Annotated in this window: 192 protein-coding genes, 4 tRNA genes and 34 pseudogenes (2 of these 230 running past the window's edge); 95 read left to right on the top strand and 135 right to left on the bottom strand. The window is 65.6% G+C overall.

The window, feature by feature from the left end:
• Window positions 1-182, bottom strand: partial view of a response regulator gene (locus tag QP181_RS01455; protein WP_333927333.1) — the 5' portion only. Its footprint begins 667 nt before the window's first position; only the first 182 of its 849 coding nucleotides appear in the window; the start codon lies at window positions 180-182; the stop codon falls past the left edge of the window.
• Window positions 183-407: 225 nt separating this feature from the next.
• Between QP181_RS01455 and QP181_RS01450 the strand changes: the two genes are divergently transcribed.
• Genes QP181_RS01450 through QP181_RS19850 form a run of 3 tightly spaced genes read left to right on the top strand, consistent with a single transcriptional unit; the run spans window position 408 to window position 3324 of the window.
• Window positions 408-1154: a response regulator gene (locus QP181_RS01450; RefSeq protein WP_207901247.1), complete on the top strand. Its 747-nt coding sequence runs from the start codon at window positions 408-410 to the stop codon at window positions 1152-1154.
• Window positions 1155-1209: 55 nt separating this feature from the next.
• Complete coding sequence (locus QP181_RS01445) at window positions 1210-2559, top strand: sensor histidine kinase (RefSeq protein WP_333927332.1); 1350 nt, start codon at window positions 1210-1212, stop codon at window positions 2557-2559.
• 18 nt (window positions 2560-2577) lie between these two features.
• Complete coding sequence (locus QP181_RS19850) at window positions 2578-3324, top strand: EF-hand domain-containing protein (RefSeq protein ID WP_443027505.1); 747 nt, start codon at window positions 2578-2580, stop codon at window positions 3322-3324.
• Window positions 3325-3363: 39 nt separating this feature from the next.
• Here the strand turns inward: QP181_RS19850 and QP181_RS01435 are convergent, their stop codons facing one another.
• The 3 genes from QP181_RS01435 to QP181_RS01425 form a co-directional block, all read right to left on the bottom strand.
• Window positions 3364-3936, bottom strand: coding sequence for a Spy/CpxP family protein refolding chaperone (locus QP181_RS01435; RefSeq protein WP_333927330.1), 573 nt, complete (start codon window positions 3934-3936; stop codon window positions 3364-3366).
• Between the two features lie 54 nt (window positions 3937-3990).
• Entirely contained in the window at window positions 3991-4167 is a 177-nt protein-coding gene (locus QP181_RS01430; RefSeq protein ID WP_333927329.1) for a hypothetical protein, read from the bottom strand.
• Window positions 4168-4419: 252 nt separating this feature from the next.
• Window positions 4420-4932 (bottom strand): hypothetical protein, encoded by a 513-nt coding sequence (locus QP181_RS01425; RefSeq protein ID WP_333927328.1) that lies wholly within the window; start codon window positions 4930-4932, stop codon window positions 4420-4422.
• An 84-nt stretch (window positions 4933-5016) separates the two neighbouring features.
• On the opposite strand from QP181_RS01425, the gene pncB reads away from it, so the two are divergent.
• Window positions 5017-6321 carry a nicotinate phosphoribosyltransferase gene (gene pncB, locus QP181_RS01420; RefSeq protein WP_333927327.1) on the top strand — a complete coding sequence of 435 codons (1305 nt, stop codon included), beginning with the start codon at window positions 5017-5019 and terminating at the stop codon, window positions 6319-6321.
• A gap of 310 nt (window positions 6322-6631) precedes the next feature.
• Here the strand turns inward: pncB and QP181_RS01415 are convergent, their stop codons facing one another.
• Window positions 6632-6811: a hypothetical protein gene (locus QP181_RS01415; protein WP_333929686.1), complete on the bottom strand. Its 180-nt coding sequence runs from the start codon at window positions 6809-6811 to the stop codon at window positions 6632-6634.
• On the opposite strand from QP181_RS01415, the pseudogene QP181_RS01410 reads away from it, so the two are divergent.
• Window positions 6729-7007 (top strand): annotated as a pseudogene (locus QP181_RS01410) (TonB-dependent receptor plug domain-containing protein); the annotation flags it as partial. The gene QP181_RS01415 and the pseudogene QP181_RS01410 overlap by 83 nt on opposite strands.
• A gap of 1264 nt (window positions 7008-8271) precedes the next feature.
• Window positions 8272-9399: a TonB-dependent receptor domain-containing protein gene (locus QP181_RS01405; RefSeq protein ID WP_333927326.1), complete on the top strand. Its 1128-nt coding sequence runs from the start codon at window positions 8272-8274 to the stop codon at window positions 9397-9399.
• A 144-nt stretch (window positions 9400-9543) separates the two neighbouring features.
• Here the strand turns inward: QP181_RS01405 and QP181_RS01400 are convergent, their stop codons facing one another.
• Window positions 9544-9882, bottom strand: a complete 339-nt coding sequence (locus QP181_RS01400; protein WP_132738950.1) for a DUF2794 domain-containing protein — start codon at window positions 9880-9882, stop codon at window positions 9544-9546.
• Between the two features lie 13 nt (window positions 9883-9895).
• A pseudogene (gene epsC, locus QP181_RS01395) lies at window positions 9896-10587 on the bottom strand (serine O-acetyltransferase EpsC).
• Window positions 10588-10762: 175 nt separating this feature from the next.
• Here epsC and QP181_RS01390 point away from each other — a divergent pair.
• Entirely contained in the window at window positions 10763-11530 is a 768-nt protein-coding gene (locus QP181_RS01390; RefSeq protein WP_443027504.1) for a sulfite exporter TauE/SafE family protein, read from the top strand.
• A gap of 116 nt (window positions 11531-11646) precedes the next feature.
• Here the strand turns inward: QP181_RS01390 and ahpD are convergent, their stop codons facing one another.
• Together ahpD and QP181_RS01380 are read right to left on the bottom strand one after the other, a co-directional pair.
• Window positions 11647-12165: an alkylhydroperoxidase, AhpD family gene (gene ahpD, locus QP181_RS01385; RefSeq protein WP_333921886.1), complete on the bottom strand. Its 519-nt coding sequence runs from the start codon at window positions 12163-12165 to the stop codon at window positions 11647-11649.
• 126 nt (window positions 12166-12291) lie between these two features.
• A complete protein-coding gene (locus QP181_RS01380; protein WP_130324348.1) occupies window positions 12292-12837 on the bottom strand; it encodes a peroxiredoxin in 546 nt (181 codons plus the stop codon).
• Between the two features lie 145 nt (window positions 12838-12982).
• Between QP181_RS01380 and QP181_RS01375 the strand changes: the two genes are divergently transcribed.
• From QP181_RS01375 to QP181_RS01365, 3 genes are all read left to right on the top strand, one after another.
• Window positions 12983-13885, top strand: a complete 903-nt coding sequence (locus QP181_RS01375; protein ID WP_333927324.1) for a hydrogen peroxide-inducible genes activator — start codon at window positions 12983-12985, stop codon at window positions 13883-13885.
• A 90-nt stretch (window positions 13886-13975) separates the two neighbouring features.
• Window positions 13976-14599 carry a fasciclin domain-containing protein gene (locus QP181_RS01370; protein ID WP_333927323.1) on the top strand — a complete coding sequence of 208 codons (624 nt, stop codon included), beginning with the start codon at window positions 13976-13978 and terminating at the stop codon, window positions 14597-14599.
• Window positions 14600-14736: 137 nt separating this feature from the next.
• A complete protein-coding gene (locus QP181_RS01365; protein ID WP_333927322.1) occupies window positions 14737-15375 on the top strand; it encodes a fasciclin domain-containing protein in 639 nt (212 codons plus the stop codon).
• 110 nt (window positions 15376-15485) lie between these two features.
• On the opposite strand, the gene QP181_RS01360 is transcribed toward QP181_RS01365, so the two are convergent.
• From QP181_RS01360 to pgsA, 3 genes are read right to left on the bottom strand one after another with little or no spacing between them, the layout of a single operon-like run.
• Window positions 15486-15935, bottom strand: coding sequence for a molybdenum cofactor biosynthesis protein MoaE (locus QP181_RS01360; protein WP_333927321.1), 450 nt, complete (start codon window positions 15933-15935; stop codon window positions 15486-15488).
• Window positions 15932-16189 carry a molybdopterin converting factor subunit 1 gene (moaD, locus tag QP181_RS01355; protein WP_132738967.1) on the bottom strand — a complete coding sequence of 86 codons (258 nt, stop codon included), beginning with the start codon at window positions 16187-16189 and terminating at the stop codon, window positions 15932-15934. The genes QP181_RS01360 and moaD overlap by 4 nt, the downstream gene beginning before the upstream one ends.
• A 2-nt stretch (window positions 16190-16191) precedes the next feature.
• Window positions 16192-16743 carry a CDP-diacylglycerol--glycerol-3-phosphate 3-phosphatidyltransferase gene (gene pgsA, locus QP181_RS01350; protein WP_132738970.1) on the bottom strand — a complete coding sequence of 184 codons (552 nt, stop codon included), beginning with the start codon at window positions 16741-16743 and terminating at the stop codon, window positions 16192-16194.
• A gap of 114 nt (window positions 16744-16857) precedes the next feature.
• Between pgsA and QP181_RS01345 the strand changes: the two are divergent.
• Window positions 16858-18182 (top strand): annotated as a pseudogene (locus tag QP181_RS01345) (MFS transporter).
• Between the two features lie 101 nt (window positions 18183-18283).
• Here the strand turns inward: QP181_RS01345 and QP181_RS01340 are convergent.
• Window positions 18284-18448, bottom strand: a complete 165-nt coding sequence (locus QP181_RS01340; RefSeq protein ID WP_333927320.1) for a hypothetical protein — start codon at window positions 18446-18448, stop codon at window positions 18284-18286.
• 195 nt (window positions 18449-18643) lie between these two features.
• Here QP181_RS01340 and QP181_RS01335 point away from each other — a divergent pair, with 195 nt between their 5' ends.
• From QP181_RS01335 to QP181_RS01320, 4 genes are all read left to right on the top strand, one after another.
• On the top strand, window positions 18644-19762 hold the full coding sequence (locus QP181_RS01335) for a DUF47 family protein (protein ID WP_333929524.1): 1119 nt from the start codon (window positions 18644-18646) through the stop codon (window positions 19760-19762).
• A 165-nt stretch (window positions 19763-19927) separates the two neighbouring features.
• On the top strand, window positions 19928-20926 hold the full coding sequence (locus QP181_RS01330) for an inorganic phosphate transporter (RefSeq protein ID WP_333927319.1): 999 nt from the start codon (window positions 19928-19930) through the stop codon (window positions 20924-20926).
• Window positions 20927-21033: 107 nt separating this feature from the next.
• Complete coding sequence (locus QP181_RS01325; protein ID WP_333927318.1) at window positions 21034-21828, top strand: hypothetical protein; 795 nt, start codon at window positions 21034-21036, stop codon at window positions 21826-21828.
• A gap of 290 nt (window positions 21829-22118) precedes the next feature.
• The gene (locus tag QP181_RS01320) at window positions 22119-22823 is read left to right on the top strand and encodes an autotransporter domain-containing protein (protein ID WP_333927317.1); all 705 of its coding nucleotides are present in this window, start codon (window positions 22119-22121) and stop codon (window positions 22821-22823) included.
• Between the two features lie 146 nt (window positions 22824-22969).
• Here QP181_RS01320 and QP181_RS01315 read toward each other — a convergent pair.
• Window positions 22970-23045 (bottom strand) — tRNA-Ala (locus QP181_RS01315).
• An 82-nt stretch (window positions 23046-23127) separates the two neighbouring features.
• Window positions 23128-23454 (bottom strand): TIGR02300 family protein, encoded by a 327-nt coding sequence (locus QP181_RS01310; RefSeq protein ID WP_031395784.1) that lies wholly within the window; start codon window positions 23452-23454, stop codon window positions 23128-23130.
• 122 nt (window positions 23455-23576) lie between these two features.
• On the opposite strand from QP181_RS01310, the pseudogene aroA reads away from it, so the two are divergent.
• Together aroA and cmk are read left to right on the top strand one after the other, a co-directional pair.
• Window positions 23577-24872 (top strand): annotated as a pseudogene (gene aroA / locus QP181_RS01305) (3-phosphoshikimate 1-carboxyvinyltransferase); the annotation flags it as partial.
• Between the two features lie 15 nt (window positions 24873-24887).
• Entirely contained in the window at window positions 24888-25526 is a 639-nt protein-coding gene (gene cmk, locus QP181_RS01300) for a (d)CMP kinase (protein ID WP_056051420.1), read from the top strand.
• Between the two features lie 305 nt (window positions 25527-25831).
• Here the strand turns inward: cmk and QP181_RS01295 are convergent, their stop codons facing one another.
• Window positions 25832-26089, bottom strand: a complete 258-nt coding sequence (locus QP181_RS01295) for a SemiSWEET family transporter (protein WP_333927316.1) — start codon at window positions 26087-26089, stop codon at window positions 25832-25834.
• A gap of 276 nt (window positions 26090-26365) precedes the next feature.
• On the opposite strand from QP181_RS01295, the gene rpsA reads away from it, so the two are divergent.
• From rpsA to QP181_RS01265, 6 genes are all read left to right on the top strand, one after another.
• Window positions 26366-28084, top strand: a complete 1719-nt coding sequence (gene rpsA, locus QP181_RS01290) for a 30S ribosomal protein S1 (RefSeq protein ID WP_056060414.1) — start codon at window positions 26366-26368, stop codon at window positions 28082-28084.
• A 159-nt stretch (window positions 28085-28243) separates the two neighbouring features.
• Window positions 28244-28522: an integration host factor subunit beta gene (gene ihfB / locus QP181_RS01285; RefSeq protein WP_132738987.1), complete on the top strand. Its 279-nt coding sequence runs from the start codon at window positions 28244-28246 to the stop codon at window positions 28520-28522.
• A gap of 94 nt (window positions 28523-28616) precedes the next feature.
• A tRNA-Leu gene (locus QP181_RS01280) sits at window positions 28617-28700 on the top strand.
• Window positions 28701-28794: 94 nt separating this feature from the next.
• A complete protein-coding gene (locus QP181_RS01275; protein WP_333927315.1) occupies window positions 28795-30405 on the top strand; it encodes a site-specific integrase in 1611 nt (536 codons plus the stop codon).
• Window positions 30406-30556: 151 nt separating this feature from the next.
• Entirely contained in the window at window positions 30557-31180 is a 624-nt protein-coding gene (locus tag QP181_RS01270) for a hypothetical protein (protein WP_333927314.1), read from the top strand.
• A 6-nt stretch (window positions 31181-31186) separates the two neighbouring features.
• Window positions 31187-31951 (top strand): hypothetical protein, encoded by a 765-nt coding sequence (locus QP181_RS01265; protein ID WP_333927313.1) that lies wholly within the window; start codon window positions 31187-31189, stop codon window positions 31949-31951.
• Window positions 31952-32497: 546 nt separating this feature from the next.
• Here QP181_RS01265 and QP181_RS01260 read toward each other — a convergent pair.
• The 3 genes from QP181_RS01260 to QP181_RS01250 all read right to left on the bottom strand — a co-directional run bounded on the left by QP181_RS01260 (window position 32498) and on the right by QP181_RS01250 (window position 36482).
• Window positions 32498-33253, bottom strand: coding sequence for a hypothetical protein (locus QP181_RS01260; protein WP_333927312.1), 756 nt, complete (start codon window positions 33251-33253; stop codon window positions 32498-32500).
• Complete coding sequence (locus tag QP181_RS01255) at window positions 33250-33813, bottom strand: recombinase family protein (RefSeq protein WP_333927311.1); 564 nt, start codon at window positions 33811-33813, stop codon at window positions 33250-33252. Before QP181_RS01255 ends, QP181_RS01260 begins: the two co-directional genes overlap by 4 nt.
• A gap of 1736 nt (window positions 33814-35549) precedes the next feature.
• Entirely contained in the window at window positions 35550-36482 is a 933-nt protein-coding gene (locus QP181_RS01250; RefSeq protein WP_333927310.1) for an abortive infection family protein, read from the bottom strand.
• Window positions 36483-36955: 473 nt separating this feature from the next.
• Between QP181_RS01250 and QP181_RS01245 the strand changes: the two genes are divergently transcribed.
• Window positions 36956-37255, top strand: a complete 300-nt coding sequence (locus QP181_RS01245) for a hypothetical protein (RefSeq protein ID WP_333927309.1) — start codon at window positions 36956-36958, stop codon at window positions 37253-37255.
• Between the two features lie 49 nt (window positions 37256-37304).
• Here QP181_RS01245 and QP181_RS01240 read toward each other — a convergent pair whose 3' ends face one another.
• Entirely contained in the window at window positions 37305-37517 is a 213-nt protein-coding gene (locus tag QP181_RS01240) for a hypothetical protein (RefSeq protein ID WP_333927308.1), read from the bottom strand.
• 149 nt (window positions 37518-37666) lie between these two features.
• On the opposite strand from QP181_RS01240, the gene QP181_RS01235 reads away from it, so the two are divergent.
• The 5 genes from QP181_RS01235 to QP181_RS01215 all read left to right on the top strand — a co-directional run bounded on the left by QP181_RS01235 (window position 37667) and on the right by QP181_RS01215 (window position 41232).
• Window positions 37667-37933, top strand: a complete 267-nt coding sequence (locus QP181_RS01235) for a hypothetical protein (protein ID WP_333927307.1) — start codon at window positions 37667-37669, stop codon at window positions 37931-37933.
• Window positions 37934-38101: 168 nt separating this feature from the next.
• Window positions 38102-38500 (top strand): VOC family protein, encoded by a 399-nt coding sequence (locus QP181_RS01230; protein ID WP_248524374.1) that lies wholly within the window; start codon window positions 38102-38104, stop codon window positions 38498-38500.
• A 512-nt stretch (window positions 38501-39012) separates the two neighbouring features.
• The gene (locus tag QP181_RS01225) at window positions 39013-40494 is read left to right on the top strand and encodes an ABC transporter substrate-binding protein (RefSeq protein ID WP_333927306.1); all 1482 of its coding nucleotides are present in this window, start codon (window positions 39013-39015) and stop codon (window positions 40492-40494) included.
• Entirely contained in the window at window positions 40439-40801 is a 363-nt protein-coding gene (locus QP181_RS01220) for a hypothetical protein (protein ID WP_333927305.1), read from the top strand. Before QP181_RS01225 ends, QP181_RS01220 begins: the two co-directional genes overlap by 56 nt.
• A 5-nt stretch (window positions 40802-40806) precedes the next feature.
• Window positions 40807-41232 carry a DUF4112 domain-containing protein gene (locus QP181_RS01215; RefSeq protein ID WP_132897725.1) on the top strand — a complete coding sequence of 142 codons (426 nt, stop codon included), beginning with the start codon at window positions 40807-40809 and terminating at the stop codon, window positions 41230-41232.
• Between the two features lie 28 nt (window positions 41233-41260).
• Here the strand turns inward: QP181_RS01215 and QP181_RS01210 are convergent, their stop codons facing one another.
• Together QP181_RS01210 and nadC are read right to left on the bottom strand one after the other, a co-directional pair.
• Window positions 41261-41998, bottom strand: a complete 738-nt coding sequence (locus QP181_RS01210; protein ID WP_333929523.1) for a ribonuclease T2 family protein — start codon at window positions 41996-41998, stop codon at window positions 41261-41263.
• Window positions 41999-42206: 208 nt separating this feature from the next.
• Window positions 42207-42922, bottom strand: a pseudogene (nadC, locus tag QP181_RS01205) (carboxylating nicotinate-nucleotide diphosphorylase).
• Between the two features lie 313 nt (window positions 42923-43235).
• Between nadC and QP181_RS01200 the strand changes: the two are divergent.
• Complete coding sequence (locus QP181_RS01200; protein WP_279388898.1) at window positions 43236-43370, top strand: hypothetical protein; 135 nt, start codon at window positions 43236-43238, stop codon at window positions 43368-43370.
• 62 nt (window positions 43371-43432) lie between these two features.
• On the opposite strand, the gene nadA is transcribed toward QP181_RS01200, so the two are convergent.
• The 16 genes and pseudogenes from nadA to QP181_RS01120 all read right to left on the bottom strand — a co-directional run bounded on the left by nadA (window position 43433) and on the right by QP181_RS01120 (window position 56117).
• Window positions 43433-44416 (bottom strand): quinolinate synthase NadA, encoded by a 984-nt coding sequence (nadA, locus tag QP181_RS01195; protein WP_056420006.1) that lies wholly within the window; start codon window positions 44414-44416, stop codon window positions 43433-43435.
• A gap of 29 nt (window positions 44417-44445) precedes the next feature.
• Entirely contained in the window at window positions 44446-45171 is a 726-nt protein-coding gene (locus QP181_RS01190) for a DUF4230 domain-containing protein (RefSeq protein WP_132738999.1), read from the bottom strand.
• Window positions 45153-46010 (bottom strand): MBL fold metallo-hydrolase, encoded by an 858-nt coding sequence (locus QP181_RS01185; RefSeq protein WP_333927304.1) that lies wholly within the window; start codon window positions 46008-46010, stop codon window positions 45153-45155. Before QP181_RS01185 ends, QP181_RS01190 begins: the two co-directional genes overlap by 19 nt.
• Window positions 46011-46437: 427 nt before the next feature.
• Complete coding sequence (grxD, locus tag QP181_RS01180) at window positions 46438-46761, bottom strand: Grx4 family monothiol glutaredoxin (protein WP_132739603.1); 324 nt, start codon at window positions 46759-46761, stop codon at window positions 46438-46440.
• A gap of 22 nt (window positions 46762-46783) precedes the next feature.
• Window positions 46784-47014, bottom strand: a complete 231-nt coding sequence (locus QP181_RS01175) for a BolA family protein (RefSeq protein ID WP_056420018.1) — start codon at window positions 47012-47014, stop codon at window positions 46784-46786.
• Between the two features lies 1 nt (window position 47015).
• Window positions 47016-47339: a DUF1476 domain-containing protein gene (locus QP181_RS01170; protein ID WP_132739004.1), complete on the bottom strand. Its 324-nt coding sequence runs from the start codon at window positions 47337-47339 to the stop codon at window positions 47016-47018.
• A 92-nt stretch (window positions 47340-47431) separates the two neighbouring features.
• Window positions 47432-48430 (bottom strand): NADPH:quinone oxidoreductase family protein, encoded by a 999-nt coding sequence (locus tag QP181_RS01165; RefSeq protein WP_333927303.1) that lies wholly within the window; start codon window positions 48428-48430, stop codon window positions 47432-47434.
• On the bottom strand, window positions 48393-49022 hold the full coding sequence (gene leuD / locus QP181_RS01160; protein ID WP_333927302.1) for a 3-isopropylmalate dehydratase small subunit: 630 nt from the start codon (window positions 49020-49022) through the stop codon (window positions 48393-48395). Before leuD ends, QP181_RS01165 begins: the two co-directional genes overlap by 38 nt.
• A gap of 97 nt (window positions 49023-49119) precedes the next feature.
• Window positions 49120-50556, bottom strand: coding sequence for a 3-isopropylmalate dehydratase large subunit (leuC, locus tag QP181_RS01155; RefSeq protein ID WP_443027503.1), 1437 nt, complete (start codon window positions 50554-50556; stop codon window positions 49120-49122).
• 269 nt (window positions 50557-50825) lie between these two features.
• A complete protein-coding gene (locus QP181_RS01150) occupies window positions 50826-51707 on the bottom strand; it encodes an alpha/beta hydrolase (RefSeq protein ID WP_333927301.1) in 882 nt (293 codons plus the stop codon).
• Window positions 51707-52388 (bottom strand): annotated as a pseudogene (locus QP181_RS01145) (glutathione S-transferase family protein). Before QP181_RS01145 ends, QP181_RS01150 begins: the two are co-directional and overlap by 1 nt.
• Window positions 52388-53023, bottom strand: a complete 636-nt coding sequence (locus tag QP181_RS01140) for a 3-oxoacid CoA-transferase subunit B (RefSeq protein ID WP_333927300.1) — start codon at window positions 53021-53023, stop codon at window positions 52388-52390. The pseudogene QP181_RS01145 and the gene QP181_RS01140 overlap by 1 nt, the downstream one beginning before the upstream one ends.
• Window positions 53023-53343, bottom strand: coding sequence for a DUF5076 domain-containing protein (locus tag QP181_RS01135; RefSeq protein WP_333927299.1), 321 nt, complete (start codon window positions 53341-53343; stop codon window positions 53023-53025). The genes QP181_RS01140 and QP181_RS01135 overlap by 1 nt, the downstream gene beginning before the upstream one ends.
• Window positions 53343-54088 (bottom strand): annotated as a pseudogene (locus QP181_RS01130) (HAD family acid phosphatase). Before QP181_RS01130 ends, QP181_RS01135 begins: the two are co-directional and overlap by 1 nt.
• A 209-nt stretch (window positions 54089-54297) precedes the next feature.
• Window positions 54298-55007, bottom strand: a pseudogene (locus QP181_RS01125) (CoA transferase subunit A).
• A gap of 211 nt (window positions 55008-55218) precedes the next feature.
• Window positions 55219-56117: pseudogene (locus QP181_RS01120) on the bottom strand (SMP-30/gluconolactonase/LRE family protein).
• Between the two features lie 113 nt (window positions 56118-56230).
• On the opposite strand from QP181_RS01120, the gene QP181_RS01115 reads away from it, so the two are divergent.
• Window positions 56231-57874 (top strand): thiamine pyrophosphate-binding protein, encoded by a 1644-nt coding sequence (locus QP181_RS01115; protein WP_333927298.1) that lies wholly within the window; start codon window positions 56231-56233, stop codon window positions 57872-57874.
• 289 nt (window positions 57875-58163) lie between these two features.
• Here QP181_RS01115 and alaS read toward each other — a convergent pair whose 3' ends face one another.
• The 3 genes from alaS to QP181_RS01100 all read right to left on the bottom strand — a co-directional run bounded on the left by alaS (window position 58164) and on the right by QP181_RS01100 (window position 62833).
• Window positions 58164-60815, bottom strand: coding sequence for an alanine--tRNA ligase (gene alaS, locus QP181_RS01110; RefSeq protein ID WP_333927297.1), 2652 nt, complete (start codon window positions 60813-60815; stop codon window positions 58164-58166).
• Window positions 60816-61147: 332 nt separating this feature from the next.
• Window positions 61148-61417, bottom strand: coding sequence for a hypothetical protein (locus QP181_RS01105; RefSeq protein ID WP_333927296.1), 270 nt, complete (start codon window positions 61415-61417; stop codon window positions 61148-61150).
• A gap of 138 nt (window positions 61418-61555) precedes the next feature.
• On the bottom strand, window positions 61556-62833 hold the full coding sequence (locus tag QP181_RS01100; protein WP_333927295.1) for a M24 family metallopeptidase: 1278 nt from the start codon (window positions 62831-62833) through the stop codon (window positions 61556-61558).
• A 70-nt stretch (window positions 62834-62903) separates the two neighbouring features.
• Here QP181_RS01100 and QP181_RS01095 point away from each other — a divergent pair, with 70 nt between their 5' ends.
• Window positions 62904-64241 carry a dicarboxylate/amino acid:cation symporter gene (locus tag QP181_RS01095; protein WP_332755266.1) on the top strand — a complete coding sequence of 446 codons (1338 nt, stop codon included), beginning with the start codon at window positions 62904-62906 and terminating at the stop codon, window positions 64239-64241.
• 230 nt (window positions 64242-64471) lie between these two features.
• Here the strand turns inward: QP181_RS01095 and QP181_RS01090 are convergent.
• From QP181_RS01090 to QP181_RS01065, 6 genes and pseudogenes are all read right to left on the bottom strand, one after another.
• Window positions 64472-65094, bottom strand: a pseudogene (locus tag QP181_RS01090) (glutathione S-transferase family protein).
• Between the two features lie 17 nt (window positions 65095-65111).
• The gene (locus tag QP181_RS01085; RefSeq protein WP_333927294.1) at window positions 65112-65948 is read right to left on the bottom strand and encodes a class I SAM-dependent methyltransferase; all 837 of its coding nucleotides are present in this window, start codon (window positions 65946-65948) and stop codon (window positions 65112-65114) included.
• 491 nt (window positions 65949-66439) lie between these two features.
• A pseudogene (gene recA, locus QP181_RS01080) lies at window positions 66440-67511 on the bottom strand (recombinase RecA).
• A 358-nt stretch (window positions 67512-67869) separates the two neighbouring features.
• A complete protein-coding gene (locus QP181_RS01075; protein WP_333927293.1) occupies window positions 67870-68538 on the bottom strand; it encodes a 4-(cytidine 5'-diphospho)-2-C-methyl-D-erythritol kinase in 669 nt (222 codons plus the stop codon).
• A gap of 461 nt (window positions 68539-68999) precedes the next feature.
• The gene (locus tag QP181_RS01070) at window positions 69000-70274 is read right to left on the bottom strand and encodes a tetratricopeptide repeat protein (RefSeq protein ID WP_333927292.1); all 1275 of its coding nucleotides are present in this window, start codon (window positions 70272-70274) and stop codon (window positions 69000-69002) included.
• Window positions 70275-70410: 136 nt separating this feature from the next.
• A complete protein-coding gene (locus QP181_RS01065) occupies window positions 70411-72072 on the bottom strand; it encodes an electron transfer flavoprotein-ubiquinone oxidoreductase (protein ID WP_333927291.1) in 1662 nt (553 codons plus the stop codon).
• 140 nt (window positions 72073-72212) lie between these two features.
• On the opposite strand from QP181_RS01065, the gene QP181_RS01060 reads away from it, so the two are divergent.
• From QP181_RS01060 to QP181_RS01040, 5 genes and pseudogenes are all read left to right on the top strand, one after another.
• The gene (locus tag QP181_RS01060; protein WP_333927290.1) at window positions 72213-72953 is read left to right on the top strand and encodes a uracil-DNA glycosylase; all 741 of its coding nucleotides are present in this window, start codon (window positions 72213-72215) and stop codon (window positions 72951-72953) included.
• On the top strand, window positions 72950-73384 hold the full coding sequence (locus QP181_RS01055; protein WP_333927289.1) for a hypothetical protein: 435 nt from the start codon (window positions 72950-72952) through the stop codon (window positions 73382-73384). The genes QP181_RS01060 and QP181_RS01055 overlap by 4 nt, the downstream gene beginning before the upstream one ends.
• Before the next feature lie 53 nt (window positions 73385-73437).
• A pseudogene (locus QP181_RS01050) lies at window positions 73438-74457 on the top strand (transglycosylase SLT domain-containing protein); the annotation flags it as partial.
• 366 nt (window positions 74458-74823) lie between these two features.
• Entirely contained in the window at window positions 74824-75351 is a 528-nt protein-coding gene (gene moaB, locus QP181_RS01045; protein WP_333929521.1) for a molybdenum cofactor biosynthesis protein B, read from the top strand.
• Between the two features lie 209 nt (window positions 75352-75560).
• Entirely contained in the window at window positions 75561-75830 is a 270-nt protein-coding gene (locus QP181_RS01040; protein WP_333927288.1) for a hypothetical protein, read from the top strand.
• An 85-nt stretch (window positions 75831-75915) separates the two neighbouring features.
• Here the strand turns inward: QP181_RS01040 and galU are convergent.
• Window positions 75916-76786 (bottom strand): annotated as a pseudogene (gene galU, locus QP181_RS01035) (UTP--glucose-1-phosphate uridylyltransferase GalU).
• 145 nt (window positions 76787-76931) lie between these two features.
• On the opposite strand from galU, the gene wecB reads away from it, so the two are divergent.
• Both wecB and wecC read left to right on the top strand, forming a co-directional pair.
• Window positions 76932-78119 (top strand): non-hydrolyzing UDP-N-acetylglucosamine 2-epimerase, encoded by a 1188-nt coding sequence (wecB, locus tag QP181_RS01030; protein ID WP_207901244.1) that lies wholly within the window; start codon window positions 76932-76934, stop codon window positions 78117-78119.
• Window positions 78103-79413 (top strand): UDP-N-acetyl-D-mannosamine dehydrogenase, encoded by a 1311-nt coding sequence (gene wecC, locus QP181_RS01025; protein ID WP_132897699.1) that lies wholly within the window; start codon window positions 78103-78105, stop codon window positions 79411-79413. The genes wecB and wecC overlap by 17 nt, the downstream gene beginning before the upstream one ends.
• On the opposite strand, the gene QP181_RS01020 is transcribed toward wecC, so the two are convergent.
• Window positions 79370-80392, bottom strand: coding sequence for a M48 family metallopeptidase (locus QP181_RS01020; protein ID WP_333927287.1), 1023 nt, complete (start codon window positions 80390-80392; stop codon window positions 79370-79372). The two genes, wecC and QP181_RS01020, sit on opposite strands and share 44 nt — an antisense overlap.
• 129 nt (window positions 80393-80521) lie before the next feature.
• Between QP181_RS01020 and QP181_RS01015 the strand changes: the two genes are divergently transcribed.
• From QP181_RS01015 to QP181_RS01005, 3 genes are all read left to right on the top strand, one after another.
• Window positions 80522-81310, top strand: coding sequence for a metallophosphoesterase family protein (locus QP181_RS01015; RefSeq protein WP_333927286.1), 789 nt, complete (start codon window positions 80522-80524; stop codon window positions 81308-81310).
• Window positions 81311-81529: 219 nt separating this feature from the next.
• On the top strand, window positions 81530-81763 hold the full coding sequence (locus QP181_RS01010; RefSeq protein ID WP_207901243.1) for a hypothetical protein: 234 nt from the start codon (window positions 81530-81532) through the stop codon (window positions 81761-81763).
• A gap of 150 nt (window positions 81764-81913) precedes the next feature.
• Window positions 81914-82339, top strand: a complete 426-nt coding sequence (locus tag QP181_RS01005) for an HIRAN domain-containing protein (protein ID WP_333927285.1) — start codon at window positions 81914-81916, stop codon at window positions 82337-82339.
• A gap of 131 nt (window positions 82340-82470) precedes the next feature.
• Here the strand turns inward: QP181_RS01005 and QP181_RS01000 are convergent.
• Window positions 82471-83227: pseudogene (locus QP181_RS01000) on the bottom strand (competence/damage-inducible protein A).
• 51 nt (window positions 83228-83278) lie between these two features.
• Here QP181_RS01000 and map point away from each other — a divergent pair.
• Complete coding sequence (gene map / locus QP181_RS00995; protein WP_132897695.1) at window positions 83279-84106, top strand: type I methionyl aminopeptidase; 828 nt, start codon at window positions 83279-83281, stop codon at window positions 84104-84106.
• On the opposite strand, the gene QP181_RS00990 is transcribed toward map, so the two are convergent.
• Complete coding sequence (locus QP181_RS00990) at window positions 84097-84507, bottom strand: DUF1842 domain-containing protein (protein ID WP_333927284.1); 411 nt, start codon at window positions 84505-84507, stop codon at window positions 84097-84099. The two genes, map and QP181_RS00990, sit on opposite strands and share 10 nt — an antisense overlap.
• Before the next feature lie 209 nt (window positions 84508-84716).
• Here QP181_RS00990 and purL point away from each other — a divergent pair, with 209 nt between their 5' ends.
• The 4 genes from purL (at window position 84717) to bfr (ending at window position 90050) form a co-directional block, all read left to right on the top strand.
• Entirely contained in the window at window positions 84717-86945 is a 2229-nt protein-coding gene (purL, locus tag QP181_RS00985; RefSeq protein ID WP_333927283.1) for a phosphoribosylformylglycinamidine synthase subunit PurL, read from the top strand.
• A gap of 985 nt (window positions 86946-87930) precedes the next feature.
• Window positions 87931-89181 carry a DUF418 domain-containing protein gene (locus QP181_RS00980; RefSeq protein WP_333927282.1) on the top strand — a complete coding sequence of 417 codons (1251 nt, stop codon included), beginning with the start codon at window positions 87931-87933 and terminating at the stop codon, window positions 89179-89181.
• Window positions 89182-89261: 80 nt separating this feature from the next.
• Complete coding sequence (locus QP181_RS00975; RefSeq protein WP_082441433.1) at window positions 89262-89432, top strand: (2Fe-2S)-binding protein; 171 nt, start codon at window positions 89262-89264, stop codon at window positions 89430-89432.
• 102 nt (window positions 89433-89534) lie between these two features.
• Window positions 89535-90050, top strand: a complete 516-nt coding sequence (gene bfr / locus QP181_RS00970; protein WP_055879504.1) for a bacterioferritin — start codon at window positions 89535-89537, stop codon at window positions 90048-90050.
• A gap of 173 nt (window positions 90051-90223) precedes the next feature.
• Here the strand turns inward: bfr and QP181_RS00965 are convergent, their stop codons facing one another.
• From QP181_RS00965 to secG, 10 genes and pseudogenes are all read right to left on the bottom strand, one after another.
• Window positions 90224-90643, bottom strand: a complete 420-nt coding sequence (locus QP181_RS00965; RefSeq protein WP_243643343.1) for an Hpt domain-containing protein — start codon at window positions 90641-90643, stop codon at window positions 90224-90226.
• A 103-nt stretch (window positions 90644-90746) separates the two neighbouring features.
• Complete coding sequence (locus QP181_RS00960; RefSeq protein WP_333927280.1) at window positions 90747-90965, bottom strand: sulfurtransferase TusA family protein; 219 nt, start codon at window positions 90963-90965, stop codon at window positions 90747-90749.
• An 8-nt stretch (window positions 90966-90973) separates the two neighbouring features.
• Window positions 90974-92366: pseudogene (gene der / locus QP181_RS00955) on the bottom strand (ribosome biogenesis GTPase Der).
• A 72-nt stretch (window positions 92367-92438) separates the two neighbouring features.
• The gene (locus QP181_RS00950; RefSeq protein ID WP_132739109.1) at window positions 92439-93761 is read right to left on the bottom strand and encodes a BamB-related PQQ repeat family beta-propellar protein; all 1323 of its coding nucleotides are present in this window, start codon (window positions 93759-93761) and stop codon (window positions 92439-92441) included.
• The gene (locus tag QP181_RS00945; RefSeq protein WP_132897688.1) at window positions 93758-94495 is read right to left on the bottom strand and encodes a tetratricopeptide repeat protein; all 738 of its coding nucleotides are present in this window, start codon (window positions 94493-94495) and stop codon (window positions 93758-93760) included. Before QP181_RS00945 ends, QP181_RS00950 begins: the two co-directional genes overlap by 4 nt.
• A gap of 71 nt (window positions 94496-94566) precedes the next feature.
• Window positions 94567-95427 (bottom strand): 3-methyl-2-oxobutanoate hydroxymethyltransferase, encoded by an 861-nt coding sequence (panB, locus tag QP181_RS00940; protein WP_333927279.1) that lies wholly within the window; start codon window positions 95425-95427, stop codon window positions 94567-94569.
• Window positions 95428-95483: 56 nt separating this feature from the next.
• Window positions 95484-95918: a hypothetical protein gene (locus tag QP181_RS00935; protein ID WP_333927278.1), complete on the bottom strand. Its 435-nt coding sequence runs from the start codon at window positions 95916-95918 to the stop codon at window positions 95484-95486.
• Between the two features lie 335 nt (window positions 95919-96253).
• Complete coding sequence (locus QP181_RS00930) at window positions 96254-98683, bottom strand: TonB-dependent receptor (protein ID WP_333927277.1); 2430 nt, start codon at window positions 98681-98683, stop codon at window positions 96254-96256.
• A gap of 286 nt (window positions 98684-98969) precedes the next feature.
• The gene (gene pyrG / locus QP181_RS00925) at window positions 98970-100604 is read right to left on the bottom strand and encodes a CTP synthase (RefSeq protein ID WP_333927276.1); all 1635 of its coding nucleotides are present in this window, start codon (window positions 100602-100604) and stop codon (window positions 98970-98972) included.
• An 85-nt stretch (window positions 100605-100689) separates the two neighbouring features.
• Window positions 100690-101085: a preprotein translocase subunit SecG gene (gene secG, locus QP181_RS00920; protein WP_333927275.1), complete on the bottom strand. Its 396-nt coding sequence runs from the start codon at window positions 101083-101085 to the stop codon at window positions 100690-100692.
• Window positions 101086-101318: 233 nt separating this feature from the next.
• Here secG and QP181_RS00915 point away from each other — a divergent pair, with 233 nt between their 5' ends.
• From QP181_RS00915 to eda, 8 genes and pseudogenes are all read left to right on the top strand, one after another.
• Window positions 101319-101648 carry a MarR family transcriptional regulator gene (locus tag QP181_RS00915; protein ID WP_132897785.1) on the top strand — a complete coding sequence of 110 codons (330 nt, stop codon included), beginning with the start codon at window positions 101319-101321 and terminating at the stop codon, window positions 101646-101648.
• Window positions 101575-101994, top strand: a complete 420-nt coding sequence (locus tag QP181_RS00910) for an SH3 domain-containing protein (RefSeq protein WP_333927274.1) — start codon at window positions 101575-101577, stop codon at window positions 101992-101994. The genes QP181_RS00915 and QP181_RS00910 overlap by 74 nt, the downstream gene beginning before the upstream one ends.
• Window positions 101991-102914, top strand: coding sequence for an N-acetyl-gamma-glutamyl-phosphate reductase (gene argC / locus QP181_RS00905; protein WP_333927273.1), 924 nt, complete (start codon window positions 101991-101993; stop codon window positions 102912-102914). The genes QP181_RS00910 and argC overlap by 4 nt, the downstream gene beginning before the upstream one ends.
• Before the next feature lie 27 nt (window positions 102915-102941).
• Entirely contained in the window at window positions 102942-104405 is a 1464-nt protein-coding gene (gene zwf, locus QP181_RS00900; protein WP_333927271.1) for a glucose-6-phosphate dehydrogenase, read from the top strand.
• A gap of 171 nt (window positions 104406-104576) precedes the next feature.
• Window positions 104577-105279 (top strand): annotated as a pseudogene (gene pgl / locus QP181_RS00895) (6-phosphogluconolactonase).
• Between the two features lie 2 nt (window positions 105280-105281).
• A complete protein-coding gene (gene edd, locus QP181_RS00890; protein ID WP_333927270.1) occupies window positions 105282-107096 on the top strand; it encodes a phosphogluconate dehydratase in 1815 nt (604 codons plus the stop codon).
• Between the two features lie 157 nt (window positions 107097-107253).
• Window positions 107254-108221 (top strand): annotated as a pseudogene (glk, locus tag QP181_RS00885) (glucokinase).
• Window positions 108218-108826 carry a bifunctional 4-hydroxy-2-oxoglutarate aldolase/2-dehydro-3-deoxy-phosphogluconate aldolase gene (gene eda / locus QP181_RS00880; RefSeq protein ID WP_333927269.1) on the top strand — a complete coding sequence of 203 codons (609 nt, stop codon included), beginning with the start codon at window positions 108218-108220 and terminating at the stop codon, window positions 108824-108826. The pseudogene glk and the gene eda overlap by 4 nt, the downstream one beginning before the upstream one ends.
• A 191-nt stretch (window positions 108827-109017) precedes the next feature.
• Here eda and mltG read toward each other — a convergent pair.
• The 6 genes and pseudogenes from mltG to fabD form a co-directional block, all read right to left on the bottom strand.
• Window positions 109018-109985: pseudogene (gene mltG / locus QP181_RS00875) on the bottom strand (endolytic transglycosylase MltG).
• A 72-nt stretch (window positions 109986-110057) separates the two neighbouring features.
• Window positions 110058-111320: a beta-ketoacyl-ACP synthase II gene (gene fabF, locus QP181_RS00870; RefSeq protein ID WP_060526942.1), complete on the bottom strand. Its 1263-nt coding sequence runs from the start codon at window positions 111318-111320 to the stop codon at window positions 110058-110060.
• A gap of 121 nt (window positions 111321-111441) precedes the next feature.
• The gene (locus QP181_RS00865) at window positions 111442-111678 is read right to left on the bottom strand and encodes an acyl carrier protein (RefSeq protein WP_031393971.1); all 237 of its coding nucleotides are present in this window, start codon (window positions 111676-111678) and stop codon (window positions 111442-111444) included.
• 77 nt (window positions 111679-111755) lie between these two features.
• A complete protein-coding gene (gene fabG, locus QP181_RS00860; protein ID WP_136189701.1) occupies window positions 111756-112496 on the bottom strand; it encodes a 3-oxoacyl-[acyl-carrier-protein] reductase in 741 nt (246 codons plus the stop codon).
• Window positions 112497-112507: 11 nt separating this feature from the next.
• Window positions 112508-112927: a GxxExxY protein gene (locus QP181_RS00855; protein ID WP_333927268.1), complete on the bottom strand. Its 420-nt coding sequence runs from the start codon at window positions 112925-112927 to the stop codon at window positions 112508-112510.
• 27 nt (window positions 112928-112954) lie between these two features.
• The gene (gene fabD / locus QP181_RS00850; RefSeq protein ID WP_333927267.1) at window positions 112955-113914 is read right to left on the bottom strand and encodes an ACP S-malonyltransferase; all 960 of its coding nucleotides are present in this window, start codon (window positions 113912-113914) and stop codon (window positions 112955-112957) included.
• Window positions 113915-114113: 199 nt separating this feature from the next.
• Here fabD and QP181_RS00845 point away from each other — a divergent pair, with 199 nt between their 5' ends.
• From QP181_RS00845 to rplI, 4 genes and pseudogenes are all read left to right on the top strand, one after another.
• Window positions 114114-114470 (top strand): RcnB family protein, encoded by a 357-nt coding sequence (locus QP181_RS00845; RefSeq protein ID WP_333927266.1) that lies wholly within the window; start codon window positions 114114-114116, stop codon window positions 114468-114470.
• A 174-nt stretch (window positions 114471-114644) separates the two neighbouring features.
• Window positions 114645-115070: pseudogene (rpsF, locus tag QP181_RS00840) on the top strand (30S ribosomal protein S6); the annotation flags it as partial.
• A gap of 10 nt (window positions 115071-115080) precedes the next feature.
• A complete protein-coding gene (rpsR, locus tag QP181_RS00835; RefSeq protein ID WP_031393978.1) occupies window positions 115081-115305 on the top strand; it encodes a 30S ribosomal protein S18 in 225 nt (74 codons plus the stop codon).
• Window positions 115306-115317: 12 nt separating this feature from the next.
• Entirely contained in the window at window positions 115318-115914 is a 597-nt protein-coding gene (gene rplI, locus QP181_RS00830) for a 50S ribosomal protein L9 (protein ID WP_056050886.1), read from the top strand.
• Between the two features lie 400 nt (window positions 115915-116314).
• Here the strand turns inward: rplI and QP181_RS00825 are convergent, their stop codons facing one another.
• The 3 genes and pseudogenes from QP181_RS00825 to recR all read right to left on the bottom strand — a co-directional run bounded on the left by QP181_RS00825 (window position 116315) and on the right by recR (window position 119390).
• The gene (locus QP181_RS00825; RefSeq protein WP_333927265.1) at window positions 116315-117766 is read right to left on the bottom strand and encodes a DNA recombination protein RmuC; all 1452 of its coding nucleotides are present in this window, start codon (window positions 117764-117766) and stop codon (window positions 116315-116317) included.
• Between the two features lie 455 nt (window positions 117767-118221).
• Window positions 118222-118747: pseudogene (def, locus tag QP181_RS00820) on the bottom strand (peptide deformylase).
• 46 nt (window positions 118748-118793) lie between these two features.
• On the bottom strand, window positions 118794-119390 hold the full coding sequence (gene recR, locus QP181_RS00815; RefSeq protein ID WP_056052820.1) for a recombination mediator RecR: 597 nt from the start codon (window positions 119388-119390) through the stop codon (window positions 118794-118796).
• 52 nt (window positions 119391-119442) lie between these two features.
• Here recR and fmt point away from each other — a divergent pair.
• Window positions 119443-120367, top strand: a pseudogene (fmt, locus tag QP181_RS00810) (methionyl-tRNA formyltransferase).
• Window positions 120364-121104, top strand: coding sequence for a tRNA pseudouridine(38-40) synthase TruA (gene truA, locus QP181_RS00805; RefSeq protein WP_333927264.1), 741 nt, complete (start codon window positions 120364-120366; stop codon window positions 121102-121104). The pseudogene fmt and the gene truA overlap by 4 nt, the downstream one beginning before the upstream one ends.
• 72 nt (window positions 121105-121176) lie before the next feature.
• On the opposite strand, the pseudogene QP181_RS00800 reads toward truA, so the two are convergent.
• The 11 genes and pseudogenes from QP181_RS00800 to dapA form a co-directional block, all read right to left on the bottom strand.
• Window positions 121177-122382 (bottom strand): annotated as a pseudogene (locus tag QP181_RS00800) (class I SAM-dependent RNA methyltransferase).
• Window positions 122379-123863: an NAD(P)H-hydrate dehydratase gene (locus QP181_RS00795; protein WP_333927263.1), complete on the bottom strand. Its 1485-nt coding sequence runs from the start codon at window positions 123861-123863 to the stop codon at window positions 122379-122381. Before QP181_RS00795 ends, QP181_RS00800 begins: the two are co-directional and overlap by 4 nt.
• Window positions 123860-124213, bottom strand: a complete 354-nt coding sequence (locus tag QP181_RS00790; protein ID WP_333927262.1) for a hypothetical protein — start codon at window positions 124211-124213, stop codon at window positions 123860-123862. The genes QP181_RS00795 and QP181_RS00790 overlap by 4 nt, the downstream gene beginning before the upstream one ends.
• A gap of 201 nt (window positions 124214-124414) precedes the next feature.
• Complete coding sequence (gene ilvD, locus QP181_RS00785; protein WP_333927261.1) at window positions 124415-126136, bottom strand: dihydroxy-acid dehydratase; 1722 nt, start codon at window positions 126134-126136, stop codon at window positions 124415-124417.
• A 218-nt stretch (window positions 126137-126354) separates the two neighbouring features.
• The gene (locus QP181_RS00780) at window positions 126355-126705 is read right to left on the bottom strand and encodes a response regulator (protein ID WP_093399563.1); all 351 of its coding nucleotides are present in this window, start codon (window positions 126703-126705) and stop codon (window positions 126355-126357) included.
• Between the two features lie 49 nt (window positions 126706-126754).
• The gene (locus QP181_RS00775) at window positions 126755-129130 is read right to left on the bottom strand and encodes a hybrid sensor histidine kinase/response regulator (protein WP_333927260.1); all 2376 of its coding nucleotides are present in this window, start codon (window positions 129128-129130) and stop codon (window positions 126755-126757) included.
• A gap of 357 nt (window positions 129131-129487) precedes the next feature.
• Complete coding sequence (locus QP181_RS00770) at window positions 129488-131533, bottom strand: M13 family metallopeptidase (RefSeq protein ID WP_333927259.1); 2046 nt, start codon at window positions 131531-131533, stop codon at window positions 129488-129490.
• Between the two features lie 174 nt (window positions 131534-131707).
• Window positions 131708-133786, bottom strand: coding sequence for a M13 family metallopeptidase (locus QP181_RS00765; protein WP_333927258.1), 2079 nt, complete (start codon window positions 133784-133786; stop codon window positions 131708-131710).
• A gap of 93 nt (window positions 133787-133879) precedes the next feature.
• Entirely contained in the window at window positions 133880-134365 is a 486-nt protein-coding gene (locus QP181_RS00760; protein ID WP_107963017.1) for a DUF2062 domain-containing protein, read from the bottom strand.
• 78 nt (window positions 134366-134443) lie between these two features.
• Window positions 134444-134926: an SsrA-binding protein SmpB gene (gene smpB / locus QP181_RS00755; protein WP_055879372.1), complete on the bottom strand. Its 483-nt coding sequence runs from the start codon at window positions 134924-134926 to the stop codon at window positions 134444-134446.
• A 171-nt stretch (window positions 134927-135097) separates the two neighbouring features.
• Window positions 135098-135982, bottom strand: a complete 885-nt coding sequence (gene dapA / locus QP181_RS00750) for a 4-hydroxy-tetrahydrodipicolinate synthase (RefSeq protein WP_132739209.1) — start codon at window positions 135980-135982, stop codon at window positions 135098-135100.
• Between the two features lie 111 nt (window positions 135983-136093).
• Here dapA and QP181_RS00745 point away from each other — a divergent pair.
• The 5 genes and pseudogenes from QP181_RS00745 to QP181_RS00730 all read left to right on the top strand — a co-directional run bounded on the left by QP181_RS00745 (window position 136094) and on the right by QP181_RS00730 (window position 140182).
• Window positions 136094-138089: pseudogene (locus tag QP181_RS00745) on the top strand (lytic transglycosylase domain-containing protein).
• A 232-nt stretch (window positions 138090-138321) separates the two neighbouring features.
• The gene (gene greB / locus QP181_RS00740) at window positions 138322-138798 is read left to right on the top strand and encodes a transcription elongation factor GreB (protein ID WP_333927256.1); all 477 of its coding nucleotides are present in this window, start codon (window positions 138322-138324) and stop codon (window positions 138796-138798) included.
• 231 nt (window positions 138799-139029) lie between these two features.
• Entirely contained in the window at window positions 139030-139152 is a 123-nt protein-coding gene (locus QP181_RS19845) for a DoxX family protein (RefSeq protein ID WP_443027502.1), read from the top strand.
• Entirely contained in the window at window positions 139149-139421 is a 273-nt protein-coding gene (locus QP181_RS00735) for a DoxX family protein (RefSeq protein WP_443027501.1), read from the top strand. Before QP181_RS19845 ends, QP181_RS00735 begins: the two co-directional genes overlap by 4 nt.
• On the top strand, window positions 139418-140182 hold the full coding sequence (locus tag QP181_RS00730; protein WP_132739221.1) for an NYN domain-containing protein: 765 nt from the start codon (window positions 139418-139420) through the stop codon (window positions 140180-140182). The genes QP181_RS00735 and QP181_RS00730 overlap by 4 nt, the downstream gene beginning before the upstream one ends.
• A 97-nt stretch (window positions 140183-140279) precedes the next feature.
• Here the strand turns inward: QP181_RS00730 and QP181_RS00725 are convergent, their stop codons facing one another.
• The 7 genes and pseudogenes from QP181_RS00725 to QP181_RS00695 all read right to left on the bottom strand — a co-directional run bounded on the left by QP181_RS00725 (window position 140280) and on the right by QP181_RS00695 (window position 149904).
• The gene (locus tag QP181_RS00725) at window positions 140280-141677 is read right to left on the bottom strand and encodes an MATE family efflux transporter (protein WP_443027570.1); all 1398 of its coding nucleotides are present in this window, start codon (window positions 141675-141677) and stop codon (window positions 140280-140282) included.
• A 565-nt stretch (window positions 141678-142242) separates the two neighbouring features.
• A pseudogene (locus tag QP181_RS00720) lies at window positions 142243-145176 on the bottom strand (valine--tRNA ligase).
• 53 nt (window positions 145177-145229) lie between these two features.
• Window positions 145230-146834, bottom strand: coding sequence for a histidine kinase famiy protein (locus QP181_RS00715; RefSeq protein ID WP_132897653.1), 1605 nt, complete (start codon window positions 146832-146834; stop codon window positions 145230-145232).
• A 222-nt stretch (window positions 146835-147056) separates the two neighbouring features.
• Entirely contained in the window at window positions 147057-147263 is a 207-nt protein-coding gene (locus QP181_RS00710; protein WP_333927255.1) for a DUF2497 domain-containing protein, read from the bottom strand.
• A gap of 102 nt (window positions 147264-147365) precedes the next feature.
• Window positions 147366-147659, bottom strand: coding sequence for a hypothetical protein (locus tag QP181_RS00705; protein WP_333927254.1), 294 nt, complete (start codon window positions 147657-147659; stop codon window positions 147366-147368).
• A gap of 26 nt (window positions 147660-147685) precedes the next feature.
• Complete coding sequence (locus QP181_RS00700; RefSeq protein ID WP_333927253.1) at window positions 147686-149215, bottom strand: TolC family outer membrane protein; 1530 nt, start codon at window positions 149213-149215, stop codon at window positions 147686-147688.
• 8 nt (window positions 149216-149223) lie between these two features.
• Entirely contained in the window at window positions 149224-149904 is a 681-nt protein-coding gene (locus QP181_RS00695) for a protein-L-isoaspartate O-methyltransferase family protein (RefSeq protein WP_333927252.1), read from the bottom strand.
• Window positions 149905-150339: 435 nt separating this feature from the next.
• Here QP181_RS00695 and QP181_RS00690 point away from each other — a divergent pair.
• Window positions 150340-150413: transfer RNA gene (locus tag QP181_RS00690), tRNA-Cys, on the top strand.
• 288 nt (window positions 150414-150701) lie between these two features.
• Here QP181_RS00690 and QP181_RS00685 read toward each other — a convergent pair.
• Window positions 150702-151129 (bottom strand): annotated as a pseudogene (locus QP181_RS00685) ((deoxy)nucleoside triphosphate pyrophosphohydrolase).
• A 49-nt stretch (window positions 151130-151178) separates the two neighbouring features.
• Here QP181_RS00685 and QP181_RS00680 point away from each other — a divergent pair.
• Window positions 151179-151364, top strand: a complete 186-nt coding sequence (locus QP181_RS00680) for a Flp family type IVb pilin (RefSeq protein ID WP_132897782.1) — start codon at window positions 151179-151181, stop codon at window positions 151362-151364.
• Between the two features lie 147 nt (window positions 151365-151511).
• Entirely contained in the window at window positions 151512-151676 is a 165-nt protein-coding gene (locus tag QP181_RS00675) for a Flp family type IVb pilin (RefSeq protein WP_333927251.1), read from the top strand.
• 97 nt (window positions 151677-151773) lie between these two features.
• On the opposite strand, the gene QP181_RS00670 is transcribed toward QP181_RS00675, so the two are convergent.
• The 4 genes and pseudogenes from QP181_RS00670 to QP181_RS00655 form a co-directional block, all read right to left on the bottom strand.
• Window positions 151774-152721 carry an acetyl-CoA carboxylase carboxyltransferase subunit alpha gene (locus tag QP181_RS00670; RefSeq protein ID WP_333927250.1) on the bottom strand — a complete coding sequence of 316 codons (948 nt, stop codon included), beginning with the start codon at window positions 152719-152721 and terminating at the stop codon, window positions 151774-151776.
• A 31-nt stretch (window positions 152722-152752) separates the two neighbouring features.
• Window positions 152753-153606 (bottom strand): annotated as a pseudogene (locus tag QP181_RS00665) (tyrosine-type recombinase/integrase).
• Between the two features lie 64 nt (window positions 153607-153670).
• Window positions 153671-155512, bottom strand: coding sequence for a hypothetical protein (locus QP181_RS00660; RefSeq protein ID WP_333927248.1), 1842 nt, complete (start codon window positions 155510-155512; stop codon window positions 153671-153673).
• Window positions 155496-155630, bottom strand: coding sequence for a hypothetical protein (locus tag QP181_RS00655; protein WP_267904487.1), 135 nt, complete (start codon window positions 155628-155630; stop codon window positions 155496-155498). Before QP181_RS00655 ends, QP181_RS00660 begins: the two co-directional genes overlap by 17 nt.
• Window positions 155631-155711: 81 nt before the next feature.
• Here QP181_RS00655 and QP181_RS00650 point away from each other — a divergent pair, with 81 nt between their 5' ends.
• The 3 genes and pseudogenes from QP181_RS00650 to QP181_RS00640 all read left to right on the top strand — a co-directional run bounded on the left by QP181_RS00650 (window position 155712) and on the right by QP181_RS00640 (window position 157511).
• Window positions 155712-156275: a shikimate kinase gene (locus QP181_RS00650; RefSeq protein WP_132897648.1), complete on the top strand. Its 564-nt coding sequence runs from the start codon at window positions 155712-155714 to the stop codon at window positions 156273-156275.
• Window positions 156272-157371: pseudogene (aroB, locus tag QP181_RS00645) on the top strand (3-dehydroquinate synthase). The gene QP181_RS00650 and the pseudogene aroB overlap by 4 nt, the downstream one beginning before the upstream one ends.
• Window positions 157371-157511, top strand: a complete 141-nt coding sequence (locus QP181_RS00640) for a DUF2256 domain-containing protein (protein ID WP_248523077.1) — start codon at window positions 157371-157373, stop codon at window positions 157509-157511. Before aroB ends, QP181_RS00640 begins: the two are co-directional and overlap by 1 nt.
• Before the next feature lie 10 nt (window positions 157512-157521).
• On the opposite strand, the gene QP181_RS00635 is transcribed toward QP181_RS00640, so the two are convergent.
• Genes QP181_RS00635 through QP181_RS00620 form a run of 4 tightly spaced genes read right to left on the bottom strand, consistent with a single transcriptional unit; the run spans window position 157522 to window position 161556 of the window.
• Window positions 157522-158940 carry an amino acid permease gene (locus QP181_RS00635; RefSeq protein ID WP_443027500.1) on the bottom strand — a complete coding sequence of 473 codons (1419 nt, stop codon included), beginning with the start codon at window positions 158938-158940 and terminating at the stop codon, window positions 157522-157524.
• A 12-nt stretch (window positions 158941-158952) separates the two neighbouring features.
• Window positions 158953-159606 carry a GntR family transcriptional regulator gene (locus tag QP181_RS00630; protein ID WP_132897645.1) on the bottom strand — a complete coding sequence of 218 codons (654 nt, stop codon included), beginning with the start codon at window positions 159604-159606 and terminating at the stop codon, window positions 158953-158955.
• Between the two features lie 49 nt (window positions 159607-159655).
• Complete coding sequence (locus QP181_RS00625; RefSeq protein WP_333927246.1) at window positions 159656-160654, bottom strand: 4-hydroxyproline epimerase; 999 nt, start codon at window positions 160652-160654, stop codon at window positions 159656-159658.
• Entirely contained in the window at window positions 160654-161556 is a 903-nt protein-coding gene (locus QP181_RS00620; protein ID WP_333927245.1) for a dihydrodipicolinate synthase family protein, read from the bottom strand. The genes QP181_RS00625 and QP181_RS00620 overlap by 1 nt, the downstream gene beginning before the upstream one ends.
• A gap of 77 nt (window positions 161557-161633) precedes the next feature.
• Here QP181_RS00620 and QP181_RS00615 point away from each other — a divergent pair, with 77 nt between their 5' ends.
• The 3 genes and pseudogenes from QP181_RS00615 to QP181_RS00610 all read left to right on the top strand — a co-directional run bounded on the left by QP181_RS00615 (window position 161634) and on the right by QP181_RS00610 (window position 164038).
• Window positions 161634-162515: an NAD(P)/FAD-dependent oxidoreductase gene (locus QP181_RS00615; RefSeq protein ID WP_522731688.1), complete on the top strand. Its 882-nt coding sequence runs from the start codon at window positions 161634-161636 to the stop codon at window positions 162513-162515.
• Window positions 162496-162729 (top strand): annotated as a pseudogene (locus QP181_RS20210) (FAD-dependent oxidoreductase); the annotation flags it as partial. The gene QP181_RS00615 and the pseudogene QP181_RS20210, both read left to right, overlap by 20 nt.
• A 133-nt stretch (window positions 162730-162862) precedes the next feature.
• The gene (locus QP181_RS00610; protein ID WP_333927244.1) at window positions 162863-164038 is read left to right on the top strand and encodes a M24 family metallopeptidase; all 1176 of its coding nucleotides are present in this window, start codon (window positions 162863-162865) and stop codon (window positions 164036-164038) included.
• A 138-nt stretch (window positions 164039-164176) separates the two neighbouring features.
• Here the strand turns inward: QP181_RS00610 and QP181_RS00605 are convergent, their stop codons facing one another.
• The 4 genes and pseudogenes from QP181_RS00605 to QP181_RS00590 form a co-directional block, all read right to left on the bottom strand.
• Window positions 164177-165946 (bottom strand): DUF885 domain-containing protein, encoded by a 1770-nt coding sequence (locus QP181_RS00605; RefSeq protein WP_443027499.1) that lies wholly within the window; start codon window positions 165944-165946, stop codon window positions 164177-164179.
• A pseudogene (locus QP181_RS00600) lies at window positions 165943-166961 on the bottom strand (Ldh family oxidoreductase). Before QP181_RS00600 ends, QP181_RS00605 begins: the two are co-directional and overlap by 4 nt.
• Window positions 166958-167158, bottom strand: a complete 201-nt coding sequence (locus tag QP181_RS00595; RefSeq protein WP_333927242.1) for a hypothetical protein — start codon at window positions 167156-167158, stop codon at window positions 166958-166960. The pseudogene QP181_RS00600 and the gene QP181_RS00595 overlap by 4 nt, the downstream one beginning before the upstream one ends.
• Window positions 167151-169331 (bottom strand): beta-L-arabinofuranosidase domain-containing protein, encoded by a 2181-nt coding sequence (locus tag QP181_RS00590; protein ID WP_333927241.1) that lies wholly within the window; start codon window positions 169329-169331, stop codon window positions 167151-167153. Before QP181_RS00590 ends, QP181_RS00595 begins: the two co-directional genes overlap by 8 nt.
• Window positions 169332-169423: 92 nt before the next feature.
• On the opposite strand from QP181_RS00590, the gene QP181_RS00585 reads away from it, so the two are divergent.
• The gene (locus QP181_RS00585; RefSeq protein WP_333927240.1) at window positions 169424-172003 is read left to right on the top strand and encodes a DUF5695 domain-containing protein; all 2580 of its coding nucleotides are present in this window, start codon (window positions 169424-169426) and stop codon (window positions 172001-172003) included.
• Window positions 172004-172303: 300 nt separating this feature from the next.
• On the opposite strand, the gene QP181_RS00580 is transcribed toward QP181_RS00585, so the two are convergent.
• The 8 genes from QP181_RS00580 to QP181_RS00545 form a co-directional block, all read right to left on the bottom strand.
• Window positions 172304-174595: a DPP IV N-terminal domain-containing protein gene (locus tag QP181_RS00580; RefSeq protein WP_333927239.1), complete on the bottom strand. Its 2292-nt coding sequence runs from the start codon at window positions 174593-174595 to the stop codon at window positions 172304-172306.
• Window positions 174595-177057, bottom strand: a complete 2463-nt coding sequence (gene galA / locus QP181_RS00575) for a beta-galactosidase GalA (protein WP_333927238.1) — start codon at window positions 177055-177057, stop codon at window positions 174595-174597. Before galA ends, QP181_RS00580 begins: the two co-directional genes overlap by 1 nt.
• A 15-nt stretch (window positions 177058-177072) precedes the next feature.
• Entirely contained in the window at window positions 177073-180012 is a 2940-nt protein-coding gene (locus QP181_RS00570; protein WP_333927237.1) for a TonB-dependent receptor, read from the bottom strand.
• Window positions 180013-180255: 243 nt separating this feature from the next.
• On the bottom strand, window positions 180256-180429 hold the full coding sequence (locus tag QP181_RS00565; protein WP_333927236.1) for a hypothetical protein: 174 nt from the start codon (window positions 180427-180429) through the stop codon (window positions 180256-180258).
• Between the two features lie 5 nt (window positions 180430-180434).
• A complete protein-coding gene (locus QP181_RS00560) occupies window positions 180435-181337 on the bottom strand; it encodes an RcnB family protein (protein ID WP_333927235.1) in 903 nt (300 codons plus the stop codon).
• Between the two features lie 111 nt (window positions 181338-181448).
• Window positions 181449-181934, bottom strand: a complete 486-nt coding sequence (gene msrC / locus QP181_RS00555; RefSeq protein ID WP_333927234.1) for a free L-methionine (R)-S-oxide reductase MsrC — start codon at window positions 181932-181934, stop codon at window positions 181449-181451.
• A gap of 196 nt (window positions 181935-182130) precedes the next feature.
• The gene (gene arfB / locus QP181_RS00550) at window positions 182131-182556 is read right to left on the bottom strand and encodes an alternative ribosome rescue aminoacyl-tRNA hydrolase ArfB (RefSeq protein WP_093399511.1); all 426 of its coding nucleotides are present in this window, start codon (window positions 182554-182556) and stop codon (window positions 182131-182133) included.
• Window positions 182557-182571: 15 nt separating this feature from the next.
• The gene (locus QP181_RS00545; protein ID WP_333927233.1) at window positions 182572-183291 is read right to left on the bottom strand and encodes an RluA family pseudouridine synthase; all 720 of its coding nucleotides are present in this window, start codon (window positions 183289-183291) and stop codon (window positions 182572-182574) included.
• Between QP181_RS00545 and QP181_RS00540 the strand changes: the two genes are divergently transcribed.
• Complete coding sequence (locus QP181_RS00540; RefSeq protein ID WP_333927232.1) at window positions 183286-184086, top strand: M15 family metallopeptidase; 801 nt, start codon at window positions 183286-183288, stop codon at window positions 184084-184086. The two genes, QP181_RS00545 and QP181_RS00540, sit on opposite strands and share 6 nt — an antisense overlap.
• A 192-nt stretch (window positions 184087-184278) precedes the next feature.
• Here QP181_RS00540 and QP181_RS00535 read toward each other — a convergent pair whose 3' ends face one another.
• Window positions 184279-184776, bottom strand: a complete 498-nt coding sequence (locus tag QP181_RS00535) for a hypothetical protein (RefSeq protein WP_333927231.1) — start codon at window positions 184774-184776, stop codon at window positions 184279-184281.
• Between the two features lie 390 nt (window positions 184777-185166).
• Here QP181_RS00535 and rpoB point away from each other — a divergent pair.
• Window positions 185167-189324, top strand: a pseudogene (gene rpoB, locus QP181_RS00530) (DNA-directed RNA polymerase subunit beta).
• Window positions 189325-189489: 165 nt separating this feature from the next.
• Window positions 189490-193776 carry a DNA-directed RNA polymerase subunit beta' gene (rpoC, locus tag QP181_RS00525; protein WP_056060318.1) on the top strand — a complete coding sequence of 1429 codons (4287 nt, stop codon included), beginning with the start codon at window positions 189490-189492 and terminating at the stop codon, window positions 193774-193776.
• Window positions 193777-194311: 535 nt separating this feature from the next.
• Here rpoC and QP181_RS00520 read toward each other — a convergent pair.
• Window positions 194312-194629, bottom strand: coding sequence for a hypothetical protein (locus QP181_RS00520; RefSeq protein ID WP_333927230.1), 318 nt, complete (start codon window positions 194627-194629; stop codon window positions 194312-194314).
• Here QP181_RS00520 and QP181_RS00515 point away from each other — a divergent pair.
• From QP181_RS00515 to QP181_RS00505, 3 genes are all read left to right on the top strand, one after another.
• Window positions 194607-195626, top strand: a complete 1020-nt coding sequence (locus tag QP181_RS00515) for a glycosyltransferase (protein ID WP_333927229.1) — start codon at window positions 194607-194609, stop codon at window positions 195624-195626. The two genes, QP181_RS00520 and QP181_RS00515, sit on opposite strands and share 23 nt — an antisense overlap.
• A gap of 92 nt (window positions 195627-195718) precedes the next feature.
• Window positions 195719-196270 (top strand): hypothetical protein, encoded by a 552-nt coding sequence (locus QP181_RS00510; protein WP_333927228.1) that lies wholly within the window; start codon window positions 195719-195721, stop codon window positions 196268-196270.
• A 44-nt stretch (window positions 196271-196314) separates the two neighbouring features.
• Window positions 196315-196506, top strand: coding sequence for a hypothetical protein (locus QP181_RS00505; protein WP_333927227.1), 192 nt, complete (start codon window positions 196315-196317; stop codon window positions 196504-196506).
• Between the two features lie 114 nt (window positions 196507-196620).
• Here the strand turns inward: QP181_RS00505 and QP181_RS00500 are convergent.
• From QP181_RS00500 to QP181_RS00490, 3 genes and pseudogenes are all read right to left on the bottom strand, one after another.
• Window positions 196621-197380, bottom strand: a pseudogene (locus QP181_RS00500) (metallophosphoesterase family protein).
• 24 nt (window positions 197381-197404) lie between these two features.
• Window positions 197405-198349, bottom strand: coding sequence for a catalase family protein (locus QP181_RS00495; protein ID WP_333927226.1), 945 nt, complete (start codon window positions 198347-198349; stop codon window positions 197405-197407).
• The gene (locus tag QP181_RS00490) at window positions 198252-198497 is read right to left on the bottom strand and encodes a hypothetical protein (RefSeq protein WP_333927225.1); all 246 of its coding nucleotides are present in this window, start codon (window positions 198495-198497) and stop codon (window positions 198252-198254) included. The genes QP181_RS00495 and QP181_RS00490 overlap by 98 nt, the downstream gene beginning before the upstream one ends.
• A gap of 126 nt (window positions 198498-198623) precedes the next feature.
• Here QP181_RS00490 and QP181_RS00485 point away from each other — a divergent pair, with 126 nt between their 5' ends.
• The 6 genes from QP181_RS00485 to QP181_RS00460 all read left to right on the top strand — a co-directional run bounded on the left by QP181_RS00485 (window position 198624) and on the right by QP181_RS00460 (window position 203512).
• Window positions 198624-199298, top strand: a complete 675-nt coding sequence (locus tag QP181_RS00485; protein ID WP_333927224.1) for a fumarylacetoacetate hydrolase family protein — start codon at window positions 198624-198626, stop codon at window positions 199296-199298.
• Between the two features lie 42 nt (window positions 199299-199340).
• Window positions 199341-200975 (top strand): OFA family MFS transporter, encoded by a 1635-nt coding sequence (locus QP181_RS00480; protein ID WP_333927223.1) that lies wholly within the window; start codon window positions 199341-199343, stop codon window positions 200973-200975.
• A gap of 153 nt (window positions 200976-201128) precedes the next feature.
• A complete protein-coding gene (locus QP181_RS00475; protein ID WP_443027498.1) occupies window positions 201129-201926 on the top strand; it encodes an SDR family oxidoreductase in 798 nt (265 codons plus the stop codon).
• A 232-nt stretch (window positions 201927-202158) separates the two neighbouring features.
• Entirely contained in the window at window positions 202159-202533 is a 375-nt protein-coding gene (locus QP181_RS19840) for a PepSY domain-containing protein (RefSeq protein ID WP_443027497.1), read from the top strand.
• Entirely contained in the window at window positions 202470-203291 is an 822-nt protein-coding gene (locus QP181_RS00465) for a PepSY-associated TM helix domain-containing protein (RefSeq protein WP_333927221.1), read from the top strand. The genes QP181_RS19840 and QP181_RS00465 overlap by 64 nt, the downstream gene beginning before the upstream one ends.
• Window positions 203288-203512, top strand: a complete 225-nt coding sequence (locus QP181_RS00460; protein WP_333927220.1) for a hypothetical protein — start codon at window positions 203288-203290, stop codon at window positions 203510-203512. The genes QP181_RS00465 and QP181_RS00460 overlap by 4 nt, the downstream gene beginning before the upstream one ends.
• 61 nt (window positions 203513-203573) lie before the next feature.
• Here the strand turns inward: QP181_RS00460 and QP181_RS00455 are convergent, their stop codons facing one another.
• Window positions 203574-204257, bottom strand: a complete 684-nt coding sequence (locus QP181_RS00455) for a hypothetical protein (RefSeq protein ID WP_333927219.1) — start codon at window positions 204255-204257, stop codon at window positions 203574-203576.
• Between the two features lie 111 nt (window positions 204258-204368).
• Between QP181_RS00455 and QP181_RS00450 the strand changes: the two genes are divergently transcribed.
• The 4 genes and pseudogenes from QP181_RS00450 (at window position 204369) to QP181_RS00435 (ending at window position 207538) form a co-directional block, all read left to right on the top strand.
• On the top strand, window positions 204369-205034 hold the full coding sequence (locus tag QP181_RS00450) for a response regulator transcription factor (protein ID WP_333927218.1): 666 nt from the start codon (window positions 204369-204371) through the stop codon (window positions 205032-205034).
• A gap of 157 nt (window positions 205035-205191) precedes the next feature.
• A pseudogene (locus tag QP181_RS20205) lies at window positions 205192-205935 on the top strand (ATP-binding protein); the annotation flags it as partial.
• 292 nt (window positions 205936-206227) lie between these two features.
• Complete coding sequence (locus QP181_RS00440) at window positions 206228-206623, top strand: ATP-binding protein (protein ID WP_333927216.1); 396 nt, start codon at window positions 206228-206230, stop codon at window positions 206621-206623.
• 24 nt (window positions 206624-206647) lie between these two features.
• Complete coding sequence (locus tag QP181_RS00435) at window positions 206648-207538, top strand: NAD(P)-dependent oxidoreductase (protein WP_333927215.1); 891 nt, start codon at window positions 206648-206650, stop codon at window positions 207536-207538.
• A gap of 3 nt (window positions 207539-207541) precedes the next feature.
• Here the strand turns inward: QP181_RS00435 and QP181_RS00430 are convergent, their stop codons facing one another.
• From QP181_RS00430 to QP181_RS00420, 3 genes are all read right to left on the bottom strand, one after another.
• Window positions 207542-207919, bottom strand: coding sequence for a DUF427 domain-containing protein (locus QP181_RS00430; protein WP_522731693.1), 378 nt, complete (start codon window positions 207917-207919; stop codon window positions 207542-207544).
• Window positions 207920-208031: 112 nt separating this feature from the next.
• Window positions 208032-208397, bottom strand: coding sequence for a thiol-disulfide oxidoreductase DCC family protein (locus QP181_RS00425; protein ID WP_132897621.1), 366 nt, complete (start codon window positions 208395-208397; stop codon window positions 208032-208034).
• Window positions 208394-208969: a TspO/MBR family protein gene (locus QP181_RS00420; protein ID WP_132897620.1), complete on the bottom strand. Its 576-nt coding sequence runs from the start codon at window positions 208967-208969 to the stop codon at window positions 208394-208396. The genes QP181_RS00425 and QP181_RS00420 overlap by 4 nt, the downstream gene beginning before the upstream one ends.
• A 137-nt stretch (window positions 208970-209106) precedes the next feature.
• Between QP181_RS00420 and QP181_RS00415 the strand changes: the two genes are divergently transcribed.
• Window positions 209107-209180 (top strand) — tRNA-Gly (locus tag QP181_RS00415).
• Between the two features lie 188 nt (window positions 209181-209368).
• On the opposite strand, the gene QP181_RS00410 is transcribed toward QP181_RS00415, so the two are convergent.
• The 5 genes from QP181_RS00410 to QP181_RS00390 are packed head-to-tail and all read right to left on the bottom strand — an operon-like array spanning window position 209369 to window position 213501.
• The gene (locus QP181_RS00410; RefSeq protein ID WP_333927213.1) at window positions 209369-209917 is read right to left on the bottom strand and encodes a phytase; all 549 of its coding nucleotides are present in this window, start codon (window positions 209915-209917) and stop codon (window positions 209369-209371) included.
• Window positions 209799-210389: a phytase gene (locus QP181_RS00405; protein ID WP_333927212.1), complete on the bottom strand. Its 591-nt coding sequence runs from the start codon at window positions 210387-210389 to the stop codon at window positions 209799-209801. Before QP181_RS00405 ends, QP181_RS00410 begins: the two co-directional genes overlap by 119 nt.
• On the bottom strand, window positions 210389-210544 hold the full coding sequence (locus QP181_RS00400) for a hypothetical protein (protein ID WP_333927211.1): 156 nt from the start codon (window positions 210542-210544) through the stop codon (window positions 210389-210391). The genes QP181_RS00405 and QP181_RS00400 overlap by 1 nt, the downstream gene beginning before the upstream one ends.
• Window positions 210545-210557: 13 nt before the next feature.
• Window positions 210558-213299 carry a TonB-dependent receptor gene (locus tag QP181_RS00395; protein ID WP_333927210.1) on the bottom strand — a complete coding sequence of 914 codons (2742 nt, stop codon included), beginning with the start codon at window positions 213297-213299 and terminating at the stop codon, window positions 210558-210560.
• Window positions 213283-213501 carry a hypothetical protein gene (locus QP181_RS00390; protein WP_333927209.1) on the bottom strand — a complete coding sequence of 73 codons (219 nt, stop codon included), beginning with the start codon at window positions 213499-213501 and terminating at the stop codon, window positions 213283-213285. The genes QP181_RS00395 and QP181_RS00390 overlap by 17 nt, the downstream gene beginning before the upstream one ends.
• A 250-nt stretch (window positions 213502-213751) precedes the next feature.
• Here QP181_RS00390 and QP181_RS00385 point away from each other — a divergent pair, with 250 nt between their 5' ends.
• A complete protein-coding gene (locus QP181_RS00385) occupies window positions 213752-216277 on the top strand; it encodes a TonB-dependent receptor (RefSeq protein ID WP_333927208.1) in 2526 nt (841 codons plus the stop codon).
• A gap of 140 nt (window positions 216278-216417) precedes the next feature.
• Here the strand turns inward: QP181_RS00385 and QP181_RS19835 are convergent, their stop codons facing one another.
• The 5 genes from QP181_RS19835 to QP181_RS00350 form a co-directional block, all read right to left on the bottom strand.
• On the bottom strand, window positions 216418-217755 hold the full coding sequence (locus QP181_RS19835; protein WP_443027496.1) for a HAMP domain-containing sensor histidine kinase: 1338 nt from the start codon (window positions 217753-217755) through the stop codon (window positions 216418-216420).
• A complete protein-coding gene (locus QP181_RS00365) occupies window positions 217755-218435 on the bottom strand; it encodes a response regulator transcription factor (protein ID WP_207894165.1) in 681 nt (226 codons plus the stop codon). Before QP181_RS00365 ends, QP181_RS19835 begins: the two co-directional genes overlap by 1 nt.
• A gap of 73 nt (window positions 218436-218508) precedes the next feature.
• A complete protein-coding gene (locus QP181_RS00360) occupies window positions 218509-219948 on the bottom strand; it encodes a methyl-accepting chemotaxis protein (protein ID WP_333927204.1) in 1440 nt (479 codons plus the stop codon).
• Between the two features lie 84 nt (window positions 219949-220032).
• Window positions 220033-220353 carry a hypothetical protein gene (locus QP181_RS00355; protein WP_333927203.1) on the bottom strand — a complete coding sequence of 107 codons (321 nt, stop codon included), beginning with the start codon at window positions 220351-220353 and terminating at the stop codon, window positions 220033-220035.
• A gap of 89 nt (window positions 220354-220442) precedes the next feature.
• Window positions 220443-221417: a quinone oxidoreductase family protein gene (locus tag QP181_RS00350; protein ID WP_333927202.1), complete on the bottom strand. Its 975-nt coding sequence runs from the start codon at window positions 221415-221417 to the stop codon at window positions 220443-220445.
• A gap of 106 nt (window positions 221418-221523) precedes the next feature.
• Between QP181_RS00350 and QP181_RS00345 the strand changes: the two are divergent.
• Window positions 221524-222983, top strand: a pseudogene (locus tag QP181_RS00345) (aldehyde dehydrogenase family protein).
• A gap of 145 nt (window positions 222984-223128) precedes the next feature.
• Here the strand turns inward: QP181_RS00345 and QP181_RS00340 are convergent.
• The 7 genes and pseudogenes from QP181_RS00340 to QP181_RS00310 all read right to left on the bottom strand — a co-directional run.
• Window positions 223129-224904 carry an SLC13 family permease gene (locus tag QP181_RS00340; protein WP_333927201.1) on the bottom strand — a complete coding sequence of 592 codons (1776 nt, stop codon included), beginning with the start codon at window positions 224902-224904 and terminating at the stop codon, window positions 223129-223131.
• A gap of 69 nt (window positions 224905-224973) precedes the next feature.
• The gene (locus QP181_RS00335; protein ID WP_333927199.1) at window positions 224974-225969 is read right to left on the bottom strand and encodes a vitamin B12 dependent-methionine synthase activation domain-containing protein; all 996 of its coding nucleotides are present in this window, start codon (window positions 225967-225969) and stop codon (window positions 224974-224976) included.
• Window positions 225970-226255: 286 nt separating this feature from the next.
• Window positions 226256-226471, bottom strand: a pseudogene (locus tag QP181_RS00330) (cobalamin-dependent protein); the annotation flags it as partial.
• Entirely contained in the window at window positions 226443-227684 is a 1242-nt protein-coding gene (locus QP181_RS00325; protein ID WP_333927197.1) for a dihydropteroate synthase, read from the bottom strand. The pseudogene QP181_RS00330 and the gene QP181_RS00325, both read right to left, overlap by 29 nt.
• Window positions 227685-227825: 141 nt before the next feature.
• Window positions 227826-228884 carry a homocysteine S-methyltransferase family protein gene (locus tag QP181_RS00320; protein ID WP_132739389.1) on the bottom strand — a complete coding sequence of 353 codons (1059 nt, stop codon included), beginning with the start codon at window positions 228882-228884 and terminating at the stop codon, window positions 227826-227828.
• A 112-nt stretch (window positions 228885-228996) separates the two neighbouring features.
• Window positions 228997-229941, bottom strand: coding sequence for a methylenetetrahydrofolate reductase (metF, locus tag QP181_RS00315; RefSeq protein WP_333927196.1), 945 nt, complete (start codon window positions 229939-229941; stop codon window positions 228997-228999).
• Window positions 229938-230686, bottom strand: the 3' portion of a protein-coding gene (locus QP181_RS00310; RefSeq protein WP_333927195.1) for an ArsR/SmtB family transcription factor. 205 nt of this gene lie beyond the right edge of the window; only the last 749 of its 954 coding nucleotides appear in the window; its start codon lies beyond the right edge, outside the window; its stop codon occupies window positions 229938-229940. Before QP181_RS00310 ends, metF begins: the two co-directional genes overlap by 4 nt.

Genomic DNA, 230686 nt, shown 5'->3' with positions numbered 1-230686 from the left:
AACCCGTTGTCGACGAGGAACTCGGTGAGAAGCTCGCGAAGACCGGGGTCGTCGTCGACGATGATGACCCGGGCCGACTGGTAGCCGGCATCGTCCGCGGGCTCGTGGATCGCGTCGTCCTGCCACGCGGCGATGTGCGGCGGGCGGGCGGATACGGGTTCGTAATGTTGGGAAACGTTCATCGCCGGCGACTTTCGGGGAGAGGGAGACGGTGAGCCATGCGTCCTGCCCTGCACCCGGTGTTTGTCCGGGATGTTTCCCGATGTGACACCGCCCGCCCCGCTTTGAAACATTGGAGGGCTGGCGTTATCCTAACCTATGTTGCTGCAACGAAAAGATGCGGGACGACGCGCTTTGGCGCATGCAGAAATATCGCGAACACACGCGCTCGCTAGGATCGTCGCATGATGCCGAACCCTGCCCCCGAATCGCTCGCCCCGGCCCCTGACGGCGTGGTGCCGAAACCGACGCTGCTGGTGGTCGACGACGATCACATGATCCGCACGCTGCTGGCGCAAAGCCTGGGCATGCATGGCTATAACGTCGAGACCGCGACGAGCGCGCAGGAGATGGACAGCGTGCTGGCCCGCCAGTCGGTATCGCTGATCCTGCTCGACGTGATGATGCCCGGCGAGGACGGCCTGTCGGTCTGCCGTCGCCTGGCGCGTGCGGCCGGGCCGCCGGTGGTGATGCTGAGCGCACTGGGCGCGGAGCCCGACCGTATCCTGGGGCTCGAGATCGGCGCCAGCCACTATCTGACCAAGCCGTGCAGCCCGCGCGAAATCCTCGCGACGGTCCGCGCGGCGTTGCGCGCCCGCGAAATCCAGGACGCCAGCGAGGGGCGTTCCTACGGTTTTCTCGGGTGGCGCGTCGATTTCGCCGCGCACGAACTGTTCGATGCGGAAAATACGCTGATCGATCTTACGGATGGCGAGTTTGCGGTGCTGCGTGCGTTTGTCGAGCGGCCCCGCCGCGTCCTGGCGCGCGACGCACTGCTGGAAGCGGCACGCGGGCCCGACACCGATGCCTTCGACCGCGCGATCGACGTCCAGGTCAGTCGCCTGCGCCGCAAGCTCCGCTCCCGCGGTGACGACATCATCCGGACGATCCGCAACGAAGGGTATTTCTTCGTGCCACGCGTGGTCCGGCTGTGAACCAAGCCGTCGACGCTCCCCCAAGCCGATCGGCAACGATACCGGCAGGGACGCCGTGCCCGCGCGTAATCTGCAACGATCCTGGCCGCTGTTCCTGCGTATCTTCGCGCTCATGCTGATCACCGTGCTGCTGGTCCAGGTGCTGAACTTCGCCACGCTGCTGTTGATGCCGCCGCCGACGCCGATCATCTTCACCACCACCCGGATCGCAGCGTTCGCCCGCACCGGCGTCGACCCCGCCAAGCTGCTGAAGACCGAGATTGCGACCCGCGCGCCCAACCCGACCGACAGTCCGCGCGACCGACGGCTGGGCGCGATCATCGCCACCGATCTCGGCCTGCCCGCGACCGCGGTCGTCGTCGAGGCGGAGCGGTCCGGACGCCCGATGTTCGCGGATGCGCTGCGACCGCCGATACCGATGGGACCGCCGATCGGACCCCGTCGGCATCATAATTTCGCCGCGCTGGAGAATGCGCTGTTCGGTCCGTTCGTCGTTTCGATCGACGTCGGCGGTGGCAGATGGCGCGTGATCCGCCCGACCAGCGCGATCATGGGCCCGTGGCGAATCCGCATCATCCTGTGGTTTCTAGTCGCGCTGGCAGTCGTTGCACCGATCGCCTGGGCGCTCGCCCGACGCGTGGTCAAGCCGATCGGCCGATTCACGGCAGCGGTCGAACGCCTCGGCCGCGATCCGCGCGCGGAACCGTTGACGCTGATCGGCCCGCCCGAGATTGCCGAGGCGGCAATCGCCTTCAACGTGATGCAGGAACGGCTCAATCGCTATGTCGAGGATCGCACGACGCTGATCGCCGCGGTCGCGCACGACTTGCGAACACCGTTGATGCGGCTCTCGTTGCGGCTCGAAAAGGCGCCGGAGGACATCCGCATCGCCACCGAGGACGACATTCAGGAGATGAGCCATCGGATCGGTGCGGCGATGGCGTTCGTCCGGGACATGACACGGCATGTTCGTCGCCAACGCCTGGATCTGCGATCGCTGGCGGAGAGCGTCACCGACGAGTTCGCGGACCGCGGCGACGACGTCGTGCTCCAGATCGGTGATCCCCTGACGATCGAAGGCGATGCCCCCTCGCTGAAGGCGTTGATCGGCAACCTGGTCGGCAATGCGATCAAATACGCCGGTCATGCCGAGGTGCTGCTGTACCGCGACCGCGACACGGTGGTCATCGAAGTGCAGGACCGCGGCCCCGGCATGCAGCCCGACGACCTGATCCGTGCGTTCGAACCGTTCTTTCGCGCCGAACAATCGCGCAACCGCGATACCGGCGGGATCGGACTGGGTCTCGCCAGCGTCCGCGCGGTGGCCCGTGCGCATGGCGGCGATGCGACGCTCGATGTGCGCCCCGAAGGCGGGTTGCGAGCCCGCATCACGCTACCAGGCTGACCGTTTTTGTCCGGCGACATGCAAGGAGTCCCTATGCGACGCGTAATCCTCATCGGGCTGGCGGGCGCACTGGCAGGCTGTGCCGCCGACCTCCCGCGCCCCGGCGATCCGCCTGAGCGTGGCCGCGGCCAATTGTTCGTCAGCCCAATGGGCGAGCCGTTTCGCACGATCCTTCGCCCCGGCGCCGCGCAAGCCCTTTGGTTCGCTGGAGCGGATGCGGATGGTGACGGACGCCTTACGCTGACGGAGTTCCAGCACGACGCGATGCGCTTTTTCGCGGTGCTCGATCGCGGCAAGGACGGGGAAATCGACCCGGACGACATCGCATTTTACGAAAACGTCCTCGTCCCTGAAATCCGCGTCGTCGGCGGCCGCCGCATGGCCGATGGGAGCGGGCGGCGTGGCGATAACGGGGGCGGTCGAAACGGCGGCGGTCGAAACGGGGGCGGAGGCGGCGGTGACGGCATGCGCTTTGGCAATGGTGGTTCCAGCAAGACTGCCGTGGCCCGAGAACGCCAGGGTGCGGCGCGGTTCGGGTTCTTCGACTTTCCCGAGCCGGTCATTACCGCCGACCGCGATGGCAACCGCGGGGTCGACGTCAGCGAATTCACGAGCACCGCGACGGTTCGTTTCGCGGCGTTGGACCGCAATCACGATGGCGCGATAACGCGCGGGGAATTGCCACGCGCCGGGGCCGAGACATGGCGCAACGGATCCGATGCGCCGGTCGAACCCCACCGCGACAGGGACCCCGAAAAACCCTGATAGCGAGGGTTCGCCGAGGTCCGTCAGTTGAGCATCGTCCTACTGGTCGCTGCCCGGGCCCTTTGGCAGTTGCTGTGACAAACCTACGTGCGACGGTACGCCGCCACCCGCAGGGCCGTCGAGGAACGGGCCGCCGTCGGGATCGCGCATCGGGCCACCCGGCATGGCCCTCATCATCGGGGGTCCCATCATGGAGGGGCCCATCATGGGAGGGCCCATCATCGCGGGGCCGTGACGTAGACGCATCAACGCCTCGAATGCGGCGCGCTGTTTCGTATCCAGGCCATCATAGAAGCTTCGCGCCGCGGCGATGCGCCGGGTGTCATCGGCTGCGCGCTGGGCCGTCATCTCCGTCATGCGTTGCAAATGCTGCTCGAAACCGTCCGACGGCATCGCCTCACGCGTCTTTTCCCCGCGCGGCATCGCCGACGGCGGTACGAATGACTGCAGAAATGCGTCGAGTGCCGGACGTTGCGCCGCCCGCAGCTGCAGCAGAAGCGCCATGTCGTCCGCCTCGCGCCGTTGCAGCGTCACGACGTCGATCCTTGGTGGCCCTGCCCGCTGCATCTGGGCACTGGCAATACCCGGCATTCCCATCAGCAGTGCAAGCATCGGCACTATCCTTGGCGTCATGTCTTTCTCCTTTTGATAATGAATTCGGGCATCTCAGCCGAGCAGTCCGGAGATGACCCAGCGTCGGCTGACCGCCGACTTGACGATCGTGGCGCCGCACCGACGACAGGCGGATCGCTGGATCGGTTCGCTCAGGACATCCCGGTGGCGCGAACGCGGCGCATGACGCCCGATCGCGCATTCGGGCGACGATATTGACTGGTGCTGCATGAAACTGCCCTCCGAGATCCCCGGAGGCAGTTTTGCGCGCCAATCTTGTCCGCAGTATTTCGAGGACACACCGACGCTACGCCGGTCGAGGACACCATCCGAAACGCGGGACAATTGATCGCGCGTGCAAGATCGGGGCCTGCGCCGCGCGCACGAACGCGTGGCGTCAGGCTGGTTCGGCCGAAATCTCCAGGCGCTTGCCGACGAAATCTTGCGCTGCGACCGTGTCGATCTGGCGCTCGATTCCCCGCGTCAACGCGGCCGGAACGCGTACCGCAAAACCGCGATCGACCAGGCCTTCGACAGCCCACCGGACGCAATAGTCCGCAGCGACGCCGATGACCGTGACCTCGGTGATCCGTTGCGCGGCAAGGCGATCGAAGAACTCTTCGCGGGGAATCGTCCGGCTCGCATCGCGTGCGTCTTCGATCGCGAGCCCCGGTTCGGCCCACATGTCGAACACCCCTTCTCGATCCGCCATGCCGGGATCGCCGGATCGACCAGTGCAACATCGAGCATGTTCTCCCACCCGCGCGTGCCCCGGACGCAGTGGATCGGGAACATCGCCGCTTCGGGCGACGCGGCGTAGGTTTCGCGGAAATGCGTGTCGAAGGTGAAGAGGACACCTAAGGTTTCACCGGGCTTCAAAGCCGACAGCCAAGCCTGCATCGGCGCCACCAGTCCCTCGGCCCCCGCGACGCTCAGCGCGCCGTCCGCCGCCATGAAATCCCACTGCGTATCCACCACGACCACGAACCGCGCCATCGCCCGTCTCCTTTGACCGCTGCTTGACACACTCCCGTCATCTCGGACACCCGCAACCCCCAAGCAACGCAGGAGCCCGCGCGCATGGCCGTGACCGATATCGCCACCCGGACGTACAATCACAATTTCCGGCTCGATCCGATCGTGCGCAGCCTGCTCGATACCGATTTCTACAAGCTGCTGATGTTGCAGATGATCCGGCAGGTCTATCCGGACGTGCATGCCACCTTCGCGCTGATCAACCGGACGAAGACGGTGCGGCTGGCGGAGATCGTCGACGAGGCCGAACTGCGCGCGCAGCTCGATCACGCCCGAACGCTCAGGTTCGCGAAGAAGGAGCTGATCTGGCTCGCGGGCAACAGCTTCTACGGCAAGCAGAAGATGTTCGGACCCGAGTTCCTCGCCTGGCTCGGCGAGTTCCAGCTGCCCGCCTACGACCTGCGGAAGGTCGATGGGCAGTACGAGCTGCATTTCGACGGTCCGTGGACGCACACGACTATGTGGGAAATCCCTGCACTGACGATCATCAACGAGTTGAAATCGCGTGCGGCCCTACGCGATCGCGGCCGGTTCGCACTCGATATCGTCTATGCGCGCGCCAAGGCGAAACTGTGGGAGAAGGTCGAGCGGTTGCGCGAGCTGCCCGACCTCGTCCTGTCGGACTTCGGCACGCGGCGGCGGCACGGCTTCCTGTGGCAGCGCTGGTGCGTGGAGGCGCTCAAGGAGGGGCTTGGCGACCGGTTCATCGGCACCTCGAACGTGCTGCTGGCGATGGATGCGGATCTGGAGGCGATCGGCACGAACGCACACGAACTGCCGATGGTGACCGCCGCACTGGCCGAGAGCGATGCCGAGCTGGCCGACGCGCCGTACCGCGTGCTCGAGCATTGGCGGCAGCATTATAACGGCAACCTCCTGATCGCGCTGCCCGATGCGTTCGGGACGACCGCGTTCCTGCGGAACGCGCCGCACTGGCTGGCGGAGTGGACCGGGTTCCGCCCCGACAGCGCGCCGCCGATCGCGGGTGGCGAGCAGATCATCCGCTGGTGGGAGGAACAGGGCGTCGATCCGAAGACCAAGCTTCTGATCTTTTCCGACGGGATGGACATCGACACGATCGAGCAGGTGTATGGCCATTTCCATGGGCGTGTGCGGATGAGCTTTGGCTGGGGGACCAACCTGACCAACGACTTCCGCGGCTGCGATCCCGATGGCGCGGCGGCGCTGGAGCCGATCTCGCTGGTCTGCAAGGTGATCGAGGCGAACGGGCGCCCTGCGGTGAAGCTGTCGGATAATCCCGCCAAGGCGACCGGCGAACCCTCCGAAATCGCCCGTTATTTGCGCGTATTCGGCGAAGCCGACCGGGCGAGCGCACCGGTGCTCGTCTAACTCGCCAAACGTGGCATCTGCGCAACACACCAGCCACATTTCGCAACAAAATTGTTACACACGGCGATATTACCTTGCTTCGTTACGCCCCTGAGCCATCATTCGTATACAAAATATAAGAGCGGATGCGGTGCGGAAACACGAACAGGGGGATGGTTCATGCGTGCAGTGACAACGTTCAGATATCTGGGCAGACATTCGGGCAAATATGCCAGCGTCGGTAGTTTGGCCCTGGCGACGATGCTAGCGGGGGCGCCGGTCCAGGCGCAAACCGTCACGACACCCGCGGCGGAGGCCACGCCCCCGTCGATCAGACCAGCGGGGAAGAGATCGTCGTCACCGGATCGCGCATCCGTCGCGATCCGCTGTCGCAGCCTTCGCCGGTCATCACGGTCGATGCGGAATCGATCCAGCGGACCGGGCTGTCGTCGGTCGCCGACGTGCTCCAGCGGCTACCAAGCGCGGCCGGCGGGCTCAATTCGAAGGCCAATAATTCGGGGAACATCGGCAATCCGCCCGATGGCGGCGGCGTGGGTGCAGGGTCGGCCGAGATCGATCTGCGCTATCTCACCGCCAAGCGGACGCTGGTGCTGGTCGACGGCCTGCGCTTCGTCAACGGCGCGTCGGCGAGCGGGATTCCCTCGACGGTCGATCTCAACACGATCCAGGTCGGCTCGATCGAGCGGATCGAGATCCTCCAGTCGGGCCAGTCGCCACTCTATGGCTCGGACGCGCTGGCCGGCGTCGTCAACATCATCACCAAGTCGCAGCAGAAAGGGCTCAAGGCCTCCGCGCAGTTCGGTACGTTCCGTCAGGGCGACGGCCATACGCAGGACTATAACGTCAGCTACGGGATCCAGGCGCCGCGGACGAGCGTGGTGTTCGGCGGCAGCTATGTGAAGCAGGAGGCGGTGCGCACCGGCGACCGCGCGATCTCGCAATTCCCCAACCCCGGCCAGACGAGCTGCACCGATCCGATCGGCGGCTGTTCGAGCGCGACGGTGAACGGCTATGTCCAGCTGACCGGCGCGGCATTGACGTTGAAGTCGGCACCGATCCTCGGTCGGCCGCGCTACGACGCGGCGAACCCGACCGGCGCGAACAGCGACTACCGTCTGCTCACGACCTCGGACCGGTTCAATTTCGCACCGTTCAACTATTTCCTGACGCCGTCGGAGCGCTACGGCTTCTTCGTCAGCGCCAAGCAGGAGCTGACCGACAGCGTGAACCTGCGCGTGAAGATGAACTACACGCGGCGCAATTCGCAGAATCAGGCGGCGTTCCTGCCGCTGTTCGTCGGGCCCGATGCGGGCAACGGCAATCTGCTCGATACGATCTCGATCGATGCGACCAACCCGTATAATCCGTTCGGCTATACGCTGTCGGCAGGCGGCGCGGGCAATGCGCCGGCGAATTACTCGACGGTGCGTCGTCGTCTCGTCGAAGCGTGGCAGCGCACCTATACGCAGACCGTCGACACGATGTCGGCGACCGCGACGCTCGATGGCTCGTTCATGGTCGGCAGCCGTAAATTCTACTGGGATGCCAACGCTGTGCTCGGCTTCAACGATGCCAAGCAACTGTTCACCGGCAACATCAATGCGGCGCTGCTGCAACAGGCGCTCGGCCCGGTCGCGAATTGCACCGGCGCATGCGTCCCGTTCAACATCTTCGGCGGCGCCGGCTCGGTGACGCCGGCGATGCTCGCCTATATCGCGTTCGACGAGCGCGCACGCAGTTCGCAGAGCCTGGAGGATTATACCGCCAATATCTCGGGCGACCTGTTCGACCTGCCCGCCGGCCCGGTCGGTATCGCCGCGGGGTATGAGCACCGCGTCCAATATGGCAGCTTCACGCCCGACCCGCTGATCACCGCAGGGCTCGGCGCGGACATTCCGGCGCAGCCCGCGCGGTCATTTCAACTCGGACGAGGTCTATGCCGAGCTGCGCGTGCCGCTGATCCACGACACGCCGTTGATCCATTCGCTCGAAGTCGGCGGTGCGGTGCGGCATTCGAACTATTCGACCAGCGGCAGCAACACGACCTATACCGGCAGCGGCCTGTGGAAGCCGGTCAGCGACCTGCTGTTCCGCGCCTCCTATGCGCAAGGGTTCCGCGCCCCGAGCATCGGCGAATTGTTCGGGGCGGAATCGCGGTCGGATGCGCCGATCGACGATCCCTGCACCAACGTCGCCGGGTCGCCGTATCAGAGCTCGGCCACGGTGCGGGCGAACTGCACCGCGAACGGCGTACCCGCGAACGGGAGTTACCAGGAGCCCAATGGCGGCCAGCTCGGCGTGCTGACCGGCGGCAACAGCGCGTTGAAGCCGGAAACCTCGCGGACCTGGCTGTTCGGCGGCGTCTATGCGCCGAACTGGGCCAGGAGCAGCGGCTTTGCCAGCCAGCTGAGCCTCGAGGGCAATTACTACGACATCAAGGTGAGCGACGCGATCGCACCGGTCGCGGCACAGCTAACGCTGAGCCGGTGTGCGGAAACCGGCGATGCGCTGAGCTGCGCGGCGATCACCCGGACCTCGAACGGGCTGATCTCGCGGATCAACGCGCAGTTGCAGAATATCGGCGGGATCCGCACGCGCGGTGTCGACGTGACCGCGATCTATCGCTCGCCACGCACCTCGGCAGGGACGTTCGGGCTGTCGCTCAACGGCAATATCCTGTTGAAATACACCGAGACGTTCCCGGCGGCGACGGGCTTCACCACCACCGACTACCGCGGCACGACGCGCGGCTTCCCCGACCAGTCCTACCCGAAGTTCAAGGGCAATGCGGTGGTCGACTGGGATATCGGCGCGGCGCGCGCGTCGTTCACCGGGCGCTACATCAACAGCGTGAAGGAAGCCGATGGTAAAAAGCTCGACAGCACCTTCTACGGCGACGTCCAGCTAACGTTGGCGCCGGGCTGGCTGGAGAACCGGTTGGGCCTGACGATCGGCGTCAACAACGTGTTCAACCAGGACCCGCCGGCCTGCTTCAGCTGCACCGGGCCGAACTATGATCCAACCACATACGACGTGCCGGGGCAGTTCGGGTATATCCGTCTGTCGTGGGGGCTTTGATCCCGCGGGCGTGATCTAGTGGGGAAGGCGGTCCGCTGATGGCGGGCGGACCGTCTCCCGTCATCCTGATGAAAATCAGATTCAGAGTAACGCGCGACGTCCTTTGTAACTCCGGATCCTGACTTTCGTCAGGATGACGGGAACTCAGTCCTCGACGAGTTTCATGAAGCGGCGCTCTACCGGGGCCAGCACCGGGCCAAGCTCATGGCCGCGCTTCACTACCGCGCCGCCCTCGCCGATCAGGGCCCACATGCCCTGTTTGTTGCGCAACGACGGGCGTTTCTCGATCCGGAACTCGGGGCGTTCCGCGGCACGACGGAAGGCGGCGAATACGGCGGCGTCCTTGCCGAGATCGATTGCGTAGTCGCGCCAGTGGCCCGCTGCGACCATCCGGCCGTAGAGATCGAGGATCCGGTTGAGTTCGAGGCGTTCGAAGCCGACCTGCGTCGCCTTGGACGGTATCGGGAAGGGTACGACGCCCATCAATTATCCACCATCATGCGCGGTCGCGTCGATCCTCGGGAAGACCATCGGCAAGCAACGCGTCGAGCCGCTTGCGCATCGTCTCGAGCTCGCAGCGCATGATCTCCATCTTCTGCGTCGCCGGATCGAACATCTCGCTGCACGGCGTACCGTAGGGCACGAAGCGGGGCACTTCGGGCGCGTTGCCGCCCTCGATCGTCGTCGCGCGCGGGGATTCCGACCACCGTCGTGCCTGCCGGCACGTCACGCGTGACGACCGCGTTGGCGCCGACGCGCGAGCGCTTGCCGAGCGTGATCGGGCCCAGCACCTGCGCGCCCGAACCGATGATCGCACCGTCGGAGATGGTCGGGTGGCGCTTGCCCTGGACGCCGTTATCGGGGCTGGTGCCGCCGAGCGTGACGCACTGGTAGATCGTCACGTCGTCGCCGATCTCCGCGGTCTCGCCGATCACGACGAAGCCGTGGTCGATGAAGAAATTGCGGCCGATCGTCGCGCCTGGGTGAATGTCGATCGCGGTCGTGAAGCGCGACCAGTGATTGACGCAGCGCGCGAGGAAATAGAGTTTCGCCTTGTACAGGCGGTGCGCGATGCGGTGATAGCCGAGCGCCCAGACGCCGGGATACAGCATGATTTCGGCGCGCGAATGCGGGGCGGGATCGCGGGCGCGGATCGAGATCCAGATAGGCCAGTAATCCGCTCGACATCCGCAGTCCCCTTCAGGATTTCAGTATCTAGGGTATCGAACCGCCGATTTCCAGAACCGGGCGCAAGGGCCGCCTCAGGCCGCCACATCGGACTGCCGGGATCGGGGTAAAGCCTATCTTTGTTGTGGGATAAGCCCGCGCTGTGCAGTTTAGGCGCCATATTGAGGGGATGCCGATGTTCGACCTGACGACCTTGAGTTTCGAGACGCTCCTGCCCTTCATCCTGGTCGGGTTCGCCGCGCAGATCGTCGACGGGGCGCTGGGGATGGCGTTCGGGGTGATATCGAACACGCTGCTGCTGTGGGTCGGCGTGCCACCCGCCGCGGCGTCGGCGGGGGTGCATACCGTCGAGACGTTCACCACCGCGGTGTCGGGTATCAGCCACGTGCTGCACAAGAACGTGAACTGGAAACTGTTCCTCCGGTTGATGATCCCGGGCGTAATCGGCGGGGTGCTGGGCGCGTACGTGCTGTCGAACATCGATGCGAGCACGGCGAAACCCTTCATCCTCGCGTATCTGACGTCGATCGGCGTGTACCTGCTGTACCGGGGCTTGCGCTATCCGCCCAAGCAGAAGGAGCCGAAGATCGTCGAGCCGCTCGGGCTGGTCGGCGGGTTCCTCGACGCGGCGGGCGGTGGCGGCTGGGGGCCGGTGGTGACGTCGAACCTGCTGGTGCAGGGCGCATCGCCGCGGACCACGATCGGTACGGTGAATACGGCCGAGTTCTTCCTGACCGCGACGATCTCGGCGACGTTCATCACGCAGCTTGGCTGGGCGGCGTTCACGCAGGCGACGGTGGGGTTGCTGATCGGGGGCGTGCTGGCGGCGCCGTTCGGGGCGATGCTGGCGAAGCGCGTGCCGGCTAAGACGCTGATGGTGCTGGTGGGGGTGATTCTGACGATCACGAGCTTGTTCGGGCTCTACCGCGCGATCTGGCACTGACCCAACTCCCCTCCCGCTCGCGGGAGGGGTCGGGGAGGGGCTGGCCTCAATACGCCGGCGCGGTTGGAATAGAAGCCCCTCCCTAACCCCTCCCGCAAGCGGGAGGGGAACAGAAGTCAGAGCGTCGCGTGGATCGTCGCGACTGCCGCCATCACCGCGCCGATCCGTACCGACGTCTGGATCGCCTCGGCGGTCACGCCGGCCTTCTTCAGAATCTGCTCGTGGCTGTCGATGCACATGCCGCAGCCGTTCATCGCCGACACGGCTAGGCTGAACAGCTCGAAGTCGACCTTGTCGATGCCGGGCTGGCCGATCACGTTCATGCGCAGCTTGGCCGGCATGTTGCGATATTCCTGGTTCCCGGCGAGGTGCGTGAAGCGGTAATAGACGTTGTTCATCGCCATCACCGCTGCCGCTGCACGCGCTGCATTGGCCGCCTCGGGCGAGAGTTTCGGCGCGCATTCGGCTTCGGCGGCCTCGACCAGCGGCTTGTAGCCCGAGCCGTGCGCGCAAGTCAGCAGCAGGCCGTATTTGCGCTGGTCGGTGAGGTGAGTCTCGTTCAGGAGCGAACCGACGTTGAGGCGGATGTCCTTGGCGTAATCGGGCAGCGTGCCCGCGAATTCCTTGAGTGACATGATACTTCCTTCTGCTCCCCTTCCGCTTGCGGGAGGGGTCGGGGAGGGACTGGAGACAAAAGAGAGGGCGGTCCGTGTGGACACGCCCTCCCCCAACCCCTCCCGCAAGCGGGAGGGGAGTTTCAGTTACGCAGCGAGCTGGAGGACGTCGTCGCCCTTGTTCCAGTTGCACGGGCAGAGCTCGTCGGTCTGCAGCGCGTCGAGCACGCGAAGCGTCTCGGCGGGGTTGCGGCCGACGTTCAGGCCGTTGACCTGGACCGCCTGGATGACGTTGTCGGGATCGATGATGAAGGTCGCACGGAACGCGACATGCTCGTTCTTGTCGACGATGCCGAGCGCGTCGGCGAGCTTCGCGCCGTTATCCGCGAGCCACGGGAAGTCCGCGGCGGCCAGGTCCGCGTCCGACTTGCGCCAGGCGAGGTGGACGTGCGCGGTGTCGGTCGACGCGCCGATCAGCACGGCGTCACGGTCTTCGAAATCGCTGCGGATGTCGCTGTAGCCGACGATCTCGGTCGGGCAGACGAAGGTGAAATCCTTCGGCCAGTAGAACAGCACCTTCCACTTGCCGGGATATGCCGTCGTCAGGTCGAGCGTCTCGCCGGCGGGCAGCGCGGCGGTGCCCTGCTGGACGGGAATGGTCATCGATGGGAACTGGTCGCCGATGGTCAACATGATGGAAGCCTCCTGGAAATAATTGGCTCCAGGCATCCTCAAGGGCGGCGGTTGGCCCGCTCGGTTGTTGTGCATTGCGGTATAGGGGGCTGGTGTAATCGATCCAACGCTCTATTTATCATCTGATGATCGATAGAGGCGATTAATGGCTGCGACCTACCTACCCACGTTGAAACAGTTGCAATATCTGGTTGCGCTGAAGGACCACGGCCATTTCGGGCGCGCCGCGGAGGCGTGTTTCGTCACGCAATCGACGCTGTCGGCGGGCCTGCGCGAGCTCGAAACGCTGATCGGCGTGGTGCTGGTCGAGCGGACGCGGCGAGTCGTGCGGTTCACGCCGCTAGGCGACGGTATCGCCGACAAGGCGCGGCGCGTGCTGCGCGAGGCGGAGGAGCTGGGCGACATGGCGCGCGCCGCCGGCCAACCGCTGTCGGGCGACATGCGGATGAGCGTCATCCCGACGATCGCGCCGTTCATGCTGCCGAGGATCCTGCCGCGGTTGCGGAAGGACTATCCCGACCTCAAGCTGTTCCTGCGCGAGGAGCCTAGTGGTCCGGCGTGCGAGGGGTTGCACAATGGCCGGACCGACTGCGTGCTGCTCGCGCTTCCCTACGCGTGCGGCGAAGTGACGTCCGAGACGCTGTTCGAGGATCGTCTGTTCGTCGCCTATCCGTCGGGCGAGGAGCAGACCGCGCTGCCCGCGATCCCGGCGTCGGCGATCGACGAGACGCGGTTGCTGCTGCTTGAGGACGGGCATTGCCTGAAGGATCACGCGCTCGGGGCATGCAACCGGCCGGAATTGCGCGCGGAGGCGACGATGCTGGGCACGTCGCTGCACACGATCGTGCAGATGGTCGACAACGGGCTTGGCATCACGATGCTGCCCGAGATGGCGCTGAAGGCCGGCATCCTCGACAACACCAACATTACGGCCAGGCCGCTCGACGAGATCAACGCGGTGCGGAAAATCGCCTTGGTCTGGCGGCGGGCGAGCCCGCGGGAAAAGGACTTTCGATTGATGGCAAAGGCGCTGGCCGACGTTCAGTAAGCGGCTCGGCTCACCGTGAGATTGGCACGGATGCGCAACCAACTCGGCGTTCGATCGTATGTTTCGCGAGTTCCCGCTGGAGACCCGATGATGTCGAAGACGCTTCCGCTACTGCTGATGACGAGTGCACTGGCGCTCGCGGCGTGCAGTGGCAAATCGAAGGACGACGTGGCCAGTCCGTCGACCAATCCCGCGCTGTCGGTGCCGAACGGCCCGCCTGCGGTCGCCAATCCGACCGTCGGCGGCGTGCCGATGATGGCCACGCGGACGATCGTCGACAACGCGTCGGCCGCACCGAACCTGTCGACGCTGGTCGCCGCGGTTAAGGCCGCGGATCTGGTCGGCACGCTCTCGGGTCCCGGGCCGTTCACGGTGTTCGCGCCGACCAACGACGCGTTCGGCCGGCTCGCACCGGGCATGGTCGATACGTTGCTGAAGCCGGAGAACAAGGCCTCGCTGACCAAGGTCCTGACCTATCATGTCGTGCCGGGGGCGATCACCGCCGATGATCTTCGCCAGCGCATCGCGGCCGGCGGCGGTACGGCGACGCTGACCACCGTCGAGGGCGACCCGATCACCGCGACGCTGGTCGGTGCGGTGATCGCGCTGACCGACGTCAACGGTAACAAGAGCTATATCGAGACCGCAGACGTGCGCCAGTCGAACGGCGTCGTGCATGTCGTCAACGGCGTAATCGTGCCGAAACTTAGCTGATCGGCATGATTGTCGGGCTCGGTTCGTCGCATCGATGGCGCGGCTGGTCCGCCAAAACATTGAAGACGAGCCGGACGCGTACCTACTTTTTCCGTTCGAGTTTCCAATCGTCCCACCAATTACATTTGGAGTCGCATATGACTGTTAAGACGAACCTTTTGATTGCCGCCGCATCGAGCATGATCCTCGCCGCCGGTGCGACCGCACAGACGACGACGCCTGCGGCGCCCGCAGCACCGGCGCAGACGGCGCCAGCCACCACCGCTACGCCGCAGGCAGCGCCTGCAACTGCGGCTTCGGCTGCACCGACGGCCGCGCCGACGACTACGATTGCCGCTGCGCTGCCGACGTTGCCGAACCGCGCGACGCTGACCAAGCTGGTGACCGCGGCAAAGTTGCAGACGACGCTCGAAGGCCCCGGCCCGTTCACCGTGTTCGCCCCGAGCGACGAGGCGTTCACCCGTCTGCCCGCTGGCGCGCTCGACACGCTGTTGAAGCCTGAGTCGGCACCGACGCTCGCGACGATCATCAAGTATCACGTCGTTGCCGGTGCGATCACGTCGGACCAGCTCAAGGCGCAGATCACCGCCGGTGGTGGCAAGGCCACGCTGACGACGCTCGCCGGGCAACCGCTGATCGCCTCGCTCGGGCCGAACGGCAACATCGAGCTGACCGACACCGCCGGGATCAAGGCGTATGTCGATACGGCCGACATCAAGGAGACGAACGGCGTCGTCCACCTGACCAACGGCATGAGCGTTCCGAAGCTCGGCTAAAAGATTGCGGGCCGCGACCTTCACAAAAAGGTCGTGGCCCGTATCTTGTTTCCCCGCGAAGGCGGTGACCCAGCCTGGGCTCCCGCCTTCGCGAGAGAACAACCTTTGGTTTAGGCCTTCGGCTTATCCCACCGAACAGCAGCGGCATGATCGCCATCGCGAGCTTCGACCCAGCTAGCCGTTGCACCACGGGTCTCGCGCTTCCAGAACGGCGCATCGGTCTTTAGCCGATCGATCAAATACGCACAGGCCTCCAGCGCCGCGCCGCGATGCGCCGCCGTCGCCGCGACGAACACGATGCGCTCCCCCGGATGCATCGGCCCGACCCGGTGCACGATGATCGCGCCGCTTAGCTGCCAGCGTTCGATCGCGCCCTCGGCAACCTTCAGCAACGCCGCTTCGGTCGCACCGGGATAATGTTCGAGTTCGAGCGTACCGACGCCATCGTCAGCACGTACGAGGCCGGTGAACGTCGCCACCGCGCCGGCCCCTGCCGCCTCGGCGCGCGTCATTTCAGCCGCGATATCGATCGACGACTGCTGGACCGAAATATGGATCATCCGCCGGTCACCGGTGGGAAGATCGCAATCTCCTGCGCCCGACCGATCGGCGTATCGAGCGAGACGAAGTCCTGATCGATCGCTGCGCGCAACCGCGAGCGGTTCTCGAACGCGCCCGCGTGTGCCTCGCTCGTTTCCGCCAGCCAGTCGACCAGATCGGCCACCGTCACTACGCTCGCAGGCGGCTCGACCGACTCTTCGCCCGTGCCGATGCGCTCGCGCACCCAGGCGAAATACACCATCCGTACCGTCATTTTCAGTCCATGTGCTTCAAGCCGACGCGGAGATAATCCCACCCGGTCAGCAACGTAAGGACGGCCGCGCCCCACAGCGCGACGATGCCGACGGTATGGACCCAGATCATATCAGGCACCGCGCCACCAAGGATGATGCCGCCCAGCGACACGAGCTGCAGCGTCGTCTTCCACTTGGCGAGCTGCGACACGGGAACGGAGACCTGCACCTGCGCCAGGAACTCGCGCAGCCCCGACACCGCGATCTCGCGCAGCAGGATGACCAGTGCGGCGATCACATGGATGCCGGCAATATCGCGCGTGCCGACCAGGATCAGGATCACCGCGGCAACCATGATCTTGTCGGCGATCGGATCGAGGAAGATCCCCAGCCGCGACACCGCACCGCTCGACCGCGCGAGGTAACCATCGAAATAATCGGTGATGCCCATCAGGCAATACAGCACGAAGGCGATGCCGTACCCCGCCTCCCAGTCGGGCCACCACAGGAACCAGACCAGCAGGGGCACCGCGACGATCCGCGACAATGTCAGGAGGTTAGGCAAGCTCAGCACCCACCACCCCTATACCGGTCGGTCGCGCGGCGAAACCGGTTTAAGCGTTGGCGTGAGCATGGCGCTGGGCTAAGGGTTTGGCGTATTTTCGCAACGATCTGGGCGATTTCTCGCATGCTCAATGCCCTCGGGTTGCTGAAGCAACGTCGCTTCCTGCCCCTGTTCACCACGCAGTTTCTCGGCGCGTTCAACGACAACCTGTTCAAGACTTCGATGGTCCTGTTCGCCACCTATGCGGTCTTCAACGACCCTAAGATGGAGGCGAACTTCAACGCGTTGGCGACGGGACTTGGCATCCTGCCGTTCTTCCTGCTGTCCGCGCTCGCCGGGCAGTTGGCGGACAGTCACGACAAGGCGCGGATCATCCGGATCGTGAAGACGGTCGAGATCGGCATCATGATCCTGGGCGCGACCGGGCTTATGGTGGCGCGCTTCGGACATCCGTCGCTGGGAATCGGGCTGATGCTCGGCGCGGTACTGTGCCTCGGCGTGCACTCGACGTTCTTCGGGCCGATCAAATACGCGATCCTGCCGCAGCATCTGAAACCGTGCGACGTGCTCGGCGGCACCGGGCTGGTCGAGGCGGGAACGTATCTTGCGATCCTGCTCGGCACGGTGACCGCGGGCTGGATCCCGATCGAGGGCGCCGCCGCCAGCGTGTTGATCGTCGCGCTGGTCGGCTGGTTCGCCGGCCGACAGGTGCCCCCGCACCCCGCGAAGGTCCGCCGCTGAAGCTCGACTACAACCCGTTCACGGCGTCGTGGCGACTGATCAGCGCGACGCTGCACATCCCGCGGCTGTTTCTCGCGATCATCGCGATCAGCTTCTTCTGGACGATCGGCGCGGTACTCATCATCGTCTTCCCGCCCCTGGTGAAGAACGTGCTGACCGCCGACGAGCGGGTCGCTAGCTTCGTCATTGCGGTGTTCTCGGTCGGAGTCGCGATCGGGTCGGTCGTGATCAACTCGATGCTGCGAGGGCGGATCTCGGCGAAGTTCTCGCCGGCATCGGTGATCGCGATGGGCGGCTTCGTCGTGTTGTTCTCGTTCCTGGCGCGGAACTGGACGCCTGCACCGGCGGGGCAATATTACGACTGGGCCGGCTTCATTCATCAGCCGGGCGCGATCCCCGTGCTCGCCACGCTGCTGGCGATTGCGATCACCGGCGGGATGTTCGTCGTGCCGCTCTATGCGTTCCTCACGACGACCGTCGAGAAGGATCAGACTGCGCGGACCGTCGCGGCGAACAATGTCGTCAATTCGGGCGCGATGACGATCGGTTCGATTCTGGTGATCGGCATTACCGCGATGGGCGTGACGCCGGAGGACATGCTGTTCCTGGTCGCGGCGATGTGCCTGGTCTCGGCTTGGCTGGCGCAGAAGCTGCACCGCGCGTGTGACAACGATGCCGTCGGGTGCTTGCCGACGTTGAGGGGGTAGCTCGCTCACCGGCCCACCGGCATCCGTTCGTGCTGAGCGAAGTCGAAGCACCTTCACCTGGGACGTGCTTTTCGACTTCGCTCAGGGCGAACGGCATGTTGTCAAAAAATGAAGCTGTAGAAGCACGTGAAGAACGCCGCGAAGCTCAGGAAAAACAGCTTCACGTCGTGATCGTCGTTCTTCGCAGCCGCGACGACCGGCGGCGGCAAAGACCGGCGCAGCGGATGGCGGGCAGCTTCGTTGGTGAGGACTAGGCGTCTGGTCATGATGCAAACGTTAACGCGGCGTTTACCAATTCGACCAGTCGCAAAAATGGTTAAACCCGAGCCGTCCGGGAATGGGACGGAATTGCGCCGCCGGAAGCGCGTCGAGCCGCACGCAGCAGCCCCCTGTCCTTGCCCTATCGCGCCGTATAAGCTGCCGCCATGCGCCGCGACTCCGCGCCCACAAGGACCCGAATTATCCAGCAGATTGCGGCACTTCCCTATGTGATCGACGCCGACGGCCACGCGCGCGTGATGCTGATCACCTCACGCGATACCGGGCGCTGGGTGATCCCCAAGGGCAATCCGATCGCCGGGCTCGCCAGCCACGAGGCGGCGGCGCAGGAAGCGTATGAGGAAGCCGGCATCCGTGGCATCCCCTGCCCCACCGCGGTCGGCGAGTTCAGCTACCGCAAACGCCGCCGCACCGGCCGCTACCGCGACATGATCGTCACCGTGTTTCCGCTCGCGTTCGTCGAGCAGGTCAACGACTGGCCCGAGCGTCATCAGCGCGAGACCCGCTGGTTTACGCTTGATCGCGCCGCGGAGGCTGTCAATGAGCCCGGCCTGAAGGCGCTGATCGCTGCTTTCCGCGAACCGCCGATCCCGGCGTCGTTCGCGCAACGTATCTTACCCGTCGTGCGCAAGAGTGCGAAAAGGAGAATTCCGATGCTGGGCTGGTTCCAGTCGCTGATGCCGAAGCAGGGACGGTTCTTCGAACTGTTCGACGCGCATGCCGCGACCCTGGTCGCCGGCGCCGATGCGCTCGCACGGCTGCTCCACGGCGAGGGCTCGATCGAGGGTCAGATCGCCGAGATCGTCAAGCGCGAGCACGAGGCCGACGATATCACGCGGGAGGTTCTCCAGGACGTCCGCCGGGTGTTCGTGACGCCGTTCGACCGCAGCGCGATCACCGACCTCATCGGCGTGATGGACGACGCGATCGACCAGATGAACGGCACCGCCAACGCGATCGCGCTGTACGAAGTCACCGAGTTCTCACCCCAGATGCGCGACATGGCGGGGATCATCGTCGAGGCCGCACGGATTACGGCAGAGGCGATCCCGCTGCTCCGTTCGCTCGGCACCAACGCAGGCCGGTTGCACGACCTGACAGCGCGGCTGATCCAGATCGAGGGGCATGCCGACGATATCCACGACACCGGCCTGCGTGCGTTGTTCCAGGCGTCGAAGATCAGCGCGGACCCGATGACCTTCATCATCAACCGCGAGATCTACAGCAGCCTGGAAAAGATCGTCGACCGCTTCGAGGATGTGGCGAACGAGATCCAGGGGCTGGTCATCGACCATGCTTGAAGTGTCGTTTGAGTCCAAGACCTGCCGCGGAGCTCCCCGGCGAAGGCCGGGGCCCAATTGGGGGACGGCTATAACGAAGGATGGCGCGCCGTTACTAAAGCCTTCCCAATTGGACCCCGGCCTTCGCCGGGCGGGTGGAATAGTAGCGGATAGGGCGGCGGTCGCATGATCCTCTCGCTCCCGCTCCTCATCGGCCTCATCGGCATAGCGCTGCTGTTCGACTTCCTGAACGGCCTGCACGACGCGGCTAACTCGATCGCCACGGTCGTCTCGACGCGCGTCCTGAAGCCGCAATACGCCGTCCTCTGGGCCGCGTTCTTCAACTTCATCGCGTTCGCGGTGTTCGGCCTCCACGTCGCGCAGACCGTGGGTACCGGGATCGTCCAGGCGCACGTGATCGATGCGCAGGTGATCTTCGCCGCGCTGATCGGCGCGATCGCGTGGAACGTCATTACGTGGGTGCTCGGCATCCCGTCGAGCAGCAGCCACGCGCTGATCGGCGGCCTGCTCGGCGCAGGCATCGCCAAGATCGGCTTCGGCGCGATCGTCTGGAGCGGCGTGATCAAGACCGTCGTCGCGATCTTCGCGTCGCCTGCAATCGGCCTGATGCTCGCGCTGGTGCTCGTGCTCGCGGTCGCGTGGACCAGCCTGAAGCTCACCCCGCTGGGTGTGGATAAGCGCTTCCGGAAACTCCAGCTTATCTCGGCCGCGCTCTACTCGCTCGGACACGGCGGCAACGACGCGCAGAAGACGATGGGGATCATCGCCGTGCTGCTCTATTCGCAAGGCCTGCTCGGCGGCGAATTCCACGTGCCGCTCTGGGTCGTGCTGTCCTGCCAGGCGGCGATGGCGCTCGGCACGCTGTCGGGCGGCTGGCGGATCGTCCACACGATGGGCTCCAAGATCACGCGCCTGACCCCGGCGCAGGGCTTCTGCGCGGAGACCGGCGGCGCGATCACGCTGTTCGCCGCGACCTTCTGGGGCATCCCGGTCTCGTCGACTCACACCATCACCGGCTCGATCGTCGGCGTCGGCGCCGCCCGGCGCCTGTCTGCGGTGCGCTGGAATGTCGCGAGCAACATCGTCGTCGCCTGGACGCTGACGCTACCAGCAGCCGGGTTGATCGGTGGAGGCACCTATCTGCTGGTCGGGCTGTTCGTCTGAACCGCCCGCCACCCCTAAGCGACAGTCTATTGACGCAGCCGTAACCGGCTCCGACACTCCCGGTAGAGCGAAGGACAATGATCCCTCGCCGCCAGGGAGAGGACATCATGAAGACGACCTATACGGCGTTGCTGGTCGGGACTGCGCTGAGTTTCGCGACTCCGGGACAGGCACAGACCGCCAGCCCGACCAGCGTCGCGGCGAGCGAGACCTATAACCGCATGATAGTGTTCGGCGACAGCCTCGCCGACGGCGGCTATTACCTGGCGCTCGATCCAAGCCTGCCACGCGACGCGGGCAGCTTCACGACCAATCCCGACCCGGTCTCGCCCGAGGTCCTCGCAGCGCGACTCGGCCTTCCGCTCGATCCGGTCTACGGCAAGGGCGGGACCAATTACGCCGTCGGCGGCGCGCGTGACGGCGGCCAATGGATTTTCCATCCCGGTCACGACCCAGATCAGCAACTTCCTCGCCGCTGGCGGCACGTTCGGTCCGCGCGATCTCGTCTACATCCAGGGCGGCGGGAACGACTATTTCGCGTTCCAGGCGGCGGGCAGCACCAACACCGCGATCCTGACGACGGCAGCTACCCAGCTTGCCGCGCAGGTCAGCCGGCTCCAGACGGCGGGCGCCACGCGGATCGTCACGCTCGCGGTCCAGACCGGCGGCGCCGCGGGACTCCAGCTGTTCAACCGGACCTATGCCGCGGCTTTGGCGGCGGCGAACGTCAACGCGCTGTATTTCGATACCGACCGGCTGTTCGGCGAACTCGTCGCGAGTCCAGCGACCTATGGCTACACCAACATCACCGGCGTCGCCTGTACCGTGCCGTCGTCGCTCGCCTGCACGCGCGCGACGCTCGTCTCGCCCAACGCCAACGAGACCTATATCTTGGCCGATAGCGTCCACCCGTCGGGCAAGACGCAGCGCATCCAGGGGCAGGCAGTGGCCAGCCTCGTCCAGGCCCCCGACCAGATCGCCGGGCTCGGTTATGCGGCGCAGGCGATGTTCCGCGGCCAGCGCGACCTGTTCGAAGGCGCCGAGCGCGGCGGCGCGCAGCGTAGCGGCCATGCGCTCTCGCTGTTCGGCAGTGCGGGCTATCATTATTATGCGAGCGGCACCTCCGCCCAGCGCGTCGGCATCACCGAACGCGGTTTTAGCGGTACCGCGGGTGCCGACCTCGCGATCGGCGATGCGTCGGGAGTCGGCGTGGCTGGCGGCTATTCGGATGGCACCGGCGACTTCAAGGCCGGCGCCGGCACCTACAAACCGCGCGTGGTCGGTCAGCGGCTACGCGCGCGGCGAACTCGGCCCGGTTCGCCTGCTCGCGGACGGGACGTACGGCGAGATCGACTATCGCCACATTCGCCGCACCGTCGAGCTCGGCCCGGCGATCCGCTCGCACGAGGGCGAAACCGACGGCACCTATGTCGCCGGCCGCGTCACCGCCGCGTTCGATCTGATCACGCTCGGCAGCGTGGCGTTCGGCCCCGACCTCGCGGCGCAATACGACCGGGTCCGGATCGCCGGCTATGTCGAGACCGGCGGGTTCTCGACCGCGGCGGCATTCGGCAAGCAGGAGGTGAAAAGCCTGACCGGCCGGTTCGGCGCGGTGGTCCGAACCGTCCCGGGCGAACCCGTGCGATTCTTCGCCCGCGCCGGCTACGAGCGCGAGTTCGACGACGATCCGCGGACACTGACGCTGACCCCGACCGGTGCTCCGATCAGCTTCACGAGCACGGTGGAACGTGCCGATCGCAGTTACATGAGCTACGCGATGGGTGTGGACGGCAATGTCGCGGGGCAGTTGTCGCTCCGCGCGGGTGTCGCCGGCTACGCGTTGCGCGACGACCGCGACAGCGTCTCGGCGTTCGCAGGGCTATCCGCCGCGTTCTAGCTGCGTGGCGACGGTGTTCGGGATGTGGAGGCGCCGCGTCCCGAACACCGTTCGAGGCGGGCTGAGGCAACAGGCCAACGACGTTTCCGTCAGACCTGATCGCGCTATCTGGGACAACGGTCCAATCGACCGGTCATCAACGGAAATGGTGGAGCCGAGGGGGATCGAACCCCTGACCTTTCGCATGCCATGCGAACGCTCTCCCAGCTGAGCTACGGCCCCATTCCCGTTGGGAGGCGGGTCACTAACCGGACCCGCCCGGGTTGGCAAGCGGCGTAAATGCCGCCTGCCAAATTTATTGTATTTAACGCTCGTGCTCGTCCTGCGGCGTCTCGACGCCGAGGTCGTCGTCGCCGCCGAGATCGACTTCGTCGTCCGCCGACGGCTCTTCGTCCTCGCCGGTGATCGAGGCGATGTCTTCTTCCTCGTCACCCTCGAGATCCGCGTCGGGCTTCTTGGTATCGGGCTTGGCGACTTCGAACGGCAGCGGCTGCTTCGACTTCAGGATAGGCTCGGGCTCCCACGCATACCCGCATTCGATGCAGGTCACGGGGTCGGCTTTTTCGAGGTCGTAGAAACGCGTCGCGCATTTCGGGCACGAACGCTTCGTGCCCCATTCCGGCTTGATCATGCCGATAGAACCTTTCGGATGAATGGATTGCGGGGGGATACCCTCGCAAAGTGGGCGCGCCTTGCCATAGCGCAAGGCCACTGTCAAAAGCCCGGCCCCATGGCACACCCCTCCCCACTTCGATGGACGTCGTCGCGCGCGGTCCTCTGACCGGTTCGATCGCGGTCCCCGGCGACAAGTCTATCAGCCATCGCGCGCTGATGTTCGCGAGCCTCGCGGTCGGCACCAGCCGGATCGAGGGTCTGCTGGAGGGCGAGGACGTGCTCGCCACCGCCGCCGCGATGCGCGCGATGGGTGCGACGATCGAGCGGGGCGAAGATGGTATATGGACTGTGGACGGCGTCGGGGTCGGCGGATTGCTCCAGCCCGAGACCGCGCTGGAGATGGGCAATTCGGGAACGTCGACGCGGTTGCTGATGGGCCTCGTGTCGAGCCATCCGATCACCTGCACCTTTACCGGCGACGCATCGCTGTCGGGGCGACCGATGGGGCGCGTGATCGAGCCGCTGTCGCAGATGGGGGCGGACATCACGTCCTCCCCGGGCGGACGGCTGCCGTTGATGGTGCGCGGGATGTGCCCGGCGGTGCCGATCGAATATACGCTGCCGGTCGCTTCGGCGCAGGTGAAGTCGGCGATTTTGCTGGCGGGGCTCAACACTCCGGGGATCACGCGGGTCATCGAGCCCGTCGCGACGCGCGATCATAGCGAGCGGATGCTGACCGGGTTTGGCGCGAAGCTGACCGTCGAGGAAACCGAGGCCGGGCGGATCATCTCGATCACCGGCGAAGCGGAGTTGAAGCCGCAGGATATCGTCGTACCGGGCGATCCGTCGTCGTCGGCGTTCTGGCTGGTGGCTGCGTCGATCGTGCCGGGGTCGGATATCGTCGTGCGCAACGTCGGACTGAACCCGACGCGGATCGGGATCGTCACGGCTTTGCGGATGATGGGCGCGGATATTACCGAGCTCGACCCGCGGACCGTCGGCGGCGAGCCGGTCGCGGATCTGCGCGTGCGGCATGCTCCGCTGACCGCGATCGAGGTGCCGGCCGATCTCGCGCCGAGCATGATCGACGAATATCCGGTGCTGTTCGTGGCGGCGGCGTTCGCGACGGGCACGACGATTGCGCGCGGCGCGCATGAATTGCGCGTGAAGGAATCGGACCGGATCACGACGATGCGGATTGCGCTCGAAGCGTGCGGGGTTCCTTGCGAGGAGTTCGAAGACGGCATGGCGATCACCGGGTCGGGCGGCGCGGCGATTCGCGGTGGCGCTCGGATCGCCTCGAAACTCGACCACCGCATCGCAATGAGCATGGTGGTGGCTGGACTTGGTGCCCGCGAGCCCGTCACGATTGACGATGTATCGCCGGTGGCGACGAGCTATCCCGTGTTCTTCCGGTCGCTCGATGCGCTGACCGGCCGGGGAATTAAGATGATCATCGCAGTCGACGGTCCGGCGGCATCGGGCAAGGGCACGATCGCGCGTGCCTTGGCCAAGCATTACAAGTTGCCGTATCTCGATACCGGGCTGTTGTACCGCGCGGTCGCGTTGAGCGTGGCGCGGATGGGGCTGGATCCGGAGACGGAAGCCGACGCGGTCGCAGCGTGCGATTTCAGCGATGCGCTGCTGAGCGATCCGGCGTTGCGTGATGACGATATCGGCGCGCTGGCGTCGGTGGTGTCGGCGCATCCGCTGGTGCGCGCGGCGCTGCTGCACCGGCAGAAGCGGTTCGCGGCGCAGGAGGGTGGCGCGATTTTGGATGGGCGCGACATCGGCACGGTGATTGCGCCGGATGCGGATGCGAAGTTGTTCGTGAAGGCGACGCCGAATATCCGGGCGCAGCGGCGGCATGCGGAGTTGCAGGCTCGGGGCGGGACTGCGAGCAAGGATCGCGTTCTGGCGGATATTCGGGCGCGGGATGCTCGGGATAGTGGGCGGTCGACTGCGCCGCTGGTGATGGCGGCGGATGCTGCGTTGCTGGATACGAGTTTTCTGTCGATCGAGGCTTCGGTGCAGCGGGCGGTGGCGTTGGTGGAGGCGCAGCGGGCGAAGAAGGCGGCTTCGGTTTAGGGCCATCGTCCACTCCTGTTGGCCCCACCCCGGCGAAGGCCGGGGCCCAATTGGAACGTCCGCAGTAACGAAGCGCAGTCCTCAGTTAGTACCGTCCCCCAATTGGGCCCCGGCCTTCGCCGGGGTGGTTGCTCTGTTGGGTTAAGCTACCGCGACCCAACCCTGTTCTCCCGCGAAGGCGGGGACCCAGACAAGGCGGGGACCCAGACTGGGCTCCCGCCTTCGCGGGAGAACAAGTAAGCGGGGGCGCCGTGCGCAATCACCCAGGCCTCCCGACACCTATCGCCCGGTCACCCACGCGCGCCCTACAGCGCAGTAACCAGCGCCACCGCCCCGAACACCACCCCCGGGAAATTCGCCACGACGATCGACCAATCCCGCTTGTCCTTCAGGAACCCGTACCCCACCCACAGCGCGCAATTCACCATCGTCGCGAACGGCTGGACCACCGATCCCTTCTGCCCTGAAAGGTTCAGCATGATCTGGTCGATGTACGACAGGTACATCACGATCGCCGTCACCGTGGCGACCCACCCCAGCACGAGAATGCCGCGTTCGTTCAAATCTTCGCTCCTGTTGTGAGCGGCCCCTAACGAAGCAGCGGCGAACTTGCTCCGAGACCCAGTTTCGGCTATACGGAACCGTCCGGCGAGCGATGCTCGTGGAGGAAGGCGCGGAGACCCTCGAGTCTCACGCGCCGTTTTCGCATTCAGCGTCTACGTCCTCCGCGCCTCGTGCCGTCCGGATGCCGCGTTCGACGTTCGGTCGTCGCGGCAACGAAGGCCAAGACCAGCGGACCCAACCGCTTGGCCGGAAACAGACTAGGATTACTGAATTCTATGGCAACCCAGGTAATGCCGACCCGCGACGATTTCGCGGCGATGCTGAACGAAACGCTCGGCGACGCCGACAGCTTCGAGGGCCGAGTGGTGCATGGCACCGTGACCGGCATCGAGAACGACATGGCCGTCATCGACGTCGGTCTTAAGTCGGAAGGCCGCGTGCCGCTTCGCGAATTCGCAGCGCCGGGCCAGAAGGCTGACCTCAAGGTCGGCGACGAAGTCGAAGTCTATGTCGACCGCGTCGAGAACGTCCACGGCGAAGCGATGCTCAGCCGCGATCGCGCCCGTCGCGAAGCCGCATGGGACAAGCTGGAAACCGAATTCTCCAAGACGACCCGCGTCGAAGGCGTCATCTTCGGCCGCGTGAAGGGTGGCTTCACCGTCGACCTGAACGGCGCCGTCGCGTTCCTGCCCGGTTCGCAGGTCGATATCCGCCCCGTGCGCGATGTCACCCCGTTGATGGATATCCCCCAGCCGTTCCAGATCCTGAAGATGGACCGCAAGCGCGGCAACATCGTCGTGTCGCGTCGCGCCGTTCTCGAAGAGACGCGCGCAGAGCAGCGTTCGGGCCTGATCCTCAGTCTGGCCGAGGGCCAGATCATCGACGGCGTTGTCAAGAACATCACCGATTACGGTGCGTTCGTTGATCTCGGCGGCATCGATGGCCTGCTGCACGTCACCGATCTCAGCTACAAGCGCGTCGGTCACCCGAGCGAAGTCCTGAACATCGGCGACACCGTCAAGGTGCAGATCATCCGCATCAACAAGGACACCCAGCGCATCAGCCTCGGCATGAAGCAGCTGGAGAGCGATCCCTGGGATGGCGCGATGGTCAAGTACCCGGTCGGCGCGAAGCTCACCGGCCGCGTCACGAACATCACCGAATATGGTGCGTTCGTCGAGCTGGAAGCGGGCATCGAAGGCCTCGTCCACGTGTCGGAAATGTCCTGGACCAAGAAGAACGTCCATCCGGGCAAGATCGTGTCGACCTCGCAGGAAGTCGACGTCATGGTCCTCGAAGTCGATTCCGAGAAGCGTCGCATCTCGCTCGGCCTCAAGCAGGCTCAGGCCAATCCTTGGGAGGCATTCGCTGCCGCTCATCCGATCGGTTCGACCGTCGAAGGCGAAGTCAAGAACGCGACCGAGTTCGGTCTGTTCATCGGCCTCGACAACGACGTCGACGGCATGGTCCACATGTCCGACATCGCATGGGGTGTTTCGGGCGAGGACGCGCTCAACCTGCATCGCAAGGGTGAGACCGTCGAGGCCGTCGTGCTCGACATCGACGCCGAGAAGGAGCGTATCTCGCTCGGCATGAAGCAGCTCGAGCGCGGCGGGCCATCGGCCGGCGGCATCGCAGCAGCAGGCGACAAGCTGAACAAGAACGCGATCGTTACCGTGACCGTTCTCGAAGTCCGCGACGCGGGCCTCGAAGTGCAGCAGGGCGACGATGGCGCGACCGGCTTCATCAAGCGCACGGATCTGGGTCGCGATCGCGACGAGCAGCGTCCGGAGCGTTTCCAGGTCGGCCAGAAGTTCGACGCGATGGTCACGGGCTTCGATCGTTCGAAGAAGCCGACCTTCTCGATCAAGGCTATGCAGATCTCGGAAGAGAAGCAGGCTGTTGCGCAGTACGGTTCGTCGGACTCGGGTGCGACTCTCGGCAACATCCTGGGCGAGGCTCTCAAGGCTCGTACGGACGCCGAGAAGAAGTAAGTCTCACGACTTAACGATAAATTGGCCCGGCATGTCTCGTACATGCCGGGCTTTTTATTGACTATCTCACTTTGGTTTTGACTACGCTCAGATTAGTGCTAACGCTTCGCAAGTTGACTTACATCAATTAGCGGAACTGCCATATGAGCGGGAAAACGAATGATTCGATCTGAACTGGTCCTCAAGATCGCCGAGGCGCATCCGGACCTGCAACCGAACGAAGTCGAGCTTATCGTCAGCACGTTTTTTGACGAGATTTCGAAACGCCTTGCAGCGGACGGACGGGTCGAGCTGCGCGGTTTCGGTGCGTTTTCAACGCGCGCCCGCGATGCCCGAACCGGCCGAAATCCGCGTACCGGCGAAGTCGTCGAGGTCGATGCGAAACGCGTTCCGTATTTCAAGCCGGGCAAGGAAATGCGCGCACGCCTGAACGTGTGACCCCGCATAAATTTCAGGATCTGGCGCCGATCGGCCGTGTTTGTCCCTGCGATGGGTTGACCCAGCGGACGGCGTCGTCTTGTTGGGGGCGTGTGCGGACGTGGCGAAACCGGTAGACGCAGGAGACTTAAAATCTCCCTCCCTAGGAATGCGGGTTCGAGTCCCGCCGTCCGCACCAATCCGTCTCTAAGGGCCTGAAAACCCTTAGAAATGGCAGATTTCCGTGGCTTTCGGCCTCACCAAGGGACTAGGTGGAGGTACAAAGAGCGCCAATGGGTATCGTCGTGAAACACGTCCAAGCAGACAAGAAAACGGGCCGCCTGATCTACCTTCGGGCCTTCCCGGCCCGCCTTATCCCCTTCGTCCCAGCCGGACCGAACGGAAAACCTCCCGCCGTCCTGAAGGTCTCGATGGGGACGAAGGACCCGGACTCCCCTCGGTTCCGCGCAGCGTTCGCCCAGGCGTCGGCACGATATGACACGATCGTCGCGAAGGCACGGAAGGCCGCCACGGGCGCCTACGACAGCCTGGACGCGCCTCGGGTCGCCTACCTGGGAAAGGTGTTTGAGATCGAATGGCTGGAGCGTGAAGGCCTGGAGCGGTGGGAAAAAGGCCCTGATTGGGCGCAGCGTGTCCGGGACGGCTGGGAGGAGTGCCTGCCCGGCTTCATCGAATGGAAGGGCGATGGCGACTCGGAAGCGATCCGCCAATTCTGGAGCAAGCACGCCCGCACGCTATTGAGCGAACAGGACCTTGTGGTCGACCCAAACGACCCGGACGGGTTCGATAGGCTTTGCCGGGAGTTGAACGACGCGGCCATCCGAGTAGGGCCTCAGTCCCTCGCCCAGTTCTCCGGGCAGACGGTGGAGCTTCCGGCCCGCCCCTCCGCCCCCGAGGCTTCCGCAGGGACCGACCGGCCTTCTCGGGTCCCGATGCTGGAGACATTCGACGACTACGCGGAAGAGTCGCAAATCAGCCCGACCACGGCAAAGGACTGGAGGCCTTGCGTCGCCCACCTAGTCTCCTTCCTGGGCCACGATGACGCCGCCAAGTTGACCCGGCAAGACCTCCTGGACTGGCGCAATGCGCTCCTGAAGGAGACGACGAAGCGAGGAGCCCTACGACACCCGAAGACCGTCCGCGGCAAGTATATCGGCTCGGTCAAGGCCATGCTCTCCTGGGCAGTCGACAACAACAAGCTGAAGGACAACGTCGCTGCGGGCCTTCCTGTCAGCGTCCCAGCCACCGAGCAGTTACGCGAACGCTCCTTCACGTCCGAAGAAGCGCTAGCGATCCTGGAGGCCAGCCTGATCCCGCCGGCCAACAAGCTGACCAAGGGACACGCCCTCGCTCGCCGGTGGATACCGTGGCTGTGTGCTTACAGCGGCGCTCGCGTGAACGAGCTGTCTCAGCTCCGGGCGGAGGACGTCCGAAAGGTCGACGGCTATTGGATGATGAACATCACGCCGGAAGCCGGCAAGGTGAAGACCCGCAAGGCCCGGCTAGTCCCCATCCACTCGCATCTGATCGACCAAGGGTTTCTTGCGATCGTGGAGGCTCAGGGCGCCGGCCCGATCTTCTACGACCCTAGTCGCCAGCGGGTCGAAGGGCCCGCCAATCGGCACGTCGCCAAGGTAGGCGAACGTCTGGCCGCATGGGTTCGGAAGGATGTGGGGATTGACGACGACGGCATCGCGCCCAACCACGCATGGCGCCACCTCTTCAAATCCGTGACCTACAGCGCGGGGATCGAAGAGCGGATGGCCGACGCCATCCAGGGACACGCCGCGACGACGGAGGGCCGGAAGTACGGTGCACCAACGGCGGCGGCGCGGGCAGAAGCGATCGAGAAAATTCCGCGGTACGTGGTGCCTGGCCTATAGGGCGTCGCACATACTGGGCGTGACGGCATCCCTGCCCGTGGGCAGTCGGGAGTCTTCGAAGGAACACGGCGTACCAAACCACTTGCACCCGCTGCGCCCGCCGCTAACTTTCGCACTGGGGCGTAACTAGTACGACAATGAGGGGGAACGCATGGCGGCCAAACTACGAATAAACCTCGCAGAAGGCACGTTTGAAGCTGAGGGAGAAGACGAGTTCGTTAAGGCTATGCACTCTGAGTTTCAGGACTACGTTGGACGGTTCTTTGGTGAAAGGGCCACTAGACGCTCTCCTGAACTTACGCCGCCAGCTGACGAAATAGAGGATCGGAGCGAAGAGGTAGCGGCCGGCGACGAGTTAAATGATACAGAGACCGGTGTCAGCGTCAAACGCAACCCAGTCCGACGTCGTCGCGTTAGCAATTCTTCTGAAACTGCCGGCACAAAGAAGCTTAGATATGAACCACGCGTCGACCCTGACCTGAAGCTTCCTGGCCTGGTAGAGGCTTTCAGTTCGTATGAGCTAAAGGGCCACAAAGATATGGTCCTTTTCTTCGCTCATTACCTGTCAAACGATGCTGGTATTGTTCCATTCACGGCCGACCATATTTTTACATGCTATCGGATAGTGAAAGAGAAGCCGCCAACTGCCTTCGCTCAGGCTCTGTATGATGCCCACAAAGTCCGTCATTTTATAAAGTTTGAGAAACTAGACGCTATCTACGTAACACATATCGGGGATACGGCCTTCGAACACGATCTAAAAAAGAAGGATTAAGGCACGTTGACCTCCGCTGCCAAATTCTACAGCTCTCTGCCAAGCCGAAACAGTCTTACAGCCGGGGAACGTATTGACGCGTTCGTTTATTACCTGACTGTACTAGCAGAAGCTCCAAGTGCCACCACGAAAGATGTGCTAGCCTGTTTTACCGAGTGCGACTTAGCCTTACCATCCTACGTACCGCAGTATTTGTCACGCGGACTAAAGGGCAAACCTCCAACGTTTGTAAAGGTTGGGACTGGCGGCTACCGTCTGGAACGACATACCAAAGAGCGCCTGGCCGCAAGCATAGGCGCTGAAATGGTCACCCTCGACGTGCCGGTAGATTTGCAAAAGCTAGCCGATGACCTACCGACAGGAGCGCAAAAAGCGTTTCTTACAGAAGCACTAGCCTGCTTTGGCGTACATGCATATCGCGCGACCATAATGATGACATGGCTCTTAACGCTGGACCATCTGTTTGAGTTGATCCTGTCGGGTCATCAGGATGCATTTAATGCGGTCCTTGCCGGGAATAACGATAAACGCGTAAAGATTACCTGTGTTGCTAAACGTGATGATTTCGGCGAGATACCGGAGGGGAAGTTTATTGAGTTCTGCCGACAGGCGGGAATTATCTCAAACGACGTTCGAAAGATACTGGATCAAAAGCTAGGCACGCGGAACAGCGCAGCTCATCCATCAGACATCGCATTTAGCCGCGCCAAGGTTGTTGATTTCGTAGAAGATTTGTTCGCCAACGTGATCCTTAAATATCCGGTGCCGTAGCTCGATCGCATCCAGCGCCAGCGTCTCCTCCTTCCACTAAAGGCTCTTGGTCACGCTACGCCCTCCTGAGCATCCTGGGGGTCCAGCCGGGCCATCAGGTTCCGCACGGACGAAGCGTGCCAGCGGCCCCCTTGGCGTAAGAATACCTTCCTCATTCAACGCCGCCGTAAGGCATCCCAGAGACGCGACTCCCTGAGCCCGTAATCTCGCCACGGTCGGCCGCCGGCCCTCAGCGAACGCGGCAGCATCCGCAGACACCTGAGTACATGTCGCACCGTTGAGACCGTCGAGTATCTGAAGGCGCGGCTGAAGGAACTTCTGGACCTTGCGGACCGGTTGGAGCTTCCCGTCGTCGGGGCAATGGCTGGCCTCAGCGATCGATAGGATACCGGCAGGGGATGATAAGTAGCGACAGGCCCTCAGGCCGCCGTTTCCCTGCACTGTCAAATTTGACACTGAAGACCCCAAGAACCGAGGGTTTCCGAGGGTCTCCGCCCGGCTACCCAAGAACACGCTCAGAGGTCCCTGGGTGCCCCACTGGCCCCCTCAGAACGGATGGACGACCGCCGGCTCCATCAGCCTCATCGAGCCCTCCCCGTTCTCCCACGCCTCCAGCAGGGTCCGGGCGGAGGCTAGCAGTCCCCTCCGGTCATCCTCTTGAAGTGAGTGGAGCAAGGCACCGAAGGCCCCCAGGTGCCCGCGGGCCTTCTCAGCTCGCTCCGCCGCCAGCGGGTCGACCGCCGGGCCCTCCAGGTCCTCGTCGTCCTTCTCCGGCCCCTCTCCGCCGCCCCAAGGCTTGAAGGTAGGCCCCTCGTTCAATTCCAAGCTCAGCTCCCTCAGACGGGCCCGAACGGTCTCATGGCTGTACATGCCGTTGAGCGCCGCCGAGATCACGCGGGAGGACTTCGGGACCTCGGGCGACTCCAGGTGTCCGCCGACCTCGACGAAAGAGTCCCAGACCTTCCGCTTGTCGGCACGGCCCAAGGCCTTCCCGTGCGTGGTGTTGGCCACCATCGCCTCCCCTCGGGCCTCCTCCAAGCTCATCCGAGCGACGGACGCTTTGATCCCCGAGACCCCGTAGTCCTCGTGTGCAAAATAGCGGTGGAAGCCGTCAACCAGATAGAGGGCCTTGCCGATCCGAGCGACCTTCACGGGCGGAAGGGGCTTGCCGGCCTGGAGCATCCCGAGCAGCTTACGGACGTGCTGACGATCAATCCCGCCCGCCCGGAGCTGGAAGTCTTCCCGGAGGGTGATCGCCTCCAGCGCCAGCGTCTCCTCCTTCCACTGTAGGCCCAAGGTCACGCGACCGCACCCTCAGCGTCCCCCAAGACCCGGTAGACGCTCGCGCGGCCAATCCCCAGGCGCCGGGCAATCTCCGCCGGGCCAACGCCGTCAGCCTTCATCTGGCGGACCTGGGCGACGTCCACGGAGGGCTTGCGGCCCTTATAGACTCCTGCGGCCTTGGCCTTCGCAATGCCCTCCATCTGGCGCTCCCGGCGCAACGCCGTCTCGAATTGAGCAAAGACCCCCAGCATCTGAAGGAACGCCGTGCCTGCGGGCGTGGAGGTGTCGATCGGTTGCTCCGTGGCCCGGAGGAACGCCCCGCGGGTCTTCAGGGTCTCGACCATCTCCTCCAGGTCCCGGACGGACCGCGACAGGCGATCAATCCGTGTGACCATCAGCGTGTCCCCAGCCTGGAGAAAGGCGAGGATCGTATCTAGCTCAGTCCGCCCGACCAGCGACGTCCCGCTCCGCTTCTCCGACCGGATCATGGAGCACCCTGCCGCCTGGAGGGCCCGCTCCTGGATCGTGCAGTCCTGATCGTCCGAGGATGCCCGTGCGTAACCGATGATGCTTGCCATGTCCCGTACTCGTCTCGTTAGGCTCTAGAGGTTCATCAAGTGAACGTCTCGCAACCTGAAGTCAACCCTATCGAGACGGAAAAAGTGTATCACGGCATCGACTCGTACAGGTATACTCCAGCGAGACGGCAGGACACGGCGGGTCTCCCCGGTCGTTCAGGTCCCACGCCGGCCCTTGCAAGCCCATGTTATGTAGTATCATCGACACACAGGCCGCGGCTTCCAGGCCCAATGTCCCCGGCGGTTCACGACCGGGCCGGACCGAAGCGCCAATGTCCTCCACGAAGGCCGCCAGTCCCCTCCAGGTCCCTATGCTTGGCGGCGCTAACAGGCTTCCGGTCAGCATCACGGCGTGGCGAAAACCCTCGCTTCTTCAGACATTTAGGGTCCCATTTGGGTCCCCTTCCACCCAGCCGGGGAGCCCATTGCGATCATTGCCAATCGGGTTCGAAATCGACAGCTTCGCTCGCGCCGCCACAGCGCCAGTCCGACCCTGTGCACACCCGCCGGCCCCCTGAGGATCGCCCTGGATAGAACCGATTATTTCTCAGGCGCCGACGTGCTTCTCTTGCCCGCCAGTCGCAAAAGGTCCTTCCGGTCTCTGAGGACGACGAGGCGGGTGGCTGGTTTGCAATGACGGACCGGGGGAAGGCGTAGGCTCAGGGGGCCGAAGCGTAGTTTCCCTGTAGAGAGCAGGCAAGAACCCTATTCAGCCAATGATCGTCTTCTTCTGACTTAATATGCGAGTTCATTAATCTCTTTAAAATAGGCTTCTTGTGCCATCTGATAAAGCGTATTAAAACTTTCCCACTGCATCTTCAGGGATAGCGGGGCGCTTGGTCTGTCGTCGCACTTCGATCGCGGCAAAGGTTCCCGATTGACATGTAGATCGTCACTGCCCCTACGGGGCGCGGAGTATCTCCCTGACCATTGAAGAACCTGATGCGCTGACCGGAGGTGGTCTTCCTGCTGCAATGATGGCTTGGGTAGCTGAGCCATCTTCCACATTTGGGGAAGGTTATGCGTACTAGGAACAGAAGCGTGGCCTTTTCTGTAATCTTGTTTCTGCGCGAGTGCCGCCTTTATGATGAGTTCGAGCGCCAGACTGCTTTCGCGTAGCCACCCCCAAAATAAGGCCGATTTGGCACCTTCCACCTCCCCGCCAATTGGTGACGGGTCGATGGGGACGCCGGATCGCATGGACCACATACAAAACGCTAGATACCTCGCACCGTCCGCCTTACTCCAGAACCCGAGTGCGGAACGCCGTATCCATTCATATGAATCAGTCTCTGCTGACATCTGCTCTCGGACCTAGCTGATTGGCAGATCATTCAACTGGGGGCGGGCGGCCTTTGCAATACCCTACACGGCGGATCGCTTCGTTCTACGATCTGCCACAGCTCGCCCGCACCGTCGCCGACCGGGCACCGCAGGACGCCGTGGTCGGTGGGGCATTTCGATCACGGGTCCCCTGGCCGCCCTCGGGGGAGCCCGTGGCAATCGTGGTCAATCGGGTTCGAAATCGACGGCTTCGCTCCCGCGCCCACGGCGCCAATCCGACCCTGTGTAAGCGATCGCCTGCGCCGTCTCTCAGGCATCAGGTTCGCAATTCGAGATTACGCGGCAGCAAGGGCGACGTCGCTCTTGCAAATTGCGGATTGGAGGAGGTTGCGATAGGGCCGATTTGTTCGATTCAAAACCGTTTGGCAGCGAACGTAGATTGTTCTCGGCGTTTACTTTGAAGCCTCAATTATAAAAACTATCTTGCTGGCAGCTAGATGCAGTGCGTAGGCTGCAACGTAAGACGGTACGACTTTAGGTGCCGCTCCCTGACCATGTGCGGCATCGTTGTCGCGGATTTTCGGTAGCCCAGATTGTATAGTTGCGACCAGTTGGTCAAATGATGTGTCAAGATATTCTGGCCACAGCTTATTTGCCCGTGCAACCTTCATGAGATCGCTGATTCTGGCTCCTTTTGTGTAAGGCCAGCCCTTAATTTCAAAGACCGCTTTTAAAGTGCTTTCTAGAGAGTTCGCCGCCATCGCGACGGCTTGGCGATGCTCGCCTTTGCGGTAGTGACTGTGTGCCTGCGTAAATTCCTCACGAGGTCCTGCGTATGCTGGCCCATTTAAAAGGCTTAGAGCAGGTTTAACCACCTCGGCATGGATGTACTGGCTGTCGATTCGCAGTAAATTACCGCTCTCATACTGGTATCCTAAAGTAGCCTGCCGGAGGCGGTAGTTAATCTCGTCGATAGCATCAGCACCTGATCCCTCTACTTCCCACTCTGAGCGGTGGCCATATTGGTTCTGATGCCCGGCAACCATGATCGCTTTGCAAATTAGTTCAAGTAGATCGAGCCAATCCGTAATATTAGCCTTACTCATAAAGCTAATGATGCGAGACCCAGAGTGTTCTTCCGTCGATATTTTATAAATGCCCTTTTCTCGACAATACACCTTCTCGATGCCCGTCCAGAGCGAGTTCTCAACGTCGGGGAAGCCGTAAGAGCCGCCCGATCGCGCAACTTTTCCAATCGCCTGAATTGCAATCTGAGTTATTTGCACCCGCAAAGGGCTGGAAACTTGTGTGTATTGATAAACGTCGTCAGCGCCCGAACGGGCCGCGTCCGCCTGTCGTTTCGAATACAAGTCCCAGATCGCCATTCTACCCCCCCAATTTTTCGTTGGCTTAGCCGGGGGCGAGGCCTTGTCCAAGATCGTCCGACAACTTTGACTGCTACACCGCATGGCTGACAATTCGCTCCGTCAGGCGAGCACCGATCTTGAAGCGGTGATGGCCTAGCCAAAACTAACCAAGAAACGTTCGCTTCTAAGTCACCTCGTCCACCGTCGCATCGCAACCAGGAGCGAAGATGAGGGCTGGCCGCGCCTTCTCCCTGCCCTCTCAGTCGGCCTATGGCCAGTCAACAGCCTATAAGTTTCCACCGTCACCCCCTGGAACGATAGGGCGCAAGGTCCGAGGCGCTCCTCGCTGCTGCCCGGTCGACTTACCCTATCGACTTCAACGACGACCCGTACGCGCTCTTCCGTGAACCTCACATACTCTCAGCCTCCTTCGGGACGCTGGGGGTTCTTTTTCGACTTCACGCCGACTCGGCAATGCATAGGATGCCGGCATGGATACCGAACGCCCCCAACCGGCCCTGAGGGCTTGGCAGGACTGCCTAGTCGACACGATCCTAGAGGAGCTGGCCCTGGGCATGAACGTCCGCATCGTCCTCCCCGGCACTTCGTCACCGATGGCTGTCGAGGATGCGCGTGTGGAGGGCGCTCTCGTCCTCCTCAGCGATCAACCGGGCACCCGGTATTATCTCGGGTCAATGGCAGGCGTTACGCTCATGGCGGCCCCTCTGGACGGGAGAGGGACGGGAACGTGGCGACCGCACTCCTGGACGCCCACGATGAACATCGACTGATCCCACGATGGACGTCGAGACCCTGAGGGCTTGCGCCAAGATCGCCAAGTTACGGGCAGACCGCGCTAGGCTCGACCAGTCGCACCTGGGAGACCGCAGGGATGGCCTGGAGGGCCTTGGAGCATCCCGTGCCCTCGACCAGCTCGCCGCAGACCTGGAGGCAGCCGCAGTAGCCTTCGAAGCCGATCCGTCCGGGGTCGATCCCGAGGACGACGACCAGTAACCGCAGGCCTCCTCGCGTTACCAGGGCCGTATTGGTCAAGTAGTACACCGCAGAAGGCCAAGGGGCGACCGAATGACCGGCTTCGCCCAATTGCCGGTCGCCTACCAGCAACTATAGATTGCTCTGAAGCAGCCGCTCATTCATCTATAAACGTGGCGCTACAATGCGCCTCGTATAAGAGTGTGAAAATGGAAATATTGATGTTGATCTGTCTGGTCGCCGCATTGCTCGGCTGGGTAGCGCCGCGACTGTGGCAATCGCGGTCTTTTTTAGCGGTGATGCTTGTCGTTTCTGTCCCCGTATTAGCTCTATACGTGAGGTACGAGGCTTTCGCCCGCGTCAACGACTGGGAAGGCATGGGGGCAATGGCGCTTATAGCCCTATGCCTCATCTGGATCGTCGTCAGCTTTACGGCCGGCATGGTGTCCATCCGCTCAAAGCGGCATGTCCGTTAAAGAGGCTTCGATCTCCAAAGCTGCCAGTCCGCTTCCTTTCCCATTCCAGCCATTCCGCTAACGCCCAATAGCGGACACTCCACGGGCCGGGGTGACTGCGGATCACCCGCCGGCTAGGTGAGACTGCTAATAGCGATCGGAAGTCGATCAGTCTTTAGGAGAGTGCCTGTGCTTTTTCACACCATGGTCGGATCGAATGACATTGAACGGTCCAAGCGCTTCTACGACACGGTGCTCGGCACCTTGGGTGCAGGGGAAGGAACGCGGAACATCGCCGACAGCGGCCATACACGTCTGATATACAATAACGGCAAAGGAACGAACTTCATCGTCAGCCAGCCGATCAACGACGAATCGGCAAGCGTCGCCAACGGCAGCACCGTCGCATTTTCATGCGACTCGCCCGAACAGGTGAAGCAGCTTCACGATGCCGCCGTTGCCGCTGGCGGGACATCGATCGAAGCTCCGCCCGGACCGCGCGAAACTGCTTCAATGGGCACCATCGAGCTGGCCTATTTCCGTGACCCCGACGGCAACAAATTGTGCGGAATTCATTTTCCTGCCTGATCTGTCCGACACGGGTCCGCTTCTGATTGTAGCGGACCCCGATCACGCGATCTCGCGAATGTCCGCTTTCCTGCCCTAATCGGACGTTCGGACAGCGCGGCAGGGTGCGGCAGGGCCGTTCGGTCCCTCGCCGTCCCGCGAATGTTTGGCGTGTACCAGGGGGCGTCCAAAAGGGCTTTGGCATGAGAACCGATTAGAAGACTCACTGAGTCCCATGCGGGCCCCGCCGCTACCCTTGGGACATGGCGACGCCTAACGCCTGTCAGTGACTCTCCCAGACGCTCCTAGCCTATCCAGGCCGGCAGGGTCTCCAGGTCCTCCAGTGTCAACACGATCCGCTGGGTCTCTGAGCCGTCCGCTGTGACCTGATCGACGACGTAAACGCCGCACCCCATGTAATGGCCGGCAGCACCCTCCCCCAGGTCGACCGAAGCGCCGTCGAACGAGTTCAGGGTCTCCAGGCACGCCGATGTCAGTGCGAACGATTGGCCCTCTCGCGACTCCGGGTCGACTTGGTCGATTACGACGCCGCACCCTACGTGATCCGCGAACATGTTCCCGCCGCACAGATAAACTCCAGCCCCCCTTCGGATACCTCAGCGACCAGCTCCAGGACGGCGGCGCCATCGCTTACCAGATTGTCCGCCCGAGCGTTCCCGCATACCAGTGCCTTCATGCTCTCTGTTCCACCTCTCGGCGGCTCCCCCGCCCGGCCCCGCCTTGACTGCACGGACGAAAAGGAGGTACAAAATGGAGGGATTAAGAGTGATGGCGGAGGGGCTGAAAGTCTCGGTTTTCTGAGGTTTGTGAGGCAAACGGGGCACACTCCCGCCGTCCGCACCAGCGCGGCCCTTCTTTTAACGACCTGCGTCGTGCTTGCCACGACGCTGACAGGTTGCGAGCGACGTCGTCCCGATACCGGCGCGGTGATCGTCAGCGCGATCGGCCCCCCACCTCACATCGTCGATGCCCGCCGTGCACCGGTCGACACGCCAAGTCGGTTGCTGATCGACTCGACCGCACAAGGCCTGGTCCGGTTCGACGCCGCTGGACAGATCGAGCCTGGCCTGGCCGAACGCTGGATCGTGATCGACGGTGGCATGAGCTACATCTTTCGCCTGCGGGAGGGCGATTGGGGCGATGGCACGCCGGTGACGGCGGATCAGGTCGTAACCATTCTGAACCGTCAGATCGCACCCGGTTCGCGCAATCCGCTGGCGCCCTTTCTGACCGCGATCGACGAGATCGTCGCGATGACGCCGCAGGTGATCGAAGTGCGACTCGGCCGGCCGCGTCCCGATCTGTTGAAGCTGTTCGCGCAACCCGAGCTTGGTTTGCTGCGGCTGACGCCGTCCGGCGGGAGCGGACCGTTTCGTGTCGCGCCGCACGGGCGCGGGCGCGCGCCGTTGCTGCGCCCGGCCTTCGATCCCAACCAGGCCGATCCCGAAGACCAGCGGGTGACCAAGCCCGAAGAAGATGTCCGGCTGATCGGCGAACGGGCGGCACGGGCGATTGCGCGCTTCGCTCATCGGGATTCGGACCTCGTCAGCGGTGGCAGCTTTGTCGACTGGCCCCTGCTCGCGACCACCGAAATATCGCCCGCCACCATCCGCGTCGACCCTGCCGCCGGACTCTTCGGACTGGCCATCATCCGCCGCGATGGGTTTCTTGCAGATGCCGCGAACCGCGAGGCCGTGGCGGAAGCGATCGATCGCACCGCGCTGACGGCGGCGATCGCACCAGCCTGGGACGCGGCCGATCGCATTCTGCCCGATATCCTTGATTCGGCAGCGCTACCCCAGGTGCCCGCCTGGACGCTGCTGACGCAGGACGAGCGTCGTATCGCCGCGCGGCAGCGGGTTGCTGGATGGGGGCGGACCGGTGGCGCTGCGAATCGCCCTCCCGAACGGGCCTGGCGCGACATTATTGTATGCGCAGGTGGCGGCCTCGCTGATCGCAGTCGGGATCACGCCGTACCGCGTCGCGCTGGGTAGCGACGCCGACCTGATGCTGGTCGATGCGGTCGCGCCCTATGATAGCGCGCGCTGGTATCTGGCAACGGCCTGCGTCGTATGTGGCGAGACCGCGCAGGCGGCGATCACCGCAGCGCGCGAGGCGCCGACGCTCGCGGAGAGGGCGCAGCGGATCGCCGCCGCGGATGTCGCGATGAACGCCGACGTCGCCTTCATCCCGCTCGCGCGGCCGCTGCGATGGTCGCTCGTATCGACCCGGTTACGACAATGGCAGCCCAATACGCGAGCCTGGCACCCGTTGAACCGATTGCGCGCCGACACCAACTGACAGCCATGACCCAACGCCCGACGCGCATAGCTCCTGGATCGATCCTCGATACGCTTCCGATGGGACGCGACGCCTTGTCGGTTCGCCGTCGTGTCGAGGCCATGGAGCGCGTGATGGAGGGGCTGGTCACGATTCCCGGCACCAACCGCAAAGTCGGCATGGACGTGATCCTCGACATCATCCCGTTCGTGGGCAGCACGATCGCCGCCGCGGTCGGCGCGTGGATGGCGTGGGAGGCCCGCAACATCGGCATGTCGAAAATTCAGATGGCGCGGATGTTCGGCAATGTCGGGGTCGACTGGGCGCTAGGCATGATCCCGTTCGTCGGCGCGATCCCCGATTTCTTCTTCCGCTCGAACACGCGCAACCTGCGGATCATCAAGAAGCATCTCGACAAGCATCATCCATCGACGGCGACGCTCGAAATCTGACGGCGCCGTCGATCCGGTGCGGCGGCGGCTAGCGAGAGCCTCGCCAGATCTCGAGCGGGGCACCTGGCGCCAGACCACCCTGATGCACCGGGCAGCGGCGGTAGCGAAAACGCCGATCGAGGCAGATCCAGACCTCGTCCAACCAACCCTGCTTTGTCGCGGTTACACGCATCATGTCGGCCTTCAGGCCTGGATTGGCGCTGGCCATCGCGGCCGCTAACCGCCCCGCCGTCAGTGACGTTCGCGACAAGGCGTCCATGTTGGGGAATTTCAACTTGCCATAGAGTGCAGCCGATTGGGCGAAGTATCTCGCAGGACGGTACCCCGGCATACAAGTGCCGTGCTTGGCCCATTCGTGCTGAAGCAGTTGCGCCGATGGTGTCGTACAGAGATGCGCCTTGATCACCGGGGGCGGTACGAATTCCGCGTCATGACAATATTGCGGCCAGTCCTTGCCGACGCCATCGGGCCACAGCCCGTGCAGCGTAAAGCCGAACCGATTTCCCGCCGCGCATTGAAATGTCGAGCCCGCGCGACTGCCGTTGTCGCGACAATATTGCGGTGCCCATGTGATAGCCAGCGTGTAGCTGCCGATCGGAATATCGCGCTTCGGCTGGCTGTCCGACGGTAGATCGGGACGGACACGCTCGACCGATGACGGCACCGAGCATTGATACGTCTGGGCTTGCGCCGCGACCGGCAATGCAAGCACCGCGGCTACGAGGCTCGTTCCAGCCAATCCTCGCCTTACACCGGACACAGGCATCGATGCCCGCGAGGTCGAATCGGCACTGATAGTTACGGCCCGACCCGACCGACCGATCGCGGACATGATCGGCGCCAGCACGCCCGCCGCGAAACGCCGCTGATCGGACCGCCGCTGATCGGGCCAGAATATCGATGGCGATCTGTTCATTGTCTCGGCCCCCTGCCCGGTGTCGCGTCACGCATGCGTCGTCACGCGGATGAAGCGGTCATGCTGTCGTGAAATCGAGCCCTATATCCGCCGCCGGTGCGGACTGCGTCAAGCGGCCGACCGAGACATAGGTGACGCCGCTTTCCGCGATTGCGCGGATCGTATCCAGGGCGACGCCGCCCGAGGCTTCGGTCGGCACCCGCCCGTCGACCAACGCCACCGCCGTGCGCAACATCGCTGGCGCCATATTGTCGAGCAACAGGTGCGTCGCACCCGCCGCGAGCGCGGGTTCGATCTGGTCGATCCGATCGACCTCGACGACGATATGCGCGATCCCTGCCGTCTTGGCGCGTCGCACCGCTTCGCCGACACCGCCGGCAACCGCGACATGGTTGTCCTTGATCATCGCCGCGTCCCACAGCCCCATGCGATGGTTTTGCGCGCCCCCATCCGGGTCGCATATTTCTCCAGCACGCGCAGTCCCGGGATTGTTTTCCGCGTGTCGAGCAGGATAGCGCCCGTTCCTGCCATGGCGTCGACATAGCGACGCGTCATCGTCGCGATCCCCGACAGATGCTGGACGGTATTGAGTGCCGATCGCTCTGCCGTCAGCAAAGCTCGGCCTGCACCCTCGAGACGAAGCAGATCGGTGTCGGCCGCGACCGAATCGCCGTCCTGCACGAGACGTTCGATATGTACGCTGGGATCGAGCGCCCGGAAAAACGCTTCGGCGAGCGCCAAACCCGCGACGACGATGGGATCGCGACTATCCATCACGCCGGTAAAGCGGGCATCGGCAGGAATGACGGCGGCGGAGGTGATGTCCCCAATCGTGCCAAGGTCTTCCGCCAGGGTCGCGGCGACGAACCCGTCGATATCGAACGATTCGGGCAATGCTGCGTTCACCTAGATTCTCCCAAATATCACCGACCGGCGATGCCGGCTCGATTGCCAAAAAGCGATGGTGTGGACCAGCAGATACCGCCGACCGATGACTTGGAATAATTTTTGACGATGCTGGGAACAAACGGCTGATTGGCGAGTTGCAGGACTGTTACTCAAGGATCCAACAATGCCTACGAAAACGATGGCCGATGTCGCACGCTTGAACGCTTTGCTCGATGAGGCCCTCGCATTGGCGGATGCCCTGCAAATGCCGCTGGCGGCAATCCACATCGATCAGGCGCTGTCCCAGCTCAGCCTGGACGTCGTTCCGGCCTGAACACGAGGCACAGCCGGACGGGTCGAGACCCGCCCGGCTCGTTCATCCGGCGTGCACGGTCGTTATTTAGGACCCAGGTCGCCTTTCCCTACCGTGTTCGACGCCATTTCCAGCATCCGATCTAGGCTCTTCTTGGCCTGAAGGCGAAGCCCTTCTTCGATCTCGATCCGTGGACTCAGGTCGCGCAGCGCGACGTAGAGCTTTTCCAGCGTGTTGAGTGCCATGTACGGGCAGATGTTGCAGTTGCAGTTGCCGTCCGCACCCGGCGCGCCGATGAAGCGCTTGTTCGGGAGCGCCTTTTCCATCTGGTGGATGATGTGCGGCTCGGTCGCGACGATCAGCGTGTCGCCGGGCATCGCCAACGCGTAATCGAGAATACCACGGGTCGAGCCGACATAATCGGCATGATCTAGGATGATCGGCGGGCATTCGGGATGTGCGACGACGGGCGCGCCGGGGTGCTGCGCCTTGAGCTTCATCAGCTCGGTCTCGCTGAATGCCTCGTGGACGATGCACACGCCTGGCCAGAGCAGCATGTCGCGACCGGTCTTCCGCGCGAGATAGCCGCCGAGATTGCGGTCGGGGCCGAAGATGATCTTCTGCTCGGGCGGGATCTGCGCGAGGATCGTGTCCGCCGACGACGACGTCACGATGATGTCGGACAGCGCCTTCACCTCGGTCGAGCAGTTGATGTAGGTCAGCGCAATGTGATCGGGGTGCTTCGCGCGGAAGGCCGCGAACTGCTCGGGCGGGCAGCTGTCCTCCAGGCTGCAGCCGGCGTCCATGTCAGGCAGCACGACGATCTTGTCGGGCGACAGGATCTTGGCGGTCTCGGCCATGAACCGCACGCCACAGAACGCGATGACGTCGGCGTCGGTGGCCGCCGCCTTGCGCGACAGGTCGAGGCTGTCACCGACGAAATCGGCGAGATCCTGAAGCTCGGGCTTCTGGTAGTAATGCGCGAGGATGACCGCGTTCTTCTCCTTGCGGAGGCGCTCGATCTCGGCGCGAATGTCGATGCCGGCGAAGTTCTGGTTCAATTCCATGGTCGTATCCCGAGTTTAGCGCCCGTCTTCTAGCGACGATTCCCTAGCACGTCCTGCAACGAGCGCGAGGTGTCCCAGCGCTCGGTGCTCGCGATCGGTTCGTCGGCGAAGCGCACCGCGACGGTCGCGTCGATCCCTGCGGCCCGCAGCGGCATCGCGAAACTGCGTTCCACGGCACGGCGCGTGGCGTCGCGCGCAAGCTTGATCATCGCGGGTTCGCGGGCTTGCCGAATCAGTTCGATCTGGCCAGCGCGGCGATTAGCGGCATCGAGGTTCTTCTCGGCGTCGGTGAAGGTGGTCAGGACGCCGCCCGAGCCATATTCGCGGACCGCGTTGAGATCGACCTGCGGGCCATCCGCCTCGACCGCGGGCAGGCGCACGGACAGCGTCTTGCTGGTACCGTCCCACGCGACATCGGCCTGGGTCAGCTTGCCCATGTCGACCTCGTACCGGACCATGCCGGGCATGATCAGCGTCTTCTCGGTGGTGAAGCCGAGCTGCGACTGTTTCGAGGTCACGACCGCGACATAGCGCGCGGCGAACGCGGAGAGGCGGTTCTGCTCGCGCAGGCCTTCCAGACTGGCGCTGGCGATCGTCGTCGGATCGGGGGTCAGGCGGTCGCTGACATACCGCTGCACGCCCCACAGCGCGAGCAACCCGGCAAGCACGAGGATGACGACGAAGCCCGCCGCCTTGGCGAGGAAACCGCCAATCCCAGCGCCCTGCCGCGGTTCGGTCAATTTTTGATCTGCCATGTTTCGCCTTCCTCGATCACCAAGCCCCGGTTTTGCAAGTCGTAGAGATGCGCCAGCACCGAACGCTCGGCGGCGGGAACGAGCCGCGCGTCGAGCCCGACATACATTTGCGTGACGATCCGCCCGATCGGTTGCGGCGCGGCGCGCAACAGCCGCAGGATCTGCCCCTCGCGTTGCTTGCGGTGGCCAAGCATGCCGCGCACCAGCCGCTGCGGCTTGTCGATCGCTTCGCCGTGGCCGGGATAATAGACACGGTCGTCGCGACCCATCAGCTTTTCGAGGCTCGCCATGTACGCCGCCATATCGCCATCGGGCGGCGAGACGATCGTCGTCGACCAGCCCATGACGTGATCGCCTGAGAACAGCGCGTTGGTCTCGGGCAAAGCGAAGGCAAGATGGTTCGAGGTATGGCCGGGTGTCGCGATCGCCGCCAGCGTCCAGCCGTCGCCGGTGATCGTATCGCCTTCGACGAGCACGCGATCGGGCGCATAGTCCGCGTCGAACGATGCATCCGCCCGCGCACTCGCGTCATCCAGAGCAAACGGCGCCGCTCCGACGATCGGCGCGCCGGTGATTGCCTGCAACGACCGCGTCGCAGGACTGTGATCGCGGTGGTGGTGCGTTACGACGATCGCGGTGACCGGACGGCCATCGATCGCGCGGATCAGCGCAGCGATATGCTGGGGATTGTCGGGACCAGGATCGATCACCGCCAGATCGGTCGTGCCGACGACGTGCGTCTGCGTGCCGGTATAGGTGTAGGGTGACGGATTCGGCGCGAGCACGCGGATGACGAGAGGCTCGAGCTGGATCGGAATGCCGGTCGGATGCTCAGCCATGGGACCGAGATGGCCGTGATTGTCGGCGATGACAAGATCCTCTGATCAGGCGGATGTGTCGCCGTTTCTTACAGCTCAGCAGCGGCGCGTCCGGGCATTAACTAACAAATGTCGCACAAATCCGGGATAAATCGCGTTTGGCATACGCACTGCATCCTCTGCCACGTCACCGAACGCTGCGGCGTTCAAGCAGGGTGGATCGACCGCTACCGTCCGGTCTCGCGTCGATCCACCCGCCCCGGTGACATTTCCAATCATGGCCGATCGAACATGGCGCTGGCGGCTGCTTGCGACGCCAGTCCGTCACCCCAGCGGAAGCTGGGGTCTCCATCGATGCCGATGTCGCCCGCCTCATGCTGATACCCCAACTTTCGCTTGGGCGACGTTTGTCAGTGTAGGCTGAAGGATGCGCAAAGCGGCGCGCGTCTCAGCCAGCCTTCTGCTTCACGAACAGTTCTGCCAGTTCGCCGCTCTCGTACATTTCCATCATGATGTCCGAGCCGCCGACGAACTCGCCATCGACATAAAGCTGCGGAATCGTCGGCCAATCCGAATAGGCCTTGATGCCTTGGCGGATGCCCTGGTCCTGCAACACGTCGACGCTCTCGAACTCGACTTCGAGATGGTTGAGGATCGCGATCGCGCGGCTGGAGAAGCCGCACTGCGGGAACAGCGGGCTGCCCTTCATGAACAAGACGACGGGGCTGGCTTTGACCACTGCGTCGATGCGGGCGTTGGTGTCGTCGGTCATATCTTGGGTCATCTCTGGGTCCTCAGGAAATTGCGGTGGTAAGCTGAAGCGCGTGCAGCACGCCGCCCATGCGGCCACCGAGTGCGGCATAGACCGCCTGGTGCTGCTTCACGCGGCTCATGCCAGCGAAACTCGGCGCGACGACCTTTGCGGCATAATGATCGCCGTCACCGGCGAGATCGGTGATCTCGACCTGCGCATCGGGGATCGCGTCGCGGATCATCGTCGCGATATCGTCGGCAGCCATCGGCATGTTATTGCGCCTCCAGCAGCTGGCGACGGGCCTCGATCATCTGCTGCGCGAGAGCGCGGCGGACGGTCGCCTCGTCATGGTCGAGCCCGGCCGCGGTCAGATCGCCGACCAGTTTGCGGACGACGTCGTCATCGCCGCCGCCCTCCATGTCGGCATGGACCAGCGCGGTCGCATACGCATCGGTTTCTTCGGGGGTCAGCTTCATCTCGTTCGCAGCCCAACCGCCAAGCAGGCGATTGCGACGCGCGGTGATGCGGAACGCCATTTCCTCTTCGCGCGCGAAATTCGCCTCGCTGGCGCGTTCGCGATCGTCGAATGTGGTCATTGCGCAGGTCCCCGTTCAGTCTCGTACTCCGGCCTGAGATAGGTCGGCGACCGCCCGCGCGCAATAATCACCGCTGCTTCGGCGGGTTGCGGTCAGCCGACCTCGACCACCAGCTTGCCGATCGCGCCGCGCGCGGCCATCTTCGCGATCGCCTTGCCGCCATCTTCGAACGCGAATGTTTCGGTCACGCGCGGCGCGATCTTGCCTTCTGCCCACAAGGCGAAAAGCGTTTCGATGTGCGCTTGGTTGGCTTTCGGATCGCGCGCGGCAAACGCGCCCCAGAAGACGCCGCAGACGTCGCAGCTTTTGAGCAAAGTCAGATTGAGCGGCAGACGCGGGATACCGGCAGGGAAGCCGACGACGAGGTACTTGCCCTCCCAGGCGATCGAGCGGAGCGCCGGCTCGGCATAGTCGCCACCGACCGGATCGTAGATTACGTGCGCGCCGTCGCGACCGACCGCTGCCTTGAACTGTTCGGCGAGCGCCTTGGACTGGTCCTTGTCGAACGGGGCACGGGCGTAGATCAGCGTTTCGTCGGCGCCGGCGGACTTGGCCGCGGCGGCCTTCTCCTCGGACGAGACCGCGGCGACCACCTTCGCGCCGAACGCCTTGCCGAGTTCGATCGCGGCGAGTCCTACCCCGCCGGCCGCGCCGAGCACGAGCAGCGTTTGCCCCGCCTTGATATGCCCGCGGTCGAGAAGTGCGTGGATCGTCGTGCCGTAGGTGAGGATCAGCGAGGCGCCCTCGGCAAAGCTGCGACCCTCGGGGAGGCGGTACAGTTTGGCGGGGTCGGCAATGACCTTCTCGCACAACCCGCCGTGACCGAGCATCGCGATCACACGGTCGCCGATCTCCCAGCCTGTCACACCCTCGCCGATCGAAGCGATCGTGCCCGCAATTTCACCGCCCGGTGCGAACGGGCGTTGCGGCTTGAACTGGTATTTGTCCTCGATGATCAGGACGTCGGGGAAGTTGATCGCGCAGGCTTTCACCGCGACGACGACCTGCCCGGGGCCGGCTACCAGATCGGGCAGCTCGACCATTTCCAGAGTTTCAGGTCCGCCGACTGCCTTCGACACCAATGCTCGCATACCCGCTCTCCACCGTCATCCAGGGGCGATTCGATGCGACCGCCTCCTCGAATTTCGAAATCTGGGTATCCCTTGCCAGCGTCAGGCCGACTTCGTCCAGCCCTTCCATGAGACACTGGCGACGGAAGGCGTCGAGTTCGAAGGTGAAGCGATCCTGGAACGGGGTAGTGACGGTCATCGTCTCGAGGTCAACGGTGACGATCTGGTCCTTGGCGACCTCAATCAGGCGGTCGATCGCTTCCTGAGGAAGCACGACGGGGACGATGCCGTTCTTGAACGCGTTGCCTGAGAAGATGTCGGAGAAGCTTGGCGCGATCACCGCGGTGATGCCCATGTCGGCGAGCGCCCACGCGGCATGCTCGCGGCTGGAGCCGCAGCCGAAATTATCGCCGGCAATGAGGATCGGCGACCCGGCATAGCGCGGGTCGTCGAAGATGTTGCCGGGTTGCGCGCGAACCGTCTCGAACGCGCCGCGGCCGAGGCCGGTGCGCGTGATCGTCTTCAGCCAGTGCGCCGGGATGATGACGTCGGTGTCGATGTTCTTCGCGCCCCAGGGATAGGCGCGGCCCGAGACGGTCGTGACCGGGGTCATCGCTGCTCCGTACGCTCCGGAACCACACGTGCCGATGCGACATAGGCCGCGACGCCGCTGAGCATTGCGCCAGCCGCCAGCAATACGAAAACCTTCTTCACGCTCTTTCCCCCATCAACTCTCTGACGTCACTCAGCTTACCGGTAACCGCCGCCGCCGCCGCCATTGCGGGTGATACCAGATGCGTGCGCGCTCCGGGACCCTGTCTGCCGACGAAGTTACGGTTCGACGTGGAAGCGCAACGCTCCCCCGCAGGGACTTTGTCCGGGTTCATCGCAAGGCACATCGAACAACCCGGTTCGCGCCATTCGAAACCGGCGGTGATGAAGATCCGGTCGAGCCCTTCGGCTTCGGCCTGGCGCTTGACGAGGCCGGAACCGGGGACGACGAGCGCGCGCACGCCAGTCGCGACATGGCGACCGTCGGCGATCGCTGCAGCGGCGCGGAGGTCCTCGATGCGGCTGTTCGTGCAGCTACCGATGAAGACGTGCTGGATCGTGACGTCGCGCATCGCCGTGCCGGCGGTGAGACCCATGTAATCGAGCGACTTCTGTGCGGCGGCCTGCTTGGCGGGATCGGCGAAGCTCGACGGTTCGGGGACGAATCCGGTGATCGGGACGACATCCTCGGGGCTGGTGCCCCAGGTTAGGCCGGGCGCGATATCGGCGGCGTCGAGCGTGACGGACTTATCGTAACGTGCGCCGGGGTCGGTCGCGAGGCTGCGCCACCAAGCGACGGCCTTGTCCCAGTTCTCGCCGGTAGGGGCCATCGGGCGGCCCTTCAGATAGGCGAACGTCGTGTCGTCGGGCGCGATCAGGCCGGCACGCGCGCCCGCCTCGATCGACATGTTGGCGATCGTCAGGCGACCTTCGATCGACATCTTACGGATCACGCTGCCGGTGAATTCGATGACGTGGCCGGTGCCGCCCGCCGCGCCGATCTTGCCGATGATCGCGAGGATGACGTCCTTCGGGCTGACGCCGAAGCCGAGTTCGCCGTCGACGCGGACTTCCATCGTCTTGGCCTGCGACAGCAGCAGCGTCTGCGTGGCGAGGACGTGCTCGACCTCGCTGGTGCCGATCCCGAACGCGAGCGCCCCGAGTGCACCGTGTGCGGATGTGTGGCTGTCGCCGCAGACCAGCGTGGTGCCGGGGAGCGTAAAGCCCTGTTCGGGGCCGACGACGTGGACGATGCCCTGCTCGATCGCGGTCGCGTCGATATAGTCGATTCCGAACTCGCTGGTGTTGCGGCGGAGTGCGTCGAGCTGCTGCGCGCTTTCGGGGTCGGCGATCGGCAGGACGCGGCCGGCGGCATCTTTCCGCGCGGTGGTCGGCAAATTGTGATCGGGGACGGCGAGCGTCAGGTCGGGGCGGCGGACTTTGCGGCCCGCCACGCGGAGGCCTTCGAAGGCCTGCGGGCTGGTGACTTCGTGGACGAGGTGGCGGTCGATATAGATCAGGCAGGTGCCGTCGTCGCGGCGTTCGACGACGTGCGCCGCCCAGATCTTTTCGTACAGCGTTTGCGGAGTAGCCATGATGGAGCGCGCGGTAACCGAAAAGGAATGCGACGCCAAGGTTCGATGTAATTTTCGGTCGCCGAGGCGGACGTGTGGTGCGATCGGGAGAAGATCGTTCGCCCGCTGCCCCCCTATCCGTCATGCCAGCGAAAGCTGGTATCTCGCGGTTTGGGTCGCGGTATCCGCCAACTGGGATACCCCAGCTTTCGCTGGGGTGACGGATTACCGGGGGACAGACTTCGGGGGTGACGGACTTCGGGGGTGACGGACTTTGGGGTGGGGCGAGTCTATCGCGCAGGCATCGCCTCGTTCAGGAACGCGACGCTGTCGGCGAGCACAGGGGCCTTGCCGCGGAACGGCTTCGAGAGCGCCATCGCGACGTTCTCATGGCTCAGACCGGGATAATCGATGTGAGTCACCGGCGCCCCAAGCGCCTTCAGCCGCGCGGTTAGGTTGATCGCGTTGTGCGGCTTGACCTGCGTGTCGTCGCCGGCGGTGATCAGCAGCATCGGCGGGGCGTCCGCCCGCGCGAAGTGGATCGGCTGGGTCATCACCGGGTCCGCCGCGCCCTGCATCGCGTCGATCGCGCGTTTCGCGGTGAAGGGGTAGAAATCGTAGGGCCCGCACAGGCCGACGGCGGCCTTGATGATGCGCGGGTCGACGCCTTCGGCCTTCAGCCAGCGTTGGTCGAGCGTCAGCATCGCGACGGTGTAGGCGCCCGCAGAATGGCCGGCGACGGCGATCCGGTTCGGGTCGCCGCCTGCCTCCGCGATGTGGTCGCGGGTCCATTTCACCGCTTCGGCGCCGTCCTGGAGGAAGGCGGGGAAACGGACGTCGGGCACTTTGCGGTAGTCGGGCATGATGACGACGTAGCCCGCCTTCGCATAGGCGCGGGCGGCGAACGCATAGGCGCCGCGCGAGCCGTGGACCCAGCCGCCGCCGTACCAGAAGATCAGCACCGGCAACCCGGTCTTCGCACCGCCGGATGGGCGCCAGACGTCGAGTTTCTGGCCGTGCGTGCCGAACGGGACGCCTTCGCGGATGCGCGCGGTGCCGCGACCGCCGCCCATGATGCCGTCGAGGACGCTGAGCGTGCCGGGGCCTGCGGTGAACGCCGTGCCTGCGATCAGGATCACGATCAGCGCTATGACGATCACGGCGCGGCGCATCAGCGGCGGAAGTCCGCGGTGATCGACCCGCAAGTCGCGAGGTCGGCCTCGTGGCTTTCCTCGCGCCATGTCTCGACGAGCGCGGTCGCCTCCCATTCGCGCATCGCCGGGTGGGCGATGATCCGCTCGACCCAGGCGAGCCCGGCCGGACCGACGTCGATCCCGTAGGTCCGCACGCGGAACGCCAATGGTGCATAGAACGCGTCGAGTGCGGTGAACTGCGCGCCTGCAAGCCAAGGGCCGCCGAACCGGTCGAGTCCCTCGCTCCAGAGTTCAGCGATTCGCGCGACGTCGCGGTCGAGCGCGTCGCTGCCGGGGGCGGCATTCACGCGGACGCCGACGTTCATGGTCCGCTCGTTGCGCAGCGCGGAGAACCCGCCATGCATTTCCGCCGTCGCGCAAATCGCCCACGCGCGCGTCGGCGTCGACCGGCCAGACGCCGTCGTGGCGCTCGGCGAGGTAGAGGACGATGCCGAGCGAGTCCCACACGGTTCGCTCGCCGTCGATCAGCACCGGCACCTGCCCGGTCGGTGAGAAGGTGCGGAACGCGTCGTAATTCACCGGCTCCAGAAACGGCTCGATCCGGTCCTCGAAGTCGATGCCGAGCGCCTTCATCAGGACCCAGGGGCGCAGCGACCAGCTCGAGTAATTGCGGTTCGCGGTGACGAGCGTGTAGCGCATCAGGCGGTGTAGCGCGCAGTGGTCTTCGCGGCGATCTCGTCCGCGGTGACGCCCGGCGCCATCTCGACCAGCGTGAACGGGCTGTCGTGATCGAGGCGCTGGAACACGGCGAGATCCGTGACGATCATGTCGACGACGTTCTTGCCGGTCAGCGGCAGCGTGCACGACGGGATGAACTTGGGGCTTCCGTCCTTGGCGGTATGGTCCATCACGACGATGATCTGCTTGACGCCCGCGACGAGGTCCATCGCGCCGCCCATGCCCTTGATCATCTTGCCCGGGATCATCCAGTTGGCGATGTCGCCGCCTTCGCTGACCTCCATCGCGCCGAGCACCGTCAGATCGATATGGCCGCCGCGGATCATCGCGAAGCTATCCGACGAGCTGAAATAGACCGACGAGGGGAGTTCGCTGATCGTCTGTTTGCCGGCGTTGATCAGGTCGGCGTCCTCCTCGCCCGCGTACGGGAACGGGCCGATCCCGAGCATGCCGTTCTCGGACTGGAGCGTGACGGTCATCCCCTCGGGAATGTTGTTCGCCACCAGCGTCGGGATGCCGATGCCGAGATTGACGTAATAGCCGTCCTTCAGTTCCTGCGCCGCGCGCGCGGCCATCTGGTTACGGTCCCAGGGCATCAGTGCATTCCTTCCTGGATGGTGGTGATGGTCGTGAATTGTTCGCGAAGTTCGGTGCCGACGCCGTCCACGATCGCCTGCAACGCGGCGTCCTCGTCGAGGCCCCAGGTGCCCGCATAGGCGCGCGCGGCGTGGCGGATCGTGTCGGCGAGGAGGTAGCCGAACACGGTCGGATCCTCGAGGATGCCCGCGTCGATCAGCACGTTGCTGCCGGCGCCGTTGGTGATCCAGATCCGCGCGACCTCGACCGATTCGCTGGTGAGTTGCGCGCCCTTGTCGAGCGCGATCGCGTTGGGGTGATTGGCGGGATGGTCGGCCACTAGCGTACGCCTCCTGTCGGGGCCCAGCGGACTGCTGGCGGGAATACCTCGTCGCGGTTGCCTTTCAGCGCGGTGCCGTAGACGGGGTTGGGCAGGACGAACCACCCTGCCCCCATCTGGCTGCGATCGCCGGCGACTGGACTGTTGCGCGACGGGCGGCGGGGGTCTGGCCAGCGTTGAACAGGTCGCTGAAGTCGCCGAGCTGGTCGCCGCCCATCGCGACGACGCAGTACCGCGCCGCGATCGTCGCGCGGCGGCCGTCCTTCTTCGAGCCCATCGCGTCGTCGCCTGCGAGGAACAGCGTCTCGCCGTGGCGGGCTGGGCCGAGGCCGGCGGCTTCGATCGTGGCTTCAGTCTGTGCGGCGTTGGCGGCGGAGCGGTTGGTGTTGAAGATCACGGTGACGCCCATCGCGCGGAGTTGCTTGAGTGCGGTGAGGGCGCCGGGGACGGGGGCGACCTGCTTGACGCCGGTGCGCTCCCAGTCCTGCCAGCGGGGATCGGACCAAGGTTGGCCGGAGGATGCGTCGTATTCGAAGCCGAGATTGAGGAGGATGGTTTCGTCGACGTCGAACACCGCGGCCTTTGGTTTTGTGCTGCAGGGGGTCCAGGCGGGGGCGGCGAGCGATGCGCCTTGGGCGAGGACGACGGAGGTTGGCGTGCGTTGCGTACGGACGTAGCCGACGAGCGCGTTCCAGGCCTGGATGCTGACCGCGGCAGCTTCGCCCGAGGCGTAGAGATACTGCATGCCTGCGGGGACGCCATCGACGGTAACGGGCGCGGAGACAGTTGGCGTGGCTGCGATCGAGGTCGGCGCGGAGACACTTACGCACCCCTGCAAAGCCAGTGCCCCTGCGAACGCAGGGGTCCAGGATACCAAGCGCCCCGCCCGCGACCCTGGGCTCCTGCGTTCGCAGGAGAACGGGGAGCGCTTGCGATCAACTATCAGGCTTGGCGTCATGCCGTCGCGCGCTCGCGGACGGTGCGGAATTCGATCTGCTTGTCGTAGGGTGCGCCGACGATCATCCGCTTCACGTAGATGCCCGGCAGATGGATCGTGTCGGGGTCGAGGCTGCCGACGGGGACGATCTCCTCGACCTCGGCAACGCAGATCTTCCCCGCGGTGGCCATCGGCTGGTTGAAGTTGCGTGCGGTCTTGCGGAAGATGAGGTTGCCGCTTTCGTCCGCCTTCCAGCCCTTGATGATCGCGAGATCGGCGCGGATGCCGCGTTCGAGGATGTATTCCTGGCCGTCGAAGACCTTCGTCTCCTTGCCCTCGGCAACCTGCGTGCCGACGCCAGTCTTGGTATAGAAGCCGGGGATCCCCGCCCCCCTGCCCGGCAGCGTTCGGCGAGCGTGCCCTGCGGGCAGAACTCGACCTCGAGCTCGCCGCTGAGATATTGCCGCTCGAATTCCTTGTTCTCGCCAACATAGGACGAGATCATCTTCTTCACCTGGCGCGAGCGGAGCAGTTTCCCCAGCCCCTGCCCGTCGATCCCGGCATTGTTGCTGGCGATCGTCAGGTCCTTCACCCCAGACGCCTCGATCGCATCGATCAGCCGCTCGGGGATGCCGCACAACCCGAACCCACCCGCACAGATCGTCATGCCGTCGAACAGCACGCCGTCTAGTGCCGTTGCCGCGTCGGTGTAGCGCTTGTTCGCCATGCATCCTCCTCAGGTCTTTAGCCTCGCATACGGCGGCGATGCTCGGTCGGCAACGTTGACTAGATCGACATCTTACGATCCTCCCCCGCAAGGGGGAGGTGTCGCCGAAGGTGACGGAGGGGGAGGTACGCGAAACGGCGGTTTCCCTTTCCTCCCCCTCCGTCTGGCAAGTGTCAGCCACCTCCCCCTGGCGGGGGAGGATACGGTAGCTTCAATACGCCAGCTTCAACCCCGGCCGCTGCCACCGGGTCTTCACCAGCCGCCCACTACCCGAGCAGGTGATGTACGCGTCCATGCCGTCCGCGCCACCCCAGCAGATGTTGGTCGTGAACACGTCGTCGGTCGCGACGAACTCGACCAGCTCCCCGCGGGCGAGATCACGCTGATCCCGCATTCGCCGATCGTTGCGACGCAGATGTTGCCGCATGCCTCGACGCCGAGCGAGTCGAAGAACTTGTAGCCGGCGGGGCGATAGAGCGGCGTGCCCGAGGCGCTGGCGACTTTGCCCGGTGCGACGATGTCGAACGCCATCAGGCGGCAGGTAAACGTCTCCGCCGCGTAGAGCCGCGTGCCGTCGGGCGAGAGGCCGATGCCGTTGGGGTTTTCGCTTGGGAAGATCACTTCCTTGAGATGGCTGCCGTCGGCCTTCGCGTAGAAGATGCCGGTGATGTCGCGGGCGCGGTCGCGCGATTTGCCGTGGTCGGTGAACCAGAACCCGCCGTGCGAATCGAAGACGATGTCGTTGGGGCCTCGCAGCGCGCAGCCAAAATCGCCGTCCTTGTAGAGGTTCTCGACCGCGCCGGTGGCGATGTCGATCCGCTCGATCCGGCCGCCCGAATAGTCGTCCGGCTGGCCGTGCGGGGTTAGGAAGCCGTTCGCCTCGCGCCATGCGAAGCCGCCATTGTTGCAGCAATACAGCTTGCCATCGGGGCCGATCGCCAGGCCATTGGGGCCACCTCCGGGTTCGGCAACTGTTGTTTTCGTGCCATCGGGTGAAACGCGGGAGATGCGGCCGGCTTCGATCTCGACGAGGATGACGCTGCCGTCGGGCATCGCCACCGGGCCTTCGGGAAAGCGCAAGCCGCTGGCGACGGTGGTGAATTCGGTCATGATCCTCTCCAGGCGAGTCGGGTTGGCTCCGACTTCGGCGCAAGCGTAGCCGCGTTGCGGCGCCACGCACGACGTTTCTCGACTTCGCGCGCAACCGGCGGCAGGATGCGGGGATGATCACACCACGCACCGGCGGCCGTATTCTGGTCGACCAACTCGTCGCACAGGGCTGCGACCGGATTTTCACCGTGCCGGGGGAGAGCTTCCTGGCTGTGCTCGATGCGCTGCACGACACGCCGGCGATCGATCTGGTCGTGTGCCGGCAGGAGGGCGGTGTCGGGTTCATGGCGTGCGCGGACGGGACGCTGACGCATCGGCCGGGGGTGGCGTTCGTGACCCGCGGACCGGGTGCGACCAACGCGTCGATCGGCGTGCATGTCGCGATGCAGGATTCGCAGCCGATGATCCTGTTCGTGGGCGATATCGACCGCGGCACGCGCGACCGCGAGGCGTTCCAGGAGATCGATTTCCAGGCGATGTTCGCACCGATCGCGAAGTGGGCGGCGCGGATCGACGATGCGCGGCGGATCCCGGAATATGTCGCGCGCGCCTATGCGACCGCGATGTCGGGGCGGCCGGGGCCGGTGGTGCTCGCGCTGCCCGAAGACATGCTGCTGGACATGGTCGACGCGGTCGATCGGCCGCGGGTCGAGCGGGTGGCGCAAGGATGTGACGCCGATACGATGGATTTGCTTGCCGATCTACTGACCACCGCCGAGCGGCCGGTCGCGATCGTTGGCGGCGCGGGCTGGGATGTCGCGGCGTCGGGGGCGTTCTCGACCTGGGCGGATCGTAACGGGATTCCGGTGGCGGCGGCATTTCGGCGGCAGGATGCTATTCCGAACGACTGCCCGGTCTGGGCGGGAAACCTTGGGTATGGGCCCAATCCGAAGCTGGTCGAGCGGGTCAAGGCGGCGGATCTGCTGCTGGTGGTCGGGCCGCGGCTGGGGGAGGCTACGACCGATGGCTATGCGCTGATCACGCCCGATCATCCGGGACAGCGGCTGGTCCATGTTCATCCCGATCCTGACGAACTGCACCGGGCGTACCGCGCGGATGTCGCGGTATGTGCGGGGATGGCGGAGTTTGCCGAGGCATTGCTGGTGGTCGACCTGCCGCCGCGGACTGCCGGGTCGGAGGCGCATGCCGAGTGGCTCGACTGGTCGACGCCGGCGCCGCGGGATCTGGTGATGGACTTGGGTCCGTGCGTGGCGGCGATGCGCGAGCGGCTGCCGGCAGATGCGATCATCTGCAACGGCGCGGGGAATTATTCGGGGTGGTGGCATCGGTATTGGGCGTATGCCGGGCCGGGTACGCAGCTTGCGCCGACTGCTGGGGCTATGGGGTTCGGGGTGCCGGCGGCGGTTGCGGCGTCGTTACGGCATCCGGAGCGGACGGTCGTGGCGCTGGCGGGCGACGGGTGTTTCCTGATGAACGGGCAGGAACTGGCGACTGCGGTTGCGCACGGGGCGGACATGCTGGTGCTGGTCGTGGATAACGGCGGGTACGGGACGATCCGGATGCATCAGGAGCGGGAGTATCCGGGGCGGGTGTCTGGGACGGCACTGCGCAACCCGGACTTTGCCGCGCTCGGGCGGGCTTATGGGTGCTGGACGGAGACGGTGACGCGGACGGAGGACTTTGCCGAGACGCTGGACCGGGCGATGGGGCGCGGCGGGGTGCGGATGCTGCATCTGGTGACGGATATCGAGGCGATTACCGCGGGGACTACATTGGCGAAGGTGCGCGGGGGCTGAGCTGTATCCAAAAGTGATGCCGAACGCTCGACACGAGCACCACCCCGGCGAAGGCCGGGGCCCAGTTGGGGGACGGCAGTAACGACTCACCGCCCTCCGTTACTCCGGACGTGCCAACTGGACCCCGGCCTTCGCCGGGGTGGAGCTAGTTGTAGCGTGTTACTTCATTGGTGCAGCCTGTTCCCCCGCGAAAGCGGGGAACAGGAGTCTAGCTCGCCAACTGTATTTAGCTGGGCCCCCGCGTCCGCGGGGAGCACTGGTTGGGGTTAGCGTGCGACGTTCCGCGAGTTTAGGCGCCTGCCGCTTCAAGCTTCGCCCGCACCGCGGCCACCGCGTCCGCAGCCTTATCGCCATCGGGACCGCCACCCTGCGCCATGTCGGGACGGCCACCGCCGCCCTGACCGCCTAGCGTGGCCACCGCGATCTTGAGCAGGTCGACGGCGTTGTGGCTGGCGACAAGGTCCGCCGTCACGCCGACGGCCACCGAAGCTCGCCCGTCGTTGATCGCGACCAGCATCGCGATGCCCGAGCCGAGCCGCTGCTTTGCCTCGTCGACTGCGCCGCGCAGACCCTTCGCTTCGAAGTCGTTAAGCACCTGGCCGATGAACGCCACGCCGCCGACCTGTTCGGGGCCAGCCGCTTCGCCCGAACCGCCGCCGCCCAGCGCCAGCGCCTTCTTCGCGTCGGCGAGTTCGCGTTCGAGGCGGCGGCGGTCTTCGAGCAGGGACGCGACGCGCGCTGGGACCTCGTCGGGGGTCGACTTAAGCACTGCTGCGGTCTCGCGGAGGCGATCGTCACGGCTGGTCAGATAGGCGCGCGCCGCTTCGCCGGTGAGCGCTTCGACACGGCGGATGCCGCTGGAGACAGCGCCTTCGCCGACAACCTTGAACAGGCCGATGTCGCCGAGCGCGTTGACGTGCGTGCCGCCGCACAGCTCGATCGAGTAGGTCCCGTCCTCGGTCGAGCCCATCGACACGACGCGGACTTCGTCGCCGTATTTCTCGCCGAACAGCGCCATCGCGCCCATCGCGATCGCGTCGTCGGGGGTCATCAGCAACGTCGTAACCGCGCCGTTGCCGCGGACTTGCGCGTTCACGTCGGCCTCGACCTGCGCGATGTCGGCGGGGGTCATCGCGACCGGCTGCGAGAAGTCGAAGCGCAGGCGGTCGGGCGCGACGAGGCTCCCCTTCTGCGCGACGTGCGTGCCGAGGCGTTCGCGGAGGGCTTCGTGCAGCAGGTGCGTCGCCGAGTGATTGGCGCGGATCTGTGCGCGGCGGGCGACGTCGATCTGGAGCTTGACCGGGTCGCCGACCTTGATCTCGCCGGCGTTGACGATCGCGTGATGGACGAACACGCGGCCGAGCTGCTTCGACGTCTCGGTGACGTTCGCGCGCAGGCCGGTGTCGTTGGAGATGTGGCCCGCGTCGCCGACCTGCCCGCCGCTCTCGCCGTAGAAGGGCGTCTGGTTGACGACGATCGCGACCGTATCGCCGGTCGTGGCGTGGTCGACGCGCGCCCCGTCCTTGACCAAGGCGACGACCTCGCCCTCGCCGGTATCCGATGCGTAGCCGAGGAATTCGGTGCCGCCGGTCTGCTCGACGATGTCGAACCAGATGTCGTCCGAGGCCTTCGCGCCCGAGCCCTTCCAGGCGGCGCGGGCGGCGCGCTTCTGCTCGGCCATCGCGGTGTCGAAGCCTGCGCGGTCGACCGCGATGTTGCGTTCGCGCAGTGCGTCCTCGGTCAGGTCGTACGGGAAGCCGTAGGTGTCGTAGAGCTTGAACGCGACGTCGCCGGCCAGCGTGCCGTCGGTCATACCGGTGGTCGCTTCGTCGAGCAGCTTCAGCCCCTTGTCGAGCGTCTGGCGGAAGCGCGTCTCCTCCTGCTGGAGGGTCGCCTCGATCAGCGGGCGTGCGCGCGACAGTTCGGGATAGGCCGCGCCCATCTCGGTGACGAGGGCGGGGACCAGCCGGTGCATCAGCGGCTGCTTGGCGCCGAGGATGTGCGCGTGGCGCATCGCGCGGCGCATGATCCGGCGCAGGACATAGCCGCGGCCTTCGCTCGCGGGCAGCACGCCGTCGGCGATCAGGAAACCGGCGGTGCGCAGGTGATCGGCGATCACGCGGTGGCTGGCGGTGTTGGCACCGTCGGTCGCGGTGTGCGTCAGTGCGCCCGAGGCGGCGATCAGCGCCTTGAACGTGTCGGTGTCGTAATTGTCGGTGACGCCCTGCATGACCGCGGCGATGCGCTCGAGCCCCATGCCGGTGTCGATCGAGGGCTTGGGCAAATTGCCGACGATCTCGGCATTCTCCTGCTCATATTGCATGAACACGAGGTTCCAGATCTCGACGAAGCGATCGCCGTCCTCGTCGGGGCTGCCGGGAGGCCCGCCGAAGATGTGCTCGCCGTGGTCGTAGAAGATTTCCGAGCACGGCCCGCATGGCCCGTTGTCGCCCATCGACCAGAAATTGTCCTTGGTCGGGATGCGGATGATGCGGTGATCGGGGAGGCCGGCGATCTTCTTCCAGAGATCGAACGCCTCGTCGTCGGTGTGGTAGACGGTGGCGGTCAGCTTGTCGGGCGACAGGCCCCATTCGCGCGTCAGCAACGTCCAGGCGTGGACGATCGCCTGTTCCTTGAAATAATCGCCGAACGAGAAATTGCCGAGCATTTCGAAGAAGGTGTGGTGGCGCGCGGTGTAGCCGACATTGTCGAGATCATTGTGCTTGCCGCCGGCGCGGACGCATTTCTGGGACGACGTCGCGGTGGTGTAGGGGCGCGATTCGAGGCCGGTGAAGACGTTCTTGAACGGCACCATCCCGGCGTTGACGAACATCAGCGTCGGGTCGTTCTGCGGCACGAGCGGCGTGCTGGGCACGATCTGGTGCCCCTGCGATCCGAAATAGTCGAGGAAGCCGCGGCGGATGTCGTTCGTCGATGTCATGCGCGGGGACTTAGGCGAGCGGGGCGGTTCGCTCAAGGGAGGTGTGTGAGGAGGCTCGGACGTATCCGATTGAAACGAAGCAAGCTTGTTTCCCCGCGAAGGCGCGGATCCAGACTGGGCTCCCGCCTTCGCGGGAGAACAAGGAAGCGGGGGCTGTCGTTCGTTGAGAGCCGCCACTCCGCACCGCCGCCACCCCGGCGAAGGCCGGGGCCCAATTGGAAAGGTGGAAATAACGGAGCGCCGTGCTTCGTTATGCTCGTCCCCCAATTGGGCCCCGGCCTTCGCCGGGGTGGTTGAGATTGGTAGGGCGGTGGAGATCGGCGGGTAGCCAATCATGCACCGCCGCACATGTGCTCGGCATCCGGCAGCGTCCAAGACTCGTCGGTGCGCAGATTGGTGGTCGTGTACCACTTGCCGCGCTGGTCGCCCGGCGGGCAGTGCGTCGGCAGCTTGGCGAGGCAGGTCATCACCCGGTCGCCGACGCGCGCATGCTGGACGGCCGCGACCTGATCATAGGAGACGCCGTAGACGCCGTTCTTCAGGGTGATGCTCGATCCGGAGTCGGGGACTGGACGACCATTGTCTTCGAGCCGCTGAGTCACGACGCTGACCGTCGTGAAGGCGCAGGTGCCGACACGGATCGGCGCCCGCGTCGATGTCGCCTTCGGACCGGGGGTGCACTCGCCCCGAGCAGCAGGATCATCGCGATGGCTGCGTGCAGCTTCATGTCGTCCCTTTCCTCAGAGTGGTGCGTCGATCGACTTGGGTGGTTCGCTGAACCATTTCGGGCCAGCGTCGGTCATGTGGAAGCAATCCTCGATCCGCACGCCGTACTTCCCCGGGATGTAGATGCCCGGCTCATCCGAGAAGCACATCCCCGCCGCCAGCTTGGTCGTCTCGCCGCGGACGAGGTTGACGGGTTCGTGGCCGTCCATGCCGATGCCGTGGCCGGTGCGATGCGACAGGCCGGGGAGCTTGTACCCCGGTCCGTAGCCGAGCGTTTCGTAATGCCGGCGGACCGCGTCGTCGACGCTGCCGGCGGGTGCACCGATCTTGGCGGCGGCGAATGCGATCTGTTGCCCGCGGGCGACCTGATCCCACGTCTTGCGCTGGTCGGCACTTGCCGCGCCGTGGACCCAGGTGCGCGAGATGTCGGACTGATAGCCCTGCACGGTGCAGCCGCAGTCCATCAGCACGACCTGGCCTTCGGCGACGCGGTGGATTTCGCGGCTGCCGTGCGGATAGGCCGACGCCTCGCCGATCAGCGCGAGCGCGAACTCAGGGGCGCCACCGAGCTTGCGGGTCGCGGCGTTCATCAGCGCGCCGATCTCGGGGCCGGTCATGCCCTTCTCGACACGCGGCTTCGTCCAGCGATACGCGGCGAGCGTGACCTCGGTCGCGGCCTGCATCAGCGCGATCTCGGCCGGAGTCTTGATCATCCGGCAGGCGCGGACGACCGGGTCGGCGGACACGATCTTGGCGTCGGGCAGGACGCGCGCGAGCCCCGCATAAGCGATGTAGCGCACCTCAGCCTCCAGCCCGACCGGACGCGTGGCCAGTTTCCGGTCGCGCAGAAACCCGGATACCACGGCGAGCGGGTTCTCGTCTTCTTGCCAGACGCGGACCTCGGCGGGGATGGCGAGCGTCTCGCGGATCGAAGGCTCCTCGAAGAACGGCGTGACGATGCACGGCTCTCCCTCGACCGGGAGGATCATCGCGGTCAGCCGTTCGCTGCGCCACCAACTGACGCCCGAAAAGTAGATCATCGACGATCCGGGCTCGATCAGCACCGCGCCGATGCCGGCTGCCTTCATCAGCGATTGCGCGCGGACCAGCCGCGCGGCGCGTTCGGTGGCGTCGATCGGCCTGGTCGTGCCGGTGATGTCGGACAGCGCCGACAGGTCCGGTTCGGCGGCGCGGAGGATCGCGGTAGTCGACAGCAACGGCGCCGCGAGGGCGAGGCTCAGCAGGTCGCGGCGCGAGGGGCTGAAGGCGGGCTTGTGGCATGCGGTCGACATCGCCGGACGATAGGGTCCTTGACCCGGGCGCCGCAATCCCCTTCCTGTTCGCACTTCTCGGGAGCGATTAATGGCCAAGCGGCTAACCTATTACATCTTGTTCGGCCTCGTCGCGGGGATGGTCGTCGGCTGGATCCTGAACGCGTCGATCGACAACGGCACGGCCGAGTCCGCCGAACGGCTGAAGGACATCGCGGGCTATTTCTCGATCGTGACGACGCTGTTCCTGCGGCTTATCAAGATGATCATCGCTCCGCTGGTGTTCTCGACGCTGGTGGTCGGTATCGCGCATATGGGCGATACCGGCGCGCTTGGCCGCGTTGGTCTCAGGAGCCTTGGCTGGTTCATCTGCGCGAGCCTGTTGTCGCTCACGCTGGGCCTGATCCTCGTCAACGTGTTGCAGCCGGGCGTCGGCCTCGCGCTCGCTATCCCGCCGGCGACCGCGTCGAGCGGCGTCGACCGCGCGGCGTTCGATCTCGCCAAGTTCATCACGCATATCGTCCCCGATTCGATGATCGCGGCGATGGCGGGCAACGAGATCCTCCAGATCGTCGTGTTCTCGGTGTTCGTCGGCGTCGCGATCACCGCGGTCGGCGAGAAGGCCGCGCCGCTGGTAAAGGCGATCGAGGCGCTGGTCGCGGTCATGCTCCAGATCACCAACTACGTGATGCGGTTCGCGCCGTTCGCGGTATTTGCCGCGGTGACCGCGACGCTTGCCGAGCGGGGGCCGACCATCCTCGGCCAGCTCGGCTATTTCATGCTGACCTTCTATATCGGGCTCGCGCTGCTGTGGGCGATGCTGATCGGGATCGCGTTCTTGCTGATCGGGCCGCGGACGCGGTTGCTGGTGCGGTATATTCGCGATCCGTTGATCCTGGCGTTCTCGGCGGCATCGTCGGAGGCGGCGTATCCGCGGACGCTGGAGGCGCTCGACCGGTTCGGTGTGCCGCCGCGGATCGCGAGCTTCGTGCTGCCGCTGGGCTATTCGTTCAATCTCGACGGGTCGATGATGTACATGACGTTCGCGTCGCTGTTCATCGCGCAGGCGTATGGCATCCACATGCCGATCGGGCAGCAGATCGCGATGCTGCTGGTGCTGATGGTGACGTCGAAGGGCATCGCCGGCGTGCCGCGCGCGTCGCTGGTGGTGATCGCGGGGACGTTGTCGATGTTCAAGATTCCGGAGGCCGGGATTTTGCTGATCCTGGCGGTGGATCACTTCCTTGACATGGGGCGGTCGGCGACGAACGTGATCGGGAATGCGGTGGCGGCGACCGTGGTGGCGAAATGGGAGGGTGGGCTTGATGAGCGCGAGCCGGCGGATCGAGATTTCCCGCATGCACCTACCGGACATGGGCCGAAGGTGGATGTGGACAGCTATGAGAAGATCGGGCCGGGGCAGGTTTGAGGGTGGACGGCGATCTTGAACCGGTAACTTCTCAAGGCTGTCCTTTTACGCTGGCAGACCACTGAAGAAGTACCTCCCCGGCGGCGGCCGGGGTCCAGTTGGGAGACGCCAGCGATCACCGTAGCGTCTCGTTATTTTGACCTTTCCAACTGGGCCCCGGCCTTCGCCGGGGTGGTGTTTGGGGGAGAGATCGTCTTCTTGGCCCCCAGCTGGTTCCCGACTTGCGCTACTCAAGCGTAGGCATAGGGGCCGCCCTTTTTAGGCCGGCCTGGTACGCAGGTCGTGCGTGGACCTTTGCCAACCACGCGATAGTCGCGGGGCGGGACTCGTTGAGGCCGCCACGGCTGCGGGCGGCTTCGAGGGGGAAGCTCATAATGATGTCGGCGGCGGTCATCTCGGCGCCGGCGAACCAAGGGCGCTGCGACAGTTCGGACTCCACATAGTCGAGGTGGACGTCGATCATCGGCTGGATCTTCTTGGTCGCTGCCTTGCCCAGAATCGGGATGCGCGCGAGGACGAGCTTCAGCAGCAGCGGCGGCATCATCGAGCCTTCCGCATAATGAAGCCAGAAGCGGTAGCGTAGCGCGTCGGCGCGGTTGGCGGGGGCGCCGAGCTTGCCGTCCGCCTTGTCGACGAGATATTCGACGATCGCGCCCGTCTCGGCGACCACCTGGCCGTCATCCTCAATTACCGGCGACTTGCCGAGCGGGTGGACCTGCTTGAGTTCGGGCGGCGCGAGCATCGTTGCCTTGTTCCGCTCGTAGCGCTTAATCTCGTAGGGGAGGCCGAGTTCCTCGAGCATCCAGAGGATCCGCTGCGATCGCGAGTTTTCGAGGTGGTGGACGATGATCATGCTGGGCCCCCTGTTTTTTATTCGGACGATTTGCGCGCGGTCCAGATCCAGGCGACGGCGGGGAATTCCACCGTGTCGCCGCTTTCGTACCAGTCGCAGACCTGGGTGAGACGCGCGATATGCTGCTCGCGTTCCTCGGGAGGAGCGTCGCGGATGGCTGAGGCGGCGGGGCCGATGCGGCTGAAATAGTCGACGGCGTCGGCGACGGGGTCGGTGCCCTCCCCTGCTCGGTAGGCGAAGTCGACACGCTGGGGTGACACAACAGGCCAGCCGGATTTCTCGAGGATGCTCGCGACGTAGGTCGGGTCGGCGAAGGCGAAAGGGCCGGGTGCGGTGGTTGCCGGAGCGTCGGCATTGCCACCGGTCACGGTAATGATTTCGGCGGCCCAGCGGTTGGCGGCGCGGTCGGCGAAGCAGGAGAAGACGAGCCTTGCGTCGGGGGCGGCGGCTTCAGCCAAAGTGGTGAAGGCAGCAATGGGGTCCGCAAAGAACATGACGCCGTGGCGCGAGACGTAGAGGTCTGTCGGGGCGTGGTTCGCGGCGGCGACGGTGATGTCGGCGCATTCGAAGCGAGCGTTGGCCTGGGTTTCGGCGCGGTGTCTCGCGATCTCAATCAGGGTTGGTGAGAGATCTATGCCGGTTACGGTCGCGTTCGGGAAGGCTTGGGCGGTGGCGAGCGAGGTTGCGCCGGCGCCGCAGCCTATGTCGATGATCTTGCGGGTTCGGGAGATCGCGGCGGCGAGGATCGCTGCGTTTAAACGTGGCGTCAGGTTGATGAAGCTGCGGTCGGTTCGGCGCCATTCTTCGGCCCAGACGTCGCCTATTCTGCCGGTCCAGTCGTAGGCGGTGGTCATGGGTCGAAGTGCCTCATGGTCGGATCGGGGGCGGCGGTTTGAAGTGAAGTATAGGAAGTATAGAGGCTCGCGCGGGTTTGGCGTTGGGGAATTAGCGGCGTCGCGGGGCCTGTTGTGTTGCCTTTGGGCGGTCGTCTGCCCTTCCTTGTTTCCCCGCGAAGGCGGGGATCCAGACTGGGCTCCCGCCTTCGCGGGAGAACAAGGGGGACGGGTGCCGCATTCGGTAGGAACTGATACCCCGGCGCAGGCCGGCGCCCAGTTGGGAGCCGATTGTAACGAAAGATCGCGCTTCGTTATTGCGACCTTTCCAACTGGGCCCCGGCCTTCGCCGGGGTGGAGCGTTGGGGGAGCGGCAGTGCGTTGCCTGCGTAGAAATCCGACGCCGACGCAAAGAGGCTGATGCCGATGCAACCAAGCCACCGCGCACCCTCACCCTCCCATTGCGAAGGCAATGGGCCCCTCCCTCTCCCCGGAGGGAGAGGGGAAAAGCCTTATACGTCGTCTTCGGCGTCGGGGCCGGCCATCATTTCTTCGGCGACCTTGTCAGTGCGCGCGGATCTGCTTTTCGAGGCGGTCGGCGGTTTCGGGGTTGTCCTTGAGGAAGGTCTTCGAGTTCTCGCGGCCTTGGCCGAGACGAACGCTGTCATAGCTGAACCATGCGCCGGACTTTTCGACTAAGCCGGCCTTTACGCCGAGATCGAGGATTTCGCCGAGCTTTGAAACGCCCTGCCCGTACATGATGTCGAACTCGACCTGCTTGAACGGCGGGGCGACCTTGTTCTTGACGACCTTGACGCGCGTCTGGTTGCCGGTGACCTCTTCGCCGGCCTTGATCGCACCGATGCGGCGGATGTCGAGGCGGACCGAGGCGTAGAACTTCAGCGCGTTGCCGCCGGTCGTCGTCTCCGGGTTGCCGTACATGACGCCGATCTTCATGCGGAGCTGGTTGATGAAGATCACCATGCAGCGCGAGCGGCTGATCGAGCCGGTGAGCTTGCGCAGCGACTGCGACATGAGACGGGCCTGGAGGCCGACATGGCTGTCGCCCATCTCTCCCTCGATTTCGGCACGCGGCACGAGCGCCGCGACCGAGTCGACCACGAGCACGTCGATCGCGTTCGAGCGAACCAACGTGTCGACGATCTCGAGCGCCTGCTCGCCGGTGTCGGGCTGTGACACGATCAGCTCGTCGATGTTGACGCCGAGCTTCTTCGCGTAGACCGGATCGAGCGCGTGCTCGGCATCGACGAACGCGGCGGTGCCGCCGCCCTTTTGCGCTTCGGCGATCACGTGGAGCGCGAGCGTGGTTTTGCCTGAGCTTTCCGGCCCGTAGATCTCGATCACGCGGCCGCGCGGCAGACCGCCGACGCCGAGTGCGATGTCGAGCCCGAGCGATCCGGTCGAGATGACCTCGACCTGCATGGTTTCCTTCGAGCCCAGGCGCATCGCCGAGCCCTTGCCGAAGGCGCGGTCGATCTGCGCGAGCGCGGCGTCGAGCGCCTTCTGGCGGTCGTTGGTTGCGGTTGCCATGCCGGTGTCGATCACTTTCAGATTAGCGGCCATTGATAAGCTCCCATCGCTAAAGCAAGCGCGCGTGCCATTCAACGCGTCAAACGCCATGTATTCTCTTTGTTCTTGTGGAACAAGTGGGGAACGGTGGTTTGTGCGGAAAGATTTAGGGCTTGGTCGTGGTCACGGATGCGCTGGGCACGGCGCCACGAAATCGGCCGCCTTAATATATGATCGGTCATCATCCTCGCGCAGGCGTGGATCCATAGCCTGAAGGGCCAGCGATCCTATTGCGACGCCAACCAGTATGGGTTCCCGCCTCCGCGGGAATGACGGGGTGGGGGCGGCGATCTTTGATCGAAATTCGGTCAGTCTTTCTTACGAGGGCGGGCTTATTAGGGGTCGCGTTTGATCAGGCGAGCGTGGTTGCGAGGGTCCACCAGTCGCAGGCTTGGGCGGCGGTGGCGGCGTCGTCTCTGGCCTCAAGGGTTTCGAACAGGGCGAAGCAGGTGGCGCCCGAGCCGGACATTCTGGACAGGAGGACGCCGTGCGCTGCGTCGAGAAGGGTGCGCACTTCCGCGATTTCGGGGGCGAGCGCTAGCGCGGGGGGCTCGAGGTCGTTGCGGCCTTCGAGGGCGCGAGCGAGGAGGTCACCTTTGGAGATCGGGCCTCGGTCCTTGCCGTCCCAGGTTTTGAAGACAGCGGCGGTGGAGACGGCGACGCCGGGGTTCACGAGGAGCAGTGGCGTGCCGACGAGACCTTCGATCTCGGTAAGCGTGTCGCCCTTGCCGGTGCCGAGCGTGGTGCGGTTGGCGAGGCAGGCGGGGACGTCTGCGCCGAGCTTTGCGGCGATGTCGTGAAGGCGGGGGTCGGTTGACGGGACGCCGTGGAGTCGGGCCAGCGCTCGGAGGGTGGCCGCGGCGTCGGCTGATCCTCCGCCTATGCCCGAGGCGATCGGGAGGTGCTTTTCGAGAGTTATGGCGTGGTGGGTGTTCGGAGCGAATGCGGTGGTGAAGGCGTCTGCGGCAGCGGTTACGAGATTGCCGTTCCAAGGGGCGCTGCCTTGAGTGGCGTTGGGCAAGCCGTGCGCGTCTTCATTGTCCGTTCCCAATTGGGCCCCGGCCTTCGCCGGGGGGTGTTGGGGGTTGGGAGGAGTGCGACGGCGAAGGGGCCAGTTATGGTGAAGCTATTGGTTTGGGCGGCTTCTACCGTGATTAGGTCGCCGTCGGTGGCGAAGGCGAAGAGGGTTTCGAGGTCGTGATAGCCGTCGGCGCGGCGGCGGCGGACGTGGAGAGCCAGATTGATCTTGGCGGGCGCGGATTCGGTTATGGCGGGCATTGCGGGGTCTCGAGGTTTTGGGCGGACTTGGCCGGCGTCCGGCGTTGTGCATCGGCTTAGCCACAAAACATCCGTCATCCCAGCGGAGGCCGGGATATCGTGGTTTGGCAGGCGGCGCGTGCCTCTTGGGATACCCCAGCTTTCGCTGGGGCGACGGTTTTTGGGTAGTGTGGGGTCCTTCCCTCTCCCCGGTGGCAGAGGGACTTAGCGCCGGTTTTTTGGGGGAGGCCGTTGGCTATCTTTGCGGTTATGCGTGCGGTATCGGCTGGTTCGGCGGTGAGGAGCGCGGCGCGCCAGGCGTAGCGGGCTTCGTAGTTTCGGCCTGTGCTCCAGTATGCGTCGCCTAGGTGATCGGATATTTCGGCGTTGGTGGGTTCGGCCTGCGCGGCGGTTTCGAGCAGCGGGAGCGCGCGCGGTGTTGCCGGAGAGGTGGTAGGCCCAGCCCAGCGAGTCGGTGACCGACGCGTTGGTCGGGTCGAGGCGGGTGGCGCGTTCGAGCAGCCGGATCGAGGCGGGAATGTCGTCGCCGTGCTCGACTTGCGCGAAGCCGAGATAGTTCAGCGCGAGCGGTTGCGCAGGGCCGCGGGCGACGGCTTTTTCCAAAGCGTCGCGCGCTTCGGGCCAACGTCCGGCCTGGTCGAGCGCGCCGCCATATTGCAGCCACGCCCCCCAGGTGCCGCCCTTGTCCCCGTCGGCGGCGATGATGCGCTGATACCAGGTCGCGGCTTCGGCGGGGTTGCCGGTGGTCAGCAGTAGATCGGCGTAACGTTGCCAGTCGGCGGGCTCCGCGCCCTTCTGGTCGACGCGGTTCTTGGCGGCGGCAAGCGCCTCGCCGTCGCGGTCGGTGTTCGACAGGATATCGATGCGCTCGGCCGCGGCGGCCCCGGCGGACGGGCCCTTCGGGTCGATCTCGTCGAGGACCGCGAGCGCCCGGTCGACGACCTTGTTGCGGGCGAGCGCGTCGGCGAGGAGGATACGCGCGCCGTCATAGCGGGGGTCGGCGCGCAGTGCGGCCTGCGTCAGGGCGATCGACAGCGGCGAAGGTTCGCCGGCGGCGAGGTCGCTGGCGAGGCGCGCGAGCAGCCGCGACACGCCGATCGCGAGCGGTTGCTTGGCGGGCGCCTTGGCGATCAGATCGCGTGTTTCGGTGGCGAAGCGGTTGGCGACGGGGTCCTTCGCGGCAGTGGCAAGCGACGGTTCGGGGTCGCGACCCTCGGCGCGGGCGACCCAGGCGTAGAGCGAGGGCGCGAGCACCACGAGAGGACCGGTGGCGAGCGTGGCGATGGCGGCGCTCGCGGCCTTGGTGTCGCCTTGTCGCGCGGCATCGGCGAGCGGGAGAAGCGCGGCGTCGGCGGGGGCTACGCCAGCTTTGCCCAGCACCGCGGCGGCACGCGTGGCGAGCGGCATGTCGCCCGCCTCCAGCGCCTCGCGGTAGGCGCGGATCGCGACGATGGGATCGGCAGGCGATGCCGCCAGCACCTTGGCGTAGCTGGCGGCGGCGAGGTCCGGCGTGCCCGCGGCGTCGGCGGCGCGGGCCTTCAGATAGGCGGAGAGGTCACCCGTCCCGGCCGTGGCGGGAGCCGCCAGGACGAGACCGAGTGCGAAGAATACGGGCTTACATGTTGGGATAATTGGGGCCTCCGCCGCCCTCGGGTACGACCCAGTTGACGTTCTGGGTGGGGTCCTTGATGTCGCAGGTCTTGCAGTGGACGCAGTTCTGCGCGTTGATGACGAACTTCGGATCGCCCTCTTCGACGCCGACCACCTCGTAAACGCCGGCCGGGCAATAGCGTTGCGCGGGCTCGTCGTACATCGGCAGGTTGTACGTAATCGGTACCGCCGGGTCCTTGAGCGTCAGGTGGACCGGCTGGTCCTCCTCGTGGTTGGTGTTCGAGATGAACACCGACGAGAGGCGGTCGAACGTCAGGACGCCATCCGCCTTCGGATAGGCGATCGGCTTGACGAGGTCCTTGCGCCACAGGCTCTCATGGTCGGGATGATGGTGCATCGTGAAGGGGACCTTGATCCCTAGATGCTCGAGCCACATCGTGATGCCGGCAAGGCCCGAACCGATCAGGTCGCCGAACTTCTTGACCAGCGGCACGACGTTGCGGACGACCGACAGCTCCTTCTTGACCCACGACTTCTCGAACGCCTCGGGATAGGCGGCGAGTTCGTCATGGCCGCGCTGCGAGACGATCGCCTCGACAGCAGCTTCGGCGGCCATCATGCCGGACTTCATCGCGGTATGCGTACCCTTGATCCGCGGCACGTTGAGGAAACCGGCGCTGTCGCCGATCAGCGCTGCGCCAGGCATGACCAGCTTGGGGATCGACTGCAAACCGCCGTCGCTGATCGCGCGTGCGCCGTAGCTGACGCGCTTGGCGCCCTTCAGCAGCGCGGCGATCTCGGGGTGCGTCTTCCAGCGCTGCATCTCGTGGAACGGCGAGAGATGCGGGTTGGTGTAGTTGAGCCACGTGACGAAGCCGATCGAGACCTGGCCGTTCGCCTGGTGATAGATCCAGCCGCCGCCGTTCGAGCCTTCGGTTTCGGACAGCGGCCAGCCCTGCGTGTGGATGACGCGACCGGGGACATGAAGTTCGGGATCGATGTCCCACAATTCCTTGATGCCGAGGCCGTAGACCTGCGGATCGCTGTCCTTGTCGAGCGCGAACGTCCGGATCAGCTCCTTGGTGAGGTGACCGCGGCAACCTTCGGAGAAGAAGGTGTATTTGGCGTGGAGTTCGAGACCCGGGGTGTAGTCGCCCTTGTGCGTGCCGTCGCGCGCGACGCCCATGTCCCCGGTCGCGACGCCCTTCACCGAGCCGTCGTCGTTGAACAGGATTTCGGCGGCGGCGAAGCCTGGGAAGATCTCGACGCCGAGTTCCTCCGCCTTGCCCGCGAGCCAGCGGCAGAGGTTGCCGAGCGAGCCGGTGTACGTGCCCTTGTTGTGCAGGAACGACGGCGTGACGAAGTGCGGCATCTCGCTCTTCTTCGTCTTGCTGAGGATCCAGTGATGGTTCTCGGTGACCGGGACCTCGGCGAGCGGACAGCCGTCCTCGCGCCAGGTCGGCAGCAGCTCGTCGAGGCTCTTGGGATCGATGACCGCGCCGGACAGGATATGCGCGCCGACTTCGGAGCCCTTTTCGAGCACGCAGACGCTGATCTCGGCGTCCTTCTCGGCCGCCAATTGTTTGAGACGGATCGCTGCCGAAAGCCCCGCCGGACCTGCGCCGACGATCACCACATCATAGGGCATCGATTCACGTGTCGTCATCATCGTCTCCCGGGGGATGTCCCCTCTAGCCCAGTCTATCCGCCCCTGCCCTTCGTTCGGGCTCGGGCCGGCACCGTCTTATCCAATATGGCGATTGCGCGAGTTGACCGCCACGTCAACCGTGCAGCATAGGTTACCGCGTGGGGGCGGACCAAACCATCGACTGGCGAAATGCTGCGGCGAGTGCGCTCGACTGGTGGCACGAGGCTGGCGTCGACACGCTGGTCGACGACGCGCCGCGCGACTGGTTTGCGGCGCCTGAACCGCTTGTCGTGCCCGCCGCAGCGCCTGCCGCATCGGCCGTTGCACCGTCTGCGATGCCGCTTCTGTTCGCCGATTTCCTAAACTGGCGGAGCGGTGCGGAGGTTCCCGAGGCGGACTGGAGCGGGGTTTCGCTGGCGGCGATCGGACCCGCGGACGCTACGGTCATGGTGCTTGTCGATTGTCCCGACCGCGACGACGGCGATGCGGGCGCATTGCTCAGCGGCGCGTCGGGGCGGTTGCTCGACAGGATGCTCGCGGCGATCGGTCTGACGCGGGACGAAGTGCATCTGGCCGCAGTCTGCGCGAAGCGGCCTACCGCAGGACGGATCCATAGCGACGTCGAAGAACGGCTCGCGGAAATCGCCAAGCATCACATCGGTCTGGTCGCCCCCAAGCAGTTGCTTCTGCTGGGCAATGCGGCGAGCCGTGCGATCCTCGGGACGGAATTACAGGCGGCGCGCGGGCGTTTACACGGGTTTAACCATAAGACCGGAGAAACGAGCGTAGTCGCGAGCTTTCATCCGCGGTTCCTGATCGAGAAGCCGGCGGCCAAGGCCGAGGCCTGGAAGGATTTGCAGGTGCTGATGCGCGGACAGACGCAAGAGGGTGTGAGATGATTCGGACTCTAGCTATCGTTCTCGGGCTGAGCGCCCTTCCCTTCCCAGCTCTGGCAGCGACCGTAGCCGGCGAGCCTAGCGGCGATGCCCGGCTCGGGACGACGCAGTTGGTCGGTGCGCTGACGCTGGAGCAGATCCCCGACCAGCTCGATGCGGGCCAGCGCGAGGCGTACAAGACGGTGTTCGCGGCGATCCGCGACGGCAAGTGGACCGACGCGCAGATCCAGCTCGACACGATGAAGCCCGGCCCGCTGCACGCGATCGCGCGCGCCGAAATGTATACGGCGAAGGGATCGCCCAAGGTCGAGATGGAGCCGCTGGTCGCGCTGCTCAACGAAGCGCCCGAGCTGCCAGAGGCCGAGCAAATTGCGCGGCTCGCGTCGATGCGCGGTGCGGTTGGCCTGCCCCCTTGCCGGTCGCACAGCGACTGATCTGGCAGGACGGCGCGCCGCGTCGCGTCCGCGCGAAGAGCCTGAAGGGCGACATGATCGCCGCCGATCTCGCGCTGAAAATGCAGCCTTACGTCAAGGCCGATATGGGCCGCGAAGCGCAGTCCCTGTTGGAGAGCACGCCCGGTCTTACCCCGGAGGCGCTGACCGAATGGCAGCAGAAGATCGCGTGGATCTATTTCCTGCAAGGCGACGATGTGAACGCGCGGGTCATGGCGACCAAGGCGCAGGACGGCGTCGGCGACTGGGCGGTCCAGGGCCGCTGGGTCAATGCGCTGTCGGCATGGCGGCAGAACGACTGTGCGAATGCCGAGAGCGGGTTCGAGGGCGTCGCGGCGCGTGCGGGCGACGTCGATCTGCGTGCGGCGGCTTTGTATTGGGCGTCGCGTGCCGACATGGTGTGCTCGCGCCCCGACAAGATCGAAGGTCGCCTGAAGGCGGCGGCGCAGTTCAGCGAGAGCTTCTACGGCCAGCTTGCGCGCCAGCAACTGGCGATGAAGGACAAGGGCACGTCGGTTGGCGGGCTCGTTGCCAGCGACTGGCAAGTGGTCGGCAAGCGTCCGAACGTCCGCGTCGCCGCGGCGCTGGTCGAGGTCGGCGAGACCGATCTGGCCGATACCGTGATCCGTCAGCAGGCGAAGATCGGCGACCCGCGCGAGTTCGGCAACCTGGTCCGTATCTCCGAAGCGCTGAGCCTGCCCGCGACCACCGTCTTCCTTGCGCATAATTGTCCGCAAGGGGTCACGTCGACTGCCGAGGCGCGCTATCCGACGCCGAACTGGACGCCCGACAGCGGCTGGCACATCGACAAGGCGCTGGTCTACGCGCACACGCTCGAGGAATCGCGGTTCCGCAACACCGTGAAGAGCCCGGCCGGCGCGTATGGCCTGATGCAGATCATGCCCGCCGCCGCGACAGATTTCGCGCGCGAGCGTGGCACCTCGATCGACATGAAGGCGCTGACCAAGCCATCGACCAACATGGATATCGGCCAGCGCCATCTCGAGCGGCTGCGCGATATGGCGGGCGTGACCGGTGGCCTGCTGCCGAAGGTGATCGCGGCCTATAACGCGGGGCCGCGCCCGGTCGGCGACTGGAACGCGATTGTCCACGATAACGGCGATCCGCTGATGTACATCGAGAGCATCCCGTATTGGGAAACGCGCGGCTATGTGACCACCGTGCTGCGCAACTACTGGATGTACGAAGCGCAGGGCGGCAAGAAGGCGTCGGTCAGCCGTAATGCACTCGCGCAGGGTATGTGGCCGCGCTTCCCCGGCCTGCCGGGTGCAGCGGCGGTCAGGATGGCCGCCAAGCCGTACACGCAATATCATGCCAGCGTGACGCCGATGCAGGCGACGGTCGCGGTGAATGCGAGCGTCGGGCCGCAGTCTACCACCGTCACGCGCGGACTGAGTTTCATGCCGATCGACGAGAGCCGGATATTCCTGCCGGTGCGGATTGCCGTGCTGACCGTGTCGGATACGCGGGGCCTTGCCGAGGATCGCTCGGGCGATACCCTCGTCGCGCGGCTGACCGAAGCCGGACACGTGCTCGCCGACCGCCGGATCGAGAAGGACGATGTCGAGACGATCGTCTCGTGTCTTCACGCCTGGATCGGTGATCCCGAGATCGATTGCATCATCACCACCGGCGGGACCGGCGTGACGGGGCGCGATGTGACGCCGGAGGCCGTGGAGCAGGTCGCCGAGAAGATGATACCCGGCTTCGGCGAACTCTTCCGCATGCTCAGCTACCAGACGATCGGCACCTCGACGGTCCAGTCGCGCGCGTGCGCCTGCGTGTCGCATGGCACGTATATCTTCGCGCTGCCGGGCTCGACCGGGGCGGTGAAGGACGGCTGGGACGGAATCCTGCGCGCCCAGCTCGACAGCCGCCACCGCCCCTGCAATTTCGTTGAGCTCATGCCGCGGTTGCTGGAACGCTGAAAGCGCCAATGTCCCGTACGTCGCGCCAGATCATGGTACGGCGTACGGAGCGGTCATTTCCGTAGCGCGACATGGCAATCGTAAAATACCCATCAGGTTCAACGAGTTGCACTTCGTGTAGCACCGTATTAGTAAACTGGCACACTCGGTGCATTGGTCGTCCCGTAACCCGATCGGGTTGCGACACCAACGATCCGAAGGACGCCATCATGCCATCGCTCATCCTGAACAGCTTCATCGCCGCCACCGTTCTCGTCACCGCCGCGCCGAGCCTCGCGGCCGGGTCGCAGCCGACGACGAAGCTGAAATACGATGCGAAGATGCAGAAATATTGCGTGACCGATCCGGCCGTTACCGGCAGCCACCTTCAGAACAGGACGTGCAAGACGTCGGCGCAGTGGAGCGCCGCGGGGCTTGACATGCCGAAGACCACGATGGTGGCGGCGACGCCTTCGGAAACGACCATCGCGCTGAAGTGATACGTTACGGTGCGGGTTCGAGGATCCTCCCCCGCCAGGGGGAGGATCGCACGATACTCGACCCGCGCTAGGCGTATCGGCTCGATCAGTTCGCTAGCAAACGCTCGGCAAACGCACGAACACCCGGACCGATATCGTCGCGCGACAACGCGATCGCCAGATTGGCCTGGATATACCCGCCCTTGTCGCCGCAATCGTAGCGCTGGCCATCGAAGGTGAAGCCGTGGAACGGCTGGTTGCCGATCAGCTGCGCCATCGCATCGGTCAGCTGGATCTCGCCACCCGCACCCTTTTCCTGTGTCTCCAGGATCCGCATCACCTCCGGCTGGAGGATGTAGCGGCCGGGAATCATCAGGTTCGACGGCGCGGTGCCCTGCTTGGGCTTCTCGACCAGCGCGGTGACTTCGGTCAGTCGGCCGTCGATCGCGCCCGGCGAGATGATGCCGTATTTGTCGGTTTCCGAATCAGGCACTTCGAGCGCACCGATGACGTTGCCGCCGACCTTATTATACGCCTCGACCATCTGCTTCATGAAGCCGGGCCTGCCGACCATGAGTTCGTCGGGGAGCAGCACCGCAAATGGCTCGTCACCGACGATATCGCGCGCACACCATACCGCATGACCGAGACCAAGCGGCTCCTGCTGGCGGACATAGACCGGCGAACCCGGCTTCATCCGGATATGGCTGATCGCATCGAGCGACTTGCCGCGCGCGCATCGTATCCTCAAGCTCGTACGAAATATCGAAATGATCTTCGAGCGCACCCTTGCCGCGGCCGGTCACGAAGATGATCTGCTCGATCCCCGCCTCAAGCGCTTCCTCTACCGCATATTGAATCAGCGGCTTGTCGACGACGGTCAGCATTTCCTTCGGCATCGCCTTCGTGGCGGGCAAAAAGCGGGTGCCAAGTCCAGCCACCGGAAATACAGCCTTGCGCAGTGGCTTTATAGTCATTCTGAACTCCAGGATTATAGTCGGATCGGCAATCTTTCCGGCGTGTTTATCGGTCGTTACGGATCAGTGCAAATCGGGCTGACCAATCGATCAAACGTCACGGCCGGTTAGCGCGTCATTAAACGCGATGCGCTACGAAGGTTCCATGTCCAAAATTCTCGTCATATTCGGCACGCGTCCCGAAGCGATCAAACTCTTCCCGGTTATCCGTGCCTTGGCTGAAGACCAGAGCCTGTCGGTGCGCACCTGCGTCACGGCGCAGCATCGCGGGTTGCTTGATCAGGTGTTGGCGATCGCCGATCTCGCGCCCGATATCGACCTCGATCTGATGGAGCCCGGCCAGTCGCTCGATCGCCTGACCGCGCGGCTGCTGACGGGGATCGGCGAGGTGATGGACGCTGAACGACCCGACCTCGTCATCGTCCAGGGCGACACGGCCACCGCGATGACCGGTGCGCTTGCCGCCTATTACCGCAAGGTCCCGGTCGCGCATGTCGAGGCCGGCTTGCGCTCAGGCGATATCTACCACCCCTGGCCAGAGGAAGTGAACCGCCGGATCGTCGCACCGATCGCCGCGCTGCATCTCGCACCGACCGAGACGTCGGCCGAGGCGTTGCGCCGCGAGACAATCGCGCCCGACACGATCCACGTCACCGGCAACACCGTGATCGACGCGCTGCACTGGACCAGCGCCAAGGTCGCCGCCGACCCATCGCTCGCCGCCGGGCTGGACGCGATTGCCGCACGCTTTGTGGGAAAGCGGATCGTCCTGGTGACGACGCACCGCCGCGAGAATTTCGGTGACGGGATGGCGGCGATCGCCCGCGCGATCGGACGGATCGCGGAACGCGACGACGTCGCCGTTCTCTTCCCGGTCCACCCCAACCCCAACGTCGTTTCGGTGATGGACGAAATTCTCGGCGATCGCGCGAACGTCGCCCGGATCGAGCCGCTCGATTACCCGCATTTCGTCCGGGCGCTCGGCATGGCCGACATCGTGCTGACCGATTCGGGCGGCGTACAGGAAGAGGCGCCCGCGCTGGGCAAACCGGTGCTGGTGATGCGCGAGACGACCGAACGGCCCGAAGGCGTCGCCGCCGGCACGGCACGTCTGATCGGAACCGACGAGACGCGAATCGTTGCCGAAATCTTCACGCTGCTCGACGATAAGGCCGCGTATGCGACGATGGCGCGGGCGCACAACCCGTTCGGCGACGGCCACGCCGCCGCGCGTATCGCCGCCATCGTCACGAACTTCATCGCGCCCGGGATCGTTCCCGGAGACGCATCCGAGATCGCAAAGGGACAGGACACGCATGCTGACCGAGACTGAACTCACCGTCGTCGTCATGGGCCTGGGCTATATCGGGCTCCCGACTGCTGCGGTGATCGCGCGCACCGGCGCGCGCGTACTCGGCGTCGACGTAACCGAATCGGTGGTCGAGACGATCAACTCGGGGCGCGTGCATATCGAAGAGGTCGATCTCGATGGACTTGTCTCCGGCGTCGTCGCGCGGGGAACGCTGCGCGCCTCGACGACGATCGAACCCGCGGACGTGTTCGTCATCGCGGTACCAACGCCGTTCGACGACGATCATGCCCCCGACATCGGCTATGTCCTGAATGCCGCGACGACGATCGCCGGCGTGCTGAAACCGGGTGACACGATCATCCTCGAATCGACCTCGCCGGTCGGCACCACCGAACAGGTCCGCGATCTGCTGGCGACGTTGCGTCCCGACATCCGCGTTCCCGGCCGCGCCGGCGAACAGGCGGATATCGCGATCGCCTATTGCCCCGAACGGGTCCTGCCCGGCCGCATCCTGGTCGAATTGATCGACAATGATCGCGTCATCGGCGGGATCACACCACGCTGCGCGCGCAAAGCACTCACCTTCTACCGGCGCTTCGTCCGTGGCGCGTGCGTCACCACCACCGCACGGGCGGCCGAAATGACGAAGTTGACGGAGAATGCGTTTCGCGACGTCAACATCGCCTTCGCCAACGAATTGTCACTGATCGCCGACACGATGGGGGTCGATGTGTGGGAGGTGATCCGTCTCGCCAATCGCCATCCGCGCGTGAACATCCTTCAGCCGGGGCCGGGCGTCGGCGGGCATTGCATCGCGGTCGATCCCTGGTTCCTCGTCCACGCCGCCCCCGACCAGACCCCGCTGATCCGGACCGCACGCGAGGTAAACGACGGCAAAACCGACCATGTCATCGCGCAGGTGGCGGCATTGGTAGAATCGATGCCCGGCGCGCCAGTGGCGTGCCTCGGCCTCGCCTTCAAAGCGAACATCGACGATTTCCGAGAAAGCCCTGCGCTGAAAGTCGCGCAAGCCGTCGCGGACGCCTTTGGCGACCGCGTCCGGATCGTCGAGCCCTATGCCAGGACCCTGCCCGCAGCACTTGCCGGTACCGGTGCGACCTTGATCGACGTCGATACCGCGATCGAGACCTGCCCGATCATGGTCGTGCTGGTCGATCACGACGTCTTCAAATCGATTCCGCTCGAGGAGCGCGCCGACAAAGCGGTGCTCGACACGCGCGGGATCTGGCCCGACCAGCCGCGATCGATCGTCAGCGCAACGGCACGTCCCGCGTCGCGACGACCGGCGGGATGATCGGCCGGACCGGGTTGGCCGCGATCGCCTGCGCGACGGCTTCGAGCGCGTTGGCGCGCGCCTTGGACGAGGCATGCGTACGGCTGCGAAAAAGTCCGCCATCGACCGCGCCCCCTTTGTCCCGCCAGAATTTCGGCGCGGACATCGGGTCGAACCCGGCATTGGCGAGCAGATAAATTCCGAGCAGGTCGGCCTGATCCTCGGTCTCGCGGATCAGGCGGCCATTGCGACCGAGCTCAGCCAGCAATCCACGATTGATCTTTGCCGCGTCGAGCCGACTCCGGTGACGCAGGATGTTGTGCGCGAGTTCGTGCGAGACGACCACCGCGATCTCGGCATCGGTATAGCCTTCGAAGAAGCGCTCGCCGATCTGGACCACCGAACCGTCTGCGCTGGCATCGAGACCGCTGCCGAGCAGAATCTCGAAGCGCGATCGGCAGCCTGCGACCGGAGTCACCGCGATCGCGTGACGCTGCCCCTCGCGCAGCACGGTCAGGCGCAGCGGCTGGCGCAGCGGAGCCTCAGTGATCGCCGCCTCGGCGCGATCCCGAGCCGCGGCATTCTCCGGCGCGTTCGCGGCCGGTAGTCCGGGCAGCGCAGTCTCGCCGATCGCGACCAGCGAATCGTTCGCGGCGATACCTGCACGATCCGCCGGCGCACCCGCCACCACCGCCTCGACGCCGATCAGCGATTCGAATCCAAAGACCGCCGTCGCGGTCGCGCGTGCCGCCGGGGCATATTGGCTAAGCGCATGAATCGGCATGCCGATCTGTGGCTGTAGCCTGTCGCAAAGCGGCGCATTGGCCGTCGTCAGGCGATAGGCGATCGTCGCCAGGCGGAGATCCGCAACCCGCAACGCATCAAAAAATGCAGGTGCGAGAGGGGGCTCCTTGGCAGGCGCCGCCGCGGTCAGCAGGAGAAGCGGCATCAGCCGGGTGATGAGGGTCATGATCGGGCAATAGCCGCGTTCGCCCGACACGTCATGCCTCCACCCTATGATGGCCAACGGGTCGGCGTGCGTGTGTTGCGACCCGACGCGTTACCCCGTATGCGCGGCGCTTTCCTCGGTATTGCCGTTCGATACCGTCCTCCACACATTGTCGGCATCATGATTTCCAAGCTTTTCAAGTCACGTACCGCCGCAAAAGCCCCCACATCCTTTGTGCCCGAAGGGCAGCGGATCTATGCCGTTGGCGACATTCATGGCTGCGTCGATCTGCTCGACGAACTGATTGCGCTGATCGATACGGACGAGGCGCAACGCGGGCCCGCCGATACAACGCTGATCTTCCTTGGCGACATCGTCGATCGTGGTCCGGCGTCCGCGGCCGTGATCGAGCGCTTGCGCGGCTTGGCCGAGACCCGCGGGACGGTGCGGTTTCTGCTCGGAAATCACGAGGAAATCTTTCTCGGTGCGCTCGACGGCGAACCCAAGGCGCTGCGCCTGTTTTGCCGGATCGGCGGACGCGAGACCATATTGAGCTACGGCATGGACGCCGCCGAATATGAACGGCTGGATTATGAAGAGCTCGTCCAGCGCCTCGGCGACCTGGTCCCCCCGGCGCATCGCGACTTCATGAGCGCGTTCGAGGACATGATCGTGATCGGCGACTACGCGTTCGTGCACGCTGGCGTGCGCCCCGACGCGCCGCTGGATCGGCAACGGCCTTCCGATCTCCGATGGATCCGCGATCCGTTTCTCGATCACCGAAACAAGCTCGAGAAGATCATCGTTCATGGTCATACGATGACGGACGAGGTCGACTATCGGAACCATCGGATCGGGGTCGATACGGGCGCGTACGCATCCGGCAAGCTCACCGCACTGGGTTTGGAGGGCGGCGAAACGTGGCAGGTGCAGACGACGGGGTCGCGTGCCCCCGATGCGACGTCCTAGATTCTTGCGAAGCGCCTGCCGTTTTGGCGGGAATTTACGGCAACGAGGGCGATACGCCCCTTTCTCCGGCCTTCGGCAACGGCTATGCACCCCGGAAGGCAGATGCATGTTGCACTGCCGCAACAGTGCGGAACACTTCGGTTTCGTGCCAGTTACCGCGGTTGCCTTGGGGTTGGTTTCGTGCCAATTGCGGGGCGACGAGCACAAAGGGAGTTCATCATGCGTCTTGGGAAGTACATCCTGACCGCAGCAGCAGCCACGATGGCAGTTGCTCCGGCCATGGCAGCACCGGCAAGCCTGTCGGTTTCGAAGTCGGTTCGTTCGGGTTCGGTTTCGGCTGACAAGAACGAGCTGGCAGGTGGCGGCGTTATCGTCGCAATCCTGGCAGCGGCAGCAGTCGTAGCCGGGATCGTTATCGTTGCAGACAACGACGACAACTCGGACAGCAACTAAGTCTAACGACTTCGTTGAAGGAAATAGCGGTCTTCGGGCCGCTATTTTTTTGTCCGCGGTCCATCGCTGCCTGACGATTGGCGATACCGCGCTGTACACCCAGGCTAAGTGCGCCAAGGCGTCATGCATCGAGGCTGGGAGATTCGCGGGATGGACGAACTGACGCTCGGCGTGGTCGGCATCGACTTCCCCAACACGGATCGCAGCAAGAGCAACCGGCGGATGGAGTTGCTGCTCTGCGCCCCCGGCGAGCCGGTCGAGTTGCGCTGCGAACCGAAGAACCCGCACGACGCCAACGCGGTCGCGGTGTTCAGCCTGCGCGGTATCCAGATGGGCTATCTCTCCGCCGAACGCGCGCCGCTGATCGGGCGCCGCATCCAGCAGGAGGAGCATGTCGTCGTATTCCAGGCGCTGGTCGGCAGCATGGGCTATGTCCGCATCCGCTTCGGCGGCGGTGCGCCGACGCTACCGGATCTTGTGGAGAGAGAATTGGCGGCCCGGTCGCGTAGCCGCGCCGCGCCCTTCGATCCGGACGCGTTCTATCCCGACCCCGAAGGCCCGGAGTGGGGGGCGTGAACTCCTGATCCTCCCCCGCGGAGATATCTGGTACTTGCCGGACGGAGGAGGCACACAACAGAGGTCGTCGCCCCCTCCCCCTCAGTCGCTACGCGCCACCGCCCCCTGGTGGGGGAGGATATTGAGACAGCCTAGATCCCCTGCGCGCTGACCGTTCGCCCGGTCGCTTCCAGATCGCGCGTCAGGTCGGCGAGGCAGCGGTCGACCAGCGCCTCGTCCGAACTCCGCACCACGAAGTTCGCGCCCGTCTTGCCGTCGCGGAAGAACGGATAGCTGCCGATCGCGACGCCCTCGTGCGCCTTCTCGGCGTCGCGCAGGATGTCGGCGACCTCGCTCTCCGCCACCCAGCAGCCGATCGTCTTCGACACCACCGGGCGGCCGCCCTCGAGCATCCCCGTCAGCGCGTCGAGCATCCCAGCCGTAATGTGCGGCACGCCCGCCATGATGAAGATGTTGCCGATCTTGATCCCCGGCGCGCCCGACACCTTGTTGTCTATCAGGTCCGCCCCGACCGGCACCCGCGCCATCCTCGCGCGCTTCGGTCAGCCCGCCGCGCGTCGCATAATATTCCTCGAGCACCGCCATCGCGCGCGGATGATGCTCGACCGCGACGCCGAGCGCCTCGGCGATCGCGTCCACCGTGATGTCGTCGTGGGTCGGCCCGATCCCGCCGGTCGTGAACAGGTAATCGTTGCGCGCGCGCAAGATGTTGACCGCCTCGACGATCGCCTCGGTCTTGTCGGCGACCACGCGCACCTCGGCGAGGCGGATGCCCTGCACGTTGAGCCAGGCCGCGATCTGCGCGACGTTCTTGTCTTGCGTGCGGCCCGACAGGATCTCGTCGCCGATGATCGTCAGCGCGGCCGTCCAGATGCGTTCCTCTACCATGCCCCTCGCATAGCCTCGCAAAAGCGCGCCCGCCACGCTATATCGCGCGTCATGACCGAATATGTAACCGTCACCTCGGACCAGCCCGACGCGCGCACCGGCGCCATCAAGCTCCACGGCCCCGCCGCCTTCGAAGGCATGATGAAGGCGGGCAGGCTTGCCGCCGAGACGCTCGACATGATCGTGCCGCACATGGTGCCGGGCGTGACCACCGCCGAGATCGATCGGCTGATCTACGACTTCATCATCGCCGGTGGCGGCGTGCCCGCGACGCTCGGCTATCGCGGCTATACGCACAGCGTCTGCATCTCGATCAACCATGTCGTCTGCCACGGTATCCCGAGCGAAAAGACGCTAAAATCGGGTGACATCGTCAACGTCGACGTCACGCCTTTGCTCGACGGCTGGCACGGCGACACGAGCCGGATGTACCTGATCGGCGACGTGCCGATCAAGGCACGCCGCCTCGTCGAAGTCACTTACGAATGCCTGATGATCGGCATCGAGCACGCCAAGCCCGGCAACCGCATGGGCGACGTCGCCAACGCGATCCAGCGTCATGCCGAGAAGCACCGCTACGGCGTGGTCCGCGATTTCTGCGGGCACGGCGTCGGCCGGCTCTTCCACGACGCCCCCGAAGTCGTCCATGTCGGCAAGCCCGGTACCGGCCCCGAGCTTCGCCCGGGCATGATCTTCACGATCGAGCCGATGATCAACATCGGCCGTCCCGACGTGAAGCTGCTCGACGATGGCTGGACGGCGGTCACGCGCGATCGCTCGCTGTCGGCGCAGTTCGAGCACTCGATCGGCATCACGGAAGACGGCTGCGAGATCTTCACGCTGAGCCCGAAGGGGTACACGCAGCCGCCTTACGTATAGGATCGGCCGGTGGAGACGTTCTTCACCGTGCAGTCGGTGATGACGTGGCCGTTATATTCGAACGATCCCTTGCCGTTCCAGTCCTTGGCCACCGCGAGCGCTACACTGAAGTGCGCGAGATAGGAGCCGATCGCTGGTGGCGGTACCGACACGATATACTGCCCGGTCAGGTGCACGAGCAGGGTGTCCTGCCCAAACCCGGTATGAAGGATCGCACCGGTAACATACGGGATGATCGTCGTTCCATAGGGTGGCGGTAATGCTTGCGTGATCTGTGCCGAGCCGGAAACTTGTCCGTTCACGGCATTCACACCCAGATCGAGATGAAGCGTTGGCGCACCGGCAAACCCGCCATGCTTAACGTCCAGCTTTACTATATAATACCCGACTGCCTCGGTCATGAATATTTCCTCCTGAGGATCTATGCTGATCCGCTATTGGAGTTCCACATACGAAGACTGTCGAGTCCAGCGGGATTGGGTCCGAATCGAACCGGCCGAAACCGCCGACCTCCGCACGACACACCCCCGACACCCGCTTGCGCGACACCGCCACACGAATCTGACGTACAAAGGGTGACGCGGACCGTCCGCGCCGCTATCTGCGCCCCATGACCGAGATCACACCGCAGATCGTCGCCGACCACGGCCTGTCCCCCGAAGAATATGATCGCGTCCTGCGCGCCATCGGCCGCGAGCCGAACATGGTCGAGCTCGGCATCTTCTCGGTGATGTGGTCCGAGCATTGCAGCTACAAATCCAGCAAGATCCACCTGATGAAGCTGCCCACCAAGGGTCCCCGCGTCATCTGCGGCCCCGGCGAGAACGCCGGCGTCGTCGATATCGGCGACAACCAGGCGGCGATCTTCAAGATGGAGAGCCACAACCACCCCTCGTACATCGAGCCGTACCAAGGCGCGGCGACGGGCGTCGGCGGCATCCTGCGCGACGTCTTCACGATGGGCGCGCGACCGATCGCCAACCTCAACGCGCTCCGCTTCGGCCGTCCCGATCACCCCAAGATGCGCCACCTGATCTCGGGCGTGGTCCACGGCATCGGCGGCTACGGCAATTGCGTCGGCGTGCCGACCGTCGGCGGCGAGGTGAACTTCCACAGCGCGTACGACGGCAACATCCTCGTCAACGCGATGACCGTCGGGATCGCCGATCAGGACAAGATCTTCTATTCCGCCGCCTCGGGCATCGGCAATCCGATCGTCTATGTCGGCAGCAAGACCGGGCGTGACGGCATCCACGGCGCGACGATGGCCTCGGCCGATTTCGGCGAGGATTCGGACGCCAAGCGCCCGACCGTTCAGGTCGGCGATCCCTTCACCGAGAAGCTGCTGATCGAAGCCTGCCTCGAACTCATGGCGACCGACGTCATCGTCGCGATCCAGGACATGGGCGCCGCGGGCCTCACGTCTTCGGCCGTGGAAATGGCGTCGAAGGGCGGCGTCGGCATCGAGCTGACGATGGACGACGTGCCGCAGCGCGAGACCGGCATGACGCCGTACGAGATGATGCTCTCGGAGTCGCAGGAGCGCATGCTGATGGTCCTCAAGCCCGGCCGCGAAGCCGAGGCCGAGGCGATCTTCAAGAAGTGGGAGCTCGATTTCGCGGTGATCGGCCGTGTCACCGACACCGGCCGCATGGTGCTGAATTTCAAGGGCCAGACCGTCTGCGACATCCCGCTCGGGCCGCTCGCGGACGAAGCGCCGCTCTACGACCGCCCGCACGTCCCGACGCCCAAGCCCGCGCCGCTCGCCAACGCGCCGCATAGCAGCGACATCGCCGCTGACCTGCTCACGTTGATGGGTTCGCCGGACGTCGCCTCGCGCCGCTGGATCTGGGAGCAGTACGACCACATGGTCGGTGCCGACACCGTGCAGCGCCCCGGTGGCGACGCCGCGGTCGTCCGCGTCCACGGCACGCAGAAGGCGCTGGCGATGACCACCGACTGCACGCCGCGTTACTGTTTCGCCGATCCCGTCGAGGGCGGCAAGCAGGCGGTCGCCGAAGCGTGGCGCAACCTGACCGCGGTCGGCGCGCTGCCTTTGGCGGTCACCAACTGCCTTAACTTCGCCAACCCGCAGCGCCCCGAGATCATGGGCCAGATCGTCGGCTGCCTCGAAGGGATGAGCGACGCCTGCATCGCGCTCGACTTCCCGATCGTCTCGGGCAACGTGTCGCTCTACAATGAGTCCAAGGCGACCGGCGGCGGTTCGGCGATCCTGCCGACGCCGGCGATCGGCGCGATCGGGTTGCTGGCGGACTGGCAGAAGAATGCGACGATCGCGTTCAAGGGCTCGGGCGACATCATCCTCGCGGTTGGCACGCGCGGCGGTCATCTCGGCCAGTCGCTCTGGCTGCGCGAATGCCATGGTCGCGAACAGCTTGAGGCAGGCCCGCCGCCGCCGGTCGATCTGGCGGCCGAACGCCGTGTAGGCGACCTGATCCGAGAGGCGATCGCGCTGGGGCAGCTGACCGCTGTGCATGACGTGTCCGATGGCGGCATCGCGGTGACGCTTGCCGAGATGGCGTTGGCGGGTGGGATCGGCGCGATGATTGATCGCAAGCAGCCGTTCGACTGCGCGCGCTCGTTCTTCGCCGAGGACCAGGGCGTCTACATCGTGACGGTCGAGGACCATGCGCTGCTCGACTTCCTGGGCGCTGCGCATGCGGCCGACGTCGAGGCCGAGCCGCTTGGTCGCACCGGCGGCAAGCGCCTGATCTTCGAACGCCCCGATCGTGACGACGTTATCGCGCTGGATGCGCTGCGGACGGCGCACGAGGGGTTCTTCCCGAAGCTGATGGGGGTTGATGCGGCGCTGGCGTGAACCATTGCCGCGGTGGGTAATTGAGAGAGCGCCCCATCCCACCGCAAAGTTACCACCCCGGCGGAGGCCGGGGCACAATTGGGAAGGCAGCGGTAACGAAGCGCCGCCCCCAGCCACCACCGTCCCCCGATTGGGCCCCGGCCTCCGCCGGGGTGGTCGGCTTTTGGGTCAAGGAAACAGCCTCGAACCATAGCATGTGTCCCCGGGAAGGCGGGGACCCAGTCTGGGCTTCCGCCTTCGCGGGAGAACAAGGCAGTGAGAGGTGTTGTCCAGAGGTGTCGTCCGATCGCGCTTCTGCCTGCTGTCGATGGCGCGCTAAACCTCGGTAAGTATTGTTGCTGCCGGTCCGTTCTCTGCCCGCGTTATCCCAGGCCGTCACGATAGCCTTCACCTGACATCCGTCGCTCGTCACTAAACCCAAGTCGCTCCCCACCCGAGCTCCGTCACCCATTCCTGCCCCCCACCCCGTCATCCCAGCGAAAGCTGGAATTTCCCCATTTCGGGTCGTAGCACGCGCCAACGGGGATACCCCAGCTTTCGCTGGGGTGACGGTTGGTGCGGGCCAGAGCTGGGTCAGAGTCCCGAATACGGATACGGATACGAGTACCGGTTCGGATACGAATGCGGGTTAGACGGCGACGAACAATTACCGGCGTGTACGTATCGCCAGGGTTATCCTGTCACGATAGGCCCAGTACAGCGACGCTAGCATCCGCCCGTCGCACGGGCTGTCCTACGTCACCCCAATGTGCCAGCGTCGGACTGATGATCGAAGCAGTCCTCCCTCCCGCACGAACCTCGTGCGTCTGCGAATGCCATGTACCCGCGAAGCGTCGAAAGAGGGCGACACTGCCCACTTGATCCGCCGCGCCCCCGCCACGTCAAGGCGCCACCACGCCGCATCCCCGCCGCCAAGACGCCCCTGCGAAACACCCCACGAAATGCTGCGCGAGCGTCTATACTTCCTACACTTCACTCTGCCCGCATGACCCCCGCCCCCTCCAGAATCGCCACGCTAGACCTCATCCGCGGCGTCGCCGTCATGGGCATCCTCGCCGCCAACATCGCCGCGTTCGGCTTCCCCGAATTCGCCTACATGACCCCCGCGTCGATGGGCCGGCCGAGCACGCCCGACCTCATCGCCTGGGTCACCACCTTCATCGTCATCGACGGCAAGATGCGCGGGCTGTTCTCGTTCCTGTTCGGCGCGTCGATGGTGCTGGTGCTCGACCGCGCGGAGGGGAATGGCAACGACCCGGTCACGGTACATTTCACGCGAATGGCGTGGCTGTTCGTGTTCGGCATCGCGCATCTCTACCTGCTGTGGTGGGGCGATATCCTCGCACATTATGCGCTCGTCGGCGCGATCGCGTTCATGTTTGCACGGTTGCCGGTGCGGTGGCTGATCGCCGTCGGGCTGGCCTGCATCGCGTTTCAGATGGTCGAGCTGACGACATTGGTCGCCTATACGTTCGACCTCCATGCCTCCGCGCACAGACCGGGAGCAACCGCGCGGGTGATCGCGAACTGGCAATCTTTGGCCGAGCAATTCGGCCAGCCCTCGGCCGCGTCGGTTACGCGCGAGCTTGCGATCGGGCGCGGCGGATGGCGCGATCTACTCGCGTGGCGCTGGGCGCACGCGGTCGGGCCGATCACATCGCTCATGGTCAATGGCCCGGAGACGCTCGGGTTCATGCTGTTCGGCATGGCCGGACTGCGATCTGGGTTCCTGACCGGCCTATGGTCGCGGCGACGCTATACCGGGACCGCGGTCGCCGGGATCGGGATCGGCTGGCTTGGCTATGCGGCGATCGCTGCGTTCGACATCGCGCATGGATTCGACGCGCGCTACGTCGGGCTGTCGTGGCTGGCGCTCGCGACCCCGCTGAGGCCGCCGACGATCATGGGCTATGCGGCCGCGATCATCCTGCTCGCCCGCCCCGGCGGATGGCTGACCACGCGCATCTCGACAGCCGGTCGGATGGCGTTCTCCAACTATCTCGGCACGACGCTGATCTGCACGACGCTCTTCTACGGCTACGGACTGGGCCTGTACGGCAACCTTTCCCGCGCGCAGCTCTATCTGGTGGTCGTGCCGATCTGGCTACTGATGCTCGTCTGGTCGAAGCCTTGGCTCGATCGCTTCCGCTATGGTCCACTCGAATGGCTCTGGCGCAGCCTCGCCCAATTTGCGTGGCAGCCGATGCGCGGGTCTGCTTTCGCGACGAGCCGATAATGCTTGTTGCGAACGCGACGCAATTTAGCTTGCGAGCGTTTCGCAATAGCTATACTAGGTCGCAGAGCGAGGGAGCATTCATGGTCGTCTGCGTTTGCAATGCCATACGAGAATCCGATGTCCGCAACTGCGCACGCGGCGGGTGCACGACGCCCTGCCAAGCGTTCCGTTCGATGGGTCGGAAACCCAAATGTGGCCAGTGCACCTCGATAGCGCGAGCGATTATCGACGAGGAGCGCGCCGCTGCATAAGCGTCGCAACAGCTAAGAAACCGCAGAAATCCGCCATTTCTTGGGTTGCAGTTGCTGTACGGCCAGCGCTACATGTCCGTCAGAGGTGACGGAGATATGGCCATGCGCGGCGACCCCCAAGTAATCGACTATCTGAACGAGGCGCTCAAGAACGAGCTGACCGCGGTCAACCAATATTGGCTCCATTACCGGATGCTCGAGCATTGGGGAGTCTACAAGCTCGCCCAGTATGAGCGGATGGAATCGATCGATGAGATGAAGCACGCCGACTGGCTGTCGGAGCGCATCCTGTTTCTCGATGGCCTGCCGAACTTCCAGCTGCTCGGCCGCCTCCGTATCGGCGAGACCGTCGAGGAGGTCCTGAAGTCGGATCTCGCGCTCGAAGTCGAGGCTACCGTCCAGCTCAAGGGTGCGATCTCGTACTGCGAAGAGGTCAAGGATTACATCAGCCGCGACCTGTTCGCGCGCATCCTCGCCAGCGAGGAAGAGCATGTCGACACGCTTGAGCGCCAGTTCGAGATGATCGCGCGGATGGGGATCCACAACTACATCCAGCTGAACTCGATCTCGGAGCATGACTCGCCCAAGGCTGGCGCGGCGCCGTATCTGAAGGGCTGAGCTACGGGCGATGCCGGTGATCCGGTATCGCCTGCAGGACTTCATCCTCCCCCGCCAGGGGGTGGCGCCTTAGGCGACGGAGGGGGAGGACACGGAGCAGCGGTTTCGCCTGCCTCCCCCTCCGTCTGGCAAGCGCCAGCCACCTCCCCCTGGCGGGGGAGGATTAATTTCTTTTAGTCTCCGCCGAACCCCGTTGGGATCGCACGACGACCGAACCCGCCACCTACAACAGGCTTGCGCGCGACGATCGGATTGGCTTCGCGCTCCAGCAACGTCAGCGTTTCGCCAAACAGCGGGCGCAGGCGAACAATATGCTCCAGCGCCTCCTCAGGCGTATCCTGCAGCTCCACGCAATCGCGTGCGATCGTCTCGATCGCCTCGGCGAGATCCGCCAGCGGCTCGGCACCGAACTGTCGCGCTTCGCCCTTGAGCGTGTGCGCCGGGATCACCATCGCCGCGGCATTCAACGCGCGCATCGCCGCTTCGATCGCCGCAACCGACTTCACGCCATCCTCGCGGAAATAGCCCAGGATACGGACAAATCCCGCACCCAGTTCACTTCGGGCTTGCGAATACGCCGGCCAGTTGATCAAGGTGCTTCCTTCGAACGACACTGTCGCCTTCTCCCGTTGAGCAGTAGCGCCATCAAGATTAAATCGTATCTTACCCGTTTCAGGTAAACACACTGTTGTCATACTACCGACAAGTTACGACAAAGGTCCGGTAAAATTCGTCCAAAATGATCTTTACCGTCGCGCCGGCCGCGTCGGCGACGGCGGCGAGTTCGGTCGGTGCTTGCGGATCGTCCGCCAAGACCTCGACCCGCCGCGCACCATCACGCAACGCGCGGGCGAGCCGCAGCGCCGGCCAGGGACAGCACATGCCCCTGGCATCGATACGGACCACGCCGGACATCGCCCAGCCTAGTTGCCGCCGCCGCCGCCCTTGCCGTTGTCGTCATAGGGGTTCTTCGGCGCACGGAACATCAATCGGACAGGCACCGCGCCGAAGCCGAGATCCTTGCGCATCGAATTGACCAGATAGCGTTCGTAGCTTGCGGGCAGCTGATCGACGCGCGTGCCGAAGATGACGAAGCTGGGCGGACGCGTCTTGACCTGCGTGACGTAGCGCATCTTGATCCGCTTGCCGCCGGGCGCCGGTGGCGGCGTCGCCTCGATCGCGCGTTCGAACCAGCGGTTGAGTTCGCCGGTACCGACACGCTTCGACCAGGCGTCGCGGGTGTCGAAGCAGGCTTGGAGCAACTGGTCGATGCCCTTGCCGGTCGCGCCGGACACGGTCATCACGGTGACGCCCTTGACCTGGCTCAGGCCGTCCTCGAGCGCACGCTTGACGCCGTTGAACAGCGACGATGCGCTCTCGGCGATATCCCATTTGTTGAGCGCGATGACGAGCGCACGGCCCTCCTGCAGTACCTTGTCGGCGATGCGGAGATCCTGCGCCTCGAGGCCAAGCGTCGCGTCGAGCAGCAGCACGACGACCTCGGCGAAGTCGACCGCGTGGAGCGCGTCCTCGACCGACATCTTCTCGAGCTTGTCCTGCACCTTGGCACGTTTGCGCATGCCGGCGGTGTCGATCAGCCGCACTTTGCGTGCTTCGCCACCGGTCGGATGCCAGTCATAGTCGACGCTGATCGAGATCGCGCGTAATGCCGGCTTCGGGGCCGGTGATCATGCGGTCTTCGCCGAGGATGCGGTTGACGAGCGTCGACTTGCCGGCGTTCGGGCGGCCGACGATCGCGAGCTTCAGCGGGCCTTCGTACTCGTTGTCGGGCTGCTCCTCGGGCGGCTCTTCCTTGCCTTCGAGCAGCGGGAGCAGGCCTTCGAACAGGTCGCCCATGCCTTCGCCGTGCTCGGCCGACAACTGGACGGGGTCGCCGAAGCCTAGTGCAAGCGATTCGAGGATGCCGTCTTCGCCGGCGCGGCCTTCGGCCTTGTTGGCGACGAGGAGGACGGGGACATCGGCTGTGCGGAGCCAGCGCGCGATCTCTTCGTCGAGCGGGACGATCCCGGCGCGGGCGTCGAACAGGAACAGTGCGACATCGGCCTGCGCGACGGCGGCTTCGGTCTGCTGGCGCATCCGGCCGGGCAGAGTCTGTGCGTCGTGGTCCTCGTAGCCGGCGGTGTCGATGATGCGGAATTCGAGGCCGATCAGCGACGCGTCGCCCTCGCGGCGATCACGCGTGACGCCGGGGCGATCGTCGACCAGCGCGAGCTTCTTGCCGACGAGGCGGTTGAACAGAGTCGACTTGCCGACATTTGGGCGGCCGACGATCGCGACCACGGGGAGTTTGGACATGAGGGGGGCCTTAGCGCGTGTCGCGGCAAAGGTCACCTAGTCCCTCTCCCCGCCGGGGAGAGGGACTCGACGTCACCTATACGCGGTGACCTTGCCCTTCTGGTCGAGCGTGTAGAGCGTCGAGTTCGCGACGATCGGCGGCAGCGAGAACGGCGTTTTCGTCTCGATCGTCGAGCTTACCGTGCCATCGGTCGGCGAGACGAAATTGATCTCGCCGCGCGAGTTGGTGAGGACCAGGCGGTTGCCGGCCAGGATCGGGCCGAACCACGTGATCGCGTTGCTGCGCTTCTTCTCGTTCTGGAAGCGCTTCAGCTGCGCGATCCAGCGCGCCTTGCCGTTCGAGCGCGACAGGCAGACCAGGCGCGCATCGTCGGTGACAACGAACAGCCACTCGCCTGCGATCCACGGCGTCGAGATGCCCGCGAAGTTCTGCTCCCAAAGGCGCTGGCCGGTCGACAGTTCGAGCGCGACCATGCGGCCACCCTGCCCGACCGCGTAGACGCGGCCGCCGTCGATCACCGGTGCGGCGTCGATGTCCGACAGGCTCGACACCGAGGTGGTGACCGAGGTGCGCGACAAGGCGTCCTGCCAGAGAATACGGCCGTTCTCGTAACGATAGGCGCTGAGCTCGCCGCTCGAGAAGCCGGCGACCACGGTGCCCTGGCTGACCGCAGGCGCCGCGACGCCGAACACGCCCTGCGTTTCGAGCGTGCCCGACTGGACCCACTGGACCTTGCCGTCGGCCTGGTTGAGCGAGAAGACCTGATTGTCCTGCGTCAGGACATACACCGCGCCGTTGGCGACGGTCGGCGAACCACGCAGCGGCGCACCGGGCTTGGCGCGCCACAGGATCGCGCCGTCGGCCGCGTTCATCGCAACGACGTCACCGACGCCGTCGGTCGCGTAGAGCTTGCCGTCGTCATAGCTGACGCCGCCGCCGAACCGCGCCGAGCGGTTGATCTTGCCCTCGGTGATCCCCGCGCTCCACAGTGCCGCGCCGGTATCAGCGGTGAACGCGTGGATCGTCGCGGTGACGTCGGTCACGAACAGCTTGCCGTCGGCGACGACCGGCGCCGCGCCGAGACGCTCGCGGTTCGAGCCGCCGTCGATCCCCGACTGCCAAAGGCGCTTGGGCTGATCGGCGAGTGCAAGCTGGCCCATCGACTTGGCGGGGTTGCCGCCGGGCTGCGCCCAGGCATCGTTGACCGCGGGCGCGGGCAACAGGACCTGGACATCGGCGATCGTCTTGTCGGTCTCGACTTCGTTTTCCGAGACCAGGATCGACACGCGGTCACCGAGCGTCGGCGTCTTCTTGACGCTACCCTTGAAGATCCCGCAACCGCTGAGCGCCACCAGCGCGGCGACGGCGACCGTCACCCGATATGTCTTCATCATTGCGCCTTGGTATCCTCGTTTGATGCAGCCGGAGTGATCACCCTGGCCGTAGCTCCAGTGGCAACAGCATCCACGCCCAGTACGCCGGCCATCTGAACCGCACGTTGACGAATTGTCTCGGGCACGCCGGTATCGCGCGCGATCTGGCCGAACAGTGTGCCTGCCTGCTGGCGCTGGTTCATGCGGAGATACGCGATCGCGACCATCTCGCCAGCACTGCCCAGCCACGGACCACCGGGAACGGCGAGCGGACGGAGACGCTCGACGACGACCTGCGGCTTCAACGTATCGAACTCGGCCGAGGTCTGGCGAACGAGCGCCAGATCGCGGAACGGCTTGGCCAGCGACGTGTCCGCGGCAATCGTACCGAGCTTGGCGGCGGCGCCCTTCAGGTCGTCCTTCTGGAGCAGCACGTCAGCCTGCGTGAACAGCGCGAGCGCGCGGTAGCCATCGCGGTTCGACTTGGCGAGTTCCGCGAGCGGCTTCGACGCAGCGGCGGCATTGTTCGCACCGAGCGAGTCGTACGCGGCCTGGAGCTGCTCACCCTCGACGCCGGCAGCCTCGCCATTGTGATGCTGCCAGTAGAGGAAGCCGGCAAACGCGGCGAGCGCGGCAACGACGCCGATCGCGACCCATTTGCCCCACGTCGTCCAGAACCCGGCGAGTTGGTCGCGTCGGAGTTCTTCGTCGACCTCGCGCAAAAATGCTTCATCGGTTTTCGGCGGGAGGGCCAAGGACAGCTCCGGAATATTTGGGGGATGGACGGCGTGGACCTTAGCCGCGCCGGGACCGAAACGGAAGCGGATCAATCCTTGGGGGCGTAGACCTGCTCGGGCCCTGGGAATACGCGGCCGCGCACATCGTCAGCATAGGTCTGCGCGGCGGTCGAGATCGTGTCGGCGACATCGGCGAAGCGCTTCACGAACTTGGCGGTACGGTCGAACATGCCCAGCATATCCTCCGTCACCAGCACCTGGCCGTCGCACTGCGCCGATGCGCCGATCCCGATCGTCGGGCAGGCAACGGTGTTGGTAATCTCGATCGCGATCGGCTCGACCACGCCTTCGATCACCAGCGAGAACGCGCCCGCGTCAGCGATGCTCTGCGCGTCGGCGACGATCTTGGCGGCTTCCTCAGGCGTGCGACCGCGCGCGCCGTAGCCGCCGAGTACGTTGACCGCCTGCGGGGTGAGGCCGACATGGCCCACCACGGGGATGCCACGCTCGGTGAGAAACCTGACGGTCGGCGCCATCGCGGTGCCGCCCTCGAGCTTCACCGCCGCCGCGCCGGTCTGTTTCAGCAGCCACGCCGCGCTCTCGAACGCCTTTTCGGGCGACGCCTCATAGCTGCCGAACGGCATGTCGATGACGACCACCGCGTGATAGCTGCCGCGCACCACCGCCGCGCCGTGCGCCGCCATCATCTCCAGCGTGACGGGTACGGTCGACGGCAGGCCGTAGATCACCTGCCCCAGGCTGTCGCCGACCAGCAGCATGTCGCAGTGCGGATCGAGCAGCTGTGCCGTGCGAACCGTGTACGCGGTGAGCATGACGAGCGGCGTCTTGCCCTTCTGACGACGGATCGCGGGGATCGTCAGGCGCTTGAGCGGCGCGGGCGTCGGGTTCGCGCGACTCGTCGCGGTGTCGAGGGTGTAGGTCGTGGACATGCGCGCGTTCTAGCGTGCGACCCTGGGCTCGCCCAGTCTTCGCGGCCTCGCCCGGTTCAAACCGCCCAGCCCTTGTGCCTGGCATGGCCGACGAGCCAGAGCGTGAACGCGGCAATACCGATAATCACGAAGGGAAAACCGAGCGTCTCGCTGGCACCCTTTTGCGCGACAATGTCGGTCGAGGCGAACAGCCAGCCGAACTGCACGATCGTAGCGCCGAGCGATGCGATCAGGAACGGGCGGGCACTGGCGCGGCGCATGAACAACAGCACGGCGCCGATCAGCCCGGCCAGTACCGCGACAGCGAACAGCGGATCGTACCAGTTGGGCAACGCCGCGTAGAGCGCCCGGTCATAGGCACTCGCCCTCCCCATCGCATCAGCGCCGAGTCGCACCTGTTGCAGACACATGAAACAACCGACGAGCCCCCAGGCGACGAGGGCGCCCGTGGTCAGCCGAAACCACAAGGGCCCCTGTCGTACGAAGAACATGCCGCCACCCTCGTTAGTCCGGCTCGATTAGCCTGAGCCTATGGCTTTGGGTCAACAGACTGCGCTTCGCAGGGGCTGCGCGCAAGGGGATGGCGTCGGACGCGCATCAATGCAGCTTGGGGACGTCGATTGCTCCGAACCGGAGAGACATCGGGAGCTTCCGACTGCGATGTCTCTCCGGGCCGTATCCCGCCGTATAAGCCGTATAAGACGTCAAACCTGAACGCGCAGTGACGATCAGGAGGTGACGATCAGGAGGTGACGATCAGGAGGTGACGATCAGGAGGTGACGTTCAGAGGGTGACGTTCAGAGGCTGACGACCTGGACGTAACGATCAGAACGATCGCGAGACGGTCAGGCCATAGGTGCGCGGATCGCCGGGTTGGCCGACGACGAGGCCGGTGCTGCCGGACTGCAGCGCCAGCACCTCGTAATATTTCTTGTCGAACGCGTTGCGAAGCCAGCCGAACACGTTCCAGCTGTCCTTCGCCTTGAATCCGAGGCGGAAGTTGCTGAGCGCGTAGCCGTTGATATCGGTGTAAGCCGAGCGCGACGGGTTGGACGAGAAGGTCGACCGGTAGCTGCCGTCATAGCCGAGATACACTTGGCCATCGAGACCGCCGAGCGTTGCCGGCAGATCATATTCGGCCCCGTACGAGAACGCCCATTTCGATACGCCGGGCAGGCGCTGACCGGAGATGTCGCAATTTTGCGGACTGATGCCGCCGGCCGTACCGGGTGCGCTCGGCGTCTGGCCGGCGGTCGCGGTGGTGCCACCGGACAGTTCGGGCGGGCACGGGGCATCGACGAACTTCACGTATTTCGCGTCGGTATACGCCCCGTTCGCGTAGAAACTGAACCGGTCGGTGGGACGGAACGCCGAATCGAATTCGAGACCGCGAGTCCGAACCTTGCCGGCATTGGCGAGATAGCCGCGCAGCACGCCGAGCTGGCCGTTGGTGACGGTCGCCTGGTAATCGCTGATCTCGGTCCAGAAGCCGGCCAGATTCAGGGTGACCCGGCGATCCAGGAACTGGGTCTTGAGCCCCAATTCGAAGTGGTTCACCTTTTCGGGCTTCACCGTAGCGGCCGAGAGGATCGGATTGTTGCTGCCATCCAGCGGCAAGCCCGACAGGTTGATGCCGCCCGACTTGTAGCTGCGCGCGTAGGTCGCATAGGCGTGGATGTCGGACGTCACGGTGTAGGCGGCCGTGATGTCGCCCGACAGGTTCCAGTTGTCGAAATCGGGCTGATAGCTCTGCGGCGCGAGCACGCCGCGCTGATCCGCGGTCAGCGCGGTGCCGGTGCCGTTGGTGACGACCGAGACATAGTCGCCCTTCTTCTTGTCGTAATTCAAACGCAGGCCCGGCGCGATCTGAAACCGGTCGCTGACGTTCCAGGTGAGCTTACCGAACAGCGCAGCGCTGGTGTTGGTGAAGCCGATCGTGTTGCGCGAGGTCAGCCCGTTCAGCGTCGCCGGATTCTTGCCGCCCGCGCTGGTCGGGTTGAGCAGGAACGCGCTCGCCGCCGGGCCCTGCACCTGAAGCCCTTGGGTATCGATCGTCTGGTAGAAATAGAACGCACCCAGCACGTAATCGAGCGCGTGCTTGCCGTTGGAGGCGATCCGCAGCTCCTGGCTATACTGGGTCTGCTGCGACGGATTGGCGGAGACGGTGGTGATCGGCAGGCCGATGAAGTCGCGATCGTTCGACGGATCCCAGTTCCAGAACCGCCACGCGCTGACCGAGGTGATCGTCGATGCGCCGAGATCCAGATTGCCGAGCAGCGATACGCCGCCCAGCTCCTGCTTCGCGCGCAACGGCGTATCGACATCGGTCACCCGGTCGAACGCGTTGGTGGACGGCACGTCATAGCCCTGCGCGGCGGCGAGGGCGGCATATTGCCGGTTGAGCGGCCGCTGCGTCGCGCCGGTGCGCGCGTAATATTGCACGCAGCAATTCGGGTTCTGCTGGCCGTAGTCGCCCGACAGAGCGAGATCGAGATTGTCGGTCGGCTTCCAATAGAGCTGTCCGCGGACGCTCTTATTGTCCTGTGCGTTCAGATCCTTGCCGGTCACGACGTTGTGGATCGTGCCGTCACGCTCGGTCACCGACGCCGACAGCCGGATCGCGAGTTTGTCGGGGATGAGGGGGCCTGACACCGAGGCCTTGGCCTGAATGAACTGGTAATTGCCGGTGGTGAGTTCGATCCGCGCCTCGGGCGTGAAGCTGGGCTTGCGCGTGGTGATGTTGATCGCGCCGGCGGTGGTGTTCTTTCCGTAGAGCGTACCTTGCGGTCCACGGAGGACTTCGATCCGCTCGGTATCGGTGAAGTCGAACGTCGCCGAGGCGATCCGGCTGTAATAGACCTGGTCGACATAGATGCCGACGCCCTGCTCGATCCCGTCGTTGGTCAGCCCGAACGGTGCGCCGAGACCACGAATGTTCGCGGCGGAGTTGCGCGGATTGGTGGAATAGAATTGCAGCGTCGGCTGGAGCTGCGTCAGGCGGCTGACATTGTACGCGCCGGTCTCGGCCAGCGCGGTACCGCCGATGACGGACATCGCGATGGGGACGGTCTGGATGGTCTCGGCGCGACGGCGCGCGGTGACGACGACGTCCCCGCCCCCGCCCTGCTGCTGGTTGCCGAGACGGCCGTTGGCCTGCGGGTCAGCCTGCGTCCCGGCAGGCGTCTGCGGCGCGACGGGCGGCGTTGATACGGTAGCGGCCTGACCGGCAAGCAACAGCGCAAGCGTAAGCGACATGAATGTTTTCCCCTGAACCTTGCCGCGCAAAGTCTAGTAATTCGGGGGATATTCAATGCGAGCTTGTCTTGGAGCGGAGAAAGCGCGGCTTCGTGGCGCTCGTTGGTAAGGACGAAGAGCTCAAGCGTACGATCGCCACCATCCGCGAACGGCACCCGCCGCCCTGTTTCCCCGCGAAGGCGGGGATCCAGCCTGGGCTCCCGCCTTCGCGGGAGAACAAGGAGGCGTTGGCAGGTATCTCTATGAGAACGACATCTCCCTCTCCCTTTGGAGAGGGAGATGTGACTCAGACCAGGCGGCTTTGCTTGACGGCGGCTTCGATGAAGCTGGCGAACAGGGGGTGCGGGTCGAACGGCTTGCTCTTCAGTTCCGGGTGAAACTGGACGCCGACGAACCAGGGGTGGTCGGGGCGTTCGACGATCTCGGGGAGCGTGCCGTCTGGGGACATGCCCGAGAAGACGAGCCCGCCCTGCTCCAACGCTTCCTTGTACCCGGTGTTGACCTCGTAGCGGTGACGATGACGCTCCGAAATCTCGGTGCCGCCGTAGATCGACGCCACCACGCTGTTGCCGGTGAGCTTCGCGTCATACGCGCCGAGCCGCATCGTGCCGCCCATGTCGCCCTCGGCCGCACGCGTTTCGAGGCCTTCGCGGCCCATCCATTCGGTGATCATGCCGACCACCGGTTCGTCGGTCGGGCCGAACTCGGTCGACGACGCATTGGGGATGCCAGCGAGATCGCGCGCGCCCTCGACGCAGGCCATCTGCATCCCGAAGCAGATCCCGAAATACGGGATCTTCCGCTCGCGCGCGAACTTGACCGACGCGATCTTGCCCTCCGCGCCACGCTCGCCGAACGCGCCGGGAACGAGGATCGCGTCGCACGGCTCGAGCTGCCCGGCAATGTCGCTCTCGGCGTTCTCGAACAGCTCGGCGTCGATCCAGCGGACGTTGACCTTCACGCGATTCGCGATGCCGCCGTGGACCAAGGCTTCGTTGAGCGACTTGTACGCGTCCTGGAGACCGACATATTTGCCGACCACGCCGATCGTGACCTCGCCTTGCGGGTTGGTCAGGCGGTCCGTGATCTCGGTCCAGCGCGACAGGTCGGGCGCCTCGGCGGGTTCGATTCCGAACGCACGGAGCACTTCGATGTCGAGGCCTTCGCCGTGATACTGGAGCGGCACCGCGTAGATGCTCTTCGCGTCGAGCGCGGGGATGACCGCGCTGGCGGGGACGTTGCAGAACAGCGCGATCTTGGCGCGCTCCGACGGCGGCAGCGGGTGCTCGCAGCGGCAGACGAGCACGTCGGGTTGCACGCCGAGCGCGGCGAGTTCGCGAACCGAATGCTGGGTCGGCTTGGTCTTCAGTTCGCCGGCGGCGGCGATGTACGGCACCAGCGTCACGTGGATGCTGATCGCGTTGCCGCGGCCTTCCTCGTTCTTGAGCTGGCGAATCGCCTCGATGAAGGGGAGCGATTCGATATCGCCGACGGTGCCGCCGATCTCGCAAAGGATGAAATCGATGCCGTCGGTCTCGGCGCGGGCGAACGCCTTGATCGCGTCGGTGACGTGCGGGATCACCTGCACGGTCGCGCCGAGATAATCGCCGCGACGCTCGCGCGTGATGATCTGCTGATAGATGCGGCCCGAGGTGACGTTGTCCGACTGGCGCGAGGGAACGCCGGTGAAGCGCTCGTAATGGCCGAGGTCGAGATCGGTCTCGGCGCCGTCGTCGGTGACGTACACCTCGCCGTGCTGATACGGCGACATCGTGCCGGGATCGACGTTCAGATACGGATCGAACTTCCGAATCCTGACGGTATACCCGCGTGCCTGGAGGAGAGCGGCAAGCGATGCCGCCATGAGACCTTTACCGAGCGACGAAACCACGCCCCCGGTGATGAAAATGTACCGAGCCATGGGAAGAGTCTCGTAGCGTGTGTTGGGGACGAACGACAAGAGCCCCGCGGATCACGCAGGGGCCTTTTATCGGCGAATGGAGTGTTTAGTTGGCTAGCGGGACCGCGCCGTTGTCGGCAGGCTTAGTCGTGCCGGCTGGTACGCCGGCATTCTCGGCGCCACCAGCGAACGGTGCCGCGTCACCCTTGGGCTGCGCGGTCGGGACTGCCGATGCCGCCGCCGGGGTACGCGCGAGTGACGTGTCGATCGTGGTGGTGCGGTGATTCGCCGCGAGGACCGCGAGCAGGATCGAGAACAGCACGAACATCGTCGCTAGCACGCCGGTCGCGCGGGTCAGGAAATCGGCCGCGCCGCGGGCCGACATCAGGCCGGACGGGCTACCGCCCATGCCAAGACCGCCGCCTTCCGACCGCTGCATGAGGATCACCGTGACGAGGGCGGCCGCGATGATCGCGTGGATGACGAGCAGAAAGGCGAACATTGCGCGGAAAACCCCGGAACTTTTGCGAAGGCGCGCACATAGGCGACACCGAGGTTTCGATCAACCGCAACACGGGCTCCGCATATCGCAAGCCAATCGCAAAACGACGGAAACATGACGTCCGGGGGCGTTGTGACCCCGTAATGACGCTCATGACTGGGTATCGTGCATATAAATTCAGATGGCGGATCAACGCTGTGGCATCAATGGCAGCCAATACCTTATCGACCTGGATGACCGCTCTGGTGGATTATGTCCGCTCGGGTGAACCCGATCTGACCAATCGTCAGATGGCATTGCTACTGCTCGTCTACCTCAAACCTGGGCCGCATACGGTGCGCGGCCTGGCGCGTGCGCTGAACGTATCGAAGCCCGTCGTCACGCGCGCCTTGAACAGATTGGGTGCCCTCGGCTATCTGCGCCGGCAACGCGACGATAGCGACAAGCGCAACATCTTCGTCGCGCGCACCACCGAAGGGGCAGATTTTCTTGAAGAGTTCGGGCAATTCATCGGCGACGGCCCCGCCCCAGCCGGCTCCAACGGCCACGCCGCTCACGCTTGAGCCGTTCGACGACAAGGCCCGGACCAGCTTCGCGCTGACGGGCCGTTCGGTCGAGCTCGATCCGCGCACGCACGCCGTTCGCCGCGATATCGCCGATATTCGCCTCGCCGAATACGTATTCGCTCCACACTATGCGGTGCCGATGATACGGCCCGTCGCGCGCACAGCTTTGTTGCGCAGCGGACGAGACGAAGCGAGCGATACGATGGTCGACCTCAAGCCTGGCGACAGTTTCGAAGTACTGGAAATTGCTGGCGTTTCCGCATGGGGCGTTGCGCGTCCTAGCGGGCTGGTCGGCTATGTCGCCGCCGAAGCGCTCGATCTTTCGGTGACGGACGCGGCATGACCACGGTCTTCATCGATGGCGCGGTCGGCACCACTGGACTCGAGATCCGCGAACGGCTCGCCGGGCGGACCGACATCACGCTGGCGCTGCTGCCTGAGGATCGGCGCAAGGATCCGGCGGCGCGGCGCGAAGCGCTGAACGATGCCGATTTCGTCATCCTCTGCCTGCCGGACGAAGCATCGCGCGAAGCCGTCACGCTGATCGACAATGTGCGCACCCGCGTGATCGACGCATCGAGCGCACACCGGGTCGCTGCCGGCTGGACCTACGGCTTCCCCGAACTACCGGGTCGGGCCGACAAGATCGCAACCGCGATGCGCGTGTCCAACCCCGGCTGCTACCCCACCGGTTTCCTCGCGCTCGTCGCGCCTCTGGTCGCTGCCGGTCTTGTCCCCGCCGACCTCCCGCTGAGCGCCAATGCAACCTCTGGGTATTCGGGCGGCGGCAAGGCGATGATCGCGGCGTTCGAGAGCGGCGAGCCTGCGACAGCCTTCCGCGCCTACGCGCTAGGCCTCGCGCACAAGCATATCGCCGAGATGACTCAGCATGCGGGCCTAACGCACGCGCCTATCTTCGCGCCTGCCGTGGCCAACACGTATCGCGGCATGGTCGTCGAGGTGCCGTTGCATCTCCATGCCCTGCCCGGCCGCCCGTCGCTCGCTGCGATCGACGACGTCTTGCGCGCGGCGTTCGATGGCTCGAAGCTCGTCTCGGTCGCCCCCGGCGATATCGGCGCGGTCGATATCGAGGAGAATGCGGGGACCGATCGGCTGACGCTGCGGGTCTGCGGCAACGATGCGGTCGGCCATGCGCGGCTGGTCGCGACGCTCGACAATCTGGGCAAGGGTGCCGGCGGTGCCGCGGTCCAGAACCTCAACATCATGGCCGGGGTCGACCCGGTCGCCGGCCTGGTTTTCTAAAGAAACCGGCTAGTTCCAGGAGCTTTCATGCACCGTAATCCCGTAGCCAAGCTGCTCCTGTTCGGCGCGACCGGCGATCTCGCGCAGCGCATGCTGCTGCCGTCGCTCTATGGCCTGCACGCCGACGGCCTGCTGCCCGAAGAACTGACGATCACCGGCGCCGCGCGTCAGGAGCATGACGACAAGGATTACCGCAAGTTCGCCAAGAAGGCGCTCGACGAGTTCCTGCCCGAGGATCGCAAGGACGAGAGCGCGATCGGGACGTTCCTGGACCGGCTGTTCTATCAGGCGACCGACCTGTCGGATCCGGCCGCGTTCCAGCCGCTGGCGGACAAGATCGGCGATATCTCCGGCGGCCTCGCAATCTACCTCTCGACCGCGCCGTCGCTGTTCGAATCGGCGATCGAAGGGCTTCACAAAGTCGGCCTCGCCGGCGAAACGGTCCGTGTCGGGCTGGAAAAGCCGCTCGGCTACGACCTCGACACCAGCCGCGAGATCAACGACGCCGTGGCGAAGGCCTTCCCCGAGGACCGAACCTATCGGATCGATCATTATCTCGGCAAGGAAACCGTCCAGAACATCCTGGCGCTGCGCTTCGGCAATTCGTTCTTCGAACCGGTCTGGAATGCGCAGGGGATCGACAACGTCCAGATCACGATCTCGGAGACGGTCGGGCTGGAGGAGCGCGCAGGCTATTACGAGAGCGCCGGCGCGCTGCGCGACATGGTCCAGAACCATATGCTGCAACTGCTCGCGCTGATCGCGATGGAGCCGCCGGCGCGGTTCGAGGGCACCGACGTCCGCGACGAAAAGTCGAAGGTCTTCCGCTCGCTGCGCCTGATCAAGCCCGAGGAAGTGCCCAACGTCACCGTCACCGGCCAGTACGGCGAAGGCGCGGTCAAGGGGAAGTTTGTCAAGAGCTACTCCGACGAACTCGGCGAGGCGTCGAACACCGAGACGTTCGTCGCGATCAAGGCGCATGTCGACAATTGGCGCTGGCGCGGCGTGCCCTTCTATCTGCGCACCGGCAAGCGCATGGCCGCGCGCCGCAGCGAGATCGCGATCCAGTTCAAGTCGGTACCGCATTCGATGTTCGCCGGGCGCGGTGGCCTGTTGCAACCCAACATGCTGATCATCCGCCTCCAGCCGGAGGAATATGTCCAGCTGCTGGTGATGGCGAAGGAGCCCGGTCTCGACCGTGACGGCGTCCGCCTGCGCGAAGTGCCGCTGAACCTCAGCATGGACGCCGAGTTTGCCGGCACGCGTCGGCGCATCGCCTATGAGCGGCTGCTGCTCGACCTGATCGAGGGCGACCAGACGCTGTTCGTGCGCCGTGACGAGGTCGAGGCGCAATGGACCTGGATCGACGCGATCCGCGAGGGCTGGAAGGCCAACGCGATGAAGCCCAAGAGCTATGCTTCGGGTAGCTGGGGTCCGTCGGCGGCGATCGCGCTGACCGAGCGTGACGGGGTGACCTGGCAGGACGACTGAGTTTGTTTTCTTCCGTTCATCCCGAGTAGCCTTCGAGCGAAGTCGAGAAGGCGTATCGAGGGATCGGCCCGTTTGTGGCATTGTACCTCGATACGGGATCTCGACTTCGCTCGATCCCTACTCGGCACGAACGGCATTTTTGACAGCAATTTTCTGAGTGAGTTCAAGTTTATGACCGAAATCGAATGGTGGGATTACGAGGATTCCGACGAGCTCGCCAACGCAGTCGCGGGCGATATCCAGTTCGTCATCGAGAGTGCGCTCGACGCGCGTGGCTCGGCGGTGATCGCGCTGGCGGGTGGCAAGACGCCGTTCGCTGCGTATGAGAAGCTCGCCCAGGCGAAGCTCGACTGGAAGAAGGTCACGATCATCCCTGGCGACGAGCGTATCGTGAAGCTCGGCGATCCGTTGTCGAACGTGACCGCACTGGCGAAGATCTTCCTCCCCAAGGGCGCGCGTGAAGCCGATCGTCCCCGACGCGATGTCGGACTACAAGGCGGCAGGCCGGTCGGCGGATGCGCTGATGCAGGACCTGCACTGGCCGCTCGACTTCTGCCTGCTCGGCATGGGCGGCGACGGGCATACCGCGTCGATCTTCCCCGGCCCCGATTACGACGAGGCGCTGAGCGGTCCCAAGGAGCGTCGTGCACTCGGCGTGATGCCCGATCCGTTGCCACCCGAGGCTCCGCTCGCACGCGTGACGTTGTCGGCGGCGGCGATCGCATCGTCGAAGGCGCTGATGATCATGATCACCGGCGACGCGAAGAAGAAAGTGCTCGAGCAGGCGATCGAACAGGGGCCGTCGTCGTCCTACCCGATCGGCCGCGTGCTGGCCGAGGTCGAGCTGCCGGTCGACGTGCACTGGGCACCGTGACGATGCTCAACGCCGTCGTCTCCGCGGTCACCGACCGGATCATCGAGCGGTCTCGGGACAGCCGAGCCGCCTACCTTGCGCTGATCGAGCGCGAGGCGGCGGCGCAGGTCCGGCGTCCGGGTCTGGGCTGTGCGAACCTCGCGCACGCCTATGCCGGGACCGAGGAAGACCGCGACGCGATGAAGGCCGATGCCGGCATGAACATCGGCATCGTCACCGCGTATAACGACATGCTCTCGGCCCACGCCGTCTACTATCGCTATCCCGAGCTGATGAAGATCTGGGCGCGCGAAGCGGGTGCGACCGCGCAGGTCGCGGGCGGCGTGCCGGCAATGTGCGACGGCGTGACGCAAGGCTATCCGGGGATGGAGCTGTCGCTGTTCAGCCGCGATACGATCGCGCTGAGCACCGCGATTGCGTTGTCACATGGGACATTCGAGGGTGCCGCGTTGCTCGGCATCTGCGACAAGATCGTGCCTGGCCTGCTGATGGGCGCACTGCGCTTCGGGCATCTGCCGATGGTGCTGATCCCCGGCGGCCCGATGCCGACCGGGCTGCCCAACAAGGCGAAGGCCGCGGTTCGCGAGAAGTTCGCCGAGGGGCTGGTCGGGCGCGACGAGCTGCTCGAAGCCGAGATCGGCGCGTATCATTCGAAGGGCACGTGCACCTTCTACGGCACGGCGAACACCAACCAGATGATGATGGAGGTCATGGGCCTCCACATGCCCGGCGCGGCGTTCGTCAATCCGGGCACCAAGCTGCGGCAGGAATTGACGAGGGCGGCGGTGCATCGGCTGGCGAAGATCGGCGCGCGTGGCGATTCGTATCGGCCGCTCGGGCATTGCGTCGACGAGAAGGCGATTGTGAACGCCGCGGTCGGCCTGCTCGCGACCGGCGGCTCGACCAATCATCTGCTCCACGTTCCGGCGATCGCTCGCGCGGCGGGGATCATCATCGACTGGGAGGATTTCGACCGCCTCTCCTGCGCGGTCCCGCTGATCGCGCGCGTGTATCCCAATGGCTCGGCGGACGTGAACGCGTTCGAAGCGGCCGGGGGCATGCCCTATGTGATCCGCGAACTGCTCGGCGAAGGGTTGTTGCACGGCGATATCATGACGATCGGTGGCGACGACCTGTCGGCCTATGCGAAGACCGCGGTCGTCGAGGGCGACACGCTCGGCTGGCGCGATACGCCCGATAGCGGCGACGAGACGATCCTACGTCCTGCGACGGCGCCGTTCTCGCCGGATGGCGGGATGCGGATCCTCGCGGGCAATATCGGCCGTGCGTGCATCAAGGTGTCGGCGGTCGAGCGCGAACGCTGGATCGTCGAGGCGCCTGCGATGGTGTTCGACGACCAGCTCGACGTGATCGAGGCTTTCAAGCGCGGCGAGCTGGAGAAGGACGTCGTCGTCGTCGTCCGCTTCCAAGGGCCGCGCGCGAACGGGATGCCGGAGCTGCACAAGCTGACGCCACCGTTGGGCGTTTTGCAGAATCGTGGGTTCAAGGTGGCTCTGGTCACCGACGGGCGGATGTCGGGGGCAAGTGGCAAGGTGCCGTGCGCGATCCATTGCTCGCCCGAAGCGCTGCTCGACGGCGCGATCGGGTTGATCCGCGATGGCGACGTGATCCGGGTGGACGCTGTGAATGGCACGCTTGAAGCCTTGGTTGATGCGGACGTCTGGGCAACCCGAGAGATGGTCGCGATACCGCCACCGGTGAGCGGCATGGGCCGCGAGCTGTTCGGGATGTTCCGCGGGCTTGCCGACGAGGCCGAGAAGGGCGCGTCGGCGATGCTGGCGGGCGCTGGGCTTTAGAACAAGTCTCAAACGCCGCCGTCGCCTCAGCCACACCCCCGTCATCCCGGCGAAAGCCGGGACCTCGCGCCACGGGGACGGACTATGCGGCCTGAGATCCCAGCTTTCGCTGGGATGACGGGGGTGGCGGTAATGATGAAAACGGACGGAGGATGACATGGAAATCGTAGCGGCAGATATCGGCGGGACGCATGCGCGCTTCGCGATTGCCGAGGTCGAGAATGGCCGCGTCGTGTCGCTCGGCGAGCCGGCGACGCTGAAGACCGCGGACCACGCGTCGCTCCAGACCGCGTACCAGGCGTTCGAGGCCGGGCTCGGCCGCCCCTCCCCCGCGCGCTCGCGATCGCGGTCGCGTCGCCGGTTGCGAACGACGTCATCCGGCTGACGAACAACCCGTGGATCATCCGCAAGTCGCTGATCACCGAGCGGCTGAAGGCGGACCAGTGGGTGGTGGTCAACGATTTCGGCGCGGTCGGTCATGCCGTTGCGCAGGTGCCGAGCAGCGACTTCATTCATCTCTGCGGCCCCGATACGCCGCTGCCCTCCGAGGGCATCACGACGATCTGCGGTCCCGGCACCGGGCTCGGCGTCGCGCAGCTGCTGCGGCGCAAGAACGGCTACCAAGTCCTGGAGACCGAGGGTGGCCACATGGACTTCGCCCCACTCGACGGAATCGAGGATGCGTTGCTGAGCCGCCTGCGCAAGACCTTCACACGCGTATCCGCCGAGCGCGTCGTCGCGGGGCCCGGCATCGTCGCGATCTATGAGACGCTTGCCGCTTTGGAAGGCCGCGCGGTGCCCAGCCATGACGACAAGACGATCTGGACCGAGGCGATCGACGGCACCGATTCGATCGCACTCGCCGCGCTCGACCGGTTCTGCCTCGCGCTCGGCGCGGTCGCGGGCGATCTGGCGCTGGCACAGGGTGCCAAGGCTGTCGTGATCGCGGGCGGCCTCGGCTTCCGGATCAAGGATCGCCTGATCCGCTCGGGCTTCGACCAACGCTTCGTCGCCAAGGGTCGCTTCCAGGGCATGATGGCGGCGATGCCCGTCAAGCTCATCACCCATCCCCAGCCCGGCCTGTTCGGCGCCGCGGCCGCCTTCGCACAGGAACACACCCAATGACCGCAACTATCGCCGATATCATGCAGACCAGCGCCGTCATCCCGGTGCTGGTGATCGAGGACGCAGCGCTCGCACGACCGCTCGCCGAGGCGCTGGTTGCCGGCGGCCTGCGCGTGCTCGAGGTGACGTTGCGCACCGGCGCTGCGCTCGAAGCCATCGCCGAGATGAAGAAAGTGCCTGGCGCGATCGTCGGCGCCGGGACCGTCGTCAATACGCAGCAGTTCGCGCAGGTCCGCGATGCGAGAGCGGAGTTCATCGTGTCGCCGGGGCTGACCGAGCGCCTCGCGATGCCGATCATCGAGAGCGGCATTCCGTTCCTGCCCGGGATCGCCAATGCGGCGGACATCATGACCGGGCTCGACCTTGGGCTGACGCACTTCAAGTTCTTTCCGGCCGAGGCGAATGGCGGCTTGAAGGCGCTCAAGGCTCTGGCCGCGCCGTTCTATCAGTGCAGCTTCTGCCCGACCGGCGGGATCACCGAGGCGAGTGCGCCCGAGTGGCTGACGTTCAAGCCGGTGCTCTGTGTTGGCGGGAGCTGGGTGACCGGCGGCACGATGGCCGAGATCGAGATCAAGGCGCGCGCGGCTAACGCGCTGCGGGGGTGACGCGAAGCGGGGGTGACGCGAAGCGGGGGTAAATCCTCCCCGGCACGGGGAGGGGGACCGCGACGCGCAGCGGCGGGGTGGAGGGGAGCGCCGCGAGCGTACCGCCTGCCGTATCCCGCCACTGACGGTACGCTCGCGGTGAGCCCCCTCCACCATCCTGCGGATGGTCCCCCTCCCCGTTCCGGGGAGGATTACATCTCGCCGCGGGCTTTGCGGATGGCGTACCATTTCTTCACGTTGGCGTTGTGTTCCGCCAGCGTGTTCGCGAACACGTGGCCGCCGGTACCATCCGCTACGAAGTAGAGCGCCTGCGTCTGCGCCGGGTCGAGCACCGCGTCGATCGAGGCGCGGCCGGGGTTGGCAATCGGGCCGACCGGCAGGCCGGCTTCGGCATAGGTGTTGTAGCCGTTCTTCGCCTGCAGTTCGGAGCGCAGGATGCGACGGCCGAGCGGGCGCCCCTTGGTGATCGGGTAGATCACGGTCGGATCGGCCTGGAGCGGCATGCCGTTGCGCAGGCGGTTGCCATACACAGCGGCGACCGTGCGACGTTCGGAGGGCTTGCCGGTTTCCTTCTCGACGATCGAGGCGAGGATGATCGCCTGTTCGGGGGTCGTCACGGCGATACCCGGCTTGCGCGCCGCCCAGGCCTTGGCGAGATACGCCTTCATCGCCGACTGCATCTGCGCGACTACTGAAGCGCGCGTGTCGCCGCGCTCGAACGCATAACTGTCGGGCAGGATCGAACCTTCTGCGGGGATCGGCACGGTTCCGGTCAGGCCGTCCGCCTTCATCAGCGCGTCATGAACGAGGACCGAGGGATAGCCCTCGGGCACTACTACCAGCCGCTGGACGACCTTGCCGGCCTGCATCAGTTTCAGGATGTCGGACTGGCTGGTGTGCGGCGCGATGCGGTATTCGCCCGCCTTGATCGGATCGCCCGAGCCGAACACGCGGGCGTAGAGGCGGAAGCGGCGGGCTGAGGGGATCGCGCCGGCCTTTTCGAGTTCGGTGGCAGCGCCGGCCAGCGTGCTGCCTTCACCGATCTGCACGGTCAGCGTGCGGGGGCCGGGCCAGCGCCGCCCCAGCCTTGAACGACCAGGAACAGCGCGACGACGGCCGCAAGGCCTAAGACGAGTCCGAAACAGCCGACCTTGCGCATCACTACCTCTTGTTCCCCCGCGAAGGCGGGAGCCCAGTCTGGGCCCCCGCCTTCGCGGGGGAACAAACCTTCTTAACGAACTTTCGTCATCACCAGCGACGCGTTGGTGCCGCCGAAACCGAACGAGTTGTTCAGCACCGCGCGGACTTCACGCTTCTTGGCCACGTGCGGGACGAGATCGACCCCCACGCAGCTGTCGCTCGGATTGTCGAGGTTCAGCGTCGGCGGGACGATCTGGTCGCGCAGCGCGAGGATGCAGAAGATGCTCTCGACCGCGCCGGCGCCGCCAAGCAGATGGCCGATCGCGGACTTGGTCGACGACATCGACAGACCGGAGATCGCATCGCCGAACAGGCGGCGGACCGCGCCGAGTTCAAGCTCATCGCCGAGTGGCGTCGAGGTGCCGTGCGCGTTGATGTAATCGATGTCCTCGAGCGCGAGGCCCGACTTCTTGATCGCCATCTGCATCGATCGGAAGGCGCCGTCACCTTCCGGATGCGGTGCGGTCACGTGGTACGCGTCGCCCGACAGGCCGTAGCCGATCACCTCGGCATACATCTTCGCGCCGCGTGCCTTCGCGTGCTCGTACTCTTCGAGCACCAAGACACCAGCGCCCTCGCCCATCACGAAGCCGTCGCGGTCCTTGTCGTAGGGACGCGAGGCCTTTTCGGGCGAATCGTTGAAGTTGGTCGACAGCGCCCGGGCTTGTGCGAACCCGGCGATACCCAGCGGGCAGACCGTGCCCTCCGCGCCGCCCGCGAGCATCACATCGGCATCGTCCATCGCGATCATCCGCGCTGCATCGCCAATCGCGTGCGCCCCGGTCGAGCAGGCGGTGACGACCGCGTGATTCGGACCGCGCAGGCCATATTTGATCGAGACCTGGCCAGAGATCAGGTTGATCAGACGGCCGTGGACGAAGTGCGGCGAGACGCGACGCGGACCCTTGGTGTGGAGCACGATCGATTCGCTCTCGATGCCCGGCAGGCCGCCGATGCCCGAGCCGATCGAGACGCCGGCACGCCAGCTCTCTTCGAGCGTCATCTCGGTGAGGCCGGCATCTTCTAAGGCCTGACCAGCGGCGTCGATGCCGTAGATGATGAACGGATCGACCTGGCGCTGGACCTTGTGGTCGACACGCTTGCCGGGATCGAAGCCATATTCGTGGTCGGCCGGTTTCACCTCGCAGGCGATGCGGCACACCTGATCCGACGCGTCGAAGCGCGTGATCGGGCCCGCGCCCGACTTGCCGGCGAGGATATTCGCCCAGGCCGTTTCAACATCCGCCCCCAAGGGGGTGACCAGGCCTAGCCCGGTTACGACGACACGCCGCATGGCTTCAAACTCCGTCTGCTCTCAAAACGAAACGGCTCCCCGCCCTCTTTGCCCAAGGACGGGGAGCCGCTCAAATCACACCCATCAGGGCAGGTCCAAAGTCTCGGACCCTAAACCCTGATCAGGCCTTGTGCTCGTCGATGTAGGTGATCGCATCCTTGACGGTCGCAATCTTCTCGGCGGCATCATCGGGGATCTCGACACCGAATTCTTCCTCGAACGCCATGACGAGTTCGACGATGTCGAGGCTGTCTGCGCCCAGGTCGTCGATGAAGCTCGCGTCCTCGGTCACCTTGTCGGCTTCGACGCCGAGATGCTCGACGACGATCTTCTTCACGCGGTCAGCTGTCTCGCTCATGGTAGTTCCCTCTTCAAATCTGGGGGTTTTCGGTATTTCCTGAACGCACCTAGAACGCGGCAGTTCAGCGCGCAAGTTCAGATCATCGCCATCCCGCCGTTCACGTGCACGGTTTGTCCCGTGACGTACCCGGCTTCACGGCTAGCGAGGTACACGATCGCCGCGCCGATGTCTGCGCCTTCGCCGAGGCGACCGGCCGGAATCTTCGCGGTGAGCGCGGTCTTCTGCGCGTCGGGCAGCGCGTCGGTCATCGGCGAGGTGATGAAACCGGGGGCGACGCAGTTGACGGTGATGCCGCGGCTGGCGAGTTCCTGCGCCATCGATTTCGACATGCCGATCAGGCCGGCCTTCGACGCGGCGTAGTTCGCCTGGCCGGGGTTGCCGGTGACACCGACGATCGAGGTGACCGAGATCATCCGGCCGAACCTTGCCTTCATCATCGGCTTGGCGGCGGCGCGCATGAGGCGGAACGCAGCCTCGAGGTTGACGCGGATGACGCTGTCCCACTCGTCGTCCTTCATCCGCATTGCGAGATTGTCGCGGGTGACGCCGGCGTTGTTGACGAGGATGTCTAGCTTGCCGCCGAGCGCCTCGACGGCTTGCGGGACGAGCGCATCGACGGCGGCGGCGTCAGACAGGTTGCAGGGAAGCGCGACGTGGTCGCCGCCGAGGCTCGCGCGGAAGGCTTCGAGCTTGTCCGCGTTGGACCCGGACACGGCTAGGCGTGCACCTTGCGCGGCCAGGGCCTTGGCGATCTCGGACCCGATCCCGCCGGATGCCCCGGTGACGAGGGCGGTCATGCCTGTGAGGTCGAACATTTTGGTCTCCATCAGATTTTGTTCACGCGAAGGCGCGATGGCGCGAAGGGGGTGTAGCCGTTGACGATCCGGCGGAGCCCCTCCTTTAGCGTTTCGCCTCCGAAGTTGATCAGTAGCCCCAAGGGCTGTTTGGTTAGTCGCAGATAGATCAGCAGTTGCTTTGCATGAGCGGCGTTCAGCCGCTCGACCGACTTGATTTCAACCAGTAGCTGGTTGCCGACGATGAGGTCGATCCGGAACGCCGCGTCGAAATGCAGCCCTTCGAAATCGATCGAGACAGAGCGTTGCCGCTCGACCTCATATCCCAGACTGGCGAGCTTGCTCGCCAAGACAGTCTCGTAGACGCTTTCAAGCAATCCAGGCCCAAGCTCCCGGTGAAGGCGAAGCGACACATCAATGACGTCGGAAGCGGCAGCCTCGAGATCCATCATCTTCGCGCCTTTGCGCCTTCGCGTGAATCACATCTTCTTCACGAATTCCTCGATGTCGTCCATGGTGATGACGCTCGTCGTTTCGGCGTTGGGAGTGATGCGCTTGACCATCGGGCTGAGCACCTTGCCACCGAATTCGACGAAGTGGCCGACGCCCGCCGCATGCATCGCCAACACCGATTCGCGCCAGCGGACCATGCCGGTTACCTGTTGCACCAGCAGGTGACGGATTGCGCCTGGGTCGGCGACTGCAGTGGCATCTACGTTGGCGAAGACGGGAACGAGGGGCGCGCGGAGGTCGGCGTCCAGGAGGGCGGCTTCCATCGCTTCGGCAGCAGGCTGCATCAAGGGGCAGTGGAAGGGGGCGGATACGGGGAGCAATACCGCGCGCTTGGCGCCGAGGTCCTTGGCCAGTGCGATCGCCTTTTCGATGGCGAGGCGGTGGCCGGAGATGACGACTTGCGACGGGTCGTTGTCGTTGGCGACGGTGCAGATCAGTTCGGGGCCGCCCTCCGCAAGGATCGCGTCGACTGCGGCGCCGGCGATGACCTGCGCCTTTTCGAGATCAGTGCCGAGCAGCGCGGCCATTGCGCCCTCGCCCACCGGAACCGCCGCCTGCATCGCGCGGCCGCGAAGTTTAAGGAGGCGGGCGGTGGTCGACAGGTCGAGCGCACCGGCGGCACACAAGGCGGTATATTCGCCGAGGCTGTGGCCGGCGACGTAATCGGCCTTGTCGGCGAGGCGGAGGCCGCCTTCCTTTTCGGCGACGCGCAAGGTGGCGATCGCGTTCGCCATGATCGCGGGCTGCGCGTTCTCGGTGAGGAGGAGGTTGTCCGCCGGCCCTTCGCTCATCAGGCGGAAAAGGTGCTGGCCGAGCGCCTCGTCGACTTCGGCGAAGACCTCGCGGGCGGTGGCACTGGCGTCGGCGAGCGCCTTGCCCATGCCGACAGACTGGCTCCCCTGGCCGGGGAAGATGAACGCGCGCATGGCCTCTCCTCTATGTTGGGTCTTCGTTTGAGCGCGGGGCCTATAAAGGTGCGCGTCGAGTTGCAACCTGAACGAACCCCGCGGCCTTGCGACAATATGCGACCATTTCGCCGACCTTGCGACAAGCGCCTGCGACAATCCGGTCCCAGATTAGGGATGACGCCGCACAACGGCGCCGTGTTTCAAACGGGAGATTACCATGAAGAAGTTCATCCTCAGCGCACTGACCGCTGCCCTCGTCGCCAGCCCGCTGCTCGCCGCAGCCCCGGCCGAGGCACAGCAGCGCCGCGAAGTGACCACCGTGCGCCAGAACAACAACGGCCGCACCGTCGTCACCAAGAAGACCGTCGTCCGCCCGAACCAGTATCGCAACTGGCGCGCCGGCCAGCGCTTCGATCGCCGCTATGCTCAGAACTACCGGGTGATCACGACGTATCGCAACTATCGCCTCGCCGCCCCGCCGCGTGGCAGCCAGTGGGTCCGCTCGGGCAACGACGCGATCCTGATCAACGGCCGCGGCAACGTGGTTCAGGTCCGTGGCGGCGCGTTCCGGTAATAGGGCCGGTAAACCCAACGCCAACCTTGCCTTTGCCGGATAATCGGCTAAGGCCCATTACAACCGGGGTGAGAGATTCGCGTCTCTCGCCCCTGTTTGCATTCTAGAGACGACAGCCGGAGGGGTGCACGCATGGGGCGTGTATCAGCGATCGGCCAAGACGAAGGACAAGACATGGCTCTTTACGAGCACGTGTTCCTTGCGCGCCAGGATCTGGCACAAGCGCAGGTGGACGCACTGGCGGAAATCGCCACCAAGATCGTGAACGACAACGAAGGTCGGGTCGTAAAGACCGAGAACTGGGGCCTGCGTTCGCTGGCGTACAAGATCGCCAAGAACCGCAAGGCGCACTATGTCATGCTCGAGATCGATGCCCCGGGCAGCGTGATCGCAGAGCTGGAGCGCCAGACCCAGATCAACGAAGACATCATCCGTTACATGACGGTCAAGGTCGACACCCTCGAAGAGGGCCCGACCGTGATGATGCGCAAGCAGGATCGTGACCGCGAGCGTCGTGGCGACCGTGAAGGTGGCCGTGAGGGCCGTCCCGATCGTGGCGATCGTCCGGACCGTGGTCCCCGTCGTGACCGCGAAGAGGAGCTGAATAAACATGGCACGTCCATTCTTCCGCCGCCGCAAGAGCTGCCCGTTCTCCGCCAAAGACGCTCCCCGGATCGACTATAAGGACGTCCGGTTGCTGCAGGGCTTCGTGTCCGAGCGTGGCAAGATCGTCCCGTCGCGTATCACTTCGGTGGCCGCAAAGAAGCAGCGCGAACTGGCCCAGGCCATCAAGCGTGCGCGTCATCTGGGCTTGCTGCCCTACATCGTTAAGTAAGGACACGCCCACATGGACGTCATTCTGCTTGAGCGCGTCGAAAAGCTTGGTGCTATCGGCGACGTGGTGAAGGTCAAGGACGGTTACGCGCGTAACTTCCTGCTTCCCAACAAGAAGGCGCTTCGTTCGAACGAAGCCAACCGCAAGGTGTTCGAGTCGAACCGTGCGAAGATCGAATCGGACAACGCATCGCGTCGCAGCGATGCCGAGACCGAAGCGAAGACCTTCAACGACGCGACCGTGACCCTGATCCGTCAGGCGTCGAACACCGGTCAGCTCTACGGCTCGGTCGCGGTTCGCGATCTGGTCGATGCGCTGGTGGCCGACGGTCACAAGGTCGGCAAGTCGGCGATCGTGCTCGACAAGCCGATCAAGGCGATCGGCGTGTACACCGTCAAGGTATCGCTGCACCCCGAGGTGTCGGTGGCCGTCAAGGTCAACGTCGCCCGCTCGCCTGAAGAGGCCGAGATGCAGGCTTCGGGCGTCGACGTGATGTCGTCGATGTTCGAGCGCGACGAGGCTGGCTTCGTCGAGGATTACGATCCGAACGCAGAGCCCGGCGCGACCGCCGAAGCACCGCGCGACCAAGAGGAAGAGGCGCAGGGTTGATCCCTTCGCTTCCCTTCTAGCCGATACAGAAAGGCCCGCCCGGAGCGATCCGGGCGGGCCTTTTCTTTTGTGCTTTTTGCGGTGGGTGTCAGGGGCAGGTTACGCAGGCGCCGATCATTGCTGCGAAGGGGATGAGGGCGCAGAGGATGGGGACGAGGTGTTTCATGACCGGGTGACTCTTGGGGGTGTTATCCGGTTAATGCGCAGCGTTGGGAAAGGTTGCCGGGAGGTGAACGATTTTTGTACCGATCGGTTTTCGGTGCAAGAACTTTACTTCCTTACCACCCCGGCGGAGGCCGGGGCCCAATTGGGAAAGCTGGAGTAACGGATCGCAGCGTCCATCATTCGGGTCCCCCAATTGGGCCCCGGCCTTCGCCGGGGTGGTTCACAACTGCTAGTCTCAGCTTTCGACGTTCTCCGGCTTCTCGATCAAAGCGGGCCCCTCGCCTAGCGCCAGCGCGTCGACCGAGGATACGTCCTCAAGATCTCGCGCACCCGTCTCGATGTTCAGGTCGCGGAACTTGCGACCCGTTACCATCAGGCGGCCGTTGAACGAATTGGTGAAGCCGTTGAAATTCTTCACCGCGCTGTTGAGGCCGACGCCGACCTTCCGCAGGTCGTCCGCCACCTTGGCGAGGCGGTCGTGCATCTCCTTGCCGAGTTCGCCGATCTTGCGTGCTTCGTTGGCGAGCTTTTCCTGGCGCCAGACCGCCGCGACGGTGCGGGCGATCGCGATCAGGTTCGTGGGGGTGGCGAGCAGCACGCGCTTTTCAAAAGCGAAGTCCCAGAGCGTCGGGTCGTGTTCGAGCGCGGCGGAAAGGAAGTGTTCGCCGGGGACGAACATGATGACGTAGTCGGGGGTGTCGGCGAACTGGCTCCAATAGGCCTTGTTGCCGAGGCCGTTGACGTGTGCGCGCATCGAGGCTGCGTGGGCAGCTAGGCCGATCAGGCGTTCGGCATCATCAACCGCGCCGAATGCATCCTGGTACGCGTTGAGCGAAACCTTCGCGTCGATCACCAGCGCCCGGCCACCGGGGACGCGGATGATCGCGTCGGGGCGGAGGCGGGCGCCGTCGTCGCCTACCGCAACCGAGACTTCGGTCTGGAAGTCAGTATGTTCGCTGAGGCCGCAGGTTTCCAGGACGTTCTTCAGCTGCTGCTCGCCCCAGCGGCCGCGGGATTTAGGGGCGTTGCGGAGCGAATTGACGAGCTTGGCGGCTTCGGTCGAGACCTTTTCCTGGCCGAGGCGCATCTGTTCGATTTGCCCCTTGAGGTCGCCGAATGCGTCGCGGCGCTCGGCTTCGACCTTGGCGACGCCTTCTTCGTAGCGTTGCAGGCGGTCGCTGACGGGTTGCAGCATCGACTTGAGGTTGAGGCCGGCGGACTCTTCGGACTGGCGGAAGCGGGCGTCGGCGCGTTCGAGGAAGGTCTTCTGCGCGTCGCTCAGCAGCTTGTTGGCGACGTCGCCGAACTGTGCGGCCATCAGGTCCTTGGCTTCGCGGAGTTCAAGCAGGCGGGCTTCGAACGCCTCGCCTTGCGCCTTGATCGTGGCGATCTCGGTGCGGGCGGCGTCGCGATCGGCGCGGATCGTGGCGAGGTCGAGGCGGAGGCGATCGGTGTCGGTGGCGCGCTCGGCATTTTGGGCTCGGAGGGTTGCAAGGTCCTGCATCGCGGCGTTGCGTTCGCGTTCGACCGCATCCCGCGCAGTGCGGATGAGGTCGGCGTCGGCGACCTTGGTCTGCGCGACGGCGAGTTCGCTGGCTAGGGTGGCGGCTCGACGGGAGGCTAGCAGCCAGCCGAGGAGGATGCCGGCGGCTAGCGCGAGGATGGCGATGATGGCGAACTCAGCCATTTTGCACGCTCGAATTTAGCTGGAAGTGCACAAAGTGCAGACCCTGGCGCAGCATTTTCGGAAGTGAGAATGCGCGCGCGGGCGGCTGGGTTCGGAAGGGGATTGGAGACGTCATGCGTGGAACATACGTCGAACGGTTGATGTAGGACAATCGGAATATGTTGTTCTCCCGCGGAGGTGGGAGTCCAGGGTTACTGGCGGTAGTGTTCGTGGTCCTGGGCCCCCGCCTTCGCGGGGGGAACTAGAAAGGGGGCGCTCCGACACCCTCGCCGAATAGCGCCACCCCGGCGAGGCCGGGGTCCAATTGGAAAGGTTTCAATAACGAGGGACTGCGCTCAGTTGGCGACGTTCCCCAATTGGGCCCCGGCCTTCGCCGGGGTGGTTTCGTGTTGGGCAAATAAGCCGCGCTCTCAGGGACGCACTCTCAGAACAGAGAGCAGCGACGCCCCCGCCCCTCAGCCCAGCTTGCGCTGCTTCGCCAGCTTCTTCAGCACCATGTCGCGCTTGAGGCGGCTGATGTGGTCGATGAACAGCACGCCGTCGAGATGGTCGATCTCGTGCTGCATGCAGGTCGACAGCAGCCCGTCGAAATCTTCTTCATGCGCCGCGCCGGTCTCGTCGAGCCACTTCACGCGGCACCGCGCCGGGCGCGCGACCTCGGCATACTGCTCGGGGATCGAGAGGCACCCTTCGTTGTAGGTGGAGACCTCGTCGCTGACCGAGAGAATCTCGGCGTTGATGTACGCCTTGGGGTTCTTGATCGGCTTGTCGTCCTCGTCCTTCTCCTCCTGGAGATCGATGACGAGGATCTCGCTGCTGCACGCCGACCTGGGTCGCGGCGAGGCCGATGCCGTTGAAGTCGTACATCGTCTCGATCATGTCGGCGACGAGCGTGCGGGTGGAGTCGTCGACCGTCTCCACCGGCTCGGCGACGAGGCGCAGGCGGGGATCGGGGACTTCGAGAACGGTCATGACGGTCATAGTGCGTCCGCTAAGGTACGCGTGCCGGGTGCGTCAAGGACTTGGCTCAAGCCATTGGCCGCCTTGCCCTAAGTGCCTGCGCCAGCGTGCCCTCGTCGAGATAGTCGAGTTCGCCGCCGACCGGCAGGCCATGTGCGAGCTGCGTGACGCGGACGGGGAAGCGTTCGATGCGCTCCGCGATGTAGTGCGCGGTGGTCTGGCCCTCAAGCGTGGCGTTCATCGCGAGGACGACTTCGTCGATGCCGCCGGCTTCGATGCGGCGGACGAGGCTGTCGATGCTGAGATCCTCCGGACGGATGCCTTCGAGTGCGGACAGCCGCCCGCCTAGGACGTGGAAGCGGCCGGGGAACAGGCGGGACCTATCCAATGCCCAGAGATCGGCGACTTCCTCGACGACGCACAGCGAACGCTGGTCGCGGCGCGGGTCGGCGCAGATCGCGCAGGGGTTGGTGGTGTCGACGTTGCCGCAGGTCGAGCAATTCTCCAGCCGCTCGTCGACCGCGGTGAGGGCCTCACGCAAGGGACCCAGCGCCGCGTCGCGCTTCTTGAGCAGATGCAGCACGGCGCGACGTGCGGACCGGGGGCCTAGGCCAGGGAGCCGGGCCAGCGCCTGCGTCAGCGCCTCGATCTCGGGGGATGCCATAGGGAACAGATAGGGGGTTGCGCGGCTCCCCGCCAGCGTGTTCGAGAGAGCCATGCGGATCATCTTCATGGGAACGCCGGACTTCGCAGTGCCGGTGCTGGAGGCTCTCGTCGCGGCGGGGCATGACGTGGTGGCGGCGTATTGCCAGCCGGCGCGACCGGGCGGGCGGCGTGGGCGCGAACTGGTGCCTTCGCCGGTGCAGGTCCGGGCGGAAGCGCTGGGGATCGAAGTGCGGACGCCGGTGTCGTTCAAGGCATCTCTGCCGGACGGGCTTGAGGCGCGCGAGGCGTTTGCGGCCTTGAACGCGGATGTGGCGGTCGTTGCGGCCTATGGTCTTATTCTGCCGCGCGGTGCTGGAGGCGCCGCGGTTCGGGTGTCTCAACGTGCATGGGTCGCTGTTGCCGCGGTGGCGCGGGGCGGCGCCGGTGCAGCGGGCCATCCTTGCTGGCGATGCCGAGACGGGTGTCGGGATCATGCAGATGGAGGCGGGTCTGGATACCGGGCCGGTTCGGCTCGAGGGGCGGACGCCGATCGTCGGCAAGACCGCGGGGGATCTGACGTCCGAGCTGTCGGCGATGGGGGCGCGGTTGATGGTCGAGGTGCTGGGCGATCTCGACGCCTACCCTGCCCGGCCGCAGCCCGAGGAGGGCGTTACCTACGCCGCCAAGATCGAGAAGGCGGAGGCGCGGATCAATTTCGAGCGGTCGGCGGTCGAGGTCGAGCGGCTGGTGCGGGCGATGAACCCGGCGCCGGGGGCTTGGTTCGAGCATGCCGGTGAGCGGGTGAAGGTGCTGGCGGCGGACGTGTTGCCGTTCTCGTTTCTTGGGTGCGAGGGGCTGACGGTCAATGCCGAGCTGACGATCGGGTGCGGCGACGGGGCGATCCGGCCGACCTTGGTGCAGCGGGCGGGGCGTGGCGTGACGTCTGCTGAGGAAATGCTGCGCGGGTTTCCGATTCGGTCGGGGACGCAGCTTTGACGCGGTTCGCGTTGACGGTGGAGTTCGACGGGCGGCCGTTCATGGGCTGGCAGCGGCAGAAGCACGGACCGAGTGTGCAGGCGGCGCTGGAGGCCGCGGTGCTTAAGATGACCGGCGAGACCGCGTCGGTGCAAGCGGCGGGGCGGACCGATGCGGGGGTGCACGGGATGGCGATGCGCGCGCATGTCGACATCGCGAAGCCGCTCGCCGCGTTTCGGTTGATGGAAGGGCTGAATGCGCTGGTGAAGCCGGCACCGGTGTCTGTGCTGGCGTGCGAGGTGGTCGACGACGATTGGCATGCGCGGTTTTCGTGCGTCGGGCGGTCGTATGAGTATCGGATCGTCAACCGGCGCGCGCCGCTGACGTTCGAGGCGGGGCTGGCTTGGCAGGTGCCGCAGTTGCTGGACGAGGGGGCGATGGCGGAGGCTGCGGGGGCGCTGGTTGGGCGGCATGACTTCACGACGTTTCGGTCGGCGCATTGCCAGGCGGATAGTCCGGTGCGGACTTTGGACCGGCTGGAGGTGGTGCGGAAGGGGGAGCGGCTGTTCGTGTACGCGGCGGCGCGGTCGTTCCTGCATCACCAGGTGCGGTCGATGGTCGGGTGCCTCGCGTTGGTGGGTATGGGGCGTTGGGCGGTTGGCGATGTTGCGGCTGCGCTCGCGGCGAAGGATCGGGCGATGCTGGGGCTGAATGCGCCGCCTGACGGGTTGTTCTTCGTGAGGGCCGTCTACCCGTAGGAAGCTTGTTCCCCCGCGAAGGCGGGGGTCTAGACTGGGCCCCCGCCTTCGCGGGGGAACAATCTTCTTCGGTTAGCGGACGAACTTGGCAGCCAACTCGACATGCGTCGACCAGCGGAACTGGCCGACCGGCTGAACCCAGTCGATCCGCCAACCCGCGTCGCACAGCTCCTTGGCATCCCGCGCGAAGCTCGCCGGGTTGCACGAGACATAGGCGATCACCGGCGTCTTGCACTCCGCCAGCGCGGTCGCCTGTTCGCGCGCGCCCGAGCGGGGCGGATCGATCACCACCGCGTCGAAGCGGTCGAGTTCGGCGACTGTCAGCGGGCGGCGATAGAGATCGCGGTGCTCGGGGTAGACGGGCCGCTGGGTCCGGTGCGCGGCGGCCTTCAGCGAGCCGAGTGCGTCGCGTGCGCCTTCGGCCGCGTAGACCTTGGCGGGGATCGCCAGTGTGAAGGTGCCGAGGCCGGCGAACAGATCGGCGACCGTAGCGGGCTTGCCGATCGCTTCGAGCACGGCGGCGGTGAGTGCGGCCTCGCCATCGGGGGTGGCCTGGAGGAACGACGCCGGCGGGAGCGGCACGGGGACGCCGCCGAGCGTGATCGTGACCGCGTCAGGCTCCCAGCGCGTCTCGGGGCCGAGGCCGTCATCGAAGGCTACGCGGGCGATCTTGTGATCTTCGCAGAATTTGGTGAGCGCTTCGGCGGCGGGCAGGCCTTCGGGGGCGAACCCCGTGATCAGGATGTCCGCGCCCTGGTCGGCGAGCGTCAGGTGAATGTCCGCGCGGCGGCGGAAATTGAGGCGCTTGAGCAGCTGGCGGAGCGGCTGAACGAGCGCGAACAGGCGCGGATCGAGGATCCAGCATTCCTTGATGTCGACGATCGTGTGTGCCTTCTCCGCGGTGAAGCCGAGCGTGATCTTGCCGCCCTTGGCCTCGGCGTGGAGCGTCGCGCGGCGGCGGCTGCGCTCGGGGAGATGTGCGGGGTGCGGATCGGCGCGGACAGGTCCTGGCCGTCGAGCGCGGAGGCGATGCGATCGGTGACGAACGCGGCATAGGCCTGGTCGTCGAGATGCTGGAGCTGGCAGCCGCCGCAGGTCGGGAAATGCATGCAGGGGAGTCTGGTGGTGCGGGCCGGGGATCACGGTGCCGTCGGCAGAGAGCGTGTCGCCGGGGGCCGAGAAGGCGGCGTGGCGGCCGTCGGCGGTCATGCCGTCGCCGCGGGCTGCGACGCGGACGATCGTGTCGATATTCGATTCAGAGGTCGAGTCAGTGGTCATGGGGCCGCTCTGGCCGACCGGAGCGCTTCCGCCAAGTCGTCGGCGATGAATGCGGGCCTCAATCGTCGGGCAGCGTCACCGTGGAGCCACACTCCCGCGCAGGCTGCGTCGAGCGGATCGAGTTTTACCGCCAGCATCGCACCGATCGCGCCGGCGAGAACGTCGCCGGTGCCGGCGGTGGAGAGCCAGTCGCTGGCGTCCTGTGCGATGCGGACGCGGCCATCGGGCGAGGCGATGACGGTGTCGGCGCCCTTGAAAACGACGACGGCGTTCGCGCGGACGGCTGCGTCTCGGGCTCTCGCGATCTTGTCGGCATCGGATTTGCCGAAGAGCGCGTCGAACTCGCCGGCGTGGGGCGTGAGAATGACTGGGACCGTCAGCGCCTTGATCCGCTCGGGCGCGATGAGGCGGAGCGCCTCGCCATCGATGATCAGTGGGTGGTTTGAGATCAGTGCCGCTTCGAGGCGGGTTTTGGCGAGGTCGTCGCGGCCGAGACCGGGGCCGATCACGAGTGCGCCGATGCGGTCGTTGGCGAGCGCGTGGTCGGTGAACGGTGCGCGGACGAGCGCGTGGGGCGGGCCTTGGCTGTCGCCGAGCAGGGTTACGTAGCCTGCGCCGGCGCGCATCGCGGCGAGCGCTGCGAGGTCGGACGCGCCTGACATGGTGCCGGCGATGACTGCCACCATGCCGCGGGTATATTTGTGCGAGTCCGGGCCGGGAGCTGGGAGGACCGGGGGTTTGAGGACTTCGGCTTCGCTGGTCGTTGGGACGCCGATGTCGAGGAGGCAGATCTGGCCGCAGTAGCGCGCGGCAGGTTGGAGGAGGTGCGCGGGTTTTACGGCGCCGAGCGCGAGGGTGAGGTGGAAGACCGGGGGCGTGCTGAGGGCTTGGCCGGAGTCGGTAGCGAGGCCGCTGGGGAGGTCTACTGCGATGCTGAGTTGGGCGGCGTTGGCGAGTGCGTGAAGGCACTCGACCACAGACCGTTCCCCCGCAGACGCGGAGGCCCAGAGTAGGCCGTTGGGTGAGCGCTCGGAACTCAGCTGGGCCCCCGCGTCCGCGGGAGAACGGTTGGGGGTGGGTGTCGAACCGGAATCGAGCGGGCGGGTCAGACCGGTGCCGAACAGCGCGTCAACCAAGATCGGGGCGGGCATCGCCGCCGCCAGCGTTTCGACCGGGCCGGACCACCCTGCCCTTGCCGACTTTGCCGCATCCGTCTTCGGAGTCGACAGCGCCGCGACGCGGACCGCCACGCCCATTTCCACCAGCACCCGTGCCGCGATATAGCCGTCGCCGCCGTTGTTGCCGGGGCCACACAGGATCAGCACGTCGTTCGCGCCGGCCAACCGGCGGACCGCGTGCGCGATTGCAGTACCGGCACGCTCCATCAACGTTTCGACCGACACGCCTCCGGCGATTACCGCGTCTTCCGCCGCGCGCATTTCGGCGGCGGTCAGGATCGCCTGGCCCTCGATGTGAATCATGACGGCTTGGTCGCGCTCTTGACTGTGGCCGGGAGGCGATAGCGAGCGTCGCCGATCGTCACCTCGATACCGTTGCCCTCGACCAGGCCAACCTTCGCGACCTCTGCCCCGTCCGCCGCGACGACGCCGCGGCCGTCGTTGGTCACGAGCAGGCGGCGGAACGCGCCATCGGGGTGGCGGATCGTCAGGATCGGGCCAGTCTCGCCCTTGGCCTGTTCGATCGTGCAGACCGTTTCGAGCGCTGCGGCCCGCGGGCGCAGGGGATGCGGGGGTCGCCGGCGGACTTCTTGGCCTGCTTGGCGGTCTGCCCGGCCGCGACTTGCGTACTGGATGGCTTGCCTGGCCCGCATGCCGCGAGGGGGAACGACAAGAGGGCGAGGCACAGGAGGCGGTTCACTGTCTTACTGAAGCCGATATCTGAACCACCATCCGTCATCCCAGCGAAAGCCGGGATCTCCCCGTTCGGGTCGCTGCACGCGCCAAGCGGGATACCCCAGCTTTCGCTGGGGTGACGGGTGGAGCGCGTGTCTCGTTTACCTATCCGCGTGGTCTCAAATATCCGCGTAGACATGGGTTTCGGCTGCGGCTCCAGGATGCGTGACCGCGCCCTTGTACGCGGGGCCGACGGTCTTCGCATAGCGCCAGAGTGCGCCCGAGCCGTAATCGTTGGTGCGCGGCACCCACGCGGCACGCCGCGCCGCCATCACGTCCTCGGGCACGTCGAGATCGATCGTGCCGGCCTCGGCGTCGATGTGGATGATGTCGCCATTCTCGACCAATGCGATCGGACCGCCGTCCGCCGCTTCGGGACCGACATGGCCGATGCAGAAGCCGCGGGTGCCGCCGGAGAAGCGACCGTCGGTGATCAAAGCGACGCTCTCGCCCATACCCAGGCCGTAGAGCGCGGCGGTGGTCGACAGCATCTCGCGCATGCCGGGGCCGCCCTTGGGGCCTTCATAGCGGATGACGATGACCTCACCCTCGTTGATCTCGCGGTTCTCGACCGCGGCGAAGGTGTCCTCCTCGCAATCGAACACACGCGCCGGGCCGCTGAACTGAAGGCGGTGCAAGCCCGCGACCTTCACGATCGCGCCATCGGGGGCGAGGCTGCCGCGTAGGCCGACGACGCCGCCGGTCGGGGTGATCGGCGTCGTGATGTCGTAGATGACCTTCTGATCAGGATTCCACGTGACCTGGTCGATATTCTCGCCGAGCGTCTTGCCCGACACGGTCATGCAATTGCCGTCGAGGAACCCGCCGCTGAGCATCGTCTTCATCAGCATGTAGACGCCGCCGGCCTCGTACATGTCCTTCGCGACATACTTCCCGCCGGGCTTGAGGTCGGCGATGTACGGCGTGGTCTTGAAGGCCTCGGCGACGTCGAACAGGTCGAACTCGATGCCGACCTCATGCGCCATCGCGGGCAGATGCAGCGCGGCGTTGGTCGAGCCCCCGGTCGCGGCGACGACGCGCGCGGCGTTGATGAACGCCTCGCGCGTGCAGATGTCGCGCGGGCGGATGTTGCGCTCGATCAGCTCCATGATCTGGACGCCGGCGGCATGCGCGATCTGTTCGCGGCTGCTATACGGTGCGGGCGTCATGTTGCTGTTCGGCATCGACAATCCGATCGCCTCCGCGACGCAGGCCATCGTGTTCGCGGTGAACTGGCCACCGCACGCGCCGGCGCTGGGACAGGCGACCTTTTCGAGCGCGTGGACTTCGGACAGCGGGCAAGCTCCCGCCGCGTATTTGCCGACGATCTCGAACACGTCGACGACCGTCACGTCCTTGTCGTGGAAACGACCGGGCAGAATCGAGCCGCCATAGACGAAGATCGACGGCACGTTGAGCCGCAGCATCGCCATCATCATGCCGGGCAACGACTTGTCGCAGCCGGCAAAGCCGATCAGCGCGTCGTAGCAATGGCCGCGCACGCTGAGCTCGACCGAGTCGGCGATGACCTCGCGGCTGACCAGGCTGGTCTTCATGCCCTGATGGCCCATCGCGATGCCGTCGGTGACGGTGATCGTGTTGAACCGGCGCGGCATGCCGCCGCCCTGGATCACGCCGAGGCGCGCGACATCGGCCTGCGCGTCGAGCGTGATGTTGCAGGGCGCGCTGTCGTTGCCGGCGCTGGCGACGGCGACGAACGGCTTGGCGATATCCTCTTCGGGAATCCCCATCGCGTAATAATAACTGCGATGCGGGGCGCGCTCGGGGCCGACCGAGACATGGCGGCTCGGCAGGCGTGATTTGTCGAAACGGTTGCTCATGGCGACCGCCTATGTCGCGGGAGGGGGCATTTGCGCAAGAGAGTTGCGTTGAATTTTAAGTGGAAGACTTGATCCCCGCTTCGTCATCCTCGCGAAGGCGGGGATCCAGATCCCCAAGGGTTCGCGATCCCGTCGTCGAGGCCAGCCAGTATGGGTTCCCGCCTTCGCGGGAATGACGGAAGAGATAGCCGGCAGCTGCCGCCATCATCCCGAGGAAATTAAAGGCCCTCTAGCGCCTTCGCCACGCCGTCCATCGTGAAGGGCTTCTGCAACCGCGGACGATCGCGGAATTCGGGCGCCACGCCGTCATCGCCGCCGCCGGTGGCGAAGACGAAGGGGACGCCTTTTGCCGCCAAGGCTTCGGCGACCGCGGTGCTCTTTTCACCGCCGCGCAGGTTTACGTCGAGGATCGCGCCGTCGACGCCGCCCTCCTCGATCCGCTTCAGGGCGTCGGCTACGGTATCGACCGAGCCTGCGACTCCCTTGTCCAGAACTTCGAGAAAATCCTCGAGCATCATGGCGATCAACGGTTCATCCTCGACGATAAGGATCTGCTGGGGAGCGGTCATGCCATGCGCATAGTCGGGATTGTTACGACTTGCCAACATCTTGTTCGAATCACCGCGCTGCCAGCACGTCTCGTGCCGCCTCGGCCAGTTCCTGGACCGAGAAGGGCTTGGGCAGGAACGCGACGTTGTCGAGGTCGATCGACTTGCGCAACTGCTCCTCCGCATAGCCCGACATGAACAGGATCGGGAGGTCGGGGAATTTTTCGCGTGCATGGCGCACCATCGTCGGGCCGTCCATCTGGGGCATCACGACGTCGCTGATCAGCAGGTCGGGGCGGCCGTGTTTCTCCAGCACTTCCAGCGCGACTTCGCCGTTTTCCGCGGTCAGCACGGTATAGCCCTGTCGCGTCAGCGCACGCTCGGCGACCGCGCGGACCATATCCTCGTCCTCGACCAGCAGGATCGTGCCGGTACCCCAGAGATCGACCGGCTTCGGCGTGGGTTTCACCACCGCGGGGCGGGTCGTGGCGGGCGCCGAGTGGACCGGCAGGTACATCGAGAAGGTCGCGCCCTGCCCCGGCTTGCTGTCGGCGAAGATGTAGCCGCCGGACTGCTTGACGATGCCGTAGACGGTGGAGAGGCCGAGCCCGGTGCCCTTGCCGAATTCCTTAGTCGTGAAGAACGGCTCGAAGATCTTGGGCAGCACGTCGGGCGGTATGCCGGTGCCGGTGTCCTGGACGATCAGCGCGGTGTAGTCGGCGACGGGCAGGATGTCGGACGCCATCTCGCGCACCTCCGATGCCGGCACCGCACGTGTGGTGATCGTCAGCACGCCGCCGCCGCGCGCGTTGGCGGAAACGATCGCATCGCGCGCGTTGACCGCGAGGTTGACGACCACTTGCTCCAGCTGCCCTGGATCGGCGCGGACCGGGCCGAGGTTGCGGCCGTGCGTCATGTCGAGGCGGACGTTCTCGCCCATCAGGCGCTTGAGCAGGTTCGACACCTCGGAGACGACGTCGGGTAGCTGGAGGATCTGCGGGCGAAGCGTCTGCTGGCGCGAGAAGGCGAGCAGCTGGCGTGTGAGGCTGGCGGCGCGGTTCGAGTTGGTGCGGACCTGCTGGATGTCGTCGTAATCGCTGTCGCCGGGCGAATGGCGCATCAGCATCAGGTCGCAGTGGCCGATGATCGCGGTCAGGATGTTGTTGAAATCATGCGCGACGCCGCCCGCGAGCTGACCGACCGCCTGCATCTTGGTGGCTTGGGCGACCTCGCGCTTGAGGCGGCTCTCCTCGCTATTGTCCTTGAGGCTGAGCAGGACGGCGGCGTCGCCTAGGCCACGTGCGCCGGCGATGGTGAGCGCGACCGGCTCGTCGGGGTGATCCTTGAGGCGGACGGCCATGTCGGCGGAGTGCGTCGCGCCATTCGCGAACTTGCGGATCGCGTCGGCGACCGCGGCTTTGTCCTCGCGAACGACAAGGTCGCCCGGATAGAGCGGCGGCGCGACCGCGTTGACGCCGGCCGCGCGCAGGAACGAGTCGTTCATCTGCAGGAAGCGGCCGTCGCGGTCGACCAGTGCCATCCCGAACGGCATCATGCTGACCAGGCTGCGGACGTGCGCGGAGGCACTGGCGCCGAGTGCGGGCGCGTCCTCCTCGTCGTCGAGCAGCGCGACCAATACGGGCGCGTCGTCGCCTTCGAGGAACGGGATCTGGAGGACGCGGAGTGGCGTCCCTTCAAGGCCTTCGCGTTCGAACCGGACGAGGCCGCGGCTGTCGGTAATGAGGAAGCGTGCGAAGTCGCGACCTTCGATCGTATCGTATTCGTCGCCGCACGCCCTCGCGCGCAGTACGCGGTTGGCGGTGCGGACGCGGCCGTCGGGGGAGAGCAACGCCGCCATGATGCCGCTGCCGCCTAGCCGGTCTCCGGTCGGGCCGGTCAGCAGCGCGGCGAGCGTCTCGGCAAGGTCGTGTTCTTGTGCGGTGACGAAGCGCCAGACGAGCATGTCGGCATCGTCGCCGGCGCGCGCGATCTGTGCGGAGAGGCAGACGCCGCGGGCATTGAGCCGCTCGACCTGCGCGGTGCCGTCGCGCCAGGCCGCGCGGCCGGCGTCGGCGAGTGCCGCGTTGCCGGCTTCGTCGAGCGGCAAGCCGGGAGGCGTCGGGAAGCCTTCGAACAGCGCTTCGTAGGCGTCGTTGGCGCAGACGAGCCGCCCTGCGCGGTCGGTAATCGCGAGGGCGTCGGTCCCGGCTTCGGCGACGGTGCGGGTGAGGTCCCAGTCGACCGGGCGCGGCGCGTCCCTGGCGACGGGGTTGAGCAGGCGCCACGCGATCAGCGCGCCGACGACGATGATGGCGGCGGCGAAGAAACCGGCGGCGGCGATCCAGCTGCCGACGAGCAGCAGCACGATCGCGGCGGCGGCGACGCCCGAGGCTATGGCGACGAATGCTGCGTTGCGGGCGGGGGTGGGTAAAGCGAGCGATGCCATCGGCGACGTCATCCGCTCAAGCGGGGTTGGGCGTCAAGCGGGATGCGGGATTGTTGGGGGCGCTACTTTCGTCGCGGAAGCCGGTTCCACAGAACCACACCACCCCGGCGGAGGCCGGGGCCCAATTGGAAAGGTGGTAGTAACGAGGCGCCGTCCATCGTCAGAACCGTCCCCCAATTCGGCCCCGGCCTTCGCCGGGGTGGTGCCACAATTTGCGTCGATGCCTACGTAGTTGTGAACCGGCCTCGCCCGACCTTCTGCTCCCCCGCGGAGGCGGGGGTCCAGGGTTACGAAGGACATCCCTTTTGGCTCCTACCCCCGCCTCCGCAGGGAAACCAGAAGTATGCGATCCGACCGTTACCAGATCCGGACGCGCTGCTCCGGCGTCAGGTACAGCTTCTGCCCGGGCGTCGGCTTGTACGCCGCGTACCAGGGGTCGAGGTTGCGCACGACCCAGGCGCGCTGCTGCGACGGCGAGTGAGGATCGGTCAGCAGGCGGTTGCGAAGGTTGGCTTCGCGGTAGTTGCGGCGCCAGACCTGCGCCCAGCCGAGATAGAAGCGCTGGTCGCCAGTGAACCCGTCGAGCACGGGCGCGGTCTTGCCTCCCAATGCCGTGTGGTACGCGTCGTACGCCACCGTGAGGCCGGCGAGATCGGCGATGTTCTCGCCCATCGTGAGCTGGCCCTTCACGTGAATCCCGGGGAGCGGTTCGTAGGCGTCATACTGCGCGCCGAGCTTGCCGGTGAGCGCCTTGAAGCCGGCGATATCCTTGGGCGTCCACCAATCGGTGAGCTGGCCCTTGGCATCGTACTTCGAACCCTGGTCGTCGAAATGATGGCTCAGCTCGTGGCCGATCACTGCCCCGATGCCGCCGTAATTGACCGCGTCGTCGGCCTTCGGGTCGAAGAACGGCGGCTGCAGGATTGCGGCGGGGAAGACGATCTCGACCATGCCGAAATTGGCATAGGCGTTCACCGTCATCGGCGTCATGCCCCATTCCCAGCGCTGCAACGGCTTGCCGAGCTTGGAGATATTGTCCTGATGCTGCCATTCGTTCGCGCGCCATTCGTTGCCGAACGCATCGCCGGACGTGATCGTCAGGCCGGAGAAATCCTTCCACTGGCTCGGATAGCCGATCTTCGGCGTGAAGGCGGCTAGCTTGGCGTGCGCCTTGACCTTGGTCTCGGGCGCCATCCATTCGAGCTTGTCGATCCGGCGGCCCATCGCGGCGAGCACGTTCTTGACGAGCTTGTCGGCTGCGGCCTTCGTCTCGGGCGGGAAATACTGCGCGACGTAGAGCTTGCTGACCTCGTCATCGAGCGCGCCGGAGGTGAACTGGACGCCGCGCTTCCAGCGGGCTTCCTGCTCGGGCGTGCCGCCGAGGACGGTGCCATAGAACGCGAACTGTTCGGCGTCGAAGGCCTTGGGCAGGACGTCCGCGTACCCGTCGAGCGAGCGCAGGATCAGCTGGTCCTTGAGCACGCCGATCGGCGCGGTCGAGACGAGCTTGGCGATGCCGGTGATCGCCGAGGGCTGTGCGACGATGACGGTCGGGACGGGCGTGCCGATCCCCTTGAAATAGGCGGCGAAGTCGAAGCCGAGGGCGCGCTTGGCGAGGTCGGCGACGGTCATCTTGTTGTAGGTCTTGGTGGCGTCGCGGCTGTCGACGCGGGTCCAGCTGACCTTGGCGATCTCGGTCTCGAACGCGAGCAAGGCGGTGGCGCGCGCCTCGGCATTGGGTTCGCCGACGAGCGTCAGCATCTTGACGATGTGCGCGCGGTAGGCGTTGCGTGCCTCGACCAGTTTCGCGTCGGCGCTGAGGTAATAATCGCGGTCGGGCAGGCCGAGACCGGACTGGCCGAGCGAGAGCGCGTATTGCTCGGGGAGCTTGTCGTCCTGGCCGACGCCGCCGCCGAACGGGCCGCCGATGCCGGCGCGGTCTGCTTCGGCGAGGAGGGCCGGATAGCCTGCGCGGTCGTTCAGCGCGGCGATCTTGGACAGCCACGGCTTGATCGGGGCCAGGCCCTTGCCTTCGATCGTGCCGGTGTCGAGGAACGTCGCGTAGGCGCGGCCGATCTTCGAGTTCGGGTCCTTCGCGGCGGTGTCGAGGATGCCGCGGGTGCGCGTCTCGGACAGGTCGGACAGGAGGTTGAACGAGCCGTAGTTGGACTTGTCGGCGGGGATCGGGGTGTTCTTGGACCAGTTGCCGTTGGCGAAGGTGTAGAAGTCGTCGCCGGGCTGGACGGTCTTGTCCATGCCCTTCTCGTCGAAGCCGAACGTTCCGTATTGCGCGCCGGTGGACGCGGCTGTTGGCGCGGTCGGCTCAGCCGTTTGCGAGATGGCGGCGGTGACGCCGGTGATGGCGGTTGCGGCGAGTAGGCCGGCGACAATGAAGGACTTCATGGGGTTCTCCTAGAATTTCGGTGGCGCACCCCCTCCAATACCACCTCCCCGGCGAAGGCCGGGGTCCAGTTGGAAAGGTCTCGGGAATGGGGGACAGTCCGCCGTTACGTCTGTCCCCCAACTCGGCCCCGGCCTTCGCCGGGGTGGTGCAAGGTCGGGGTATGCGGCGTGTAGTTACCAGATGCGGACGCGGTTGGCGGGGGCGAGGTAGCTCTTCTCGCCCGGCTTGGCGCCGAACGCGGCGTACCAGGGGTCGAGGTTGCGGACCGTCAGGACGCGCTGGTGGCCCGGCGAATGCGGATCCGACAGCAATGTCTGCTGGAGCGCTGCATCGCGGAACTTGGTGCGCCATACGCCGGCCCAGCCGTAATAGAAGCGCTGATCGCCGGTCGTGCCTTCGATGATCGGGGCGGGCTTGCCGCCGAGCGACTTGTGATACGCGTCGTACGCCACCGTGAGGCCAGCGAGATCGGCGATGTTCTCGCCGAGCGTCAGGCCGCCCTGGATGTGCTGGCCGGGCAAGGGCTCGTACGCGTCATACTGCTTCACCAGCGCGTCGGTGAACACCTTGAAGCGCGCGACGTCCTGCGGCGTCCACCAATCGGTGAGCTTGCCGTTGAGGTCGTATTTGCGGCCCTGGTCGTCGAAATGATGGCTGATCTCGTGACCGATCACCGCGCCGATGCCGCCGTAATTGACCGCCGGGTCCGCCTTCGGATCGAAGAACGGGGGTTGCAGGATCGCGGCCGGGAAGACGACCTCGTTCATCGTCGGGTTGGCATAGGCGTTGATCGTCATCGGCGTCATGAACCACTCGCCGCGATCGATCGGCTGGCCCAGCTTCTTCAGGTCGCGGTCGTACTCGAACGCGTTGGCGCGCGCGACGTTACCGACGAGGTCGCCGCGCTGGATCTGGAGCGCAGAATAATCGCGCCACTTATCGGGATAGCCGATCTTCGGGGTGAAGGCGGCGAGCTTCGCAAGCGCCTTGGTCTTGGTCTCGGGCGCCATCCATTCGAGGTTCCGGAGACGCTCGCCCATCGCGGCGATGACGTTCTTGACGAGGTCGTCGGCGGCGGCCTTCGACGCGGGCGGGAAATACTTGGCCACGTACTGCTGGCCGATCGCCTCGCCCATTGCGCCCGACACGGTCGAGACTCCGCGCTTCCAGCGGACCTGCTGCTCGGGCGTGCCCGACAGCGTGGTGCCGTAGAACGCGAAGTTGGTCTTGTCGAAGTCGCTCGACAGATACGGCGCGTAGGCGCGCAGCACCTTGAGCATCGCATAGTCCTGCAGGACATTGATCGGCGTGTCGGCGAAGACCTTGGCCTCGCCGGTCACCGCGCTCGGCTGTGCGACGAGGTAGAACGGACGGCCGGTGACGCCCATCGCGGTCATATACTGCGCCCACGGGAAGCCAGGCGCCTTCGCGGCGAAGTCGGCGGCGGTCCATTTGTTGTAGGTCTTGTCGGCGTCGCGGCTCTCGATCCGCGTCCAGTGCGCGGTCGCGAGGCCCTTCTCCATATTGAAGACGGCGGCGGCGCGGGTGGCGGCGTTGGGCTCGCCGGCGAGCGTCAACATCCGCGTGAGATACGCTTCGTACGCGGTGCGGATGGTGGCGAGCTTGGCGTCGTCCTTGAGGTAATAATCACGGTCGGGGAGGCCGATACCGCTCTGGCCGAGCTGGACGACATAGGTGGTCGGGTCCTTGTCGTCCTGCGATACGCCGACGCCGACGAGGCCGCCGACACCTTGCCGCTGGAGCTTGGCAATCTCGGTGACGAGTGCGGTCTTGTCCTGGGTCGCCTTCAGCGCGGCGAGCATCGGCTTGACCGGCGTGGCGCCCTTCGCGTTCACCGCCGCCTCGTCCATGAAGCTCGTGTAGAAATCACCGACCTTGTCGCCGGGCGTCTTGGCGGAGACGTCGAGGATCGTGCGGGTGCGTTCGAGCGACAGGTCCTGAAGGACGTGGAACATGCCGTAGGACGAGCGATCGGCAGGGATCGGCGTGGTCTTCACCCAGCCACCGTTCGCGTAATCGAAGAAGTCGGTGCCCGGCGTCACGCTGGTATCGCGGCCGGCCATGTCGAAGCCGAAATCGCCGATCTGCGGCTTGTTCGCGTCCCTGGCCGCGACCGGGCCTTTCGCGGCCTTCGCCAGCACAGGCGATGGGCGGTTGGTGCTGGGTTTCGTCTGGGCGAAAGCCGACGCCGCGGACGCGAGCAGGATCACGGTAACAATCGACTTGCGCATCAAGAACCTCGGAGAAAGATCGTCAGGATGCGGTGTGTTCTACGCCGATAGGACGGTCCGTCAATTCGGGTAGGTCAATATTAGTGACGATTGTTACGATCCGCGATTGTCATGGCGATTGCGCCACTTGCGCGCGATCCACAATCGCCAGCCGAGCGCACTGAGTGCATAGCCGCCGACCGAACAGACAACGGTAATGACCAGCAGGCCGAGCGCCGTGGCGGGTCCCGCCTGCATCAGCCAGGGGATCCATTCAGTGCGTGCCGCGGCGTCCGCGACAGGCTGGCCGGGGACGTGCGCGTCGAGCCGGAGCAGCGACGAGCCGATCCAATAGGCCGCGATCCAGAGCGGCGGCGTGGTCAGCGGGTTGGTGATGAACGTGGTCAGCGCCGCGGTCGGCACGTTGGCGCGGAACGGCAATGCGAAGATCGCCGCGACGGGCGTCTGCGCGACCGGGATCAGGATGCCCGCGACCATCCCGAGCGCGACGCCCCGCGGGACCGAGCGGCGGGTGAAGCGCCACAGTTCCGGCGCAAGGACGCGGTGCGCGACGGGGCGTAGCAGACGGTTCCGCTCCATCGATTCGCGGGTCGGCAGGTTGCGATGCGACCACGCCGCGAGGCGCCCGAAGATACTGCCCGGCGCCTTGGACACAGGTTATCCGCGATCCCGCATGATCCGACCCTGCTCGCGCTTCCAGTCCTGTTCCTTCACCGAATCGCGCTTGTCGTGGTTCTGCTTGCCCTTGGCGAGCGCCAGTTCGATCTTCGCGCGGCCCTTCGAATTGAAATAGATCATCAGCGGCACGAGCGTCATGCCCTGGCGCGCGACCGCACCGAACATCTTGTTGATCTCGCGCTCGTGGAGCAGCAGCTTGCGCGGGCGCTTGGGCTCGTGGTTGAAGCGGTTGCCGTGGCTGAATTCGGGGATGTTCGAATTGACCAGGACGACGTTCTTGCCCTTCACCTCGGCATAGGCCTCGGCGATCGATCCCTCGCCGCCGCGCAGCGCCTTCACCTCGGTGCCGGTGAGCGCGATGCCCGCCTCGAACACCTGCTCGATGTAATAGTCGTACCGCGCGCGCCGGTTCTCGGCGACGATCTTGGTCTTCTCGAAGGTCGGGGGTTTGGGACGTGCCATGGGACGCGCGATGTAGGAGGTCGGAGGGCTTAGGGGAAGCGGGGGCGGTGTTTGCGCTTCCGTTTATTCCCTCACGCGCCGTCATCCTGACGAAAGTCAGAACCCAGGATTGCGGAGCGATGCCCTGCTTGGCTCTGGGTCCTGACGTTCGTCAGGATGACGGAGTGGGTTTCAGGCGAGACGCGCGTGCGCCACGGCCGCATCAACCGCCGCGCGCGAGGCCTCACCGGCGGGGGTCATCGGCAGTCGGAGCGTTTCGGGGAAGCCTTCCCGCACCTTGGTCATCGCGTATTTCACCGGCCCCGGCGACGCGTCGGTGAACAGCGCTTCGTGGAGCGGATAGAGCTGGTCCTGATACGCCAGCGCCTTGACGAAATCGCCGGCCTGGCATGCTGCCTGGAACTCCGCGCAGAGCTTCGGCGCGACGTTGGCCGTCACCGAGATGCAGCCGGTGCCGCCCATGACGTTGAATGCCAGCGCGAGGTCGTCGTTACCCGACAGCTGGCAGAAGTCCGGCCCGCACGACGCGCGATGCTGGGAAACGCGGGCGAGGACGCCGCTCGCATCCTTCACGCCGACGAAGACGTCCGGGAACGCCTTCACGATCCGTGCGAGCGTCGCGGGCTGGATATCCGTCACCGTCCGCGCGGGGACGTTGTAGAGGATGATCGGCAGCGGGGTCGACGCGGCGAGCGCTTCGAAATGGCGGAAGATACCCTCCTGCCCCGGCCGGTTGTAATAGGGCGGCACCATCAGCGCGGCGTCGGCGCCGGCGTCTTTCGCGGCACGCAGATTGGCGGAGGCGACGCGCGTATCGTTCGAGCCTGCGCCGGCGATGACGGGCACGCGGCCCTTCGCCTGATCGACGCAGACGCGGACCACGTGAAAATGCTCGTCATACGACAAGGTCGCCGCTTCGCCGGTTGTGCCGCACGCGACGAGCCCCGACGAGCCCTCGGCGATCTGCCACTCGATGAAATCGCGATACGCGGGTTCGTCGAAGCTGCCATCGGCGGCGAACGGCGTGACGAGCGCGGGAATCGATCCTGAAAACATGCGGTAGCCTGCGTCCATACTAGAAGAGAAGTCTGGCCTGTTGCGCCAAATACCGGGCGAAATCCGGATTTCGTTCAGGACAGATACGGGTTGGAGGCGTATGCTGTCCACATGGTAGCATCGATGTTGAAAACGAGCCTTCTTCTTGCAGTCGTCGCACAGACCGCTGTTTCCTCAGGCGCGGGTCAACAGACGCTCGATCGATACAGCACGCAGTTGGCCAATATGGGGCCTAATGCGCAGCCGATGGCAACCGACGGCGCGATCGCCTCGACGATCGCCCAGTGGCGTGCGTTGCAGCAGACCGATGCGCTGCCGTTCGACAGCTATGCGGGCTTCCTGATGGCGCATCCGGGCTGGCCTAACGAGACGGCGAACCGGCGTGCGGCCGAGCGCAAGGCGGCGACCGGTTTGCCCAATAGCGTGATCGCCTTCTTCCGCCGGTATCCCCCGCAGTCCGCATCCGGCGGCGTCGCCTACGCACGAGCTTTGCAGGCGACCGGCGCGCGGGATCAGGCCTACGCAGCGGTGCGGACGGCGTGGCGCAGCGCCGGGCTTACGCCAACCGACGAGGCCATGGTGGTGTCGGGCTTCCCCGGCGCACTGACGCCGGACGACCAGGACGCGCGGATGGACGCGCTGTTGTGGGCCGGCCAAACCGGCGCGGCACAGCGGCAGTTAGTGTGGACGAGTGCGGCACGACGGCCGATCTTCGAGGCGCGACTGGCGTTCCGGACGAATGCACCGAACGCGTCGGATATCTCGGCCTCGACACAGACGCTGTATGCGAACGACGCTGGCTATGTCGCGGATCGGGCGCAGTGGTTGCGCAATTCGGGCGCGAGCCCGTCGGCGCGCGTGGCTGGCGCGGCCCCGGTCGCTGACGACGCGGCCCGGCAATGCGGCGGAATGGTACGAGGTACTCGTCACCAATGCGAACGGCGCAGCGAACGACGGGCAGTATCAGGTCGCCTACGACATCGCGCGGCAGATCGACGATGCGTATCCGTTCGGCACCGACGTCTCGACGAAATCCTATGCCGAGCGCGACGAATACACCAATCTCGCCTGGCTCGGTGGACGCGTCGCGATGAAGCAGCTCGGTCGGCCGGCGGATGCGATGACGCTGTTCGACCGGTACGCGCGCGGCTCGCGCTCGCCGCAGGTGCGGTCGAAGGGCTATTATTGGGCGGGGCGTGCGGCGGAAGCGGCTGGGTTGGCGCCTCAGGCGGCGGCATTCTACGGCCAGGCGTCAGGGTCCCGCGATCAATATTACGGGCAGCTCGCCAACGAGCGCACCGGCCGCGCGCTGGTCGCGCCGCCTTCGGTCGCGTCAGTCGCGGTCGATCCAGCGGCACGCGCCGCGTTCGACAAGCGCGAGACGGTGCGCGCGGTCAAGTTCCTTGGCCAGATCAACGACTGGCAGGACCAGACCGCGTTCGTCCGCCAGATCGCGGCGGATGCGACGACCGATACCGATCATCTGCTCGCCGCCGAACTGTCGAAGAGCATCAACCGGCCTGACTTGGGCGTGATGGTCGGGCGGAGTGCGCTGGCGAACGGGCTCAGCGATTATTCTGCGGTCGGCTTCCCGATGGTATCGGTGCCGTCGGGGTATGAGGATAACTGGACGATCATCCACGCGATCTCGCGGCAGGAGAGCCAGTTCGATCGCGCTGCCGTATCGCATGCAGGGGCTCGCGGGCTGATGCAGCTGATGCCAGCGACCGCGCGCGAGCAGTCGGGCAAGATTGGTCTCGCCTACAACCAGGCGGCGCTGACGACCGATCCGAACATGTCGATCATGCTAGGCTCGAGCTATTTCCAGCGGGTCTACGCCAATTACGGCAGTTATCCGCTGGCGGTTGCGGCGTATAATGCGGGCGGCGGCAACGTGAACAAATGGCTCCGCGCGAACGGCGACCCGCGGACCGGGGCGGTCGACATGGTCGATTGGGTCGAGGCGATCCCGTACCAGGAGACGCGCAACTATGTGCAGCGCGTGTTGGAGAATGCGGTGGTGTACGACCTGATGAACCCCGCGCGGGCGAAGAGCCGGGGGGCGGCAAGGTTATCGTGGTATCTGGGGAAGAACCGGCCCGGTTGATCACTTAGATCCCTTAAGAGTGTTCCCCGCCCCAAACACCCGTCACCCCAGCGAAAGCTGGGGTATCCCGGTTGTCGGTCGGACTTGAGCCGCGGAAGACCCCAGCTTTCGCTGGGGTGACGGGCGGGGCTGCTGAGATGACGGGCGTTGCTGCCGAGATGACGGGTGTTGCGGTCAAGAAGACGGTTGTTCCGGCTAGGGTGACCGATCTCGAGGCGGTATAGCCTCGCGCATGGACCGCCCGAACTACATCACCCCTGCCGGCTACACCGTACTCCGCACCGAATACGAGCAACTCCTGTCGACCGAGCGCCCCGCCTTGGTCGAAGTCATCTCCTGGGCCGCCGGCAACGGCGACCGCTCGGAAAACGGCGACTATATCTACGGACGCAAGCGCCTGCGCGAAATCGATCGCCGGCTTGGCTGGCTGTCGAAGCGGATGAAGGCGGCCAAGGTCGTCGACCCCGCCGCGCAAGGTGATCGCTCCCGCGTATGGTTCGGCGCGTGCGTGACGGTCGCGGACGAAGATGACGTCGAGCGTGTGCTGACGCTGGTCGGCGACGACGAGACCGATGCGAGCAATGGACGGATCGGCTGGAACTCACCGTTCGCGCGCGCCTTGCGCGGCGCGGCGATCGGCGATGTGCGGCGGGTCGACCTGCCGGCCGGCGAACGCGAATACGAAGTGATGGCGATCGGGTATCCCTGACGGTGCGATCCTCCCCCGCCAGGGGGAGGTGGCTGGCACTTGCCAGACGGGGGGAGGTAAGGGCAACCGCTGTTCCCTGTCCTCCCCCTCCGTCACCTGCGGTGCCACCTCCCTTTGGCGGGGGAGGATCGTGAGTTCCCCCGCGAACGATCCGTTTCGATTTACGCGAATTGACCCAAACCTCGCCCCGTGTGACGTTTCGCCCACGCAACGACACTCGAGGACTTCCCCATGCCGATACCCGCCACTTGGTCCGCCCGCCTGCTGAGCGTCATGCGCATCGTCGTCGCGCTGGTCTTCTTCAGCCACGGCATCTCGAAGTTCTTCGGCCTGCCCCCTTTCCGATGCCGATGAACCCGTTGCTGACGGTGGCCGGCGTACTCGAAGTCGTCGGCGGCGGGCTGCTCATCATTGGCCTGTTCACGCGGCCAGTAGCGTTCGTGCTGTCGGGCATGTCCGCGGTCGCCTATTTCCTAGCGCATTTCCCCCAAGGTCCCTTCCCGATCGCCAATGGCGGCGAGCCCGCGGTGCTCTACTGCTTCGTCTTCCTGTACCTTGCCGCGGCCGGTGGCGGCGCGTGGAGCGTGGACGCGGGGCGCGCGCGGCTAATCCTGCGCGCATGATCGATACCACAACGCGCAACGTCGCCCTCCTGATCGACGCGGACAATGCGTCCGCGGCGACCCTCGACCCGGTGCTGACCGTCCTTGCCGAGCTCGGCACGGTCAACGTCCGGCGGGTCTATGGCAACTGGTCGAAGCCCGCGCTGAAGGCGTGGAGCGACATGTCGATCAAGCACGGCATCGAGCCGCAGCAGCAGTTCGACCTGACCAAGGGCAAGAACGCGACCGACATGAAGATGACGATCGACGCGATGGACCTGCTGTTCCGCGGGCGCATCGACGGCTTCGGCATCATGTCGTCGGACAGCGATTTCATGCCGCTCGCGACGCGCATCCGACAGGATGGCATCCCGGTGTATGGCTTCGGGACGAGCCGTACGCCCGAGGGTTTCCGCCAGGCGTGCACGCGGTTCATCGACGTCGGCGCGCTGAACGAGACGTCGCAGGCGATGCCCGCGCCGACCCCGGCCCCCGTCGCTGGCGAGAAGGCTGCGGCGCCGGCACCGGTCGCTCGGCCGAAGACCGCGCAGCCGATCGACGAGCAGGTGATCAAGCTGCTGATCGACGCGTACAATGCGGTGAAGCGCGACGAGAAGGGCTATGCCAGCGTCGCCGAACTCGGCCAGCTGGCGGGCAACCGGTCGAGCTTCGACGCGCGCAACTACGGGTTCAACCGCTTGTCGGATTTGATCGAGACGATCCCGAACTTCCAACATGAGCGCCGCGAAGGTGGCCGGTCGTTCGTGAAGCGGTTGCGGTAACTCCCGTCATCCTGACGAAAGTCAGGATCCAGAGTCACGAGGGGCCGCGCGCGGATATCCTGGATCCTGACTTTCGTCAGGATGACGGGAACCGGACTCACCCCGTAGGCTGCAACCGTCCGCCCGGCTCGCTCATCCCGTGCGCCTGTTCCTCGCTATCATCCGGCACCACCAGCGCGCCCTTCCGCCAGTTCCCGTAGCGATAATAGCCGATCGCGATCGCCAACGTCGCGAGCGACCCCAGCGGAAAGCTCCACCACAGCGCATCCGCCCCAAGCCACGGCTTCGCCAGCAACGCGAAGCCGATCCGCACTGGATACAGCGCGACGATCAGCGCGATCAGCGGCGCGATCACTGCGCCGTTCGCGCGGACGGTCGAGAACAGCACCATGGTCGCGCCGAACAGGATGAAGTTCCAGCTCGCGATCAGTTGGATATGCCGCGCGATCGGCAGCGCCGGGCTGTCGCTCCCGATGAACAACGTCATCACCGGGCGGTCGAACAGGATCACCACGGCGACCATCGCCCCGGTCAGCGCGACGTTGAACAACAGGCCGTATTTGGTGATCTCGCCGACCCGGTCCCAGCGGCCCGCGCCGATATTCTGCGCCGCCATCGAACTGACCGCCGCGCCGATCGCCAGCGCGGGCATCTGGATATACGTCCAGAGCTGCTGCGATACGGCGTAGGCGGCCGCGGTATCGACGCCGAGCCGGTTGACCAGCCCGACCATCGCAAGACCGGCGGTCGACATGACGAGCATCTGCGCACCCATCGGCAGGCCTTTGCGCACGATCGTGCCGGTCAGCGCGCGGTCGGGGATCAGGTAGCGAAGTTCGTTGCCGCGCAGCCGCAGTGGCAGGTCGCGTTTGTAGATGTAGACGACCAGCCCGAGCAGCGAGACGTGGCTAGCGACCAGCGTCGCCATCGCGGAGCCGGCAATCCCCATCTGCGGGAACGGTCCGATGCCGGCGATCAGCAGCGGGTTGAGCCCGCTGTCGAGGATCGCGCTGAGCAGCATGAACCAGAGCGGCGTCATCGAATCGCCGGTGCCGCGCAGGCCCATCATCAGCAACACCATCATCATCGACGCGGGCAACCCGAGGAAGATTACGCGGAGGTACGCAAGTGCGAGCGGCATCGCGTCGCCGGGCGTGGCGAGCAGGTGCAGGATCTCGGGCGCGAACACCCAGCCGAGCGCGGCGATCACGATTGCGCCGCCGAGGACCAGGCCGACCGCGGAGCCGAACGCCCGGCGTGCGCCTTCCAGATCGTGACGGCCGAAGCTCTGGCCGACCAGGATCGTCGCCGCCATGCCGAACCCCAACACCGCGCCGAAGGTGAGGAACATGATGATGTTGGCGTTCGAGGTCGCGGCGAGTGCGCCCTCGCCGAGGTAACGTCCAACCCAAATCGCGTTGATCGAGCCGTTGAGCGATTGCAGGATGTTCGAGCCGAGCGTCGGGAGCGCGAACGCGAGCAGCGTGCGGCCGATGTGGCCGGTGGTGAGGTCGCGCTGGCTGGGTTTGCTGCGGGGGGGCGGGCTTTGCGCTGGATGGGTCCTGGGAAACGGCGCTGGCTTCGACGTCGGATGGAAGGTCGCTCACTCAGTCTCTCCGTTAGGCCGAACTCGGTCCGGCAACCACCCGCGAACGGTCAGGCGCCCTGCCATGTCCACTGCCTAGTCGCGGAGTGAACTCCGGAACAAGCCGGTAGGTCCCGCGCGGTGCCAGCGGGCCGTGTTTCCCCGCGAAGGCGGGGACCCAGCCTGGGCTCCCGCCTTCGCGGGAGAACAACGAAGGGGTGACATGGCCAGCCCACACAATCCAGCGCCCCACCCAAACCGTCACTCCAGCGAAAACTGGGGTATCCCCGTTGTCGGGTAGCCGTTGCGTTTGCTCACCGGGATACCCCAGCTTTCGCCGGGGTGACGGACGGACGGACGGATGGTCGGACGAACGGACGAACGGACGGATGGTCGGACGTACGGGCGGATGGTTGGTTAGCGCGGGGCGCTGTCCAACCACGCAATCCCCTCCCGCCTACGGGAGGGGAGCAGGTTAGCCCAGGCGTCCGAGTGCCGCCTGCAACCGTGCGGCTTCGGCAGCTTTGTCGGCGTGATCCGCCTTGGCCTTCTCGACCGCTTCGGGCTTGGCGCGCTCGACGAAGCTGGCATTGCCTAGCCGGCCGGACAGCGCGTCGCGCTCCTTTTCTGCCGCCGCGATCGCCTTGGTAAGGCGGGCGCGTTCGGAGTCGAGGTCGATCACGCCTTCTAGCGGCAGGACGAACGTCGCTTCATCCACCACGACCTGCGCCGCGCCGCCGGTGGCTTCACCCTCGGCATGCGTGACGCGGGCGAGACGCGCGAGTGCCGGCGCTTGGCGTTCGAGCCGCGCGAGCGTCGTTTCATTCGCATCGCGGACGTGGAGCGGCAGGCGCGTGCCCGGGGGCACGTTCAGTTCGTTGCGCGCGGTGCGGATTTCCTGAACCAGACTGATGAGCCAGTCGACTTCCTTGCTCGCCTCGGGATCGAGCGCGCGAGCGTCCGCCATTGGCCATTTCGCGACGATCAGATCGTGATCGCGCGGGCCCATCGCGTGCCAGAGTTCTTCGGTGATGAACGGCATGAACGGGTGGAGCAGCACCAGGATCTGGTCGAGCACCCAGCCCGCAACCAGCTTCGATTCAGCATCGATGACGCCGCGCTCGTCGCCGACCATCTGCGGCTTGATCAGTTCGAGATACCAGTCGCAGAAGCGGCTCCACGCGAACTGGTAGATCGCGTTGGCGGCGCCGTCGAAGCGGTAGTCGGCAAGCGCGAGGTCGACCGTCTGGACGGTCGCGATCGTCTCGGCGATGATCCACTTGTTGACGGCCAGTTCCGCGCGCGGTGCCTCCAGCGTCGTGCTGGCGACGATGCCGTTGGCCTGCGCGAACCGCGCGGCGTTCCACAGCTTGGTGGCGAAGTTGCGATAGCCCTCGACGCGCTTCTCATCCATCTTGATGTCGCGGCCCTGGCTTTCCATCGCCGCCATGAAGAAGCGCAGCGCGTCGGCGCCGTACTGGTCGATCAGCCCGAGCGGGTTGACGACGTTGCCCTTCGACTTCGACATCTTCGCGCCATCGGCGGCGCGGACCAGGCCGTGGAGGTAGAGCGTACGGAACGGCACGTCCTTCATGAAGTGCAGCCCCTGCATCATCATCCGCGCGTTCCAGAAGAACAGGATGTCAAAGCCGGAAATCAGCACGTCGTTCGGGTAGCGCCCGCCGAGCTGGCCTCCCCGCCCGCTTGCGGGAGGGGATTGAGGGTGGGCTCGCGCTCACCTTCAGACGCAGCGTTCGAGGTGAGCGCGTGCCCACCCCGGCCCCTCCCGCTTGCGGGAGGGGGAAGATTCACCCGTCCAGCCAAGCGTGGCGAAAGGCCAGAGGGCTGACGAGAACCAAGTGTCGAGGACGTCGGTATCTCGCACAAGATAGACGGTGTCGTTCGTCGCGCGAGGAAAGCGATCATCAACAACAATCTTGTACTGATCGCCATACGCAGCCTGCGCCGCCGCGATTGCTTCCTCTTCAGTCAGGGCGACGAAAGACTCATTTTGCCCCGAGATGGTCTCAACTAGCCGTCCGTCCGCATCTACATTGTGATCAATGTAGCTAACCAAACCGTTCGCATCGCGTGCTGGCCCGAACCACGCGGGGATCTGGTGGCCCCACCACAATTGACGCGACACGCACCAGGGCTGGATGTTGTCCATCCAGTTGAAGAACGTCTTCTCCCACGTCTTCGGGACGATATCGATCGCGCCGGTGCGCACCGCCTCGATTGCCGGCTGGGCGAGCGTCTTGGCGTCGACATACCATTGGTCGGTCAGCCACGGCTCAATCACCACGCCCGAGCGGTCGCCATAAGGAGTCTGGATCGTGCGTGGCTCGGCGTCGTGCTCCTCGCCGTCCTTGTCGATATGCGCGATCAGGAAGCCTTCTTCCTTGAGCTGCGCGACGACCATCTTGCGCGCTTCGTCGGTCGGCTTTCCGATAAACTTGTCCGGGATCAGACCGTCGGATACCTGGACGACGCGCGCCTTGGCATCGAGCATGTTGAGCATCGAGCCCGCAGCCATCCCTGCCCGCTTGCCGACCTCGAAATCGTTGAAGTCGTGGCCTGGCGTGATCTTGACCGCGCCCGAGCCGAGTTCGGGATCGGCATGATCGTCGGCGATGATCGGGATCAAACGCCCGGTGATCGGCAGCTTTACCTGCTTGCCGATGAGCATGGTGTAACGCGCGTCCGACGCGTTCACGGCCACGGCCATGTCGGCCAGCATCGTCTCGGGGCGCGTGGTCGCAACCTCGATGAAGCCAGAGCCGTCTGCCAGCGGATAGCGCAGGTGCCAGAAGCTGCCCTTGATCTCGCGGGTCTCGACTTCGAGGTCGCTGATTGCGGTGCCGAGGCCGGGATCCCAGTTCACCAGGCGCTTGTCGCGGTAGAGCAGCCCCTGCTTGTGCAGGTCGACGAACACCTTCAGGACGGCCTTCGAGAAGCCCTCGTCCATCGTGAAGCGCTCGTTCGCCCAGTCCATCGAGCAGCCGAGCCGGCGGAGCTGCTGCGTGATCTCGCCGCCGCTCTCTTCCTTCCACGCCCAGACCTTCGCCACGAACTCCTCGCGCGTCAGGTCGGTACGCTTCTGGGGAGGAACAGCCGCCCCCATCTGCCGCTCGACCACCATCTGCGTCGCGATGCCCGCGTGATCGGTGCCGACCACCCACAACGCATCCTTGCCCTTCAGCCGCGCATGGCGCGTGAGGATATCTTGCAGCGTGTTGTCGAGCGCATGACCGATGTGCAGCGAGCCCGTCACGTTGGGCGGCGGGTTGACGATCGTCCACGGCTCGGCGTTCGGACGGTCGGGACGGAACTGGCCGCTCGCCTCCCAATGCGCGTACCAGCGCGATTCGATGGAGGCCGGGTCGAAGGTTTTGGGAAGCTCGCTCATGCGCAGAGCCTTAGCGAGCGTCCCCGTACTAGACCAGTGTCAGGTGCGCCATGTCAGGTACGGGCGCCGGGTTTGTCGAGCACCTGACGGATCCGCTCGTTCAACTCATTACGCCGGTACGGCTTGCGGATCAGCTCGAACGACCGGCTACCCTCGTCGATCGCCTCGTCCGCGAACCCGGTGGTCAGCAGCACCGCGGTATGCGGATAATCGCGCCGCACCGACTGCGCGAGCGCAACGCCGTTCATCCCGCCGGGCATCAGGATATCGGTGAACAGCAGCTTGAAGTCCGAATCGTTCGCCAGCGTGTCGAGCGCACCGCGTGCGCTGTTCACCAGTACGACCTCGTAGCCGAGATCCTCGAGAATGGTGCGGCCAAGCTCGCCGACCTCGATCTGGTCCTCGACCATCAGCACGCGCTCGGCGCCACCGGTGCGCGGTGCGACCGGGCCTGCGGGCTTGCGCTCGACCGCACCACTAGCGCGCGGGAAATACAGCGAGAATTCCGCACCGCCGCCCGCCCCGTTGCGCACCGTGGCGAGGCCGCCCGACTGGCGCATGAAGCCGTACACCATGGCGAGGCCGAGCCCGGCGCCCTTGCCCATTTCCTTGGTGGTGTAGAATGGTTCGAACAGCTTGTCGGCGATCGTCAGGTCGACACCCGGGCCGTCGTCGCAGATGCTGACCACGACATATTCGCCGGGTTCGAGCTTGGCGACGCTCGCATCCTCGGGCAGCACCGCGTTGCGCGTAGCGATCGTGACCGTCCCCGCGCCGCCGGTCGCATCGCGCGCGTTGGCGGTGATGTTGAGCAGCGCCATCTCGGCCTGGACCGGATCAACGCGGCAATTCCACAGATCATTGGCAAGGTCGCGCCTGAGCGTGATGCCGCTGCCGATGCTGCGCTCCAGGATCGTGCGGAAATCGCCAATCAACTGATTGAGGTTCATCAGCCGATCACGCAATTCCTGTTTGCGTGCAAACGCGAGCAGCTGCTGCGTCAAAGTCGCCGCACGGGTCGCCGAGGTCGAAATCGCATCGACCGCGCGGCGTGCCGACCGATCGTCAGGATCGATCCGCGCGTCGAGAATATCGGCATAGCCCTGGATGACCTGCAACAGATTGTTGAAATCATGCGCGATGCCGCCGGTCAGCTTGCCGACGGCCTCCATCCGCTGTGCTTCATGCAACGCTTCCTCGGCTTCACGCCGCCGGGAAATATCGAGCTGACTGGCGAAGAAATATTTGAGATTGCCGTCTTCGCCGAACACCGGCGACACGAACAGCGCGTTCCAGAAGGTCGAGCCGTTCTTGCGGTAGTTGAGGATCTCGACCGCAACCTCTTCGCGCTTGGCGATGGCGGCGCGCACTTCGGCGACGGCGGCGCGATCGGTTTCGGGGCCCTGCAGGAAGCGGCAGTTGCGGCCGAGGATCTCATCCTGCGAATAGCCGCTCATGAACGAGAACGCCTCGTTGCAGAAGATGATTGGATTGTCGTCGCGGTGCGGATCGGTGACCACCATCGGCATCCGCGTCGTCTTCACCGCGGCGAAGAAGATATCACTGCCGGCCTCAGCGGGCGAAAAATCGTTCCGTCCGCCGTGCGATGCGGGGCGGTCGGGCTTCTCAGCGGGCACGATGATCTCGGTTTCGGACATGCGTGCCAAACCCGGCATCGGGCGGCGTTGTTCCGTAGCGTTTGCATCGCCGACAGGGAGACGTTCGATCCTTCCCCGCCAGGGGGCGGTGGCTGACCCTTGCCAGACGGAGGGCAGGGAAACCGCTGCTCCGTGTCCTCCCCCTCCGTCACCTTCGGTGACACTTCCCCCTGGCGGGGGAGGATCGTATGGTGCCGCCGGAGTAGCGGAAACGTCTGGCTGTCAGGGCTGCTGGTTCATGATCTTGGCGATCTCGCGCGCGACCATGTCCTCGACCATGTGCGGCAGGTTCGCGTCGATCCATTCGCGCAACATCGGCCGAAGCATCTCGCGGACTAGGCCTTCGAGCGTGCCGTCGCTGTTCGATTCGGGCTTGATCATCATCCGGGTCAACGCTTCGAGCGGCGCGCGTTGCCGCTGCGGTCTCACGCGAGACGATCGGCTCGGATGGCGGCTCTGCGGCGGGCTGCTGCACCTGAGGTTGCGGCTTTGCCGCCGACTCGCGCGGTTCGGGTGCGGCGTCGACCGAGGTCAGCACGGGGGATTTCGGCGTGCGGGGGTACGGTCGACCATCGGCATCGGATCGCTCAGTTCGAGAACTTCGTCATCATCCATCTCGTCGTCGAGATAGGCGGCTTCACGATAGGTGGGCGCGTGACCGGCGACATCGCGGTCGGCGGGATACTGATCGACCGGTGCCGTCATTGTCCGCGCCGGACGGCGCGATCGGCCGGGCGTGTCGCCCTCTTCGGCGATGATGCGTTTGATCGACGAGAGGATTTCCTCCATCGACGGCTCGCCGTTCACGTCCCCCATCCGGACCATCCCAAACCCCGTAGCCGCGCGCACCCCTATTGGCGGCTCGGCGCGTCCTTACCTGTCGTCAAGGCTGGGTTCCTGTCAACTGGCTTATCGAGCAAAGGATCGCGCTGCGGCTGGACATGCGCATCCTGTGCGGGCGATTGCGCGGTGCGTGTGCCGACCGGCACCGGCTCGCCATCGCCGCCAAAGTCCCAGATCTTGTGATGCACACGCTGATAATTGGCGACCGGATCGTACAGCACGCCGCCATCGAGCCCGAGATCGCGCGCTTCCGCCTGCCCCATCGCGGCGAGCAGCGCAAAGCCGGCGACATACGCATCGCGCCGTGCGGTGACGAGCGTCACCTGGCTGTTGAGCAGTTCCTGCTCGGCGTTGAGGATGTCGAGGATGGTTCGCGTGCCGACGCTGTTCTCCGCGCGCACGCCTTCGAGGCTGAGCTTGTTTGCGTTGACCGCGGTCTCGGAGGACTGGATGACCTGTTCCGAGGAGCGCCAGACGGCGAAGGCCGAGCGGGCCTGCGAGATCACGTTGCGCTCGGTTGCGGTGACGTTCTCGATCGCGCGGCTCTGGAACGCCTCGGCCTGACGGACCTGCGCGGCGGGGCGACCGCCTTGGAACAGCGGAAGGGTCAGCGACAGTCCGGCTTGGACCGTCTTGTTGACGTTGGGGAACGTGATGACGCTGCCGTCGGCATTCGACGCCGAGCCGAGATAGTTGGTATAGGTGGCACCGCCGACCGCACTGATCTGTGGCAGACGGGTCGCCCGGGCGACACCGACATCATAGCGCGTCGCGTCACGTTCTTTCGCCGCTGCGATCAGGACCGGATTATTCTCGATCGCGACGGTTACGGCGGACGCAGGGCTGTCGGGCAGATGCGGCAAGGTCGGTGGCGTTTCGAGCGTCCCGGCGGGCGTGCCGACGTACCGGATGTAATTCTCCCGGCTGGAAATCAGCTGCGCCTCAGCCGACTGGAGCTGCGCACGGGCGAGGGCGAGGCGGGCTTCGGACTGTGCGACGTCGGTACGGGTCAGGTCGCCGACCTGGAACCGATCGCGGCTGGCTTGCAGGTTGACGTCGAGGACGCGGACGTTCTGCGTGTTGAGACCGACGATCGCCTCGTCGCGGATCACATCCATGTACGCGGCGACGACGTTGGTGAAGAGATCCGCCTCGGTGCCGCGCAGCGTCGCGCGGCCGGCCTCGACGCGGGTCTTGGCGGCGGCAACCGAATTGCGGACCTGCCCGCCCAGGTATAGCGGCACCGACACGTTGGCGCGCGCCGCGGCCTGACGCGGCAAGGCGGTGAAGCTGTTCGCCGCGGTTACGACGAATTCGGTGTAGTCGCCGGTCGCATTGACCGAGGGGAGCCCCGTCGCACGCGCAATCGGCACGTTCTCGTCGGTCGCGCGCAACGTGGCGCGCTGTCCGGTTAGGATCGGATTGGTGGTATACGCCTTGGCCAGCGCCTCGCGCAGCGTCTCCGCACCCGCTGGTGCAGCGATGTAGAGCAGCGCAACACTCGCAAGCAAGCGGCGGAAACGAGCGGTGCGCGGCATCATAGGGCTCAGAACCTGAAGGGTTTGGGGATATCGAAACCGGGAAGCGCGACGCATTCGACGTCGACAAAGGCCGCCAGCGCGAACCCGCCATCGGTCTTGCGTCCCGACGCGAGCCGCGTGACGCCGCGTTCGGCGAGTCCCGACGCGACGCGACCACCCGAGCGGACCTGCGCGACGAGCGCGTCGGGCATCGCCTCGATCGCGCCATCTACGATCAGCACGTCATAGGGGGCGCCAACGGCGTGGCCGTCCTGCATCGGTGACTCGACGAGTTCGACGTTGCCGACCCCGGCCAGCGCCGAGCGCGCCATCGCCAGCAATGCCGGATCACTCTCGACCGCGACCACCGATCCGACGATCTCGCTCAGCACCGCAGCGGTATAGCCGGTCGCCGCACCGATCAGCAGCACACGATCGGTTGCGGTCAGATAGGCCTCGGTCAGCAGCCGGCCGGTCGCCATCGGTAGATTGGCGTAGCGCCCGCCGCCGAGCGCGATCGCGGTGTCGCGATAGGCGATCGAGCGGACGTCCGTGGGCAGGAACTGCTCGCGCGGTACACGTGCCATCGCCGCGACCACGCGCTGATCGTTCACCGCGTTGGTGCGCAGCTGGCTGGCGACCATCGCATGCCGCATGGTGTCGTAGGCCGAAGCGGCAGTTGCGGTATCGAGGCTCATCGTCGTCATAACCCATCCTGTCGCACAACTGTTTTAGTTGCGCAATACACTAGTTGTCGCGCCGATATGTATCGCGCGCCGACGATTGCGCCAAGTCGCAGTTGCGCGCAGCGGGTCGGAGATCGAACGATTTTGCGGTGTAGACGCCCCGCCCGCCCGTGTGACACCGAAGATGTCGCGGGCGGGACGTCGAGGGCGCATGCGGAAGACCACGGCACTACCTCTGCGACGATTCCTAGCAGCGAATGCCGCCGCCGTCGCCCAAAATGGGACGAGGGACGTTTTCGGACCGGCGCAATGCGGTTCGTGGGGTCCTGTCATGGCGGGCCTTGAGACCGGCCCGAGCATCGCGGCCGCCGACGCCGAATGAGGATAATTCGTGTCCAGCTACACGTCGTGGTTGACCGCGCTGACAAAACGACGCATTTGCGCCGTCCGCATCGAGGCCCGATGGCGGAGTGGTGACGTAGAGGACTGCAAATCCTCGCACCCGGGTTCGATTCCCGGTCGGGCCTCCAGCGGTTTTCCGTTTCACAACATCGACAGATAAAGCACCCCGCAGCGGCATGCGCGGGCAGTGGTGCCAGCGAGCTCGCTGCGTCGAGCGGCGACTGCGCGACCGGAACGGCTCACTCGAGAAAAGGGAATAGCTCGCGCGAGCCGTGGCTCAATACCCGCGCGGTCTTGGGGCGCACGCTGGCCCATTTGACTGCGGCACGCATCGAAAGAGATCAAGACCCTATTGTCGAACGCCGAGTATGTGGAGGCCCGCAGTCGGGATTATCGCCGTTCGGTGCGTCGTTCGGTCAGATCAGTGCATCGAGCAACCCGATCAGCGGGCGATCGGCGGGCGGCATCGGCAACGCGTGCATCGCGTTCGGTCGCACCCAGCGCAAGGCCGTCGCCTCCAGCGCGCGTGGCACGCCCGTCCATTTCCGCGTAATGTAAAGCAGCAGCACGAGGTGGCGATCACCCAGCGGCGCGCTTGCAAACGCTGCGGGGGCAAGACACGCATGCGGCACCGCGATGCCGAGTTCCTCCTCGAGCTCCCTGATCAACGCCGCCTCGGGGGTCTCACCGGGCTCGACCTTGCCTCCGGGAAATTCCCAGAGCCCGGCAAGCGACTTGCCTGGGGGCGCTGCTGCAACAGCACGCGTCCCTCGAGATCAACCATCGCCGCCGCCACGACCGGTAAAAGGGATGGCGCGGTTGGAATGGCGCGATCGTTGGTCATTCCTTAATTTTCCTCGATTACACTGATCGTTATGAAGTCTGACAAGTCCATGCTGACGATCGCGGGTCGAACGTTGCGGCGCGTCCTGCGCAATAGCCGCGGCGCGACCGCGATCGAATACGGGTTGATTCTGGCCTTCGTCGTCATCGCTCTCATTGTCGGCCTGACCAACCTTGCCGATTCGACCATCGGAATGTGGGGCAAGGTCGATACGAAGGTCGCCAACGCCCGCTGATGGCCCGCATTGGGCCTCGTGAATTACCCGACGAAATGCTCCGACCTTAAGCCTTTCTCAACTCACAACTTCTATTTGTCCTCGTGCTGATCCGGCCTGTCCGGTCCAGCCGGGTGACACTGAAGCAATCCAACCATGGAGACCGGAATGAAGACGATCCGCAAGTTTTTCAGGAATTCCAAGGGCGCAACCGCAATCGAGTACGGCCTCATCGCCGCTCTGATCGCCGTCGCTGCCATTGCTGCAATGCAGGGCCTGGGTAACAGCCTGAACAAGACGTTCAACAACGTCGCGACTCAGCTCAACAAGTAAGCGTACCGCGATCACCATCGCGGTCGATCAGGGCGGCTGGACTTCGGTTCAGCCGCCCTTTTTCATTGTCCCGTGTTCTGTCGCTGCGTCGCGACGCTTAGAGTCGGCCCATCTTCAGGAATTTGGCCTGGCGGTCTTTCCGCAGATCGGCAGGCGCGAGCGCCGCAAGGTCGGCGAGCGCGGATGACAGCGCATTGCCGAGCGACTCGATCGCCGTCGCGCGGTCGCGGTGTGCGCCGCCTAGCGGTTCGCTCACGATGTCGTCGATGACGCCGAACGCCTTCAGGTCCTGCGCGGTAATCCGCATCGCTTCGGCCGCCTCCGGCGCCTTGTCGGCGGTGCGCCACAGGATCGAGGCACAGCCTTCGGGGCTGATCACCGAATAGATCGCGTGTTCGAACATCAGCACGCGGTTACCCGCGGCGAGCGCGACTGCGCCACCCGAGCCGCCCTCGCCGACGATCGCGGAGACGATCGGGACGCCGGCGTTGAGGCACGCCTCGGTCGAGCGCGCGATTGCTTCGGCCTGGCCGCGCTCTTCGGCCTGGATGCCAGGGAACGCGCCCGAGGTATCGACCAAGGTGACGATCGGCAGACCGAATCGGTTGGCGAGCTCGACCAGGCGGATCGCCTTCCGGTAACCCTCTGGCTTGCCCATGCCGAAATTGTGGCGGAGGCGGCTGGCGGTGTCGTCGCCCTTCTCGTGGCCGAGCACCATGATCTTGCGGCCCCGGAAGGTCGCGAAGCCGCCGATGATCGCCTGGTCGTCGCCGAACGCGCGGTCGCCCGCGAGCGGCACGAACTCGTCGAACAGCGCGGCGACGTAATCCTTGAAGTGCGGGCGCTCCGGGTGGCGCGCGACCTGCGTCTTCTGCCACGGGGTCAGCCGCGCGAAGGTGTCCTTCAGCAGCTTGTCGGACTTCGCCTGCAGACGGGCGATGTCGGCGGCGAGGTCGACGCTGCCTTCGGCGGCGGTGTCGCGGAGTTCGTCGATCCGGCCCTGGAGTTCGGCGATCGGTTTCTCGAAGTCGAGGAAGCTTGGCATAGGCGGCGGTTACGGTGCGGGATCGCTCGCGTCAACGCGGCGGCATATCCGCCAGCGGGTGACGCGTGTTGACCAGTTCGACGAGACGGCTCGAGATCGACGTGCGTGTAGATCTCGGTGGTGGCGATATCGGCGTGGCCGAGCATCGATTGCAGCGCGCGCAGATCCGCCCCGCCCGCGAGCAGGTGCGTCGCGAAGGCATGGCGCAGGACGTGCGGGCTGACTCGATCCGGCGGGATGCCGGCCTCCGCCGCGAGCGCCTTGACGAGTTGGTACAGGCGGATACGCGACAGGTGGCCCTTCCCCGAGGGGAACAGCCACAGGCGGTCGGTCGCGACATGGGTTCGCCAAATCGCCACGGCCGCTCGCGCGGTCGGAGATCGGGACGAGCCGCTCGCGCCCGCCCTTGCCGCGCAGGATCAGGAACGGGCGGTCGGGATGAACCGCATTGCGCGGCAGGCTGACGAGCTCGGTCGCGCGCAGGCCGGAGCCGTAGAGGAGCTCGAACAGCGCCGACAGCCGCAGGTCGTTAGGGTCGAGCGGATCGCGCGCGGCGCGCTCGGCGATCGCCGCGAACAATCGGTCGATATCGGCATGGCTCAGCACTTTGGGCAAGGTGCGCGCGGTGCCGGGTCGCGGGAGCGCCTTGCCGGGATCGTCGGCGCGGTGACCTTCGTCGGCCAGGAACGCGAAGAAGCGGCGGAGCGAGGCGGACTTTCGTCCGACGGTCGAGCGGGACAGCGCCGACCAGCCACCGGCGAGCGTCGCAAGCGCGTCCGCATCCGCTTCGACCAGCCTGCCTTCGAGCACCTGCGAAGCGAGCGTCAGGTCGCTGCGATAGGCGGCTACGGTGTTGGCCGCCGCCCCCGCTTCCGCCGCCATCATTTCCAGGAACCGATCGATCAGCGCGCGGTCGGTGGCGTGGGTCACGCCCGTGCGCCCGGCGTGATCACGCCCGCGCAATCGCCTCAGCAGCGATCATCCGCGCCTCGCCGTCGAGCCCGACCGCGCGCAACGCGCCGACGATCCGGTAGAGTGCCTCGGGCGGGATGCCCTTCCAGTCGGGCGCCTGCATACCGATCGCAGCGAGCACGACCACCGTCCCAGCCTGCCCGTCGCGCGCTGCCCGGTCGAGCGCACGCGTCCAGGCGTTGTCCGCACCGATCCGAACGCCGAGCGATTGCGCCGCACGTTCGATGTCGCCCAAGTTGAGACGCCCTAGCCCGGCCAGCCCCGCGAACAACATCCGCTGCTTCAACGCCGAATCGCCTTCGCCGCCCGAATAGGAGGCGAGGTCGGCATAGCTGAGACGACGATACGCGTCGGGATCGCTGAGCATGATCATCGCCCAGGCATCCCCACCGGCTGGCACGGTCCCGAGCCAGCGCGCGGCGGTGCGATCGAGCCCGGCGGACAGCATCGACGCGATCAGATGATCGGCCTCGGCCTTCGCCAGCGCCAGGTTCATCCGCGCCGCCGCCCGCGCGGTCAGGACGAGGCGCGCATAGGACGGTCGGGTATCCGCCCCGCCCCACAATTGGCGCAGCGCATTCAGCCGCGCATCGGGACTGCGATCGGCATAGGCGGTCTGGAGATCGTTGGCGGTCGCAGTCGCCGTGCTTTGCGAGTCGTCGTCGGTTGCGGCGGCCGAATAGAGATCGACCAGCGCGGCGCTGGAGAGCACGCCCTGCCCCGCCGCGGACTCCGCCGGCGCCAGTCGCGCACCGAGCGGAACCGAGGGCGACAATGCCTGCCAGTATTTCACCTGCGGACCAGCGCTAGCATACAGGTCGTCGGGCACCGCGACGCCGGTCGCCATCGCCAGCCCGAACCGCCACGCGGTCAACTGATCGACGCCATCCCATTCGATCGTCACCGCCTGACGCCCTTGCGCGCCGGCACCGACGACCTTCTGCGCGAGCAGCATGTCGACGCCGCTCGCGACATTGCGACGCTTGGCGGTCGCGATCAGTGGGGTCGCCTGCGCCGGATTGCCCGAAAGCCCCGCGCACATCGCCTGCGCCATCGTCCAGCCGCGCGCCGCCGCATAGCGCATCGCGCCGGGTACCAGCGGGCACAGCCCCGCCGGATCGCCGGTCGCCAGCGATGCGTTCATCGCGACGTCGTATAGCTTCGGCGTGTAGTTGTTTGTATCGACACTCTGCGTGACGGCGCGCGCGGCGACCGATTCGCCCATCCGCAACAACAGCCACGCACGCTCGGCCGCAAAGTCCGCGCCGTTGGTACGGCTCGGCGTATCGACGTGCGACACCAGCGCCCGCCGCAGCAGGATCGACATCCAGCGCGACGGCAACGGCGCATTCAGTCGGCGCATGAGCGTCTCGACATACTGGCCATCGACAGCGCCGAACGCATCGGTATCGAGCCCGCCTTCGCTCGCCATAACCGGACCGACCGTCGCGAGCGAGCGACGCGCAGACTCCGGCATCTCGTACTGCGCCAGCACGGCAGGATCGACTGGCGCAGGCGCCGCAACAGGCGGCACCGGGGCTGCGTCACCCGGCGTCGTCGGCGGCAGAGGCTGGATCATCGCGCCCGGCTGTGCCGGTGCGGAGCTAGGCGGCGAGGCAGTCGGCTGCGATAGCCCCGTCGGGCGCGTTGGCTGCGTCCCGGCCGGAGCGGTCGGGCGCGGCGCAGGCGCGGGCGTCGGCTCGCCGAACCCCGGCGGCAGGATCGATTCAGGCCTGTCCTGCCCGATTGCGGGGGCAAGCGCGACCAAGGCGCCGACGGCAACCGCCGCCGTCAGGGACGCCTTAAGAGAGGTTCGCAAGCGTCACGGCCTTTTCGACGCGGCTTTGCGGGCGCTCGGTGGCGCGCCCTGCCAGCAGGAACAGGCCGCCGACCACCACGACAAGAACGACGACGACCGAGACGATGAAACGGGACATGGCGGCGTAACCTTGAAGTGGACAAAACAGGCGCCAAGAGCTTTTGCCCTCGCGCGGTGCCGCTGTATAGCGCCCCTCACGATGTTGCAAAGCCACAACCCCTCAGGCGGGCCCGCAGGCGGCCCCGCGCCAGCCCCGATCGATCGACCGATCGTGCTCGTGGGGTTGATGGGCGTCGGCAAGACCACGGTCGGCCGGCGGCTCGCGTTGCGCATGAACCTGCCATTCGTCGACGCCGACCACGAGATCGAGGCAGCCTCGGGCATGACCGTCGCCGAGATCTTCGCCAAATACGGCGAGGAGTATTTCCGCGACGGCGAGCGCCGGGTGATCGCGCGGTTGATCGACGGCACCCCGAAAATCATCGCGACCGGTGGCGGCGCGTTCATCAACGACGACACGCGGGCGCTGATCTTACGCGACGCCATCTCCGTGTGGCTCAGTGCGCATCCCGACATCCTGGTCGAACGGGTCGGGCGGCGCGATACGCGACCGCTGCTCCGCAACCGCGATCCGGGCAAAGTGCTCGCCGAACTGGCGCGCGTGCGCAACCCGATCTACGCGCAGGCGCACATCCATATCGTCAGCAACAAGACGCCGCACGAAGCGACCGTCGCCGCAATCCTGAGAGCGCTTGGCCGATGAAGACCGTTACCGTTGAACTGGGTTCGCGGACCTACCCGATCCACATCGAAGCGGGAATTCTCGCGCGGGCCGGCGAGTATCTCGCACCGCTTGCTGGCAAGCGCCGTGTAGCGATCGTCACCGACGAGAATTTGTCGCTGCATCTGGCGACGCTGCAGGCTTCGTTGAGCGCAGCGGGGATCGCGTCCGAGGCGATCGTCCTCGCGCCGGGTGAAGGCAGCAAGAGCTGGGCGACGCTGGAGATGCTATGCGATCGGCTGCTGGAACTGGGCGTCGAGCGCGGCGATCATGTCGTGGCGCTGGGCGGCGGCGTGATGGGGGATCTTGTCGGGTTCGCCTGCTCGATCCTCAAGCGCGGTTGCAACTTCGTTCAGATTCCGACGAGCCTGCTCGCGCAGGTCGACAGCTCGGTCGGCGGTAAGACCGCGATCAACACGAAGGCCGGCAAGAACCTGATCGGCGCGTTCCACCAGCCGGTGATGGTGCTGATCGACCCGCAGGTGCTCGACACGCTGCCGATCCGCGAGCTTCGCGCCGGCTATGCCGAGGTCGTGAAATACGGCCTGATCGACGATTTCGCGTTCTTCGAATGGTGCGAGGCGAATGGCGCCGCGTTGCTGGCGGGCGACCTGGCGCTGCGCGAATACGCGATCGCGCACAGCGTTTCGGCCAAGGCGCGGATCGTCGCGGCGGACGAGCACGAGACCAACGGCACGCGCGCGCTGCTCAACCTCGGCCACACGTTCGGGCACGCGCTTGAGGCGGAGACCGGGTTCTCACAGGCGCTGATCCACGGCGAAGGCGTTGCGGCAGGCTGTTCGCTGGCGTTCGGCTTCTCAGCATCGCAGGGCATCTGTTCCGGCCAGGACGCGCAGCGCGTTGCGGCACACTGGCGAGACGTCAGGCTGCCGGACGGTCTGGCGGCTGCGAAGATCCAGGCCAGCGGCGCCCGCCTCGTCGATCACATGCGCCACGACAAGAAGATGGCGGCAGGGACGCTCCCCTTCCTGCTCGCGCGCGGATCGGCCAGACCTATCTCGACAAGACCGTCGACCTCACCGATGTCGAAACCTTCCTCGACGCGCAGCCCCGCTGATGCCCAACGGTATCGCCAAACAGAACCTGCCGACCAAGATCTGCCCGGCATGCGAGCGCCCCTTCACTTGGCGGAAGAAATGGGCGCGCGACTGGGACAGCGTGATCTATTGCTCGGACGCGTGCCGCAAGAAGCGGTGACGCGCGCCGGTCAGACTGCGTGGGCCGGATTGCCGACGTCGCTGTTGCGCCGGCCATAGACGAAATACAGTAAAAATCCGGCGACGTTCCAGATCACGAACCGGACCAGCGTCGAGGTCGGCAGGCTCGCGAGCAGATACAGGCAGCCGAGCACGGTCACCGTACCGACGACATACGCCGCTGGGCAGCGGAACAGGCGGGGCAGTTGCGGCGCGGTCCGACGCAGGACCATCAGGCATACCCCGACCGAGATGAACGCGATCAGCGTCCCCGCATTGGCGAGTTCGGCGATCTCATCGAGCCGGAAGAAGCCCGCGACCGCTGCGATCGACAGCCCGGTGAGCAGCGTGATCAGCGTCGGCGACCCGGTCCGCTTGCTGACCTTCGCGAGACCGCGCGGCAGCAGCCCGTCGCGCGCCATCACGAAAAAGATCCGGCTCTGCCCGTACATCATCACCAGGATCACCGACGGCAGCGCGATCACCGCCGCCAGCGCGATGATCTGCGCGGCAAACGGCTGGCTCAACTGGCGCAGCACCAGTGCGAGCGGCTCGGGCGAATTGGCGAGCTGCGTGAACGGCAGCGCGCCGATCGCGCTGACCGCGACCGCCATGTAGATCACCGTGCAAACCAGCATCGAGCCGACGATGCCGATCGTCAGGTCGCGCTTGGGGTTCTTGGTCTCCTCCGCCGACGTCGCGACCGCGTCGAAGCCGTAGAAGGCGAAGAACACGATCGCCGCCGCCGCCATCACGCCGCGCTTGTGCCCGCCGATCTCGGTCGAGCCGAAGCCGTACGGCATGAACGGGTGCAGGTTGTCGGCCTTGAACGCAGGCGCCGCGTAGACGACGAAGATCGTCAGCGCGACCAGCTTGATCAGCACGAGCACGATGTTGAGCGTCGCGCTCTGCCGCGTGCCGAGGATCAGCATCCCCATCACCGCGAGCGACACCAGCACCGCGGGCATGTTGACGATCCCGCCGCCATGCGGCCCGACCAGCAAGGCGTGCGGCAAATGGATCCCCGCCGCCTCGATCCAGCCGACCAGATAGCCCGACCAGCCGACCGCGACGGTTGAGCACGCCAGCGAATATTCGAGGATCAGGCTCCAGCCGACCACCCAGGCGATACCCTCGCCAAGGGCCGTGTAGCTGAAGGTATAGGCGCTGCCCGCGGCGGGGATCAGCGTCGCGAGCTCGGTATAGGCGAGCGCGGCACATGCGCAGATCACGCCGCAGATTACGAAGGCGAGGATCACGCCCGGCCCCGCGCGCTCCGCCCCGACGCCGACCAACGTATAGATCCCGGTGCCGACGATCGCGCCCACCCCGAGCGCGATCAGATGCGGCCAGCTCAGCGTCTTGGCGAGGCTGTGTTCGCGACTATGGGCAGACGATTCGAACGATTTACGCGGTCCAAACATGCCCATCCCCTGTGATCTCTAGTCTCGGGCCGTGTCGAACTGCGCACGCAGATCGGTCAGCGTCGATTGAATATGGCTAGTCAGCAGCGTCAGCATGCGATCGTCGTCGCGCGCGAGCCATGCGTCGAGCAGCTGGCGATGCTCCAGATGCGCCCGATCCTCGCGCCCCGCCGGCCGCAGATGCGCGACGACGTAGCGCTCGGCGAGGATCGCCAGCCGCTCGACCATCTGCGTGGTGAGCAGGCGGCGGCCCGGCCGGACCAGCGCGGTGTGGAACACGCGATTACGGATCGCAACTTCGGCTAGCCGCTCGCTCGCCGCGCTGTCGAGTTCCTCGAACGCGAGGATCGCAACGGCACGGTCATCGTCGTTCGCGACGGTCGATGCATAGGCGGCAGCCTGCGGCTCGATGCTGAGGCGCAGCGCGAAGATATCGTCCGCCTCGTCCGCCGACATCGGCTGGACCGAATAGCCCCGGTTCGCGTGGCTGGTCAGCAGGCCTTCCTGCTCCAGCCGCGCCAGCGCCTCGCGCAACGGGATTTTGCTGACGCCGAGTTCGGTCGCCAGCGCATCCTGGCGGATCGCGGTATGGCCGGCGAGCTTGCCGGTGACGATCTGCTCGCGGACAATCTCGAACACCTGCTCGGACAGGGTGCGGACGACGATGCTCATGGATGGACGGCTCCGAAAACGGGAAGACCGCACCAGCATAGCCGAAATGTCATGAAACTTGGAAACCGTTCCAGAAACGATCGTCGCGATCGATCCAGATCGTGTTGAACCCGGTCGCGATCGCCGATCCCTCGATCGACGGGATGATCGCGGGGGTGTCGCCGAGCGACGTTTCCGCCTCGACGCGGCCGATGAAGCGGCTGCCGATATAGCTTTCGTGGACGAACCGGTCGCCGACCGCCAAGCGGCCTTTGTCCGCCAGATGCGCGAGCCGAGCCGACGTGCCGGTGCCGCACGGGCTGCGGTCGATCGCCTTGTCGCCGTAGAATACCGCGTTGCGGCCATCGGCGCCGTCTCCGCGTGGCACATCGGCCCACAGCACGTGGCTGACGCCGCGGATCGTCGGATCGAGTGGATGAACCGGCTCGAACTGTGCCCGTACGGCCTCGCGAACGCGACCGCTGAGCGCAATGATCTCCGCCGCGCCGAGGTCGTCGAGCCCGGTATAGCGCCCCTGCGGCTCGACGATCGCGTAGTAATTGCCGCCATAGGCGACGTCGATGCTGAGCGGACCGATCCCCTCGACATCCACCGCGATCCCGCGCGCCGCGACATACGCCGGGACGTTAGTGATCCGCACCGACGTCACTTTCGCGCCCTCGGTCTCGTAGGCCACGTCGATCACGCCCGCGGGCACCTCGATCCGCAACCGGCCCGGTACGGCCGGCTGGATCAGCCCGTGTTCGAGCCCGAACGTCACCATTCCGATCGTGCCGTGCCCACACATCGGCAGGCACCCGCTCGTCTCGATGAACAGGATGCCGATGTCGGTATCGTCGCGCGTCGGCGGATAGAGGAACCCGCCCGACATCATGTCGTGCCCGCGCGGCTCGAAGCAGAGCCCGGTACGGATCCAGTCGAACCGGGTCATGAAATCCTGCCGCCGCTCCGACATCGACGCGCCCTTGAGCAACGGTGCCCCGCCCGCGACGAGGCGGACCGGATTGCCGGCAGTGTGGCCGTCGATGCAGAAGAAGGTGTGGCGCATCAGTTCGAGAGCGTCGGGCGCGTTGCCGCCGCCCTCTCGACCATCGCGATCACCTCGGCACGGCGTTCGCCGATCAGCGGATAGCGTGGCGGCAGGACGCGCTCGGAGCCGCGCCCCATGACCTGCTCGGCCAGCTTGATCGACTGCACCAGGTCATGCTCGGCATCGAGGTGGAGCAGCGGCATGAACCAGCGATAGATCTCCATAGCCTTGGCGTGATCGCCGCGCGCGAACGCGTTGACCAGCTCGACCGATTCCCGCGGGAATGCATTGGTAAGCCCCGAGACCCAGCCCTGCGCACCCAGATACAGCCCCTCGAGCGCGACGTCGTCGAGCCCGGCGAACAGCACGTAGCGATCCCCGAACGCAGTCTTCACGTCGGTGAAGCGCCGCGTGTCGGGCGCCGATTCCTTGACCGCGACGATGTTCGCGACATCGACCAGCGCGGCGAGCACGTCGTTGTCGATCAGCGTGCGATACGCTGGCGGGTTGTTATAGAGCATGATCGGCAGGCCGACCTGCTCCGCCACGCCCTTGAAATGCGCGACGAGCTCATGCGGCTTGGGCACATAGACCATCGGCGGCAACAGCATCAGGCCGTCCGCGCCGGCCTTTTCGGCGGCCTGCGCATACCGAACGGCGCGCCGCGTGTCGTATTCCGAGACGCCGGTGATGACCGGCACGCGGCCATCGACCGCCTCGACGATCGCAGTCAGCACTTCGACCTTTTCATCATAGTCGAACGAGTTATTCTCGCCGACCGTGCCAAGCGCGATCACGCCGGTCACACCGTCGCGGATCAGGTCGTCGACGACGCGCTGCGTGTCGGCGAGGTCGACGCTCATGTCCTCGCGGATCTGCGTCGTTACGGCCGGAAATACGCCCTTCCATTCGACAGACATTCGGTATCGACCTTCCTGCGTTTCAATATATATACCGTATACGAAATCGATGGGTGCGGTGCAACAGGAGAAATGGGTTGAAAACGATCGGCATCGTGGGAGGCGGCGTAGTCGGCCTCAGTTGCGCCGTCGCGCTGCTCGATCGCGGGTATGGCGTGAGTGTGTTCGAACGCGACACCGATTACAACGCCGCATCCTGGGGCAATGCCGGGCACATCGCGGTCGAACAGGTCGAGCCGCTCGCCTCCCCCGCCGCGCTGCGATCGGTGCCGAAGCGAATGTTCAGCGCGGGTGGTGCGCTCGCGCTGCCGCCGTCGATGGCAGCGCAATGGCTGCCGTTCGCCGCTCGGCTAACCGCAGCGTCGACACCGGCGAAGTTCGCGGCAGGAACGGCCGCGCTGACCCCCTTGCTCGCCGGCGCGATGCCAGCGTGGCGTGATCTGGTCGGAGCGCTCGGCACCCCCGATCTACTGCGCGAGGACGGGCACATCGTCGTCTGGGATTCGTCCGCGAGCGCACAAACCGGCCGGCAGCGCTGGTCGCGAACCGCGATCGGAACGGCGCGGATCGTCGATGCCGAGCCCGCCTTGCTGGACCGGCTCGGCTTCCTCGCCGATCCCGTCGGCGGCGCGATCCGCTTTACCGGTAGCGGCCAGATTACTGACTTGCGCGCACTCGCAACGACGCTCGAGGCAGCGACCGAAGCCCGGGGTGGCCGGATCGTCCGCCAGGCGGTGCGATTGGCGGAAGACGCCGATCGGATCGTTATCGTCGGACATGATGTCGATCAGGTGCTGGTAACCGCTGGCGTCCGGTCTCGCGCGCTGCTCGAACCGCTCGGATACCGCGTGCCGATGATCGCCGAGCGCGGCTATCATATCCGCGCGCGCCGAGGGCTGGCCCGCCGACCTGCCGCCGGTGGTGTTCGAGGATCGCTCGATGATCGTCACGCGCTATGACGCGTGCGTGCAGGCGGCGAGCTTCGTCGAACTCGGCGATCCCGACGGCCCGCCCGATCCGCGCAAGTGGGACCGGCTGGAGCATCACGTCCGGTCGCTCGGCCTGCCGATCGAGGGGCCGTTCACACGTTGGATCGGGGCCAGGCCGACGCTGCCCGACTATCTCCCCGCGATCGGCCGCTCGACGCGCCACGCCAATCTCGCTTATGCGTTCGGTCATCAACATCTCGGGCTGACGCTCGCGCCGGTGACCGCGATGCTCGTCGCGGCGATGTTGGCAGGAGAAACTCCGGCGGTGCCGCTCGCGCCGTTCGACCTCGACCGTTTCGGCAAAAAGGACCTCACGCATGACCATCGGCGGATCTTCGATAGCCGACGAACTCGCGACCATCGCTCCTTGGGCAGACCGCGCGCCGCGCATCACCCTAGCGGAGCGAACTGCGCGTCTCGACAAGGCGCGCGCGTTGACCGAGGCGGCGGGCGCCAATGCGCTGCTGATCGGCGCGGGTGCGAGCCTGCGCTATTTCGCGGGTATCCCTTGGGGTGCGACCGAGCGGCTGGTGGCGTTGCTGCTGCCGGTGAAGGGCCAGCCGATCCTGATCTGTCCGCGGTTCGAACAGGGCTCGCTGGAGGCCGCGGTCGAGATCGACGCCGATCTTCGTCTCTGGGAAGAGGACGAGAGCCCGTATGCGCTGGTCGCCGATGCCGTAAACGGCCGCCTGCTGCTCGACCCGCAACTGCCCTATGGCATGGCCAGCGCGCTCGCCGCCACCGGACTCGATGTTGCCGACGGTGCCTCGGTCATTGACGCGTGCCGGATGATCAAAAGTCCCGCCGAAATCGCCTTGCTCGCCCAAGCCAAGGCGATGACGCTCGACATCCAGCGCCGCGCCGCGCGTATCCTCCACCTCGGTATCGCCGCCAGCGCGGTCATCCGTTTCATCGACGACGCGCACCGTGCGATCGGCTCGTCGGGCTCGTATTTCTGCGCGGTGCAGTTCGGCCACGCGACCGCGTTCCCGCACGGCCTGCCTGGCGATCAGCTGCTGGAGGAGGACCAGCTCGTGCTGATCGACACCGGCTGCCAGGTCGAGGGCTATCACTCCGACATCACGCGGACCTATGCGTTCGGCAACGTCGGCGACGAAGCGCGCGCGATCTGGGACATCGAACACGAGGCGCAAGCCGCCGCGTTCGCCGCGGTCCAGCCGGGCGTGCCGTGCGAGGCGATCGACGCCGCCGCCCGCGCGGTGCTGGAGAAAGCCGGGCTCGGCCCCGACTACCGCCTCCCCGGCCTGCCGCACCGCACCGGCCACGGCATCGGCCTGTCGATCCACGAACCCGCCTATCTCGTTCGCGGCGACCGCACGCCGCTGGCTCCGGGGATGTGCTTCTCGAACGAGCCAATGATCGTCGTGCCGGACCGCTTCGGCATTCGCCTAGAGGATCATTTCCACGTCACCGACACCGGCGCCGCCTGGTTCACCGAACCGCAGCCCTCGATCGACCGCCCGTTCGGCTAACGCAGGATACCCCGCTCTCCATCATCCTGGGCTCGACTCAGGATCCAGAGCCACGCAAGCCAGCGTTCGTGGCTCTGGATCCCAGCTTTCGCTGGGATGACGGGGGGTGACAGCGCGGGGACGATGGGGAGCCCGCCCTCACTCCTCGTCGGGATACGGCCCCTTGCCACCCGCCGCGATCAGCTCATCCGTACGCGCCTCGATCACCGGCACCGGCACCGATCCCATCTCCAGCATTGCATCGTGGAACGCGCGGATGTTGAACTTCGCCCCCAGCGCGGTCTGCGCCTTCTTCCGCGCAGCCTGGAACGCGATCTGCCCCATGTAATAGGACAGCGCCTGCCCCGGCCACGCTATGTAGCGGTCGACCTCGGTTTCGATCTCGTGGTTCGACAGCGCGGTGTTGTCGTGCAGATAGTCCTGCGCCTGCTTCCGGCTCCAGCCCTTGGCATGGATGCCGGTGTCGACCACCAGCCGCGCCGCGCGCCAGGCCTGGTAGCTCAGCATCCCGAACAGGTCGTACGGCGTCTCGTACATCCCCATGTCCTCGCCGAGCGTCTCGCAATACAGCGCCCAGCCCTCGCCATAGACCGACAGATACGTGTCGCGCCGGAACGCCGGCAGGCTCTTGTTCTCGGACGCGAGCGGCATCTGGAACGCGTGGCCGGGCGCGCTTTCGTGCAGCGTCAGCGCGACCTGCGAATAGAACGGCCGCGACGGCAGGTCGTAGGTGTTGACCAGATAGATCCCCGGCCCGCCGCGCCCGCCGGTGTAGAACGGCGCGATGTCCGCTGGCACCGGCTTGATCGCGAACCGGCTGCGCGGGAGATGTCCGAACCACGACGACGCCTTGCCGTCGAACGTCTTGGCGATCCACGCCGCGCGGTAGAGCAGCTCGTTCGGCATCTTGGGATAGAATTGCGGATCGGTGCGCAGGTGATTGAAGAACGCCTGCAGGTCGCCCTGGAACTTCACGCTCCGCATCACGCCGTCCATCCGGCCGCGAATCTTGGCGATCTCCGCGAGCCCGAGCGCGTGGATCTGTTCGGGCGTGATGTCCTGCGTGGTATATTCGCGGACCTTCGACAAATAATAGGCCTTGCCGTCGGGCAGGTCGTACGCCGCCAGCCCCTCGCGAGCGTGCGGAATATACTCGGTGCGCAGAAACTTCAGCAGCGTCGCATAGGCCGGTGCGACCGACTGCGAGATCGCCGCCGCGCCCTCGGCCCTGAGCGCGGCCTGATCGGCAGCCGGGATCGTCGACGGGAAGCTCTTGAACGGTTCGTAGAACGGCGACTCCTGCGGCGTCTTCGCTTCGGCCACCTGCGCGACACCATTGTCACGCCCCGTCAGAGTCACCCGCGCCGGGGTGAACCCGCGCGCGAGCCCGGCGCGCATGTTGCCGGTCTGCTGATCGAAATAGCGCGGGATCTGGCGCATTACCGCGATATAGTCGCGATAGTCCTTTACCGACTTGAAATTGCCGCGCGAACTCTCCGCCACGTCACCCCAGAAGCTCGTGTCGGCAGTGAGCGGCTTCTCGTAATCGCGAAAGCGTTGCTCGGCGAGCAACGCGTCGATCTGCTGCGCATAGACCGCGTAGTTGATGCGGTTGGCCGGCGACAGACTGGCCGGCGCGATCGCCGCGAGTTGCCGCGACACATCGGTCCAGCGTGCGAGGCGCTCCGCCTGCGCCTTCGGGCCGACATCGGGCAGGCGCGGTGCAGCGGTCGGATTGTCCTCGCCCTGTGCGAACTGGAGCTGCCGCCACGCATATTCCGCCGTGTAGAGCGCCTTGAACCGCGCATCCGCCGACGTCGCCACGGCCGATTTCGGAGTTTTTGGAGGCACCGCCCCCACCGCCGTCGAGCCCAGCGCGAGCAACAGGATCAAAGCCTTCATCGTCATTCTCCTGGAACCAGCGCCATGATGTCGCGGTACAGGGCTGCGGGTATCACCACACCCTCGGTCACACTCCGCGCCCGCGCCGCGTACCGCCGTTGCGAAGGCAATCGAGCACCCTGCCCCTCGATCGCCCCGAACATCGCCTCAGCGCGGGCGAGGTGCTCGGCGACCGCATCGCCGAGGAACCCGACCGGATCGATCGCGATGATCAGTTCACCGCCGATCGGCGACCCACCGCGCGCCGCGTCAGCCTCAAGCGACTCCCGGCTGGTCATGTCGCCGATCAACGGCCCGGCGAGCAGCTCGACCATCGCCGCCAGCGCCGACCCCTTGTGCCCGCCGAACGTCCGCATCGCACCGTTCAGCACCGCCGCCGCGTCGGTGGTCGGCTGCCCGTCCGCATCATAGCCCCAGTCGTCGGGCACCGCCTTCCCCGCACGCCGATGCAGCTCGATCTCACCGCGCGCGACCGCACTCGTCGCGAAGTCGAACACGAACGGTTCGCGGCCTGGCCGCGGCCAGCCGAACGCGATCGGGTTGGTCCCGAACACGGGTTCGGTGCCCCCGCTGGCGCAACCCAGGCATGGCTCGGCGTGACCGCGAGCGCGACGAGCCCGTCCTCCGCCAGCGCCTCGACCTCCGGCCACAACGCCGCGAAATGCACCACGTTGTTCAGCGCCATCGCGGCGATCCCATACGCGCGCGCCTTCTCCGCCAACCGTTGCCGGCCCCGCTCGAACGCGAGTTGCGCGAACCCGCCGCCGCCATCTACCTGCACGAGGGCGCGCGCCGGCTCGCTCACCACCGGCTCGGCATCGAGCGCGACGACACCCTTGGCGATGCTGTTCGCCGCGACCAGCAGCCGGTAGATGCCGTGGCTCGCGCAACCGTCGCGCTCGCCCGAGACCATCGTTTCCGCTACAGCCTCGGCATGCGGACGCGACAGGCCAGCCCCGAGCAGGACTTTTCGCGCAAGCCCCCGCACCTCGTCGAGCGTCATTGGTACATCTTCGCTCATGCGGTTGCGCCCGGCTTGGCAGCGACCATTCGTACCCCGAACACCGGCCCCGCCGACGACCGATCATGCGGTACAAACCGCACCTTCACGTTCGCCTTGCCCTTGGTCAGCCCGATCGGCAGCGGGTAATCAACATCGAAGAACTTGCCCGGCTGATCCGCCTCCAGATGCTGCGTCGCCACCTTCACATTATCCACGAGGATGTCGAAATCGCGCGCGCTCTTCGCCCCAATAGGTCGCCTGCACCACCAGCGGCCCCGGCCGCGTCTTCATCGCGAACTCGAAATAGCCGCCCGACCTCGCATCGCGCCCATTCCGCCCGCGATAGCTGACCGGATACGAGATTTCCGACGTCAGTGCATGATCGCGCTCGGGCTGCATCTCGCCGAGGTGCATCACGTCGACCGACCGCGCGGCGAGATCCTTCAGCCGCGCCTGCTCGGTCAGGAACGCCGCTTCCTCGGTCTTCCACGCGGCCTCGCTAAAGCGCTTGAAATACACCGCGCTACGCCGGTCATACTGGCTGTAGAACGGCACGAAATTGAGGTCGGCGGGCCGGATGATCCCCTTCGTAGCGTAACGTGCCCCGGCGCCAGCCGTCGGCGTGAACGCGGCGAGCAGATGCGCGCCGACCATCGCCGGATCGGCCTGCTCCCATTTCGCCTCGGTCGAGCCGAGATCGGCGGCCATCACCATCGGCCCGCGGAGCACCGCGACCGTATCGACGTCGCCTGGTGCACTCTCCAGCCGCAGGTCGAGCGGCACGGTAATCGCGACGACATCCCCCGCCTTCCACCGCCGCTCGACGATCGCATAGCCCTTCGCCAGCACCGGCTCGACCGCCGCGCCGTTGACCGTCACCGTCGCGCGCCCGTTCGCCCAGCCCGGCACGCGCAGCGCGATAGGAAACCGCCCCGGCCTTGCCAGCTTCGTCAGCGTCACCCGCGATTCCGGCTCGAACGGATAGCGCGTATCGAGCGTCAGCACCGCACCGCGCGCACGCCACTGCGCCTCCGCCGGGATGTAGAGATTGACCAGCAGCGTATCGCCGCCCTCCCAGAAGATCGCCTCGCCGTGCTTGGCATGGCTCTCCATCCCCGTACCGACGCAGCACCAGAACGCGTCGTCCTTCGGCGTCGAATATTCGCGCGCGGTGCCCGTCATCAGCGGCGTCATATAGGTGAAGCCGGCAGTCTTCGGGTCCTGCGCCGCCATGATGTGGTTCAGATGCGCGCGCTCGTAATAGTCGAACATCGCGCCGTCCGGTGCCCAACCATAGAGCTGCTGCGTCAGCTTCAGCATGTTGTAGCTGTTGCAATGCTCGCAGGTCTGCTCGGTGATGTGGTTGGCGATGCTGTCGGGGCCGGAGAAATACTCGCGGTCGGCATTGCCGCCGATCACATAGCTGTGATGCTGCGTGACGGTCGTCCAGAAGAACCGCGCGGCGTTCGCAGGTGCGGGTTTGCCGTTCAGTTCGTGGATCCGCGCCAGCCCGACCAGCTTCGGCACCTGCGTATTGGCATGGAAGTTGGCCAGCTTGTCCTCACCCGCGACCATCGGATCGAGCATCTTCCGGTCGTACAGCCGCTCCGCGACGTCGAGCCATTGCTTGTTCCCGGTGCGCGCGGACAGCTCGGCATAGCTCTCGTTCAACCCGCCATATTCGCACCCGAGCAGCGTCTGCATCTGCGCATCGTCGAGCGCCGCGAACACTTTCGCGAAATACGTCGCGAGTCCCGTCGCGACGCCAAGCGCCTGCGTGTTGCCCCACGCGGCGTGCACATCGAGCAGCCCCGCGAACACCTTGTGCACCGTATAGAGCGGCGACCACGAGCCGTTGAGATCGAACCCGCCCGACTTGATCTCGCCGCGCATCACCTCGGGGAAGATCTCCTCGCCGTCGACGATCGTCCCGTCCTTCCGCTTGCGCCCCAGCGCGCCGACATAACCGGTGCCGCGCTTCGCCTGCGCCCGCGCCAGCTCGGCGACGATGTAATCGGCGCGCGCGCGACACTCGGTATCACCGGTCTGTGCGTGCATCAGCACCAGCGCGGTCAGATAATGACCGAGCGTATGCCCGGCGATCGTGTCGCTTTCCCACCCGCCATAGAGCGGCGCCTTTGCAGGCAGCCCGGCATAGACCATGAAGTTATGCAGCAACCGATCCGCGCTCAACCGCAGCAGATACGCGCGATTGACCTCGACCGCGGTCGCGTAGGCGGACGGGAGCAAGCGCACCGTCGACAACGGCAAAGGCTTGGCCTTGGTCGGGAGTGAGGTCGACGCCCCCTTGCCAAACGCCTGTTCGCCCACCGACAACAGCGCCACCGCGGTCGTCCCCATCAATACATCCCGGCGGTTTGCGAACATCTTTATCTCCATTCGGATATCGTATACTATACGTACAGGGAAGTGGCGCAAGCGTCATTTCGCACCCACCGTCGAGCCCGAGCGAGCCATTCATGACCGCATTCCGCCCCCTCCTCGCGCTCCTCTTGATCGGCACCGCGACGCTGCCCGGGTATGCGCAACCTAAGCCTGCCAAGCCCGCCAAGCCAAGCTATCGACCGATTGCGCAGACCGCGCTTCGCACCCCCGCCTTCCGCGTCGCACTGCGCACCGACACGCAGACGCTCGCCCGGCTATCCCCCGCCGCAGAGCCCGGCTTCGACTTCGTCCCCGGCGCCCGCGAAGCCGAGCGCGCTGGGGACGGCTATGTCCATATCGGCGACATCCACCTCCGCGTGCGGCAATCCGGTAACGCCTGGACCGACTTCGCCTCCGCACAACACCGCAAGGCGATCCGCCGCCTGCCCGCGACCGGCGCGACGCTGGCCGCCGCCGACATCACCGCCTCCCTCGGGACCGCTAGCCCGTTGCGTGTCGAGCGTCGCTGGATCGACGACCACGGCGTCCTCGCGCTCCGCTTCACGCTGACCAACACCACGACCGCCCCGGTGGAGATCGGCGCGCTTGGGCTGCCGATGGTGTTCGACAATATCATCACCGACCGCAGCCTCGAACAGGCGCATGCGCAGGCGAGCTTCGTCGATCCGTATTTCGGCCGCGACGCCGGCTACCTCCAGGTCACCCGGCTCAACGGCGCGGGTCCGGCGCTGCTCGTGCTCCCCGAAAAGCGCACGCCGCTCGAAGCCTACCGCCCGATCCTCGAAGCCGCCAAGGCGCCCAAGGGCGACATCTTCACCGACCGCAGCAAGCGCGGCCAGACCTCCGAAGGCTTCTACGACTGGACCGTCGCCAGCAAAGCCTTCGCGGAGAAGGAATGGGCGAAGGCGGGCGAGCAATGGAACACGCCTACCAGCTTCACGCTTGCCCCCGGCGCGGCGCGCACGATCGGCGTCCGCTTCGTCACCGCGCCGTCGATCGCGGCCATCGAGGACACGCTCGTCGCGAACCACCGCCCCGTCGCGGTCGGCATCCCCGGCTACGTCGTTCCGACCGACCAGGACGCCTCGCTGTTCCTCAAGACGCCGCAACCGATCGCCAAGGTCGAGAGCTTCCCCGCTGGCGCACTCACCGCGACCGTCACCGCCGGGGCGAAAGGCTGGGCCCGCTACACCGTCCGCAGCAAGGGCTGGGGCCGCGCGAGCCTCGCCATCACCTACGCCGACGGCAGCGTCCAGACGGTCAGCTATTACATCACCAAGCCGCTCGACCAGACGATGGCCGACCTCGGCCGCTTCTCGACTACCCAGCAATGGTACGAGGACAAGGCCGACCCGTTCGGCCGCAACCCCGCGATCCTCACCTATGACCGCGAGGCCGGTAAAGTCGTGACGCAGGACCCACGTGTCTGGATCTCGGGCATGAGCGACGAAGGCGGCGCGGGCAGCTGGGTCGCGGCGATTTCGAAACAGCTCGACAACCCCGACCCCACCGAGATCGCCAAGCTGCAACGCCTCGTCGACGAGACGATCCAGGGCGACCTGCAAGTCCCGGACGGCCCGCATGCCGGCGCGGTGCGGAAGAGCCTGTTCTATTACGACCCCGCCGCGCATCCCGGCTATTACGACCCGACCGTCGACTGGAAGACCTGGACGTCGTGGTCGAAGAAGGACGCGGGCGATCTTGGTCGCGCGTACAATTACCCGCACGTCGCGATCGGCCACTGGGTGCTGTACCGCGTCGCGCGCAACCACCCCGGCCTCGTCACCGCGCATCCGTGGCGCTGGTATCTCGACCATGCCTATCAGACCACCACCGCGATGATGCGCGACGCGCCCTATTACACGCAGTTCGGGCTCATGGAGGGCGACGTGTTCGTCGACATCCTCAAGGACCTGAAGCGCGAAGGCCTGACCGCGGAGGCGACCGAGATGGAACGCCTGATGAAGCAGCGCGCCGATCACTGGCGCACGCTACGCTATCCGTTCGGCAGCGAGATGGCCTGGGATTCGACCGGCCAGCCCGAGGTCTACGCCTGGATGCGCTATTTCGGTTACCAGCCGCAGGCCGACGTGACGCGGAAAGTGATCCTCGCCTACGACCCGACGATCCCGAGCTGGGGCTATAACGGCAATGCACGCCGCTATTGGGACTTTCTCTACGGCGGCAAATACCCGCGGATCGAACGCCAGCTCCACCATTACGGCTCGACGCTCAACGCCGTCCCGCTGTTCGACGCCTACCGCGCCGACCCGACCGACCTGCGGCTGTTGCGGATCGCCTATGGCGGCATGATGGGCGGGATCACCAACATCGACCGCGACGGGTTTACCTCCGCCGCGTTCCACTCCGCGCCCGACATGATGAAATGGGACCCGTATAGCGGCGACTACGGCATGGGCTTCTACGGCCACGCGATCACCGCCGCGAGCTATCTGGTGAACGACCCGACCTTTGGCTGGCTCGGATTCGGCGGCAATGTCGACCAAACGGCGGGCGTGGTCAGTATCACCCCGAAGGACGGCGCCCGCACGCGGCTCTTCATCGCCCCCGCCGGATTGTGGATCACGCTGGAGGCGGGAAAGATCGCGCGCGACATATGTGCCGGCGACAGGGGCGATTACGCTGACGCTTGATGCGGCGACGAAGATCAATCCAGCCGCACGCGTGTTCGTCGAGACGACGACCAAGACCGGTCGGTCTTACACGATGGCAGGAGCCCAGTTCGAACGCGGCGGCTACACCGTCCCACTGGGATCGGCACCAATCAGTCTTAGCCTGTCACCTCAATAGTCAGAACACCACCCCGGCGGAGGCCGGAGCCCAATTGGAAAGGTCACCGTGACGAAGGACCGTCCACAGTCAGCGACGTCCCCCAATTGGGCCCCGGCCTCCGCCGGGGTGGGACGTTGAGGGGCATGTATCTCAGTCTGCCCTCACTTGACCCCATTCCACTCCGGCACGGCTTCCCCGGCCAGCTCCCGAACGAAAAATCCGAACTGCCGCCGCGCGACATAGTCGATCGGCCCGGTCGAGCGCCCGACGCTATGCTCGCCGCCCGGCACCGCCAGCAACTCGAAATCCTTCCCCGCACGGATCAGCGCATCGGCCACCTGCATCGTCGAGGCGGGGTCGACGTTGCTGTCCTGCTCGCCGACGATCATCAGCAGCTTGCCGGTCAGTTGCGCGGCATGATCGACGCCCGATGCGGCGGCATAGCTCGCATCCACCGGCCAGCCGAGCCACTGTTCGTTCCAGCTGATCTTGTCCATCCGGTTGTCGTAGCAGCCCGCATAGGCCACCCCGACCTTGTAGAAATCGCCGTGGAACAGCAGCGCGTTGAGCGTGCTCTGCCCACCCGCCGACGCGCCGTAGATCCCGACCCGGCCGATATCGTAGGACGTGTCCTTCGCCGCCAGCGCGCGGTGCCAGAGGATACGATCGGGAAAGCCCAAATCCGCGAGGTTCTTCCACGCGACATCGTGGAATGCCTTCGAGCGGTTGGCGGTCCCCATCCCGTCGATCTGCACGACGATGAAACCAAGATCGGCCTGCTCCTGCATCCCGATGACCTTGTCGCCGCCGGAATGATAGCCGAACGGCCAATATTGCTTGGGCACGAAACTGTCGTGCGGCCCGGCATAGATGTTCTCGATCACCGGATAGCGCTTGCGCGGGTCGTAGTCGTGCGGGCGGACGACGACGCCCCAGATGTCGGTCTTGCCATCACGACCCTTCGCGACGAACACCTCGGGCGGCCGAGACCCCGCTGCACGCAACGCGCTGTCGTCGCCCTTGGTGATCGTCGCGACCAGCGCGCCGTCGCTCGACCGGTGGAGTTCGCTGATGGTCGGCAGATCGACGCGCGAATAGGTGTCGACATACAGCGTCCCATCGGGCGAGAACCGCGCGTCGTGATCCGCCTTTGCGGGCGTCAGCGCGGTCAGGTGGCGACCGTCGAAATCGATCCGGTAGACGTGGCGAAAATACGGGTCCTCGCCCGCATTCATTCCGCCCGCCGCAAACACGATCTGGCGCTTGGCATCGTCGACCTGGATGACATCGCGTACGACCCAGGCCCCAGTCGTGATCCGGTTCTTCACCTTCCCGGTGCGACCGTCGATCAGGTACAGATGGTTCCAGCCATCGCGCTCCGACGCCCAGACGATCTCGGCGCCGAGACCGTTCACCTCGTGCGCATAGCGTCGGTCGGCGAACACGAAGGTCTTCGCATCCTCGGTCACCGCGGCGTGCGCAACGCCGGTCTCCGCATCGACCGCGACGATCCGCGCCTGCCCGAAACCGCGCCGGACATAATCGAACGCCACGCTCCGTCCGTCACTCCGCCAACGCGGCGCAGAGAGTTCATACGGGTTGGGAAACAGCGCGTCGTCGATCACCGTCTGCCGCCGGGTGGCGACGTCGAACAGCACCGGCCGTTCCTGATCGATTGCGTCGCCGGGCTTGGGGTAGAGCTGGCTCTGCAACTTCGGCTGGAGCTGGTCTCGCGGCGACGATTCGACCCGCAGCACGTGCCGCTGATACCCCGGACGAACGCGGTGGATCATGATGTAGCGACTGTCCGGCGACCAGCGCAGCGTCTCCGGATCGTAAAAATCGCCCGCGCTTCCATCGACGCTGAGCGGCACGATCGTGGTGGCGCCGGTCTTGCGCACGACAAGGTTGTCGCCCTGTACGAACGCGGTCCAATTCCCATCGGGCGAAACCTTCGGACTATTGTCCGCCGGCACCGACATATCGCGCACCACGCCAAATCCGCGCGGTCGGCTCCGATCGACCGCCGCCTCGCAGCGATACACAACGATCCCGCACTGCCAGCGCGTCTCGTCGAGCGAGAACGCGATCGCCTTGCCATCCTCTGCATAATCAAAATCGGCAAACGGCAGGTGCATCGGATCGACCGCCTCGTGTCGCGCATCGCCCAGCGCCGCCGCAAGCTTCGCCGTATCGAATGCGGCCGACTTTGCGAGCGTCTTCGCGTCAACCGTCTCGAACGCGAACCCGCCCGCCACCGTCTTGCGATACGAAAAGCGCCGCCCATCCGGCGTCCAGTGCGCCGGCCACGCGACGTCGCGCGTGAGATCCTGCCACGCCCGCCGCAAGCCGATCGAGCGCCGAAACGCGGCCTCGTCTGGTGCAGCGTGCGCCGCCGCCGATGCACACAGCAACACTAGCGCAAGCGCCCGCGACGAACGACGTATCAGCATCAGATGTCCTTGGTCAGACCGATCAACGGCAGCATCGCCGGCACCAGCCCGTCACCGCGCGCCTCGAGCCGGATCGGCCCGCCCTTCGCACCCGCCTGCACCAGTGCCATGCACAAGCCGTTGAACGCAGAGCGCGACGTCGCATGATCGGGCTCCAGACTCCGCGGATCGCCATTGCCGACGCCGAGCAGCTTGGCATCACCTGTCAGCGCGAACGTCACGCGATCCGACGCCGTCGGCATCTCGCGGCGTTTCGCATCGAGGATCGCGACCCGCACCACCGCGACCTCGCCCGGCGCCAGTTGCCGCCGATCGCTCGACAGCCCGATCCGCGCTGCCGCCCCGGTCGTCTCGCGTACCGCGTGCATCACGCGCTTGCCGCCGCGATACCCGTGCGCCTCGATCCGCCCCGCCGCATAGGGCACCTGCCATTCGAGATGTTTGTTCTTCACCACCGCCTGCCGCCCGAGGCTCCGCCCGTTCAGGACCAGTTCGACCGCCTCGCAGTTGCTGTGCACCCACACCGATACCGGCTGGCCCTCGCGCCCCGCCCAATTCCAGTGCGGGAACAGGTGCAGCACCGGCTCGCCGCTCCACCACGCGCGGTAGTAAAAGTAATTGTCCTTGGGGAAGCCGCACAGGTCCATCTGGCCGAAGTTCGAGACGTTCTCGGGCCAGCGTTCGAACGGGGTCGGCTCGCCCCGATAGTCGAACCCGGTCCACACGAACCCGCCGCTCAGGAACGGCCGCGCGTCGTAGAAACTCCACCATTTTTCCGCGGTGGTCGCCCATTTGGGGAATTCGCGGTCGTACGCCGGTACGAAGCCGGCCTTTTCGTCGCGCGCATATTCGCCGCGGGTCATCACCGTGCTGCCCGTCTCGGTCCCGATCATCGGCATGTCGGGATGCGCGTCATGATACGGATCGATCGCGTCGAGGTAGTAATTGCACCCCATCACGTCGAGCACGCGCGACGCCCCCTCGCCGAACTTGCCGTTGAACGCCTCCGTCACCGGCCGCGTCCCGTCGAGTTCGTAGACCTTGCGCTTCATCGTCTCGGCGATCCGCGCGCCGGTTTCGGTGCCGCGGTGGATCTCCTCGTTGCCGATGCTCCACAGGACGATGCTCGGATGATTGCGCCCCTGCCGGACCATCCGTTCGAGCTGCCCCAGGCCCTCGGCATTGCTCGACATCTGCCGCGTCTCGTCGATCATCAGGATGCCCATCCGGTCGCACGCGTCGAGGATCGCGGGCGACGGCGAATGATGCGTGGAGCGATAGGCGTTGCTGCCCATCGCCTTCAGCCGTTCGAGTCGCCAGACGTGCAGGCTGTCGGGCACCGCGAAGCCGACCCCGGCATGATCCTGGTGGTTGCAGGTGCCCTTGATCTTGACCGGCTTGCCGTTGAGGAAGAACCCGTGGTTCGCGTCGAACCGGATCGTGCGGATGCCGAAGGTGGACGTGTCGCGATCGACCAGCGTGCCGTCGACAAGGATCTCGCTGATCAGCGTGTAGAGATGCGGCATTTCCAGCGACCAGAGCGCAGGCGCGACGATGCGGGTCTCCTGCGTCGCGGTCGTCGCGCCCCAAGCCGGCAGCGCGAGCGGGTCCGCGAACAGCACTAGGCTCTTCCCGTCTGGACCGATCACCGTCGATCGAACCCGCGCCTCACACGCAGGGCCATCATTCGCGATCTCGGTTGCAACCCGGACCGTGGCGCCGCCGGTCTCGACGGAACAGCGCACCGTGGCACCCCAGCGCCGGACATGCACCGGCGCGGTCTTCACCAACCGCACGTCGCGGTAGAGCCCCGCCCCCTCGTACGACCACGCCTCGCCGAGGCTCACGTCGCAGCGGATGACGAGCACATTGTCCTCGCCGGGCTTGGCGAAATCCGTGACGTCGATCTCGAACGGCGCATACCCGCTCTCGGTCGAGCCGACGACGAAGCCGTTGAGTATCACGAGACAATCGCGCGCGACCCCATCGAACTGGAGCAGCAACCGCCGCCCCGCGTCCGCCTTGGCCAACGCAATCACCCGGCGATACCAGCCGACGCTGGTCGCCGGCCACATCCGCCCGACCGGCTTGAACCCCTGGAAAGATCCGGTCCGGTCCGCCTCGCTCCCCGCCGGCCCGAACTCTTCGAACGGCAAGTCGACCGCCCAGTCGTGCGGCAGCGTTACTGCCGTCCATGCGCTGTCGTCGAACTTGGGCTCGGCAACCGGCGTGCCGACATCGCCCGACTTGGCGTAGGTGTCATGCGAGCGCCCGAACCCGAAATCCTTCGCCGGATCGCTCGCGTGGCCGAGATGGAACCGCCACCCCGTCGCCAGCGACACGATCTCGCGTAGGCTGGCCGAGCCCGTCCCCGCCGCACCGATCGGCACGGCGGGGAGGATCGTCGCGAGCGCGGTCACGCCACCCGTCTTCAGAACGTCGCGGCGGACCAGGTTCGTCATAGCGTTATCCAAGCGTCAGAAGTTCACCGTCGCGCCGACGAACAGCGTGCGGCCCAGCACGTCATACACGCCGGGATAGGTGTTGCCGTTGCCGAACGACGACAGGATGCCCGAGGCGATCGCCGGCGGATCCTTGTCGAACAGGTTGTTGACGCCGGCGCGAAGCTGGAGCCCCTCGCCGACCGCGACCGTGCCCGCGAGATCGATGTAGTTGTACGCCGAGATCTTCCGGTTGATCACGCTCGGCGTCCCCGCGAGGAAGGTGTTGTCCGACAGCGACGACAATTTGACCTGGTCGATATGCCGCCACGACACCGACACGCTCGCGCCCTGCGGCATCTGCCATGTGGTGCGCATCACGTGCCGCCACTTCGGGTTGGGCTGGCCACAGGTGTACCCGAACAACCCCTTGCAGTCATAGCTGCCCAGCCCCTTCAGCGGCTCGGATACCTGCGAGATCAGCCGCGTGCCGACCATGTTGAGGTTAAGCTTGCCGAGCGCGCCGATCCCCAGCGTGTAATCGGCGGTGAGATCGATCCCCGACGTCTTGAGCGACCCGGTGTTGTACGTGGTCGACACGATATAGCCGTTGCTGCCGAACAGCGCGCCCGAACGCGGGTCGCGCGTGAACAGCCCGCAATAGAACGGATCGCTCGCCGCGACGCACTGGCTGATCGCGAGCGACGGATCGACCGAGCTGATATAGTCCTTCACCTTGATGTGGTAATAATCGACCGACAGCGTGAAGTTGCGCACCATCCGCGGCGTCAGCACCATGCCGAGCGTATAGGTGTCGGCCTTTTCAGGCTTCAGCGCAGAATTGCCGCCATATTGCGCCGAGCACGTATCCGACGGGCACTCGACGATGTTGCCATATTGCGCCTGCATCACGCCGGTCAGGCGGCAGATATCGAGCGAGGCGGTGGGCGACGTCCCCGAACACGGATCCTGTGCGGAGACGTTGCCGATCGAGCGCGAGCCGAACAGCTCGCCGATGTTCGGCGCACGGATCGCCCGGTTATAGCTGAAGCGGAACCGCGCATCCTTGACCGGCGCCCAGCTTGCCTCGCCCTTGTAGGTCCAGACGTTGTATTGCGACTTCAACCCGGTCGACTGCTGGCTGTTGCGATACGCGGAATAGCGCAGGCCGCCGTTGAGCGTCAGTTCGTGCGCGAACGGCAGGTCCTGCAGGATCGGGATCTCGATCTCGCCATAGCCTTCATTGACGGTGATGCGGCCATCCGAATTGGTCGTGCCGCCCTGCTGCGCGATCGCGTCCGCGGTGAAGTTGAGCGTCTCGCGACGATGCTCGCCGCCCAGCGCGATGTTGACGCCGCGCTTCGCCCAGGGGCTGGAGATGCCGAACGTCCCGAGGTCGCCATTCACGTTCGCGGACATCACGTCCAGCACGTTGCGCGACGCGGTGTTGCTCTCCGAAAACAGGTACGCGCCCTGCGCATCGGTGATCGCGTTCGCCTGGAACACGTTGATCGGCACGCACGCCGGGTCGCTGCCATCGATGACCGAGCGACAGGTCGGAACCCCGCCGACGTTGACCACGTCGAGCGCACGCTGCGCCTTCACATTGTCGACGTTGTTCAGATACGTCTCGTTGTAGCGCACCAGGGAATGCAGATAGTTGACGTCGTAGCGGAAGCCGTGACCGAGATCGCCACGGACACCTGCGGAATAGCGATAGTCCTGATGGCGCAGATCGTCGCGACGCGACTGGCCCGAGCCGAGGCGATAACCGATCAACGTATCCTGCGTCGCCGACGTCCCCGCCGCCGCGCCGCACAGCGACTGCTGCTGCGACGCGCTCATCAGCGGGTTGTTGCAGGGGACGGTGAAGGTGGTGCCGAGGAACAATGCGGACGGCGCGACCTGCGAGAAGGTGTGATCCTTCATGTACATGAAGCTGCCATAGACTTCGGCGATCGGTGCGATCTCGAACTTGGCAAACGCGCCGCCGGTAATGCGCTCGTCGGAGCGCTGGAAGTAGTTGGTCGGCGCGTAGTTGTACGCATAGGCCGAGGTGTAGGGCACCCAGGTCGGCGTGCCGTTGGCGTTGTTGGTCAGCGTCCTGCCCGAGTTGGGCCCGCCGAGCGGCACGAACGTTCCGATCGGCGTGTTGCTCGATCCGCCGCAGATGAAACCATTGCCCGCGGCATCCGACGGGTTGAGCGCGCAGGCGGAGACATCGCGGTTCGCCTGGAGCACCGGATCGGTGTGACGATAGCCGCCATAGACGGTGATGTTGCCGCGCCCGTTCGCGAAATTCTTGCCGTACGCCGCGTTCAGGTCCTGCTTGCCGCCATCGGCGACGCGGCCCGGCGCGTTCGCATAGCCACGCGTGGTCAGGACGTTGCGCACCCCGCTGTTGTCGTTGGTGTGCAACCCAAGCCCGGACTGGACGTCGATCCGCAGCCCGTCGAGATGATCCTTCAGCACGAAGTTGACGACGCCCGCGACCGCGTCCGAGCCGTAGACCGCGGACGCGCCGCCGGTCACCACGTCGACCCGGTCGATCAGCGCCGACGGCACGAAGTTCAGATCGATCGCCTGCTGCGGCATCAAGCGCTGGCCGTTGAGCAGGATCAGCGTGCGGTTCGAGCCCAGGTTGCGCAGGTTGATGTTGGCGGTGCCGTCCGACCCGTTCGAGACGTTCTCGTTCGCGTCGGCGGTGAACTGCGGCAGGCGGTTCAGCACGTTCTCGACGTTGACCGCGCCCTGATACTTGATCTCCTGGTCCGTCACCGAGGTGATAGGACTGTTGCTGGCCAGATCGGGGCGGCGGATGCGCGTGCCGGTGACCACGATGGCGTCGTCTGCGCCCGACTCGGCGGTTGGCTGCGGCACGGGCACGACCTGCGCATAGGCACTCGACGAGAGCAGCATCGCGACCATCGCGCCCAAGCTCGACCGATTACGAAGTTTTCCGACCAAAAATGTCATGAGTGCCCGCGCCCCTGTTTGGATGTTGCGCGCAATCCATCACGTCACCGTGATTATGTCAAATATAATATACGATATCCTATATTCATATCGAGCGGATTAGGTGGTTATGGTCTCGGGAGCGCCTGGGCTCCAACCGGAGCCAAGCTCGCGACAGGGGTGACAGGCCAAAAAAACGCACGCCCCTAAGGACGTGCGCTGATTTTCCGGCTGATCCGCTGGCTGAGCGGCAGCAAATCGCGGTCAACGGCAGTTGCACGTCGGACGCGCCCGGACGCGCTTTCGCCACGCCTTTCGCGGCGTGTACGACACCGTGTCGTAATATTCGGTCGTGGTCGTCGTCGTTACCATCGGGGCGGACTGGACCACGACCGTGGTTCCGCCGGCGGGATAGACGCTGCCGCTGGTCGTCGTCACCGTCGTCAGGCCGTCGGGCGAAACCCAGCTTCCGCCGGGCGCCGCGGCGTAGCCACGCGGTTGCGCATAGCCAGCGCCATAGGAGACGGGGGTGCGTAGACGGGCGCGTAAGTAGCCGGCGGCGCATAGCCCGCGCCGTAATCGGCCCGTGGCGGCGGTGCGCGCCGACCGCGATCTTCGCCCTTGTCGATCGCATAGCCCGCCGCTGCCCCGACACCTGCACCGATCAGCGTGCCACCCAAGCGATTGCCACGTCCTGCGATGACATTGCCTGCAACGCCGCCTGCGACCGCACCGATCGCCGCGCCGCCGAGACCCGTGTCGCGCCGCGGTGCGCGGTCGTCATAGGGTGCGGCATAACCGCGGTCGGCCGGGCCTGCATAGACCGAGTCGTTCTGCGCATAATCCCGTGGCGCGACCGCGGTGTAACCACCGGAGTCATAGCGGTCCCAGTCGGTGTCGCTCACCGTATCGTACACCGAACCGCGCTGATCGATCAGGACGGCATCATCGTAATAGCGCGCCCAGTTATACCCCTGTGGCGGCTGCGGCAGGCCATAGCGCGACCAGTCGTTGATGTAGAAGCGCGGCGCGTTCCAATAGCCCGGCACCGCCCAGCCCCGATGCGGACGACGGTACGCGGCCCAGCCGCCTGGCGCGTTCGCCCCGCCCCACCAGCGCCCGCCGATCTTGCTGCCCCAGCGCGACGCGCGGTGACCGGCAGGCTGTGACGACGTGTAGACGACGGGCGGACGGGCGGCGATCGGCCCCGGGCGGTACGGCGCTTGCATCGGCGCCTGCATCACCGTGCCGGGGACGTCGTAGCTGGCGCCGGGGCGGTGCTGCGCGTCCGCTGCGCCGCCACTCGCCAGTGCTATCCCCGCGCCTGCGATCAAAAGCCTCCGCATGTCCGTCTCCCTGGTTTCGCCACCCTATCCCGCGCAAACGCCGAATATCTTAACAGGTTGCTTACCAAAGCCGGGAGGGACTCGCCAGCGAGCGTGCCGTCCCGAAACGGATCAGATCGCGAGACGTTCGGCGAGCAATGCCGCGAGTGCTTCGCACCCTGCCGCGTCTTCGGCGTCGAACCGCGCGGGTTCCGGGCTATCGAGGTCGAGCACCGCGATCAACGCCCCGTCCTTGGTGACCGGCACCACCAGTTCTGAACGGCTGGCCGCATCGCAGGCGATGTGACCGGGGAACGCGTGGACGTCCTCGACCAGTTGCGTCTTCAGCGTCGCGGCGGCGGCCCCGCAGACGCCCTTGCCGACCGGGATGCGGATGCAGGCGACCTTGCCCTGGAACGGGCCGAGCACGAGCTCACCTTCGACCAGCCGGTAGAAGCCTGCCCAGTTCAGGTGGGGGAGATATTCCCATACCAGTGCGGCGGCGTTGGCCATGTTGGCGATCGGGTCGGTCTCGTCCGCGGTCAGCGCGTCGAGCGCGGCGAGCAGGTCGCGGTAGAGATCGGCCTTGGTGCCGGCGGCAATATTGAACTGGTACATCTGTCTTCCTTGGTCGGCGACTTGACGGAACTGGCACGCTCCAAAATTCGTCATCCCAGCGAAAGCTGGGATCTCCATGTTGGCGCCGGCGGTCCGTTCCTCAAGGATACCCCAGCTTTCGCTGGGGTGACGGGCTTTGAGGTGCGGGTGAGCGGCAACGGGCTTTGAGGGGCGGGTGAGCGGCAAAGAGTGTCGCTCAATCGTCGCGGACCTTGCCGCGGCCCGCCTTGACCCCGCTCCGTACCTTCTTCGTATCGACCCGCCGCGCCTTGGCTGCTTTCGACGGCTTGGTCGCGCGGCGCGCTTTGGGGACGATCGTCGCTTCCTTGATCAGCGCCACCAGCCGCTCGCGAACCTCCTGGCGGTTGAGCAGTTGCGACCGCGAGCCTTCGCTGCGGAGTACCAGCACGCCGTCGCGCGTGAGGCGCGATCCGGCCAGCACCGCTATGCGGTTCTTCACCGCCAGCGGCAGGCCGGGCGAAAGGCCGACGTCGAAGCGCAGGATCACCGCGCTGTCGGTGGTGTTGACGTGCTGACCGCCCGGGCCGCCCGAACGGGTCGTGCTCTCGATCAGCTCGCTGTCGTCGATCGAGATCGATCGGGTGATCGGGATCGCGACCATCAGCCCCTCGCCCGCTCAGTCGTCGGCGGAGTCGGGCGCCGTTACCGCATCGGCAGCCGGAGCTACGTTCGCGACCGAAGCCGCCTCGTCGGCGAACCCGGCTTTCGCGAACCGCTCTGGGAGCGGCGCTTCGGCGAGCACATCGGGCTTGCCCGGGCGCGGCACGATCAGGCGTTGCGCGTGGAGCATCATGCCGAGCCCGTCCGCCTTGCCATAGACGCCATCGCCGACCACCGGCGCACCGAGGCCGCTCGCGGCGTGGACGCGGATTTGATGCGTGCGGCCGGTCTCGGGCAGGAACTCGACCAGCGAGCGGCCGTCCCTGATCTCGAGCACGCGCCACTTGGTGCGCGACTTCTTGCCCTCGGGGTCCTCGACCATCCGCCAGCCGGTTTCGGCCGTGCTGACCTTGCCGAGCGCCATCTCGATCAGGCCGGACGTCCCTTCAACCACGCCGTCGAGCAGCGCGACGTAGCGCTTCGAGACGAGTCCCTGCTCGAACGCCTGCTGCAACCGGGCATGCGCCTTGGGGTTGCGCGACAGGAGCAGACAGCCGCTCGTGTCGCGGTCGAGCCGGTGCACGGCCTTGGGCCAGCGCTGGAAGCCGAACTTCAGGCTTTCGAGATGATTTTCGAGGCTCAACGAGCCATCGCGGGGCGGATCGACCGGCAGCCCCGCGGGCTTGTCGATCACCAGGGCCTCGCCGTCGAGGAAGAGTACGCGTTCACCATGCATGCCGCCGCCCTTGCCATCATTAGCGCCTGCGTGCCAGAGCCCGCGTCGATGTTGCACCGCACGCTGGCTCTCGCGCTCCTCTTCGCCCCGACCGTGGCGGAGGCCCAATTGTGCGAAGGGCAGAGCGCCGCGATCGCCCCCGACGGTCGCGCGTTCGGGCATTTGCCCTACGGCGACGCGCCCGAAACCGAGCTGGTCACGCTGCCGTCCGAATATTCCGTGGGCAATCCGTGCGTGGTGCGTGCCGACATCCTTCCTGACCTGTTGCGACTGTTCGCGGCGGCGCAGGGCGATCCTTCGGTGATGGGTCAGCTCCGCGCGCTGTCGTGCCAGCGGTCGATCGCCCGCCAGCGCAGCGTCTTCTGTCGCGGCGAGACGAGCAGCCCGGCCGATCGGGCGATCTCGGTCGCGCCGCCGGGGTATAGCGAACATTCGACCGGCTTTGCGCTGGATTTCGCGGTGCGGCCGGCGAACGGGTGTCCCGATGCGGAGGCGTGCATGGCCGCGACGCCTGCCGCGCGCTGGCTGCGGGCGAACGCGCCGCGGTTCGGGTTCGAGCAGAGCTTTCCCGGTGGCAACAAACAGCATGTGAAGTGGGAGCCGTGGCATTGGCGCTGGGTCGGGGCCACCGAGGCCGCCCCGGGCGCGGCGAAGGCGCGGTTCGTGTTCGCGCGGGCGCGGCGATTGTATCCGGCTGATCCGGGAGTGTTGCCGCTGGTGGTGAAGGTTGTGGCGCAACCGCCGGTGCCGGTGGCGCCTGTGATTGCCGTGCCGTCGAAGAAGAAGCGGCGGTAGCCAGCGCCGAGGCCTCGCTGACGATCCACAACGGCTCCACCCCGGCGAAGGCCGGGGCCCAATTGGGGGGCGCCGATGATTTAGCGCGGCGCTCCTTTACGACCACCTCACCAATTGGGCCCCGGCCTTCGCCGGGGTGGTACTATCTGGCGGACTCGCCCTGACATTACCAGCTAGTCGCCCCGCCGTCCCTCAGTGCAGCACCAGGCCACCCGGACGCACGACACCGTCGCGCAGCGCATGGTCGTAGAGGATCTCGGTCTCGAGCATCACCTGGCTCGACAGCCGATCGAGCATCGATTCCGCCTGGACGCCGAACTTTTCCCATTCGCCGGGCGCGATGATCGGCAGCCAGTGACCGATGAACGCCTTCCAGTCGGAGCGGAGGATGTCGAGATTCTCCTCCATCGTCGCGATCGTGTCGGGCGAATACTTCGCCTCCATCGCCATCACCGTGCGATCGATGACCTCGTCCTCAAGGTCGAGATGCTTGGCGACGGTGATCGCGAGTTCGATCAGCTTGCGCGACGCGATGCCGCTCTGCTCGCGTGAACCTTGCGCCAGATCGGCGAGTACGACGCACTGCTCGGCGATCCGCTTGTGATCATCGAGTAGTTGCGCCCAGTTCGCGCGATCCTCGTCGGAGGCCGCGTGGACCATCACCCTGTCGGTTGTCACCTTGTCGTTCATCCTGCCGTATCCCCCATACGTATACGATCGACGCCCTACTGCGGATGCGCCTAGCGTTGCAGGCGATCCACAATCTATAGTATTTTCGACACTCTCGGCGTTTCAAAACGACCCGCCCTCAATCTCGGCCCTCAATCTCGATAGCTAGAGCATTGCGTCACACATCGACATCCGCCCTTTGACATGACGCCGTGCTACGCCTATATCCGCATTTCACCACAGCATCCGGGAAATGACATGCCGTCGCGCAGCGTGTCGATCGTATTGGATACCGAGGTTTCATACGCTGAGAGCCGCCGCACCTGATGCGCGCGGCCTTTTTGCGTGAACGTGCGTCCCGCTCGGGGGTTCCCGAGCACGAATTTTCGGCTGACGAGGCAAAATAAACCTATGGCATCCAAGGCGATCGAACACGGCACTGCAAAGCGCCGTATCCGCAAGGTTTTCGGCAACATCCACGAAGTCGTGCAGATGCCGAACCTGATCGAAGTCCAGCGCGAGAGCTACGAGCAGTTCCTGCGCTCCGACAAGTCGATCGGCCACGTCTCGGGTCTCGAGAAGACGCTGCGCAGCGTGTTCCCGATCCAGGATTTCGCCGGCACCGCCTATCTCGATTTCGACGATTACGTCCTTGAGCCGCCGAAGTTCGACGTCGAGGAATGCCGCCAGCGCGGGATCACCTACGCCGCGCCGATGCGCGTCACGCTGCGCCTAACCGCGTTCGAGGTCGATCCGGATACCGAGGCCAAGTCGGTCATCGATATCAAGGAGCAGGACGTGTACATGGGCGACATGCCGCTCATGACCGAGAACGGCACGTTCTTCATCAACGGCACCGAGCGCGTCATCGTCAGCCAGATGCACCGTTCGCCGGGCGTCCTGTTCGATCACGATCGCGGCAAGACGCACGCATCGGGCAAGTATCTGTTCGCAGCACGCGTGATTCCGTATCGCGGTTCGTGGCTCGATTTCGAGTTCGACGCGAAGGACATCGTCAACGTCCGCATCGATCGCAAGCGCAAGCTGCCCGTCACGGCGCTGCTCTACGCGCTCGGCATGACGTCGGAAGAGATCCTCAACTATTTCTACAACCGCGTGACGTTCGTCCGCGGCCAGGGTGGCTGGATCGTTCCGTTCCAGGTCGAGAACTGGCGTGGCCAGAAGCCGATGTTCGACATCGTCGATGCGAAGACCGGCGAAGTCGTGTTCCCGAACGGCCAGAAGATCAGCCCCCGCGCTGCGAACAAGGCATTCAAGGACGGCCTGACCGACCTGCTGATCCCGACCGAGGAAATCTTCGGCCGCTATTCGGCATATGACCTGATCGACGAGTCGACCGGCCGCATCTACATCGAAGCCGGTGACGAAGTTACGTCCGAGAACCTCGAACTGCTCGACCAGGCAGGCATCGAGCGTCTCGACCTGCTCGACATCGATCACGTCGCGACGGGTCCGTGGATCCGCAACACGCTCAAGGTCGACAAGGCCGAAGAGCGCGAGCAGGCCCTCAGCGACATCTACCGCGTGATGCGCCCCGGCGAGCCGCCGACGCTGGAAACGGCAGAGGCATTGTTCTCAGGGTTGTTCTTCGATCCGGATCGCTACGACCTGTCGGCGGTCGGCCGCGTGAAGCTCAACATGCGTCTCGACCTCGACGTCGAGGACACCGTGACGACGCTGCGCACCGAGGACATTCTCGAGGTCATCAAGACGCTCGTGAACCTCAAGGACGGCAAGGGCGAAATCGACGATATCGACAACCTCGGCAACCGTCGTGTCCGTTCGGTCGGCGAGCTGCTCGAGAACCAGTACCGCGTCGGCCTGCTCCGCATGGAGCGCGCCGTGAAGGAGCGCATGTCGTCGGTCGACGTCTCGACGGTCATGCCGAACGACCTGATCAACGCGAAGCCTGCGGTTGCCGCGGTCCGCGAATTCTTCGGCTCGTCGCAGCTGTCGCAGTTCATGGATCAGACCAACCCGCTGTCGGAAGTCACCCACAAGCGTCGCGTGTCGGCACTTGGACCAGGTGGTCTGACCCGTGAGCGTGCCGGCTTCGAAGTCCGCGACGTTCATCCGACGCATTACGGCCGCATCTGCCCGATCGAGACGCCGGAAGGCCCGAACATCGGCCTGATCAACTCGCTCGCCAGCTTCTCGCGGGTGAACAAGTACGGCTTCATCGAGACGCCGTACCGCAAGGTTGTCGACCACAAGGTGACCGACGACGTCGTGTACCTGTCGGCGATGGAAGAGGCCAAGCACACGATCGCGCAGGCCAACGCCGAGCTCGATCTCGTCGAACGGCTTCGTCGAGGAGCTGGTGTCGTCGCGTCAGGCTGGCGAATTCCTGATGGCGCTGCCCGACAACATCACGTTGATGGACGTCAGCCCCAAGCAGCTCGTCTCGGTCGCCGCATCGCTCATTCCGTTCCTGGAAAACGATGACGCCAACCGTGCACTGATGGGCTCGAACATGCAGCGTCAGGCCGTGCCGCTCGTCCAGGCCGAGGCGCCGTTCGTCGGCACCGGCATGGAAGAGACGGTTGCGCGTGACTCTGGTGCAGCGATTTCGGCAAAGCGTGCGGGCATCGTCGACCAGGTCGACGCGGCGCGTATCGTGATCCGGGCAACCGGCGAGATCGATGCCGGCAAGTCGGGCGTCGACATCTACACGTTGATGAAGTTCCAGCGCTCGAACCAGTCGACCTGCATCAACCAGCGTCCGCTGGTGAAGGTGGGCGATGCGGTTCGTGCCGGCGACGTGCTCGCCGACGGTCCGTCGACCGAGTTCGGCGAGCTGGCGCTGGGTCGCAACAGCCTCGTCGCGTTCATGCCGTGGAACGGCTACAACTACGAGGATCTCGATCCTGATCTCCGAGCGGATCGTGAAGGACGACGTGTTCACGTCGATCCATATCGACGAGTTCGAGGTGATGGCTCGCGATACGAAGCTCGGGCCTGAGGACATCACGCGCGACATCCCGAACGTCGGCGAGGAAGCCCTTCGCAACCTCGACGAGGCGGGCATCGTCTACATCGGTGCAGAGGTCGAGCCGGGCGATATCCTTGCCGGCAAGATCACGCCGAAGGGTGAATCGCCGATGACGCCGGAGGAGAAGCTTCTCCGTGCGATCTTCGGCGAGAAGGCCAGCGACGTTCGCGATACGTCGCTTCGCCTGCCGCCGGGCGTGTCGGGTACGGTCGTCGACGTTCGCGTCTTCAACCGTCACGGCATCGACAAGGACGAGCGCGCGATGGCGATCGAGCGCGAGGAGATCGAGCGCCTGAAGAAGGATCTCGGACGACGAGCGTTCGATCCTGAACCGTGCGACCTGGTCGCGTCTTCGCGAGATGCTGCTCGACCAGACCGCCACCTCGGCGCCGAAGGGCGTCAAGAAGGGCGTCGTGATCGACATGGATCTGCTCGACAGCGTCGACCGCCACGAGTGGTGGAAGTTCGCGGTCGCCGACGACAAGGTCCAGAGCGATCTGGAAGCGGTCAAGATCCAGTATGACGATGCAGCCAAGCTGATCACGGACAAGTTCCACGATCGTCGCGAGAAGCTGGAGCGTGGTGACGAGCTGTCGCCGGGCGTGCTGAAGATGGTCAAGGTGTTCGTCGCGGTGAAGCGCAAGCTGCAGCCGGGCGACAAGATGGCCGGCCGTCACGGCAACAAGGGCGTCATCAGCCGCATCCTGCCGGCGGAGGACATGCCGTTCCTCGCCGACGGTACGCCGGTCGATATCGTGCTCAACCCGCTGGGCGTGCCGTCGCGCATGAACGTCGGTCAGATCTTCGAGACGCATCTGGGCTGGGCCGCACGTGGCTTGGGTCAGTCGATCACCGCGGCTCTGGAGACGTGGCGTGAAGAGAATCCGGATGCCAAGCCGGGTGCGATGCCGGAGGCGGTCCGTGATCGCCTGAAGACGGTGTACGGCGAGCAGTATCACGCCGAGATCGACGCCCGCACGGGTGACGAGATCGTCGAGCTCGCCAAGAACCTGAAGGGTGGCGTGCCGATGGCGACGCCGGTGTTCGATGGTGCCCGCGAAGCCGACGTTTCGGCGATGCTGGCGCTGGCGGGCCTCGACACGTCGGGTCAGTCAGACCTGTTCGACGGCCGCACCGGCGATCAGTTCGATCGCAAGGTGACGGTGGGCTACATCTACATGCTGAAGCTCCACCATCTGGTCGACGACAAGATCCACGCACGGTCGATCGGGCCGTACAGCCTCGTCACGCAGCAGCCGCTGGGTGGTAAGGCGCAGTTCGGTGGGCAGCGCTTCGGCGAGATGGAGGTCTGGGCACTCCAGGCCTACGGCGCGGCGTACACCTTGCAGGAAATGCTGACGGTGAAGTCGGACGACGTGGTCGGCCGCACCAAGGTCTACGAGGCGATCGTCAAGGGCGACGACACGTTCGAGGCCGGCATCCCGGAGAGCTTCAACGTGCTCGTCAAGGAAATGCGCTCGCTCGGCCTGAATGTGGACCTGAAGCAGTCGGAGCCCGGCTTCGACAGCGACGGCATCCAGATCGCGGCGGAGTAAGCCTCGCTCCTCCCCTCCCGCGACGGGTTCCCATCAAAGTAATACTTTGACGGGGCCCTACCGGGAGGGGTCGGGGAAGGCCTGTCCCCGCAGGCACCACCCCGAGAGGCTACGACATCCCCTCCCTAGCCCCTCCCGCCATGCGGGAGGGGAATGGAGAATAAAATGAACGAGATGACCCCCTTCGCCAATCCGGTCGCCAAGACCGAGACGTTCGACCAGATCCAGATCGGCATCGCGTCCCCGGACAAGATCCGTTCGTGGTCGTTCGGCGAGATCAAGAAGCCCGAGACCATCAACTATCGCACGTTCAAGCCCGAGCGTGACGGCCTGTTCTGCGCGCGCATCTTCGGTCCGATCAAGGACTACGAGTGCCTGTGCGGCAAGTACAAGCGCATGAAGTACAAGGGCATCGTCTGCGAGAAGTGCGGCGTCGAGGTTACCGTCTCGAAGGTCCGCCGCGAGCGGATGGGCCATATCGAGCTCGCCGCCCCGGTCGCGCACATCTGGTTCCTGAAGTCGTTGCCGTCGCGCATCGGCCTGCTGCTCGACATGCAGCTGAAGCAGCTCGAGCGCGTGCTGTACTTCGAGGCGTACATCGTCATCGAGCCGGGCCTGACCCCGCTCGAGAAGTACCAGCTGATGACCGAGGACGAACTCCTCGACGCGCAGGACCAGTATGGCGAGGACGCGTTCTCGGCCGGTATCGGTGCCGAAGCGGTCCGCATCATGCTCGAATCGCTCGATCTCGTCGGTGAGCGTACCGCGCTGCTCGAAGAGCTCGCAGTCACCAAGTCCGAGCTGAAGCCCAAGAAGATCATCAAGCGCCTGAAGGTCGTCGAGAGCTTCATCGATTCGGGCAACCGCCCGGAGTGGATGATCCTCGAAGTCGTTCCGGTCATCCCGCCCGAGCTGCGCCCGCTGGTGCCGCTGGATGGTGGTCGTTTCGCGACGTCGGATCTGAACGATCTGTATCGCCGCGTGATCAACCGCAACAACCGCCTGAAGCGCCTGATGGAGCTTCGCGCGCCGGACATCATCGTCCGCAACGAGAAGCGCATGCTCCAGGAGGCCGTCGACGCATTGTTCGACAATGGTCGCCGCGGTCGCACGATCACGGGCGCCAACAAGCGTCCGCTGAAGTCGCTGTCCGACATGCTCAAGGGCAAGCAGGGCCGCTTCCGCCAGAATCTGCTCGGCAAGCGCGTCGACTATTCGGGTCGTTCGGTCATCGTGACCGGGCCTGAGCTGAAGCTGCACCAGTGCGGCCTGCCGAAGAAGATGGCGCTCGAGCTGTTCAAGCCGTTCATCTACGCGCGTCTCGATGCGAAGGGTCTGTCGATGACCCTGAAGCAGGCGAAGAAGTGGGTCGAGAAGGAGCGCAAGGAAGTCTGGGATATCCTGGACGAGGTGATCCGCGAGCATCCGGTCATGCTGAACCGTGCGCCGACGCTTCACCGTCTCGGCATCCAGGCGTTCGAGCCGGTTCTGATCGAGGGCAAGGCGATCCAGCTTCACCCGCTGGTCTGCTCCGCGTTCAACGCCGATTTCGACGGCGATCAGATGGCCGTGCACGTCCCGCTGAGCCTCGAGGCCCAGCTCGAAGCACGCGTCCTGATGATGTCGACGAACAACATCCTGTCGCCTGCCAACGGCAAGCCGATCATCGTTCCGTCGCAGGACATGGTCCTCGGTCTCTATTATCTGTCGATGATGAAGGAGAATGAGCCAGGTCAGGGGATGCTGCTCGGTGACATGGCCGAAGTGCACCAGGCGCTGAACGCTCAGGCGGTCACGCTGCACACCAAGGTCATCAGCCGCGTTCCGCAGACCGACGAGAAGGGCAAGCAGTACCTCAAGCGGTACGAGACGACCCCGGGCCGCATGCTGCTGGGCGAGTGCCTGCCGCATAGCCACAAGGTGCCGTTCGACACCGTCAACCGCCTCCTCACCAAGAAGGACGTGGGCGACGTGATCGACGAGGTTTATCGTCACACCGGCCAGAAGGAGACCGTACTGTTCGCCGACGCGATCATGTCGCTCGGCTTCCGCCACGCGTTCCGCGCCGGCATCTCGTTCGGCAAGGACGACATGATCATTCCGGACGCCAAGGTTGGTCTGGTCGACGACACCAAGGCGCTCGTGAAGGACTTCGAGCAGCAGTATCAGGACGGTCTGATCACGCAGCAGGAGAAGTACAACAAGGTGATCGACGCCTGGAGCCGTTGCGGCGACCAGGTCGCGAACGCCATGATGGACGAGATCCGTGCGGTGAAGGTCGACGAGGAGACCGGTCGTGAAAAGCCGATCAACTCGATCTACATGATGGCTCACTCGGGTGCGCGTGGTTCGCAGGCGCAGATCAAGCAGCTGGCCGGCATGCGCGGCCTGATGGCCAAGCCGTCGGGCGAGATCATCGAAACGCCGATCATCTCGAACTTCAAGGAGGGTCTTACCGTCCTTGAGTACTTCAACTCGACCCACGGCGCTCGCAAGGGCCTCGCGGATACGGCGTTGAAGACGGCCAACTCGGGCTACCTGACGCGTCGTCTGGTCGACGTGTCGCAGGACTGCGTCATCATCGAACCGGATTGCGGCACGACCCGCGCGCTGGAGATGAAGGCCATTCTTCAGGGTGGTTCGACGATCGCAAGCCTCGGCGAGCGCATCCTCGGTCGTACGACCGCGGAGGACATCGTCGATCCGAAGACCGGCAAGGTCGTCATCCCGTCGGGCACGCTGCTCGACGAGCCGATGATCACGACGATCGAAGGCCTCGGCACGCAGTCGTGCAAGATCCGCAGCCCACTGGTCTGCGAATCGAAGATCGGCGTTTGCGGCAAGTGCTACGGGCGCGATCTCGCCCGCGGTACGCCGGTCAACATCGGTGAAGCTGTCGGCGTCATCGCCGCGCAGTCGATCGGTGAGCCGGGCACGCAGCTGACGATGCGTACGTTCCACATCGGTGGTGCGGCGCAGCTCAACGAAACGTCGAACCTCGAGGCGCATGCCGACGGTACGGTGCAGTTCCGCGACCTGCGTATCATCGTCGACCAGCGTGGCCGTCGCGTGGTGCTCAGCCGCTCGGGCGAAATCGCGATCGTCGACATGGACGGCCGCGAGCTCTCGGTCGATCGCATCCCCTACGGTGCGTACGTGCTGTTCGACGATGGTCACATCGTGTCGCGCGGCGATCGGATGGCCGAGTGGGATCCGTTCACCATGCCGGTGATCACGGAGAACCCGGGCACGATCAAGTATGTCGACCTGATCGAGGGCAAGACGCTCACCGAGCAGACCGACGAAGCCACGGGTATCGCCCAGCGCGTCGTGATCGAATATCGTGCGGCGACCAAGTCGAAGGAGGATCTGCGTCCGCGCATGACCCTGCTCGACGAGACGTCGGGCGAGACCGGTCGTTACATGCTGGCGATTGGCGCTACGTTGTCGGTCGAGGATGGCGCACAGGTGTTCGGCGGCGACGTCGTCGCCCGCGTCAGCCGCGAAAGCGCCAAGACGCGCGACATCACCGGTGGTCTGCCGCGTGTCGCCGAGCTGTTCGAGGCACGTATCCCCAAGGACTCGGCGATCATCGCCAAGATCTCGGGCCGCGTCGTGTTCGGCAAGGATTACAAGGCGAAGCGCAAGATCGGCATCCAGCCCGAGGATGGCGGCGACGTCGTCGAGTATCTGGTGCCGAAGTCGAAGGTGATCGACGTCCAGGAAGGCGATTACGTCAAGCGCGGCGATAACCTGATCGGCGGTTCGCCCGATCCGCACGACATCCTCGAGACGATGGGCATCGAACCCCTCGCCGAGTATCTCGTGTCGGAAATCCAGGAGGTCTATCGTCTCCAGGGCGTGAAGATCAACGACAAGCACATCGAGACGATCGTTCGTCAGATGCTGCAGAAGGTCGAGATCACCGACGGCGGCGACACCACGCTGCTGAAGGGCGAGCAGGTCGATCGCGAGGAAATGGACGCGACCAACGAGAAGCTCGAGAAGAAGCAGACCCGCGCACAGGGCAAGCCCATCCTGCTCGGCATCACCAAGGCGTCGCTGCAGACCCGCAGCTTCATCTCGGCGGCATCGTTCCAGGAGACCACCCGCGTCCTCACCGAGGCAGCGGTCCAGGGTAAGCAGGACATGCTGATGGGCCTGAAGGAGAACGTGATCGTCGGCCGGCTCATCCCGGCAGGCACCGGTGCAGGCCTCAACCGCCTGCGTGTCGTGGCCAACAGCCGCGACGCCGCGATGCGCGTCCAGCAGCGCAAGATGGCGGAGGTGTCGATCGTGGCACCGATGTCGGCTGCCGACGAACATGCTGCCGAGCTGGCACGTTCGCCGCGCGATGCAGGCGGCACGGGTGAGGATCCGCTCGCGGCGGTCGTCACCTCGGGCACCGGTACCGATGCGGATGCCGGCGAGTATCTGAACGAGACCGAGTAATCGGTTTCGTCAGACGCCTTCCGCGCTGACTAAGGAAAAGGCCGCCGTCCGGGACACCGGGCGGCGGCCTTTTTCATTGGCTGGCGTGAGCGCAAGATCAGGACCGATCGACCTTCAAAGTTCTGGGAGTGCCCCAGTCCAAGATTTCGGGGTCACCCCACGCGGGTTCGGCAGGCATCTGTTTATGGCAAGCAAGCTTGTTTCCCCGCGAAGGCGGGGATCCAGACTGGGCTCCCGCCTTCCCGGGAGAACAAGAGTGTGCCGCCGTCGAATTGCGAGCCGGCTCTTACTCAAGAGGGATACCGACGCGGTCCGGCGTTCACCTCCGCAAGACAAAGTCTTTTGGTTTTGCGCCACCGTGGGTGCCGGAACTTGTTCGGCATGACGGGGAAATATGATCTTGCGGTTCGAACTGACCGTAGATCGGCCCTACCCCCAGCGCATCTGGCTTCATGCCCCGCGCCACGGCACCGGCAATTCCCCGCAACAAAGGAGTCGCATTCCCGCTGTACGGCTGCGGCGGGTGCAGTGGAAACTAGCGACCGGGAAGGACAACACCGAGCCGATGCGAAAGATCGTCCTCGCCACGATCGGCTCGCTCGGCGACCTGCATCCCTTCATCGCGATCGGCCTCGCTCTTAAGGTTCGTGGGTTTGCGGTCATGATGGCGGTACCTGCCGATCACGTCGCCAAGGTCGAAGCCGCGGGGCTGACCGGCATCGCCATCGTCGGCGGGTTCGACGCGTTGACGGAGACTTTGGGCATGCCGCCCGACCAGGTCGCAAAGCGCATCATGTCGGATCAGACCTATCTGATGAACCAGAATCCTGATGCCGTGGCTCGCCGACAGCACGACGGCGCTCGACGAGGCGATGGAGGGTGCGGTCGCCTTGGTCGCCTCGCTGTTCGTCTTCGCCGCGCCAATCGTCGCCGAGACGCGTGGCTTGCCGCTGGTCAACGTTCTGCTCCAGCCCATGGCGACCTTCTCCGCCTATGCGCCACCCCGCACGCCCGACTTCGCAATGATGGCCCACGCACCGACCGGGCCGATCGGCCGCGCCTGGAACCGGTCGGTGTACCGGGTCATGCGCGGCGTGCTGCGACATCGGTATGGATGGCACGTCGATACGGTTCGCAAGACACGCGGCCTGCCGCCGTCACGCCAGGCGTTGCTGCTCGAGACGCCCGTGAGCGCCGACCTGACCTTGTGCTGCTATTCGCCGGCCATCGCGCCGCGCCAGCCTGACCTGCCGGACATTGCGCGCGTCACCGGCTTTGCGATTTTCGACAGCGATACCGGGGCGCCCGAAAGGCGCGATCCGGCGCTCGAGGCGTTCCTCGCCGCCGGTCCACCGCCGCTGGTCTTCACACTGGGATCCTTTGCGACGTTTGCGCCGGGCGACTTCTACACCACCGCAGCGGCGACCGCGCGAGCACTTGGCCTACGCGCGGTACTGCTGACAGGCAGCGACGATCAGGCAACGGCCAGTGAACATATCCATGTCTGCCGCTATGCGCCGCACTCGCTGCTGTTCCCCCAGGCTAGCGCGATCGTCCACCACGGCGGCGCGGGCTCGACCGGCCAGGCGCTGCGGGCCGGCAAGCCGCAACTCGTCGTCCCGCACATGGGGGATCAGTACGACAACGCGCACCGCATCCAATCGATCGGCGTCGGCAAGACGCTGTCGTCGAAGCACTTCACGATCATGCGCGCCGGCGCTGCCATCACCGCCATCCTGACCGACCGAATGCGCGAGACGGCCGCGCAGGTCGGCGCGCAGGTTGCGCGGGAGAACGGCGCAGAAGCTGCTGCGGACGCGATCGCCGCGCTCGTCGATGAGCGCGGCTGACTTCGTCGACAGTTTTCAGTGACCATGGTGACAAAAAGATCATCGACGCCAGGCGTTGCCGTCGCGCCTTGGCGCAGCTAGGCGAACAGCCGATGCGGTCGGCGTACCATCCTTCGTCGATCGAGACGCGCGGTTCGGCGCGCCGGCGCAGTGGTGCGTTCGTGCTCACCGTCATCGCGCATATTCTGATCCTGCTGCTGCTGTTGCGACTGACGCCCTCGGCCGTCGTGAAGCCCGAGGAGCGCCGCGATCCGGTCACGTTCCAGATCGCGCCCGATCAGACTGCGCCCACTCCGCAAAAGCGCACGCCGTCGCCGACCAAGCAGAAGCGGGCCAGCGGTGGGTCGCCGCCGCGTGCCGCGCCGCGCGCCGAGTCCGCACAGGCGCCGCCTGCGCCGCCAAAGTCGCCCTCGCCCCTGCCGATCAAGATGCTCGGCGGGATGGAGATGTTCGACGCCGCCGATATCTCGAAGATGCCGTCACACCCCGACGACCAGCTTGCCGGCGGTGACGGCGGCAGCGGCTCGGGCAAGGGCAAGGACAGCGGTGCGGCCTATGGTCCCGGCGAAGGTCCGGGGGCGAGCGCCTGTACAAGGTCGAATGGTACCGCCGCCCGACCGACGCCGAACTCAACGGCTATCTGAAAAGCCCACCGCCGCCCAACAGCTGGGCGAAGATCGCGTGCCGGATGATCGCGAACTATCAGGTCGAGAATTGCCGTGCGCTCAGCGAGTCGCCGGTCGGGTCGGGCCTCGCGCGGGCGATGCGGCAGGCCGCGTGGCAATTCCGCGTCCGCCCGCCGCGTGTGGGGGGCAAACAGATCCTCGGCGGCTGGGTCGAGATCGATATCGAGTTCAATTCGGGGAAAGCGCCGGACTAAGGCGGACCAGAAGGCGAGCGTCGCCTGCTGAACTTCGTCATCCTGACGAAAGTCAGGATGACGAAGACGCGCAATTGGGCGAGCGCGAGCTAACGCCTCAGACTGCCTAGCATTTCAAACTTCACTCGTGATCGAGTGCCTCTTCTCGTCCGACAGCGTCCGCGCCAACGTCTCGAAACGCCCACCCTCGACCCGGATCTCGTTGAACGCCGGCGGACTCCCGCGCGTGCGCTTTGACAGCGTGCCGGCACCGATCATCCGGATGATCCGCCCTTCGCGCTCGACCGGCACGTCGAACGGGTCGTGGACGTGCCCCGACAGCACCGCATCCGCGCCAGCCTCCGCCAATGCGGTCAGCGCCTCGTCGCCATTGCGCGTCTTCGCCGTCCCGGTCGTCCCGCCCTCGATCAGCGGATGATGCGCGCCGATCAGGATCAGATTGCCCTTCGGCACATCCGCGATCATCGCCAGCGCGCGCTTGAGCGAACCGGAGCTCACGCGCCCCTTCGACCAGTTCCACCGCCACTGCGCGCGCGGTCGTCTTCAGCGGGACGACGGTGACGCCGGGAAGCTCCAGCGGCCGCTCGATCATCTGCTCGACTGCGGCATAGCGCTGATAGGGTGCGAACAGCCGCCGAAACGGATCCCAGTAATAGGGAATGTCGTGGTTGCCGACCTCCAGCGTCACGGGCACACCGAGCGACCGCAACCAGTCGCCGCCACGCTGGAACTCGTCCTTGGTCGCGCGCATCGTCAGGTCGCCGGTCATGATGACCGCGTCGGGTTTCTCGACCGCGACCCGCTCGGAAAACCACGCGATCGCCGCCGGGTCTTCCGCACCGAAATGTACGTCGCTGACGTGGAACAGCTTCAACGACGTGCCCCCTTGGCCGATACATCAGGCAAGGTCGGACAACGTCGATGGCTGATGCACCGGGCACCCGTTGAACTGTCCGCGGAATTCGGCCGACATCTCGTAGGTCTCCTTGCGCACGCGATTGATCCCGCCAAGCGGCTGGTGCGCCGTGATCCCGTTCCACACGCTATAGACCAGCGCATCGTCGGTCCGCTCACTGCTGCCCTGATCCCATGACACCTGCGCCGGGATTTCGAGCTTGGCGATCGTCACATAGGGACTGACCGCTTCGTCCCAGACGACCGACGCGTCCTCGATCGGCATCGCATCGAGATCGGTATTGATCTGCACGCGCAACTCCCACGTCCCGCCATGCTCGGCCAAGGCGTCGCGGACGACCTCGCGCAGGGCGTCCGGTCGCGCGGTGATATCGACCAGGCTGCCGGTCAGTTTCGTCAGTTCGGGGGATACCGGGAACAGCGCGAATTTGACGATCGCGTCGCCGTACCGGAACGCGGTCTGCGAATAATAGGTCTCGCCCAGGGGATGCACGGGCTTGGCGCCACCGAGCGTCGTCAGCGTCGCGGACTGCGCGCCGACCGCCTCCAGCGCGGACTCGACGACGCGGAACGTGGCCGACATCGCCTTCTTCACCCCCTCGAACCGATCCGTCGTCTTGGTCAGCAGCTTGAGGTTCTTGCCGAATGTCTTGGGATCCTTGGCGGAAAAGGCGGGCGCGTTGACCATGATGAAGTCCTGCGTCGTGTCGCCTTCGGACCCCGGCAGGCGATCCCCCGAGACATCGAGGATTTTCAGCGCGAGCCCCCGCGGGAGGCTGATGCTGTCGTCGAGGATATCGCCCGCATTGGTCGAGATACGGATCACCGCCTCATGCCGGCCAGGCGTCGCGAAGATGCCCTGCGCCAGGATCGGCGGCAGGCCGTCGGCGATCGTGATCGATCCGCGCGATGCCGTGCGCCTTGGCATGGACCGCGCGCACCGCATGGCCGTAATCCTGCGACGTCGTTTCCAGGATTTCCCGAAACGAGTCCTTCATGCCCTGCAACGTCTCCGCTTCATCGGGAGCGATCGTCTCGACCGACGGGTCGAAACGCACAGGTTGGGTGCTGGGCATCGGTATCTCCACTGCGAATGCAGGTTTTCCTGGGGTATGCAGGCCCAACCCATCGTGCCCGAGGACGTTCCGCCTGCGTTGCAAACCGCGGCCGGGCGCGTGATGAAGGCCGCCAAAGGAGCCATCATGCATATTCCCGAAGTCACTGCCCCGACGATCGCCATTGCCGGTACGACCGACCGCTTTCCGGTTCGCCGGATCTTCTGCGTCGGCCAGAACTATGCCGATCACGCACGCGAGATGGGGTCGGACCCCGACCGGCAGGAGCCGTTCTTCTTTTCGAAGCCCGCCGACGCGGTGGTCGCGAACGGCAGCACCCTGCCCTTCCCGCCGCAAACCGAAGACCTGCATCACGAGGTCGAATTGGTCGTCGCGCTTGGCGCAGGCGGCAAGGACGTCGCAGTCGAGGATGCCGCGGCGATGATCTTCGGTGCTGGCGTCGGCATCGACCTGACGCGACGCGACCTTCAGGCGGCGGCGAAGAAGATCGGGCGACCGTGGGACATGGCGAAGGGCTTCGACCGCTCCGCCCCCGTTGCGGCGCTGACGCCGGGCGTCCCCGCCACATCGGGCAGCATCGTGCTGACGGTCGATGGCGAGACGCGGCAGTCGGGCGACCTGTCGATGATGATCTGGAGCGTCCCCGAAATCATCGCGACGCTGTCGACCTTCGTCGAACTCGCGCCCGGCGATCTGATCTTCACCGGCACCCCCGCCGGCGTCGGCCCGATCCAGCGCGGACAGACCGTGCGCGCGACGATCGAAGGGTTCGAACCGCTTGAGGTGACATTCACCGCCTGATCGGCCATCGTCCCCGAATATAAGCAGATAATCGGGGGGCACATGGCTGAAACAGGCGAATTTGGCGGACGAGACTCGGGCGCGGACGGCTTTCTGAGCCGGGCGCGCACGGTTGCAGGCCCCGGCTTCAACCGCTGGCTGGTGCCCCCCTGCGCGCTCGCGATCCACCTGTGCATCGGCATGGCCTACGGGTTCAGCGTATTCTGGCTGCCGCTGTCGCGTGCGATCGGGATCACCGATCCGGTCGTCTGCAAGGACCTCTCGCTGCTCGGCGCGCTGACCACGACGACCTGCGACTGGCGGGTGAGCGATCTCGTCTGGACGTACACGTTGTTCTTCGTCGTGCTCGGCGCGTCGGCTGCGATCTGGGGCGGCTGGCTCGAGCGCGCCGGTCCGCGCAAGGCCGGCGTCGTCGCGGCGTTCTGCTGGTGTGGCGGCATGGGCATCGCCGCGATCGGCGTGTCGATGCACCAGCTCTGGCTGATCTGGATCGGGTCGGGCGTGATCGGCGGGATCGGGCTTGGGCTCGGCTACATTTCGCCCGTCTCGACGCTGATCAAATGGTTTCCCGATCGGCGCGGCATGGCGACCGGCATGGCGATCATGGGCTTTGGCGGCGGCGCGATGATCGGCGGGCCGCTCGCCGATCTGTTGATGAAGCATTTCGCAAGCCCGACGGGCGTCGGCGTCTGGCAGACGTTCCTGGTCCTCGCGAGCGTGTATTTCGTGTTCATGATGGCCGGCGCGATCGGCTACCGCGTGCCCGCCGAGGGCTGGGCGCCCGCCGGCTGGACCGCGCCGACATCGGCCAAGGCGTCGATCAGCCGCTTCAACGTCGCGCTGTCGGACGCGCACCGCACGCCGCAATTCTGGCTCGTGTGGCTGGTGCTGTTCTTCAACGTCTCCGCGTCGATCGGGATCATCGGCATCGCCTCGCCGATGTTGCAGGAGCTGTTCGGTGGACGCCTGATCGACGCGCCGGGCGTGTTGTTCACGGCATTCGACGACGACCAGAAAAAGGCGGCGGCGGCGGTCGGCGCAGGCTTTGTCGGCGCGATCAGCCTGTTCAACATCGGCGGGCGCTTCTTCTGGGCGTGGTTGTCCGATCGGATCGGGCGCAAGCCGCTGTTCGCGACGATCCTCGCGGCGGGCGCCGTGCTCTATGGTTTCGCGGCACCGGCACTGGCGGGTACCACATTGGGCCTGTTCATCCTCGTCTTCTGCATTCTTGCGTCGATGTACGGCGGTGGGTTCGCGACTGCGCCTGCGTATCTCGCCGATCTGTTCGGGACGAAATATGTCGGTGCGATCCACGGGCGATTGCTGACCGCATGGTCGACCGCGGGCGTGGTCGGGCCTTTGCTCGTCGCCAACATGCGTGACCGCGCGATCGCGGCGGGCGTGCCGCGTGGCGATATCTACCCGCCGATCTTCTGGGTGCTGGCGGCCATGCTCGTCGCCGGGTTCGTCGCGAACCTGTTCGTCCGGCCGGTCGTCGCCAAGTTCCACATGCCCGCCGACGACAGGCCGATTGCGGTCGAGACGGTGGCCGGCGGGACGGTCGCGACGGCTACCGGCACCTCGCCGGTGGTCGTGTTCGCGTGGCTCGCGGTCGGGCTGCCGATCCTCTGGGGGATCTACATGACGCTGTCGAAGGCGTTGATCCTGCTCAAGTAAAGCGCAACCCGATCGGTCGGCCATCGGTTGCCCCTGTTCCCCCAGACAGGAGCTTCCCATGGCCGACCGGCTCACGATGCAGGATCCGCGCACGCAATATCCGCAGCCCCCTTCCCGCAACAGCCGCAGGAAGCCCCGGGTATCGCGTCGAAGATGGACCCGAAGCCCGATCACGGCGAGACGAGCTACAAGGGCTCGGGCAAGATGACCGGCCGCAAGGCGCTGATCACCGGCGGCGACAGCGGCATCGGTCGCGCCGCGGCGATAGCCTATGCGCGCGAGGGCGCCGATGTCGCGATCGTCTATCTCCCCGCCGAAGAAGCCGACGCGCAGGAAGTCGTCGCACTGATCGAGGCCGAGGGTCACAAGGCGCTTGCGCTGCCCGGTGACGTGAAGGACGAATCGTTCTGTCGCGACGCGGTCCAGCAGGCGGTCGATGCGTTCGGCGGTCTCGACGTGCTGGTCGTCAACGCCGGTCGCCAGCAGACGCGGCCGACCGTGGCCGATATCTCGACCGATGATTTCGACCAGACGATGAAGACCAACGTCTACGCGCTGCACTGGTTCGTCCAGGCCGCCGTCCCGCATCTGCCCGCAGGCGCGGCAGTGGTCACGACCGCTTCGGTGCAGGGCTATGATCCGTCGGACAATCTGCTCGACTATGCGACCACCAAGGCGGCGATCGTCGCCTACACCAAGGGTCTCGCCAAGCAGCTGATCGAAAAGGGCATCCGGGCGAACGTCGTCGCGCCGGGCCCGTTCTGGACGGTGTTGCAGCCGAGTGGCGGCCAGCCGCAGGAGATGGTCGAGACGTTCGGGTCGAAGAGCCATTTCGGCCGTCCGGGCCAGCCGGTGGAGATCGCCCCGGTGTACGTGCTGCTCGCCTCGCAGGAGGGGAGCTATATCACGGGTGAAGTCTACGGGGTTACGGGCGGCGCGGGGGTCGCCTAGCGTTTGATCCTCCCCCGCAAGGGGGAGGTGTCGCCGAAGGTGGCGGTGGGGGAGGAACGCGCAACAGCGGTTGCCCTTTCCTCCCCCCGTCTGGCAAGCGCCAGCCACCTTCCCCTGGCGGGGAGGATCGTCGGGCTCGTCACATCGCTATTGCACATCGTTATCAATTCTGTACTTGTACCCCGGTGACCGCCCGGAAGATCATATCCCTCGTCAGAACCGCTGCCCGCGCATGACCCGCGGCACGATCAAGACCTGGTATCTCGTCCATAAATGGACGAGCCTGATCTGCACCGCGTTCCTGCTGATGCTTTGCGTGACCGGCCTACCGCTGATCTTCGAGGAGGAGATCGATGGCTGGCTTAACCCGCCCGCGCCGATGGCGACGCTACCCGCGAATACGCCATCGCTCTCGCTCGACACCATTCTGGCCCGCGCGGCGAAGGCGGCCCCGGCGAGCTCCCGCTCTACATCAGCTTCGACGAAGAGCGCCCGATCGTCTACGTCACCACCGGCCCCACCGCCGACGCGGCGCCTGCAGCGATGCATTTCCTCGCCTTCGACGCGCGCACGGGAACGAAGATGCCGCCCTACGTCCCCGGCGTGATGGCGTTCATCCTGAAACTCCACACCGACATGTTCCTCGGCTTCTGGGCGGAGATCTTCCTGGGCGTGATGGGCCTGCTCTTCTTCGCCGCGATCGTGTCCGGCGTCGTGCTCTACGCTCCGTTCATGGCCAAGCTCGACTTCGGCACGCTGCGCCGCGGACGCAGCAAGCGGCTCGGCTGGCTCGATCGCCACAATCTGCTCGGCATCGTCACGCTGGTATGGGCGAGCGTCGTCGGCGTGACGGGGACGATCAACACCTTCGTCGTGCCGATCACCGCCATCTGGAAGTCGAACGGCCTCGCCGAGATCATCGCCAGCGAGACGCGCACCCCGCTCGGGCCCCAGCGCGCATCGGTCCAGGCGGCGCTCGACGTGGTGCAGCGCAAGGCGCCCGAGATGAAGCCGCAGTTCATCGCCTTCCCCGGCGTCGTCTTCAGCAGTCAGCATCACTACGCCGTGTTCCTGAAGGGCGCGACGCCGCTGACGTCGAGGCTGCTGCTGCCCGGCTTCGTCGATGCAGCGACCGGACGGTTGGACGCGGTCGTGCCGATGCCCTGGTACATGCAGGCGATGCTTCTCGCTCAGCCGCTGCATTTCGGGAATTACGGCGGCCTCGCGATGAAGATCGTCTGGGCGATCTTCGACATTTTGACGATCATCGTGCTCGGCAGCGGGCTGTATCTTTGGCTGCGTCGTCGCGGCGGTCCGAGCGACCAGCGCGTCCGCGAAGTCGTGATGGCGGGAGAAATCGCATGACCCACAAGACCAACCGCCAGATCTTCGCACTGCCGATCCTGCTGGGCGTATCGACCTGTGCCGGGCTCGGCGCAGGCCTGATCGGCGACGGCGTCTGGGATGTCGGCGCTGGCCTGCTGCTCGCGCTGCCGCTGGTCGTGACCGGCCGCTACTGGGTCCGCACACCGATCACGCAATCACGCCCCGCCGAAGCGCCAAGGGCCGCGTCGATCGCCCGCTAAGCACGCCCCCCGGCAGGGGGAGGATTGCAGAGTTCGCGCCGATTGAAAAATGGAGCCGGTGTTACCCGGCTCCACAGACTTCAGGTCGCTGGCGTCGCCTGCGGGGCAGGTGCCGCTGCCGGCGCGGGGAGCGACCCGGCTGGAGCGCGGACTGCACCCGACACCATCGGCGGCGGCGGTGGTGCGATTCCGGCTGGCGGCGGCGGTGCGACCCCTGCTGGCGGCGGCGGGGAGCACCCGGACCGCCGGGGCCACCGGGGCCACCGGGGCCACCAGGACCATCGCGACCCGGACCATCAGGACCGGGACCATGCGGACCGCGCGGTGGGCCACCGACCGGGCCGAGCGCGGTCACCTTGCCACCGGCTGCCACCAGGAACGAGGCGTGGACGAAACCATCCTCGAACCGACCCTGGATCGTCACCGGCTGCCCGGTCGCGACCAGGTTGCTACCCTCGCCGCCGCGACCGAGATCGACCAGCGCACGGCCGGTGCGGTCGGCCATCACGAACTTGTTGCCGTATTGCTCGGCGACGGTGCCGCGGATCGTGACGATCCCGTCCGACTGGAGCGATCGGATCGCGACTGGGGTTGCAGGCGCCATCGTCACGCTCGGACGGGTTGCGGCGACGGTGACGGCACCGGCGGCACCACCGACCACGAGCAAGCCGGCGGCGGCGAGTGCCAGGCGGTTGCGGCGGAGATTGAAGCGCTTGCTGGGCGCAGTGTGGGAATGTTCGGTCATTGCGTCGTTCCTCTCATTGGTTGACGAATCACCTTCTAGGCGCACGCTGCCGACGCCCGCTGAACCAAGCCGTTCAGTTTCCGTTGTGATCTTGGACATAGGGACAGGCGCATGCGGGTATTACTGGTCGAGGACGATGCGGCGATCGCCGACGGGTTGGCGCGAGCGTTGCGCGCGGAGCATTTCGCGGTCGACGTCGCGAGCAACGGCGAGGATGGCGGCCATCTCGGCGCCACCGAACTGTACGACGCGGCGGTGCTCGATCTTGGCCTGCCGAAGCGCGACGGGTTGTCCGTCCTCCGCGACTGGCGCGCGGCGGGGCGCGACCTGCCGGTACTGATCCTCACCGCCCGCGACGGCTGGTCGGAAAAGGTCGAGGGCTTCAAGGCCGGCGCCGACGATTATGTGGTGAAGCCGTTCCGCGTCGAGGAGGTCGTCATGCGCCTCCGCGCGCTGGTTCGCCGCGCTGCCGGTCATGCCGCGGCGCGCGTGACATGCGGGCCGCTGACGTTCGACGCGCAACTCGGGACGTTCGAGCATGATGGCCTGCCGCTGAAGCTCACCGCGTTCGAATGGCGCGTCCTCTCCGCGCTGATGCTCCGCCGAGAGGTGGTGATCGAACGCGCCGACCTGATCGAACGCGTCTACGAAGGCGATGCGGATGTCGACTCGAACTCGATCGAGGTGATCATCGGCCGGCTGCGGCGGAAGATCGGGGCGCAGATGATCGAGACGGTGCGCGGCCGCGGGTACCGGCTGACGGCGGACGGGGTGTGATGACCATATCCACCACCCCGGCGAAGGCCGGGGCCCAATTGGGGGACGTCGCTAACGGAGTGCAGTCGACCATTATAAAAGCCTCTCCAATTGGGCCCCGGCCTTCGCCGGGGTGGGGTTCAGTAGGGCGATCGCTACACCTGGAAGAGCGCACGCGATGACCCACTTCCGCCTCATCCCAAGATCGCTCTTTGGCCGAATGCTCGTCATCGCAGGGCTGTCAACGGGGCTCGCGCTGCTGTTCGCGGGGGTGACGATCAGTCATGTCCTCGAACGCTTCGTCACGCGCGGGCTAGACGAGCGGCTCGACGCGCAGGTCGCGGTGCTCGCGCGGGCGGTGCGTCCCGATGCGACGCTCGACCGGACGCGCGCGGTCGACCTGCCCGAATTCGGCGAACCCGGCTCCGACTGGTCGTGGCAGGTCGAAGGCCCCGCCGGTCGCTTCGACAGCGGCACGACCCGCCCCCTGCCTCCCATCACACCCCCAATCACGCCGCCCGCCCCCAAGCCGGCGCCACCGATCGACGCAGTACCTCCAGCCTCGCAGCCTGATCCCGGACGCCCTCATCCTCCCGGTCCCGGTGGCCCGGGCGGCCCCGAAGATCACGCGCTCCACGCCGGCGACACGCGCGATCGCAACGGCAATCGCCTCCACTCCCGCACGATGGACGTCGCCACGCCGCGCGGCCCCGTGACGATCACCGCGATCGGGCCGCGCCGGATCGTCGAGGAGCTGCTGCGCGAGGCGATGATCCCGCTGCTCGGCTCGCTCGCCCTGCTCGGCGTAGGGCTGGCGCTGGCGACGCTCGTGCAACTCCGCTTCGGCCTGCGCCCGCTGCGCGACCTCCGCACGGCGCTCGCCGCGGTCCGCGCCGGTACCGAGCGCCACGTCCCCGACGACCAGCCGGGCGAGCTGCAACCGCTCGTCACCGAACTCAACGCGCTGATCGACCAGAACGCCGCCGGCCTCGCGCACGCGCGCCAGCATGTCGCCAATCTCGCGCACGGCCTCAAGACCCCGCTGGCGGCGCTGTCGCTCAAGCTGGCGGAGACCGGCGCGGACGACGACGTCCGCGACATGGTCGAGCAGATCGACCGCCGCGTCCGCCATCATCTCGGTCGCGCGCGCCGATGCGACCGGCGGCGCCCGCGTTCGAACACAGATCGCCCCCGCAGTCGACGACCTGCTCGCGGTGCTGCGGCGGATCCATGCCGATCGGCCGATCGCGGTCGAACGCGCCATCCCCGCCGATCTGGCGGTCGCGATCGACCCGCAGGATCTCGACGAGATGATCGGCAACCTGCTCGACAATGGCTGGCGCCATGCGCGATCGGCGCTGACGATCGATGCGCGCGCCGCCGACGGCATGGTGACGCTCGGCATCGCCGACGATGGCGACGGCCTCGACGACAGCGCGATCGCGGAAGCGATGCTGCCCGGCCGCCGGCTCGACGAACGCAGCGACGGTCACGGCTTCGGCCTGTCGATCACGCGCGAGCTTGCCGAACTCAACGGCGGCAGCCTCGCATTGGGCCGATCACCGACCGGCGGACTGATCGCGCGTCTCAGCCTGCCGCTGCGCGCCTGACGCAGCGATCCGCTGCGGCGTGCGTTGGCCCGCTACGGACAGTCGGAAGGATCGAGCATGAAAGTCGGATTCATCGGTCTCGGCCAGATGGGCAGCGCAATGGCCGCCAATCTCGTCAAGGCAGGGCATGCGGTGACGGTGTGGAACCGCTCGCCCGACAAGGCGGCGGACCTGGTTGCAGCCGGCGCGACGCTGGCCGCAACGCCCGCGGCGGCCGCGCAGGGCGACGTGGTAATGACGATGCTCGCGGACGACACCGCGCTCGAAGCCGTGGTGTACGGCGCCGATGGCATCCTGAACGCGCCTGCGCTGCACGTGTCGCACAGCACGATCGGCGTCGCGCTTGCCGACCGCCTCGCCCACGACTCGGATCGCTATATCTCGGCACCCGTATTCGGTCGCCCGCCCGCCGCCGACGCCGGCAAGCTGTTCGTCATCGCAGCCGGCGCGGACGATCTGATCGATCGCTGCGAACCGCTGTTCGAGGCGATCGGCCAGCGCGTCTTTCGCGTCGGCACCACGCCGTCGGCCGCCAATCTGGTCAAGCTCAGCGGCAATTTCATGATCATGGCCGCGGTCGAGGCGATGGCGGAAGCAATGACGCTGGCGGAAAAGGGCGGCGTCGACCGCGCGACCCTGCTCGAGGTGCTGACCGGCACGTTGTTCTCGGCGCCGGTCTACAAGACCTATGGCGACATGCTCGTGGCCGATGCGTTCAAGCCCGCCGGGTTCGCCGCGCCGTTGGGGCTGAAGGACATGAATCTCGTCGATGCCGCCGCGAGCACCTCGCGCACGCCGATGCCGTTGCTCGGGATCGTCCGCGACCATCTGCGCACCGCGATCGCGCTGGAGGGCGAAGATGTCGACTGGGCCGGCGCAGGCCTCGCGGTGCGCCGGGCCGCCGGACTCAAATAAGGCTTACCAATAGCGGCTGCCGGGCACGCCCTTGAACGGCCCGGCAAGATCCGCGGTGATCCAGCCGCCGTAGAAGCCGCCGGGCTGCGGCACGACCATCTCGCCATCGACGGTGCACACATCGAACGGTGCAGCATAGAAAGCGAGATGGTCGCGCAAGGCCGCAAACGCGCGGGTCGGTGCGGGATAGCTCCACGCGATGTCGCGGAGCGTCTCTCCATCGAGCACGAGATCGTAATAGACCGCATCGCCCTTCCACTCGCAGAACGACCGATGCGTGGAGCGCCGCAGCAGCGCCATCGTCGCGTCGTCGGGCGGAATATAATAGCTCGGCGGATGGCTGGTTTCGAGCGTCCGCACGCTCGCGCGCGTATCCGCGATAACCTGCCCACGATGCTCGATGCGGATGTGGCGCGCACATCGCTCGGCGATCGCAGGACGGGGAAGTCCCAGACGCTGGTCTGTCCGGGCAGCACCGGATCGCGTGCGACGGTCATGGTTTCACCGCCTCGCGCCGTCGCAGCGCGCGCTGCAACTTGGGTCGGACGCGCAGGAAGCCGATATAGACGCGCTCGAGCAGGCCCAGCACGATCGGCTGGCGCGCGGCGAGCCCCAGCGGGCGCAGAACCGGGATCGCCCGCCACATCGCCGCAAACGCGGCCGCGCCCGAAAGCAATTGCCCGTCCTCACGTGCATGGAACCGTGCGAGCAGCTCGCGCCGGTCGATCGGACAGGAAGCGTCGCCATCGGTCGCATCGATGAACTCGATCGCGCCGCGCCGGTCGAGCCGCCGCATCAGTGCGATCTCGCGCCGGCATAGCGGGCAGTCGCCATCATGCCATACGGTCAGCCGGCTCATCGTCGGGTATCGTTGCGCTGGCTGATCCGGGTCGCGAGTACGGTCGCGAAGCCGAGCCAGGCGACGAACGGCACGCCCAGCCCCGCCGCCGGCCGATCGACCTTGGCGGCGGTGGCGACATAGGCGGCGCCGGTGACGACCATCCCGCCTGCCGCGATCGCGCTCGTCTCCAGCGCGCGCTTGCGGAAGAACAACTCGGTCCACCCGCCGACCATCGCGGTATTGAGCAGCCACAGCCCAACCGCGGCGTTGCGACGCGGATCGGCCGGCGCGCGCATCAGTCGATAGCCGCCAACCGCAAGCCCGGTTTCGAGCACCGGCCAGACCGCGCCGAACACCGCGTCGGGCGGCGTGAAGCCCGGCTTGTCGAGCCGTTTGTACCAGCGCCGCGTCTTGGGGTGCGAGGGATCGGGCGCGTTACGCCGTCCCAACACTGCGCTCGCGCCCAGCACGCCGGCCACGATCAACGCCGCAACCGGCTTGGACAAGCCCGTCCGCGACACGCCGGTCCGCGACGGATCGGTCAGCGCAACGTCCGACGGGTCGGTGTGGATCGGTGTGGAGGTCGACATGCGCTGGTCCTTTCGGGCACGACGCCCGTGGTGCTACAGCGTCGGACGCCCGCGGACGTTCCGTGTGCGCTTGATACTTGAACTTCGCGATCGTGCCGGGTACGGACACCGCACCACGCCTCGAACGACGCGTGTCGGCGGGTGTAGCTCAATGGTAGAGCTTTTGCTTCCCAAGCAAGTGACGAGGGTTCGATTCCCTTCACCCGCTCCAAATTTTCATCGATGTGATGTGATCGTAGCCCGGCTCTCGTAAGGGGCGCGCACGACGGATCGACCCTCGCCCGTTGGCCCACAACGCGCCGTACCGCGCCAGGCGCCGGTCGCGACCACGTGGTGGTCGCGGACCAGTTGCCTACGCTGTCGATCGCGGCGGCGTAACGCGCGCCAGCGTGGCGGCGGTCAGCGCAGTTTCAGCGCCCGCCGAACCGCATCCCAACCGACATATTTGAAGTTCTGCGTGGCGGGCGCGTTGTCGCCGTCCTGCGCCACCAGCAACCCACCCGGATAGGCGGGGCCGAAATCGCCGAGCATCAGGTCGATGCCGTCGGTGTCGCTGGTCCCGTCGATGCCGCCGCCCTCGATCCGGAACCGGCCCGCATAGGTGACGCCCGGCAGACGGTAGAACGTGTAGGCGTTGTCGCCCTGGCTCGACACGACCAGATAACCGCCGATCCTGCCCGAGGGTGCGAGCGCCAGACCCTCGGCATCGGCGACCAGCGTCCTGCCGTCGACCTTGGCGATCGGGGTCCCGGTGACGGGTGCGGACGGATCGGCGTCGAACCGCCAGAGCCCGACGTCTTCCTCCGCGACATAAAGCTGCCCGGTGCGATCATCGACGACGCAGCCTTCGGACTGGGTGGCGAGCTTCATCGATCGGACCGTGGTCACCTTCGGCGACGCACCCAACAGGTCGATCGCGACCTGGTCGATGCGGCCGTCCTTGAGCACGACGAAGCCGAACAGCGCGTGGTCGCGCGCGGGTCCAGAGGCACATGCCGTAGGCCTCGCCCGGCCCGACCGAGAAGCGGCCGAGCGGGACGAGCTTTGCTGCCGCCGTGTCGAGGGTGAACAGCGAGACGTGTGCGGTATTTACGTCGGCGCGATCGCTCGCGGCGGCGATCACACGTCCCCCGAGATCGCGCAGGTCGACATTGTTGAGGCGGGCGGCAGGCGTGAAGCTAAGTCGCTTGCCGGTCAGGCTGTATACGTGGATGCCCGCTTTCTTGTCGGTGCCGATGACGAGGCTCTTCGCCGGATCGCTCGCGTTGCGCCAGATCGCCGGATCGTCCGCGGCGTCGGCGGCGGTGTCGACCGGGTCGGTCTCCGCCGTCGCCGCGACCATCGGTGCCTCGACCGCCACCGGGGCCGAGGTCGTGGCACATCCCGCGAGGAGCACCGCCGCAAACGGAAGCGCGCGCATCAGAACGTCACCCGCACGCCGCCGGTATAGCGCCGCCCGAACGTCTCATGTTCGATCGTGTACGCCGACGACCCGACATAGCGGCGGCCGGGACCGTTCAGCAGGTTGGCGAAATCGCCGTAGATCTCGACATTGCCGTTGATCGCGTAGCGCACCGATGCGTCGAGCTCATTGTCCTTGGCCCAGTAGAAGTCGCCGCCATCGACGCCGCGGACGGTGTCGCCGACCTTCGCGACCGAGCCGATCGCGTCGAGCCATGCCGAGCGGTTCTGGTACGAGACGCGCGGAGAAGCCATATTTCTCGTAATAGGCGATCAAATTGTAGATCGCGTCCGACGCGCCGGGCAGTCGTACTTTGCGCGACGGGATATCAGCCGTGCCTGGCGTGTCCGCGCGACTCTTGTTGATCGTCGCATTGAGCTGGATGCCGAAGCCACCCATCCAGTCCGGCAGGCCGAGATCGGCGGTGAACGGATCGAGCTGCTGCTGGATCGCGCCCTCGATGCCCATGATATAGCCCTTGCCGCCGTTCAGGACGGTCGAGAACTGATATTGCGAGCGATCGGTATTGCCGCTGTTGAGGATCGTGCTGCCGAAGGTCTGCACCGAGTCGAACAGGACGTTGGTGACGTCCTTGTAATAGGCACCGATCGACAGGAAGCCGCGCGGCATCGTGTAATATTCGACATAGGCGTCGACGCCCTTGGCCTTTTCGGGCTTCGCGTCGGGGTTGCCGCCGGACACGGTCAGGTTGGCGTCGTTATAGGTCAGGTTCGGGCGCAGCTGATCGTAATCGGGCCGCGCGGCACCGGTGTTGAACGACAGGCGTGCCTTCATCCGATCGTTGACGTCCCAGTTCAGATGGAGGCTCGGATAGACCAGCGTCTGGCTCGATTTCGCCTCGACCGGCGTCGCCACGCTCGTAGCGGCGTTGATCGAGAACGCCCGCGCGTCGTTGCGGATATGCTCGACGCGGGCGCCGCCGATGATGCTGCCCCAGTTGGTCGTCACCGTGGCCATCGCGTACGCCGAATAGACCTTCTCGCCGACCTTATAATAGTTCGCGTCGACCGGCAGATAGCTGGCGACGGTCTTCGCCTGGTCGACCAACCCGAGCACCTTGTCGCGGTCGAAATACTGGAAGGTGTAGCCGAGCGGGATCTCGCCCTGGAACCCGCCGGACTTGGCGATCGCGGAATAGTTGGTGGAGATTCCCGCGGCGGCGAATTGCGCTGCGCCGTTGATGTCGAGCAGGCTCTCGTTCGCGGTCTTGGTGCGATCGTCATAGCGGACGCCCGCCGTGAACACCGTCTGCGCGCCGAATAGCGACGCCTCGCGGCTGACGTCGAGCTTGGCGGTGTACGCCTCGGTCACGTCCTGCGCCTTCAGCGAGCGGAGACGGGTCAGCGACGTCGGGAAATCCTCGATCGCGGTCACCTGCGCACCGCGCGAGAACGTTCCGTCGGCGTTGCGGATCGTGCGGAACAGCTGGACCTTGGCAAGCTGCGGGTCGGTCAGGTCATAGCCCACGGTCAGCCGGTTGGTGGCGTTCGTGAAGCTCGGGCTTTCGTAGTTCAGCTGTGCCGGCTGCGTTCGGTCGTCGATCGAGCGCGTGAAGTTACCGCGCCATTTGACGTTCCACTCGCCGAGTTCGTGATCGCCGCCGACCGTGTTGGTGAACACCGACTGCTTGTATTTGCGCACTGTGAAGTTCGCGTTGAGATCGACGCCGTAGACGGTGCCGAGCAAGGGCGTGTTGCCGGTGCAGACGTCGGCATAGCCCGTGGTGCCCGATGCGGGCCGTGCGTTGACGGTGCAGCCGGCGCTGCCGGTCGGCGCGCGCGACTGTTGGTCGTCGAGATCGAAGATGTAGTTGTTGCGCTGCTCATCGTCCTGGAACGCCGAGTAAATCGTCTCCGCGAACAGCTTGTGGCCGGGCGCCGGGCGCCAGTCGAGCCGGGTCGAGAGCGAGTAGTTCTTGCGCGTCAGGCGATACAGCTTGTTCTCGGTCTCGCGTGCCCAGTTGCGTGTCTGATAGCCGGGGCGCTTGTCTTCCTTGACCGCCTCGAAATCGGTCTCGAAATTGTCGGTGACCATGCCGCGGCGATACAAGCTGGCGGACGAGACGATGCCGAACTCGCCGATCCCGGTGTCGATCCGGTCTGAGATAACGAGCGAGCCTTCATATTCGGTCTTCTTGCCGAGCTCGACATGGCCGAGGCCGCCCTTGGCCTGCACCTTCATACCCGGATAATCGAACGCGGATCGCGTGATGATGTCGACATTGCCGGCGATCGTCTCGCCGGTCATGTCGGGGGTGACGGCTTTCCGCACGATGATCTGCGAGGCGATCGCCGACGGGATCGAGTCGAACCGGGCGTCGCGGCCTTCGGGGCTGACGACGTTGATGCCGTCGATCGACAGCGTGGTCCAGTTGATCGGCGCGCCGCGTAGCGTGATGTAGCGCGCCTGGCCCTGGTCGCGCTGGACGCCGACGCCGGGCAAGCGGCTGACCGCCTGCGCGACGTTCTGATCGGGGAGGCGACCGATCGAGTCCGAGGCGATGACCGAGACGAGTGAGGGGCTGGTGCGCTGGATCTGGAGCGCTGCGGCTTCGGATTCCGCGATCGGACGCGAGCCGGAAACGACGATCTCCGCCCCCTCGCCTGCGCCCGCATCCGTGCCAACGGCCGCGGTCATCGCCACGTCGAGCGTTACCGGGGCATCGGCGACCGTGACGGTCCGGCGCGCATCGGGGAAGCCGACATAGCGGATCACGAGTTCGTGCGTGCCGGCGGGGACGCCGTTCAGCGAGAACCGCCCGGTGCGATCGACGACCGTCGACAGGTCGAGCGCGGGGATCGAGACCGATGCGCCATCGAGATAGTCGCCGCTACCAGCCTGCGACACCGTGCCGGTAACCGATCCGGGCGCGCGGCGCCCCGACTGGCGTTACGGCGACCGGGGTTGCCGCGACCGGCGTTGCGGCGATCGGGGCGGCGATCGGGCCGGCATGCGCGGTGGCGATGCTCAACGGCATCAACGCGCAGCCTGCGAGCAAGCCATGCGCGAAAACAGGGCCGCGAAAGCGGCGCGACAGGTTGGATGTCATGATGGGTCCCCGGATGTCCCGGCTTTGTCCAGCCGGCTTGGGAGGCGCGGTAGCCGCTGCGGATGGCAGCCGCGTTACGCGTGCGTGACAGGAACATGACAGCCCCGTCATCTCGCGCGACGGTTGCGGCGCGCATTAAGCCAACATTAAAAACGTCGGACACGCGATTCTTATAATCGTAACGGACGTGCCACGACCGCCGCCTATCGCGCCCTTCAAGGCAAACACTGCCGAAAAAGGGAACTCCTCGATGTTGAATTCAGCAAGCCTGCGCTTGCGGCTGCTGGCCGGCGCCGCCCTGACGGTCGCGATCGCGTCGCCCGCCTTCGCCGCTGCCGCCACGCCGACTGCCACCAAGGATACGGCGACCGTCGCCGCCGCCGATCCCGTGCCCGTCGATCCTGCCGCCCCCGTGACCGCCGACCCTGCGGACCAGACCGGTCTTGGCGAGATCGTCGTCACCGCGACCAAGCGCGAGACGAACCTTCAGAAGACGCCGATCGCGATCAATGTCCTGAGCAGCCAGGCGCTGACGGATCGTCACGTCCAGAGCCTGTACGACCTCGCCGACGGCGCCGTGCCGTCGTTGCGCGTCGCGACCTTCGAAGCGCGCCAGTCCGCGCTGACGATCGGCATCCGCGGCATCGTGCCGCTCGACGCCAACCAGCCCGCCCGCGAGCAGGGCGTCGGCGTCTATATCGACGGCGTCTATCTCGGTCGCCAGCACGGCCTGAACGCAGCGCTGTTCGACGTCGACCGGATCGAAGTGCTCAAGGGCCCGCAGGGCACGCTGTTCGGTCGCAACACCGAAGGCGGCGCGCTCAGCATCGTCACCAAGGGCCCGAGCGGCAAATGGGGCGGCAGCGCGACCGGCGGGATCGCGAACTACGGCAGCTACAACGGTACGCTGCATCTCGACCTGCCGGAAACCTACGGCGTGTCGCTGAAGCTCGACGGCGTCATCCAGCATCAGGATGCGACCACCAAGAACCCGCTCGAGGGCCAGACCGGCTTCAACTATTATCATCGCCGCGGCTTCAAGGCGACCGCACGCGTTCGCCCGATCTCGGGCATGACCGCCGATTTCAGCTACGACAACGGCTATGACTCGAACAGCCCGTTCTACAGCCAGCTGCTCAACGTGAACCCGAACGGCTGCAAGGCGGGGGCGCAATCGGCATCGTCTGCCTGCACCCTCCCCGGCACCAACTACACCACGCTTACCGGCACCGTGAAGCCGCTCCCGAGCCAGGTCGTAGTCAACGGCACCAGCCGCGCGAAGGTCGCCGACATCGGCGTTCCGCAGCAGCCGAGCGTCGACAAGACGCACGGCTTCACCTCGAACATCCGCTGGGACGTCGCACCCGAGATCGAACTCCGCTCGATCACCGCGTGGCGCGGCGTGAACGCGACCCAGTATGACAACAGTGGCGGCTATCACCGCGTCCCCGTCGTCGCCGCAGGCTGCACCGGTACCGCGTGCAACTTCAGCCGCTACAGCCTCGCCGACCTCCACCAGAATCAGTTCAGCCAGGAATTCCAGGCGGTCGGCACGGTCGGCCAGTTCGATTACGTCGCCGGGCTCTATTACTTCAACGAACATATCAGCGACGACGCGGCGACGCCGAACTCGCTGGCGTTTAATTCTGCGCTGACGACGATCTCAGTGCTCGATCCCTGCACCGGGTCGGGCGGGTTCGGCTCGCTCGTGGGCTGTCGATCGATCGATCGTGCCTCGGAAGTGCATTCGAAGAGCTATGCCGGCTACGGCCAGGTCACCTGGAACGCGACCGATCGCGTCCACCTGACCGCCGGTGGCCGTTACACGCGCGACGAAAAGCAGGGCGTGCTGCATTATTCGCGCAACCTAAACTACGACACGGCAACCGCGGCGCAGCTGACGGCGGCCGGCTACAAGCCGCTCGACGCCACCTGGAACCGGTTCAATCCGATGGCGACGCTCGCCTATGACGCCAGTGACACGGTCCATGTCTACGCCAAATACGCGACCGGCTATCGCGCCGGCGGTGCCAGCTCGCGCACCTCGAACTACCAGACGTTCAACCCGGAGGACGTGAAGTCGTACGAGATCGGCGCGAAGACCGATTTCTGGAACCACCGCGCGCGCCTGAACCTCGCCGGCTACATCATGGATCGCAAGAACAGCCAGGTCGACATCAGCTCGATCCAGACGACCGCGTCGGGCAGCTTTAACAACCTCGTGACGATCAATGCGCCGGGGATTACCAAGATCCGCGGGATCGAGGCCGATCTGACGGTGCAGCCGGTCGACGGGCTGACGCTGACCGCAGGCTATGCGTACACCTACACGAAGATCCCGCCGGTGCTGATCGCGTCGACCGGCGTGTACCAGAACTTCTACATCGTGTTCACGCCGCGCAACGCCGCCAACGGGTCGATCGACTACACGATGCCGATCCGCGACATGGACCTGAAGTTCCACCTCGACGGCAACTACTCGCAGGCCACGCAGACCTTCGACCAGTTCGCGACCAAGAACGATCCGGCGTTCATCGCCAACGCGCGTCTGGCACTGGCGAACATCCACGTCGCCGGCAGCAACGCGGTTACGATCTCGGCCTGGGTCCGCAACCTGTTCGACAAGCAGTATGTGTTCCGCCGCGATCCGTCGAACAGCCTGCCGGGCGCCCCGACGACCAACCTCACATCGGGCAGCGTCAACAACGTGCTGGGCGACTACGGCAACTTCAACGCGCCGCGCACCTACGGAATGGAAGCCTCGGTCAAGTTCTGACCTCACGATCCTCCCCCGCAAGGGGAGGCGGCGCCGAAGGCGACGGAGGGGGAGGATACCAAACATAGGGTGTCGCCCCCGCCCCCTCCGTCAGGCTCCGCCTGCCACCTCCCCCTCGCGGGGGAGGATTACTTGTTGGCTCAGTCTCGCGACAGCGTGAGCACTACGCGTAACCCAGGTCCTGCGTCCTCGAGCGACAACGTCCCCCGGTGCAGGCGAACGATCGCATCGATCAGCGCGAGGCCCAGGCCATGCCCGACATCGTGACGGCTGATGTCCAGACGCCCGAACCGGCGAAGCGCCAGTTTGCGCTGGTCGGCCGGGATGCCCGGGCCATCGTCGGTCACCGTCAGCATCGTTGCGACATCGGTCGAGACGACGCCGATCTCGATCCGCGTGCCGGTGGGCGTATGGCGGATCGCGTTCTCGATCAGGTTGACCATCGCCTGACCCAGCAACTGGCGATCACCGACGATCTGGGTCGGTTCCTTCACGACGATGTCGAGCTGCCGACCGCTATCCACCACGACCGGCTGTATCATGTCGCCGACCTCCCGAACCAAGTCGGCGAGATCGAACGACGCGAACGCGGCGCGACGATCGCCCCCTCGACCTCGGCGATCCGCAGCATTGCCGCGAACATCGCGAGCAGCTCGTCGCTCATCGCGATTGCGGCTTCGAGATCCTCGCGCTGCGCGGCCGTCTCGGCCCGGCGTACAGTCAGCGCAAGCTGGCTGCGCAGCCGCGCGAGCGGCGTGCGCAGATCGTGCGCGATGTCGTTCGAGACGTTGCTGATGCTCGCCATCAAGTCCGAGATCTCGGTCGAGCATCCGGTTGAACGCCATCGCCTGATTCGCGAACTCACCGCCCGATGGATGAATCGGCACACGTCGCGTCATGTCGCCGTCGATGATCGCCTCGACCGTGCGCCGCGTCTCACCGATCCGCCGGCCGATCGTGACGACGAAGAACACCATGCCACCAATCACGATCAGCACGATCGAGCCGAACCCGATCAGGTAGATCCGCGTGCGCGCGGCGTTGTAGTCGTCGAACGGCTCGGTCTCGGCGACCGTGGTCAGCGTCATACCGCCATCAAGGGTGCGGACCAGCGCGCGCCCGGCAGACAAACCGGCGATCCGGTCGTCCCGCGCGATCGTCGAGAAGCCCAGCGGCAGGCGGCGCGACAGGGTGATGTTGCCGCGGAGCCGACGGCCGTTCGCATCGACCAGCAACAAACCGATATCGCCAGTGTCGCGCTCGCGCATCGCCGCATCGATCCGGTGAAAGACGTCGGCCGGTCGCCGCTCGCCCGGCACGCCGGCAATCGCGTCGCTGACGACCAGGATGCGGCGATCGACCAACCGCTCGATCGTCTGCAGCGTGATACTGTGGATCGCGACCCCGGTCCCGATCGTCGCGACCAGGAACGCCAGCAGGAAGGCCCCGGTCAGCGTGCGAAGCGACCGGAACCGCATCAGCCGCGCAGCATGTAACCGACGCCGCGCACCGTCACGATCGGGTCCTCGCCGCCCGCCGCGGTCAGCTTGACGCGGAGGTGGCGGACATAGACGTCGACGATGTTGGTGGTCGGCGCGAAGTCGTAGCCCCAGACGCGCTCGACCAGCATCGCCCGCGTCAGCACCGCGTCGGCATTGGCGACGAACTCGGCGAGCAGCTTGAACTCGAGCTTGCCTAGGTCGAGCGCGATGCCGTCGCGCCATGCGCGGAACTTGGTCGGGCTGACGACGATGTCGCCTGCGCGGATCGTGTCGGCGCTACCGCCGGTCCAGCCGCGTCCGCGGACGATCGCGGCCAGCCTCGCGCTGAGTTCGGCGGCGGCGACCGGCTTGACGACGTAATCGTCCGCCCCGGCCTCGAGCCCTTCGACCTTCTCGACCGACCGGCCGAGCGCGGTGAGCATGATCACCGGCACCGTCATATTGCCGCCGCGCAGCCGCGCGAGCACCGACATGCCGTCGACCTTGGGCAGCATCCGGTCGAGTACCACCGCATCGAACGGCGCGCTGTCGACCGCCGCCAGCGCCTCGCGGCCATCGACCGCGACCGTGACGCGGTGATCGAGCCCGCGCAGTTCCTCCGCCATCGCCTGCGCGAACACCGCATCGTCCTCGACCAGCAACAGGTTCAGGCTCATCGTCGTCTCGCCGCCAGGATCACTTGGATAGGCCCCCGCCCTACCGCGCTTTCGCCCCCACGCAAACCGGGCGCTACGCGGCCTTGAGCTGGATCACGAAGCGATCGGTCGCCGCGCGGAGCTGGCGCGCGGTATCCAGCAGCCCGGTTGCGGCGCGCGCGACCATGTCGGACAGCCCCGCGGTCGCGCCTGCGACCCGCGCGATCCCAAGCATCTCGTCCGCCATGCTGTCGATCCCCGCCGCGGTGCTGTCCGCGGTGCGCTCGATCGACGCCGCGGTCTGGTGGTGATGCCGCACCTCCGCCTGGATCGTGTCCGCGGCGGTCGCGAGGTGGCCGATCATCGTCGCGATCCGGCCGAGCGCATCGTTGGCGACCCCCGCCCCCTGCTCCGCGGAGCCAGCCAGCGCACGGATCTCGCTCGATGCGCCGGTCGCCTGCCCGGCCAGCTGCTTGACCTCGCTCGCGACTACCTTGAACCCGTTGCCGGCATCGCCCGCGCGCGCCGCCTCGATCGTCGCGTTCAGCGCGAGCAGGTTGGTCTTGGCGGCAATCTGTTGAATGGAGTTGGCAAAGCTGCCGATCGTCTGCGTCCGTTCGACGAGCGCGATCATCGCCGTGTGGCTGAGCGTCGATGCGGTACGCGCCTCGGTCCCGAGCTGGACCTGCTGTTCGGCCACGCTTGCGATCGACGTCACCGACTGGGTCAGCGCATGGATCTGTGCCGACAACCGCCCCGCGCTCTCCGACGACTGCGTAGCCGCGGCGGCGCTCGCTTCGGTCTGGCGGGTGGCGACCTGCGCGAGTTCGTTCAGCGCGCGCGCCGATCCGTCGAGCCGGGACGACGCCGACCCGACCGAATCGACGATATCGGCCACCGACGCCTGGAACGCCTCCGCCAACGCCAGCATCTCGGCGGCACGCTGCGCGGCGAGTTCGCGCTCGATCTCCAGCCGACGCTGGCGTTCGCGCGCCTCGCGTGCCTCGGCCGCGCGCATCCCGGTGATCGCCTCCTCCATCCGGTTGCGGCTGTCGATCGCCTCGTTCGCGAGCGTCTCGCTCTCGCAGCGTGCAGTCTCCTGGCGGATCATCAGGCTGCGCAGACGGGCGGTGACATAACCCAGCACCGCGAGCTGCAACCCCACCGCGGCGGCATGAATGACGACGCGGCCGATATTGCCCGAGCCCGTGAACACCCACCCGGGTGCCGCCGTCTCCAGCACCAGATGATGCACCGCGATCAGGCCCGCCGCGAGCGCGATCGGCCGCCAGTCGCAGAGCACCACGAGGGCGGCGAGCGCGACGAAGAAATACATGTGCGCATCCATCTGCCAGGCATGCCCCTGCAGCAGATACACGCCGAGCGCCGGATACACCGCGGCGGGCGTGCCGGAGACCAGTCGCGCAACCGGGTCATGACGCCGCCGCACCGCCATCAGCGTCGGCGCTAGATTGACCAGCACAGCGACGACCAGCACGGGCACGAGCCCGTCGGCATCGAGCCACAGGCCCATCATGCCAAGCCATAGCGTACAGACCCAGCCCGCAATCGCGACGATGGCGATGCCGCGCGCGGAAGATCTGGAGGTCGGTGGGGTTCATATCGCGACCGCCGTCTCGCCGCAGGCTGCGCCCGACGCCCCGAGCAGCACCACGCCATGTGCCATCATAAGCCCCGCCAATTGCGCACGATCGCCCCTGACGATGTAGCTGTTCGGCAACGGCCCGGCACCGATCAGCAGGGCATGGCCCGCGACCGCGGTCGGCAACAGGCTCGCGACCGCGTTCGCGCCGACCGGTACGAGCAGATATTCGCCATGCCGCGGCGGCCAGGCCACCAGTACCGCGAAGCCGATGACGACTGCGATCCCCTGTGCGGCGATGCAGATCGCCACCGCGGAATTGTGAGAACGAACCATATGTTCGACGTACGTACAATGCGTTAGGCGGCAGTTAACGTATCGGTCACCGTCTCGCTATCGCTCAATCAGCCAGTCGATCACAGGCCTTACGGCAGCAGCAGCGTGCTCCCCCAGGTACTCCCGCTCTCGACCGCGCGATGCGCATCGGCCGCGTCTTCGAGCGCGAAGGTCTGGCCGATCTCGGGCGTGATCGCGCCGCTGTCGAGCATCGCGAACAGGCGGGCGATGCCGGTCTGCCTCTCCTCGGGCGTAACATAATAATCGAACAGAGTCGGCCGGGTCACGAACAGCGACCCTTTCCGCGCGAGGATGCCGATGTTGACGCCCTCGACCACGCCCCCCGCATTGCCGTAGCTGACGATCAGGCCACGTTTCGCCGCACTGTCGAGCGAGGCGTTCCAGGTCGCGCCGCCGACGCCGTCGAGGATGATGGGCACACCCTTGCCGTCGGTGATCTCGCGGACCCGCGCGGCGATGTCCTCGGACTTGTGGAGGATGACGTGGTCGGCGCCGGCTTTGCGGGTACGCGCCGCCTTGTCCTCGCTGCCGACGCTGGCGATGACGGTGGCGCCGATCGCCTTGAGCCAGCCGACGAGGATGTGGCCGACGCCCCCCGCGGCCGCGTGGACGAGGACGGTCTGGCCCGCCTGCACCTTGGCGCAGCGCTCGACCAGGAACTCGGCGGTGGTGCCCTTGAGCAGGATCGCCGCCGCGGTACGGTCGTCGAGCGTGTCGGGAAGCTTGAACAGTTGGTTCGCCGACACGTTGCGCTCGGTTGCATAGGCGCCGCGCGACGGGCCGAAGGTGCCGACACGGTCGCCGGGCGCGAAGTCGGTGACGCCCTCGCCGACCGCCATCACCACGCCCGCCGCCTCGCTGCCAAGTCCCGAGGGCAGGTCGACCGGGTACACGCCGCTGCGGTGGTAGGTGTCGATATAGTTCAGGCCGACCGCCGTGTTGCGCATCCAGACCTCGCCCTTGGCCGGAGGCGGCAGTTCGACGTCACGCCACTGGATGACCTCGGGACCGCCGATCTTCTCGATGAATGCCACTCTCGCCATGCCGGCCTCCTGATGAATTTCCCGGTCAACCTACGGCATGCGTTTCGGGTTGCAACCGATCTCCGGCGAGCCCATTCCTTGGCGAGACAAGATGCGGAGAGGCACGATGAAAAGCTATTTGAAGCAGTATATCGATGGCGCGTGGGTCGAGAGCGAGGGCGGCACCGTCTATCAGGTGATCGACCCGTCGACGGAACAGCCGTGCACCGAGATCACGCTCGGCACCGCCGCCGACGTCGACAAGGCCGTGGCCGCGGCTCGGTCCGCGTTCGAAAGCTGGAGCCAGACGAGCGTGCAGGAACGGCTCGACGTGCTTGGCCGGATCATGACCGAATACAAGGCGCGGATGCCCGATCTGGCGAAGGCGATGTCGCAGGAGATGGGCGCACCGATGGCGCTCGCGTCGATGGCGCAGGCGCCCACCGGCCTCGCGCATTTCTCGGCGACCGCGAAGGCGCTGGCGGCGTTCGAATTCTCCGAAGTCATCGGCAAGGCGACCGTCGTGCACGAGCCGCTTGGCGTCGTCGCGATGATCACGCCGTGGAACTGGCCGCTGAACCAGATCTGCGCGAAGGTCGCGCCTGCGCTGGCGGCGGGCGACACGATGATCCTGAAGCCGTCCGAGGAGGCGCCGTCGTGCGCGGTGATCCTGGCGGAGATCATGGATGCGGCGGGCGTGCCGGCGGGGGTGTTCAACCTCGTCAACGGCGACGGGCCGGGTGTCGGCGCGGCGCTGTGCGCGCACCGCGAGGTCGACATGGTGAGCTTTACAGGCTCGACGCGGGCCGGGATTGCAGTCGCATTGGCCGCGGCACCGACCGTGAAGCGGGTGCATCAGGAGCTTGGCGGCAAGGCGGCGAACCTAGTGCTGGAGGGCTCCGATCTAGCGGCCGTCCTGCCGCCAACCGTGGCTGGCGTGCTCGCCAATTCAGGACAGAGCTGCATCGCGCCGACGCGCCTGCTGGTGCATGCTAGCCAGGTCGCGGAGGCGACCGCGATCGTGAAGTCGATGATGGAGCAGACCAAGGTCGGCGATCCCGCCGAGATGGGCCAGCACATCGGCCCGGTCGTCAACAAGGCGCAGTTCGATAAGATCCAGGGGCTGATCCAGTCCGCAATCGACGAAGGCGCGACGCTGGTGACGGGCGGCGTGGGTCGTCCGGACGGGCGCAACGCCGGCTTCTATATCCAGCCAACCCTGTTCACCGATGTCCGCCCCGACATGCGGATCGCGCAGGAGGAGACGTTCGGGCCGGTCGCTACGATTACGTCGTACAGCGATCAGGACGAAGGCATCCGCATCGCCAACGCGACGGAATACGGGCTGTCGGCGACGATCTCAGGCGATCCGGCGGCGGCGGCGAAGGTCGCGCCGAGGTTGCGCGCTGGGCTGGTCACGATCAACTCGTGGAGCCCCGACATCGGCGCGCCGTTCGGGGGTACAAGCAATCGGGCAATGGTCGCGAGAACGGGCGCTATGGCCTGACCGACTTCATGGAAGTGAAGACGATCACCGGTCTGCCGGGTGATGTTCGCGAGGGCAAACCGGCCGAAGCAGGTGCTTAATCCCTCTCAATCCTCCCCCGCCAGGGGGAGGTGGCGCCGTTAGGCGACGGACGGGGAGGACACCAAACAGGGGTGGCTCTTTCCTCCCCCTCCGTCTGGCAAAAGCCAGCCACCTCCCCCTGGCGGGGGAGGATTCGAGGCTTGCCTAGTGCATCGGCCAGACCGCAACGATCAGCGGGGTGCCGATCAGTAGCACCAGCAACGACAGCGGCGCGCCCAGCCGCGCATAATCGCCGAACCTGTACCCACCCGGCCCCATCACCAGCGTGTTGCATTGGTGCCCGATCGGCGTGAGGAAATCGCACCCCGCCCCGACCGCCGTCGCCATCAGGAACGCCTCGGGCCGGAACCCCAGATCGCCCGCGAAGGTCGCGGCGATCGGTGCCATCACCAGCACGGTCGCGGCATTGTTGAGAAACGGCGTCACCGCCATCGCCGCCGCCAGGATCAGCGCGACCGCGCCCCAGGGCGGCAAGGTCGCCGCGGTCGACGACAGCCAGGTCGCGATCACCTCCGACGCGCCGGTCGTGCGCAACGAGTCGCTGACCGGTATCAGCGCGCCGAGCATGATCAGGATCGGCCATTCGACATGATCATACGCCTCGCGCACCGGCAACACGCCGGTCGCCATGATCAGCCCCGCCGCGGCGAAGAACGCGACCGCCACCGGCACGAACCCCAGCGCGGTCGCACTCATCGCCACCGCGAGGATGGCGATCGGCAACCAGCTCCGCTTCGACACGCCAAGCCGCATCTCGCGCTGCGCCAACGGCAGACAGCCGAGATCACGCAGTTTGCTCGGCAGTTGCTCAAGCGGCCCCTGCAGCACCAGCACGTCGCCGGCGCGGAGTTCGGTGTTGGCGAGACGGCGCGAGAGATGCTCGCCCTGCCGCGAGATCGCGATCAGGTTGACGCCGTAGCGCGCCTGCAACGCGAACCGCGCCGCGGTCTTGCCGACCAGCGCCGAGCCGAGGCCGATCACCGCCTCGATCACGCCGACCTCGTCGTCGTCATCCTCGTCCGCCTTCTCCCGGTCCTCGCCTTCCAGCTTCAGCCGATCGCGCGCGATCACCCGTTCGAGCGCATCGGGATCGCCCTCGAGGATCAGCGTATCGCCCGCGCGCAGATGTGTGTGGTCGTGCGGCGCGCTGCGCATCCCGGCGCGCAGGATGCGGGTGATCGTCACCTCGCGGTCGTGGCGGTCGAGAAATGCATCGACCGTCTCGTCGACCACGGGCGAGGCCTCGGGGATCATCGCCTCGGTCACATAGCCTTTGATGTCGAGCGCCTCGCCCATCGTCGGCGCGGCACGGCGATCGCGCGGCAGCAGCCGGTAGGCGAAGCGGAGATAGATCAGCCCCATCAGCGTCAGGCCGAGTCCGACCGGCGCGTAGTCGAACATCCCGAACGGGTGCCCGGTCATCTGTTCGCGGACGCGGCTGACGATGATGTTCGGCGAGGTGCCGACCAGCGTGATCAGCCCGCCGAGCAGCGAAGCGGACGCCATCGGCATCAGGAAGACCGAGGGCGAGGTGTCGTTCTTCTTCGCCATCTGGAATGCTGCGGGCATCAGCATCGCCAGCGCGCCGATGTTCTTGACCAGTGCCGACGCGAACCCGACCGACGCGGTCAGCAGCAGTAATTGCGACCGGACGCGGGTCACGCGGCTGGCGAACTTGGCGAGCGCGCGTTCAATGATTCCCGAGCGCTGCACCGCCGCCGAGATCACCAGCGCCGAGCCGACGATGATGACGATGTCGTCGGAGAAGCCCTTGAACGCGTCCTTCGGGCTGACAATGCCCAGCGCGATGCTGGCGAGCAACGCGAGGATCGCGGTGACGTCGTAGCGGAACCTGCCCCACATGAAGAGCGCCATCATCCCGAACAGCGTGGCGATCGAGAGATACTGGGGAACGGTCATCGGGTCTCCGCATGTCGACCCATAATAAGCGCGGGCTCGCGGCGGTTGTTCCGCGCGCGAGCCCGGACCTTAGTCGAGGTTAGGACGAAGCCAGCGTTCGGCGGTCTTGAGGTCCGCGCCACGGCGTGCGGCATAGTCTTCGAGCTGGTCGCGGCCGACGCGGGCGACGCCGAAATACTCGGCCTGCGGGTGGCCGAAATAGAAGCCGGAGACGGCGGCGGTCGGGAACATCGCGAAGCTCTCGGTCAGTTCGAGCCCGGTCGCGGTCGGGGCGTCGAGCAGGTCGAACAGGATCGGCTTGAGGCTGTGATCCGGGCAGGCGGGATAGCCGGGTGCGGGGCGGATGCCGCGATACTGTTCCTTGATCATCGCGTCGTTGGTGAGTTGTTCGTCGGGCGCGTAGCCCCAAAGATCGGTGCGGACGTGCTTGTGGAGGCGTTCGGCGAAGGCTTCGGCGAAGCGGTCGGCGAGCGCTTTCAAGAGGATGTCGTTGTAATCGTCGTTGTCCGCCTTGAAGCGGGCGATGTGATCGTCGATCCCGTGGATGCCGACCGCGAAGCCGCCGAACCAGTCGTCCTGCGTGTCGACGAAATCGGCGAGACACATGTTGGCGCGGCCTTCCCGCTTGGCGATCTGCTGGCGGAGCATGGGGAGCCTTACGTCTTCCCCCCGCCCGCTTGCGGGAGGGGGTTGGGGGTGGGCTCGCGCCATCCTCGGGCGTGCCGGGGGAGGTGAGCGCGTGCCCACCCCCGGCCCCTCCCGCTTGCGGGAGGGGGAAGCAGTGACGACCACGTCATCCCCCACGCGGCGTGCCGGCCACAGCCCTGCGACGCCGCGTGGGGTCAGCCACTTCTCCGCGACGATCGTATCGAGCATCGCCTGTGCATCCGCATAGAGCGAACTCGCGCTCTCGCCGACGACCTCGTCGGTCAGGATCGCCGGGAAATTCCCCGCCAGCTCCCACGCACGGAAGAACGGCGTCCAGTCGATATAGTCGCGCAGGTCGGACAGGTCCCAATCCGCAAACACATGCACGCCCGGCTTCACCGGCGCAGGCGGCTTCATCGCGAAATCCGCCACGAACGCGCGCGCGGGCGGTTTCCAGCGGCAGCAACTCGCTCTGCCCCTTGTTCGCGCGCGAGATCCGCACCGCTTCGTATTCGTCCGCGGTCTTCGTTACGAACTCGTCGCGGATCGTGTCCGACACCAAGGTCGACGCCACACCCACCGCGCGGCTCGCGTCGAGCACATGCACCACCGGGCCATCATACGCCGGCGCGATCCTGAGCGCGGTATGCACCTTCGACGTCGTCGCACCGCCGATCAGCAGCGGCATCGTCATGCCCGCGCGCTTCATCTCCTCGGCGACCGTCACCATCTCGTCAAGCGACGGCGTGATCAGCCCCGACAGCCCGATCATGTCCGCATCGTTCTCGTTCGCGGCCTCGAGGATCTTCGACCACGGCACCATCACGCCCAGATCGACCACATCGAAGCCGTTGCACTGCAACACCACGCCGACGATGTTCTTGCCGATATCATGCACGTCGCCCTTGACGGTCGCCATGATGATCTTGCCCTTGCCGCGCGCCGGGCTCCTTGGCCGCCTCGATATACGGCAGCAGATGCGCGACCGCCTTCTTCATCACGCGCGCCGACTTCACGACCTGCGGCAGGAACATCTTGCCCGATCCGAACAGGTCGCCGACGACGTTCATGCCGTCCATCAGCGGACCTTCGATGACCTCGATCGGGCGGCCGCCATTGGTCTCGATGATCTGCCGCGCTTCCTCGGTATCCTCGACGACGTGGAGGTCGATGCCCTTGACCAGCGCATATTCGAGCCGCTTGTTGACACCCAGCGAGCGCCATTCCGCCGCCGCCTTCTCGGCGACCACGTCAGTGCCGCGATAGCGTTCGGCGAGCGCGACCAGCCGATCGCCAGCCTCGGGATCGGTGTTGAGCACGACGTCCTCGACCGCCTTGCGCAGTTCGGGATCGATGTCGTCATAGATGTCGAGCTGGCCGGCGTTGACGATCGCCATGTCCATGCCCGCGGGGATCGCGTAATACAGGAAGACGCTGTGCATCGCCCGGCGCACCGGTTCGTTGCCGCGGAACGAGAAGCTGAAGTTCGACAGCCCGCCCGAGATATGGACGTGCGGGCAGCGCGCCTTGATCTCCTTGCACGCCTCGATGAAGTCGACGCCGTAGTTGTTGTGCTCCTCAATTCCCGTCGCGACCGCGAAGACGTTGGGATCGAAGATGATGTCCTCGGGCGGGAAGCCGATCCCGACGAGCAGCTTGTACGCGCGCTCGCAGATCTCGACTTTCCGGTCCTTGGTGTCCGCCTGGCCGACCTCGTCGAACGCCATCACGACCACCGCCGCACCGTACGCCATGCACTTGCGGGCCTGCGCCAGGAACTGCTCTTCGCCCTCCTTCATGCTGATCGAATTGACGATCGGCTTGCCGCTGACGCACTTCAGGCCTGCCTCGATCACGCTCCATTTCGAACTGTCGACCATGAACGGGATGCGCGCGATGTCGGGTTCGGCGGCGATCAGTTTCAGGAACGTCGTCATGGCGTGATGCGCGTCGAGCAGCCCCTCGTCCATGTTGACGTCGAGCACCTGCGCGCCGCTCTCGACCTGCTGGCGCGCGACCTCGACCGCGGCGGGATAATCGCCCGCCATGATCAGCTTCTTGAAGCGCGCCGAGCCGGTGACGTTGGTGCGTTCGCCGATGTTGACGAAGGAAGAGGAGGAAGTCGTGGTCATCGGTTTTCCAATTCCTCCCCGGTACGGGGAGGGGGACCGCTCGCAGAGCGGTGGAGGGGCTCTCCACGAACGTTACGCTTGGTGGAGAGCCCCTCCACCACGCCTTTCAGGCGCGGTCCCCCTCCCCGTGCCGGGGAGGATTTACGCCGCCATCGTGAACGGTTCTAGGCCGGCGAGTTTGGTCCGCACTTCAGGCCGCGCAACCGCACGCGGTTCGAGCCCGCGCACGCCGTCGGCCATCGCCTTGATATGCGCCGGCGTCGAGCCACAGCAGCCGCCGAGCACGTTGACCTGTTTCGCCACCGCCCACTCGCCAACCAGCCCCGCCGTCGTCTCCGGCTGCTCGTCATATTCGCCGAGTTCGTTCGGGAGCCCCGCGTTCGGATAGACCATGATCAGCGTATCCGCGATCGCGCTCAACGTCTTCACATGCGGCCGCAGCTGCTCCGCGCCGAACGAGCAGTTCAGCCCGATCGTGATCGGCTTGGCATGCCGCACCGCATGCCAGAACGCTTCGACCGTATGCCCCGACAGGTTGCGCCCCGAGAGATCGGTCAACGTCATCGACATCATGATCGGCACGTCACGCCCGAGCGCGTCGCCCGCCTCGATCGCCGCCATGATCCCGGCCTTGGCGTTGAGCGTATCGAACACCGTCTCGATCAGGATGAAGTCGACACCGACCCCCTCGCCGCCTTCGAGCAGCGCGTCGATCTGTTCGCGGTACACGCCCTTCAGATAATCGAAGTCGATCTCGCGAAAGCCGGGATCGTTGACGTCGGGCGACAGCGACAGCGTCTTGTTGGTCGGCCCGATCGCGCCGGCGACGAAGCGCGGACGGCCGTCCTTGGCCTCGTATTCGTTGGCGAGCGCGCGAGCGATCCTGGCGGACTCGACGTTGATCTCGCGCACCAGATGCTCTGCGCCGTAGTCGGCCTGCGAGATGACGTTTGCGCTGAACGTGTTGGTCGAGACGATGTCAGACCCCGCCTCGAGATATTCGCGCGTGATCGTTTCGGGGACGTCCGGCTTGGTGATCGCCAGGATGTCGTTGTTGCCCTTCTGGTCGTGCGACAAGCCGAGCGACCCTGCGTAAGCCGCCTCGTCGAGCTTCCAGTTCTGGATCTCGGTGCCGAACGCGCCGTCGGTGATCAGGATGCGCTTGGCGGCTTCCGCGTTGAAACGTTCACGTGGTGTCATCGTCAATCTCCTCCCCTCCCGCTGGCGGGAGGGGTCGGGGAGGGAAGTGCCGCAAACGAGACGGTCGGGTTGGGCCAGCCCCTCCCTAACCCTCCCGCAGGCGGGAGGGGAATTACGCCGCGGCGACCTTGTCGACCGGCTTCGCACGCACGCCGAGCATGTGGCAGATCGCATACGCCAGCTCCGCGCGGTTGAGCGTGTAGAAGTGGAAGTCCTTCACACCCCCTGCATAAAGCCGCCGGCACATCTCGGCCGCGATCGTCGCCGCCACCAGCTGCCGTGCCGAGGGATGATCGTCGAGCCCTTCGAACAACCGGTCCATCCACGCCGGGATCTCGGCCCCACACAGCCCCGCGAATTTCCGCGTCTGCGCGACGTTCGAGACCGGCAGAATTCCCGGAAGGATCTGCGCAGTGATCCCGGCGGCTGCGACCCGGTCGCGGAACCGGAAATACGCTTCTGGCGAGAAGAAGAACTGCGTAATCGCCCGGGTCGCACCGGCATCGATCTTGCGCTTCAGATTGTCGATGTCGGCGTCGTGACCGCCCGATTCCGGATGGCATTCGGGATACGCCGCGACCGAGATCTCGAACGGATGCAGCTTCCGCAACCCAGCAACCAAAGCCGCCGCGTTCTCATATCCGCCCGGATGCGCCTGATACGGCTGGCCCAAGGTGGGCATGTCGCCACGCAGCGCGACGATGTGCCGCACGCCCGCCGCCCAATATTCCTCGGCCACTTGGTCGATCTCGGCCCTAGTCGCCTCGACGCAGGTCAGATGCGCGGCGGCGTTCATCGACGTCTCGCGCTGGATCCGCGCCACCGTCGCATGCGTCCGCTCGCGCGTGGACCCGCCCGCGCCATACGTCACCGACACGAAATCGGGCGCGAGCGGCTCCAGCGTCCGAATCGCCTCCCAGAGCTGCGTCTCCATTTTCTCGCTCTTCGGAGGGAAGAACTCGAAGCTTAAGCCGACATCACCCGCGAGGTCCGCGAACAGCGGTTCTTCGAGCGCGCGGCGCGCTTCTGCCAGTTGGGGGATCGAAATGTTCGTCATGCCGCCTTCACCTCACGCAAGCTCGCGCCGATCTTTCGACCGAGCCATAATTTCACCGTCAACTCACCGCCCTCGAGCGTCTCCACGCGCGCCGTCTGCAAGCCCGCCGCGTCGAACCACGCCGCCATCTGCTCGTCCGCAAAGCCGAGACGCGTATGCGCATCGCGCACCCGCAGCTCCTCGCGGTCGTGGCTCGCGAAGTCGGCGATCAGCAACCGGCCGCCCGGCGCCAACACGCGCGCCGCTTCGCTCACTGCAGCCCCGGGCTGTTGCGCGAAATGGAGCACGTGATGCAGGATCGCGACGTCCGCCGCCGCATCGGCCATCGGCAACGCGTACAAATCAGCCTGACGCAGTTCGGCGTGCGTCATGTCGTGCAGCTTGGCGCGCGCCAGCCGCAGCATCTCCGAACTGCGATCGATCCCGAGCGCGACCGTAGCCTGCCCGCCGAACAGCTCGAGCATCCGCCCGGTGCCCGTACCGATATCGATCAGCGTCCCCACCGGAGCGTCACCGAGCACCGCGGACATTGCCGCCTCGACCTCGCTATCGGCGACATGCAACGACCGGATCGCGTCCCACTCGTCGGCATGCCCCTCGAACCACGCCGCTGCCGATGCCGCCCGATCCGCGCGCACCGCCGCGAGCCGCGCCGCGTCCGCCACTGCCCAATGATCCGGCTCGGTCTTCGCCCAGGTATCGAGCGCGCCTGCAACCGGCTCGACCACGTCCGGCGCCCCGAGCG

It is taken from the genome of Sphingomonas sp. LR55, assembly GCF_036856015.1.
Lineage (GTDB): Bacteria > Pseudomonadota > Alphaproteobacteria > Sphingomonadales > Sphingomonadaceae > Sphingomonas.
This window is presented reverse-complemented; position numbering and strand designations above follow the sequence as displayed.

Bases quoted from the DNA above. Each gene is read 5' to 3' on its own strand.
- QP181_RS01390 (WP_443027504.1), top strand. From the start codon at position 10,763: ATGTTCGACCTGACGACCTTGAGTTTCGAGACGCTCCTGCCCTTCATC.
- QP181_RS00570 (WP_333927237.1), bottom strand. From the start codon at position 180,012: ATGACATTTTTGGTCGGAAAACTTCGTAATCGGTCGAGCTTGGGCGCG.
- QP181_RS01065 (WP_333927291.1), bottom strand. From the start codon at position 72,072: ATGACGACACGTGAATCGATGCCCTATGATGTGGTGATCGTCGGCGCA.
- rpsA (WP_056060414.1), top strand. From the start codon at position 26,366: ATGGCAACCCAGGTAATGCCGACCCGCGACGATTTCGCGGCGATGCTG.
- zwf (WP_333927271.1), top strand. From the start codon at position 102,942: ATGCACCGTAATCCCGTAGCCAAGCTGCTCCTGTTCGGCGCGACCGGC.
- edd (WP_333927270.1), top strand. From the start codon at position 105,282: ATGCTCAACGCCGTCGTCTCCGCGGTCACCGACCGGATCATCGAGCGG.
- QP181_RS01055 (WP_333927289.1), top strand. From the start codon at position 72,950: ATGATTCGGACTCTAGCTATCGTTCTCGGGCTGAGCGCCCTTCCCTTC.
- QP181_RS00460 (WP_333927220.1), top strand. From the start codon at position 203,288: ATGACCCACAAGACCAACCGCCAGATCTTCGCACTGCCGATCCTGCTG.
- QP181_RS01235 (WP_333927307.1), top strand. From the start codon at position 37,667: ATGGAAATATTGATGTTGATCTGTCTGGTCGCCGCATTGCTCGGCTGG.
- QP181_RS01190 (WP_132738999.1), bottom strand. From the start codon at position 45,171: ATGGCAGATCAAAAATTGACCGAACCGCGGCAGGGCGCTGGGATTGGC.
- QP181_RS01175 (WP_056420018.1), bottom strand. From the start codon at position 47,014: ATGCCGATGGCTGCCGACGATATCGCGACGATGATCCGCGACGCGATC.
- QP181_RS00765 (WP_333927258.1), bottom strand. From the start codon at position 133,786: ATGCGCAAGTCGATTGTTACCGTGATCCTGCTCGCGTCCGCGGCGTCG.
- QP181_RS01340 (WP_333927320.1), bottom strand. From the start codon at position 18,448: ATGACCAGACGCCTAGTCCTCACCAACGAAGCTGCCCGCCATCCGCTG.
- greB (WP_333927256.1), top strand. From the start codon at position 138,322: ATGGACCGCCCGAACTACATCACCCCTGCCGGCTACACCGTACTCCGC.
- QP181_RS01310 (WP_031395784.1), bottom strand. From the start codon at position 23,454: ATGATCAAGCCGGAATGGGGCACGAAGCGTTCGTGCCCGAAATGCGCG.
- QP181_RS00355 (WP_333927203.1), bottom strand. From the start codon at position 220,353: ATGGTTCGTTCTCACAATTCCGCGGTGGCGATCTGCATCGCCGCACAG.
- QP181_RS00635 (WP_443027500.1), bottom strand. From the start codon at position 158,940: ATGGGCATGTTTGGACCGCGTAAATCGTTCGAATCGTCTGCCCATAGT.
- QP181_RS00680 (WP_132897782.1), top strand. From the start codon at position 151,179: ATGCTGACGATCGCGGGTCGAACGTTGCGGCGCGTCCTGCGCAATAGC.
- ahpD (WP_333921886.1), bottom strand. From the start codon at position 12,165: ATGTCACTCAAGGAATTCGCGGGCACGCTGCCCGATTACGCCAAGGAC.
- rpoC (WP_056060318.1), top strand. From the start codon at position 189,490: ATGAACGAGATGACCCCCTTCGCCAATCCGGTCGCCAAGACCGAGACG.
- ihfB (WP_132738987.1), top strand. From the start codon at position 28,244: ATGATTCGATCTGAACTGGTCCTCAAGATCGCCGAGGCGCATCCGGAC.
- QP181_RS01435 (WP_333927330.1), bottom strand. From the start codon at position 3,936: ATGCTTGCACTGCTGATGGGAATGCCGGGTATTGCCAGTGCCCAGATG.
- QP181_RS01100 (WP_333927295.1), bottom strand. From the start codon at position 62,833: ATGTCGACCGCATGCCACAAGCCCGCCTTCAGCCCCTCGCGCCGCGAC.
- QP181_RS00465 (WP_333927221.1), top strand. From the start codon at position 202,470: ATGCATTTCCTCGCCTTCGACGCGCGCACGGGAACGAAGATGCCGCCC.
- moaD (WP_132738967.1), bottom strand. From the start codon at position 16,189: ATGACGGTACGGATGGTGTATTTCGCCTGGGTGCGCGAGCGCATCGGC.
- eda (WP_333927269.1), top strand. From the start codon at position 108,218: ATGACCGCAACTATCGCCGATATCATGCAGACCAGCGCCGTCATCCCG.
- QP181_RS00455 (WP_333927219.1), bottom strand. From the start codon at position 204,257: ATGACCGAACATTCCCACACTGCGCCCAGCAAGCGCTTCAATCTCCGC.
- QP181_RS00760 (WP_107963017.1), bottom strand. From the start codon at position 134,365: ATGGAGCGGAACCGTCTGCTACGCCCCGTCGCGCACCGCGTCCTTGCG.
- QP181_RS00505 (WP_333927227.1), top strand. From the start codon at position 196,315: ATGATCGCGAACTATCAGGTCGAGAATTGCCGTGCGCTCAGCGAGTCG.
- QP181_RS01375 (WP_333927324.1), top strand. From the start codon at position 12,983: ATGGCTGCGACCTACCTACCCACGTTGAAACAGTTGCAATATCTGGTT.
- pyrG (WP_333927276.1), bottom strand. From the start codon at position 100,604: ATGGCTCGGTACATTTTCATCACCGGGGGCGTGGTTTCGTCGCTCGGT.
- QP181_RS01365 (WP_333927322.1), top strand. From the start codon at position 14,737: ATGACTGTTAAGACGAACCTTTTGATTGCCGCCGCATCGAGCATGATC.
- panB (WP_333927279.1), bottom strand. From the start codon at position 95,427: ATGTCCACGACCTACACCCTCGACACCGCGACGAGTCGCGCGAACCCG.
- QP181_RS01430 (WP_333927329.1), bottom strand. From the start codon at position 4,167: ATGCAGCACCAGTCAATATCGTCGCCCGAATGCGCGATCGGGCGTCAT.
- QP181_RS00420 (WP_132897620.1), bottom strand. From the start codon at position 208,969: ATGTCGACCTCCACACCGATCCACACCGACCCGTCGGACGTTGCGCTG.
- QP181_RS00490 (WP_333927225.1), bottom strand. From the start codon at position 198,497: ATGCCCAGCACCCAACCTGTGCGTTTCGACCCGTCGGTCGAGACGATC.
- QP181_RS00735 (WP_443027501.1), top strand. From the start codon at position 139,149: ATGAACCCGTTGCTGACGGTGGCCGGCGTACTCGAAGTCGTCGGCGGC.
- alaS (WP_333927297.1), bottom strand. From the start codon at position 60,815: ATGACATCGACGAACGACATCCGCCGCGGCTTCCTCGACTATTTCGGA.
- wecB (WP_207901244.1), top strand. From the start codon at position 76,932: ATGTCCAAAATTCTCGTCATATTCGGCACGCGTCCCGAAGCGATCAAA.
- QP181_RS00540 (WP_333927232.1), top strand. From the start codon at position 183,286: ATGCATGCCGCCGCCCTTGCCATCATTAGCGCCTGCGTGCCAGAGCCC.
- QP181_RS01255 (WP_333927311.1), bottom strand. From the start codon at position 33,813: ATGGCAAGCATCATCGGTTACGCACGGGCATCCTCGGACGATCAGGAC.
- smpB (WP_055879372.1), bottom strand. From the start codon at position 134,926: ATGGCACGTCCCAAACCCCCGACCTTCGAGAAGACCAAGATCGTCGCC.
- QP181_RS00780 (WP_093399563.1), bottom strand. From the start codon at position 126,705: ATGACCGCTCCCCAGCAGATCCTTATCGTCGAGGATGAACCGTTGATC.
- QP181_RS01450 (WP_207901247.1), top strand. From the start codon at position 408: ATGCCGAACCCTGCCCCCGAATCGCTCGCCCCGGCCCCTGACGGCGTG.
- QP181_RS01005 (WP_333927285.1), top strand. From the start codon at position 81,914: ATGGACGAACTGACGCTCGGCGTGGTCGGCATCGACTTCCCCAACACG.
- QP181_RS00715 (WP_132897653.1), bottom strand. From the start codon at position 146,834: ATGTCCGAAACCGAGATCATCGTGCCCGCTGAGAAGCCCGACCGCCCC.
- QP181_RS00915 (WP_132897785.1), top strand. From the start codon at position 101,319: ATGACCGCTCTGGTGGATTATGTCCGCTCGGGTGAACCCGATCTGACC.
- QP181_RS01095 (WP_332755266.1), top strand. From the start codon at position 62,904: ATGGCCAAGCGGCTAACCTATTACATCTTGTTCGGCCTCGTCGCGGGG.
- bfr (WP_055879504.1), top strand. From the start codon at position 89,535: ATGCGCGGCGACCCCCAAGTAATCGACTATCTGAACGAGGCGCTCAAG.
- leuD (WP_333927302.1), bottom strand. From the start codon at position 49,022: ATGACCCCGGTCACGACCGTCTCGGGCCGCGCCTATCCCTGGGGCGCG.
- fabD (WP_333927267.1), bottom strand. From the start codon at position 113,914: ATGCGCGCGTTCATCTTCCCCGGCCAGGGGAGCCAGTCTGTCGGCATG.
- QP181_RS00950 (WP_132739109.1), bottom strand. From the start codon at position 93,761: ATGATGAAGACATATCGGGTGACGGTCGCCGTCGCCGCGCTGGTGGCG.
- QP181_RS00450 (WP_333927218.1), top strand. From the start codon at position 204,369: ATGCGGGTATTACTGGTCGAGGACGATGCGGCGATCGCCGACGGGTTG.
- QP181_RS01140 (WP_333927300.1), bottom strand. From the start codon at position 53,023: ATGCCCTGGGACCGTAACCAGATGGCCGCGCGCGCGGCGCAGGAACTG.
- QP181_RS00610 (WP_333927244.1), top strand. From the start codon at position 162,863: ATGACCATCGGCGGATCTTCGATAGCCGACGAACTCGCGACCATCGCT.
- nadA (WP_056420006.1), bottom strand. From the start codon at position 44,416: ATGGAATTGAACCAGAACTTCGCCGGCATCGACATTCGCGCCGAGATC.
- dapA (WP_132739209.1), bottom strand. From the start codon at position 135,982: ATGTTTTCAGGATCGATTCCCGCGCTCGTCACGCCGTTCGCCGCCGAT.
- QP181_RS00865 (WP_031393971.1), bottom strand. From the start codon at position 111,678: ATGAGCGAGACAGCTGACCGCGTGAAGAAGATCGTCGTCGAGCATCTC.
- QP181_RS00495 (WP_333927226.1), bottom strand. From the start codon at position 198,349: ATGCCAAGGCGCACGGCATCGCGCGGATCGATCACGATCGCCGACGGC.
- purL (WP_333927283.1), top strand. From the start codon at position 84,717: ATGACCGAGATCACACCGCAGATCGTCGCCGACCACGGCCTGTCCCCC.
- rpsR (WP_031393978.1), top strand. From the start codon at position 115,081: ATGGCACGTCCATTCTTCCGCCGCCGCAAGAGCTGCCCGTTCTCCGCC.
- QP181_RS00675 (WP_333927251.1), top strand. From the start codon at position 151,512: ATGAAGACGATCCGCAAGTTTTTCAGGAATTCCAAGGGCGCAACCGCA.
- QP181_RS01250 (WP_333927310.1), bottom strand. From the start codon at position 36,482: ATGGCGATCTGGGACTTGTATTCGAAACGACAGGCGGACGCGGCCCGT.
- QP181_RS00515 (WP_333927229.1), top strand. From the start codon at position 194,607: ATGCCGTGGCTCGCCGACAGCACGACGGCGCTCGACGAGGCGATGGAG.
- QP181_RS00695 (WP_333927252.1), bottom strand. From the start codon at position 149,904: ATGACGACGATGAGCCTCGATACCGCAACTGCCGCTTCGGCCTACGAC.
- QP181_RS00535 (WP_333927231.1), bottom strand. From the start codon at position 184,776: ATGAACGACAAGGTGACAACCGACAGGGTGATGGTCCACGCGGCCTCC.
- QP181_RS00630 (WP_132897645.1), bottom strand. From the start codon at position 159,606: ATGAGCATCGTCGTCCGCACCCTGTCCGAGCAGGTGTTCGAGATTGTC.
- QP181_RS00730 (WP_132739221.1), top strand. From the start codon at position 139,418: ATGATCGATACCACAACGCGCAACGTCGCCCTCCTGATCGACGCGGAC.
- QP181_RS00825 (WP_333927265.1), bottom strand. From the start codon at position 117,766: ATGGCTGAGTTCGCCATCATCGCCATCCTCGCGCTAGCCGCCGGCATC.
- QP181_RS01150 (WP_333927301.1), bottom strand. From the start codon at position 51,707: ATGCGCCGCGCCGTGATCGTCATAGCGCTGATCGTGATCCTGATCGCA.
- QP181_RS00350 (WP_333927202.1), bottom strand. From the start codon at position 221,417: ATGGCGAGAGTGGCATTCATCGAGAAGATCGGCGGTCCCGAGGTCATC.
- galA (WP_333927238.1), bottom strand. From the start codon at position 177,057: ATGACGAACCTGGTCCGCCGCGACGTTCTGAAGACGGGTGGCGTGACC.
- moaB (WP_333929521.1), top strand. From the start codon at position 74,824: ATGCCGATCGACGAGAGCCGGATATTCCTGCCGGTGCGGATTGCCGTG.
- QP181_RS01270 (WP_333927314.1), top strand. From the start codon at position 30,557: ATGGCGGCCAAACTACGAATAAACCTCGCAGAAGGCACGTTTGAAGCT.
- QP181_RS01245 (WP_333927309.1), top strand. From the start codon at position 36,956: ATGGATACCGAACGCCCCCAACCGGCCCTGAGGGCTTGGCAGGACTGC.
- QP181_RS00980 (WP_333927282.1), top strand. From the start codon at position 87,931: ATGACCCCCGCCCCCTCCAGAATCGCCACGCTAGACCTCATCCGCGGC.
- QP181_RS01040 (WP_333927288.1), top strand. From the start codon at position 75,561: ATGCCATCGCTCATCCTGAACAGCTTCATCGCCGCCACCGTTCTCGTC.
- QP181_RS00640 (WP_248523077.1), top strand. From the start codon at position 157,371: ATGCCCAACGGTATCGCCAAACAGAACCTGCCGACCAAGATCTGCCCG.
- QP181_RS01380 (WP_130324348.1), bottom strand. From the start codon at position 12,837: ATGTTGACCATCGGCGACCAGTTCCCATCGATGACCATTCCCGTCCAG.
- QP181_RS00605 (WP_443027499.1), bottom strand. From the start codon at position 165,946: ATGACGATGAAGGCTTTGATCCTGTTGCTCGCGCTGGGCTCGACGGCG.
- QP181_RS01015 (WP_333927286.1), top strand. From the start codon at position 80,522: ATGATTTCCAAGCTTTTCAAGTCACGTACCGCCGCAAAAGCCCCCACA.
- QP181_RS01425 (WP_333927328.1), bottom strand. From the start codon at position 4,932: ATGGCGCGGTTCGTGGTCGTGGTGGATACGCAGTGGGATTTCATGGCG.
- QP181_RS01115 (WP_333927298.1), top strand. From the start codon at position 56,231: ATGATCACACCACGCACCGGCGGCCGTATTCTGGTCGACCAACTCGTC.
- QP181_RS00475 (WP_443027498.1), top strand. From the start codon at position 201,129: ATGGACCCGAAGCCCGATCACGGCGAGACGAGCTACAAGGGCTCGGGC.
- QP181_RS00705 (WP_333927254.1), bottom strand. From the start codon at position 147,659: ATGGTCCGGATGGGGGACGTGAACGGCGAGCCGTCGATGGAGGAAATC.
- leuC (WP_443027503.1), bottom strand. From the start codon at position 50,556: ATGGCTACTCCGCAAACGCTGTACGAAAAGATCTGGGCGGCGCACGTC.
- QP181_RS19845 (WP_443027502.1), top strand. From the start codon at position 139,030: ATGCCGATACCCGCCACTTGGTCCGCCCGCCTGCTGAGCGTCATGCGC.
- QP181_RS01275 (WP_333927315.1), top strand. From the start codon at position 28,795: ATGGGTATCGTCGTGAAACACGTCCAAGCAGACAAGAAAACGGGCCGC.
- QP181_RS00365 (WP_207894165.1), bottom strand. From the start codon at position 218,435: ATGAGCCTGAACCTGTTGCTGGTCGAGGACGATGCGGTGTTCGCGCAG.
- QP181_RS00930 (WP_333927277.1), bottom strand. From the start codon at position 98,683: ATGTCGCTTACGCTTGCGCTGTTGCTTGCCGGTCAGGCCGCTACCGTA.
- QP181_RS01200 (WP_279388898.1), top strand. From the start codon at position 43,236: ATGGCCGATGTCGCACGCTTGAACGCTTTGCTCGATGAGGCCCTCGCA.
- QP181_RS00790 (WP_333927262.1), bottom strand. From the start codon at position 124,213: ATGCGGGCCAGGCAAGCCATCCAGTACGCAAGTCGCGGCCGGGCAGAC.
- QP181_RS00775 (WP_333927260.1), bottom strand. From the start codon at position 129,130: ATGGCATCGCTCGCTTTACCCACCCCCGCCCGCAACGCAGCATTCGTC.
- QP181_RS00625 (WP_333927246.1), bottom strand. From the start codon at position 160,654: ATGCGCCACACCTTCTTCTGCATCGACGGCCACACTGCCGGCAATCCG.
- grxD (WP_132739603.1), bottom strand. From the start codon at position 46,761: ATGACCGACGACACCAACGCCCGCATCGACGCAGTGGTCAAAGCCAGC.
- QP181_RS01370 (WP_333927323.1), top strand. From the start codon at position 13,976: ATGTCGAAGACGCTTCCGCTACTGCTGATGACGAGTGCACTGGCGCTC.
- QP181_RS00545 (WP_333927233.1), bottom strand. From the start codon at position 183,291: ATGCATGGTGAACGCGTACTCTTCCTCGACGGCGAGGCCCTGGTGATC.
- pncB (WP_333927327.1), top strand. From the start codon at position 5,017: ATGGCCGTGACCGATATCGCCACCCGGACGTACAATCACAATTTCCGG.
- QP181_RS01325 (WP_333927318.1), top strand. From the start codon at position 21,034: ATGAAGACGACCTATACGGCGTTGCTGGTCGGGACTGCGCTGAGTTTC.
- QP181_RS01330 (WP_333927319.1), top strand. From the start codon at position 19,928: ATGATCCTCTCGCTCCCGCTCCTCATCGGCCTCATCGGCATAGCGCTG.
- QP181_RS00560 (WP_333927235.1), bottom strand. From the start codon at position 181,337: ATGCGGAGGCTTTTGATCGCAGGCGCGGGGATAGCACTGGCGAGTGGC.
- QP181_RS00320 (WP_132739389.1), bottom strand. From the start codon at position 228,884: ATGACACCACGTGAACGTTTCAACGCGGAAGCCGCCAAGCGCATCCTG.
- QP181_RS00990 (WP_333927284.1), bottom strand. From the start codon at position 84,507: ATGACCGAGGCAGTCGGGTATTATATAGTAAAGCTGGACGTTAAGCAT.
- QP181_RS00385 (WP_333927208.1), top strand. From the start codon at position 213,752: ATGTTGAATTCAGCAAGCCTGCGCTTGCGGCTGCTGGCCGGCGCCGCC.
- recR (WP_056052820.1), bottom strand. From the start codon at position 119,390: ATGGCATCCCCCGAGATCGAGGCGCTGACGCAGGCGCTGGCCCGGCTC.
- QP181_RS00340 (WP_333927201.1), bottom strand. From the start codon at position 224,904: ATGACCGTTCCCCAGTATCTCTCGATCGCCACGCTGTTCGGGATGATG.
- QP181_RS00480 (WP_333927223.1), top strand. From the start codon at position 199,341: ATGGCTGAAACAGGCGAATTTGGCGGACGAGACTCGGGCGCGGACGGC.
- QP181_RS00360 (WP_333927204.1), bottom strand. From the start codon at position 219,948: ATGGGCCTGTGGCTCGATGCCGACGGGCTCGTGCCCGTGCTGGTCGTC.
- wecC (WP_132897699.1), top strand. From the start codon at position 78,103: ATGCTGACCGAGACTGAACTCACCGTCGTCGTCATGGGCCTGGGCTAT.
- QP181_RS19850 (WP_443027505.1), top strand. From the start codon at position 2,578: ATGCAAGGAGTCCCTATGCGACGCGTAATCCTCATCGGGCTGGCGGGC.
- QP181_RS01085 (WP_333927294.1), bottom strand. From the start codon at position 65,948: ATGACCACCGCCTACGACTGGACCGGCAGAATAGGCGACGTCTGGGCC.
- QP181_RS01320 (WP_333927317.1), top strand. From the start codon at position 22,119: ATGCGTCGGGAGTCGGCGTGGCTGGCGGCTATTCGGATGGCACCGGCG.
- QP181_RS00580 (WP_333927239.1), bottom strand. From the start codon at position 174,595: ATGCTGATACGTCGTTCGTCGCGGGCGCTTGCGCTAGTGTTGCTGTGT.
- argC (WP_333927273.1), top strand. From the start codon at position 101,991: ATGACCACGGTCTTCATCGATGGCGCGGTCGGCACCACTGGACTCGAG.
- arfB (WP_093399511.1), bottom strand. From the start codon at position 182,556: ATGGTCGCGATCCCGATCACCCGATCGATCTCGATCGACGACAGCGAG.
- QP181_RS00975 (WP_082441433.1), top strand. From the start codon at position 89,262: ATGGTCGTCTGCGTTTGCAATGCCATACGAGAATCCGATGTCCGCAAC.
- fabG (WP_136189701.1), bottom strand. From the start codon at position 112,496: ATGTTCGACCTCACAGGCATGACCGCCCTCGTCACCGGGGCATCCGGC.
- cmk (WP_056051420.1), top strand. From the start codon at position 24,888: ATGATCATCGCAGTCGACGGTCCGGCGGCATCGGGCAAGGGCACGATC.
- QP181_RS01185 (WP_333927304.1), bottom strand. From the start codon at position 46,010: ATGGCTGAGCATCCGACCGGCATTCCGATCCAGCTCGAGCCTCTCGTC.
- QP181_RS01170 (WP_132739004.1), bottom strand. From the start codon at position 47,339: ATGACCACATTCGACGATCGCGAACGCGCCAGCGAGGCGAATTTCGCG.
- QP181_RS01165 (WP_333927303.1), bottom strand. From the start codon at position 48,430: ATGCGAGCATTGGTGTCGAAGGCAGTCGGCGGACCTGAAACTCTGGAA.
- metF (WP_333927196.1), bottom strand. From the start codon at position 229,941: ATGACGAACATTTCGATCCCCCAACTGGCAGAAGCGCGCCGCGCGCTC.
- QP181_RS00335 (WP_333927199.1), bottom strand. From the start codon at position 225,969: ATGAAGCCGCCTGCGCCGGTGAAGCCGGGCGTGCATGTGTTTGCGGAT.
- QP181_RS00590 (WP_333927241.1), bottom strand. From the start codon at position 169,331: ATGTTCGCAAACCGCCGGGATGTATTGATGGGGACGACCGCGGTGGCG.
- QP181_RS00325 (WP_333927197.1), bottom strand. From the start codon at position 227,684: ATGACCACGACTTCCTCCTCTTCCTTCGTCAACATCGGCGAACGCACC.
- secG (WP_333927275.1), bottom strand. From the start codon at position 101,085: ATGTTCGCCTTTCTGCTCGTCATCCACGCGATCATCGCGGCCGCCCTC.
- QP181_RS01010 (WP_207901243.1), top strand. From the start codon at position 81,530: ATGCGTCTTGGGAAGTACATCCTGACCGCAGCAGCAGCCACGATGGCA.
- QP181_RS00670 (WP_333927250.1), bottom strand. From the start codon at position 152,721: ATGCCAAGCTTCCTCGACTTCGAGAAACCGATCGCCGAACTCCAGGGC.
- QP181_RS00770 (WP_333927259.1), bottom strand. From the start codon at position 131,533: ATGAAGTCCTTCATTGTCGCCGGCCTACTCGCCGCAACCGCCATCACC.
- QP181_RS00485 (WP_333927224.1), top strand. From the start codon at position 198,624: ATGCATATTCCCGAAGTCACTGCCCCGACGATCGCCATTGCCGGTACG.
- map (WP_132897695.1), top strand. From the start codon at position 83,279: ATGACCGAATATGTAACCGTCACCTCGGACCAGCCCGACGCGCGCACC.
- QP181_RS00510 (WP_333927228.1), top strand. From the start codon at position 195,719: ATGCGGTCGGCGTACCATCCTTCGTCGATCGAGACGCGCGGTTCGGCG.
- ilvD (WP_333927261.1), bottom strand. From the start codon at position 126,136: ATGAGCAACCGTTTCGACAAATCACGCCTGCCGAGCCGCCATGTCTCG.
- QP181_RS01215 (WP_132897725.1), top strand. From the start codon at position 40,807: ATGACCCAACGCCCGACGCGCATAGCTCCTGGATCGATCCTCGATACG.
- QP181_RS19840 (WP_443027497.1), top strand. From the start codon at position 202,159: ATGACCCGCGGCACGATCAAGACCTGGTATCTCGTCCATAAATGGACG.
- QP181_RS01210 (WP_333929523.1), bottom strand. From the start codon at position 41,998: ATGCCTGTGTCCGGTGTAAGGCGAGGATTGGCTGGAACGAGCCTCGTA.
- QP181_RS00405 (WP_333927212.1), bottom strand. From the start codon at position 210,389: ATGCGCGCGCTTCCGTTTGCGGCGGTGCTCCTCGCGGGATGTGCCACG.
- QP181_RS00650 (WP_132897648.1), top strand. From the start codon at position 155,712: ATGTTGCAAAGCCACAACCCCTCAGGCGGGCCCGCAGGCGGCCCCGCG.
- QP181_RS19835 (WP_443027496.1), bottom strand. From the start codon at position 217,755: ATGCGGTTCCGGTCGCTTCGCACGCTGACCGGGGCCTTCCTGCTGGCG.
- msrC (WP_333927234.1), bottom strand. From the start codon at position 181,934: ATGTACCAGTTCAATATTGCCGCCGGCACCAAGGCCGATCTCTACCGC.
- QP181_RS00585 (WP_333927240.1), top strand. From the start codon at position 169,424: ATGACCGCATTCCGCCCCCTCCTCGCGCTCCTCTTGATCGGCACCGCG.
- fabF (WP_060526942.1), bottom strand. From the start codon at position 111,320: ATGCGGCGTGTCGTCGTAACCGGGCTAGGCCTGGTCACCCCCTTGGGG.
- QP181_RS00655 (WP_267904487.1), bottom strand. From the start codon at position 155,630: ATGTCCCGTTTCATCGTCTCGGTCGTCGTCGTTCTTGTCGTGGTGGTC.
- QP181_RS01360 (WP_333927321.1), bottom strand. From the start codon at position 15,935: ATGATCCATATTTCGGTCCAGCAGTCGTCGATCGATATCGCGGCTGAA.
- QP181_RS00935 (WP_333927278.1), bottom strand. From the start codon at position 95,918: ATGTTCTTCGTACGACAGGGGCCCTTGTGGTTTCGGCTGACCACGGGC.
- QP181_RS00390 (WP_333927209.1), bottom strand. From the start codon at position 213,501: ATGACATCCAACCTGTCGCGCCGCTTTCGCGGCCCTGTTTTCGCGCAT.
- rplI (WP_056050886.1), top strand. From the start codon at position 115,318: ATGGACGTCATTCTGCTTGAGCGCGTCGAAAAGCTTGGTGCTATCGGC.
- QP181_RS01400 (WP_132738950.1), bottom strand. From the start codon at position 9,882: ATGGGCGTCGTACCCTTCCCGATACCGTCCAAGGCGACGCAGGTCGGC.
- QP181_RS00795 (WP_333927263.1), bottom strand. From the start codon at position 123,863: ATGATTCACATCGAGGGCCAGGCGATCCTGACCGCCGCCGAAATGCGC.
- QP181_RS00960 (WP_333927280.1), bottom strand. From the start codon at position 90,965: ATGTCCGGCGTGGTCCGTATCGATGCCAGGGGCATGTGCTGTCCCTGG.
- QP181_RS00425 (WP_132897621.1), bottom strand. From the start codon at position 208,397: ATGAGCCGGCTGACCGTATGGCATGATGGCGACTGCCCGCTATGCCGG.
- QP181_RS00855 (WP_333927268.1), bottom strand. From the start codon at position 112,927: ATGATGGATCTCGAGGCTGCCGCTTCCGACGTCATTGATGTGTCGCTT.
- QP181_RS00620 (WP_333927245.1), bottom strand. From the start codon at position 161,556: ATGTCTGTCGAATGGAAGGGCGTATTTCCGGCCGTAACGACGCAGATC.
- QP181_RS00700 (WP_333927253.1), bottom strand. From the start codon at position 149,215: ATGCCGCGCACCGCTCGTTTCCGCCGCTTGCTTGCGAGTGTTGCGCTG.
- QP181_RS00845 (WP_333927266.1), top strand. From the start codon at position 114,114: ATGAAGAAGTTCATCCTCAGCGCACTGACCGCTGCCCTCGTCGCCAGC.